The organism is Halovivax cerinus, from assembly GCF_024498195.1.
GTDB classification, from domain to species: Archaea; Halobacteriota; Halobacteria; order Halobacteriales; family Natrialbaceae; genus Halovivax; species Halovivax cerinus.
Window position 1 is genome coordinate 398,501 of the sequence record NZ_CP101824.1, and the last position, 230,686, is coordinate 629,186.

Here is a 230,686-nt window from a genome sequence, read left to right on the forward strand (position 1 = left end):
CGTACCTGACCACAGAGAGGTCGTGGGCGATGATCAGGAGGGCGAGATCGAACTCGTCTTTGAGGTCGTCGAGTAAGTTGATGATCTGGGCCTGGATCGAGACGTCGAGCGCGGAGACCGGTTCGTCGGCGACGATGAAATCCGGTTCGACGATGAGCGAGCGGGCGATGCCGATCCGCTGGCGCTGTCCGCCGGAGAACGCGTGTGGATACCGCCCGTAGTGCTCGGATTGCAGTCCGACCCGTTCGAGCAGTTTACGCGCCCGTTCCTCTCGCTCGCGCTTGTCGACTCCCTGGATGGCCAGGGGCTCTTCGACGATCTCGCCGACCCGCCGTCTTGGATTGAGCGACGAGAACGGATCCTGGAAGACGAGTTGCATCTCTTCGCGCAGCGGCCGCAGTTCGTCGTACGAACTGTCGGTGATGTCACGCCCCTTGAATCGGATCGTCCCATCGGTGGGGTCGTACAGCCGCAGGATCGTCCGACCGAGCGTCGATTTTCCACAGCCGCTCTCGCCAACGAGACCGAACGTCTCGCCTCGCTCGATAGTCAGGTCGACGCCGTCGACCGCCTGCACCTGTTCGACGTCGCCGCCAAAGAAGCCACTTCGTTCTTCGAAGTGCTTCGTCAGGCCCGACACCTGAACGAGCGGTTCCGAGTCACTCATGGCTCGACTCACCTCCGGAGTCGACGGTCGACAGGTCGCCATTCGACCCATCGACGATCGGCGCGTCAGCGGTCGGCCCATCGTCGGTGGGTCCGTCCGCGTTCGGCGCGTCGTCGTACAGGTAACAGCGGACCTCGTGGCGATCGTCACCGTCACCGTCGGGGACGAACGTGGCTGGCATCCCGTCCTCACAGCGCGGCATCGCGTCCGGACACCGGTCCCGGAAGCGACAGGCCGGTTCGAGCGCCGTGAGATCGGGCGGCTCTCCTTCGACGGGCGTCAGCCGACGGCCCTGTTCGGCGGCCGATCCCGGGATGGACTCCAGCAGTCCGCGCGTGTAGGGGTGTTTCGGATCGTCGAATACCTCGTACACGTCCGCCGTCTCGACGACGTTACCCGCGTACATCACCGCGACGTGGTCGGCGATCTCGGCCACGACCCCGAAATCGTGCGTGATCCAGATGACAGCCATGTCGAGTTCGTCGCGTAGTTCGCGGACGAGTTCCAGGACCTGGGCCTGGATCGTCACGTCGAGCGCCGTCGTCGGTTCGTCGGCGATCAGCAGATCGGGTTCGTTCGCCAGCGCGATCGCGATCATCACGCGCTGGCGCATCCCGCCGGAGAACTCGAACGGATAGTCGCCAAAGCGCGAGCCCGCATCGGAGATACCGACCCGCTCCATCAACTCGATGGCCCGCTCACGGGCGTCTGATTTGCTCACGTCGTTTTGCGCCCTGATGGCCTCGACGATCTGTCGACCGACCGTGTGGACCGGGTTCAAACTCGACATCGGATCCTGGAAGATGAACCCGACCTCGTCGGCGCGGACCCGTCGGAGTTCGGCGCTGTTCACCGTCCGAAGGTCCTGTCCCTTGTACCAGACGCGCCCGGAGATCTCCCCGGGCGGCTGCGGGACCAGATCGATGATGCTCTGGGCCGTGACGCTCTTTCCACTCCCGCTCTCGCCGACGAGGCAGAGAATTTCGCCTGCGTCGACGTGCAGGTCGATACCGTTGACCGCTTCGACGTCGCCCCGTTTGGTCCGAAACGTGACGTCCAGGTCTTCGATCTGCAGGAGGTGATCGGTCGCCGATTCGGTCGTATCGAAGTGAGATTGTCCATCCATCGTATCACTCGGAGTATTTTGGGTCGAGAATATCCCGGATACCGTCCCCAAGCAGGTTGATGCCCAGTACGACGATCATGAGCGCCAACCCCGGGAACACGCCGTACCACCAGGCAGTCGTCAGGTAATCACGTCCGCCGGCGAGCATGAGCCCCAGGTCGGCCCTCGGCGGGGAAACGCCGAGTCCCAGGAACGTCAACCCGGCCGCGATGACGATCACCTGTGCGATGTTCAGCGTCGCGATCACGAGGATCGACGACATCGTGTTCGGCAGAATCGCCTCTCGAATGATCCTGGCGTGGCTCGCGCCGGAGGCGCGCTGAGCCTCGACGAACTCCTCGTTCTTGATCGAGAGCGTCTGGCCTCGAATGGTTCGAGCGTACGGAACCCACTGGGTCACGCCGATGACGAGGATGAGGTTCACGAGGCTCGTCCCGATCACCGCCAGCACGGAGATCGCAAAGAGGGTGAGCGGAATGGCCATCACGGTGTCGATGACGCGGCTCACCGCCTCGTCGATCCAGCCCCCGAAGTACCCGGACACGAGTCCGAGCGTGACGCCGATCGACGCCGCCAGCAGCACCGGTGCGACGCCCTGCAGGTACGCGAGACGGAGCCCGAACAGGATACGAGAGAGGACGCCGCGGCCCTGCTGGTCGGTTCCGAGGGGATAGTCCATGGACCCGCCGCTCTCCCAGAACGGCGGGAGGAAGCTGTCGTCGAGTTCGGCCGGCCACGAGCCCGCGGTCGGCGGATGGGGCGCGATGTACGGCGCTACGATCGCCAGCAGGAGCATCGTCACCGTGACCACCAGTCCGATCATCGCCATCTTGCTCTCCCGAATCCGGCCGACGCTCGATACCACTCCCGACGCAACCGAGCCCGAACCGTCGTGGTCCGTTTCGCCGGCCGCTTCCGTCGCCATCAGCGATCACCCCCGTACGAGATTCGGGGATCCAGCTTCAGATACAACAGATCGATCGTGAAGTTGACGATGATTACCATGATTGCGGCGAAGAAGACGACCGCCTGGATGACCGGGAAGTCCCGGGAGTAGATCGCCTGTATGGCGAGTCGGCCCATCCCGGGGTACGCGAATATCTGTTCGGTGATGACCGCGCCGCCGAACAGGTACGCGATCTGGACGCCAGCGTAGGTCAAGACCGGAATGAACGCATTTCGGAGGGCGTGCGATCCGTACACCCGCAGGTCCGAAATGCCCTTCGAGCGCGCCGTTTTGACGAACTCCTCGTCCAGGACGTCCGCCAGGTTCGACCGGGTGAGACGGGCGATCGACGCCATCATGAAGAAGCTCAACGTCAGTCCCGGGAGGAGCAAGTGACGGATCGACCCCGCCCCCGCAAGCGGGAAGAAGTCGATCGGGACCGCGACGAACAGGATCAGCATGAGGCCGACCCAGAAGCTCGGAACCGACTGGCCGAGCAGCGCGAACGTCATGCCGCCGATGTCGGCGTACTCTCCCTGCCTGATTGCAGAGATGACGCCGACCGGAACGCCGATCCCGAAGGCGAAGAAGACGGCCACTGCCGTCAACTGGATCGTCGGAACGACCCGGCTGAGAACGAGTTGACCGGCCGGTTCGCCGGGTGCCATCGAGATCGACTCCCCGAAGTTCAACACGATCGCGTCCCGCATGAACAGCGCGTACTGAACGATCAGGGGCTCGTCGAGGCCGAGATCACTCCTGATACTTTCTCGTAGTTCCTCTGGTGCGTCCATCCCGACCATGAGGGCGACGGGGTCCCCCGAGAGCCGGGAAATGACGAAGATTATCAACGACACACCGAAGAGGACGACGACGTACTGACCGAGTCTCCGTAGCAGATATCGAAACCAGTTCATTGGGTGGAACACCAGTTCATGGGGTGGTGGAAGTCACACGTTTCCGGGCGGGTGGTGCGTCGCCGGCCGTTGGACGCGTCGACGGTCGGACATCGCCGGCCGATGGACGCGCCGGCGGTCGGACATCGACGGCCGATGGACGCGCCGGCGGTCGGACATCGACGGCCGATAGGCGCGTCGACGGTCGATCGAACGCGACCCCCGGCCGGGGGACGGCGTTGCGCACGACGCCATCGAGCGGGTCCACTCGGTGCGTTCGGAGCGCCATCGGCAGGTGATCCCGCCGGCGCACCCGTCACCGGAGGGGCGGTGGGAACCCGGAGGGTCACACCGGAGGCGACGCTAGTCCGACGGGATCCAACGCAGCTGACCCGGTCCGCCCCGGGGAGTCGATTGCGGTTCGGCACGTCACTCTGCCAGGCTTGCCGGGTACATGTCGACGAGTTCGTCCGATCGCGGATCCCACTCGAGGCGATCGTTCACGCCGTAGACGTCTCGATACTGGAAGAGGAATCGGAAGACCCCCTGCTCGTGGATCAACGCCTCGATGTCCTGGTTTTGACTCGCGAGTTCCTCCCTGTCGGCGGTCTGCTGGGCGGTCTCGATCATCGAGGTGAGTTCCCCGACCCACGACGGCTGGTTCTGTTTCGGAAGCAGCGAGAACATGCCGTCCGGATGGACCAGGTTGCCGTACGGGTCGAGCGGGTTGAACGTCGGATTGCCCCACGCGGCGAGCATCATGCCGGGGATCTCGCCCTCCTGGGTCTGCGTCGCGAAGGTCCCGAACTCGGGCGTATCGAGGCTGACGTCGATACCGACGTCCCCGAGCTGGGTCGCGAGCGCCTCCGCGGTGTCGACTCCCTTGAAGTACCGTCCGCGAGGGACCAGAAGCGTCGTCGAGAAGCCATCGGAATAGCCGGCCTCCGCGAGGAGTTCCTCGGCACGGTCCGGGTCGTGGGGGTACGGATCCAGACTGTCGTTGTACCCGAGATACTGATCGTTGTAGGCCCAGCCGTGGATCTCGAACCCGTTTCCGACCAGGATGTTCTCGATGATGCTCGGAATGTCTGTGGCGTACTGTACTGCGAGTCTCGCCTCCCGGTTGTTGTGGAAGACTGGTTCGTCACCGCCGGGGATCTCCTGCCACATGTTGAGCCACAGCGCTGCACCGCGAGCGCTCGGGACTCGTTCGACCGAGAGGTCGCCGCTGTTCTCGATCTGTTCTTCGTTTCGCGGGTTCGCACTCCGGATGAGGTCGACACTGCCGGTCGTCAGTGCGGAGATCCGCGACGAACTCTCCGGCATCGGCTGCCACACCAGTTCACCGACCGCCGGTTCGCCGTCGAAGTAGTCTGACCGCGCAGTCATGACCATCTCCTGCTGGCGGGTCCACGAATCGAGTTCGTACGGCCCCGTGCCGACCGGGTCGTCCGAGAGGGCGTCGAATCCGTTCTCTTCGGTATACTCCTTCGGTACGATTCGGAGCGCCGCCTGCATCTCGAGGAAGATCGGGTCCGGTGCCGCGAGGTTGACCTGGACGGTGTAGTCGTCGACCACCTCGACACTGTCGATGGACGCGTAATCACCCTCGACGGTGACCGTCTCGGCCCCTTCCAGGTTCCCCGAGACGCGGTCGAGATTGTATTTGGCGGTCTCCGCGGTGAAGTCCTCGCCGTTCGAGAAGGTGACGTCGTCCCGCAGGGAGAATCGCCAGGTGGTGTCGTCCACCTGCTCCCAGTCCTCGGCGAGTCGCGGGACGAGCTCCATCTCGGTGTTCCGTTCGACGAGTCCGTCGTAGAAGTGAATCAGGTAGGTACTGGTCGTCGTCTCCGCGTGGTTGTGCGGGTCCAGCGTGGTCGGTCCGGCCGCGGGAGCCATGGTCACCGTCGAGCCGCTCCCTCCGTCGTCCCCACCGCCAAGACACCCCGCGAGCGCCGCCGTCGCTCCGGCGCCACCGAACACTTTCAGCGCGTTTCGACGCGTCAACGGTACCGGTCCGCCACCATCACCAGTGTGAGAGCCTCCCATTGTCATGTACTCACGAACTCTGTGACGGATGTGGGATAAACATATTGTATACTTCCCAACTTCTACAGACATCTTTCAACCATATTGGCAGATGTTGGGCGATAAATCGCAAAATGGGTGAATAATAGAATATGGTACTTTAGAATACCAATATTATTGTAGCCAACTCCAGCCGGGGAAGGAATCGCCCGCCGGGTGCGCCAGTACGAGGTTCAACAGGGCATCCCCCCCAGGCACCCGTATACGTTTTCATTGCGGTAAATAGTGTACCCCTCCAGCGGCTAGTCCCCCCGGATGACTCGTCCGGCAATCCCAGCGACCGAACTCCGACGTGTCCGGTCCCACCGAACGTGCAGATCTGATTCGAGCGGCGACGAACCACCAGGTTAGTGCTGTACGGCAACCCATACACGTTGTGACAGAATCGCGTAATTCTTTCTCTACACCATCCGTATCGAATGCAGCATACGTCAGTAAATTGCGGGAGACAATGTGGAATCCTTCACAAATATAACCGCCGCTACCCGAACCCTCAAGAGGGGCTACTCACTTTATTCTGACCATCATGGGTGAGTGCCGTGAGTAAACCGATCGGCGAACCGGCCCCCGCCGGCGAGACGAGTCACGCCATCGCGGAGTGTACGGTCGCCGAATCGACGGACATGCTGACGAGGTACCAGCTGCTAGACCCCGACGGAAACTACGATCCCGACACGGTGCCGGACCTCTCCGACGAGGACCTGATCGAGCTCTTTCGGTGGATGCTCGTCCAGCAGATCGTCGACCAGCGGATGGTCAAGCTCCAGCGCCGCGGCGAGATGGGCACGTACGCGTCCGGCCGCGGACAGGAGGCGAGCATCGTCGCCGCCTCCTACGCACTGGAAGAGCAGGACTGGCTGTTCCCCTACGGGCGAGAGGCGGCGGCCCTGCTCGTCCAGGGGATGCCGCTGCGGGATCTCATGCTCTACTGGCGCGGCGTGGAGGACGCCAACATGCAGAAAGACCACGGCGTCTTCCCGCCCGCGATCGCCATCGGGACGCACATTCCGGTCGGCGTGGGCCACGCCTGGGGACAGCGCCTCGCCGGCGAAGACGCCATCAGCGCGCTCTACCACGGCGACGGCCACCCGAGTACCGGCGAGTACCAGGCCGGCGCCAACTTCGCGAGCGTCGTCGACGCGCCCGCACTCTTTTACTGTCAGAACAACGGCTACTCGATTTCGGCACCCTTCGAGGCCCAGACCGGCGCCGCGTCGGTGAGCCAGAAGGCCCTCGCGTGGGGGATGGACGGGATCCGCGTCGACGGGAACGACCCCCTGGCGGTCTACGACGCCGTCCGCCAGGCCCGCGAGCACGTCGTCGACGGCAACCCGACCATCGTCGAGGCCGTCACCTACCGGCTCGACGCCCACACGACGAACGACGACCCCTCCCGGTACCGAACCGACGACGAGGTCGAGTGGTGGGAACGCAGGGAGCCGCTGTCGCGGTACCGATCGTTCCTCGAGAGCGAGGGACTCTGGGACGAGATCGACGAAGAGGCGATGCGAGCGGAGATCGACGACTGGTTCGACGAGGCCAAAGCGGCCGCGGACGCCTACGACCCCGGCGGCGTCGAGGAGATGTTCCGCCACCTCTACGACGACCTCCCGGCGGAACTCGAAGACCAGCTCGCCGAGTTCGAGGCGTTCCTGGAGGAGCGTCCGGACGCCATGGACTACATCGAAGAGCGGCCCAAACGGTGATCTAACGTGAATGCAACACTCGTAGAAGCGGTCAACGACGCGCTGCACGTCGCGATGGAGGCGGACGACCGGACGGTCGTCTTCGGCGAGGACGTCGCCGAGAGCGGCGGCGTCTTCCGCGCGACCGAGGGACTGAAGGACGAGTTCGGCGGCGAGCGCGTCCTGGACACGCCGATCACCGAGATCGGCATCGTCGGCTCGGCGGTCGGTCTCGCGATGGCCGGCTTCCGACCCGTCGCCGAGATCCAGTTCTCCGGCTTCCTCCCGCCGACGTTCAACCAGCTCGTCGCGATGGCCAGCCGCATCCGCTGGCGCACCAGGGGCGAGCACTCGGCGCCGATGGTCGTCCGGGCACCCTACGGTGGCGGCGTCCGGGCACTCGAACACCACTCCGAGAGCCTGGAGGCCGTCTACGGCCACATTCCGGGGCTGAAGGTGGCCATCCCGAGTACGCCCGCCGACGCGAAGGGGATGCTGCTGTCGGCCATCGCCGATCCGGACCCCGTGCTCTTCCTGGAGCCAAAGCGCATCTACCGCACCCATCGCGAGGAGGTCCCGGAGGGCGACGCGACCGTCCCGCTGGGCGAGGCGGCGATCCGCCAGTCGGGCGAGGACCTCACCGTCATCGCCTGGGGATCCACGATGAACGACACCGTGGAGGCGGTCGAGGCCGTCGAGGAACGCCGCGACGCCTCCATCGAGGTGGTGGACCTGCGGACCATCTCGCCGTTCGACCGCGAGACGGTGATCGAGTCGGTGAAGAAGACCGGGCGAGCGGCCATCGTCCAGGAGGCCGCCAAGACCGGCGGCTTCGCCTCAGAACTGATCGCCACGATCAACGACCGGGCGCTCATGTCCCTCGAAGCGCCGGTCCAGCGGATCACCGGATTCGACGTCCCGATCCCGATGCTCGCCATGGAGGACTACTACCTGCCGAACCCGCCGCGCATCGAGGAGGGACTGGAGCGGGCGCTCGACGCCGAAGGCGGCGTCTGAGCCGGATTTCGGTCAGTTTTTGCGGACCGTCGTCGAGGTGCGAACCCACCGTTCGGCCGCAGCAGCGGGACCGAAGACACCCACAGTTACGTCGCCGGGGCTCGCACCGTCGCACATGCACGCCGATCCGATCGGTGACGATCCGGCACTCCCGGCCGGGGACGACGAGGCGCTCCCGACCGGCGACGACGGGACGTTCCCGACCGATACCGACCTGGCGCTCCTGACCGGCGACGAGGGACTGGCTCGCGACGCGCCGACGGCAGTCGTCTCGTACTTCGTCGATCGCGTCGACGGGACGCGGACGGAGCCGATCGCGGACACGACGTCCGTCGTCGCCTGCTGGGGCGACACGGCGGTGACCGCGTCCGACCCCGACCGGGCCGCCGTCGCGGAGGACGGAACCCGGGCGACGCCCGACACCGAGGGCCACCACTGGGGGACGGTCTGCCCCACCGACGACGGGTATCGAGCGGCCCTGCTCGACCGAATCGAGACCGTCGGCGCGAGTGGGGACGTTCGGCTCTCGACGGTCGGCTTCCCGGACGAGGCGTTCTGTCACTGCGACCGGTGCGAGGAGCGATTCGCGGCGAGCGGGTTCTCCACGTGGGCGGGCTGGCGAGCGAATGTCGTCACCGACGTCGTCGCCGACGCCGCGACCCGCGTCGACGGTGACCTGTCCGTGACGCTGTTTCCCGACCCGTACCCGGGCGCGAGTCGCGACCGCACCGGGCTCGACCCGGCCGCGCTCGAACCGCACGTCGACGGGTTCCACGTCCCGCTCTGTGGCGACTACGGCACGCCCTACTGGGTCCGGACGCTGGCGCGCGGCTTCGGGGCCGAACTCGGCGGCCTCGAGGCCGACGTGTCGATGCAGCTCTCGGTCGCAGGGTCACCCGCCGACCGACTCGTCGACGTGACACGGATGGTCGCCCCGCACTGCGACAGCGTCGTCTACGGGACGTTCCCCGACGACGCCGACACGGTGGTCGAGGTGCTGGAGCGGGTGGAATCCGCCGAGTGAACGCCGGCGATCTAGGTTCGAGCGTCCGCCCTCACTCCGCAGGCGGCCGCCCACCCCGTCGCGCGTGGCGCTTGACCTGCTCCGAAAACTCGGAGAGATTCATCGCGGCAGCGCAGTGTTCACAGCAGTACCGAACGGCGTCCCCGTACCGCTTCGACAGCATTCCCGGCGGCTCGACGGAAATCCGGAAGAGGACGTCTGGATCCACGTCGCGATCACACCGGTAGCACTCGCGCGTGCAAGGCCCCTCGCCGCTTGCGCTGCTCGTGGCGGTCGCTCGATCGACGGATCTCATCCGAGCGCACCTCGGGGGAATGCTGCTGACCACCCGGTGGCACTCGGCCCCCAATCCCGGGAATCGAAACCGAACGACGCACAGCGTTTCGACTCTCTACACCGAGAGTGGGCGAGACCTTTTTGTCGTGGCGGTGTGTTGCGGAACATGGTGACCAAATCCCCCTTCAGGGAATTTGGAAGCCACGTCTCGGGTGTCTGTAGCACCCGGGGCATTTCTCGGAGCCCCCATAGCGGAGTCCGTGGCTTCCGTGCGGATGGTTGACGTGATGAATAATATAGTTACCGGAGTCGTCTGAATTTTCCCCAATGAATGTTGTACCAGCGTCGGTATCGAACGGCGCGATGGTGGCGACACCCGTCGCGTTTCGAGGGGGTCCATCACTCGTGGGTTCGATCCGAGAACGGTGGACGAGGGCCGACACGGGCTCTTCGTCTCGACGAACGGGTACATCAGCCGGCCGTGGGCAGGCCACCCGTAGCGGCAAACCCACCGCGCGCCTCGATTACGACGGTTTCGTCGACTCGTCCTACAACTCCCCGTCTACGCGGCCGGAGAGTGATCGCTAGATCGAATCCGACCGTGTCGAACGAGTCCCGAACGGCTCGCACACGACTCCCGATTGTAACGACGTTCACAGACCGAACGCCTATTACGCCTCCCACGAAAGGAACGGTATACAATGTCCATCGACCGAGAGACGTTCGAGCGGTCCGAAGCGGGGGAACTGACCGACGTCTCGACCACCGAGCAGGTGCTCGGCTTTCTCGCGGCGAACGAGGACAGAGCGTTCAAGGCGAGCGAGATTGCGGCGCGAGCGGAACTCGACGTTGGATCGGTGAGCACCGCTCTCACGCGTCTGAAGCGACGCAACCTCGTCGAGCACAAGGGAACCTACTGGGCGATCACGAGCGACGAGGACCGCCTCGCCCGGTCCGACGGGTACGAGCGAGCGACCGCGCTGTTCAACGAGCAGCTCGGGCCCGAAGACCGGACCGAGTGGCGAGCGCACGCGCCCGACGAACCGCACCCGAGTCTCGAAGAGGCGGACCGTGACCGATAACGCGGTATTATACGAACCCTGGTGACGTCGTATACGGGGTCGATCCGTACAAACGATCGGAGGCGGCAAGACCGTGGCTCGTCATCTCCAATCACTCGGGGAAGCCGTTTCACGGCGACCAGTACGTCGTGTTGGCCCTCACGACGCGATCGTGGCTGGACGACGTGATCGAGATCGAATCCGACGCCTGGCTCGTCGGTGGGACCCCGAAACAGAGTAACGTCGCTCCCTGGAGCGTCCAATCGATCGACGCCGACGATATCGACTACTGGCAGGGCCGAATCACGTCGTCGCTCGTCGATCGGCGGACTCGTCGCAACGCTCCGATGACAGACGGGTTCGGAGCACTCGCTGTCGCGGTCAGCCACCCCTCGTCGCTCCGGTCCCGAGTAGACGGCGCGTCGCACTCCCCAGCGCCCGTATTCCCAGACAGCGATGTAACGGACGAAGCCGGGAGGGACACGCCCGCGCCGCGGAGGTCCGTTCGCCCCGTCAGGCGTGCCGGTTCATCTCTGCCGAAAACTCGGACAGATTCGTCGCGGCGGCACACTGTTCACAGCAGTACCGAACCGACCCCACGTACTTCCGTGACAGCATCCCCGGCGGGTCTACGGAAATCCGGAAGAGCTGACCACGCTCATGTCTGTCGACGGGTTGTAACCGGTACCGAGGCGTCCAAATGTAATCCGGGCCGAAAGCAGCGAACGCCTGTGAGGACATCAACGCGAGAGCGTTCACGGTCGGCAACCACATCGCGTTCAACGCTGGCGAGTACGATCCGGAGAGTCCGGAGGGGCAGCGGCTTCTGGCGCACGAACTCGCGCACGTTCGCCAGCCGACTGGCAGCACGAACGGAGTGAGGGCCGCCGGAAGCGCGAGCGGGAGGAACGCAGTGACGACACGCGAACCGGCGTGGCGATTTCGATGATGCCACAAGCGGACGCGGATTTAGAGATCGATCCAGATCCGGCGCCTGAGTGCGAGGCCGAGAGCGACCGCGATTCGAGAAAGCGCACGTACGGCGCCGAATCCAGTCCAAACCAGATCCGAAACCATCACCTCACGTGACCGTAATCTCCACCCGTGTCCCCCTACGACGCGGTGCTGTTCGATTCGGACGGCGTGCTCGTCGAGCCGCCAGGCATCGAGACCAAGACCGAGGCCGCCCGCGACGCTTTCGCCGCGGTCGGCGTCGACGACCCGAAGCCGGCCGACGTCGAGTCGATCGTCCACGGCGTCACCCGCGCCGAACTCGACGCGTGCTGTGAGCGCTACGACCTCGACCCGACGACCTTCTGGCGGGCCCGCGAACGACACGACGAGGACTCGCAGTTCGCGGCGTTTCGCGCGGGCGACCGCGACGTCTACGACGACGTCGCGGCGATCGAGACGCTGTCGCCTCCGCGGGGAGTCGTGAGTAACAACCACCACACCACGATCGAGTTCGTCCTCGATCGATTCGAACTGGCGGAACTGTTCGCGTGTCACTACGGCCGGCCGATGACGGTCGAGAGCCTCACACGGAAGAAGCCGAATCCCCACTACGTCGAGACGGCGCTCGGGGCCCTCGACGCGGAGACGGCGCTGTACGTCGGGGACAGCGAGAGCGACGTCGTGGCCGCCGAGCGCGCCGGCCTCGATTCGATCTTCGTGCGGCGCGAGCACAACCGGGACCTGTCACTCTCGGTCGAACCGGACTACGAGGTCGACTCGCTTCAGACGCTCCCCAAACTCGTCGAGTCGGCGTGAACAACGGTCTCCAACGTGGTAGCGGACGTCAGAGTTCGAAACGCGGCGGACGAGCGGATCGACGCTGCCGTCTGCCACGATCCGACGGCGTAGTGAACCGTCTGCCACGATCCGACGGCGTAGTGGAGTGATTACCTCGGTCCGACGGTGTAGTGGGGACGGTTGTCGCGGTTCGACGGTATCGTGGATACTGCCTCGATCCGCATCGTAGTGGATACCTGCCTCGTCGGTCGATCGACGATGCTCCGTTACAGCCCGACGTTCAGCGCGTAGGGCCAGGTCGCGGAGGCGACGGCGAGGAACGCCAGCGCCGCGCCGGCGCCGTAGACGTTCTTCAGGAACGCGGTCATCTCGTTCTGGGCCTCCTCGCCCTCCATGCGCCAGAAGTCGTGCATCGTCGCCGCGGAGACGAGCAGGAAGACGGCGATGGCGGCGGCACCGACCGCCGGGAAGACGCCGGCGATCAGCGAGAGCCCGCCGAGGACGAGGACGGCGCCGCTCCCGAGAACCGAGAGGGTCGGTGCGGGAAGGCCCTTGTACTCGGCGTAGCCGGCCATCCCCTCGACGTCCATGAAGTGGTTCAGTCCCATGAACGCGAGCGTCCCGCCGAAGAGGACACGAGCGAGCAGGAACGCGGCCTCCATCGGTGCGGATGCGAACATCAGGCGCTCACCCCCGTTCTGACGGCGGACACGGTCGTTCGGTGTGGGTTCGGCGCGGTTCGTCTGCGATCCGCTGCGAGGGTGAACGGACGCGATTCTGATTCGATCATACCGATACCAGATACGGTCGAGAGGTGTATATGTATTCCCGGACAGTCACGAAAGTAAGTAACAGTGGTGTAACCGCCGGGTCGACGTGGCGAGGCGCTCGACGACGAGCGTTCCGACCCGAGGGCACCAGCGGCGGCCGATAGAACGGCCCCGGTGCCGTGGATCCGCGGTTCGCCCGGTCGCTCGGTTCGTCACTCGACGGGCTGTCTCCTCCGCCCGACCAGGACGGTCGTCCCCGCCGCGGCGAGCAACGGAACCAGAGCCAGGACGAGAAACAGCACCTGGTGCGTCCCGTAGGCGAGGACCGCGCCGCTCACGGCCGCGCCGAGCGACCCCACGCCGAAGACGCCGAGGAACATGTACCCGTACGAGAGGCCGCGAACGTCCGACCCCGAGTAGTCGGCGACGACCGCCTGCAACAGGGGCTGTTCACCGAAGAGGACGAAGCCGAGGAGAAAGCTAACGGCGACCAGCGGGGCGAGGCCGGCCTGCAGCGCCGGGACGAACGCCACGCTCAGGACGACCAGGGCCGCGAACGCGCCCACGAGGGGCCGTTCCGGTGACATTCGGTCGGTCAGGCGGCCGCCGACGTACTGTCCGGCCATACCCACGAAGAGCAACCCAGTGTAGACGAACTCCGCCGGGTCGAGCGCGCGACTACCCAGCGACAGCGAACCGAGGGCCGCCTCGTCGGCCAGCACGTCCGGGAGGAACGTGAGGACCCCCCTGTAGAAGAATCCCTCGAGGACGACGATGGGGAACACGAGGAGGAAGCCGCCCGCGAAGAGGACGCGGGTGTCCGTGAGGACGTCGGCGATCGAGGGGCGCTCGGTCCCACCGGAGCCGGTTCCGGAGCCACTGGGGTCACCGCCGTCCGTATCGGCCCCGCCGAACGCACCGTCGTCCGCGCCGGTCGCCTCGTCACTCGATTCGGGCACTCGCTCCGACTCGGACGCACTATCCGACACGGACGTTCGATCCGGCTCGGGCGCTCGATCGGACACCGCCGCCGTCTCGTCGACTGAGACGAGTGCCGCGTAGCCAGCCGCCAGCAGCGCCGGGATCGCGAGCAGTCCGACCACGGCCCGCCACTCCAGGACGAGCAGCGCCATCGCGGTGAGGAGGGGTCCGACGGCGATGCCCAGGTTGCCGGCGATGCCGTGGTAGGCGAAGCCGGTTCCCCGCTCGGTGACACCTGTACTGATGAGGCGCAGGCCCGCCGGGTGGTAGATGCTGGCCGCCGAGCCCCAGCAGACGAGCGCGACGCCGAGGACGATCGGTCCCGGCGCCAGCGCGAGCAGGAGGAACGAGCCGCCCATTCCGAGGAGGCAGGCGACGAGCAGGGCGGTCGAGCCGAACGCGTCGGTGAGGACGCCCGCCGGAACGGCACCGATCCCGTAACAGGCGTACCCGGCGGCGACGATCGCGCCCATGATCGCCGAGCCGACGCCGAACTCTACCATCCACAGCCCGAGCAGGATCGGGATCGACAGCTCGTGGGCGTGGACCAGTCCGTGACCCAGGCCGGTGAGCCCGAGGATCGATCGATCGTTGCCGTTCATCGATTCGAGACTGGTCTCGCCCGCAGTCCCGTATAGCTACGCGTTGCGGCAGCACTGGAGTGCCACCCTCCGGACGTCGGACACGAGGGGACGTGTGGCCGTTCTTCGTCTCTCGAGTTGCGATCGTACTGCGTGGACCGTCGCCTAGAAGAATTTGAAGAGATCGTCTCGCTTCTGGTCGTGGAGGTGCGTCCGAACGGCGTCAGTCAGCGGTTCGATCCGACCCTGCTTGGCCGTTATGGGGGCGACGGTGTCCTGCCACTGCTGCCACGGAGTGGGGAGTCCGAATCGATCACAGAGGTCGTCGAGGCGCTCGTCGCGGTCGTCGACCTTGTCCATCTTGTTGACGGCGACGACGGTCGGCACGTCCAGCTCCCGCAGGAAGTGAAACAGTTCGACGTCGTAGGGAATCGAGTCCGGTCCGGAGTGGCGATCGATGATGTCGATCACGCTCTTGCCGTCGACGACGAGGACGGCGACGAGGAGCTCGTCGGCGTGGTCCTCGACGTAGCGGACGACGTCGGTCTTGATCTGTTCGCGCACCGCCTCGTCGACGCCGCTCATGAAGCCGAAGCCGGGGAGGTCCGTGAGGACGAAGTCCTCGGCGACCCAGTCGTAGTGATTGGGCTGGCGCGTCACGCCCGGTTTCCCACCCGTCTCGACGGCGTGACCGGTGAGTTCGCGCATGAGCGTCGACTTCCCGACGTTCGACCGACCGACGAGGACGACTTCCGCGTCGCGATCCGGACGACCCTCGAACATGTACGGAGTGTGGCGTGGCCCGGGCATAAGTGGCGCGACCGGGACCGACGGGTCCGCGTCGCCGGAGTGCGTCGTCGCCGGCATCGACTCGCCCGTGATCACCGATCGGGGCGGGACCGGAACTTATAGGGAGCGCCTGCGTCTGTCGGCACATCCGTGCGACTCGTCCAGCTGACCGTGCCGACGGGGTCCCGTGAGGCGATCCTCTCGGTCTTAGACGACCGCGAGATCGACTACGTCGTGACCGAGGAGACGAGCAGTCGGCGCTACACCGCCGTCGTCTACTTCCCGCTCCCGAAGCCGGCGGTCGAGCCGGTGCTCGACGAACTCGGCGAGCAGGGCGTCCCGGAGGACGCCTACACCGTCGTCGTCGAGGCAGAAACGGTCGTCTCTCGACGGTTCGAACGTCTCCAGGAGTCCTACGAGAGCGACGACGTGGACGAAGAGCGTATCGCCCGTCAGGAGCTATTGAGCGAAGCCAAGTCGCTGACACCGACGCGGTCCATCTACGTCTCGATGACCATCATCAGCGCCGTGGTCGCCACGGCCGGGCTCTTCCTCGACTCGCCCGCCGTCGTCGTCGGCTCGATGGTCATCGCACCCCTGATCGGTCCCGCCCTCGGCGTCAGCGTCGGCTCGGTCCTGAACGACGAGTCGCTCTTCCGTGAGAGTCTCCGGTACCAGGCTGTCGGTATCGGCGTTGCGATCGCGGCCGCCGCGGTCTTCGCGTTCGTCGTCAGGGCGACGAATATCGTCCCGCCGGGGCTCGAACTCACCTCCGTCGGGGAGATCAACGAGCGACTGGCTCCGGACCTCCTCGCGCTGGCGATCGCGCTCGGCGCGGGCATCGCGGGCGTGGTCAGCATCTCGACCGGGCTGGCGACCGCCCTCGTCGGCGTCATGATCGCGGCGGCGCTCATCCCACCGGCCGCGGCCGCCGGCATCGCGATCGCCTGGGGCGAGCCGTCGGCGGCCGTCGGCGCGGCCACGCTCGTGTTCGTCAACGTCCTGTCGGTCAACCTCGCTGGACTCGTGACGCTCTGGTACGCCGGGTACCGCCCGGAGGGACTGTGGAACCTCGGCCCGACGGAGACGCGCGTTCGGCGTCGAATCGTCGGCCTGGTCGTCATCGTCGGCGTCTTCGCCCTCTTCCTCGGCGGTATCACGTACGCGTCCTACCAGGTCTCGACGTTCGAGGCGGACGCCAGGGAGGAAGTCGAAACCGTCCTCGCCGAGGAGGACGCCTACCAGTTGCTGGATCTCAGCGTCGAACTCGACGAGAGCCTCCCCGTTCGCGAGCCCTCGCGCGTGATCGTGACCGTCGGCGCACCGACCGGAGAGACGGATCCGAATCTGGCCGCGACGATCCGAGAAGGCGTCGCCGATCAGACTACCGGTGACGTCTCCGTGCAGGTCAGGTACATCGTCGTCGCCGAGGCGAATCCGCCAGCGACGAACGAGACGACGAACGAAACCACCCGTGCCGCCGGTCCACCCGTCGCTCCCGCCCTCGATACGCCCGCCACTGCCGCCGTCGAGCTGCCCGCCGCTCCCGCCCTCGATACGCCCGCCACTGCCGCCGTCGAGCTGCCCGCCGCTCCCGTCCTCGATCCGACCATCGCTCCAGCCCCCGACACACCGCTTCTCGTGCCGGTCGGTTCGCCGGCTATAACAGCCGTCGAGACGGGTTCCGGCGCGGCGCCGATCGGATCGCGTGCTCGAACGGGTGCGACCTGACCGCTCAGGAGGGGGACCCACCGTCCGCCGGCCTCTCGAGACGGCATCGCCGCGCACCGTCGAGGGCCGGCAGGTCTTTGCCCGTCCCCCGGTGACCGATGGGGCACGAGGGATCCATGCGCGAGTCGATCGTCCAGTTACTGTTGTTCATCGCGATCGTCTCGGCGACGGCCCTCGCTGTCGGGACGATGGTCTCGCAGTCGGGGACCGTCGCGGATTCGATCGACGACCAGAGCGACCGACGGGTGGCCGCGCTGGAGACGGACGTGACGATCGTCAACGACCCGCAGGTCGACCCCTACGACCCGGCGGCCGCAGGCGGAGACGGCGGCGTGGTGGTCTACGTCAAGAACGTCGGCGACGCGACGCTCCAACCGGGGTCGCTCGAGGTTCTGCTGAACGGGACCTACGCGGACGACGCGAACGCGACGGTGAGCTCGACCGACCGATGGCGATCCGGGACGACGCTCCGGGTGACGATCCCTGGCGATCCGGGTCCTGGATCACACCGGGTACTCGTGCGGATAGACGGCGCAGAAGCGAGATATACCTTCGAACGGACCTGAGAGGTTCGAGACGGCGGTCGGATAGCGGCTCGATCCGCGCTGCGACGTGCCGATCCCCCGATTCACTCCACGACGATACTTTCCCAGTCGTGGTCCCCGTGGGCACCCTCTCGGTCCCGGGCACTCTGAGCGACGCGGATGAACTCGGCGGACTCGCGCGCGTCAGCGATAGTGTGGCCGCCGGCGTAACTCAGCCCCGAGCGGATGCCGGCGGCGAATTCGGCGGCCACGTCGACCAGCGGGCCCCTGTACTCCGTGAGTCCCTCGACGCCCTCGTCGGCGTCGGGGAGGGCGTCCGAATCCGAGCGGGCCTCGTTCGCCGCGGTGGTCGCCATGCCACGCGAGCGCTTGTACCGGGTGCCGTCGATCTCGACCGTCTCCGGCGGCGCTTCGGCGGTGCCGGCGAAGAGGCTCCCCATCATGACGGCGTCGGACCCCGCGAGCAGCGCCTTCACGGCGTCGCCAGAGCAGCGGATGCCCCCATCCGCGATGGTCCGCACCCCGTACTCCTCGGCCGCCTCGGCGCAATCGTCGACGGCGGTGAGTTGGGGAACGCCCGCGCCGGCGACGCGACGCGTCGTGCAGTGCGAGCCGGGGCCGATACCGACCTTGACGCAGTCGGCACCGGCCTCGGCCAGATCGGCGACGCCAGCGGGCGTCGCGACGTTACCGGCGATCAGGTCGAGGGCGGGGAATGCGTCTCGGATAGCGGCCACCGCGTCGAGACAGCGCTCCAGGTGGCCGTGGGCAACGTCGACCATCACGCAGTCCGCGCCGGCGTCGACGACCGCCTCCGCGCGGTCGATCGGGTCGCCGGCGATACCGACCGCGGCACCCACGGTGGCCTCGGCTTCGACTGCCTCGCGCACCTCGGCGGCCTGCTCCTCGATCGTCAGGAAGCGGTGGATCGTCCCCATGCCGCCGGCCTCGTCCATCGCGATCGCCGTCTCGGCCTCGGTGACGGTGTCCATCGGCGCCGAGAGGAGCGGCGCCGCGAGTTCGAGATCGTCGGTCAGGCGCGTCGAGAGGTCGACCTCAGAGCGACTGTCCACGCCGGATCGCTGCGGCACCACCAGCACGTCGCCGTAGGACAGTCCGGTCCGTAGTTCGTCCATACCGCCACTAGTGACGGGTGTGAACGGTAAAAGGGTGGCGACGACCATCGGCCACAGTGATGACACGACCGGCGATCGATGACGACGGGGCGTACGATCGGCGGTGACGACGGGCCGTTCGATCGGCAGCGCCGAGACTGTAGCTGGCTACCGCTATCGATACCGTGCCCGATCGACAGCTCCCTCGCCGAAGGCAACTTTACTTTCACTAATACAATTTAGAAGGAATTATTGGCGTGCCAGACCGACATCGACGCGTGCCAGTACGACACCCCACCGACGAGACGGCGTCGCTTCAGGATTCCCACACCGAGATGAGCGAGATCCTGATGCCGAACGACACGAACAACCTCGGTCGGGCGCTCGGCGGGTCCGTTCTCTCCTGGATGGACATCTGCGGCGCTATCGCGGCGCGGCGGTTCTGCAATCGACAAGTGGTCACCGCCTCCATGGACCACGTCGACTTCATCGCGCCGATCGATCTTGGAGACGTCGTCACGGTCTCCGCCTACGTCTTCGACACCGGTCGCACCAGCATGGACGTGACCGTCGACGTCCGTGCCGAACGGCCCGACGACGGCGAGCAGTGGGACGCGGCGACGTCGTTCTTCACGTTCGTCGCGCTCGACGAAGCGGAGACCCCCGCTCCGGTCCCGTCACTCGCGTGTGAGACGAGGGCACAGACGGAACTCCGAGACGACGCGGTCGAAAAGCGACGAAGCCGTCGGCGTCGACTCGCCGCGGCGGTCGACGAGTGAGAGGACGGCAACTCGACGACCGAGACGAGCCGATTCGGCCGCTACCAGTCGAGACTGGCGCCGCTTCGGTACTCGGTCACCTGGGTCTCGAAGAAGTTCTTCTCCTTGTTCAGGTCGACTTGCTCGGACAGCCACGGGAACGGGTTCTCCGTCCCGTACTGTGTATCCATGTCGAGTTGCGTGAGTCGCCGATCCGCGACGTACTCGACGTACTCGGCGAACTGTGTCGCGCTCATGCCGAGGACGTCGCCGGGGCACGCCTCGGTCGCGTAGATCTGCTCCAGGTCGACGGCCTCTGCGATCAGATCGGCGACCTCCGCTTCGAACTCGGCGGTCCAGACGTCCGGGTTCTCGACGCGAATCTGATCGATGAGGTCGACACCGAACCCGACGTGGAGTGACTCGTCGCGCAAGATGTACTCGAACTGCTGGCCGATCCCGACCATCCTGTTCCGTCGTTTGAGGCCGAGCATCATGGCGAAACCGGCGTAGAAGAAGATCCCTTCCATGATGACGTAGAAGCCGATCAGGTCGCGGAGGAACGCGCGCACGTCGTCGGCCGTCTCGATCGTGAAGTCGGCGTCGTCGATGGACTGCGTCAGGTCCACGACGAACGCGTCTTTCTCGGCGATGGACGGGACACGGTCGTACATCCCGTAGAGGTACTCCGGGTCGAACCCGAGACTGTCACAGCAGTAGATGAACGTGTCCGTGTGGATAGCCTCCTCGTAGGCCTGTCGGAGCAGATACTGGCGGCACTCGGGGGCTGTGACGTACTCGTACAGCGCGAGAACGATGTTGTTCGCGGTGAGCGACTCGGCCGTCGAGAAGAACCCGAGGTTCCACTCGACGAGTTGGCGTTCCGCGTCGGACAGCGTGTCGTCGTTCCACTGGGAAACGTCGTCCTGCATCGGGATCTCTTCCGGGACCCAGTTGTTGTTCACCCCGGCGACGTAGTACTCCCTGGCCCAGTCGTAGTCGATGGGCAGAATCTTGTTCGGATCGTGCTGGTCGTCGGTGTTGATGAGTGTCATGTGTTGACAGGTGCGTCTGGTGGCGGGTGGTGCGGTGATGTCGGTTCGTCACTGGCAGGCATCGCACGTCGGATCCTCGACGGTACACAGATCGGTGTCACCGTCGGTCGGTCCGCCGTCCGGGTCGCCGTCGGTCGGTCCGCCGTCCGGGTCGCCGTCGGTCGGTCCGCCGTCCGGGTCGCCGTCGGTTGATTCATCGTCCGGGTCGCCGGCAGCCAATTCACCGTCCGGGTCGTCGTCGGTCGGTCCGCCGTCCGGGTCGCCGTCGGTTGATTCATCGTCCGGGTCGCCGGCAGCCAATTCACCGTCCGGGTCGTCGTCGGTCGGTCCGCCGCCCACGTCGCCGTCGGTCGATTCATCGTCCACGTCGTCGGTGTTCGATTCACCCACCGTCCGCCCGTCGGGGCCGGGTGCGCTGCGGTGCTGGGTTTTCCCGTACTCGTCCATGTCCAGTGTGGACTTCTCGATCTGCGAGGCGCCGAGCGTCCGGAGGTAGTACGTCGTTTTCAGACCGAGTTCCCACGCTGTCCGGTAGACGTCGTCGAGCAGCGACCCGTCAGTGGTCGGGAAGAAGACGGTGTGCGAGACCGACTGGTCGATCCACGTCTGACGGTGGGCAGTGAGGCGAAGATGGTGGCGTGGGTCGATCTCGAACGCGTTTCGATACCGTTCTCTGAGGGAAGTGGGAATCGCGTCGATTTCCTGGACGGAGCCGTCGTGGTACTTGATCCGATCGATCATCTCTGCGTCCCACAGGTCACGATCTTTCAGGTCGGAGACGAGGTGCTCGTTGACGACCGTGAAGTCACCGCTCATGTTCGATTTGACGTAGAGGTTCGAGTAGATCGGCTGGATGGAAGGCGTCGTCCCGTTGATCGTGGAGATGGTCGCGGTCGGAGCGACGGCCATCACGTTGGAGTTACGCATCCCGTGTTCGGCCACGTGCTCGCGCACGATCGACCAATCGAGCGTTTCCTCGCGATCGGTCGGAATCGGCCGCCCTCGTTCCGCTTCGAGACGGTCGACGGTGTCCTGCGGGAGGAGTCCGCGGTCCCACTTCGAGCCCTCGTAGGACTCGTAGGTGTCACGTTCCGCGGCGAGGTGTGCGGAATTGAAGATCGCATGGTAGGAGACGAACTCCTGCCAGCGGTTGGCTTTCTCGACGGCCGCTTCGGCGTTCATCGGCACCTCGAGTTCCATGAGGGCGTCGTGAAAGCCCATGACACCGAGTCCAACCGGCCGATGTCGCGAGTTCGCACGTGCCGCCTGGTCGGTCGGGTAGAAACACAGATCAACCACGTTGTCGAGCATCCGCATCGCGGTTTCGATAGTGGTTGCCAGGTGCTCGCGGTCCAGTTCGCCGTCCGCGACATGCGTGGCGAGGTTGACGCTGCCGAGGTTACAGACGGCGTGCTCGTCCGCGCTCGTGTTCAGCGTCACCTCCGTACAGAGATTCGAGGAGTGAATCGTCCCCACGTGGTCCTGGGGCGACCGGAGGGTACACGGGTCTTTGAACGTGATCCAGGGGTGACCGGTCTCGAACAACCGGGTGAGCAGGTCGCGCCAGAGTTCTTCGGCGTCGACGCGTTCGTACTGTCTGAGCTGGCCGTTCTCGGCCTGGCGTTCGTACTCGCGGTAGCGCTCGTCGAACACCGCACCGGAGAGATCGTGTAAATCTGGTGTTTCGTCGGGGCTGAACAGCGTCCACGGCTCGCCGTTCTCGACGCGCTCGACGAACAGATCGGGGATCCAGGCGGCCGTGTTCATGTCCGGCGTTCGCCGACGCTCGTCGCCGGTATTTCGTTTCAGGTCCAGGAATGCAGGGAAGTCGAGGTGCCAGCACGCGAGGTACGCACAGGCCGCGCCGCGTCGCTTGCCCGAGCGGTTGATGGCGGCGGTGACGTCGTTTCCGATGCGGAGAAACGGAACGATACCGGTGGACTCCACGCCGGTGGTCTCGATGAGTGCGCCCGACGCCCGGAGGTTCGTCCAGTCGGTACCGAGACCGCCAGACCACTTCGAGAGCAGGGCCTGGTGCTTGTACGAGTCGAAGATGTGCTCGAGGTCGTCCTGGACGGTCGTCAGGTAGCACGAGGACAGTTGCGGGTGGGTAGTCCCGCTGTGAAAGAGCGTGGGCGTCGACGGGGTGAACTCGAGGTTCGAGAGGACGTCGTAGAATTCCATCGCCCGGGCCTGCGGGTCGTCCTCTTCGAGGGCAAGCCCCATGGCGACGCGCATCCAGAACGCCTGGGGCAGTTCAAGGTGGTCACCGTCCGAGGCCGTCTTCAAGAGATAGCGCTGGGAGAGCGTCTCCATCGCCATGTACGAGAAGTGTTCGTCGCGCTCGATCGCCAGATAGTCGGCCAGCGCCCGGAGATCGAACCGGTCGGTCATGCGGTCGTCGAGCAGGCCCGATTCGACGGCGCGCTCTACGTTCGCCACGAAGGTCGTGCGGTACGCCTCGTCGAGTTCGAACCCGGTGAGGCGCTCGCCGATGACCTCCCAGTAGTACTGCTGTCGGAACACGTCGGCAGCGAGGCCTCCGAACGCGGGGTCCCGTTCGAGTCTGGCCGTCAGTGCCTGCGTGGTCGAGCGGTATATCTCTTCGAGCGATGCGCCGTCGTACAGGTTTCGCTCGATCGCTGCGACGAGGTCGTCACGAACGTCGTCCGGCAGCGTGGCCTCGTGACCGGTTCGCGCGCGGTCGAGGATCGAACGTATCGTCTCGGATGCAGTGGTCGTCTGTGTGGTCATGGTGGGTGTATTCGACTGTCGGGGCCGCTCGGCAGTGCATAGTTGGCACTGCTGGTGCTCTCGTCCCCTGAGTGCGGAGAGTCCGTCCTCTCTGCACTATCGGGTACCGAGTGATCGACCATAAATGTGTCCAATACACTTTCAATAGTACAAGTGTATTTGTACTCCGCGAAGAGCCGCTGCAGCGCGTTCTGACGCACTGGGTGGAAGGCGGTGAGAGCAGCGACAGCTACGAGGCGACGGCCGTTCGAGCTGGTCGGCCAGATACCTTCGAAGGAGTGGGCAGAGGGGTTCGGAGGAGTCGGCAGAGGGCTTCGGCTGGACAGGATGGAGTGTGTCGAAGTATCCGAACAAGTGTGTCAGAGTCTGTGCGGAAGCGATCTGGGTCAGGACAGGTGGTCCGAAGGGACGGACTCGACCGCGACCCGACGGCCGGAGACGGTCACCCCTCGAACGGCAACTCCGGTTCGTAGTCGATCGCGTCGATGGCGGCCTCGAGCACGGTCTCGACGTTCTCGCCGGTTTCGACGCTCAGCAGATAGTCGGCCCCGAGGTCGGGGAGCGACTCGTCGTCGGGGTCGAACCGATCGACCTTGTTCGCGACGGTGATGACGGGCACCTCGATCGATTCGAACTGTGCGGCGATAGCGTCACGGAGTTCGAGCTGGGCCTCGATCGGGTAGCCGGCACCTCCACTGGGATCGAGGAAGACGAGCACGCAGTCGGCGAGATGCTCGATGGCGCTCGCCGCCTGGGATTCGATCTCGTTTCGCTCTTCCGGCGGCCGGTCGAGGAGGCCGGGCGTGTCGACGAGCTGGTACCGGATGTGATCGCGTTCGAGGTGACCCAGTCCGACACCCTTGGTGGTGAAGGGGTAACTCGCCGTCTCGCCACGGGCACGCGTCACGCTGTTGACGAACGAGGACTTGCCGACGTTGGGGTACCCCGCCACGACGATCGTCGGCTCGTCGGGGTTGATCTCGGGCAGGTCCCGCAGAGCGTTTCGCGCGTCGTTGATCGCCCGGAGATCGACGTCGACCTGCTCGACGACGTCGGCCAGGCGGGCGAACGCCTGCTTTCGGTGCTTGCGCGCCGTGTCGACGTCGGTCTTGCGCAGCTTCGACTGGTACTCGCGCTGGATCTCCTCGGTCTGCCTGGCGGCCCACGAGACCCGCGAGAGTGCCTGTCGCAGCCCGTCCACACCCGTTCGCTCGTCTTCGTCGTCGGCCATCGACTCCGGCCCAAGCGTCACCTCTGCCAGAATGGCCCCGGCGAGTTCCATGTAGAACGGTGAGACGTCGTACTCGAAGTCCGGCCACGCGGTGACCACGTTTTCCAAGTTGTCGGAGACGATGTTGCCGGCCGTCTGCAGCATCGACTGCTGGGCCTCCAGGCCCTGCTTGGCCCGTCCGGACCGCGAGGCCCGCGAGAACGCCTTGTCGATCAGCTCTTCCGACGTCGGCGTCGTCGGAAGGTCCTCGAAAATCATATCCCTCGCTACGGGTGGCGCTCATAAAAGCGCGTCCGTTGGGCGGCGAGGCGGGTGCCACAGCCAAGCAGGATCGAGACCGTGTGCGTTCACCCCAGTGTCGATGGATGACACGACGGTACTACCAACGAGAGACGGTTTACGTACCACGGTTCGACACCGTTCAGAGGGCATCCACGTTCTCGAGATAATCACGGATTTCGTACAAGAACGACCGGTATCGTTCCAGGTCTTGTAATGCCTCGTAAACCGTCTCGTGATCCAACACGTCACCGTACTCGTGGGCAAGGACATTTCGGAATAGCGCGGCCTCCGCCATTTCCGAGGCGACCGGAGAAGAGAGCACACCCACATCGGAGAGACATTCCATGGCTGCCGCGTTCGAGTTCGGTGCGTTCCCCTCGATATCTTTTACCAGCATTCGGGCGATGTCCAGCGCCGCTCCGGTGAGTTTTTCGAACCTGCGCTCGACAAAGTCTCTCGTTTGGACGTCGCCAACGTAGGCATCGTATCCGATCGGCTGAGTTCTCGAGAGGAGCGTCAGGCACGATTCCATGTACTCGGCCTTTTCAATGATCGTCTCGACACGGGTATCGGTATGCGGGGCGCTCATGCCCCTTCCCCGACGGCGGCGTCGACGTTCTCGAGGACGGCATCAAATCGCTCTCGAAGGTCGTCCTGTCCCTGCTCGGTCACTCGTCGTTCGAATCGGTGGCGGTGATGGCGCATTCGCTCCGTCGATCCAACTATCAGTTGCCCCTCAGTGAAGGCAGCCAACCCGACTCGGGGCGTGAGGTCGCTAATCAGCGAGAGATCGATATCGTTTCGATCGAGAGCGATCGAGAGGGCGACGAGAAGTTCCATACGAATCTGTGATGCGTCACCGTGAGCCTCTTCCATCAGTTCGACGGCGATATCAACGTCACTCTGGGCATCGGTTATTCCGGTTGCCTGGGAACCGAACAACACGGCCAATCGGACTGGCCGATCCGCTAACACCCCTCGAATCGTATCGAGATCCAGTGACCGATTACCGGAACCACCATCTGTCCGGCCGTCGGCCGCGGGAGGAAAGCGGTCACCCATGGTATCGAATACTACCGGATACTCACGCAAGGAAGTTGTGGTTCAGCCGATAGTCGATAGCGAATGCCCACTCCTTTCGTTCGAAGGCACGTACCACCTGCGGAACACGCCGATAGCTCTGGTGGGGCGTTCGACGCACGTTCGATACAGCGGTTGTCCGGTAGACCAATCGATCCGTGTTCCTGCCGTCAAACCCGCTCCGACGAGCCTGGGTATTACTAGTCTATCACGGACACCGGTGTGGCAACGACCTTTTACCAGTCGACGACCTCCAAATCGAGCATGACGGACTGGACCGCCGTACTCGTCGGCTTCCTCGTTATGACTGTCGCGTCGGTCGTGGGCCTCGCGGCGCCGGTCCTGGGTCAGCTCACCGCCGGCCTCCTCGGGGGCTTCGTCGCCGGCTACATGGCCGGCGGCGGTCTCGGGAGCGGCGCCTGGCACGGCACCCTCGCCGGCAGCCTCGGCGCGATCATCGTCGGTGTCGTACTGGGGCTCGCAGTCGGGATCGGCGGCCTGGCGATCGGGCCCGCCGGCGCACTCGTCGGCGGCGTCACCGGAGTCGCCATCGTCGTCGTGGCGGTCGTCGTCGCGTTCGTGATGGCCATCGAGAGCGCGATCGCCGGCGCCGTCGGCGGCGCGATCGCGGGGTGACTCCCACGGCTTCAGCCGTGGGCGTTCTCCTCGTGTCTTTGTACGTCCGCCTCGCACTCGCCGGCGGCGACCGGCGAAGCGATTACGTGGGTGGGCTGTCACGGACGCTGTATGGATAGCGACGACGTCCTGAAAGCCGGCCTCGTCCTGGTCGCCGCGTTCGTGCTCCTCCCGCTCCTCCTCGGCGTGATGGCCCTCCCGATGCTGCTCGGCTTCGGCCACACCGGGATGGGAATCGGCGGTGTCGGCGTGCTACTCTGGCTGGTCGCCGGCCTCGTCCCCCTGGTCGTCCTCGTCGGGATCGGCTACCTGCTGTTCACCGCGCTGTCCGGCGACGGCGAGGACCGAGCCATCGAGGAGTTGCGAGCCGCCTACGCCCGCGGCGAACTCACCGACGAAGAGTTCGAAAATCGCTACGAACGCCTCCGTCGGGACGCGGAACCGAGTGACGAGCGGTAGCAGAAGCGTCGATCGAGTCACGCGGTCGCGGTTCCCACCGATTCGACGGGAGCGACCGGGGACGGCGGTCCTCAGTCGAGTGAGCGCTGGGAGTCGTCCGGGAACCAGCGGTCGGTGGCCGGTGTCGGCGTCTCGACGGCCGCGGTGCCGGCGGTCTCGTAGAGGTACTCGAGGTGGGCGAGTGTGTGCTCGATGTCGTAGCGCTCGACGGCTGCGCGCGTGTCGCGGTCGGCGTCCAGACACGACTCGATCGCCTCGACCATCGCCTCCAGGTCGCGGAGCGCGAATCGCTCGCCGTTGCCCGGACCGATCGTCTGGTCGAACGGAGCGGCGTCGGCAGCTGCGACCGGCGTCCCGCAGGCGTTGGCCTCGAGCGTCGAGAGGCCGAGCGTGTCGCCGGTCGAGGACGTGACGAACGTATCGAGCGACGACAGGAACGTCGGCAGCTCCTCGCGGGGCAGGAAGTCGCGCAGTTCGACGTTGTCGGGCGCCTCGCGTTCGAGCGGCTCGCGGCGCGGGCCCTCGCCGACGACGACGAAGTCGTACTCCGGGAGTTCGCGGGCCGCACGGAGGAGTTCCTCGACGTTCTTCTCCATGCTGAGACGACCGGCGTAGCCGATCACCGTCCGATCGGGATACCAGTCCTTCTCGGCCGGCTGGAAGAAGTCCATGTCGATGCCGACCGGGAGGGGGACGTGCTCGACGTTGCGATCGATCCGCTTCGTTGAGGCCGTGACGACGTCGAACCGGCGGAGGAACGCGTTTTCGAGCGGGACGTAGCATTTCGCGAGCGCGGTCGCGAGTGGGCCGACCCCGATGCTCTGGTGGAAGTACTCCTCCAGCGGGGTGTGGTGGGTGTAGATCGACGGCAGGTCCCGTTTCCGCGCGTATCGGGCGCCCAGACGACCGACCGGCGCCGGACCGTGACAGTGGACGACGTCGAGGTCGGGCAGGGTCGAGAGTCGGCGGTACAGCGGGATGCGATAGCCCGCGTAGAACGGGTTCGGCAGCGATCGAACGGGGTGTTCGCGCGGGCCGGGCTCGTAGTCGCCGTCCGGGTAGATCACGTGGACCTCGTGGCCCTCGCGCTCGAGTTCCTCGCGCCAGAGCTTGATCGTGTACGTTACACCGTCGATCTCGGGGAAGTAACTGTCCGTGAAGAAGCCGATCTTCATTCAGCGATCACCTCGTCGTAGAGGTCGCGGTAGCGCCCGGCGACCGCGTCCAGCGAGAAGGCCTCGGCGCGGTCGGCCGCCGCCGAACCCAGGGTCCGCCGACGCCCCGCGTCTGCGAGTTCGTCGAGCGCGGCCGCGAACGCCTCGACGTCCGACCCGCCCGGCTCGGGCGAGACCTTGAGACAGTCCTCGCCGTCTTCGAGCCACGAGAACGTCTCGATGTCGCGGACGACGACCGGCTTTCCGGCGGCCATCGCCTCCAGCAGGGCGATCCCCTCGTTCTCTTCGTGTGTGGGGAAACAGAAGACGTCGCCCGCCGCGAACGCCCCGCGGATGTCGTCGACGAACCCGGTGAACGTGCAGTTCTCGGGCGCGTTCTCGATCAGCGCCGTGGTCTCCCGGCCCTTCAGCGAGAGGTCGAGCGGGCCGAACCACGCGAAGTCGACGTCGGGCCGGGTGCGAGCCAGTTCGACGAACGTTTCGAGGCCCTTGCGCTTGATGACGTGGCCGACGAGGAAGACGGTCGGTTCCGAGAGGTCGTAGCGCTCGCGGTACTCGTCCTCGAGCGATTCGAATCCCTCGAGTTTCTCGGTGTCGACGCCGTTCGAGACGACGGTCGTCGGCACGTCCGCGTACCCCTCGATGAGCCCTCGGTTGTACTCCGAGGGACAGACGAGCGCGTCGGCGTGTCCGTACGCCCACCGGAGGTACGGCTTCAGCGGCTTCGCGAGCGCGTTGGTAAAGCGAAAACTGTCCCCGAAGTCCTCGGCGGTGACGTGCGTGTTCGCGACGACGGGGATCCCCTTCGACCGGGCGCGTTTGGCGTACCACACCGACCGCGGCCCCATGAGATTGAAGTGCATCACGTCGGCGTCGAGCGTCTGCCGGGTCGTGTAGGAGACGTCCAGGCGATCGAGCATCTTGCGCTGGTGGGCGACCGATTCGCTGATCCCGCCGGTAACGTGCTCCGCGAGTTCGAAATAGTGGCTGACCAGCATGATTACGGTGTGTGTCGATCATCTCGTGTGCGCCTCCAGGTGGCCGGTGTCGAATCGGGTTCGCGAGTCGCCGTGGTCGATCGACCACGGCCCTCGCTCACTCGACTTCGAGCCACGGCACCTCCATCAACGCCGGGATGTGGGTCTCGATGTGGTGCTCCCAGACGCCCTCCTCGCCGAACGCCTCGCCGTGGTCGGCGGTGACGATCACGCGTCCGTCGAGTTCGGTGACGAGGTCGGCGATGTCCTCGAGCGCGATCCGGAGGTTCTCCTCGTAGAGCGCGAGTGCGGCGTCGCGTGTGCCGTTCTTGACGAGATCGCCCTTGTCGAGTTCGAGCCAGAGGCCCGCCTTCTGGGCGAGTTCGCTCCCTTCGAGTTTCTCCTCGACCTTGGGACGGATCGATCCCGTCAGCGAGGAGAGCGCGCCGTCGCTGCCGCCGTCGGCTGCGGTCTCGGCTTCCTCCTGTTTCTTGATCCCCTTCTGGATCTGTTTGAGCTTCGCCCCCTTCCCCCGTGAGAGGTACGGTGCGTGCGGTTGCATGTAGTGCAACACCGTCCGTTCGGCGCGGTCGACGGCGTCCTTGTTCTCGCGGAACGCCGCCTCGATACCCGCCGGCGGAACCGTCCCGAGGTCGTCGTCCCACCCGGTCTTCCAGACGTCGAAGAGGTCGCCGATGTGGTCGGTCGCGGTCCACTCGTAATCGCAACTCGCCCCCCACTTGAGTTCGTTCAGCGGGATACCGAGATCGTTGATGAACGGGTTCCCGGAGAAGTACGCGAGATCGTGTTCGCCGGTGAAGGTCCGATAGGCCCACTCGGGCGTGGACGAGCCGACGCTCCAGCGCTTTTCGAGCGACCCGTCCAGGTACTCGTCGTAGACGTCGGCGAAGACGTCGTACCGGCACGCATCGAGCACCAGACAGTAATCCCAGTCCGATTCGAGAAACCGCTGGTCTTTCATTACCGAGGGCTTTCGATTCGACCTACGTAATTGTATTGGGATCGGATAATCCCCGATCACGGCCGGTAACGAGCGATTAATCACCACACTGCAGTCGGTTTCTGCGAGATCTCGCGCCGATAGCGGCGCAACCCGGCTCGTCTGTCCACGACGATCGGGCCTCGTCACTCGCCCGCGGAACGTCCTGGCCCGTCACCAGGAGTGCGTCGTCACTCGAGATACCCTAATTCGCGCAACCGGTCGCGAGTCCGTTCGTCCGCGTCCGCGAGCGCCGCCTCCGTCTCGGGCGCCGACTCGGTCGATTCGTCCCAGGTGGCGCCGGCGGCGGCCTCGAACCAGGCGAGGGCGCGTTCGGTCCTGGCGACGGCGTCGTCGTCCGCCGGATCGATCGGCGTGGTTTCGGCCGGATCGACGTCGAGACGGTAGCCCTCGTCCGGGATCCGGTCGGCGCGCACGTACTTCGCGTCGAGGCGCCTGGCGGCCCGCTGGCGAGCGTAGGCGCGGTGGTCGTCGGGGAGGGAGCGGCCGGCCTCGCTCGCTTTCGTCTCCAGGTGGTGCAGTTCGACGACGGGGCGGGCGTACTCGACGAACGCGTAGTCGGCGTCGGCGTCGCGAACGGCCCGCTGACCCGGGTCGGGGCGTCGAACGCCGGCGAAGTCCCGGTACTCGTCCGCGAGCAGCGACCGTGTCCGGTCGAGGGGGACCGGGTCGGCCCCGATCCCGTCGTCGCGCCGTCCGTCCGACGGATCGACGGAGAGCGCGTCGAGGACGGTGTGATACAGGTCGAGCAGTTCGACGAGGTCGGCCCGCCGACCGGTCTCGAGCGCCGGGTGCGTCACCAGGAGCGGGACGTTCACGAGTTCGTCGTACAGGGCGAACTCGTGCCCGTAGAGCCCGTGTTCGCCGTGGAGTTCGCCGTGATCGGCCGCGACGATCACGGTGGTCTCGTCCCACCGATCCGTCTCGCGAAGCCACCGGAACAGGCGTCCGAGTTCCGCGTCCATGTGGGCGATCTCGGCGTCGTAGAGGTCGCGGATCGCCCGCCACTCGGCGTCGTCGACGTCGCGCACGCCCGCGTTGTACGCCTTCGAGTTCTGGCAGACGGCGTCCGGATCGACGCCCGGGGCGAAGCGCTCGCGGTACGCGTCGGGCGGGTAGTACGGGAGGTGGGCATCCATCAGGTTGACGAACGCGAACCAGCCCGCGTCGCGGGCCTCGACGAAGGCTTTCGTCCGATCGATCACCGACGGCGTCTTCGTATCGGCGCCCTCACCGCTCGCCAGGCGTTCGTGAGCCTTCGCGCCGACCCTGACGAGTCGCGAGGCGAGTCCTCGCAGTGGATCGGTCTCGGAGATCGTCCGCCACGTCCGCGCGAGCGGGCCGGAGAGGACGTCGCTCGGCAGCACCTCGAAGAAGGATCGCTGGGCGTCGAACCCGTCGGTGAGACCGGTGTACGGGGAGATCCAGGCGTTCGAGGTGAAACAACCGGTGTCGTAGCCGGCCGCCGAAAGCGTCGACGCGAGCGTCGTCGCGTCGGCCAGGTACGGCCGTTCCTGGTCGGCGCCGTGCTGGCTCGGGTACAGACCGGTGAACAGCGACGCGTGGACGGGTAACGTCCAGGGCGCCGGGGCTATTGCCGACTCGAAGACGGTCGCCTCTTCGGCGAATCGAGACAAGGCCGGCGTCGTCGCACGGTCGTAGCCGTACGGCTCCATGCGATCCTTCCTGACCGTGTCCAGGACGACGAGGAGGACGTTCCGCTGCGGACTGTCGGCCATCCCTGCTCGCCACCACATCGACTCACTTAAATCGGCGCTCGTTACCGTCCGAACGACCGTCCCGTCCACCGATAACCGGACGTTTCAAGGTAGCGAACGATCGACTAGGCGTATGAACGGACGGACCCGGGCAACGTTCCTGCTGGCGGGGCTCGGGGCGATCGCGCTCATCACGATCCTGCTGTTCGTCGTCGGTGCAGGTGACGTCCTCGACGCGCTCGCCACCGCGAAACCGTCGTACGTCGCGCTGACGTTCGGGCTCGCGCTGTGCTGGCTCGCAGTCTGGGGAGTGATGCTGCGGACGATCCTGGGCGTCCTCGGGGTCGAAATCCCCCTCGTCACGTCGCTGTTCGTCTACGCCGGCGCCGTCTTCGCGAACAACGTGACCCCGTTCGGCCAGGCGGGCGGCGAGCCGGTCGCCGCACTCATCATCTCGAAGGTCTCCGACTCGCGCTACGAGACCGGCCTCGTCGGCATCGCGAGCGTCGACGTGCTCAACGTCGTCCCGTCGATCTCGCTCATCTTCGTAGGCGTCGGCTACTACGCCACGACCGCGGCGATCGGCCAGCGCCTGGAGCGGGCGGTCACCTCCGCCGTGGTGCTGATCGGCGGGATCGTCGTCGTGATCGCGCTCGTCTGGCGGTACCGCCGGCGGATCGTCGAGCGCCTCCCCGCGGTCGCCTCCACTGTCGCCGGTCGACTGGGTCGCTCCCGTGTCGACGCGGCAGAGTTCGAAGCGAGTCTCTCGGAACGGTTCGACCACTTCTTCGAGAGCATCGAACGCGTGGCGACGAGTCCCTGGCAGCTGGCGGGCGTCGTCGGGCTGTCGCTGACCGGCTGGCTCTTCCAGGCAGCCGCACTCGTCGTCGCGTTCGCCGCCCTCGGCCACGACATCCCGGCGTACGTCGCCCTGTTCGTGATTCCCCTCTCGTACGTGGCGGGCGCCGCCCCGCTACCGGGTGGCCTCGGCGGAATCGACGCCGCGATGGTCGCCCTCCTCGTTCCCACCACCGGCGTCCCAGCCTCGACGGTGACCGCCGCCGTCCTCATCTTCCGCGGCGCCGTCTACTGGATGCCCGTCGCGATCGGCGGCGCGTCGGTCTCCGCGTTCGGCGTCCGCTCGCTCAGTTGATCGGTCGATCACCGCCGACGAACCGCTCGAGAGAGAGAGTGTGTGTGAGAGGGACAGCTCACCGGCGTGCGATCACCCCGCCGTCGGGACGATCGAGCGAGTCCGCTCGCCAGTAGGGTGACCCCGTCGTCGCGACCACCGCGCGGCGGTCGAGTGATTCAGGCGACAGCGTAATGCCCGACTGCGGCCTCGGATCGAGCGTGTACCGCGACGGTCACGCCGGCTTCAACGCCCTGCTGTACGCCCCCGCCGTTCCCGTCGTCGCGAGTCGTTGGTCGCTGTGGCTGGCGCTCGTCGGCGCGGTCGTCGCCGTCGGCGTCTCCACGCTACCGGACTTCGACGACCCGCTCCCGGTCGTCGCACACCGGGGCCCGACACACACCGTCTGGTTCGCCCTTCTGGTCGGACTGGCGGCCGGCGTCGGCACCGCGCTCGCCGCGCCCGGCGAGCCGATCGCGTTCCAGTTCGGCGTCGTCGTCGGCACTGGCGGGATCCTCGCCCACCTCGCCGGCGACGTCGTGACTCCGATGGGCATCAGCCCGTTCGCGCCGCTCTGGCGTGTCCACGTCACGCTCGAGTGGTTCGCCTCGAAGAACCCGCGAATCAACCGTGCGTTCCTGATCGCCGGGTCCGCCTCCGTCTTCGGGTCGCTCGCGCTGACGATGGTCGCCGCGTGACGATCACCCGACCCCGAGTCGGTCAGAATCGACCGGGAGACGAGCGAGGAGCGGATCGAGCGCGTCCGTCCGCCAGGCGAGCAGGACGAGACAGCCGGCCCACAGCACCGGCGTGTCGATCACGGTGTGGATCGACAGTCCGGGACTCCAGGTGGTTCGAAGCGGGAAGAGCCACTGTATCCCCGCCGGCGAGAGCGAGTCGAGCAACAGGTGCGAGCCGTACGCCAGCGCGACCGCGAGCGCGGTCGTCCGATCCCGAACGACGAGTGCACCCACGACGAACACGAGCAGGGCGAACGGCGAGTGGGAGAGTCCACGGTGGACGAACGGCCACTCGAGCGCGGCGGGGAACAGGAAATCCGCATCCGGGAGCAGGCCGAACAGCACACCGAGTCGTGGGTTGGCCGCCGTCAACGAACGGACGAGCGCGTACCCGAGGAACGCGTGGGTGGCGAAGGCGACGGCGAGAAAGACGGCTCGCGCTGGATCCACGATTACTCTGTGGGGCCGAAGGAGTACCATACTTACGGCGGGGGAACGCACGATAGCGCTCGTCGATCGTCGCCGTCGTACCACGAGGCGGCAGATACAGACCGACTATTTACTACCCGAAACGGTGGAGACGCGACCATGCAGCCGTCCGGATCGGTCGTCCCCGCGGTGCCTTCGTCGGGCTCGCTCGTCCTCGCGGTGCCTCCATCGAGCCCGGTCGTCCTCGCGGTCGACAGCACGCCCCCCTGGCTCGAGTCGGTACTCACCTCCGAGGGCGCGCTCGTCGTCTTCTTCTGCCTCTGCGTCCTCGAGGGAGCGATGCTGTTGCGGTTCATGCCGTCGGAACTGGTCGTCCCCGTCGCGCTCGCGCTGATCGGCTCGTCGCCGTCGGAGGTGCTCGCTATCGTGGCCCTCGCCGTCGTCGGGACGACGATCGGACAGACGGCGCTCTTTCTCGTCGTCCGCCACGCCGGGCGGGAGTACGTCCTCCGAAAACGGTGGGTGCCCATCTCCGAGTCGCGCCTCGACCGGTTCGACGGGTGGTTCGAGCGGTGGGGCGTCTTCGCGATTCCGGCGAGCAACACACTGCTGTTCGTCCGGGGCGTGCTCACCGTCCCCGCGGGCCTCTCGCGGATCGACTGGCGGACGTTCGTCACACTCTCGGCGCTCGGCTCGCTCTCGTTCCAGTCGATCCTCGCCACGCTCTACCTGCTCGGTGGCCACCTGCTCGCGTGAAGCGCGCGTCGAGACTCCCACACGATGGTGGGCGGGTACGCTCCTCGCTACGATGGCGTCGGCGGCGGTACGCTCCTCGTCAGTCGCCACGTCGATAGACCGGGGCACGGAATCGAACGCCGGCGTCGCGGAGTCGCCACCGGACCTCCGCGCCGAGCCAGGCCAGTCCGACGAGGATGGCGAGGGCGACGACTGCGAACTCGGTGCCATCCATCCAGACCGGCGTCGCGAAGAGGAGCGCGTTGTAGATCCGGTGTGGCAGGACCCACTCGACGAGGTCCTCGGCTCGCTGCGCCGGACCCGACAGGACCGACCCGCCGCCGTCGACGGCGTCGGTCGTCCGCGACTCGAGACCGAGGGACGCCGCGCTCCGGCCACCGGTGCTCTCCGCGCCGGTCTCCAGGCGTTCGGCCTCGTAGGGCAGCGTCGAGGGGACCTCCCAGACGATCTCGCCCGACGGATCCACCTCGATCACCCGCTGGCCGTGTGAGTCCGCGACGATCGTGTTCCCGTTCGGCAGGCGATCGGCGTCCCTGGGCCACTGGATCGTCTCGTCAGCCCACTGCCAGGTGCGAACCCACTCGCCGTCCTCGCGACCGAACTCCTGGACGCGGCCGTTCTCCGAGTCGGCGACGACGATCGCCGGACCGCCTCGCGACTCGGGGATGTAGTCCGGGTTGTGCTGTTCGTACTGGACGTCGTAGTCGTCCTCCGCGCCGAGCGTCCACTCGTCGACGAGCCCCGTCTCCGGGTCGAGGAAGACGACCTGGTCCTGGTTGCGCAGACTGGCCACGATGCGCCCGTCGTTCGGATCGCCCGGCGCGTCGACGTACTCGACGTCGTTTACGTGCGCCCAGTCGTCCGGGTAAGGACCGCCCTCCTCGACGGGGAACTCCGCCTGCGCATCCCAGAGCCACTCGACGAGTTCCGTCTCGGTGTTCACGACGAACACCTGGTCCGCGACGATGTCCGCGATCGCGACGTGGGTCTCGTTTATCCGCACGTGGTCGTGCCACTCGGCCGCGGTCTCCCTGTGATCGTACCGCGCGTAGATCACCTCGGGCTCGGGGTTCTCGGCCGCGAGATCGACGCGCTCGATCACGTTTCGCGTACACGGCGGGCTCCGACAGGTCGGTCCCCGCCGATGGAGCGTATCGGTCGCCGCGTACTCGATCGTCGTCGGATCGCTCGCGACCGGGTCGACGTCGAAGTACTTCGTTCGGGAGTTGTCGTAGTACCGGACGTCGCCGCCGGGATCGTAGACGGTGATCGTCCCGGCCCGTCCCGACTCGGTGACGACCGTGTGGTTCTCCGTGGGCGGCGCCCGCGGAACGTCCGCTCTCGTCGCCGTCGAGTGGCTCCCCGCGGCCGCGACGACGAGAACCGCGGCCGCGAGGATGATGACGGCACCGAACGCGATGCGAAGCCGATTTCGCGTGAGTCGCGACCGGAGGCCGAGCGGGCCGAACGGCCGACGATCCCGGTCTCGTGTGCGAGACACGACGGCCCACTCCACGACGGGCCCCATGAATATTGGCCTCGAAACGCCCTTATGATCCTCCCGCGAAGCCACCGTACATGCACGACGCTCGCGTTCTGGTCACCGGCGGTGCGGGGTTCATCGGCTCGAACCTCGCGAACGCCCTCGTGACCGACAACGAGGTCATCGCGCTCGACAACGGCTACCTCGGGACGGCCGACAACCTCGTGGACGACGTCGAGTTCGTCGAGGCCGACGTCCTCGACGACCAGCTGCCGACCGACGTCGACGTGGTCGTTCACCTGGCCGCCCTCTCGAGCCGACAGATGTTAGAAGAAAACCCCCGACAGGGTGCCCGCGTCAACGTCGAGGGGTTCGTCAACGTCGTCGAACAGGCGCTCGCCGACGGCTGCGAGACGTTCGTCTACGCCTCGACATCGTCGATCTACGGCTCCCGACGCGAGCCGTCGCCCGAAGACCTAGCCATCGAGGCGTCGACGGGCTACGACGCCTCCATGCTCGGTCGCGAACGCTACGCGGAGTACTACAGCAACTTCCACGACGACGTCACCCTCGCCGGGATGCGCTTCTTCTCGGTCTACCAGGGCTACGGCGGTGCGGAAGCGCACAAAGGCGAGTACGCGAACACCGTCTCGCAGTTCGCCGACGACGTCGCGAACGGCCGCTCGCCGGTCCTCTGGGGCGACGGGAGCCAGACGCGCGACTTCACGCACGTCTCCGACATCGTTCGTGGACTCGAACTCGCCGCCGATCACGACGCGGACGGCGTCTACAACCTCGGCACCGGCGACCCCTACTCGTTCAACGAGATGGTCGAGCTGATCAACGAGGCCCTGGGGACCGACGTCGAACCCGCGTACGAACCGGTGCCGATCGACAACTACGTCTACCACACCTGCGCCGACAGTTCCCGGTTCCGGGCCGAGACCGGCTGGGAGCCGGAGATCGACTTCGAGGACGGCGTCGAACGCGTCTGCGCGCCGTACCGGTCCGACTGACGAGGACCGTGCGGTTCGGTCGACCGGGGAGACACGGTCAGAAGAACGTTCGACGCGGCGAATCGACGACGGTCGATCGGTGCCGGCGGTCTCACCGGCGCGACTCGAGTTCCGCGAGCAGGGCCGACAGGTCGAGGTCGTTCATCGAGAGCAACACGAGCAGGTGATAGACCAGGTCGGCGGACTCGTAGGTGAGTTCGTCGAGGTCGTCGTCCTTGGCGGCGAGGACGACCTCCGTCGCCTCCTCGCCGATCTTCTCCAGGACGGCGTTCTCGCCCTTCTCGTGATCGAACAGCGACGCTGTGTAGGAGCCTTCGGGCCGGATCGCCTTCCGATCCTCGATGACGGCGAAGAGGTCGGCGAGGACCTGCGGGTCCGGCTCCGTCTCGGCCGCCGGACTCGACGCGTCGTCGGTCACGCCGACCCACCTCCGCGTTCGCGGCGACCGCTCACGCCGGCTCACCTCCCATCTCGCGGATGTCCGTGAGGTCCGCGTACGTCTCCGGCTCTTCGGCGCTTCGCTCGAAGACCGATTCGGCGATCTCGATCGGGACGGTCGTCCGCGCGGCGAGCGCCAGCGAGTCGCTGGGCCGGGCGTCGACGACGACGGTCTCGCGCGGCGTGGTCACGTGGAGGTCGGCAATGTAGGTCCCGGCGTCCTCGCCGCGCTCTGCCAGGTCGCTCACGACGACCCGTTCGACGCGCCCGCCGAGTTCCTCCATCACGTCTAGCAGGAGGTCGTGCGTGAGCGGCCGGCCGACGTCCGTCGCCTCCAGGCCGCGGGCGATGCTGGTCGCCTCCTCCATCCCGACGAAGATCGGGACGACGTCGCGCTCCCCCTCGACGCCGAGGACCACCACCGGGACCGGCCCCTGGGGCGTGCCCGCGAGGCGCACCCCGTCGATACTCGCGTCCATACCGGGGCGACGGGAGCAACGGAGAAAAACCCCCGCGAATTCCGTCGCGGGTTCGATCGTCAGGCGTCGTCCGACGTGGTGGCATCGGTGCGAGCGGCCTCGTCCGGGACAGTCGCATCGGTGGAAACGCCCTCACCCGACCCGGCGGAGACGGTGGGAGCGGCGTCCGCCTCGGAGCCGAAGAACGCGCGTTCGTGCAGTCGATCGTCGGCGGTGAGTTCCGGGTGGAAGGCGGTCCCGAGTATCGGCCCCTGTCGAACGGCGACGGGGCGGCCGTCGACGCGTGCGATGACCGCGGCGTCGCCGACGGCGTCGATCGCCGGCGCGCGGATGAAGACCGCCGGGAACGGTTCGTCGAGTCCGTCGACGTCGAGCGCCGCCTCGAAACTGTCCCGCTGGCGGCCGAACGCGTTCCGCTCGACGGTCACGTCGAGGAGTCCGAGTTCGTTCACGCGGTCGTCACCCGCGTCCTGAGAGACGAGTATCAACCCAGCACAGGTCGCGAACAGCGGTTTACCCGCGTCGACGTGGGCCCGTATCTCGTCGGCGAGGCCCTCCCGGTGGACGAACCGCGAGATGGTCGTCGACTCCCCGCCCGGTACCGCGAGGAGATCGCAGCCCGGGATCACACCCGAGTGACGAACCTCGCGAACCGTCACGTCGCGGCCACGGGCGGCGCACGCGCGTTCGATGGCCGCCGCGTGCTCGGCCACGTCGCCCTGGACGGCGACGACGCCTGCGGTCAGTGTCATACCCCGCCATTCGAACGGTGACGATAAAAACGACGCGACGGCCGTGCGAGCGGGTCGGCCCCTGCCATTCGAACGGAGGGGCCGACGTCCGGCTGGCCGACAATTCCACGGCCGGTACCCTGTCCGCGCACCGACCGCACCCCAACGCGAGCGACTCAGGCGATGAACGAGAGCAACTGGACGACGACGCCAAGCAGCACACCGAAGACGATGATGGTCTTCGGATCGATCCGAATCGCGTTGCTGTCCTCGGAGTCGAAGTAGCGGACGAGTCCGGCGCTGGACATCAGCCCGCCCGTGTTCTGTCCTTTGTCCATACGCCGGCTTGCGCACGCGGCGAACTAAACCTTTCGACCCGACGTCCCCTCTCGACACGAAGTTCGATCCCGTTCGACACGAGGGTCGATCGGTGCCGACGACGGACGGTCTGTCCTCGACCGATACCTGGCGCGGTGAGCGAGTCGTCGAACGCGACGAGCGGTGGGATGTGGCTCCCAGACCGCGAACCGAACAGTAGTGGAGTCTGCCTCGATAGTCGGGTTCGCACAGCCACGGCCCTCACGACCGCCCGGCGAACGAGTGCGACCGGTGCTGGTACCCCGACACCGGTACATCATCGCCGATAATAAATAAATTTATACACTTGTTCCGTATATCATAGTGAGAATATCGATGTGTTTTTGACTCGGTGCGTCGTGTATCGTGACATGAGTGCACACCTCGTCAGCATGGTCGATCGCATCAGACAGCCGGAGTACACCGGTGAGAACCGCTGTATCCCGTGTACCGCTGTCAACGTCGTGCTCGCGGTCGGGCTCGCCGCCCTCGTCGGCGTGGCCGTCGTGGTCGTCGCCGGGCCCGGTGCGGGAGTCGTCTCTGCCGGGGCCATCCTCGCGCTATCGCTGCTCGCCATCTACGTCAGAGGGTACCTCGTCCCCGGGACGCCGACACTCACCAAGCGGTACTTCCCGGATCGGGTCCTGGCGTGGTTCGACAAGGGCCCCGAACCGACGACGGCCGACGGGGCCGCCGGCGAGAAGCCGTTCGATCCGGAGCGAATCCTCGTCGAAGGCGGGGTGACCGTCCCCTGCGAGGACGGCGACGACCTCTGTCTCGCGGACGGATTGCGCGATCGATGGCGTGGGCACGTCCGGTCGGTCAGAGACGGCGATCGGACGACACAGGTGGCCGCGTTCGTCGAGCGAGAACCGGAGTCGATCACGCTCGACGATTCGGACGCGGATCGCATCGTCGTCACCGGAAGCGAGGGCGGCGCCGTCGCACACTGGGAATCGGAGGCCGCGCTGATCGCCGACCTGGCCGGCGCTCGACTTCTCGACGAGGAGATCGAGACGTGGTCCGATCGACCGCTCCACGAACGGGGCAAGGTCGTCGGCGGGCTCCGCGCGTTCCTCGAGACCTGTCCGGCCTGCGACGGTCGAATCTCGCTCGACGAAGAGACCGTCGACTCCTGCTGTCGATCCTACGAAGTCTACGCCGTCAGCTGCGACGACTGCGAGACGCGACTGCTGGAGGTATCCGCGGCATGACGGTGAGGTGGCCGTATCCAGGCACGGCCGGGTGCGCACCTGACGTCGAACCGGGTCGGTACCGAAGGAGTGTTTTCCATCGAACCCCTACGTGGTCTCAATGAGTCACCAGCGCGCCGAGCCACTGGACGTCGACGCCATCCGGGAGGCGTACCCGATCCTGGACCAGTCGTTCGACGGCAGTCCGCTCGTCTACCTCGACAGCGCCGCGACGACCCAGACGCCCGATCCAGTCGTCGACGCCATGTCCGACTACTACCGCGAGACGAACGCCAACGTCCACCGCGGGATCCACCACCTCAGCCAGAAGGCCTCGATCGCCTACGAGGAGGCCCACGACCGCGTCGCCGAGTTCGTCGGCGCGAGCGGCGGCCGCGAGGAGCTCGTCTTCACGAAGAACACCACCGAGAGCGAGAATCTCGTCGCCCACGCGTGGGGCCTGCGCGAACTCGGGCCGGGCGACGAGGTCGTCCTCACGGAGATGGAACACCACGCCTCGCTGGTCACCTGGCAACAGGTCGCCATGCGCGCGGGGGCGGACGTGAAGTACATTCGGGTCGACGAGAACGGCCGACTCGACATGGATCACGCCCGCGAGTGCATCACCGACGACACGGCGATGGTCTCGGCGGTCCACGTCTCGAACACGCTGGGGACGGTCAACCCGGTGAGCGAATTGGTCGACCTCGCGCACGAACACGACGCGCTGGCGCTCCTCGACGGCGCGCAGGCCGTGCCCACCCGCCCCGTCGACGTCGAGGAGATCGACGCGGACTTCTATGCCTTCTCCGGGCACAAGATGGCCGGCCCGACCGGCATCGGCGCACTCTACGGCAAGCGGGAACTGCTGGCCGACCTCGATCCGTACCTCTACGGCGGCGGCATGATCCGGTCGGTCACCTACGACGAGTCCACCTGGGGCGACGTCCCCTGGAAGTTCGAAGCCGGCACACCGCCGATCGCGGAGGGAATCGGCCTCGCCGCGGCCGTCGACTATCTGGAGGAGATCGGGATGGACCGCGTACAGGCCCACGAGGAGCGCCTGGCCGAGGCAGCCCACGAGAAACTCTCGGCGATCGACGGGCTGACGATCTACGGTCCCGAACCCGGCCCCGAGCGCGCGGGCCTCGTGAGCTTCACCTTAGAGAACGTCCACGCCCACGACCTCGCGTCGATCTGTAACGACCACGCGGTCGCCATCCGGGCGGGCGACCACTGCACCCAGCCGTTACACGACAAACTCGGCATCGCCGCGACGGCGCGCGCCTCGTTCTACGTCTACAACTCCGTCGACGAGATCGACCCACTCGTCGACGCCATCGAGGACGCACAGGCCCTGTTCGGCTGAGACGAGGCCGATCGGACCGACCCGTGTCACGCGATCACCGCGGCCACCGGCGTCGCACGGGTTCACCGTCGTCGATTCGGAGCCGGCCCGACGCCCCCACGTATAATTCACTACACCAATAGTAACCACAAATATTATTTGGGTGGCAGTGGATGGTGAAACGAGGCGGCATCCCACTGCGACGCCGGGTATCGACCGGTCGGCTACCCGGCGTCTCTCGGCGGAATACCATCGAGCGGCCGCGTTTCGACAGCGGCGGCGGTACTCGGACCGATGCGGCGCGGACGGATACGGGGCGGACGGGCGCTGGCGGGGTCCGGGCGACGTTCCGGGACGGTGGCCACCGTGTACGTCGAGTCGGACGAGAAGCGACTCGCTGCGGAGGATCGATTCGTTCCGGTGGTCACCATCACAGCCATCCCAGTGGACGAGACCAGTCGTTGGAGCCAACCTCTGACGTGGCGGCGGTTCGTTCAACGATACCCCCGAACGGGTGTACGAGCCGGTGGCCGGTTCAACCCGACCGTGAATGGCGGGACGGCTCGTTCAATGTTCTACCCCAAAAGGTTGAATGAGTGGGCGGTCGAGACCGGGCAGGCCTGAACGCGACCCGCCCTCGTTCAAGGTTTGGCGCTAAACCTTTACTGGTGGGGCGTCACTGACGACCATGGATCGGGACCAGTTCACCGAGGCGGCCCCGGGAACGCTGGTGACGACGACGGCGAACGGGTACGAAACGCCGTCGTTCGTTCCCGATTCGCTCGCGGACGTCGACGTGGACCAGGGCGAACTCGTCGCCGAGATCGGCCAGGCGATGCGAATGCTGGGTGCGCTCGACTATCTCGGGCCGAAGGCGGGTTCGCACACGATGATCATCGAGGCGTTCGCCCGGAAAGAAGCCATCTACTCGTCGCGGATCGAAGGGACGCAAGTCACCCTCTCGGACGTGTACCGGTACGAAGCCCAGCGAGCCATCGGCGAGGCGTCGGGCGATACGGAGGGTGCGCGCCAGGCGACGAACTACCTCGCGGCGCTCGAACTGGGCCTCGAGGCGATCGCCGACGACGAGCGGATCACCGTCGACACGCTCTGTGAGATGCAGGGCGTCCTCTTAGACGACGTTCGAAGCGAAGATCCCGCGCCCGGGTCGCTCAGACGGCGACAGAACTACCTGGCACCGTTCGAGAGCGCCGACATCAGACAGGCCACGTTCGTCCCGCCGCCGCCCGACGAGGTCACCGACCTGCTCGAACGGTTGCTCGCGTACACGAACGACCGGGCAGCGGTCCACTCCCTCGTGACGCTCGGGTTGATCCACTACCAGTTCGAGACGATCCACCCGTTTCGCGACGGCAACGGCCGACTGGGACGCCTGCTCGTCAGTCTCGAACTCCAGCGGGAGGGACTCCTCTCCGACCCGTACCTCTACCTCAGCGCGTACTTCAACGAGTACCGACGCGACTACACGGACCTCCTCACGCGCGTTCGAACCGACGGCGCCTGGGACGAGTGGCTCGGGTTCTTCATCCGCGGCATCTGGGAGCAGGCGCGAGAAGGCGTCCGTCGCGGGGAGGCCCTCCTCGACTTGCGACGCGAGTACGTCGAGCGCTACCAGTCGCACCGATCGGACTACATCCTCCCACTCACCCAGTCTCTCTTTTCGAACCCGTACATCACGCCCAAAGGCGCCACGCAGGCGTTCGAGTTCTCGCACACGACCGCCTACTCGCTCATCGAGACGCTCGAAGCCGACGGCGTCCTCACCCCAGTCGAGAGCGCCGGGCAACACCAGCTCTACCAGGCGAGCGAGATCTTCGCCCACCTCGAACGCCCGATCGCCGACCTCCCGACCGTCGACGGCGACGTCTCGAAGCGCCTGTAGCCGGGCCCGAGCGGGTCTGTGGCCGACCCACTGTGGACGGCAACCCCGAGTCACTCGACGAATCCGGGTTCACGATCGATCACCGCCCACGAAGCGGCGCCCGAGCGACGCAGGCGTGTAGACAGTCCATCCACTCCCGAACGCCGTCGTGCGAGCGCGTCGCCTCCGAAATATCGTGAATCCGTCTGTACGCGTGTACGACGGTCGCGAGCTGTCCGCGAAAACAGATCACTCACGCAGGTGCCTACGACGAGCCGGTCAGGTCGTTCACCTCCACGACCGAGAGCCGACAGCCGCACGGACCGACCCGCGCGTCCATCGGCCCGCAAATCGTGAGCACCGCGACCGGTCTGTCGCATCGCGGACACCGCGACAGCCCCGACGCCGTTCCGTCCCCGTCGACGCCCACCGGTCCGTCCCCGTCGACGCTCGACGCACCGTCGTCGCGCGCTTCGTCGCTGCGCGCGCCGTCGCCGGGCGCCTCACCACGACCGCCAGCGTCGCGACTCGACGATTGATCCGTCACGCCAGCACCCCACGACCCCCATCGTCGGTGACCGGTAGCGACGGACGAGTCGGACGCGTGGCTGGTGAGAACGGGCGGTTCGGGCGTCGTGCGAGGGGTTTATGTCTCGCGAGCGGGTACGGAATCATGGCTTCAGGTCTATCGCGATCGGAAGCCATCGTCTCGGGTGATGGCCCACCCGGGGCATTTCTGTCGCCTGCCCCCTGGCGTGTGGAGACGACGTGGCTTCCAGCCGGAGGTACGGATTAGTGTTACTTATATCTACCTAAGAGTTTGACGATTAATTATTCTGTGTGAGACGGCGATTTCACGACAGAGAGTGACAGTGGAGAGGGTGTGTCGTTGTGGGAAGATGCGTAGAACGGCGGTCTGGGGCGGATTGAATCGAACTCGTGGTGTGATGCGGGGAGCGCCAGATGGTGCGCGACGTTCGTCGACCCCCTGGGGGTGAGTACACTATTGCAGGTCGACGAAAACCTTGATGTAAAATCCCCCGAGAGAGGGCCATATGGCCCGAAATCGGCCATGGTTTCAGCAGGACCCTTGTGGGGTTGAAGCCGGGTCGTACTCTTCCATCCGGCCCGCGCCAACCTGGTTTCAGCAGGACCCTTGTGGGGTTGAAGCTCGGCGACGATCGCGCGCAGGACAGCCGCCCGGTTTCAGCAGGACCCTTGTGGGGTTGAAGCTCATTCCGCAGTTCCAGCGTGCCGTCGCCGGTGCGAGTTTCAGCAGGACCCTTGTGGGGTTGAAGCATCCCGAACTCGTTGATCAGCGCCTGGGCCTGGTTGTGTTTCAGCAGGACCCTTGTGGGGTTGAAGCGTGTTGTCCATCCGATCGAGTAGGAGGTGAGTTGTTTCAGCAGGACCTTTGTAGGGTTGAAGGGCAGCCGGTCAGGCGCGTGAGTTCCTGGCGAACGAGGTTTCAGCAGGACCTTTGTAGGGTTGAAGGGACGTCGACGCCGGGTCGACCGCTGTCGGGGCCGACGTTTCAGCAGGACCTTTGTAGGGTTGAAGGATCGAGGATTCCGGGGAGCGGACGGCATCGGCGATGTTTCAGCAGGACCTTTGTAGGGTTGAAGGTTTAATTCCATCTATATAGAAGGTGCGAAAGACTCGTTTCAGCAGGACCTTTGTAGGGTTGAAGCTGAAATCCGATGACGGCGTCGGCAGCGGTCTGGCGGTTCCAGAAGGACCTTTGTAGGGTTGAAGCTACGAACGTCGGTTGGTTGGGCTTGCATGATACCAGGTTTCAGCAGGACCATTATAGGGTTGAAGGCGCGAGCACGAGGCCAGCAAGTTCGACGTCGTCCTGGTTCAGCAGGACCCATAGTGGGCCACTCCTATTTATAAATGATGGGTAGATATAATATGTTCGAGCATAACCATTGGTGCGTGAGGAGAAGTAGCAATGTAAGTGGGGGCAAAGCCACCCGATGAGAATACTGGCTCGACTTCGTGCGCGTGCGGATTCCGTGTACGATTCGACGTATCACGACAAACTTCGTGGACGGATGTGGCGCGCGCTCGAAGGAACGACGTACGACGACCGTCACGACGAGCACCGTCCGACCGGGGTGTGTTTCTCGAACCCGTTTCCACCGGGAGATTTCGAGGAAGGGGACCAGCGGACACTTCTCGTCGCCTCTCCAGAACGCGACCTCCTCGGCGCAATTGCCAGCGATCTAGACGAACATCCCGAGCTCAATATCGGTGAAATGCCGTTCGAGGTCACGGATATTTCACTGCTCGCCCCGGACGTCGGAGAGCCTGGGACACGCGGCGTCCTGGAAACGGGAACGGGTGTCCTCGTTCGGATCCCCCCGGAGCGTTGCAAGGAGTACGGGATCGAAACCGACGGTGAAAACCCGACGTTCTGGAAACCCGAACACACGTTCGAACCGTTAAAAACACAACTCGAAAACAACCTCGATCAGAAGCACAGCCAGTTCTGTCCGGAGGGTCTCCCAGGCCCCAGCGATCGCTCTGGCGACCTCTTCGACAGCTACGAACTCATCAAAACGTTCGCGCTCCCGGTAACAGTGACCCAGGGCGTCGAAATGACGTACATCATGAGCAAGTGGCGCTTTGGATACGAGGTTCGAGACGACCACCACCGCCGCCACCTCAACCTCGCCCTCGATATCGGCGTCGGAGAGCGGAATATGCTCGGGTTCGGGTTCCTCAATATCGACGAAGACTCGGTCGTACCCGCCGGGCAAACATCGGGGGAGATGGCAGACCGTCGGAGGCAAGCTCGATGACTGGGCTGGACCGGGAGAAACTCGACCAGTACCTCCTCGACGGACCGATAACGTCGTTGCGACGAATCCAGACGCTCTACGGCGCTCTCGCCGAAGCGTCGAGCGGTGACCTGATCGGCGGCGACCCGGAATTTGGACTTTACTATACACCAGGCGAACTCGATGGGTTCACGACGTCAGATCCAAGTGAGGACAAGCGATACCTGATCACAGTTGAAGTAGACCTCACCGCCGATAATGTGACGACCGAGGACGTTACCATCGACGTGGACTTTCTGGAGCCGGAGACCGTCGGGAAACTCGGATTCGCCCGCTATCCGTGGGGCCGCGGTATCGACCACAGCATCACCCGCCGAGGGGCCAAGGGTGGCTCAGACGCCGATACTGCAGCCACATATTGTATCGACTGTCTGGAGCGCTGGACGAACGCTGACGGCCGGGAACCCGCTATCGGCGAGGTAGCAGAAACCCATCCCGACGGCTGGATCATTAAGCTTTTACAGGAACTCGGAGCGGATGAAGCCGTTCAGGAGACAATCGAGAACCAGCTCCAAGAGCGGTACACCGACGATGAGCGTGTCGTCGCCACGGTCTCACTTCGACTCGGCCCTGAAGACCTTGAGGAGCGGCCCAATGGCGATGAGCCAGGCTGGTTCTACCCGGGCGAGATCGGCGTTCTCAACGCGGGAATGAAAGCGCGGAAAGATGACAAACTGGCCTCCAAACAGGTGAGTACGCCGTCACGAGGTGAAAGCGCCTGTATGGTCACCGGCGATCGTTCAGAGGTGTTCGGCACCGCCGAAGATCCCCTCGCATTCTTCACACTCCAGCACGCCGAGAAGTTCGAAGGAGTACAACGAGAACAAGCCTGGCGCTCGCATCCGGTATCCTCCGACGCTGCGCTCCTGATCCAATCCGGTTCCTCACTCGTCGACGCATGTCGAACAACCCGGAACGGGCTCGGCGTCTACACGCTCCCGTACTTCGTCGACACGGACGAACGGGACGCGGAAGAACTCTACTACGCACTCGAACGACTCCAGGAGTTCGATGGTGACGACCAGCATCCGATGTTCTTCCTCGAAAAGACCATCGAGGAGGAGGCTGGGCGGGAAAAAGCCGACACCTTGCGCTTCTACGTCATCTCGTTACGAAACGACAGCGGCGATATCAACGTCATTCACGAGGTACCGGACGTCTCGCCGTACTGGCCTCGAACGATCGCGAGCGCACACCGAACCGTCCTCCACGAGTCGAGCGCATTCGGCCCAAGCGGGTTCGAGCGCGTCGAAAACTGGCAGCCGATCACGCCCCTTACCGAGGTTGACGACGTGGTAAATTCGATCGTCAGTGGTCGCTACGCGTGGGGAACCATGCCGAAAATGGCGGGTGACGACGGCGCGATGGCAGACGATCTCGCCGAGTGGCTCACCTACGCGCTGCTGACAGGTGCGGACATTCCCGTCGAGCGCTTGCTCGCTGGGTACGTCGAGCGAATCGAACAGGAGTATCGGGACGACGAGGAGGACCGACTACCGACCAATCACATCAAGACGCAGTTCGCCCAGCTCGAAGCGCTGGCGAGAGCCGGGTTGCTGACCGGTGACTCGGCGTCCGAAGGTCTGACGACGCCACCAAAAACAATGACCCAAGATGTTCCAACGAAGGCGGAAATCTCGGGTGACGACGATCTCACTCGTATTGCCGTCCGACGGTACAGACTCGAACAGTTCATCGAAGACAGGGAGTCGCTGGCCGAGAATGCCCACCGGGAAAGTGCGTTCCTGATCGGCGTCCTCGTCGGCATGGTGAGCCACCACCAGACGAGTACGAGGCAGATGAACCGGACGGTTGTCGATAAATACCCACCGACGCAGGTGACAATCGACCGCCTCGTCAGGGTCTGGCCGGAACTCGCCGAGAAGGACGACGTTTACGCGAAAGACGTAGACTGGGCAGGGGAGTCGCTCTTCCCGGAGGTCCTCGATATGAAGACGGATGACTTCGTACATCCTGGCGAGTGGGACCTGGCTCTCCAAGACGTCCGGTTCTTCTACGCCCTCGGCGTCACCTTCGGTAAGCGAGCCGATGCTCGGGCGCTCGATCTTCAGCAACGGATCGAATCCAAGGAGGCGGAACCGAACGACTCGGAGGCCGCGAATGTCGCATAGAACGTTCGACGAGTACAACGAAACCGATACCGAGAAACCAATGTCCGCAACCGATACCGACGCCGATGCCGACGTCACGAACCGCTCAGAAATCGTCTTCGTAACTGACGCCCAGGACTGCAATCCCAACGGCGACCCGATGGGCGAAAATCGCCCGCGTATCGATCCCGTCACCCAGCAGGCGGCGATCACCGACGTCCGACTGAAGCGATACCTCCGTGATCAACTGCGGGCCGACAACCATCCGATCTTCGTCAAGCGAACCGACGACGGGGCCGAGATCCGCGCAGCGCTGGCGCTCGACTTGTTCGACGAAGTCGAATCGGTCGAGGACCTCGACGCGGTTGACGACATCGAAACCGAGTTCCTGGCGCGAGCGACCGACATCCGATATTTCGGCGCGACGCTCTCGTTCAATGCGGACACCAACGACGAACTGTACGAGGCCGTCAAGGAACGATTCCCGAGCCAGTTCACCGGTCCGGTCCAGTTCTCGCCGGCCCGCTCGCTCAACGCTGTCGAAACCAACGAGGAGACGAGCATGCTTACGAGCGTCATCGCGACGCAGGACGAGAAGGAACAGGGTGGCTTCGGACTCGACGATCACCGGATCAAATACGGAATCTTCCCGTTTCACGGGCTGGTGGACGAAAACGGTGCGAGCGATACCCACTTGAAAGCGGCAGACGTCGAGCGACTCGATACGCTCTGTTGGCGTGCGATCAAGAATCAGACCATCTCGCGAAGCAAGATTGGCCAGGAACCGCGGCTGTACGTCCGGGCCGAGTACTCAACCGATGGCTACCACGTCGGGGACCTGCACAACGCCATCACGCTCGACGAGGCCGAATCGAAACCGGACGGCGAGATGCGCTCGGTTCGGGACGTCTGTCTCGACGTCAGCGATCTCGTCGAAACGCTAGAGTCCGTGGCCGACGACGGCCACCTCAGTACGGTTCACATCGCCGGAAGCGATCGATTGGCAGTCACGTGTGATGGCGCTGAAATCGAATCCGCTGACGAGATAGCCGACGAACTCGAAGATCGTGGCGTTTCGGTCGACGGGTTCGACGTCTACGAGAAGTTCAACAAAGCGCCCCCGGCGGAGTGAGACGATGGCGAAACGAGATACTGCGAGCCAGGCACCTATCGGGGACGAGATCGATGTGGGTTCCGCACCATCGGTCGACGGTGACGGTGTCCCGTCGAAGTGTCTATCGTTCGTGCTCCGTAGCGATTGGGGTCACTTCCGGCGAATTGACCGGACGGTGACAAAGCAGACCTACCGAATCCCACCCCGAACGACCGTGGCTGGTCTCCTCGCGGCGATTGCCGGCGTCAGCCGCGACGGCTACTACGATATATTTGCGCCCGAATCGTCCGCCGTCGCCATCACGCCGGTCTCGCCGATTCGGACGGTAACGCAACCAACGCTCGGACTTGGGACCCATCCCGGCGAGACGATGGACAGCAAAGGTGGTTCGGGCAAAAAGACGATCAGGGTCAAGTACCCGGACAGCACCGATAACCGCCAAATCCATAGCTACGAGTTGCTCGTCGAACCGGCCTACCGAATCGACGTGGCTGTCGAAGACGATCGATTCTACAGCGTTCTCAAACATCGCCTCGAAACGGACACCTCGTTTTACCCCCCATCGATGGGCCTCTCGGAGTTCCTCGCGTGGACCGAGCCGATCGACGAGGAGAACCGGTTCGAATACCGACCGGAATCGGTTGAAACCGGAGAGTCGGTTCGCGTCGATAGCACCGTTCCGGACGGGATCGATGAAATCGTTCCACAGGCGGGCGTCGCCTACGATGTCGAGCGAGTTCCTGGCTACATGGAAGCGCACGAAGGAGGTCGCCGCACGACAGGCTTCATCGACTATGCGTTCGCAAGCGGATCGTTGCAAATTCGTTCCGAGACGGTCTCGCCGGTGGACGTCAATGGTCACGTCGTCGCGTTCGAGTAGCCAGTACCGACAATATGCCCATAGATTCCATTATTTCCCATCCACGGGACGGTCAGCCGGACTACAAACTCGAGTGCCATCTCGAAGATACGAAGTCTCGAATGCTTTCCCTCGGCCGATTCGAGGGTTCGGAAGCGTGCAGTGAACAGCGAGTTGCGAGCGTCATCGGACTGCTCCACGACTTTGGGAAGGTGACACCGGCGTTCCAGAGGAAGGTCCATCCTACCGTCGAATTCCATGGACCGCCACAGCAAACCTATCACGCTCGACTTGGTGCGCTCGCAGCCTTCTGGGTCGTCCAGGAGATCGGCGGTGACGACCGAGACGCACTGGCGGCATTTATAGCCATTTCGCGACATCACGGTTCACTTCCGGATGCCGTCCCGCACGTGTTTACGGACATCTATAGGACCGAAACGGACGAGAAGAACAACGTAAAGGGGTGGGCGACGGATCAGGTCGAGTCGATCGGCCAGCCGGAAAACGAACTCCACGCCCGGAAAGCCGACGAACTACTCGTCAGGGCCGGGAATGACACGACAACCTGGAACCGATTCGCTCGCGCTATTGCGGACGAATCCGTATACGAGTCACTGGCCGAACTGGTTTCCGAGCGGCGGGGGTACAGCAAAAAAGAAGACGTCGATTCACTTCCGTCCGAGCTGTACGATAGGACACTCAGGTACTGGGGACATCTGACGCTTGCAGACAAGACCAGTGCAGCCGGTATCTCGCGCTCGAAACTCGAACGGGAGCCACTTGCGCTCGAAGCACTCGATACGTATGTCGAAGGGTTAGAAGCGAACGACGAGTTAGAGCAGACGCTGAATCGGTTCCGGGAGCAGGCCAGGAATGTCGCACCAGAAAACGCCGTCGACCGACTGCTCGACGACGAAGCGGACGTCGGTCGGCTAACGCTTCCGACCGGGCTCGGAAAAACGTTCACTGGGATTACGACGGCGCTCACACTCCGTGACGAGATTGCTAAACGGCGCAAACTCGTGGAAGAACCTACCGTCGTCTACGCGCTGCCCTTCACTTCGATTATCGAACAGACGCGCGAGATATTCGAGGACCCGGATATCTGGGACGCTGATCCGGCTGGACACGCATTGACGGTCCACCACTATCTGAGTGAGACAGTCACTCGCGTCGATTCCGAGGTCGGAACGGATGGAGAAGCCGAAACCGATCAGCGAACCCGCGCTGATGCGATGCTCGGGGAGAGTTGGCGATCGGGAACGGTACTGACGACATTCGTCCAACTGTTCGAGAGTCTCGCTGGTCCGAGAAACAGCCAGGGGCTCAAATTCCCGGCGTTACAGGACGCTGTGATTATCCTCGACGAGCCACAGGCCCTACCGAAACGTTGGTGGGCGGCGATCCCGCGGCTCGTTCGAACGCTACGGACAGAGTTCGATGCCACGGTGATCGCGATGACGGCGACCCAACCGGCGCTGTTCGAGACTACCGACGACCTGTCGGCCGTCGAATTGCTCGACGACGTAGACGAGTATTACCACCACGCGCGCCGGGTGCGATACACCATCGACGATTCAGTGTGGACCTTTGGAGCTTCGGACGCAGAGACGATCCCCCTCGATCACGAAACGGCTGGCGAACGGATCGTCGACGCTGTCTCCCACGGCGCAAACGCGGGGGCAACGGAACGCTCTGCATTGACTGTCTGCAACACGATCGCCAGCTCGAGGCGGCTGACTGAAAGCGTAGCACAGGCATCTGAAATGACTGTCGAACACATCGGAAAAACGTATAGAGAGGTCCTTGAGAGGGCCGAAGGCACTTCAACAGTGGGGCGAACCGCTACGGACGATGGCCGTTTCGGCGGAACGGAACGAATCGATCAGCTTGCATCGGCAGTCCTCGATCGTCTGGGGTTCGCCCCAGATGGTGAATGGGACGGATCCGACAGCGGCCCTGTTAACGACGCGTCGTGGTCCTGGTCGAGAGCGGAACAACCGCCATTCTTCCTCGCGACGTTCAATTCGCGATACCGACCGAAGGACCGACGTGTTCTCATCCGACTTGCCGACGTACTGACGGACTGCGACGTCCCGTTCGTACTCGTCTCGACGCAGGCGGTTGAAGCCGGAGTCGACCTCAGCTTCGCTCGCGTTTACCGTGATCTTGCTCCACTCGACAGTATCGTCCAGGCGGCCGGACGCTGTAATCGGTCGTTCGAGTGGGGTGAAGAGAAGGGCCGCGTCACGGTCTGGTTACTCGATGATCCCGACGATCCGAACGGAGGTGTCGACCGAACGCCCGCCAAGTACGTCTACGGCACCGATCTCGGCAGCCATTTGACGATTATCACCGAAACGCTTCGAGACACCCTCGAAACGCAATCCGACGTTGACGAGTTTACAGTGACGCGGCGCGCAGTTCCGACGTACTTCGAACGAATCCGCGAGAAGGCACTCGCCAGCCAGGAGCTGCTCGATCACATCGAACGGTGCGAAGCAAAGCAACTTGGCCGGAAATCACTCATTCAGGAGGATTATCCGACCGTCGATATCATCGTCGCTGTAACTGACCGAGAGAAAACTCTCCTCGAGGCAATCGGTGACGCGTTCAACGATGGGAACACTCCTCGGGCATACGAGCTCCTTCAACAAGCATCCGATCTGCGCGTGTCGATCCCGGCTCGCGACGCAGAGGGGACACTTACCCAGGCGACGAGAGTTGACCGAAAAAGGCGCGGAGAGCAAGAAGGTGTACAGATTCTCGCTTATAGACCTGAAACCGCAGGTGGTTCTTACGATCTCGATAGCGGCGGGTTCGTGGCGAACGACAACGACGTGGTCGCCGGTCGATTCACCGTGCTATGAGTGAAAGTCCCAGTTATTCGAAGAAGGACCGGATCGACGATCTCATCGAACGCGAGCGGAATCCCCACCGTGAGCCACCCGTCCGGATCACCGGGTTGATGGTCCAGTACTACCACGTTTGCCGGCGGGAACTCTGGTTCATGTCCAGAGGCATCGATATCGATCGAAGCACGCCGAATATCCAGCGCGGGACACACACGGACGAGACGAGCTACCGGGATAGCCGACGGTCGTTCACGATCGACGGTCGAATCGCCCTGGACGTACTCGATGACGGCGACGTGATGGAGGTGAAGGTCTCCTCGTCGTTGGAAAAACCGCCACGAATGCAACTGTTGTACTACCTCTGGTATCTGGACCGGATTCACGGCGTCGAGAAGTCCGGTGTATTGGCGTATCCGCGTGAACGATCTCGCGAGCAGGTAGAGTTGACCGAGGACACCGCCATCAGCGTTGAGGAAACCCTCGACGGAATTATCGATGTCGTCGAGTCCGATAGTCCACCGCCCCTCGAGAAGAAACCGTACTGCGACTCGTGTCTCTACCAGGACATCTGCTGGTTGTGACTCATGCCACAGGATAACCACCACATCTTCGCCGACGGCGAACTGTCCCGCAGTGAAGACACGCTCAGGATCGATACCCTCGAAGGCGAAACGAAGTATCTCCCGGTCGAGAGCGTCGGAACGATCTACCTGCACGGCCAGATCGACTTCAACACCCGGGCTCTCGGGTTGCTCAACGAACACGGGACGGCGGTTCACGTCTTCGGCTGGAAGGATTACTACAAAGGGTCCTATCTGCCGAAGCGACAGCACCAGTCCGGAAACACGATCGTCGAACAGGTCCGTGCATACGATGACCACGAACGTCGTATGCGGATTGCCCGATCGATGATCGAGGCGAGTATCCACAATATGCGTGCGAATCTCAAGTACTACCATACTCGAGACCACGACTTTGGCAGTGAAATTCAGACGCTCAACCAACAACGAAAGCGGGTAGGCTCCGTCAGCGACATCGAGGAACTCCTCGGTGTCGAGGCGACGGCGCGTAAAGCGTACTACGCCTGTTTCGACGATATTCTCAGAGATCCGTTCGAGCTGACGCGAAGGGAGTACAATCCACCGTCGAACGAAGCCAATGCCCTCGTTTCGTTTCTCAATGCAATGGTCTACACGACCTGCGTCTCGGCGATTCGAAATACTGCGCTCGATCCCACCGTCGGCTACGTTCACCAACCCGGAGATAGACGGTTCACCCTGTCGTTAGATTTGGCAGACATATTCAAACCAATTCTTGCAGACCGAGTGATGTTCAGAGTGGTCAACCGGCAGCAGTTAGGGATTGACGACTTCGAAAGCGAACTCGAGGGGTGCCTATTGAGCGAGGACGGTCGGTTGACTGTGCTGGAAGTCTACGAAGAAATGCTCGATCAAACCGTGGAGCATCCGAGATTGAAACGAAAGGTGAGTTACAAGACGCTAGTCCAGACCGACGTGTATTCGCTAAAGAAACACGTCCTCACCGGCGAACCGTACCGGCCCACGGAGCGGTGGTGGTGACGTGTTCGTCCTCGTCACATACGACGTGCCAGCCGAACGGACGCGTATTTACCGAAAGCTTCTGCGAAAACATCTGGAACACATCCAGTACTCCGTATTCTATGGCGACATCACGGAGGGACAACTCGTCACGATCCAAAATGAGATACACAACGTCCTCGACACAGACGATTCAGTCTACATCTTCGAGTCTAACGTATCTGCCTCAGTTGAGTGCACTGTCCTCGGTGACGCAGACGAACCAGGAAGTAAGTTCACATAGTTTCGTCGACCCCCCGGGGGTTGACACACCATTGCGGGTCGACGAAAACCTTGATGTGAAATCCGCATAGAGAGGGCTATATGGCCCGATATCGGCCATGGTTCCAGAAGGACCTTTGTAGGGTTGAAGCAATATCCGTGAGCCACGGGTGCGGATTGCCTGGTATGTGTTCCAGAAGGACCTTTGTAGGGTTGAAGCAGAACCGGAGTCTGTGTCCATCACCGGAGTCCCCCAGTTCCAGAAGGACCTTTGTAGGGTTGAAGCGTTTCCGAAACCGAGGGGTTTCGGCTTGCGTATGCAAGTTCCAGAAGGACCTTTGTAGGGTTGAAGCACTGTCGGGGTATGCGGGGCCGCCGAGCCGACCGTGTTCCAGAAGGACCTTTGTAGGGTTGAAGCTCACGGCGGACCAGCCGCCACACGGACTGCAGTATCGTTCCAGAAGGACCTTTGTAGGGTTGAAGCGAACCGATTGCGGACGATGAGCCAGAGCTCGTCACCGTTCCAGAAGGACCTTTGTAGGGTTGAAGCACCAGATCCCGATCTTGTAGCCGTGACGCTCAAGGTGTTCCAGAAGGACCTTTGTAGGGTTGAAGCACGTTCCAGAGCAAGCAGATGGTGGGCAACTTCGTGTTCCAGAAGGACCTTTGTAGGGTTGAAGCGACACCGGCGACCAGCGGCGGCTCGCGGCCTGGATGAGTTCCAGAAGGACCTTTGTAGGGTTGAAGCGCCGCCATCAGTTCGAGGTCGTGATAGGGCATCTGTTCCAGAAGGACCTTTGTAGGGTTGAAGCGCCGCTCGTCCAGGAGGCATCGGAGACGTCAGCCTCGTTCCAGAAGGACCTTTGTAGGGTTGAAGCTGTCGGCAAACTCGTTGTAGATGTCCGACGCCGTCGTTCCAGAAGGACCTTTGTAGGGTTGAAGCCTCGGTAAAATCATCAACTCGGATGCAACTCCCACTAGTTCCAGAAGGACCTTTGTAGGGTTGAAGCGAACGCTACTGCAATAGCGATGACGTGGAACGCCTGAGTTCCAGAAGGACCTTTGTAGGGTTGAAGCGAACGCTACTGCAATAGCGATGACGTGGAACGCCTGAGTTCCAGAAGGACCTTTGTAGGGTTGAAGCGCTCCCCGTCTCTTTGGTTCTCCAATCGCTAAATTGGGTTCCAGAAGGACCTTTGTAGGGTTGAAGCAACTCTTTCCGACTCACTTCGTCGTATGACTCTAGGTTCCAGAAGGACCTTTGTAGGGTTGAAGCCATGAATGAAACCACTGACGACGAACTAGAGAACGGTTCCAGAAGGACCTTTGTAGGGTTGAAGCTTGCGGATATGGTTCCTTACTCCATCCTCACAGGAAGTTCCAGAAGGACCTTTGTAGGGTTGAAGCGGGGTTGTTGGCTCGATCGCGTACGACGGGACTGCTGTTCCAGAAGGACCTTTGTAGGGTTGAAGCAACTCTTTCCGACTCACTTCGTCGTATGACTCTAGGTTCCAGAAGGACCTTTGTAGGGTTGAAGCCATGAATGAAACCACTGACGACGAACTAGAGAACGGTTCCAGAAGGACCTTTGTAGGGTTGAAGCTTGCGGATATGGTTCCTTACTCCATCCTCACAGGAAGTTCCAGAAGGACCTTTGTAGGGTTGAAGCGGGGTTGTTGGCTCGATCGCGTACGACGGGACTGCTGTTCCAGAAGGACCTTTGTAGGGTTGAAGCACTCCCGCATCCGGGGGATGGACGAAGAAGGGTCTGAGTTCCAGAAGGACCTTTGTAGGGTTGAAGCATCAAGCGGGCCCTGCTCAACGACTCGGTCACCGAGTTCCAGAAGGACCTTTGTAGGGTTGAAGCACAGAGTGATCCACCCATAACCATTATGGCATTTGTTCCAGAAGGACCTTTGTAGGGTTGAAGCTGGTAGTCCTATAGGCGTCAGTTGGTGATTCGAGACTGTTCCAGAAGGACCTTTGTAGGGTTGAAGCCCGCTATAATCCGGCGGGTCTGGGAGACCGAATTCCGTTCCAGAAGGACCTTTGTAGGGTTGAAGCACAGACCAGACAGTGACCGAGGAATTGGCAACGCGAGTTCCAGAAGGACCTTTGTAGGGTTGAAGCAACACGGCGGCCACCTACCTGGACTGATTCTCATGGTTCCAGAAGGACCTTTGTAGGGTTGAAGCTGTCTGTACTCGCGAGATCGGCGCCACACTCTGAGCGTTCCAGAAGGACCTTTGTAGGGTTGAAGCGACGACCACACGGCGGTCCGAGCGGCCCACGAATACTGTTCCAGAAGGACCTTTGTAGGGTTGAAGCAGATGACAATCGACCTGATCCCGATCGTCCTCGCTGTTCCAGAAGGACCTTTGTAGGGTTGAAGCACGGATTCAGAGTATTTCCAGTGAGACGTATTTGGTGTTCCAGAAGGACCTTTGTAGGGTTGAAGCGCAACGACACCCGCGGCGTCGCAGTCGTCGGCGTGTTCCAGAAGGACCTTTGTAGGGTTGAAGCAACTTCGAGCACGGCCACTGACCGTGACGGAGGTGGGTTCCAGAAGGACCTTTGTAGGGTTGAAGCAGGGTGACAGTCCCGCCGTCGTGGATCGGGCCACGGTTCCAGAAGGACCTTTGTAGGGTTGAAGCAATAAAATTGATGCCATTCTCGATCTGGAGGGGAAAGTTCCAGAAGGACCTTTGTAGGGTTGAAGCAACGACTCTAGTTTCCGGTGGCACGTAGGGCAGAGTGGTTCCAGAAGGACCTTTGTAGGGTTGAAGCACATCTTAACGGAAATGTCGAAACTCAAAGAGCCAGTTCCAGAAGGACCTTTGTAGGGTTGAAGCAACGCGAACGCCGATACGCAGCCCAAAGACATCGTCGTTCCAGAAGGACCTTTGTAGGGTTGAAGCGGGACTTCCGAACCGGTCCACGTCTGTCCGGGTTGTTCCAGAAGGACCTTTGTAGGGTTGAAGCACTCCGCGCACGCGGGTTCTCCGTTGACTAACTCATGTTCCAGAAGGACCTTTGTAGGGTTGAAGCACTTCTCACCGTAGGGGCGGTAAATATCGCTCATGGTTCCAGAAGGACCTTTGTAGGGTTGAAGCGAGATAAGGGGGCCACCCCCTCCTGGACCGTCCTGGTTCCAGAAGGACCTTTGTAGGGTTGAAGCCTCGGTGAGTTCTCTCACGAGCAGTTCGTCGAGACGGTTCCAGAAGGACCTTCGTAGGGTTGAAGCTCCGTCCAGATCACGGGCTTCACGCTCGTCTCCCAGTGTCAGCGGGATCAACGTCGGATCGGAGCTGGTTGCTATCGACGAGTGATCCAGCATCACCGTCTTCAACCCGCATCCCCGAAGCAAGTATTATAACGACGTGCGACTGTTGCCACCGCATGGTGCAGTGTTACTATAGAAAACAAGATCTGGCAGGGTGCGTCGGTGCGAACCATCGCCAATATACCGGGGTGGTCCGATGACCGAGCGGGATACCGACGCGAACGCGTCGGGGCCGGACGATCGAGCCGGTCAGGACCGATCACGGGAGGGGAGTCGCGACTGCGTGGATCCGCAGTGGGCCGTGCCGTCGATCGACGCGCCCGCCGGACTCGGCGACTCGCTGGTCGACGTGTCAGTCGAGACGACCTCGTGGGAGCGGTCCGAACTGCTCGCCGATGTCGGCCCAGCGATCGGCCCGGACAGGCTGACGGTCGGCCGGATCGAGGTCGACTCGGACTGGTCGGCCCTGGCGATCATCGAACACCTGGACGAGATCTTCGAACGGACGAACCCGCACACCGCGGCCGCCCACGAACCGCCGGCGCTCGAGTGTACGGTCGTCGGCGACGAGACCGTCTTCGTCGAGTTCCGCTCGCGAACCGACTCCTGCTCGCTGTTCGCCGGCATCGTCGAGGCCATCGGCGAGCGATACGACGACCCGCTCGCCGTCACTCACCGCAGCTGCGACGGCCGTTCGGACGACTCGGCGGGGACGCTGCTCGTCTCCACCGCCCGCCATCGAACCGACGCGACGGCCGGCGCCGGGAACGAGGTGGGCCAGACGAGTCACTGAGCACCCCGTCCACCCCGGAGGCGGGCCCTCGACAACCCCTGGACGGAGGCGGGCCCTCGACAACCCCTGGACGCCCCGATCCCCCGTGACCCCTCGGTCGTCTCCTGGACGGTCTCGTTCACCCGGTGCAATCCTCGTTCACCCGTACCCCCTCGATCGCCGTCACGAAACGGCCGGTCGCCTGCCGTCGAACCGAAACGCACCTGCAGCGCAACCCTTTTTACCGGACACGACGAAATGCTATCAAATGGGAACCGGCTCGGACATGTACCGACAGCAGATCCTCGACCACTACAAGAACCCGCGTAACTACGGGGAACTCGAGGATCCCACGTTCAGCCACGTCGGCGAGAATCCGATGTGCGGCGACGAGATCCGGATGGACGTCGCCCTCACCGAAGACGACGGCGAGACGGTCGTCGAACGGGTCGCGTTCAGCGGCGACGGGTGTGCGATCAGCCAGGCCTCGGCGAGCCTCCTCTCCGAAGCACTCCCGGGCACCACCGTCGACGACCTCCTGGAGATGGACCGCGACGACGTCACCGACCTGCTCGGCGTCGACATCTCGCCGATGCGCATCAAGTGCGCCGTCCTCGCCGAGAAGGTCGCCCAGGACGGCGTCGAGATCTACCGCGGCGAACTCGACGCCGAGACCACGACGATCGAAGACCAGGACGACGGCGACGACTAACCACCGACCCGTTTCTTCGTCGGGTTCGCGCTTCGCCCGACCCGCGTGACGGCGACGCCGCCACGGCAGTCAGTCGCGGGCCGCAGGCCCGCAACTCGTTCTCTGCTCACGGGCGCGTAGCACCCGTTCGCGTGGTCAGTGGGACCTCCGGTCCCGGTCGACTCGAAACCCGTCGATGAAAACGGCCGGCAGCTTCGCCGCCGGAAAACCGCGCTCACTCCGTTCGCGCGGATGCTACTCGGTGACGTACCAGGCGTCCGTTTGTCGCCCGACGAGATGGTCGGGCAGTCGTGTACACGATCTGCGTCCAACGGCAGCCCCAGCCGACGGTCGACGGCCCACCGAGACCAGAACCGACGCGAGAGGGTGCGGTCGGCCCTGCGCGCCAGGGCCGCCGAGAACGTCCGCGGTCGACGACGAACCAACCGCCCGTCTGCCACCTACTCGTTCGCGGCGGGTTCACCCGCTGAGTCGCCCAGCCGGCCCGCGTTGCGGGCGTACGCGAAGGCCGCGACGAGGAGGACGGCGCCGAGGGTGAGAAACGACAGCGTCCGGGTGAGCGGGTCGAGCCCGCTCGTGTCCACGAGGAACACCTTGACCGTCGTCAGGCCGAGGAGGGCGATCCCCTGATAGCGCAGCGACCGACGTCCGGCGACGAAGCCGACGGCCAGGAGGGCGAGCGCGAACGCGGCCCAGGCGACCGAGAGGGGGTACGACGATAGCTCCAGCCAGAGGAGTTCCGTCACCAGCGCGGTCCCGACCCAGGCGTACGTCCGCCCGGGGATAGCCAGCAGTCGGGAGTCCGGCGCGTCGGACTCAGCGGCCGGGCCGGTGGGAGAGCCGCGATCCGGCGGGTCGGATTCGGCGACCGGGTCGCGCCCCTGCGCGTCGGGGTTCGCCGACGGCCTGGCGTCCGAGCGGCGCTCGATGAGGACCGCGACGCCGTAACACGCGGCGATGGCGGCCAGGAACGCGACGAGACGCGTGGGGACGACCCAGGGGTCGAACCCGACCGGCGCCAATCCCATCGCGTCCGGCAGGGCCACCTTCGCCACGAGAACCAGGGCGAGCCCGTGGGTGGCCAGGCGAGCGCGTGAGTCCTCCAGCCGGATCGAAGCGAGGAGCGCGGCCGGGAGGCTCGCCGCGAGGACGATCGTGACCCAGACCGGCGCCAGCGCGAGGTCGACGGCGAGGGCGTAGAAACCGACGGCGAGGTACGGCGCGGCCGGCGTCTCGCGGACCAGCCGTCGGTCGGCCGCGATGACGATCCCAGCGAAGGTGACCGCGAGCGAGAGGAAGGTGAGCGAACGGGGCACCGCGGCTCCGGCGGCGAACAGTCGTGCGAAGAGGGTCGCGAACGCGAGTGCGTTCGTCACCACGAGGAGGTGGTCGAGCCAGGAACGCCAGCCGGTCCGATCGCGCCGGCCCGGATGGATCGCCGTCGCGAGAAAGGTGCCGAACGCCACGGCGAGAAAGGCCCCGGCGGCGAGCGCCTGCCCGCCGTCGAGCGCTCCCCGCCAGGCGACGTAGACGCCGTAGCTCCCGATGACGCCGCCGAGTGGGAGGGCCGGCCGGTCCCGATCGATCGAGACGGCGGCGACGGCGATCGTCAGGACGAGCGCGTACGCGAGCGTGAGCGCGCCCCACTCCGGGATCGTGACGCCGGCCGTGAGGTAGCCGATCAGGAGCGACTCGGCGCCGACGAGCGGCCGGTCGTCCCGGTGTGAGATCCACAGGCCGACGGCGACGACCGCCGTGAGGCCGGCGACCGCCGCACCGAGCGTCGTCCCGATGGCCGCCCGGTAGCTCTCGAAGCCGTAGGCGGCGTACAGGCTGAGCGCCGCGATGGCGAGCCCGCCCCCGACGACGATCCCGCCCAGGCGGTGGTACCGATCGTCCCGCGCGGCGTAGCGGCCGACAGCGACCATCGCCGCGCCCGCCCCCACGCCGAGGGCGATCCGGGCCGCGTACCCGAGGAGGTCCTGCTGGATGGCGTAGCGGACGAACAGGCCGACGCCGACGAGCAGGGCGAGGACGCCGACGACGCCGAGCCACCGGATGCCGACGTCGAGCTCCCAGTCCCGTCCGCCCGAGTCGGTGTCGGTCGGTGCGTCCGCTGGTGGCCCTCGTCCCTCATCCGCAACGGGCCCTCCTTCCCCATCCGCCGGGCGGTCCGCTGGCGACGGCCGGCCGGGTTCCTGAGCCCACGAACCGCCCGCCGACGGCGCATCGGCCGCACCCGCTGCGGCCGCGTCCGCCTCTGATCGCGCATCCGCCGGGTCGCCACTCGCGCCCGTCCGATTCTCCTCGGCCGGTCGCTCGATCGCCGATTCGAGCGACGACAGCCGCGAGTCGATGTCGTCGACCGCGGCGCGCAGCTCCCGCACCTCGTCCCGGAGGTCCGGGTCGTCGTCGGTCATGTCACTCCGTTCAGAACTCGGCGGTATATGTCTTCTCCTGCGACGGTCAGAAATCAACGACGGTCGTCCAGACCACCCACAGGTCTGCAAGGGACGGGGATTCCCCGTGTCACGCGGTCCGTACGACCGTGCTCGGGACCGCGACCGGCTTCGTCCTCGGGGCGCTCATCGGGTCGATCACGACCGCCGTCGCCTCCGGACTCCTCTACTGGAAGCGCGAGCGCGACCGGACTGAACGACTGCGTGGAGCCCTCGCCGCCGAACTACGCTCGTACGACTATCTCGACGCGATGATCGAGGACGGACGGTACGAGGACGTCACGGAACGCGTCGAGGCGCCGACGGTCTACGCCTCGGTCGGCGGCAACCTCGGTCGACTCTCCGACGACGAGATCACCGCCCTCGTCGCGTTCTACGCTGACTGCCGGTGGCTCGACGGACTCCAGGACCCGGAGGACAAGAAGGAGGGGATCGAACAGGTCGTCGAGCACCGACAGGAGGCGCTCGCCGCGGTAGAACGCTAGCATCCGCGAGCGTAGCGAGCGGTTCCCCGGCGGCGAAGCCGCCGGTCTTTTTCATCGAAGTTTTTCGAGGAGTGGTTCGCGCCGCGCGCGAACCCGACGAAGAAAAAGTTCGATGTTACTCCGGCACGAGACCTTCGTCCTCGACGCGCATGACGGCCTCGCCGTCGGCGAGGTTGGGGGCGTCGACGAGGCGGACGATCCGCTTCGTCCCCTTGGACTTGCGGAGGTACATGCGGAAGGTGGACTTGTGACCGAGGATGTTGCCGCCGATGGGCTGGGTCGGGTCGCCGAAGAACGAGTCGGGGTTCGAGGCGACCTGGTTCGTCACGATGACGGCGCAGTTGTAGAGGTTGCCGACCTTGTCGATGTCGTGGAGGTGTTTGTTGAGTTTCTGCTGGCGGCCGGCGAGTTCGCCGCGGCCGACGTACTCGGCGCGGAAGTGGGCGGTCAGCGAGTCGACACAGAGCAGGCGGACGGGGTAGTCGGAGTCCTCGTGTTCGCTGGCGAGTTCCTTCGCCTTCTCGGCCAGCAGCATCTGGTGGTTGGAGTTGAACGCCTTCGCGACGTGGATCTTCTCCAGGACGGCCTCGACGAGTTCGTCGAGGGCGTCCTCGTCGTCGGCCGAGCCCTCGATCTCGCGATCGTCGAGGGCGGCCTCGATGGCCTCGTCGGGGAGCCCGCGGACCATGTCGTCGATCCGCTCGGGACGGAAGGTGTCCTCGGAGTCGACGAAGATGCACGAGCCGTGGAGGCCGCCGACCTCCTGGGGAAGCTGGACGTTGACGGCCATCTGGTGGGTGACCTGGGACTTGCCGGAGCCGAACTCGCCGTAGACTTCGGTGATCGACTGGGTTTCGATCCCGCCGCCCAGCAACTCGTCGACCTCGTCGATGTGCCAGGTGAGCTTGCCGATCTTGTTGCGCCGTTCGAGCACCGTCGAACCGGTCTCGAAGCCACCGACGTCGGCCGCGTCCCGGGCGGCCGTGACGATGTCCGCGGCCGTCGACTCGCCGACGTCCGCCGTGTTCGACAGCTCCGAGGGTGAGGCGACCGCCAGGCTCTGGAAGGAGTCGAAGCCCGCGTCTGAGAGTTTGTCCGCCGTGGCCGGGCCGACGCCCGGCAGCGTCTCTAGGTCTGCGTCTGCTGGCATACTCGTCGCTTGCGCTGGATCAGGTATAAACCCTCGTTAACAGGGAAGTGAAAGTGAAAGTGCCGCCCGGCAAGCCGGTCGAGAAGGAATCGGGACCCCCGGTCCCACACACCGAGCGACTGGCCAGGTGCCGGTCTGGCGTCACGAGGGCGTTCGGGCGCTCACTCCCAGGGATGCCGCCCGTCTTCGCTCGGCCAGAGCGGGTACCAGTACTCCTTGTCGGCCTCGACGTCGAGTTCGCCGTCGAGGACGGACTCGAGTTTGAACTCCGCGCTGTTGTTTCGGTCGCGACCGCCCGCGGGCGCGAACGGGTAGAACGACCCGCGGCGGAAGGAGTAGATCCAGTAGGCTCGCTGGGGCCGGCCGTCGTCGGCACGCCGGTCCGGCCGCTCGTAGCCGAAGACGGCGGCGAGCAGCCGTGAGCCGTATCCCTGTTCGACGAACGTGTCCGCGGCGAAGTGCATACTCGTCACCAGGTCCTCCGTATCGTCGTCGGCCAGGACGACCCACTCGTAGCCGTGGCCGTCGGCGGTGACGTCGAACGCGGTGCCGGTCTCCTCCTGGCCGGCCGCGAGGATGGCCTCGACCTCGTCGACGGCGTCGTGAAAGCTGCTCGCGTCCACACCGGAGAAACAGAGGGCCGCTTCGCCGACCGACTCGTACCCGAGGTCGGCGTGCATCGTCATGTAGGCGGTGCTCATGCCGAACAGGTCCTCCGGGTCGGCCTCGCGGCGAGCGTCCGCCTCGGCCTTGAGGCCGAGCGCCGCCCGCAATCCGTCGAGTACTCCCATATCTCACCTCAGGGCCGCGCGACCAAAAGCACCCACGAATCCGCGTTCGACGTCCACGGATCCGCACTCGACGTCCACGGACCCGCACTCGACGCCGGCAAATCCGCACTCGACGCCGTCCCCACCCGACGGCGCCGCCGGGACTCCCAGCGGGCGACTCCCAGACACGGGGTCCCGTGCGACGGTCCTCAGAACCCTTCCATCTCGCGTTCGAGCGTGCGGAGCTGTTCGATCCGTTTCTCCGTCGGCGGGTGCGTAGAGAACAGGCGACCGACGACGCCCGACTTGAGCGGGATGATGAAGAAGGCGTTCATCTCGGCCTCGTCGCGGAGGTCCTTGTCTGGGATCTTCTCGACGCCACTCGAGATGGAGACGAGCGCGGAGGCGAGCGCCGACGGCTTGCCGGTGATCGCCGCCGCGCCGCGGTCGGCGGCGTACTCGCGGTAGCGCGAGAGCGCGCGCATGAGGATGTAGCTGATGATCCAGACGACGAGCGAGATCAGGATGGCGACGAGGATGCCGCCGCCCCCGCGGTTGCCGCCCCGGCCACGACCGCCGCCGAAGAACGCGCCCCAGCGGACGAACATGAACGCGATCGTCCCCAGGAGGGAGGCGAACGTCATCACCATCATGTCGCGGTTCTTCACGTGCGCGAGTTCGTGTGCGAGAACGCCCTCGAGTTCGTCCTGGTCGAGCGTACGAAGCAGGCCCGTCGTGACGGCGACGGCGGCGTTCTTCTGGTTGCGGCCCGTCGCGAACGCGTTCGGCACTCGCTCGTCGACGACGGCCACCTTCGGCTTCGGTAGATCGGCCTGCTGGGAGAGACGCTCGATCGTCCGGTGGAGGTCCGGGTACTCCTCGGCCGAGACCGTCTTCGCGCCCATGCTCTTCAGCGTGAGCGTGTCGCTGAAGTAGTACTGGGCGACCGTGAAGCCGCCGAAGATGAGCAGGAAGACGAACATACCGCCGCCCGTGTAGAGCATGATCCCCGCCGCGAACACGATGTACAGGGCGAACAGCAGGAACATCGTCAGTCCCATCCGGGCTCTGAGCCCCCAGTCCGGTTTCCAATCCATACGTTTACGTACGTATCGTGACGGGATAAGCGCCGTGTTAGAGGACGGCTCTGCTCCGGTTTCGGAACCCGTCGGCTCCGTCCGGGTGTGCGCGCCGCCACGGATATGGCCGTCGGCTGGGACCGGTGGTGAACCCCTTCGCTTCAGGTGGAAATCGCTCGACTCGATGACGTCTGACGCGCGTTCGCAACGGAGGGTGTCGGTTTCATTTTCCCGGTTCGAACACCGTTTCGGAGCAGTGCGCGTGGAGACGGTTCGCAGGCGTGGCCGGGGTTACGGGAGAGGACCGACAGCGAACTGGTTCGGATTCCGAGACGCGGACACGGAACCGCCCGAACGCGCCGCTTATCCGAATCCGGGCCCAATCACGGGCCATGAGTGAGTCACGCGCGTTCTGTCCCCGCTGTGGGGATCCGGTTCCGGAACGGCCGCCCGATTCGGAGGCGACCGATCCGCTCCGGCCGTCGGCGGCCGTCGACCTCTGTGAGGCGTGTTACTTCGAGGACTTCGAGTTCGTCGACGCGCCGGACGAGGTCACCGTATCCGTCTGCTCGCGCTGTGGGGCGGTCCGGAAGGGCGAGCGCTGGGTCGACGTCGACGCCGCGGACTACACCGACGTGGCCATCGACGCGGTGAGCGAGGCGCTGGGCGTCCACGTCGACGTCGACGACGTGGCCTGGCAAGTCGAGCCGGAACACGTCGACCAGAACACGATCCGGATGCACTGTCACTTCACGGGCGTCGTCCGCGACGAACCCGTCGCCGAATCGGTCGTCGTCCCCGTGACGATCGCCCGCGGCACCTGCAGGCGCTGCGGGCGCATCGCCGGCGACTACTACGCCAGCGTCGTCCAGCTGCGCGCCGAGGATCGCACGCCGACGGCCGAGGAGATCGAGCGCACGAAGGAGATTTCGAACGAAGTCGTCGCCGAGATGGAGGCGACGGGCGATCGGAACGCCTTCGTCACCGAGATGGGCGCGGTCGACGCCGGGCTGAACGTGAAGGTCTCGACGACGAAGATCGGCACGAAGATCGCGAACAAGGTCAGAGAGGAGTTCGGCGGGACCGTCACGGACTCGGAGACGCTGGTCACCGAGGACGAAGACGGCAACGAAGTCTACCGCGTCACGTTCGCCGTGCGCCTGCCGCCCTACACGCCGGGCGACGTGATCGACCTCGACGGCGACGACGACGGGCCGGTCCTCGTCCGTAGCGCCCGCGGGAATCTCAAAGGCGTTCGCCTTCGGACCGGCGAGCGGTACGAGGCCTCTCACGAGGACGGGGTCTCCCCCGACGCGCGCAGGCTCGGCACCCGCGAGGACGGGGTGGAGACCACGGTCGTCACGGTCGAAGACGAGCGTGCGATCCAGGTGCTCGATCCAGAGACGTACGAGGCGAAGACCATCGCGCGGCCCAACTACGTCGACCCCGAGGCGGAGACGGTCCCCGTCCTGAAGAGCCGCGCCGGCCTGCACGTGCTCCCGACGGATGAGTGACGAGTGCGCGCCCGGCGAGGACGAGAGCGAAACCGGGATCGACGAGTCCACCGGCGACGAGCTCCTCGACAGGGCGAGCGAGGGCGGGCCGCTCGCGGTCGTCGTCGACGAGGCGCGGACCGAGATCGCCATCGAATCGCTCCGCACCGAGGGCGTCTACGACGACGAGCGCGCCGTCAGACCGTACGGCGACGGACGCATCGCGGTGCCGGTCGATCGACCGCCCGAAGATACGCGCGTGCACGCGATCGTTAGACAGGTGGATCCCGACTACCGGGCGACCGACCTGGACGCCCTGCTCACCGAGCGGGGCTGGAGCGACGCCGAGCGTTCGCGGGCGCCGGGGTCGTGGGCCGTCGTCGGTGACGTCGTCCTCGTGACGCTTCCCCCCGACTGCCCGAACGAGACCGACGTGGCCGAGGCGCTGCTGGAGCTCCACGGCGGGGCCGAGACGGTTCTCGCAGACGAAGGCGTCCGCGGTACCTACCGGGAACCCCGAACGCGTCACCTCGCCGGCGAGCGCGACACCGAGACGGTCCACGTCGAACACGGGACGGCGTACGGCCTCGATCCGGCCGCGGTCATGTTCTCGCCCGGTAACCAGGCCGAGCGCGTGCGAATGGGCGACGTCGTCGACTCCGGCGAGCGAGTCTGGGACATGTTCGCCGGGATCGGCTACTTCACGCTGCCGATGGCGCGCGCCGGTGCGGCCGTCACGGCGACCGAACCCAATCCGACGGCGTTTCGCTACCTCGTCGAGAACGCCGTCAGAAACGACGTGACCGACCGGGTGGCGGCGTACAACGCGGACTGTCGCGACCTCGCGGAGACGCTGTCTGTCGACCGCGTCGTCATGGGATACTACGGCGTCTCGGCGGACGCCGACTCCGAGCCGACGCTATCGCCGGAGAGCGACGGGGCGCCGAGCCCGGACGGGGCGGCCGATGCAACAAGATCGACGCACGGCGACGCACGGCGACTGACCGCCGTGGAGTATCTCCCCTCGGCGCTCGACGCGCTCGATCACGGCGGGACCGTCCACTATCACGAAGCCGTTCACGAATCCGAACGGCGGGACGGGCCGCGACGGCGGTTGATCGAGGGAGCCGCAGAGTACGGACGGACCGTCCGCGTTCTCGACCAGCGTCGGGTCAAGACGCACAGTGCGGGGGTCGTCCACGTCGTGATCGACGCAACCGTGTCCTGACGAACCCGTCCGACGGTCTCGAACGCCGGGTGCGTCACGAGCGGCGCCCGAGGCAGACCGGGGCGGGCGTCGTTCCACCGTGTACGGGGCGTCGTTCCACCGTGCACGGGGTGTCGTTCCCACGTCTCCTCGACGGGTGCCGCGAACGCGAGAACAGACAGGGTGCCGGTGACGCCGCGTGTCGGCCGTTCAGAGGAGACAGGTGGCGATCGACTGTGAGAAAATTCTCTCAAACTGTGATTAAATTACAACTTTAGTACTGCCATAGAAAGTATTATTATTCGTGCGTTTCGTAGATACAATGAGTCACCATCCTATGGTGACACAGATACAGATGAAACCGAATAGAACTCAGCTGGTCGCGGTACTGTTCGCGGTGCTGATGGCGGGCGCGGTGTTCGCTCCGCTCGGAGCGGCGACCGGAGGCACGGTCGCATCGACACCGGACGCCTCGTCCATCGGGGCTGCCGACGCCGGACCGGCACAGATCCACGAATCGCTCGAGAACGCAGACGGCGAGACCGAACTCATGCTGTTCACGTCCGACCTGCCGGCGACGGCACGGCAGGCGAGCGAAGAACAGGTGCGCTCGGCGTTGAAGTCACACGCCGACGCCGCACAGGAACCGGTCCTCGACGCACTCGCCGACGAAGACGCGGTGACCGTCGAAGACACCTTCTGGATCCGCAGCGGGGTCCTCGTGACGGCCGACCTCGATCAGGTCGACCTCGAGACGCTGGCCGAGATCGACGGCGTCGAGAGCATCGAGCCCCACATCATGTTCGATCCGCCGGAGCCTGTCGAGGTGACCACGGACGTCGAACCGTCGGGCACCGCCCCGACGTACGGGTTAGAGCAGATCAACGCGCCCCAGACGTGGGAAGACTTCGGCGCGACCGGTGAGGGCGTGCGCGTCGTCGTCGCCGACACCGGCGTCGACGCCGATCACCCCGACATCGACCTCGCGGACTGGTACGACCCGATGAGCGGTTCCGACACGCCGTCGGACAGTCACGGTCACGGCACACACACCAGCGGAACGTCCACTGGTGGTGACTCCTCGGGTACGGCGATCGGCGTCGCGCCCGACGCGGAACTCGCACACGTGAAAGTGTGTGGATCGTCGGGCTGTGGAGGCTCTGCGATCATGGAGTCCTTCCAGATCGCGGTCGACACCGACTCGGACGTCATCAACCTGAGTCTGGGCGGCCCGAGCCCGTCCAGCTCGTACAACGACGTCGTCAAGAACGCGATGGACTCCGGCGTGCTCGTCGTCTCCTCGATCGGCAACGACGGCGAGGGGTCGGCCGGGTCGCCCGGCGCGCAGTGGGACTCGATCGCCAGCGGGGCGACCGACGAGAACGAGCAGGTCACCAGCTTCTCCGGTGGCATGCTCGTCACTGCGTCCGACTACAACGGTAACTGGATGGACCACTGGCCGGACAGCCAGGAGTACGTCACGCCGGACATCGCGGCGCCCGGTTCGCAGATTACGAGCGCCCAGCCCGGCGGCGGCTACCAGGAGATGTCCGGTACGTCGATGTCCTCGCCGCACAAGGCCGGCGCGGCCGCGGTCATCATGTCGGCCAACCAGAACCTCGGACCCTACGAGGTCCAGGATCTCATGATGGAGACGGCCTGGAAGCCCGACTCCTGGGATCCCAACAGCGCACAGTGGTACAACGAAGAGACCGGCCGTGACTCGCGGTACGGTACCGGTATCATCGACGTGTACGCGGCGGTCGAGCAGGCCGGCGGCGGCGAACCGCCGGTGCAGGGCACCATCGAGGGAACGGTCGCCGACGAGAGCGGCAACATGATGGAGGGTGCGACCGTCTCGATGGACGGCCACTCGACGGACACCGACGCCAGCGGCACTTACTCGATGGAGGTTCCCACTGGCGAACACACCGTGACGGCCGAGTATCCCGGCTACACGTCCGAGAGTCAGACCGTCACGGTCGAAGAGGATCAGACGACGACGGTCGACTTCTCGCTCGCCGAGTCCGACGGCTTCACCGTGGGCGTCGTCAGCGACGGCTCCTACGGCGACGACGTCGCCGGCATGATCGAGAGCCAGGTCGGCTCGGACGTCATGGTCGAGTCGATCTCCTCCGCCGAGGCGATCGACGGCGGCCACGACGTCTACGTCGTCCAGAACATCCAGGACGGCAACGTTCAGGACTTCGTCGACGCCACCAGCGGTGGTGACACCGGCGTCGTCTACCTCGATCAGTGGGGCGACGCACCCAACGGCGTCACGCAGCTCGCCTCGGTCACCAGCGACGTCGACGGCGTCGACACCGGCTACGACAGCGGCGCCGACGGACCGTACTACTCGGTCCAGAACTCGCACCCGATCGTCGACGGACTCGGTGACTCCATCGAGATCCACACCGGCAGCGACTCCGACCACGCCTGGATCACCGGCACGAGCTACGACACGATCGCCGACGTCTCCGTCGGCGGTTCGTCCGTCGGCACCGGCCTGGCGGTCGACGAGGACAGTGCGACCGTCCTCGCCGCCTCCTCCGGTCTGAACGAGTACGTTGGAGCCGGCGACCACACCGACGACTCCGCCGCGCTCCTCGCCAACGCCGTGACCTACCTCGCCGGCGACGACGAAGAACCGCCGGAACCAGAGGGAACCATCTCCCTCGGTGAGGCGGCCGGCGACGCCGGCGACCAGGTGACGGTCGACCTCGACACCGACGTCGCCGACGTCTCTGGCTACCAGGCCGAGATCTCGTACGACTCCAGCGTCGTCAACTTCGTCGGCGCCAGCGGCGTCGATCTCGACGATCCGCAGGTCAACGACGAGGACGGCTCGCTCGGACTCGCCGTCAGCGGCTCCAGCGGCGTCGACTCGCCGACGCTCGCCGAACTGACGTTCGAGCTCACCGGCTCGGCCGGCGATTCGACCGACCTCACCTTCGGCGAGGACAACACGCAACTCGCCGCGGGCGGCAGCATCGTCGAGCCCGCCGAGTACACCGCCGGCTCCATCACCGTCGAGGACGGCGGTGGCGGCGAGTGCTCACTGCCGGGCGACGTCGACGGTGACGGCAGCGTCACCTCGCTCGACGCGACGAAGACCCAGCAGTACATCGCCGGTCTCGACCCCGGCAACTTCAACGAGGCCTGTGGCGACCTGACCGGTGACGGTCAGATCTCGCCCGCCGACGTCACCGCGATCCACCAGGAGATCGTCGGCGCCACGGCCTGAGCACGAGCGCGGATACCCGGTTCGATTTTTTTCGTTTCACGTCCGCGAGCGGCGGCGCCGGCCGCCGTGTTCGACGGTCGCGTCCACAGACAGTCCTCGACACGCCGTATAGATTAATTGGTGTAACAAAATACATAATAAAGTATTCTTTTCTCGGAACGGAAGGTCGGGTACTATCCACACAGATAGCGAGCTACCATGAAGGCGAACACGAACCGGCTGTTGGCGATCCTGCTGGCCGTACTGATGGCGGGCGCGATCTTCGCCCCGCTCGGTGCGGCGACGGACGATCCGGTCGCGACGTCGACCGACGACGCGATCGCGAACTCGTCACCAGCCACGATCCACGAATCGCTCGAAGACGAAACCGGAGAGACGGAACTCCTCCTCCTGTTGCCCGACATCGCGGAGACGGCGCGACAGGGCTCGGAGGACGAGGTGATCGCGGCGTTACGGTCGACGGCCGACACCACGCAGGGGCCGGTCCTCGACGACCTCGCCGACGTCGACGGGGTGACCGTCGAGAACACGTTCTGGATCAGGAACATGGTCCACGTGACGGCGGACCTCGACGAGGTCGACCTCGAGACGCTGGCCGCGGTCGACGGCGTCGAGGCCATCGAGCCGAACGGCGAGATGGCACCGCCCGAACCCGTCTCCGTGAACCCGGACGTCGAACGACCCGAGGAGGCACCGACGTACGGGCTCGAACAGATCCGCGCGCCCGAGACGTGGCAGGACTTCGGCGCCACCGGCGAGGGCGTCCGCGTCGTCGTCGCCGACAGCGGCGTCTACGCCGACCACCCGGACATCGATCTGGCCGACCAGGATCCGTGGTTCGATCCGGAGCAGAATGCCAGTTCACCATCGGACGGACACGGTCACGGCACGCACGTCAGCGGGACGATCGCCGGCGGCGACGCGTCGGGAACGGCGATCGGCGTCGCGCCCGACGTCGAACTCGCGGTCGCGCGCGTCTGCGGGGAGGGCTGTGGGGTCGACCAGATCATCGCCGGCATCGAGTGGGCCGTCGACACCGACTCGGACGTCGTCAACCTGAGTCTCGGCGGCGCGACCACCGGGACCTGGGTCGAGCCCGTCTACAACGCGATGGACGCGGGCACGCTCGTCGTCGCCTCGATCGGGAACGAGGGCGAAGGGAATGTCGGCTCGCCCGGCGCGCCCTGGGATTCGCTCGCGAGCGGCGCGACGGACGAGAACGAGGACATCACCGACTTCTCCGGCGGCAAACGGATCGTGGAGGGCGAGTACTACGGTGCCTGGAAGGATCACTGGCCGGCGTCGTACATCGCCCCGGACGCCGCCGCCCCGGGCAACGATATTTACAGCGCCGCGTCACCCGAGGGATCCATGTGCGAGGGCCAGGAGTACTGCGAGGTCAGCGGCACGTCGATGTCCTCACCGCACAAGGCCGGTGCAGCCGCGCTCGTCCTCTCGGCCAACCCGACTCTCGGTCCCTACGAGGTCAAAGAGATCCTGATGGAGACGGCCTGGAAACCGGACGACTGGGATCCCACCAGTGCGCAGTGGTACAACGAGGAGACCGGCCGTGACTCGCGCTACGGGACCGGCATCATCGACGTCTACGCGGCGGTCGAGCAGGCCGGTGGCGGCGAGCCGCCCGTCCAGGGGACGATCGAGGGCACCGTGACCGACGAGAGCGGCGCGGCCATCGGGGGCGCGACCGTCTCCGTCGGCTCGTCGAGCACGCAGACTGACGCGAACGGTGACTACGAACTCACCGTCCCGGCCGACTCGTACACGGTGACGGCCGACGCCTCGGGCTACGCGTCTGACAGCCAGCCCGTCACCGTCGGCGAGAACGAGACGGTGACCGCCGACTTCACGCTCGCCGAGTCCGACGGCGTCACCGTCGGCGTCGTCAGCGACGGCTCCTACGGCGACGACCTCGCCGGCCTGATCGAGGGGCAACTCGGCTCCGAGTCAGTGGTCGAGTCGATCTCCTCCGCCGAGGCGATCGACGGCGGCCACGACGTCTACGTCGTCCAGAACATCGACAGCGCCAACACCCAGGACTTCGTCGACGCCACCAGCGGAAGCGACACCGGCGTCGTCTACCTCGACCAGTGGGGCGACGGCGCTAACGGCGTCACGCAGTTCGCCTCGGTCAGCAGCGACGTCGACGGCGTCGACGAAGGCTACGATTCCGGCGCGGACGGCCCCAACTACGCCGTCTCCGGGGACCACCCGATCGTCGACGGGTTCGGTGACTCCATCGAGATCCACACCGGCAGCGACTCCGACCACGCCTGGGTGACGGACACGAGCTACGACGTGATCGCGGACGTTTCGGTCGGTGGCTCCGCCGTCGGCACCGGCCTGGCGGTCGACGAGGATAGCGCGACCGTCCTCGCCGCCTCCTCCGGGATGAACGAGTACGTCGGCGCCGGCGACCACACCGACGACTCCGCCGCGCTCCTGGCCAACGCCGTGACCTACCTCGCCGGCGACGACGAGCCGCCGGAGCCCGAGGGCACCATCTCCCTCGGCGAGGCCGCCGGCGACGCCGGCGACCAGGTGACGGTCGACCTCGACACCGACGTCGCCGACGTCTCGGGGTATCAGGCGCAGATCGACTACGATGCGAGCGTAGTCGACTTCGTCGGCGCCACCGGCGTCGACATAGACGATCCGCAGGTCGACGACGGGGACGGCTCGCTCGGACTCGCCGTCAGCGGCTCCAGCGGCGTCGACTCGCCGACGCTCGCGGAACTGACGTTCGAACTCACCGGCTCGGCCGGTGAGACGACGGACCTCACCTTCGGCGAGGCGAACACGCAGCTACACACCGAAGACGGAATCGTCGAACCCGCTACGTACACCGCCGGCTCGATCACCGTCGAGGACGGCGGTGGCGGCGACTGTGCCCTGCCGGGCGACGTCGACGGCGACGGACAGGTAACGTCGCTCGACGCGACGAAGACCCAGCAGTACATCGCCGGCCTCGATCCGGGGAACTTCGACGAGACCTGTGGCGACCCGACCGGCGACGGGCAGATCACGCCGGCCGACGTCACCGCGATCCACCAGGAGATCGTCGGCGTCACCGCCTGAACGCGAGCTGAATTCCGGTTCGGAGTCGGTTTTTATTTTTACCGCCGCGAGCGGCCCCGCTGTCGGCCGCGGTCGACCGGAAGATCGACAGTTGTCCCAAAATCGACATTTGGGAAACTAAATAATAAATACTATACTAGAACAATTAGTATAACTAAGTTAATAATAAGGTATTATACGCTCGGAATGAAACGTCCGGTGGCTATCGACAAGATAGCGATGCTACCTATGAATCAGAATACGACCCGGCTGCTGGCACTCCTGCTGGCCGTACTGATGGCGGGCGCGGTCTTCGCCCCGCTCGGTGCGGCGGCAGGCGATCCGGTCGCGACGTCGACAGACGACGCGATCGCGAACTCGTCGCCAGCCACGATACACGAATCGCTCGAAGACGAAACTGGGGAGACCGAACTCCTCCTCCTGTTGCCCGACATCGCGGAGACGGCGCGACAGGGATCGGAGGACGAGGTGATCGCGGCGTTACGGTCGACGGCCGACACCACGCAGGGGCCGGTCCTCGACGACCTCGCCGACGTCGACGGGGTGACCGTCGAGAACACGTTCTGGATCAGGAACATGGTCCACGTGACGGCGGACCTCGATCAGGTCGACCTCGAGACGCTGGCCGCGATCGACGGCGTCGAGGCCATCGAGCCGAACGCCGAGACCTCGCTGCCCGAGCCAGTCGAGGTGACCGAGGACGTCGAGCCATCGGGCACCGCCCCGACGTACGGTCTCGAACAGATCAAAGCACCCCAGACGTGGGAGGACTTCGGCGCGACCGGTGAGGGCGTACGCGTCGTCGTGGCCGACAGCGGGGTCGCCGGCGACCACCCCGACATCGACATGGACGACGAGGATCCGTGGTTCGATCCGGAACAAGGTACCTCCGAACCCGTCGACAATCACGGTCACGGCACGCACGTCAGCGGGACGGTCGCTGGCGGCGACTCCTCGGGGACGGCGATCGGCGTCGCTCCCGGCGCGGAGATCGCCGGGGCGCGAGCCTGCGGTCAGAGTTGCACCGTCAGCAACGTTATCGACTCCATCCAGTGGGCCGTCGACACCGACTCGGACGTCGTCAACCTGAGCCTGGGCTTCGGCCTCGGCTCCTACGCCGACACGGTCAACAACGCGATGGACGCGGGGACGCTCATCGTCGCCTCGATCGGTAACAGCGGCGAGGGCACCGCGGGTTCGCCCGGCGCACCCTGGGACTCGATCGCGAGCGGTGCGACGGACGAGAACGAAGACGTCACCGACTTCTCCGGCGGACAGTTCCTCGAACAGGGCGACTTCAACGGTAACTACCTGAGCCACTGGCCGTCGGACGGCTACATCACGCCGGACATCGCGGCGCCCGGCTCCCAGGTGCTGAGCGCCCAGCCGGGCGGCGGTTACCAGGAAATGTCCGGTACCTCGATGTCCTCGCCGCACAAGGCCGGCGCGGCCGCAGTGATCCTCTCTGCCAACCCGGACCTCGGTCCGCGAGAGGTCAAAGAGCTGATGATGGAGACGGCCACGAAACCCGACTCCTGGGACCCGAACAGCGCCCAGTGGTACAACGAGGACACCGGCCGTGACTCGCGTTACGGGACCGGTATCATCGACGTCTACGCGGCAGTCGAGCAGGCCGGCGGCGGTGCCCAGGGCACCATCGAGGGAACGGTCGCCGACGAGAGCGGCAACATGATGGAGGGTGCGACCGTCTCGATGGACGGCCACTCGACGGACACCGACGCAAGCGGTAGCTTCTCGATGGAAGTCCCCACGGGCGAACACACCGTGACGGCCGAGTATCCCGGCTACACGTCCGAGAGTCAGACCGTCACGGTCGAAGAGGATCAGACGACGACGGTCGACTTCTCGCTCGCCGAGTCCGACGGAATCACCGTCGGCGTCGTCAGCGACGGCTCCTACGGCGACGACGTCGCCGGCATGATCGAGGGGCAACTCGGCTCCGAGTCAGTGGTCGAGTCGATCTCCTCCGCCGAGGCGATCGACGGCGGCCACGACGTCTACGTCGTCCAGAACATCCAGGACGGCAACACGCAGGACTTCGTCGACGCGACGAGCGGTAGTGACACGGGTGTCGTCTACCTCGACCAGTGGGGCGACGCACCCAACGGCGTCTCCCAGCTGGCCTCGGTCAGCAGTGACGTCGACGGCGTCGACGACGGCTACGACACGGGCGCGAACGGCCCCAACTACGCCGTCCAGCAGAGTCACCCGATCGTCGAGGGGCTCGGTGATTCCATCGAGATCCACACCGGTAGTGACTCCGACCACGCCTGGGTCACCGGTACGACCTACGACACGATCGCCGACGTCTCCGTCGGCGGTTCGTCCGTCGGCACCGGCCTGGCGGTCGACGAGGACAGTGCGACCGTCCTCGCCACCTCCTCCGGTCTCAACGAGTACGTCGGCGCCGGCGACCACACCGACGACTCCGCGATGCTCCTGGCCAACGCCGTGACCTACCTCGCCGGCGACGACGAAGAACCGCCGGAACCCGAGGGAACCATCTCCCTCGGTGAGGCGGCCGGCGACGCCGGCGACCAGGTGACCGTCGAACTCGACACCGACGTCGCGGACGTCTCTGGCTACCAGGCCGAGATCACCTACGATTCCAGCGTCGTCGACTTCGTCGGCGCCAGCGGCGTCGATCTCGACGATCCGCAGGTCAACGACGAGGACGGCTCGCTCGGACTCGCCGTCAGCGGCTCCAGCGGCGTCGACTCGCCGACGCTCGCCGAGTTGACGTTCGAACTCACCGGATCCGCCGGTGACGCGACCGACCTCGCCTTCGGCGAGGCCAACACGCAACTCGTCGCGGGCGGCAGCATCGTCGAACCCGCCGAGTACACCGCCGGCTCGATCACCGTCGAGGACGGCGGCGAGGACCCGCCGGAGGAGGGCTTCATCCGTCTGGGTGAGGCGACGGCCGGCGAAGGCGAGACCGCGACCGTCTCGCTGGATACGGACCTCACCGGAATCGCGGGCTACCAGGTCCGGCTGGACTACGATCCCTCGACCGTCGAGTTCGTCGAGGCGTCGGGCGTCGACATCACCGATCCGACCGTCAACGACGAGGACGGTACCCTGACGCTCTCGGCGAGTCAGACGAGCGGCGTCGACGCGCCGACGCTGGCCGACCTCACCTTCGAGGTGGTCGGCTCAGCGGGCGAATCGAGCGACCTCACTTTCGATCAGGCGTTCACGCAACTGAACACCGAAGACGAGATCGTCCAACCCGCCGAGTACATCGACGGATCGGTCACCGTCGGTGACAGCGGCTGCGCCCTGCCGGGCGACGTCGACGGTGACGGCAGCGTCACTTCACTCGACGCGACGAAGACCCAGCAGTACATCGCCGGTCTCGATCCGGGCAACTTCGACGAGGCCTGTGGCGACCTGACCGGTGACGGTCAGATCTCGCCCGCCGACGTCACCGCCATCCACCAGGAGATCGTCGGCGTCACCGCCTGAGAAGGGTCCGAAGCCGATCGAATCGAGACGCGACCGCACGCGATTTCGTTTTTTGCCGACGGCCCTTCGAGTCGTGGCACAGACGCTGTCGATGATGGTGTACTGGCGAGCTGTGAGCCGATTTCGAGAACTCGAACGCTCGAACGGCCGTCAGTACCGCCCCGTTCATTCACACGCCTGGTAGAAAGACGTAATACGATTCGGGATAAAATTTAGTGTTGTGTGCCAATCGTGACTCGACGGCCCTCCAACAGTCGATCGATAGCGGTACTCGCGATCGCCCTGACAATGCTACTCCTCGGAAGCGTGCTCGTCCCCGCCGGCGGCGCCGTGGTCGGCACGACGGAACCGACAGACGAACCCGGTGGTCTGACGACCGCCGACACCGCCCGGTCCAACGTGACGCTCTCGCTCGTGGTCGACGAATCCACCGACGAGAGCGTGACGGTCACGCTGGAGACCGACGCCAGCGACGTCGCGGGCTACGGTGCGAACGTGACGTTCGACCCGGCGGTCGTAACGGTCGACACCGTCTCCGGCGTCGACATGAGCGACCCGACAACGAACGTCGACAACGAACGAGGCTGGGTGTTCGTTACCCAGAGCCAGGCGAACGGGATCGACGAGCCGGTGCTGGCCGAGTTCACGTTCGCCGTCGAGGCGACGGGCGAGACGACCCTCTCGTTCGAAGACGATACGACGGTGAACGACGGCGGGACGCCACCCGAAGAGCTCCCCGTCGATCTCGACGGAACGACGATCGCCGTCGAGGACGACGGATCGGGTGGAGTCGGATCCGGCGGGACCGGTAGTGGCGGTTCGGGTGGGGACGGACCCAGTGGTTCGGGTGGGGACGAGTCCGACGATGCCGACGGCGGCGGAACGGACGATACCGATGGAGCGGATACAGGCGAAGACGGCGGCGGGGCCTCCGACGGTACCGACGACGCAGGCGGTACGGACGGTGACGGCGACACCGACGAGACCGATGATGCCGACAGCGACGGGGACTCAGACGGCACCGACGCGATCGACAGCCTCCCCGGGTTCGGGATCGTCCCCGCACTGGTCGCCGTCTGTGCCGCGCTCGCTGCGGGGACCGAGCGCAACTGACGGTCGGTCATAGACGCCGGACGACAAGCCACTGTTTTCACCCGCAGACGCCTGGGTGCAGTCGAGGACCGGTTGCGTCCTTCCGCCGACAGTGAACGAGCGAGCGTGTCGTCAGGAGAGCCTGGACCGTCGACGAACGCGGCCGCCCCCACGCGACACGAACCGGAGACGACACCAGACCAATATATTTCTTCCGGATGGAAAATTATATTACTATCTAATTCACTATAATAGAGCTGGAGAATACGATGGTCGAATCTACACGCCTCGAAGTCCCGAGTCGATACGCCCGCTGTGCAGTACTCCTCTGTGCAGTACTCCTCGTTGTGTGCGGGGCTGTGCTCGTTCCCGCTGCCAGCGCACACGGAGGCGGGTCGCAGGCCGCCATCGAGAGAGCGGCGAGTACTGACAGTGCGACCGAGATTCCGACGCTCTCGCTGGCTGCCAGTGAGGGGACCGACGGCGGCGTCTCGGTCTCGCTCGAAACGGACGCCGCCGTCGCTGGCTATCAGGCGAACGTGACGTTCGATCCGTCGGTCCTCGTCGTCGACGACGTTAGTGGTGTCGACATGGCCGATCCAGTCGTCAACGTCGACAACGAGAATGGCTGGGTCTTCTTCACCCAGAGCCAGGCGACGGCCGTCGAGAGCCCCACGCTCGCGCGAATCGACTTCGAGAGCCGGAGTGCCGGCGAGACCGACGTTTCGTTCGTCACCAGTGATACGCGTCTGAACGACGAGAGCGAGCGTGTCCGAGTCGATCTCGCCGGGACGTCCGTCGACGTCGACACCGATTCGACCGAGGACGTGACCGCCGAACCAGCCGCCTTCGAATACGAACCGACCGAACTACCGACCGAGTCCGTCGAAGCGGGGACGAGTGTCGAGATTCCGGTCGAGGTCAGCAACGTCGGCGGTACGACCGACAACTACGAAGTGACGCTGTGGAACGGCGACGACTCGCTCGCGACCGAGACGGAGCTGCTGAGCGGCGGCGAATCGGCGACGGTCCAGCTGACCCACACGTTCACCACGCCCGGCACCTACGACCTGTCGGTCAACGACGAGAACGTCGGTCAACTCGAGGTGACCGGTTCGGAGTCGAACGCCTCCATTCCCGGGTTCGGGGTGATCGGGTCGCTACTCGGTCTCTCTAGTCTGCTGATCGCAGCCCGCGCCCGTCGAGTGCGCTGATCTGCTACCGGACGGTAGCTGGGAGACGAACCGATGGGAGACCGGACCACGCCCCGCTCGCAATCACGCCTTCGAAGATCCGTACTCACGACCGATCGATCGACGGCAGAACCGAGATTCTATAGCAAGTGCAACTAATTTTAATACTTGGAAAACATCTATAATGGTCGGGTCCGAACGACAATTGACCATCCACACCGATGGCGATCCATCCATGAACCCGAACACGACGCGAGTGCTCGCCGTCTCACTGGCCCTGCTCCTCGCGGGCGTGCTGATTGCGCCGCTCGGCGCCGTCGCCGAGCGACCACACGCCTCGCACACGGACGTCGACGAGACGGTAACCACACTGACGACCGACGAATCGTTCCTGAACCGATACGACAGTGCTGCCGGCGACCCCGAGACGGGAGCCCCCATCAGCGTCGGCGTGGTGGGTGACGGCGCCTACGCGGGCGACGTCGCGGACCTGCTCGCCGACGCGTCCGGAGGCGATATCGAAGCCGAACCGGTCACCGGCGACGAGGCGATCGGGAGCGACCACGACGTCTACGTCGTCCAGCGTATCGACGACGATGCTGTCGAGCCCTTTGTCGACGCCACCAGCGGCGGCGACGTCGGGGTCGTCTACCTCGACCAGTTCGACGAGGCGAGCGGGGACGCAAACGGCGTCACGCAGTTCGCCTCGGTCAGCGATGCCGTCGGCGGCGTTCAGGGAGACTACGACCCGAACGAGAGCGTCGACGGTCCCAGCTACGTCGTGACGTCGTCACATCCGATCGTGGCTGCGTACGGGGTCGGCGACTCGATCCCGATCCACACCGAGACGTTCTCTGATCACGCCTGGATCACCGACACGTCGTTCGAATCGATCGCCGACGTCTCGGTCGACGGCGAGACGAGAGGCATCGGACTGGCCGTCGACGAGGGCAGTTCGACCGTCCTCGCCGCCTCCTCGGGACTCAACCAGTACGCGAACGCGACCGCCCAGACAGACGAGGCCGCGTCGGTGCTGGCGAACGCGGTGGCGCACGTCGGTAACGCGGACCCGGAGCCACCGGAAGAGGACGTTATTCGCCTGGCTAACGCGACCGCTCCTGCGGGCGAATCCGCGACGGTCTCGCTCGACACCGACATCGACGGGATCGCGGGCTACCAGGCGCGAATCGAGTACGATCCGGCCGTCGTCGACTTCGTCGCGGCCGAGGGGGTCGATATCGCCGACCCGACGGTCAACGACGAGGACGGTACCCTGACGCTCTCGGCGAGTCAGACGAGCGGCGTCGACGCGCCCACACTCGCAAACCTGACGTTCGAGACCGTTGGAACCGCCGGTGAGTCGACCACGCTCGCGTTCGACACTGGATTCACGCAACTCAACACCGAGAACGAGATCGTCCAGCCGTCGGCGTACCTCGATGGGTCCATCGGCGTCGCCGACGACGGTGGCAGCGACTGCGACCGTCCGGGTGACGTCGACGGCGACGGCCAGGTCATCTCGATCGACGCGACCCTGACCCAGCGCTACATCGCAGGTTACGATCCGTCCGGGTTCGACGCCGACTGTGCGGACCTGACCGACGACGGCGAGATCACCGCCGCCGACGTCACTGCCATCCACCAGGAGATCGTCGGCGTTTCCGTTTGAGATCGGCTCCCACCGTCGGTACGCGAGCCGCTCACCCCCGATCTTCGACCGCCATAGACGGGCGATGCGGAGGATGATATATTATATACAATATGTTGTTCAAAGATAGAAATGGATATATTCCTTCGTAGATTTGTCTCAATTAGCCATCCAAGGATGGCGACTAAATTCATGAGACAGCATACGACGCGACTCGTCGCCGTCGTGTTCGCCGCGTTGCTGGTGGGGGCGGTCTTCGTTCCGCTCGGAGCGGCCACCACCGTCCCTGTCGAGCGCCAGGCGCTCGACACCACGAACGCGGTCGACGCGACGCCGACACAGATCGACGAATCGCTCGCGGACGAATCAGGTGACACACGGCTCTTCCTGTACCTGCCGGACATCGACGCCTCGACGCGCCAGGCCGGTCCGGACGCGGTCGTCTCGGCGCTGAAGTCGACCGCCGAGGAGACGCAGGGGCCCGCACTCGACGAACTCGGCGAGTACGACGCCGTGACGGTCGAAGACACGTTCTGGATTCGAAACAGCGTGCTCGTGACGGCCGACTTAGACGAGATCGACCTGGAGACGCTCGCCGGAGTAAAGGGCGTCGAACGCATCCTGCCGGCCGAGACGCTCGAGATTCCGGATCCCGTCGAATCGTCCGAGAACGATCCGGAACCGCTCCACGATATCACGTACGGTATCGACATGCTCAACGTTCACGACGTGTGGGACGAGTTCGACGTCGACGGAGAGGGCGTTCGCGTCGCGGTCGCCGACACCGGCGTCTACGCCGACCACCCGGACATCGAACTCGCCGCGGAAGACGGCTGGTACGACGCGACCGGGGGCTCGTCGACGCCTGTCGACTCCTTCGGTCACGGCACGCACGTGAGCGGCACGATCGCCGGCGGCAACGCCTCGGACGTTCAGATCGGGGTCGCGCCGGGGGTCGAACTCGCGAACGTCCGCGTCTGCCCCGGCAGTACCTGCGATCCGGCTGCCATCATGGAATCGTTCGAGTGGGCGGTCGAGACCGACTCGAACATCCTCAACTTCAGCCTCGGCGGACCGCCTTCGGGCAGTTACGTCGAACCGGTCTACAACACCATGGACGCGGGGACGCTCGTCGTCGCCGGTGCCGGAAACAGCGGCGAGGGGACCGTCATCTCGCCGGCCGCACCGTACGACTCGATCGCGGCGGGCGCCGTCGACGAGAACCACACCGTCGCGGACTTCTCCGCCGGGACGCTGATCGAGGAGGGGACCTTCCAGGGCAACTGGATGGACCACTGGCCGGATCAGTACATCGCGCCCGACGCGACCACGCCCGGTGTGGACGTCTACAGCGCCGACTCGCCCGACGGCGACATGTGCGACGAAGGCGAGTACTGCGAGGTCAGCGGGACGTCGATGGCGACGCCGCACATGTCGGGCGTCGCCGCGCTGGTCATGTCGGCGAACCCCGATCTCGATCCGTGGGAGGTCAAGGACGTTCTCGTCGAATCGACCTGGAAGCCGGACGACTGGGACCCGAACGACGCCCAGCACTACAACCCCGATACCGATCGCGACTCCCGCTACGGTACGGGCATCGTCGACGCCTACGAGGCAGTGAGCCAGGTCGCCGATCCCCCGGGACAGGCCGAGTTCGACGTCACGATCGACGGGACGAACTCGCCCGTGGCGGCCGGCGATGAACTGGTCGTCGACGTGACCGTCGAGAACCTGGGTGACGAGAGCGGGACGCAGACGATCGAACTCGCCGACTTCGACGGGACGGTCGTCGACAGCGAGTCCGTCTCGCTCGCCGCCGGCGACTCGACGCAGCTCGAACTGGGCTGGAGTACCACCGCCGACGACGCCGGCTCCGGAGACGTGACTGTCAGCAGTGCCGATCACGACGATTCGGCACCCGTCACGATCGAGGCGGACGAGCCGCCGGAAGAGGGCTTCATCCGTGTGGGTGAGGCGACGGTCGGCGAAGGCGAGACGGCAACGGTCTCGCTCGACACCGACCTCGACGCCATCGCCGGCTACCAGGCGCGGATCAACTACGATCCGTCCGTCGTCGACTTCGTCGAGGCAGACGGCGTCGACATCGCCGATCCGACGGTCAACGACGAGGATGGAACGGTGACGCTGTCCGCAAGCCAGGCCTCCGGCGTCGACGCGCCGACGCTCGCGGACCTGACGTTCGAGACCGTCGGGAGCGAGGGCGACGCGACCGACCTCACCTTCGATCAGGCGTTCACGCAACTCAACACCGAAGACGAGATCGTCCAGCCAGCGGAGTACCTCGCTGGCTCGATCGAGGTCGGAGCGGACGAACCGCCGGCCGAGGGCGTCATCCGTCTCGGTAACGCGAGTGCGAGCGCCGGTGAGACCGCGACGGTCGCGCTCGACACCGACCTCGACGGAACGGCGGGCTACCAGGCTCGCATCACCTACGACGCGTCGGTCTTCGACTTCGTCGAGGCCGAGGGCGTCGACCTGAACGATCCGGTCGTCAACGACGAGGACGGGACGCTCACCCTCACGCAGAGTCAGGCGAACGGCGTCGACGCCCCGACGCTCGCCGAGTTGACCTTCGAAGCGGTCGGCGACGAGGGCGACGCGACCGACCTCACGTTCGACCAGGCGTTCACGCAGCTCAACACCGAAGACAGCACGGTCGAACCGAGTGAGTACGTCGACGGAGCGCTCACGATCGGCGACGGTGGCTGTGCGCTTCCGGGCGACGTCGACGGGAGCGGCGACGTCACGTCGATCGACGTGACGAAAACCCAGCAGCACATCGCCGGCCTCGACCCTGGCGAGTTCAACGCCGACTGTGGGGATCTGACCGGGGACGGCGAGATCACGCCTGCCGACGTCACCGCCATCCAACAGATCATCGTCGGCGTCGCGGCGTAACGTCCGACGATCACCGAGAGTCGCTTTACTTTTTTCGCGACATTGGGCCCGTCGTTAGCATTCTCAATCCTAGAGGAAATGTACGTCGTAGAATATATAATTCCAATAGATATACGATGGAAAAGACTATTATGCTAACGGAAAGAAAATGCAATGAGTCACCGTTACCGGTGGCATAAAAAGCCATGATACTGAACAGAAGTCAACTGATCGCGGTCGTGCTGACCGTCTTCATGCTGGGATCGGTATGTGCACCGCTCGCCGCCGCGGCGGGTCCGAGCGTACCGAACTCGGCGACGTCGGTCACGACCGACCAACCGACTCTCACACTCGAACCGGAATCGATCGGAAGCGAAACAGCGACGGTCCGCGTCGAAACGAACGCGACGTCAGTCGCGGGCTACGGCGCCAACGTCACCTTCGATCCGGACGTCGTCTCGGTCGAGGCCGTCTCCGGCGTCGACATGAACGACCCGATCGTCAACATCGACAACGAGAACGGCTGGGTCTTCTTCACCCAGAGCCAGGCGAGCGGGATCGACCAACCCGAGCTCGCCGAGATCGAGTTCACCGTTCGCGAGGCCACCGACACGGACCTCGGATTCAACGCCGACGATACGACGCTCAACGACGATTCGAGTCCGCCCGAGGGGATTCCAGTTACGCCTGTCGGGACCACGCTCGAACTGGGCGATGATGAGGAGCCGCCGGCTGACACCCTCTCGCTCGTCGCCGGCGAACAGTCCGGCGACCAGATCGGCGTCACGCTCCAGGCGGACGCCAGTGACGTCGCGGGCTACGGCGCCAACGTCACCTTCGATCCGGACGTCGTCTCGGTCGATTCCGTCTCCGGCGTCGACATGAACGACCCGATCGTCAACGTCGACAACGAGAACGGCTGGGTCTTCTTCACGCAGTCCCAGGCCAGCGGCGTCGACGAACCCGAACTCGCCGAGATCACCTTCACCGTCCAGGCGACTGGACAGACCGACCTCGACTTCGTCGCCGAGGACACCTCGGTCAACGACGCGACGCCCGAGGAGATTCCCGTCGACCTCGTCGGCACCACTATCGACGTCGAGGACGACGGCGGCGAAGAACCGCCGGCCGACACGCTCTCGCTGGTTGCCGGTGAGCAATCCGGTGACCAGATCGACGTCGCCGTCGAGACGACCGTCGAGAACGCCGCCGGTTACCAGGCCACCGTCACCTTCGACTCTGACGTCGTCGAGGTCGACTCCGTCTCCGGCGTCGACTTCAACGACCCGGTCACGAATATCGACAACGAGAACGGTACGGTAACGTTCACCCAGAGTCAGGCCTCTGGCGTCGACGCGCCGACGTTCGCCGAAATCACGTTCGACGTGGTCGCAACCGGCCAGACCGATCTCGACTTCGTCGCCGAAGATACGCTCGTCAACGACGAGTCCGAGGAGGTCCCAGTCGACCTCGTCGGCACGACGATCGACGTCGAGGACGATGGCGGTGAAGAGCCGCCGGCCGACACGCTCTCGCTGGTTGCCGGTGAGCAATCCGGTGACCAGATCGACGTCGCCGTCGAGACGACCGTCGAGAACGCCGCCGGCTACCAGGCCACCGTCACCTTCGACTCTGACGTCGTCGAGGTCGACAGCGTCTCCGGCGTCGACTTCAACGATCCGGTCACGAACGTCGACAACGACGCCGGCGAAGTGACCTTCACGCAGAGCCAGGCGCAGGGTGTCGATGCGCCGACGTTCGCCGAAATCACGTTCGACGTGGTCGCAACCGGCCAGACGGATCTCGACTTCGTCGCCGAAGACACGCTCGTCAACGACGAGACCGAAGAGGTCCCGGTCGACCTCGTCGGAACCACCATCGACGTCGAGGACGACGGCGGTGAAGAGCCGCCGACCAAAACGCTGTCACTCACCGCGAGCGAGCAGTCGGGTGACCAGATCGGCGTCACGCTCGAAACCAACGCCAGTGACGTCGCGGGCTACGGCGCCAACGTCACCTTCGATCCGGACGTCGTCTCGGTCGACGCCGTCTCCGGCCTCGACATGAACGACCCGATCGTCAATATCGACAACGAGAACGGCTGGGTCTTCTTCACGCAGTCCCAGGCCAGCGGCGTCGACGAACCCGAACTCGCCGAGATCACCTTCACCGTCCAGGCGACCGGCCAGACCGACCTGGAATTCGTTGCCGAAGATACGAGCGTCAACGACGCCACGCCCGAGGAGATTCCCGTCGACCTCGTCGGCACCACTATCGAGGTCGAGGACGACGGCGGCGAAGAACCGCCGGCGGACACCCTCTCGCTCGTCGCGGGAGAACAGTCCGGTGACCAGATCGACGTCGCCGTCGAGACGACCGTCGAGAACGCCGCCGGTTACCAGGCCGCCGTCACCTTCGACCAGGACGTCGTCGAAGTCGACAGCGTCTCCGGCGTCGACTTCAACGACCCGGTCGTCAATATCGACAACGAGAACGGTACGGTGACCTTCACCCAGAGCCAGGCCTCCGGCGTCGACGCGCCGACCGTCGCCGAAATCACGTTCGACGTGGTCGCGACCGGCCAGACGGATCTCGACTTCGTCGCCGAAGATACGCTCGTCAACGACGAGTCCGAGGAAGTGCCAGTCGATCTCGTCGGCACCACTATCGAGGTCGAGGACGACGGCGGCGAGGAGCCGCCGGCCGACACGCTCTCGCTGGTTGCCGGTGAGCAATCCGGCGACCAGATCGACGTCGCCGTCGAGACGACCGTCGAGAACGCCGCCGGCTACCAGGCCAACGTCACCTTCGATCCCGGGATCGTCGAAGTCGAGTCCGTCTCTGGCGTCGACTTCAACGATCCGACGGTCAACGTCGACAACGAGAACGGCTGGGTCTTCTTCACGCAGTCCCAGGCCTCCGGCGTCGACGCGCCGACCGTCGCCGAGATTACCTTCACCGTCATCGCGACCGGCCAGACGGATCTCGACCTCGTCCCCGGTGATTCCCGCGTCAACAACGAAAGCGAAGACGTCCCCGTCGACCTCGAGGGCACGACGATCGACGTCGAAGACGACGGCGGCGAGGAGCCACCGGCGGATACGCTCTCGCTCGTCGCCGGTGAACAGTCCGGCGATCAGATCGGCGTCACGCTCGAAACCAACGCCGCCGACGTCGCGGGCTACGGGGCCAACGTCACCTTCGATCCTGACGTCGTCTCGGTCGACGCCGTCTCCGGCCTCGACATGAACGACCCGATCGTCAACATCGACAACGAGAACGGGTCCGTCTTCTTCACTCAGAGTCAAGCGAGTGGCATCGACGAGCCCGAGCTCGCCGAGATTACGTTCGACGTCCAGGCGACCGGCCAGACCGACCTGGAGTTCGTCGCCGAGGACACGAGTGTCAACAACGCGACGCCCGAAGAGATTCCCGTCGACCTGCGAGGGACGACGATCGACGTCGAAGCGAACGCCGGTGGCGGAGGCGGTGGCTTCCCGGCGCCGGCACCGTCCCCGAACGCGGAACCCGCGTCCTTCCAGATCGACGCGGTCGACGTCTCCCCCGAAGCGGTCACCGTCGGCGAATCGGTCACCCTCGCCATCACCGTCTCGAACGTCGGCGATAGCGGTGGCGCCTACGAGGTCCCGATCGAGACCGACGACGCAACGCTCGGCTCAGAGCGGGTCGTCCTCGCGGGTGACGAAACGAAGACGATCGAGTTCACGCACACGTTCACCGAGCCGGGAACTGTGTCCCTCTTCGTCGACGGCACCGAAGCCGGCGAGATCGACGTGACCGAACCGTCCGACTCGACGGGCGACGACCCGGCCGAGGGGTCCGCTGACGAATCCACGAACAGTAGCAACACGTCCACCTCGATGACCGACCGCGTCGTCGAGATGCCAGGGTTCACACCGGTGAGTGCGCTCGTCGCCGTGCTCTCGATCGTCCTGTTCGCTGGCCTGCGCGCCCGGCCGTGACCGATTTCAGCAGCTGAATCGGACGGTCGTTACCGTTTTCTCGTCGATTTTTCGGGAGCTCGCGTGTTCGAGCCTCGCGACAGAGTCACCGCACACGGTCGAGTGCGGCCGCCCGGTCGCAGTCTCGAGCGAGTCAGCCAATCGTTTGTCAACGATCGTCGTTTTCACCCCACACCAACTATTTCCAAACCAGAAGGCGACAGCGTTCTATCTATCAAAAATCCATATCCGAAACTAATCACTATATTAAATCTCATTTCGTGATATCCATCAGTACAACTATATTCCGTCTCGGAATTCTCACGATCGCATGATAGTCAGACGATCGAGACTGTCAGGTGGGAGGGACAGATACCGATGACCAATCGACGGACACAGCTGATAGCGGTGGTGGTCGCGTGCGTTCTGGCGGTATCCGTCGCGGCCCCGGTCGTCGCGACGGCCACGACTCCCCAGCAACCGGCGGGCACGCTGGACGTGAGTTCGGCCGCCTCGACCGACGCGTCGACGGCGACGATCGATACCGCCCTGCAGCGTGAGACGGGCACGACGAACGTCGTCGTCCGATTGCCGACGGCCGACGAGTCGGCACTCGACGGGGATCGGGCGTCGGTGATCGAGACACTGCGATCGCACGCGAGCCGGACGCAGGCACCGGTCCTCGACGAACTCGAACGGACAGACGGCGTCACCGTCGAGCGAACCTGGTGGATCGCCAACGCGATCGCGGTGACGGCCGATCTGGACCGGGTCGAACTCACCGATCTCGCGACGATCGACGGCGTCGAACGACTGCACGCGAATCGACAGTTCGAGGCGCCAGCGCCGATCGAAGCGAGCCCGACGACGGCGGCCGTCCAGAACACCACGTACGGACTGGACCAGATCGACGCGCCGGACGCCTGGGACGAGTTCGACGCGACTGGCGATGGCGTTCGCGTCGCCGTGGCTGACACTGGCGTCGACGCGAGCCACCCGGACATCGAACTCGCCGAGGAGGACGGCTGGACCGACCTGGCCGGCAACTCCTCCGAGCCGGTGGACAACCACGGACACGGCACGCACGTCAGCGGGACGATCTCGGGCGGCAACGCCTCTGGCACGGCGATCGGCGTCGCCCCCGACGTCGAACTCGGCGTCGCGCGCGTCTGTCTCACCGGTTCCTGTGACGGCCAGGCGATCCTCGATTCCTTCGAGTGGGCCGTCCAGACCGATTCGGACGTCCTGAGCATGAGTCTCGGCGGGCCGCTCACGGGCGAGTACGTCGAACCGGTCCGGAACGCGATGGCGGCGGATACGCTCGTCGTCGCCTCGATCGGTAACTCCGGCGAAGGCACCGCGGGCTCGCCCGGTGCCGTCTACGACTCGATCGCCAGCGGCGCGACGAACGAATCCGCGAACGTGACGGACTTCTCGGGCGGCATGCTGATCGACACCGACGAAACCTGGGGCGACGCCGCACCCGAGGCGTGGCCGGACGAGTACATCACGCCCGACATCGCCGCACCGGGCGACCAGGTCTTCAGTTCGAACGCGAACGGCGGGTCGATGTGCGGCGACGTCGAGTACTGCGAGGTGAGCGGGACCTCGATGTCCGCGCCGCACAAGAGCGGTGCCGCGGCGGCGATCATGTCCGCTGCCAGCGACGAGCTCGGGCCGTACGAGGTCAAAGACCTCATGATGGAGACGGCCTGGAAACCCGACTACTGGGACGAATCGATGGCCCAGGACGCCATCGGTGATCGCGACACCCGCTACGGGGACGGCATCATCGACGTCTACACGGCGTCTGCGTTCGCCAACACGTCGGCGGGGATCGCCGGCACCGTTACCGACGACGGAGCGTCCGTCGCTGGCGCGACCGTGACGATCGACGACGAACTGTCCACCGAGACGGACGCGAACGGGTCGTACGAGGTCACACAACTACCCGGTACCCACACCGTCGGTGTCGAAGCGTTCGGCTACGCCGACGCGGAGCGGACGGTGACGATCGAGAACCACAGTCACGTCGCACAGAGGGACGTCGAACTGACCCCCGTCGTCGACGCGGAGGTTACCGAGGATCAGCCCGATCGCATCGAGAGCGGCGACGAACTCTCGACCTCACTGTCCGTGGCCAACCTCGAATCCATCGTCGTCGATCCGACGGGCGACTACGACCCCGCAGACGCCACGCTCTCCGTAAACGGCGACGAGACGGCGTTCGGCGAGCCCGTCACGTTCGACGAACCCTACACGGGCGACCTCGACGTGACGGTCGAGACGACGGAGGACACCGCAGGCGAACTCGGCCTCGAACACACGCTCTCCGGCCTCGACGACAGCCTGACGATCGAGACCGGGCCGACGAGCGTCTTCGAGGAGCTCGTCCCCGTCGCAGTACTCGACGACGGCGAGACGTACGGGCCGGACGTCGCCGAGACGCTCTCGGAGACGCTTCCGATGCGGTACGACGTCTCCGTCGTCACCTCGGACGACCTGCTCGCTTCGAACGCGAGCGACTACGAGGCGATCGTCGTCCAGCAAATCGACCCCGCCGCGGCCGCGGACTTCGTCGACGAGACGGAGACGACCGACGTCGGCGTGGTCTACCTCGACCAGTGGGGCTCGGCCAGTAACGGTGTGCCCGCCCACTCGGACGTGACGGGGAACCCCGAATCGACGTTCCAGGACGACTTCGGGCCCGCTCCGGTCGTCTACGAACTCGAAGCCGACCACCCGATCTTCGACGGTGTCGGCAACGCGAGCGACGTCGTCGACGTCCATCACGGGGCCTTTACCGACATGTCCTGGTTCGAGAACACGTCGTTCGACGTCATCGCGTCGACCGGCGATCAGGACGGTATCGTCGGCGAGGCCGTCGCCGTCGACGACGAGAGCGCGACGGTCTTCGCCTCCGGGCTCGGATACACGCCGTTCGTCGGTGCGGGCGACTACACCGAGACCGCCGACACCATCCTGGCGAACAGCGTCCTGTACCTGACCGGGACCGACGAGGCCGAGGCGACGATCTCGGCAGAAGACGTCACCACCAGTCCGGGTGAGCGGGTCGACGTCGATCTCTCGGTCGACACGGCCATCGCTGGCTACGAGACCGCCGTCGAGTTCGACCCGGACGTCGTCCAGGTGACGGACGTCGACGGCGTCGACATGGCCGATCCGGTCACGAACGTAGACAACGAGGCGGGCGTCGTCTCGCTCGCCCAGGGACAGGCCACCGACGTCCCAGCGCCGACGGTCGCGACGATCGAGTTCGAACACGTCGGCGACGCCGGCGACGAAACCGATCTCGCCTTCGACGAGGACGAGACGGCTGTCAACGATCAGAACGGCCACCTGACCGTCGCGACGGACGACGGCTCGATCGGCGTCGCGCCGTGTACCCCCGGCGACGTCAACGCCGACGGCGAGGTCACGAGCTACGACGTGACGCTCACCCAGCAGTACATCGTGGGCCAGGAACCGACGGACGAGTTCCACGAGGCCTGTGCGGACGTCAACGACGACGGCGTCGTCACCCCGGCTGACGTGAGCCTCATCCTCGAGGACATCGTCGCCACCCACGGCCCGGAGGCCATCGCCGGCTAACGTCCGCGATACGGTCGACGGGTGAGTCCCGTCGATTCGACGGCACTCACCGTCCGACGGATTGTCGAACGGGACGAACGACACCCGATCGACCCGCGTCACGCTGTGCCATCGCCGGCTAACGTCGAACGCGACCGCGACGGTCGATCGCGACGCAGCGGTCTGCGGGTCGAACGCGGTCCCCACGGCTCGCCGGTCGAGTGCTCGTACCGCTCGGCCGGTCTCGCACGTCGCATCGATCGCTGGCCGCGTCCGCCGGCGAATCACACCGTTTCGATACACAACCCACAGCTACCCGATGACACCGCAGAACTCGACACCGTTCCGACTGCTACTCGTCGCGCTCGCCGTCACCGTCGCCGTCGGTGGCGTCCTCGCCGTCCCGGCCGCGGCGACGAACCACGCGACCGCCATCCAGCCCACGCCCGGTCCGACCGCCGGAGACGGACCGGACGTGACGACGGCCGCATCGGCCGTCGATCGACCGGCCACGGCCGAGGATCAGGCCACCCCCGCCCCGGCAGCGACCGCCGCCGACCTTCGGCTCGAAGTAGTCGAACGTACGGAGTCGACGGTGACGGTGTCGCTCTCGACGACGGCCGAGGACACGATGGCCTACGCTGCCGGGCTGGCGTTCAATCCGGCCATCGTGACCGTCGAGTCGGTAGACGGCGCCGACTTCTCGGCGCCGTACGCCAACGTCGAGGACGGGACGGTAACGTTCACGCAGTCGACGGTCCCCGACGACGCCGTCGACGCGCCGGAACTGGCCCGGATCACGTTCTCCGTCGTCGACGACGGCGAGACGACGCTCGCGTTCGTCGACGACGACACGGTGGTCGAGAACGTCGACGCCGAATCGATTCCCCTGTCCACGCAGGGCGTCACGATCGACGTCGACGGCGGTTCGGGCGGTCTCCCCGGCCCGGGAGAGACGGGAACGGACGACGAGCGCGACTCGGCGGACGTGACGGTTCCGGAGACGAACGGATCGGCAGGTGACGACGCCACCGACGACCCGGCAGGAGACGGGAGCGACGGTGGGTCGGCCGGCGCCGGTTCACCCGATAGTGAATCGGTCGGAGGCGGTGACAACGGCGTCCCCGGATTCACGCCCGGCGTGGCCGCGGTCGCCATCGTGTCGTGTATCGGACTTCTGAGGAGCCGGTCCGGCTGACGAACTGGGACCGGCTCGACTGATGGATGAACGTAAAGATGTTCCAGCGTGAAGCCGACCCATGGACAAGAATCAGGTCATCGCGATCCTCTTTGCGTTCCTGATGGTGTCGTCGGTCGTCGCCTACGGCGCCACGGCGCTCTTCTGAGCGGCGGGGCGACACCGGCCGGGGCCATCCGATCGGTTCAGCCGTCGGTGTCCCAGACGTCTGCGAGCGGGCTCGATCGTGTCCGACCGGACCGCCTCGACGACGCGTCGGTCGAGTCGTGATCGGTGCCACCCGCGGAGCGGTCGACCGGCGACGCTCGTCGTGCGGACGCGGTCGACTCGCCGACCGCGGCTGCCGGATCGAACGGCGGCAGGTCGGGCGTCGACATGCGATCGACCTGCTCGGCGAACCAGTCGGGCGTGTCGGAGCGGGCCCGGTCGAAGCAGTCGAGCAGGCTCTCGTCTGCGAGGTAGGTCGCGCCGTAGTCGTCGGGCGCGCGGACCACGCGACCGCAGGCCTGCATGACTGTCCGGAGCGTCGCCCGGTAGTACCAGGCCCACTGTCCCTCGGACAGTCGATGGGCGACGCGGGAGTCGCTCGTGTTCTGGAACGGCGCCTTACAGAGGACCTGCCAGCGCGCGAGATCGCCCTTCAGGTCGAGGGCCTCCTCCATCTTCACCGAGAGGAAGACGTCGGGATCGTCAGACGCTTTCCAGGCGTTCAGGGCGGCGTCCCGGCCGTCGCGGTCGTGCGTGCGAACCCGGGCACCGACGCCGAAGTCGTCGAGGAGAGCGGCGAGTCGCTCCTGGATGTCGTAGGAGTGGGCGTGGACGATGCCCTTCTCGTCGGGGTGGTTCGCCATGATGCGGACGATCGTGCGGGCGATCTTCGGAAGGGTCTCCTCGCGGTGCTCGTAGGTCATCTTCCCCTGCGTGACGTCGTACAGCGGCCGATTCTCGACGGGGAAGGTGTGGCCGACGTCGACGAGCGTGACGTCGTCGGGGTCGAGGCCGACCTGTCGGCAGAACGCGTCCTTGTTGAGGATCGTCGCCGAGAGGAGGGCGAACTTGTTTCCTCGGTCCCAGACGGTGTGCTGGAGGTACTTTTCGGGGTTCATCGGCTTGATCGTCACGGGGCCGCCGGGCGGGTCGTCGGACGGCCCGCTGGCGTCGTCCGCTGTCTCGGCGGCAGTCGATGCGTCCTCCGGCGGCGCGGTCTGGTCGACCAGCCACGTCGTCGGGCTCTGCGGATCGCGATAGTCGGAGACGAACCAGTCGAGTTCGCCGATGAGTTCCTGGAGACGGTCGCGCTCGCGAACCTCGGCGGGTGTGAGGCGTTCCTGGGCGAGCAGTTCGTCCTTTCGGCGGGTGCAGACGCCTGCGAGGTTCTCGGCGTATCTCGCCGCGCGTTCGATCGGGTCGTCGTCGGCCGCCTCGAGGTCTGGCACGCGCAGATCGTCCCAGAACGGAACGGTTCGGGGCCCGAGGTGGATCGTCGCGTACATCTCCGCCCACTCCGCGAGGCCGTGGGCCTCGTCGATGACGACGACGTCGCGCGTGCGAAAGACCTCGCTGCCCGCGGTCTGCATGAAGTACGCGAGCGTCATCGCCGCGATCTCGCGGTTCGAGGCGATGGCGCGATCGGAGAAGTACGGACAGCGGTGTTTGACGTCGCAGTCGTAGCCGCGCTCGCGCACGCAGGGGGCCTGGTTCACCGGCGTTCCCTCTTCACCGGGGAGGATGCAGCTGTAGTTGCCTTTCCCGCGGATGATGTTCAGGTCAGAGAGCAGATCGTCCTCCGCGACGTCGTCTAGCTGAGAGACCTGCGGCGTGGTGTAGTAGGCGCCGCTGGCCTCGCTCGGGTCGGCCTCCTCGACGGTTCGGGCACAGCCCGCGATGGCGCGTGCGAGCAGCGACTTGCCGCTGCCCGTCGGCGCCCGCACGAAGACCACGTCGTTGCCGGCCGCGAACGCGTCGCGAATGTCCTGGAGGGCTCGTTCCTGGTTCCCGCGGTAACTCGGGGCGGGGAAGGCGTCGAAGATCCGCGCTGGTTGCACTGTCAGAGTGGGCGGCCGGGGTCGTCCTAAAGGTGACGACTGTCCACGAGCGGTGACGGTCGCGATCGATTTTCCCCCGACGGTTCCACACGGTCGGTCGCGCCGACGGCCGAGGTACGCGCCGCTTACGAGGCAGTAGCTGGCCGATTACGAATACCGTATCGGCCATCGGACCCGAGTGCGGAAGGGTCGCTCAGCGGAAAGAGCACCACGGTGCCACCCCGGCCCGTGGCGGCCGAGAGGCCGAGTGGCGTTCAAATCCCACCCCTTCCGTCGCGCGGTTCGGAGCGCCGGAGGCGCGAGAACCGCGATAGTGCGAACGGCGAAGCCGTGAGCCGCTTTTCCGAACGTCAGTGAGGAAAGCGGAGACTGTGGGATTTGAGCAGACGAGTCGCACGCACCCGAGCGAAGCGCGGTTCGGAACGAGTGCGAGGCCGAGCATACGCGAGGCATCGTGTCCGTGAACGGGGAGGAACGACCCGTGAACGAAGTGAGAACCGCGATGCGAACGGTGTAACCGTGAGCGAAGCGAGGGTGACCGTCTCGACGCGTTCGAATCCCACCCCGTCCGTCGGCGCGGTTCGGAGCGCCGGAGGCGCGAGAACCGCGATAGTGCGAACGGCGAAGCCGTGAGCCGCGTTTCCGAACGATGCGAGATTCGGAGCACCGACGGCGAGGCGGGAACGGAGTGACCGCCTCGAAAACGCGAACGGTGTAACCGTGAGCGAGCGATGGCGCGAGATCCTCGGTGCTGCGACCGGGGAGCGAGTGCGAGGACGAGCGTCGAAGTCGGTCCCGTCTGACCCGGGGTGAACGTTTTCGTCGCGGCGGCCGACGTGGGAGTATGGACGTTCGATGTCGCGATTGTGCGGGCTGTTGTCTCGACTGGCGAGCGCTGGCCGAGACGCTCGCCGTCGACGACGAGGGTGGGTCGTCCGAATCGGGGGAGACGAGTGACGGCCGGCGCGGCCCGTTTCCGTCACTCGACGGCGTCTACAACCTCGTTCCGCTGGAGCGCGACGAGGTCAGCGCGTTCGTCGACGCCGGGCTGGGCGACGTCCTGACGCCGCGGTTGTGGGAGGCCGAGGAGGACGACCCGAACGTCGTGATCGGGACACACCGCGTCGCCGCCGTCCGGGGACGTCCCGCGTTCTTCGTGGGGCTGCGAAAGCCACCGAAACCGGTCGCACCGTTCGGCCGGACGGACGCCGCCTGGCTACCGACCTGCGCCTTCCTCGATCCGACGACGCTGCAGTGTCGCATCCACGACGACGGCCTGTACCCGTCCGAGTGCGACGCGTACCCCGCACACAACGTGGCCCTCGGCCAGGAGACGGAGTGCGAACGAGTCGAGGCCGCGACCGGTGAACAGCGGCTCCGGGACGCCGAGGGCGCGGGGGACGCGACCGGGGACGACGGCCTCCTCTTCGGACCGCAGGCGATCGGCGGGAAAGTGTTCTGTCACCCCGAGCCGGCCGAGATCGAGGGAGCCGTCGACCGGATCGCCCGGGGAGCGACGACGGCCGAGGACCGGGCGGAGTTCGTCGCGGTCGCCGCCGCGTCGAGCCCCGGGACGCTGGGACAGTCCCGACCCCACTACGAACGGGCACGCGAGGCGACGCTAGAGACGGACTCCTGGGCCGGCGAGGCGATCGCGGAGTGGACGCGACTCGCGAGAGACGGTCGGAGTGAAGCGGCCGGTGCGGTCGAAGTCGACGACCACCCGACCCCCCATCCCGCGCTGGCAGAACAGGTCGAAGGTGCACGCGGTGCGCCGGAGACGCCCGGGTGGGACACGACCGAGTGAAGCGGTCTGGACGATGAGCCGCTGTGGCCGGACGAGACTGTCTGTTCGAGTGAGACGGACTGGCCTGGTGAGACGGTCTGACCGGACGAGACTGTCTGATCGGGTGAGAAGCGGTGCGGAGACCGGTCGCGTCGCTACGGGGCGCTGGAGCGGTGAGAACGCGGACGTTCAGTTGGATTTTATCTCCTGGAACTGGTTCAACAGTGCCTCCGCAGAGTCACCGGAGTCGTACTCGACCTGTCCGTGGTAGATCGTGCGTTCGTCGTCGAAGTCGGCGTCGACCGTCGAGACCTGTTGTTCACGACGCTCGTGCTCGTCGTCGTCATAGGCACCCATTGACATGGTAGGTACACACAGTGTAGGGAGGAAGCCGATATCAATGTAACGGTCGTTCACGACAGTTCGGTCCCTGTATGAAACCCTAACGCACCCCGTACAGGGACGAGAACCGATCTCGATACGGTTTCCGACGGTGTCCGAACGGTCGGCCGCTCGCCGTCTCCGACCGAAGGCGAAGACGTATCAACTCGACCGGCCTACACTATGGCGTGGCACGGCCGCTACGCTTTCGATATTCGCCGGAGTCGTGGAGTCACGGACGCGTCGAGCGACAGGTGCTCCACCCGCTGCAAGCGAACATCGGCGCCCGTGCCGTCTCACCGCGGTACGATATCGGTGGCGGGTGGGAGACGCACCGCTTCGAGATGGACAACGGCGACGTCGCCCTCTTCGTCAGAGGGGACGACGAGGCCTACTGGATGGGTAACACGGAGACGCCGCAGCCGCTCTGGCGCACGAACAAGATAGGCTGGGACGACGCCCCCTATCGGGTCGCTCGCTGGGCGCGACGCGAGTTGATCGACACGCTGTACGACGAAGACCCCTGGCTCGAACCGTATCCGCACCTCTCGTGGTTCTTCCTCCCCGTTTTCATGTCGAAGGACGGACGAGAGTCCACGCGGGCGTTCTTCCGCGACCACGCCGGAGGCTTCCCCGACGCCGACCGCGACGACGTCCTCGCGTACTTCGAGGAGCTCCTCAAACCCGGGACGCTGGACCCGTACCGCCACACGATGGCAGGCAAGCTGGGAACCAGCGAGCGCGTCGACGCGGTCCGAATGAGTGCCGCGATGGCCGAGTTCATCGCGGCGAAGATACTCACCGACGCCGGCTACGGCCTCACGCCGGAGATCGAAGTGACGACCGGCCACTCGCTCGACTTCCGGGCCGAAGGCGACGGGTCGAACGTCCTCGTCGAGGTGACGCGCCCGCAGGCGCCATCGACGCGGGCCGCGTCCGGGCCGATCGCCGCGATCAGAGACACGGCAGAGACGAAAACCAGCGGGCAGCTCTCGAAACACGGCGGCGGTGCCGTCCTCTTCGTCGACTGTTCGTCGTTCCCCGACGACGCCTGGCGCGCCATCGTGGCCGAACGGCCCGACGTCCGCCACCGGCCGGCCGTGGTCTACCGCACCCGGCCGTCCGGCCACGTCGAGGGGTATCGGAAGGGGTCGGTTCCACTGGCGCTCTCGGCAGCGATCGACTTCGTCGACTGATCGGCCTGACGACCGGCGGTGACCGCGATGTACCGACGGTGGCGGGGCGACGGCTCCTCACTGACGGTGGCGGGGCGACGACTGTGTACCGACAGGAGGCCAGGACACCAGCGACGAACCCTACCCGGTCCGTTCGTGACCGGGTTCCGGCACGTCGAGCACGGCGAGCCAGAGTCCGACGATACCGGCGAACGCGACGATAATACCGGCGTACGTGACGAGATTCAATCCACCGACGACGAACATCCCGGCGACGAGGACGGCCATTCCGACGAGCAGGCCGACGATCGGGACGTCGAATCCGAACGAGGGAGCCATGTCTGAGTGTACCACGCACAACGGCATAATAGGCGACCGTGACAGGGATGATGTCTCTCGTTCTCTCAGAAGGACAGCTGCGTGGAGTGATAGAGGCTTCCGGGCGGGTCCGGATCGCGATCGCTGTACCCGTACCGGCCGATCGCCTTTCGACTCAGGCCGCTCTGGAGCGTGAGTCGCACGTCATCGGGTGACTCGAACGTCTCTGCGGAGATTCGGCCGAGTACCTCGCCGACCGTCTCCGAGCCGTTCGGCAGATCGATCCGTCGATCGCCGTGCGTGGCGATCAGTTCGTCGGTGGTCAGCGGATACTCGAGGTCGTCAGCGATCGTGACGCTTCCTGGAGCGTGCATTACGGCGGAACACACCCCACGCGTAAACTTAACTATTGTCCATTATAGACTCGGGCAAGTTGGTCGATCGGTCCCCGACGGTGACGACGGTCGACGGGCGGCCGAATGGCTTTCACCCCTGCGACCGTCGAGTCGGTCATGTCGTCGACGGCATCCGGCCCGTACGCGGACCTGCACGTGCACACGACGCGGTCCGACGGGTCACTCGCACCCGGAGCCGTCCCGGAGGCGGCGGCACGCGCGGGACTCTCCGTCGTCGCGATCACTGATCACGACACGATGGCGCCGTTCGAGGGACCGACGATCGGCGCCGACGAGTGGATCGATGGCATGGAGTCCGATGCGGGCCCGTCCGGCGGTGAGGAACGCCGTGTAGATCCATCAGCCGGTGGCGAACACACCGACTCGGGTGACGGCCACCGAGACGTGACGCTCGTAGCCGGGATCGAACTCCGCGTACAGCCGGACGGCGACCAGGCCGTCGACCTGCTCGGCTACGGGCTGCGTCGGACGGACGCTCTCACCGCGGTCCTCGACCGGATCCAGCAGGACCGTCGCGAACGCGGACGGGCGATCGTCGAGCGCGTCGAGGACCGGCTGGGGATCGACCTCGATGTCGCGATCGGCGACGGGTTCGGCCGACCGCACGTCGCCCGCGCGATCGGCGAGCACCCCGAGACTGATCTCGGGTACCAGGACGCCTTCGACGAACTGATCGGGGACGACGGGCCGTGCTACGTCTCCCGCGAGCTCCCGAGCTTCGAGCGTGGCCGCCGACTGCTCGGGGAGGCGTGCGACGTCGTCGGGCTCGCGCACCCGCTTCGCTATCGTGACCCGGCGAGGGCGCTCGACCTGGCGATCGAACTCGATGCCGTCGAGTTGGCGTACCCGTACAACCGGCCGGTCGACACGACGCCAGTCGAGCGGGCGATCGAGCGCGGAGATCTGCTCGCGACCGGTGGGAGTGACGCCCACGGCGAGCGGCTCGGTTTCGCTGGGCTCGACCGGACGGAATACGACCGCCTGGCCCCCGATGGCTGGCGGTCGTGACGGTACGACGTCGAGCGAACGCGTCGGTGACTGTCGATCGGGTTCGACAGGGTCGCTCCCGGGCGATAGCGGCAGGGTCGGGCCAGGACGATAGCGGCAGGGTCGGTCCCGAGCGGTGGGTTCAAACCGGTCCGGCCTCTAGGGTGGGTATGCACTGTCACTACTGCGATCGGCCGGCGGCGTTCGCCGCCGAGTCCGACGGAGTTACGGTGGGACTCTGTGAGACCCACTTCCAGGAGCGCCTGGAGGAACTCGCCGACGCCGACGGCCTCGACGCGCTCAAGGAACGCGTCGACGTCGACCGGACCGAGTAACGACGTTCGTTTCTCAGCCGTTCTCGATCGCCCGTCAGCGGGCGCTGACCGCCGGGGAACGCCCCCTGGCGGCGTCCACAGCAGTGCGCAGTTGCAGTGATCGATGCGACACAACGGTTAAGAAACGGCCGGACGGATCCGCCGATATGGTCGATCTCTCAGACGACGCCATGGGGAACTTCCCGGTCCCGGCCGACGAGGACGTGCCCGCGGACCTGCGAGAACGCATCGAAGAGGAGACCGAGCGCGCGGGCTTCACGCCGAACGTCTTCGCCGGCTTCGCGTACAAACCATCGCACTTTCGCGCGTTCTTCCAGTACCACGACGCGATCGTCGACGACGCCGCGCTCGCTCGCGAGGAGATCGAGATGATCATCGTCGCGGTCTCGGGCGTCAACCACTGCTACTACTGCAACGTCGCCCACGGCGCGCTCGTCCGCATCTACGCGGACGATCCGCTACTGGCCGACCAGCTGGTGGCGAACTACCGCACGGCGGACATAAGCGACCAGCACCGGACGATGCTCGACGTGGCCGTGAAACTCACCGAGCGCCCGGCGGCAGTGACCCGCGAAGATCTCGACGAACTGGCCGACGCCGGCTTCTCCGAGGAGGAGATCTGGGACGTCGGCGCCGTGACGGCGCTGTTCAACCTCTCGAACCGGATGGCCATGTTCGCCGATATGCGACCGAACGAAGAGTTCCACACGCTCGGACGGGAGTAGCGCACTCGGGGACCGCGACGTTACTCCGGATACGTAACGCTGCCGTTCGACCAGTGGACGGGCCGGTCTTCGTACAGCTGGAGGCACCCGGTATCGGGGCCCGAACTGGTCCAGCCGCAGGCCTGAAACCGCCCGTCGATATAGCGCTCGACGCGCACCGCGTCCGCCGCATCGGGGGACGGTGCGTCGTACTCGACCCGATAGACGATCCGCCCGGGACAGGATTCGGTCCCGACGGACGTGTTGTGCGTCTCGAGTTGGACACGATACGCCGCGACTGTCGCCTCTGGCCGCGACGCGCGATGAATCTCCGCCGAGACGACGGTATCGACGGAGGTTTCGTTGATCGTGCCAACCCAAAGCCCGCCGCTCGAAGAGACGCTTCGCCCGCGGACCTCGTCGTGACACCCCGCGTCGACCACCGAGACGGATTCGATGCGCGGCTCCGGCGGGTCCCCGCTGTCGCCGAGCGGTACCGCTCCTACGACCACGAGAGTTGCGAGTACGGCGACGAGCGCGACGAGAAGTGCGCGAACGATTGGGCTCCGGAGCGTGCGGGCGGACGCTCCGTCCCGGTCGGTAAACCGCCCCATTATCAGTTCATCCCAAACCAGTGTTCAAATAACCGTCGTCTCACCTCTGGCTGGCCGGGAGTGGACTCGGAATATTCGGTCGCAGAACCGACACTAATTTACCACCGCTTCCGGCATCCCTACAGGCCATGTCGAACGCCCCCGATCCATCGCGGTCAGCGGCTCACGCCGGATCGCTTGCAATTCGAGCACCCGATACGAGTGCGTACGACGAACGGATCGCGATCCGGGTCACCGGTGCGGAGCAGAACGAGCGCGTCGACCTTCGGGCGTCACTCGTCGACGACGACGGCAGCATCTGGGCGTCTCACCTGACGTTCACCGCCGACGAGGATGGAGTCGTCGACCTGACCGAAGTGGCGCCGGACGACGGCGCGTACGAGGACGCCGAACCGATGGGATGGCTCAGATCGATGGAACCCGCGGGCGACGAGTGGCTCCCGCGGCTCGAGACCGACCCGACGATCGCGATCGAACTCCGCGCCACGGCCGGCGATCGGACGGTCGAGCGAACCATCCACCGGGAGGTGTACGACGCCGGTATCTCCGCCCAACAGATCGATCGGGAGAATTTCGTCGGTTCCCTGTTCGTCCCGGCCGGGGACGGCCCACACCCCGCCGTTATCGACTTGCACGGCGGCGGTGGTCGCCTGACCGTCCGGACCGCGAAACTGCTCGCGACCGAGGGCTACGTCACGCTCGCCCTGGAGTACGTCGGCGAGGCGAGCGCGATCCCCGACGAGTTCGGACGTATTCCGCTCGGCACGTTCGACGATGCCGCCCATTGGTTGCTGGATCAATCGACGGTGTGCGGCGATCGAGTCGGCCTCGTCGGTCGATCTCGAGGGGCCGAACTGGCGCTGTTGCTGGGTGCACGGTACGACTGGGTCGGAGCGGTCGTCTCCTGTGCGGGCAGCGGCGTCGCCTGGGATACGCCGAGCGGTGATCCGGCGTGGATCCACGACGGGCTGCCAGTCCCGCACCTCACGGCCGAGGAATCGCCCGCGACGCGGATGGAAAGAGGCGTCGACGACGAACGAATCCAACAAGCGACCGCCGCAGTCGAGAACACTGACGGCCCGATCCTCCTCATCTCCGGCGACGACGATCGGGTCTGGCCCGCCCGACGACTATCGAACGTCGCGATAGACCGGCTCGACGACGCCGGTTTTGCGTATCGGTACGAGCACCGCACCTACGACGACGTCGGACACACGATGACCGCTCCCTCCACACCCATCAGGGAATCGCTCCCGACCGGCGGCTCCGGGGCGGCGACGGCGACGGCGGCCGAAGATTCCTGGCCAGCGATCCTGGAAACGCTCGACCGCGGCCTCGATAACTGAGTACGCACGCCGTCTCACCGGATCCCAGTCCTTCGCGCCGGGCGGAGTCGAAACGGCTTAGACCAGACCGGCCCACCTCCGCGTATCGTAATGCAAGCCCAGAGCTTCCTCCTCGCGACAGCCGTCGCCCACGTCGGACTCGCGATCTTCGTCACCGCACACGCCCACCTGACCGACGAGGAGCGCGGCAACTGGCCGTTGATCACGCTCTTCCTCGGTATCGCGGGCGTCGCGGGGTACTTCTTCTACGAGCCGGACGGCGATATCTGACAGAACGGAGAGAAAGCGGCCGATCAGGCCAGGAAGACGTGCCGCGGCCGCTCTTCCAAGATGTCCCGGCCGTACTCGACGGTCTCGGCGAAGTCGTCGCTCCGGAAGAACGCCATCGCGTCCTCGCGGGAATCCCAGCGGCTGGCGATGAACATGTCGTTCTCGTCCTCGCGATTGGCGAGGAGGTCCGTCTTGCGGTGGCCATCCATGCCCGAAAGCGCCTCGCCGACGTCGGCGAAGGTGCCGACGAAGTCCGATCGGTGTTCCGGCTTCACGGTGTAGAACATGCCCATCGTCCCCCACGAGTCGTCGCTCGCGGGACGGTCGTCCCGCTCGCCATCGGCGCCAGCGGGCGCCCCGTCCCCTGCCTGACGGACGACGTCGGGCAGGTCCGCGAGGAACCCGGCCGCCGTCTCCGCGGCGCTCTCGGTCTCCCAGAGGCTGGCGACCGCCGATTCGGCGTCGTCGCCAGCGACCTCGGTGGGCTGGTAGACGACCGTTCTCACGTGCGTGTCGTAGTGGTCGAAGTTCGTGCGGAGACCGTCGACTTCGGAGAAGAGTTCGTCGGGATCGGCCGCGGAGTAGAGGACGACCGCGTGGACGTCCTCGCCGTGGGGCTGGCCGGCGTAGACGCCGAGGTCCTCGAGTTCGCTCCGGACGTCCCCGGGGGCGCCGGACTCGTCGTCGTGGTGATGGCCACCGTGTCCGTGTCCGTCGCCGTGGGCATCGTCGTGTCCGTGCGCCGAGTCGCCGTGCGCGCCGTCGTGTCCGTGTCCGTCGCCGTGGTGGTCATCCGGGGCCTCCCCGTGTGGGTAGCCGTTCGCCTCGCCGCCGTGTTCGCGGCCGGTCCCGGACGCGTGCGGGTGCCCGTCACCGGCGTCCGGCTCCCCGGTGAGCGACTGGCCGGCCAAGAACGCGCCCAGATTCGTGGGATCGAACTGGCGACCGAGGCGGAAGCGGCCGAACGCGGCGTACTTCGAACTGGAGGGGTCGAAGCGCATCTCGTAGAGCAGATCCTTGATGTCCGTCGGGTCGTCGGCGAAGAGGGTGACGCCCCACTCGTGGTCGTCGAGGCCGGCGCTGCCGGAGATGATCTGGCGAACCTTGCCGGCGTAGGTCTTGCCGATCTCGCCGTGGCTCGAGACGTGCTCGGCGCGCTCGTCGAACGGCGTATCGTACCAGTTGTACTCGGGGGGATCGCGGCGCTTGTCCATCGGGTAGAAGCTGACGTAGTCGGCGTCGGGGATGGTGGGATAGAGCCGCGATTCGATGTACCGTTTCATCCCGGGGTCGGCGTCGGCGTCCGGGTCGAAGTAGTCGCTCGCGCCGCCGTAGCCCGAGGCTTCCGTCACCGAGACGTACGAGTCGCTGTGCTCGGTGAACGCCGCGAATTCGGTGGTTTCGAATCGCCGTTCGAGCGCGTCCAGGTCTGCGAGTGTCGGTCGAAGGTGGATCAGACACAGGTCCGCCTCGTGGCCGAGTACCGCAACGGTCGTCGAGGCGCCCTCGTCGGCGTCGGCAACCGACTCGGCCGCCCGAAGGTACTCGACGCCCTCCGTGATCGCCCGATCGCGCCGTCGGTCCGGCGCCTCACGCCAGGCGTCCCAGTCGACCGTCCGAAAGTCGTGGAGCATGTACCAGCCCTCCGCGGTGTCCGGTGGCGTCCGTCGGTCCATACGAGATCTTGGGGCGGTGGCGTCAAGAAAGAACGGATTCGAGCGTGACAACGTGGAGCGCTCACAACGTCGACGTTCAGCGGCTGAACGTGGTGATCCGTGGTGGGTACCGAAACTCTTTACCAACTTCCGTTTCATACGGTTTGCGTATGCGGAAAAGTGGACCACCGAAAGGGCTCATCGCCTATCTCGTACTCGAGCTACTCGAAGAGAAACCGCGGTACGGGTACGAGATCCTAAAGGAGATCAAGGACCTGAGCGGTGGCCACTGGGAACCGTCCTACGGCTCCGTCTACCCGATCCTCTACAAGTTCGAGGAGAAAGGGTGGGCCGAACGGATCGAACGCGAGGACGAACCGGACCGAAAGTACTTCCAGCTCACCGACGCGGGCGCCGACGAACTGGCAGATCGACGCGAGGAAACCGCGGGGAACGCCCGCGAATTCGTCGACGTCATCCTCGGCTTCTACCACGTCTACGCGGTCATCGCGACCGACGAACGCTTTACCGTCCCCGAACTCGAAGAGACCTGGCACTTCGACGAGGACTTCAGCCGCTGGATCGTCGAACAGGTCGCCCGCCACCACGAGCACTACTTCGACGCAGACTTCGACCGGCTCGCTGAGACGCCCGAGGAGTTCTACGAGTCACACGGCATCGACGACGAGTGATGCGGTTCCCGACCGAGGGTGGCCCGCACCCGATTCAGGCGAGCAGGGTCGGTGCGAAGATCATGACGAGGAAGCTCGCGAGCATGGTGACGCCGACCATCGTCGTGACGACTCGCACCATGCCCCGCGTCGCGTCGACGCCCGGAAGACGAGCGAGTACGGTCTCGGTCGACGTCCGGAGGATGTGCCCGCCGTCTAGGGGAAACGCCGGGATACAGTTGAAGAAGGCGAGATTGAGGTTGATCCAGCCGGTCCAGAACAGCAGGTTCGCGACGCCGAAGACGACCGGTTCGCCAAGCGCGCTCAGGCTGCCCTGGAGTTCGTAGACGTTCTCGACACCGCCCGCGAATCCGGCGAAGTTCGACTGCAAGCCGGCGATCGCCATGATCGGGAGCATGAGCGTGATGAACACCTTGCCGAAGAACGTCTCCCCCAGCGGGCCGAATCCACCGGGACTGTCGCCCCCGAGGGCGCTGTGGAAGGTCTCGGCCGGGTAGAGCTGAACGCCCACGTCGTTGACCTGCATCCCCGAGATGCCGTCGTGAACGGCGGGCCCGTACTGTTCGGCGTCGGCGTCGACCGCGACCTCGTAGGTGACGCGCTCGCCATCCGCGTATCCGGACAGGGCCAGTGTCTCCCCGTCGTGCTCCCGGATCAGCGTTTCGAGGTCGCTCCCGTCGTGGATGCGCTGGCCATCAGCGGTCGTCACGACGAGGAACGAGTCGACCGGCGCGCCGGCGTCCGCGAGGGAACTCCCCTCGAGTACTTGCATCGACGCGCCGACCGGTATCTCCCGGGTCTCTCTCGTTCCGTCCGCGGATTCGGTCTCGACGGCGACGCGTTCCGCGTCGCCGACGGCGTCGACGAGGTCTTCGCGCGTCGAGACGGCCGTCCCGTCGACTGAGAGAATTTGGTCGTGCAACTCGAGTCCGGTCGGGCCATCTGGAAGGGTCGAAAAGACGATCGGCGTTCGATGGACGGGAACGTCGCGTTCGCCGTCGATCGTCAGCGTGATCGTCCCCGCACCGGTCGCGTCCAGCACGTCTGCGAACTCCCGATTGTTCTCGATCGGCTGGCCGTCTACGTGCGTAATGCGATCGTACTGGTCGAGGTCGGCGTCTGCTGCCGCCGAGTTGTCGACGACGCCGCCGATCGCCGCGCCCGGAGCGACGGCGACGGCGGTACCCACGAGCCAGAACAGCGCGAGAAACGCGAGGATCGTCACCGCGAGGTTGTTGGTGACGCCGGCGGCGAACATCCGTGTCTGCCCGCCACGGCTCGCAGCCTTGCTGCTCTCCTCGTCGGGCTGGACGAACGCACCGATCGGCAACACGGCGAGCAGCGCGACGCCCATCGAGTCGATATCGATGTCTTCGACTCGACAGAGCAGGCCGTGGCCGCCCTCGTGGACGACGAGTCCGACGAAGAGGCCGACGACGATTCCCGGCGTGGCCGACAGCGGGAGGAAGTCGTTGACCCCGGGGATGACGAGGACGTTCCGGGGCTGCTGAATTCCCGTCGGTTCCGGCGCCAGGAGGGAACTGATCGCAGAGAGGAGCAAGAAGACGAACATCGCAACCATCACCACGAGTGCGATGCCGACGCCGAAGTTGCTCCACGCACGCCAGAAGCGTTTCGGCGTCGCCAGTCGATCGAGGAGATCACGACCGCGTTTGGTGTGTAGCGTGAGTATCGGCCCCTGCGTGCTGACCCACTCCGGAAGGAGGTCGCGCCGTTTCATCGCGAGCAGACCCGCCCAGTAGAGACCGACGCCGATCACCACCCACGTCACGAGCGTCGACCCGAAGAGTTCCGGGACCAATCCGGCAGAGAGGGCATCGTCCATGTGTCGTCGTCGATCACCACGGTGTGGAGTGATTTGGGTCTGGCGCTTCGACCCACTCGAACGAACCGTACGTGGGACGGGAGACGACCCGGCCGGTCACCGGTCGCGGCGGAGTCGATCGACGACGAACTCGCGATCGAGCTTCGCGAGGAACTGGCCGAGCTTCGGTCCTTGCTCGTCGTCGAAGAACAGGCGATAGCCGGCGGCGAAGAAGTCGCCGACGGGGACGTCGTGCCGTTTCGCCGTCTCGTATATCTCGCCCTGCAGTTCGTCGGGTGTGTCGTCACCGCCCGCGGCGACGAAGTCGGCGAGTTCGTCGAGGGCCGTCTCCGTGGCCTCGTCGAAGTCGTGGGCGGGAACCGCCGAGCGCTTGAGTTCGTAGTCGAATTCGTTGCCGGTGCGCCTGGCCCACCGCTGGGCGCGCTCGACTCGGGCGAGTGCAGCGTCGACGGCCCACTCGGGCGCATCGTCGGGAACGTGTCCCTCCGCCCGGGCGATGTCCTCGCGGATCGACGGCTCGTCGGTCATTCCGAGGACGGCGGCGAACGTGTAGGGGAGCCGGACGCGCTCCGGATCCGGCTCCGACGCGCGCCCGCCGGCGCGCTCCGATTCGTCGCCGGACGTCCCGACGATCAGTGGATACACCCGCTCGGCGAATCGTCGTTCGTCCTCGCTCGCGTCGACCTCGCCGAAGTAGATCCGCTCGAAGCGATCGAACTCGTCGACGAGCTGGTCGAGGCGCTCGACGCTGAAGTCGCGGGCCTTCGAGGGGTCCTTCGCGAAGAAGTACCGGAGGACCTCGGGTTCGATCAGCTCCAAGACGTCGGAGACGAGGACGACGTTCCCCTCGGAGGAGGAGAAGGCCTCGCCGTCGAGGGTGAACCACTCGTAGACCATCGGCACCGGTGGTTCGTTGCCGAGGACGGTCCGGGCGATGTCCTCCCCGCTCGGCCAGGAGCCTTCCGCGTGATCCTTCCCGAAGGGTTCGAAGTCGACCCCGAGCGCCTGCCACTGCGCCGGCCACTCGAACCGCCAGGGGAGTTTGCCCTCACGCAGGGTGGCCGTCCCCTCGTGACCACAGCCCTCGATGGTCCGATCGCCGGCCTCGAGATCGGTGCACTCGTAGTCGACCGTACCTGCCTCGCCCGCGGTCTCGCGGGTCGCTTCGCTTCCCGCTCGACTGTTCGAGGCGCTTCGTGCCTCGCCATCCAGATCGACGCTCGTCACCGTCTCGGTGATCTTTCCGCAGTTCTCACAGATCGGGTTGAAGGGCACGTAGTCGCCCGCGGCATCGACCGTGGCCTGGTACGCAGAGAGGACTTCGCGCGCCCGCTCGCGGTGTTCGAGCAGGTACCGGGTCACGTCCTCGAGCGTGCCGTCCTCGTAGAGGGCGGTGGTCGAGCGGAGGTCGATCGGCACGTCGACCGCGTCGGCGCTCTGGGCGATGATCGTCGCGAAGTGGTCGCCGTAGGAGTCACAGCACCCGAACGGGTCCGGGATGTCGGTGTAGGGATGGCCGAGATTGCGCCCGAGCGCGCCCGCGTCCACGTCGCCGAGGTCGACGAGGTTGCCGTCGAGGTCCGCGAGGGTGCGCGGGAGTTTTCGGAGCGGGTCACGATCGTCGGCCGTGAACACCTGACGGACCTCGTGGCCGCGTTCGCGGAGGACTTCGGCGACGAAGTAGCCGCGCATGATCTCGTTGACGTTGCCGAGGTGGGGGACTCCGGAGGGGGAGATACCGCCCTTGATCACGATCAGATCGGCGGGGTCGCGCTCGCCAGCGTCGACCTGCGACTCGACGCGGGCTTCCACCCGGTCGGCGACGGCGTCGGCCCAGAATACGTGGTGATCGGCCGATCCATCGGCACCGTCGTCGCGCTGGAGCGTGTAGGGGCTCGTCTCGCCGCCCGAATCGCCTCCGGAGCCTGTCGCGTCGTCGTCTGCGCTCATCGGTCGTCGACCGCCCAGTACGTCGGTTCGTCGCCAGCACCCGTCGGGATCACGTCGGTGCCTTCGTGCGATCCGGAGCGAACGGCCCGTGCGATCCGGTCGGGATCCGTTCCGTCGAGGACGATCGTTCGCATGCCCGAGCGCTGGATGATCTTCGCCGCGAGCAGGTCGACCGGCGCCGACGCGCCTGCGGTCATGTCCAGGTCGGCGATGACGTCGACGAGTTCGCCCGCGTTCAGTTCCTCGAACTTCGTCGCCTCCTCGTCCTCGTTGGGGTCCGCGCTGTAGACGCCGGGGACACTGGTCGCGTAGACGAGCAGATCGGCGTCGACGTACTCCGCGAGCGCCGCGCTCACGGCGTCGGTGGTCTGAGCCGGCGCGACGCCGCCCATAACCGACAGGCCGTCCCGTCGGAGCGCCTCGCCTGCCTCCTCGTAGTCGTGCGCCGGCGCCGTCACCGAGTCCTCGCCCAGAGCCGCGATCAACAACCGCGAGTTGAGCCTGGTGACGTCGATCCCGATCTGGTCGAGTTCGATCTCGTTGGCGCCGAGAGTCCGCGCCGCTCCGATGTACTCACGAGCGACGCCGCCGCCCCCGACGACACACCCCACGCGACAGCCCTCGGCGACGAGATCCTCGACGACGGCTGCGTGTTTCGATACCCGCTCGGATCCGGGTTCGGGCATCAACACGCTGCCACCGATGGAGACGACTACCTTCATGCTGTGGCGTCGTAACTCGGTTGGAATCTTAAGGGTTGTCAAGTGCGAGGGCCTGAGCGCATGCGAAGGCCCTCGACATACTGAGCGGTGACCAGCGGGAGCCGCGAAGTGGGCGGAACCGAGCGAAGCGAGGTTCAGCCGAATCTCGAGCGGCGAACGCAGTGAGCCGTGAGGTGCGAGGGCCTGAGCGCATGCGAAGGCCCTCGACATACTGAGCGGGGAGCATCGCCGTTCGCGATTCTCACACCATTTCGAACCGCGCCTCGTTCGCACTGCGACTCGTCTGCTCAAATCACCGGTTGCCGTCACTTCCGCGGCGAATACTCACACCGCTACGCGGTGCTCGTGAGGTTGTCGCGGAAGAACGACGTCCTGACGGAGTCCAACGCGAACCGGGCGGGACCGGAGGTCCCGCTAGAAACCGGCGGCTATGCCGCCGGTGACGAAGTGAGCGTTGGGCACGTCAGGACCGAACGACGAAGCGAGTACTTCGCGTTGCGAAGCACTCGCGACTCACGGTTCACTTCGTTCACCGTTCGTCTGATTGAGGCCCTCGCTCCCTTCGGTCGCTCGGACCTCGCATGAGGAGTGAGCGTCCGACGAGATTTGAACAGGTGAAAGACGGTTGTGCTCGCTCCCTACGGTCGCTGCGCGCACTGCGACTTTCGTGTTCAAATATCCGTGTTAGAGTTTCCTTCAGCACAGACTGCTCGCTACGCTCGCAGTTTTGCGCTGAAGAGAAACGTCCTGACGGAGATTTGAACTCCGGTCCCTGGCTCCGCAAGCCAAGAGGATAGTCCACTACCCTACCAGGACTCGAATATTCCTATCGCGGGTTCGGTTAAAGCCCTTTCGAAACGGCGCCTTCGGAGTCCGGTGATCGGGTGACGCCGGGTTGCGCGCACACGAAAGAAAACAAAATACAATTGCTACAATATCTATTTTACCCTTCGAAGGTCACTTTATAATAGGCGGCGAAGTGGCGGGTATGCGACGACGCACACTCATCGCAAGCCTCGCAAGCACCGCAACGATCCCGGTCGTGGCCGGCTGCCTCACCGACGACGATACCGACAATCCGGACGACGGCAACGAATCGCCGGAGGACGATTCGGGAGCCGGCGACGACGGTTCGGGCGAGGACAACGAATCGACGGGGGACGGCAACGGTGGATCGGGTGACGACAACGAATCCATCGGCGACGGGAACGAGTCTGACGGCAACGAGTCGAACGAGAGTACGCAGTCGATCGAGACGCTCTCACAGACCGAAGTCGATGGAGCCGACGTGGACCAGCGCAACGTCGAGTGCACGGCGTCCGTGTCGGTAGACGCCGAGACGATCGAGATAAACGGGCAGCTCGAAGCCCCGACGCCGTGTCACGAGGCCGTCATCGGCGACGTGACGGTCGAAGACGACACGATGACCGTCACCGTCGAACTCGAATCCGGTACTGACCCGTGCACGCAGGCGATCAGCCAGGTCGAGTACGAGGCGACGCTCGTCGTCGTCGACCAGGACGTATCCACCGTCGTCGTCATGCACGAAGACCGAGTCGGCACCGAAACGGCGGAACGAAACGAACTGTAGACGGGACGCGGACGCTACCGCCGATCACGGATCGTCGCCGCCCGTCGACATCCGAGTCGCTGCGCGCGACACCGACGTGTCCCTACGTGGCGATCGATCCCCTACGTGGCGATCGATCACCCGCCTCCGGGCGGTCGATTCGTCGACTGCAAGCCACGGATTTTGACAATACTTATGCGCGGTTGCGTCCTGTTCGGCCATAGCATGAGCGACATCGAGGGGATCTACGAGGATCTCGAGGCGGACGTCTCCCTCGAGGAGTTTCGCGAGGCCGTCGAGGCCAAGGTCGAGCAGATGGGCGGGCTCGCGGACGAGGAGACGGCGGCGATGCTCGTCGCCCACGAGGTGGGCGAGAGCGAGGTCAACGGCGTCGCGGACATCGAACCCGGTATGGAGGAGGTGAAGTTCGTCGCGAAGGTGACGAACGTCGGGGAGGTCCGCACGTTCGAACGCGAAGGCGAGGACGAGGACGGTCGCGTCGTGAACGTAGACGTCGCGGACGAGACCGGTGCCGTCCGGATCACGTTCTGGGACGAGCGCGCCGCGGCCGCCGTCGAGGAACTGGAGACTGGACAGGTCCTGCGGATCAAGGGTCGTCCGAAAGACGGGTACAGTGGCGTCGAGGTCAACGTCGACGAGGCCCAACCCGACGACGACACCGAGATCGAAGTCACGCTCTCGGACACCCACACCGTCGAAGACCTGACGCTCGGCCTCTCGGACGTGTCACTCGTCGGGAGAGTGCTAGAGTCGGACGCCGTACGCACGTTCGACCGCGACGACGGCTCCGAAGGGAAGGTCTCGAACCTCACGCTCGGCGACGAAACCGGGCGCGTCCGGGTGACCCTCTGGGACGAGCGGGCCGACCTCGCGACGGAGATCGACGCCGGCGAGACGGTCGAGGTCGCAGACGGTTACGTCCGCGAGCGCGACGGAACCCTCGAACTCCACGTCGGCGACGGAGGTACTGTCGACGTCGTCGACGAGGACGTCCAGTACGTCCCCGACGCGACGCCGATCGAGAACGTAGAGATCGACCAGACGGTCGATCTGATAGGCGTCGTCCGCTCGGCCGACCCCGTTCGCACCTTCGACCGCGACGACGGCTCCGAAGGGCAGGTCAGAAACGTCCGCGTCCAGGACGCCACCGGCGACATACGCGTCGCCCTCTGGGGCGAGAAGGCCGACGTCGACCTCGGGCCCGGCGACGAGGTCGCGCTCGCCGACGTCGAGATCCAGGACGGCTGGCAGGACGACCTCGAGGCCTCCGCCGGCTGGCGGTCGACGATAACCGTGCTCGACGCAGCCGAGACGGCGAACGACGACGGCGGGTCGCCCGACTCGCCCGGTCTCGACTCATTCGCCGACGACGGGTCGGCTGCGGACGACGAGTCTGAAACCGGGACGGCGACCGCGGACGGCGGACCGGCGGGAGCGTCGGCTGGCAGCGACGCCACGGACGCCAGCGCGGAGACCGGCGCCTCGGGCGAGACGGCGGAGATGGACGACGGCCCGACCGACGGCGACCGCCTCGAGTTCACCGGCGTCGTCGTCCAGGCGGGTGACCCGATCATCCTGGACGACGGGGAGACGACCATGCGCGTCGAGTCCGGGACGGACGTCGGACTCGGCGAAGAGGTGACCGCCCGCGGCGTCCTCGACGACGGCGTCCTCGACGCGGACGAGCTCTTCTAGGCGGACGGCGTCTCGGGATCGAGAGGCTGGCGTCGGGGACGGTGTCCGAAGCGTCGAATCCGCGATCGACCGCGCAGTGACGGAAGGATTAAGGGTCTCACCCGCCGCGGTTTCCCTATGAACGTGGAGTTGCCGTTCGCGCCGGTAGATGCTGTCATCCGGCGAAACGCGGACGATCTGCGCGTCAGCGCCGACGCCGCCGAGGAACTGGCGCGGCGCATCCAGATCCACGGGGCGGACGTCGCGGAAACGGCCGCAGAGCGGGCCGAATCCGACGGCAGAAAGACCCTCATGGCCGAAGATTTCGACGTCGAGACGGTGATCGACGACGACGAACTGACGCTGCCGATCGCCCCCGTCGATCGTATCGCCCGCCTCGACATCGACGACCGATACCGGGTGTCGATGGACGCCCGAATCGCGCTCGCCGACATCCTGGAAGATTACGCCGACAACGTCGCCCGGGCGGCGGCGATCCTGGCACGTCACGCCGATCGGCGCACGATCATCGACGACGACGTCGAGACCTACTTCGCCCTCTTCGAGTGAACACCTGATGCGCTTTGGGTACAGCGACGTCTGCCTGCGTCACGATCCCGGGCCGCGCCACCCCGAGTCGCCGGCACGCCTCGACGCGATCCGCGATCGGCTGGCCCGCGCCCACGGCGTCTCCTACGTCGAGAGCGATCCCGCAGCCGCGTCGGTCGTCGAGGCCGTCCACGATCCGGCCTACGTCTCGCGGTTTCGCGAGTTCTGTGCCGACGGTGGCGGCGACTGGGACCCGGACACGACCGCCGTCGAGGCGTCCTGGGACGCCGCGCTCCAGAGTGCCGGCCTGGCGTGCTGGGCCGCCGAAGAGGCGATGGCCGGCGACATCGGACGGGAGACGCCCTTTTCGATCGGGCGACCGCCGGGACATCACGCGGTCGCCGACGACGCCATGGGCTTTTGCTTCTTCAACAACGTCGCCGTCGCCGCACAGCACGCCATAGACGAAGCCGGCGCCGAACGCGTCGCCATACTCGACTGGGACGTCCACCACGGCAACGGAACGCAAGACGTGCTCTACGACCGCGGCGACGTCTTCTTCGCATCGATCCACGAGGACGGACTGTACCCCGGAACCGGCGCGGTCGACGAGACCGGCGAGGGAGCGGGCGAGGGAACGACGATGAACGTACCGATGCCCGATTCGGCCGCCGACGCCGCGTACCTCGCCGTCTTCGACGACCTGCTCGAACCTGCACTCCGCGACTTCGATCCCGACCTCCTCCTCGTGAGTGCGGGCTTCGACGCCCACCGCCACGACCCCATCTCCCGGGTGCGGCTCACGACGGAAGCGTACGCGCTCATGACCGATCGAGCCCGCTCGATCGCCGAGACGGTCGGAGCCGGGCTGGGGTTCGTCCTCGAAGGAGGGTACAGCCTCGACGTCCTCGCGGACAGCGTCGCACTGGTCCACGAGACGTTCGACGGTCGCGAGCCGATCGAACCGGACGACGGCTACGACGACGGCGTCGACGCGCTGCTCGACGACGTGGCCGCGGCGCACGACATCGAACGGTGAACCGGGACGGACGCAGCGAGTCGGCGGTACCGACGCGTCGTCGGTGAGCGGTTCGCGTCGACTCACGGCTGCGAGTCGGGGCACGACTGACCGCGACGCGGACGTCGTGGCGGCTCCACCCCGGAGGGTCTCAGGGTCGCGGATCGAAGTACGCGGCCAGTTCGCCGCCGAACTCGTCGCAGAGGGCGGTGACGTCGTCGCCGACCAATAACTCGTAGGTGTCTTCGAGCGCCGTCTCGACGTGGGCGCCTAGTCGAATCTCGAAGACGGCGTCACTGTCGAGGAAGGCCGCGGCGGATCGAAACGCGCGTTCACGTTCGACGACGTAGCGGTTGCCGTCGACGAACGGGCCGTACACCGCCGGGTCGTCGGCGTACGCGTCGAAGAAGTCTGTGGCGTGCTCGCGGACGGCGACCGGCGGACCCTCGTGGTGCTCGACGGCGGGCCGTTCCGCGACGGCGAGTTCGGCCCAGAGGACGGCAGAGTCGTCGGCCCAGGCGTCGCTCCGACAGACGTCGAAGCCACGCCGGTTCAGCGCGTCGACGAGCCCCGCTCGCGAGCGTTCGAGCTGGGGGTAGAGCTGGTCGTCGACGAGGTCGGGCGCGTCGAGCCGGATCGCGACCGGCGTGGTGGCGCGGTCTGCCAGGACGGCTTCGAGGTCCGCCGGCGCGAGCGGCGCCGGCTCGTCGGACTCGAACTGATCGAGTCCAGGATCGGCGAGGAGCGCACGGGCGTAGTGCTGAAACCGGGCGACGTTCTCGGCCGAGCAGACCGCCGCGACGTTGCGCCCGGGATCCGTCGGATCGATGACGATCAGCGGATCGTCGAAGGGGCGTTCGGCATCTCCGGCATCCGACTCCCGAGACGACGCCGTCTCCCCGTGATCCTCGGGGTCCAGGCGGACCGGCGGGTGCCAGTCGGCCGCCGCCTCGATCAGGGGGCGAAAGCCGCCGTACTCGAGGACGAGCAGTTCCGTCAGATAGCCGCTGAACCCGCGCGTCCGGAGGTCGCTCCCGTAGACGCCGATCGCCTTCAGAAACGCCTTCGCGAGTCGAACCGAACCCGCGAGGTCCTCGTCGAGGCGCTCCTGAAGGTACGTCGTGTGGAACGGCGTCCGATCGACGGCCGACCGGATGTCGGTCGCGTCGTCGAGGCGGTAACAGGGGACGACGTCGACCGCGAAACCGTCCCGCTCGCCGGTGACGTAGGGGTGCTCGGCGTACTCCTCGTGACCCCCGGGCAGCGTCTCGTGACCGACCGCGAGGCCGTCCCGTTCGAGCGTCTCGCGGTCGACAGCCGGCGGGAAGCGCACGAAGACGTCGACGTCGCGATCGCCGCTGATCCAGGTGTCCCGCGCCGTCGAGCCGACCAGCATGACGTCCGCGTCCGGGTGTCGCTCGGTCACCGCCGCCTCGGCCCGCTCCAGCAGGTCCGCGGCGACGGCCTGCATCGCGGCCCGTTCGTCCGCATCGGGTTCGACGCGGGCCAGGACCGTCGACAGCACGTCCGCGAGCCGGTCGTCACCGTCGATACTCATCGACTGTGACTTCGCGCGCCCGCCGGGAAAGCGTATCGAAGCGCCCCGACCACCTGTGCGTGCGAGTGATTCGCAGGCCGGCAAAGCGAAAGCCCTATGAAACGCTCTCGTCTACTCGAAATCGAGCCGAAGTAGCTCAGATGGTAGAGCACCTCGCTGTTACGGCGATACAGGGTCTCTGATCGCCGCAGATACGAGGTTGTCCCAGGTTCGAGTCCTGGCTTCGGCGCTGTTTTTCGAACACCACTCGCGAGGAGCGATAGCTCCGAGCGAACGCTGTGAGAAATAACAGCGACACCAACAGGCTCGAACATGCGAGTCGCAGCGAACGAGCGAGCGCAGCGAGTGAGTTCGACCGTCTCGCACCTGTTCGAGTCCTGGCTTCGGCGTCCGCTTCTCACTGTTTTCTCGCGAGGAGCGAAAGCTCCGAGCGAAGGGCGATGGGTTCGGTCCCCGGTCTTATTTCGGGTTCGGGCCCCGATACGCGGATATGAGCGACTCCGACAGACGATCGACGGGTGATCACGGCCACGACGTCATCGACCCACTGTCCGTCGCGATCGTGACGGTCTCGAGTTCGCGAGCGGCGCACGTCGATGATTCGCCCGACGATCCCGGCGGTGACAGGATCGAGGCGTGTTTCGAGGCCGCCGGTCACGAGGTTCGCGATCGAGTGCTGGTTCGCGACGACTACGCCGCGATCCGCTCGGCGGTCCGCGGGCTGGTGAACCGCCGCGAGATCGACGTGGTGGTGACGACCGGCGGGACGGGCGTGAGCGCGGACGACGTCACGCCGGAGGCCGTCTCGTCGCTGTTCGAGCGCGAGTTACCCGGATTCGGCGAACTGTTCCGCATGCGTTCGTGGGAGGAGGTGGGAACGCGCGCGATGGCCTCCAGGGCGACGGCCGGGCTCGCTGTGGATACGCCCGTCTTCTGCCTCCCTGGGAGTACGAACGCCTGCGAGACGGCCTGCGAGGAACTGATCGTCCCCGAAGCACCCCATCTGGCTGGCGTGGCGACCACGCATCGGACGGAGTGAGCGGAGACGACGCTGGACGCCTACGAGGGGTGACGGGGTTGACCCAGACAGAAACTGTTACTACCGTGGCGGAATTCACTCGACACGAGGGCCCTTAGCTCAGTCTGGTACGAGCGCTCGGCTCATAACGAAGCCGGTGTATCCGGACTCGTGGGATACCGAGTGGTCGTTGGTTCGAATCCGACAGGGCCCATGCGGAAACTACTCGATTTGTGACCGTCCCCGGAAAGGCGGTTTCCGGGAAGCTTACCCACATAACGCCCCGTTTTCCTGATTCGAAAATCGCCGGTTCGAAAGTGGAGCCCAGGTGGCGACCACCCGCGGGTCGCCGCCGTCTTGCGATTTCTATAGCCGTAAATTGGTGGTTAGTATGAGCTCGAAAGATATCGATATCGGGCTCGAGACGCTCCGAAAGCGCGCTTCGAGTAATCCGAAGCCCGTGAAGGAGCGGGAGTTTTGCTGCTCGGAGTGCGGCGCGCGCTGTACGCGACTTCTCGATGGTCAATCGGAGGCCGGTCACGCGCGCACCTGCTCTCGTCGACTCGAACGCACGGGTTCGTACCGGGTTCGTCCGACGAACCCGGACAAGGTGGAGGTACCACGATGACGGGGTTCGTCCTCGCGTCGTCGCTCTACGACGTCGAGACACGGACGTCGGTCCCACATCCCGCGTCCGAAGAGTCCCCTGAAGATCGTGACCAGGTCGATGGACCAGGAGGTGACCTGGCATGAGTCGCGTCGTCGAACGGAAGTGTCCCCGTTGCGATGAACCCGTCTCCGCAACCCGGCCACTCTGCCCCGAGTGCTCTCGCGAGCTCAACCGCGTTCGAGGTGAGTTGCTGTGAGCGTCGCCGACAACGCCGACTGGGGCCGAACGGTCGAGACGGCCGCGTGCGAACGCTGGCCGCTCGAACACGTCGCGGGCGACGACAGAGAGCCCGACTGGTTCGACGCGCGTTTCGTCGCCCCGCTCGAAACCGAGTTGGCGTCGGGGCCGATCATCGAGGCTGGAACGCCGGTCGAGGTGAAGTCCTGCCGGACGCGCTACCGCGGGCGATACGGCCGCTGGTGGATTCGACGCGAGAGTCACGAACGGCTCCTCGAGGCGGGCGGTGAGTACGTCCTGGCGATCTACGATACCGGGGGCATCAAGCGGATGTCGCTACTGAGCGCGGAGACGGTCGACTGTCTCATTTCCTCGTGGTGGGAGACGGGCGACGGTGGGAGGGACGCCGACGAGTACCGCCAGGTACCGTGGACCGCCGTCTTCGAGGACCTCGTCGGGCCTGGAGGTGAGCTTTGTGTCGAGTGACGGCGCCGGTCACGTTCGTGTCGAGATCCACAAATTCGGCCGTCTTGACGAAGTGATCGAGATTCCGCCCGAAAAGATCGGTCTTTACGGCCTCCTCCGTCACGTCCTGGCCGATGCTCGCGTCCCGAAGTCGATGCCGGCCCGCCTCGCACTCACCTGTGACGATCTCGTCGGGGTCCAAGAACTGGTCGGGTCGCCGGATCGAGGACTGATCGACACCGACGGCTGCGCGTACGGGCTCGGATATGCGCTGGAAGCCAAGCGAGCGATCCAGGCCTACCGCGATCGACCGCCCGTCACGCTCGTTGCCGTGGGGTGTTCGAAACGCAAGTATCCTTCGGACGACCCGATCCCAGCAGCGGACCGGTATCAGGGTGGCTACTGGACCAACAAGCGCGAGTACTACGAGACGATCGGCGACGACGGACGGATCATCTCGGCCAAACACGGGGTACTGAAGCCGTCGGATCCGATCGGGTACTACGAGACGCACATCGAAGATCTCGACGACGTCCCAGTCGATCACAACGGGCGGCTTCCGTCCGGCGACGATGTGACGACGCTCGTAGATCTGTGGGCGCTGGACGTCCACACCTCTCTCGCGACGTGGATCGACGACGTGGCCGGCGGTGTCGATCCGCATGACGTCGAGCTGCAGGTACTGCTCGGGAAACAGTATCACGAGCGGCTACGCGATCGCGACGTATTCGACGGTCTTCGGACACGAGGCGACCTGACGGTCTCGTTCCCGTTTCGCGACGCGATCGATTACAGCGACGGGGGCGGCATCGGGAAGCAGCGAGGCTGGATGGCGAGCGAGATCGAGGCCGCGAGTGCGCCCGTCGCTACGGACGGAGGTGATCAATGTGCCGAGTGAGGCGATCGAACGGCCGGAGCCAGTCACGAAGCTCGTCTCGAACGGCGGTCGCGATCCTGATGGGTCAGCGCGGATGATTGGTCGATGGACGTTCCAGTACACGCCTGCTCGTCGTCTCGTCGAGAAGAACCTGACCGGACGGGTTCTGAACGCCTGCGCCGGGAAAACGAAGCTGCGCCACGACGGAGAAATCGTCAGGAATGACCTGAACCCGGATCTCGACGCGGATACGCACCTCGACGTCGCTACGATCGCGGATCATTTCGATCCCCAGTCGTTCGACACGGTGGTTTTCGACCCGCCGTTTGATCAGAAACAGGCAGAGGAGAAGTACGACGGCCTGCACGCAAGCGACGTCTACAGCGCGCTAGAGCAATTCAATGAACTCGTCCGGCCTGACGGGGCCGTCATCGTATTTGGCTGGAATTCGTGGGGGATGCGCTCCTTCCATGCGTTTGAGCGGGAAGAGACGGTTCTGCTCCAGCGCGGTCCGATTCATCGGGACGTGATCGTCACGGTTGATCGGCGAACGAGTTCGACGTTGGCGACCAACGGAGGGGATCCACGGTGACGCGTTGCTACGAGTGTTCCGAGGTCGTGGACCCGCGACTTGCGGCGGTCTACGTCCGGCCGGACGAGGCCGTCGGGCTAACGCTGTGTTTCAACTGCCAAACGCTGTACCCGCGCGACCGGCAGTACACGCCGCGCCGTCTGCCGCGGTTGTCGTGTGCGCCGATCGAGGACGGTGAGCTGCCGTGAGCGTCCGGACGACCTATTTCGGCGGACTCAGTCAGTTCGAACCCGACGACGATGCCGAGGTGATCGGCGTCGTGCGGCGTCCGAAGCCGTTTCTCGACCGACTCATCGACAGGAACGTTCCTGCACTCGGTCCGCCGGCGAATCTGCTCCACGCGTACAAGACGGTCGAAGCCTCCGCCGAGGATGATGGTGCACCATTTCCGAGCCACGTGGCCTGGCAAACCGTCGACTTCGAACGGCGGTATCTGAGCTACGTTCGATCGTATCCGGGTCCGTGTACTCTGGTCGAGGAACTGCGGGCTGTCGCGACCGAGCGAGACCTCTGGCTCGTCTGCTGGGAGAAGGACTGCCGGTGGTGTCACCGGCGACTGCTCGCGAAGGAGATCGTTGCCGAGCTCGAGGACGTCGAGATCGTCCACCATCCGGATCCGACGACGATCAATCCCTGCAACGCGGACCGGACGACGGAGGAAGAGAGGGAGTCACCACGTAACGCGGTGCTCTCGGCGTTCCCTTCGACGGAGGCGTAGCCGTGACCGATTTGACGGCCTTCGGGGTCACGGAGCCGCAGGAACCAGTCGCGACGGATGACGAGAGTGACGACGAGCCGGGCGTTCGGTGGCCGGAATGTGTGGGTTGTGGGTGCCAGGATCGCGACGTACGCGAACGGTTGGGCCAGTCGGTAGCGCTCTGTCCGAACTGTTTCCGAGACAGGGAGGGGCTGTAGATGGCGGTCCAGCAGTTCCTCCGATTCCAGTGCCACGAGTTCGACGCGCACTTTCACATGGTGCGCGACGGCCTGAAACCGTACTACGCGCTGACGAAGACGCGGAAGGAGCACGACTGGCAGACCGGCGGGAAGCCGACGGCGACGTTCGACGTCGACGGCGAGACCTGGCACGCCTGTCTCGACTACGACGATCAGCCGATTGTTCCGTGGGACGACCCCAGCTACCGACTGAATACGGCCTACCTTTATCGGATCTATATCGTTTGCGAGGACGAGACGTACGACGACGAGCGCGCGGATCGATCGAAGCGGGTGAAGGGCGGGACGATTACCTACCGGCCGCGGTGGCCTGGCATGAAGAAGCGCGACGACGAGACTGGCGAGGTCAGCGAGGTGAACGGCTACATGGACCTGGGACTGCCGTATCTCGACGCGCAGATCCAGGCGTCGAACGTCGACTTCGATCGCTACCCGGACCTACTGGCCGAGGCGTCGGCGGCGTTCGGACTCCCTCGGCGGTACTTCCACGAGTTCCACGAGACGAGCACCATCGTCGACGCCGCGGTCTACGTTCGTGTCTGCCGGGATGATAGCGGACCGATCTACGCACCCGACGGGCCGCTCGCGCGGATTCACAGTCTTCTCGAGGGCGATCGGTCGGGGTATCGGAAACACGTCGAGGACAATCGCGACCGACCGGGTGACTACGTCGCGACGATCGTCGACGACGAGCGAGCACGAAAGCTCATCCGCGGTCACCGTATTGGGAAGGAGGTCAAGCACTACTATCTGAAAGACCCGGAGACGTACGAGTCGGACGAGTTCGGGCATCATCCGAAGCTCGAGGTCGGGTACCAGACGAGCGTGACCGAGGAAACGGTGTACTGGGACCGCGAGGACGGTCTCGATCGGAACGACCTCCGGCGTGAGCTGGAGGAGACACTCGCGAACGTCCTGGAGTGGGCCGGGTTCGACGTCACCGGCGGTGGTCGGTACTTCGGTGATGCGTACTTCGACCCGGACGATCGCGAGCGACGGTCACTGAAACTCGTCGACTGTCCGCTTCCGAAGATCGAGAGCGAGCAGGAGGCCGCCGTGATGTGCCTGTGGGGCGACATGAAGCCGTCGGACGAGGCCCTGACAAAGTTCCTGTTAAGCGACGGCGGCGAGGTCTCGCCGGCCGACGCGGCCGACGGCACCGGCTACTGTTACGACACGATCCTCCGAGCGGTCGATCGCCTGGAGGGATTCGTCCGGCACACCTACGGCCAGCTGGAGATCGAGAGCGATTACGCGGCCGAGGCGATGATCAAGCGGGTACGGTCCGCCGGCGAGCAGTTCTCTCGCGAGATCGGGAGCGCGGCGATGCAAGTTGCCGAGGACGCCCAGGGTGTCGCGAGCGATGCGCTCGACACGTGGCGGACACGATACGACGCCGGGATCGAGTGTGATCGCGACGATTGTCGCCTGTTGCTGAAGCCGCGCCTGACCGCGACCGACCGAGAGCACGCTCGCGAGATTGCCCGCGAGGCATACACGGCGGTCTGCGAGCGGTTCTCGTCACATCACGGCGTCCACATTCGCGTCGAACTCTCGGACGGCTCGATGATCCGGTGGCGGAATCTGATGGAGGCGTTCACCAACGCACCGGATCACGATGCGATTCTCGAACACCGCCGGTCGGAACGACACGCGGAGATGGATGAACGGATCGAGCGCAGCCAGCTCGAAGCCCTCCGACTGAAGGGACGTCGCGCGACCCGATAGCGCGGCCCCTGTGAGTGGCAACACTATTCTGACCCCCTCGTTTCGCGTACATTTCCGTGAAATTCTCTACTTCGTGGGCGTTGGGCCGGGTCGGTCGGCCCGGTCACCGGCACGATCGTCGTCGAGCCGACGACGAACTTCGACCCTGCGGGTCGACTTTCGTGTTAGAACGTGTGGCTAAGGCCAAGGTCCCAAACTAACCGCCCCGCCTCCGCTCAGCGGAAGCGTAGGGGACTGGATCGCTCCGCGACCCTACCATTCCCGTAGGGGCGCGCGAAAATTTCGAAACTCCGCCTCCTCTCAGCCCCGCCAGAGTCTCAAAGGCTGTGGCTCATCCCTATGCTGGTCGGTGGAGAGGAGAACTTTTCACTTTCATTCCGGTCTCGGAATCGTTTTCAGTCCACCGTGTGATTATCAGGCATGGCAACGTATGTTGTCCAGTGTGTGAATATTGATGAAAATTCCACACACGACGACTGCCGGTGTATAGAAGCCATTGGCTTCCCTGGTGAAAACACAGATATCGTAACAAGAACCCCTGCGCAGGTCTACGATATGGTGGAAGTCGACGGCGATACAGTGATCGTGAAGTATCAGGGACAGGAGACAGAGGTACACGGAGCAACGACATCAAGCGGGAAGAAGTACGTCAGGACAGAGCCGAACGACACGAAAGCGGATAACCTTCTAAAACAGGACTCCTGCCCGGTCTAACTCTTCGGTCGTTACGGGAGATGTATCACTCCGCGATTCGATACCGAGTGTAGGATCGGCCGCCCCACCGAGGGCAGTCAGTCCACCGACTTCAGAGAGGCCGGTTAGGCGATTGCGGACGGTTCGACGACTAGGGGATTCGACCCGAACTCGTCAGCAAGAATTTCCTCCACGTCGTCGACTGTCCACCAGTCGAGCGATCCCTTGGGGTCGCACGTCGAGAGAATCCGTTTCCCGAATATGAACACGAGCGGGAGGCGTCCGTGTTCATATCGCGCCGATTGAACTGCGATCGAGACCGCGATCCGCACTGATCACGGTCATGAGCTTTAGACTACTTAAACGAAACCCGATCCAGTGACCGCAAAAATCTAGGATTTGCGGCTCGTGTTCACGAGTATGGGACGGACTACGATCCCGGCGAGCGTACGAATCCGCACCGACGATGGCAACGAGTGGCGGTTTCGGTCGATCGAGAGGGCTTCCGAATTCTACGACTGTAATCGAAGCGATGCGGTCGCATACGCCTGTGAGGACCTCGTTTCGCAGGTTGCAGCCGCCCGGAGGGTCCTCGAACGTGAGGATTTGACTACCACTCAGCGCGAGGAGATCGCCGAGACGCTATCGACGAGGGCGGTTTCATTCGAAGTCACGACGGGAACTGAAATCCAGAAGGGCTAGGGGCTGATGGGGACGGGTATTCTCGAGAGACGCTATGGTGACGTTCGGTAAGACGGTACGTGAAGTAGGAGGGTCTCAGCTACCAGTATCTACAGAGATGCTGGTAGTCTCGACGGCGGGTATGTTTATCTACGGGGAATATGACACTAGGGTGTGTCTCTTTCGCGAACGAAACCCATCGAAACACTCTACGACGAGGTGGCCGAGTACGACCTCGTCATCGTTCCCGACGCGCCGCTCGCGAGCGCGCTCAACCGTCGTCTCGAACGGCCCCACTTCGGCCCCTTCGCGATCACGCCCCGCCGGCTTGCGGCTCGCCGCCGAGAGACCGCCGAGGATCGCCTCGCGTTCCTCGAGGTGATCGACCGGACTGACCTGGGATGGAAGGAAGCAGCAGCTGCCATCGGCGACGTACTCCAGTGCTGGGAGCACCAGGGCGAGATCGACGCCGTCCGTACGTACGAGGGGTTCGACACGCCGGCTATTCGCACGGTGATCGAGGCGATGGAACCACTCGAGACGACGTCACAAAAGCTGACGACCTACCACGTCGATCTGACGGAGTACCCGTCGGTCGCCGTCGTAGGCAGGGACCAGTTGACGCCGCTCGAACGATCGATCCTGCCGTCGTCGTACGACGACGTCGAGCGATTCACGGACGAGCCGTTCGACCTGCCGCCGTTCCGACTCTTCGATTCGCCCTCGGCGATCGTCGACGCCCTCCTCGAGACGATTACCGAGGAGACGGCAGCGGACGTCGGGATCGTTCTCGATGCCGGAAGCGAGTACTCGGCGCTACTAGAATCGGCGCTCGAAGCCGAAGGGATTCCATTCTACGGCGGGCCCGGGTTCACTGAGGACCGGGACATTCGGTGCCTTCTCGACCTACTGCGGGCGGTGTTTGCGGGCTCGGATCGCACGGTGGGCGACATTCGGCCGATTCTCACCCACATCGGTGCGACGGTCGACGTCGAACACGAGGAGAAGCGACTGTCTGGGGTCGACGATCCGGCTATCGAGTCTATTCGTGAGTATTGCAGTTCGTGCCGGGAGGGAACGGTTGCGGAGGCGATGGCTACGTACGAGGGGTGGATCGATCGAGATCTCGATCGTTTCGAGGACGAGCTGGATCACCTCGGTATTCTCGACGAGCCACTCACCGAATCGGTCGTCGATCGCCTGCGTTTCTACCTCCAGACGTACGAAGTTCCGATCGACCGGGAAAACGAAGGCGTCCTCCTCGCGGACGCAACGTCGGCCGGCTTCGTCGACCGACCCGTCGTTTTCTGCCTGGGCCTCGGCAAGGGCTGGACACACTCGGCGCCCCAGAGACCGTGGGTCGACCGAGACGAGGAGTTCGCGCGAAACGTTCGCGACTTCCAGTCGCTCATGCAGAGCGGCGTGGAGCAGCACTACCTCGTCGTCGACGAGGCTGGCGGGTCGCCAGTAGCGCCGACCCTGTACTTCGAGGATCTGCTCGATGAAGCGTTCGAACAGTTCAGTGACTTCGACTCGGTCGCACACACCTGGACGGTTCGAACGAGTGGCCACGGGTTCGACCGGGAGCCTGTAGCGGCCGATATCGAACCGAATACCGTCGAGACGATTAGCCAGTCGAGTCTCAACTCGTTCGCCAACTCCCCCAGGGACTACCTCTTCGGGCGCTTAGTTGACGGTCCGGACAAGGACTACTTCGCGGAGGGAAACCTCTTCCACGATTTCGCGGAGTTCTACGCGACACACCCCGGCGTCGTCGCGGACGACGATGGTGGGACGCTTGATCCGGACGTCGTCGACCAGCTCGTCGATGTAATGCTCGAGGAGACGCGGTCGTTCCACCGACCCGTGGATCTGGAGATCCAACGGACGAAGTACAGAGCCGGTCTGGTCACGATCGCACAATTCCTCGACGAGCGCGGCCCCGATACCGTCGACGACGAATTCGACTTCCTCACTCCTGCCAGCGGTTGGGGGACGAACTTCTTCGCGGAGTACTTCGGCCGACCCGTCGACTCGCCGCTCACCGAACGGTGGTTCGAGGACGACGACATCGGTCTCAAGGGGAAAATCGACCTCGTTCTGGGACCGAATCGACTGCTCGACTTCAAGAGCGGCTCGAAGAAGAGTGCGTCCGAGGTAACCAAGAACTCCGCCCTCGATCAACCTGGTGATCCACCGAATTACCAGGCCCTACTCTACCTGACCTACTACCGTCGATTACGTCCTGGAGAGCGCCTCCAGTTCACGTTCTTCCACTTCCTCGAAGGCTTGGACGACGTGGTCGCCGGAGATCCCGACCTGGACGATTGCCTGACGACGGTCGAGTATCGCCCGATCGCCTACGACGAACACGTGACGATGCCAGAGGTCTTCGACGGGCTGTGCGAAGACGCCTCGAACGCCTGCAACAAGACGTTCTCGAAGGTCGACCACGAGGCGCTCTTGTCCGTTCTCGATACGCATCCGATCCCGAAGACGCGCGACGGGAACGAACTGGCCGAGTCGCCGTTCGGCGAAGCGCTGACCGAACACATGATCGACGCCGTCGGGGACTACAAGTACGTTCGCAAAGGCTGCGTCCAGGCGTGTCGGTACCTGGCTGGGCTTCGGAAACGAAACTACTTCGCGGACGACCTCGACGCGTTCGAGCGGTTCGTCGAGGAACGGATCGAGGAGCTGAACGCGTACCGACGCGGCGAGGAGCGGTTCCCGGTCCACGGACTCGGCGGCGAACCGAACGACCGATACGTCGATCACCGGGATCTCCTGCTCGAGGACGAAGCGGCCGCGTCCGGGGAGGCCAGTACCACGAACGGCGAGCCGGCGACTGACGGAGGTGCGGACCGATGACGTCGCCGAACCCCCGACAGCGCGAGTTGATCGAGAGCACGGACGGGTGCTACCTCGTCGACGCCGGACCCGGGACCGGAAAGACGTTCACCATCACCCGGCGGTACGCCGAGATCGTCGAACAGGACGATGTCGAACCAGACGACATCCTGCTAAATACGTTTACGCGGAACGCCGCGACGGAGATGCGCGACCGGATCGTCGCCCACTCCGAGTACGGCGCACGCGAACTCCGCGATGCCCCGATCGGAACCTTCCACTCGCTCTGTAACGACATCCTCCGCGAACACGGCTTCGACGCGCCCTCGCACCTCGGCCTCGACGAGGCGATCACACGGTCGACCAGTGTGCTCGAAGACGAAACGATCGAGGGCAAATACTTCCGGGAGTTCGTCGGCAAGTTCACGGACGATCACCCCGAGCACCACGATCTCCTTCGGGCGATCTCGGATCCTGACGACATCCTGGACGTGATCAAGAACCTCGCAGCGAACGGCGTCTTCCCGACGATGGAAGGCTGGTATCGTGACGCCGAGGAGCAGCTCTACGGCGACGCCGACGCCTTCGAGGCCGTCTTCGAGGAACTGAACCGCCCCCGGAACGGCGGGAGCAAACAGTCCGAGCTACGAGAATCGCTCACCGACTACGACTCCGATGCGTGCTATCTGCCCGACGCTCCGTCCAGAGCGGAGATTCGCGGCGAATCGGGATCGAAGGCGATTCCAGGGCACGTCCGGACCCGTGTCTTCGAGGAGGATCGCGAGGGCCTGCTCGCGTTCGTCCACGACGTCTACGTCGAGTACCTGGCGTTCGCCCTCTCGCGAAACTACCTCAATTTCTCGTTCCTCCAGCTGTTCGCGTTCGTCCACCTGTGCGAGAACGAGGCGCTACGCGACCGACTCACGTTCGAGTACGTGATGATCGACGAGTTCCAGGACACGAGCGAGATCCAGTTCAAACTCGCACTCTTACTCGCCGGGACTGAGAACGTCTGCGTCGTCGGCGACTGGAAGCAGAGCATCTACTCGTTCCAGTACGCCGACGTCGAGAACATTACCCAGTTCCAAGACCGACTCCATCGGTTCGTCGAGGACCTGAATTCCGACAGGTCCCGGATCGATGCGTCGTTCGACGAGGTGAACGAGATCGAACTGGACCGAAACTATCGATCCACGCAGGCGATCGTCAATCGATCCGAGGACGCGCTGGTCGTCCCCGGGACCGGGAGTGAGGAGGTCGACGCCGAAGCCGTGCTCGAGGACGTCGTGTCGCTCGAGGCCGAGACGGACGCGGATCACTCACACATCGAAGCGATCCAGCACGAGAACGAGCACGAAGCGGTCCTCACGAAGATCGGCGAGATCGTTGGGAACGAGGAGTACGCGGTTCGGGACGATAGAGACGGTGGAGGGAGTGATGGGCTCCGGCCACCCAGGTATGGCGATATCGCGATCTTGACCCGTACGCGAGACTTCGGTCGGGAGCTGTTAGCGACCGCCGAGGAACACGGATTTCCGATGGCCTACGAGGGCGGCGTCGAACTCTTCCGGACCGACCCGGCCAAACTCCTGCTGGCGTGGCTGCGGATCCTCGAGGGTGGGACCGACGAGGATCGCGGCTGGGCGGTCGTCCTCGAACGAGCCGGCTACACGCTCGACGAGATGAAGCACGTGCTTTCGACTGGGTCCTATCCGTCCGGGATGGTCGCGTTCCGCGACGAACTCGACGGCCTCGAGACGGTGAGCGCCGTCGCCCACCGAGTCTTCGATCGGTACGGGTACGACGGTCCGACGGCCGAGGTTCTCAGCACGACGATCCAGTCGGTGTACGACGCGACGACGATGACCCGCGGCGACCTGATCCGCTTTATCGAGCGCGAGGTCGAATCCGGTGCAACCCACGAGGTGACCGCTGCCGCAGGGTCGAACGCGGTTCGGGTGCAGACGATCCACGCGGCGAAGGGACTCGAGTATCCGATCGTGATCTTGGCGAATATGAACGCGAACAAATTCCCGTCGACGGGCGGGAGTGACGGTCGGATCGTCTACGACGAGCGATTCGGCCTTCGACAGCGAACGTGCTACGGAGAGGCCCACGACCAGCCGCACGTCTACGACAACTGGTATTGGGACGTCCTCAAGTGCTGTCGTCCGACGGAGTACGACGAGGAACGCCGGCTGCTGTACGTCGCGATGACGCGAGCTGAGGACCACCTGGTATTCACGGCGGGCGAGGAGCCGAATACCTTCCTCGAAGAGCTGCCGGTAGCGGTGGAGACGTACGAGCCTGCAGTGGAACGGCCAGCCGTTGGTGAGACCGTCCAGACCCGGTTCGACGTCGGGATCCCGGAACCGGCGGGGCCGCGAGGCTACTCGCCACACTCGCTGATGAACGACGAGGTCTTCGAGGCGGTCGACGAGGGTCGGGGTGCCGAGTACGGGTCACGAGTGCACAATTTCGCCGAACGGTACGCGCTGGGCGAGGACGTCGAACCGCGGAGCGACGAGGAAGACGAGCATCATGTGGCAGAGCTGCTCGACTCGTTCGAGGGCGAGTTACGGGTCGAGGAGGATGCGTACATGCCACTCGAGGTCGACGGCGAGCAGGTAACCATACGCGGGGTGGTTGATCTCGTCCACGTGGCCGAGGACGCTGTTGAGATCGTCGACTACAAAACCGTTCTGGGACGGCACGCCGAGGACGAGTACCGGACGCAACTGAGCGTCTACTGGCACGTGTTGAACGAGGTGTATCCGGATCGGGCGGTGACGGCGAGTCTGTTCTACACGGCCGAAGGTGAGTTGGTGGAGATGGAGCCGCTATCGAAGGACGTGATCGGCTCGTTGATGGAATAAGCGATTCCGAGAGCCAACGAATCCGACGCTTGCCTCCCTCGTTTCTGGATTGCTGTCCGCTCACTCGATGGGTAGCTCATCGTATGCATCTTCAATCGCGAGGTCACACTCCAGCTGTGGCTCCAGTGTCGTACTTCGACAGTCGAGTTTCAGCCGCTCGCGTTGCCAATCGAGTCCGTCCTTTCCGCGCCAGACGCCATGAAACCCGTAACAAAGAACGGGGGACTTTCTTCCCATCCCGAAATAGCGGAGGGACCTGTCTGACTTTTTTAGCCAAAAGTTTTGTCAGTGGGCTCAATTGATATCCTCATCTCAATGACCCGGAAGCCAACTAACCAAAATAGTTTGAGGTCGATTAGTGTGCAATTATTGATTTCTAAATTAAATATCCTCAAGATGAATGACAGTAATTTGGAAGGCTTCATCGAACAACCCCACGGCGTTACTCACTCCATAATTTCAGGGTTATCACAAAGCGAGTTCTTGACCGTTTTAGAATCTTATTGGAGGTAAATCAACAATGAATAGCCAATATCCAAGCCTGTTCGAATCATGCACTCCGCGAGACGATGTACTGGATGGAACACTGCAGGAGGAGCAGTTCGCTGCGAGTCTCGCGACAGTTGCTCACTCATCCGACGATGCTGCGCCGGTGTATCGCGATGCAGCTGAGTTCTACGATATGACGTATCCCACTGACGGGCTTCGAACGCTCCTCAGTAATCTCACCGGCCGGTTTCTTTCGAGTGGTGGCTATGATAGCGGAGGCTATTCGAGCAGTATTCTGTGCCTCGACACTCGTTTTGGCGGTGGAAAGACCCACGACCTAATTGCGTCATATCATTTGGCTACGAATCCTACCGCTGTGGACGATCTCGGTCGCCATCTCCTCGATGCCGATGCAGATCTCGCAACGAACTACGTCGATGCCGTGGAGGAAGGGCTCGAAGTTGATTCCGCCGTATTCGTCGGTGGCCACGTCGACGCACGGAATGCCCGAAGCGACCGATCGGATCCAAACGCCCCGAACACCAGAACGATGTGGGGTGAGCTTGCCTATCAACTCTACGGGAGTGAGGGCTACGAACAAATCAAGGAGTATGACCAGGAACGGCAGGCTCCAGGCGGGAATACGCTCAAAGCCCTCTTCGAGTTTGGTGAAGGACCAGCGCTAATCCTCGCGGACGAAATTGCGGCGTATCTAAAGGCCGCGTCCGGTGTCGAGGTGGGCAATACGACTCTCGCCAGCCAGACGCTCACGTTCATCCTATCGCTGCTGGAGACCGCATCGGAAGTCGAGAAGGTAACTGTCGTCTACAGTATCGCGGACACGGCATTCGAGGACGAAGCCGAGAACGTTCGTACTCTCATCGACGAACTGAACCAGATCGGTCGTCGCCAGCACAAAACCATCACGCCGACGTCCGAAAACGAGGTCGGACAGGTACTCCAACACCGTCTCTTCGAGAATATTGAACGTGCACAGGCCGAGTCGATCGCGGAATCCTATTTCCAATATTATACTGAGGGAGATCGACAGTTCACGCAAGAAGCGACTGACGCGAGTTACGTCAACCGACTCGAACGCGAGTATCCATTCCATCCAACGATCATCGATACACTCACCGAGAAGATTGACACCATTCCGAAGTTCCAGCGAACACGAGGCGCGCTCAAGCTCCTCGCTCGTGCCGTCTACTATCTCTGGAACAACCAGCCCGATCATTACGACCGACACTGGATTCGGCTCTACGACCTTTCCCCCGCAGATAACGCCCCTGATGGGAGTATTGACTCGACACTTCGTGAGACGCTATTCGAATTCGTCGATCTAAGTGCAGCACTCTCTGCAGATATCTACAGCGAAGACGATACGGCGCACACACAACTCGAAGACAGGAAGTGGACCGAGAAAGGGATACCACGTCTGGGTAGTCACCTGACCACTACATTTCTCTGGCACAGCCTCGCCTATGGGGAGCAAGCGACCGGGCTTACGCGTGCGGAGATGAATATCTCGCTCGGACATCCGGACATCAGATTCGACAACTACGACTCGGCGCTGGAGGCGCTCACGGGGGGCGATATGAACGTCGCGTGCTACTACCTCTACGACGAGGAGCGCGTCCGCTTCAAGTCCGAACCGAATCTCCTCAAGATCATCAATCAGCGCGTGGATAACACACCCGACGCGCAGGCTCGTAATCGGTTCAAGTCGCGCCTTCAAAAATCCGAGGTGGGAACAGGCGGTTTCGAGACAGTAGTCTTCCCAGAGGCACCGGCCGATCTTCCGGACAAGGTGTCCAAACCGCAACTCGCCGTCATGCACATGGACTCGGCGCCAGTCTCCGACGGCGGAAACGAGATCCCGGACAAAATCCAGACACTGTATCAGAAGTCGGCCTCCAAGCACGGTGGAGAGACCCAAAGCCGTGTGTACAAGAACTACGTTCTCTTCCTCGCACCCAACGAGGAACGCATCGATGGCGCCATCGACGCAGCACGAGAGTTGGAAGCCATCGAAGCACTACTTGACGACTCCCAACAGACTGCTGACCTCTCTAACGAGCAGCTCGAAGAACTTCGGGAGCGCCGCGACCGGACACACGGACTCCTTGGTGAACAGATTCGAGGCGTCTACCGACACCTGTACTATGTCGACCGCAACGGCCTGACACACCTGGCAATCAACGCTACCGAGGCCAATGGTGGGACAACGCTGGTGAACGCCGTCGAAGAGACCCTTGAGGGCCGGTTGATTCGGGCCGACGCGAGCGCGAAGGGTGTCGCGTTTTTCAAGCAGAAACTCTGGCAGCAAACCCAGGATAGCATGACTACGGAACAGCTGGTCACGCAGTTCGCTAAGAAGCCAGGGCTTCCGTACCTGCTGAACACGAAGCCGGTCAGAAAGACGGTGGCGAAGATGGTGGACGACGCGGGGTACACCTACTGGGATAGTACGGCCAGTGAGAGCGGCCTTGCGTACTGGGATGGCGACGAAGACGACAGCCCAGAAAACTGGGGGAAGGCAGACCCACTCGCGGAGTCGGACGACGTCCGAACCAGCATCCGCGATTCGGACGTGAAAATCGGTGACGGCTACGTTGTCTACACGGACATCGGCTCGCTCCTCGACGTCCATCACGAATCGATTCGAGCCCCGGCGGTCGAAGAAGCGCTGTGTGCGGAGGACAGTTGTAACGTTGAAGTCGATGCAGTTGGCGACTACTGTCCGGAGCACGAACCTGACAGTCCGACCTGTAGCCGATGTGGGACGGCCGTCGAGGATGAAAGTCAGCTGAACGCACAGGGACTGTGTGATAATTGTAGCCGGCCCAGTGACTGGGAGCAATCGACCAGTCTGATGGCAGCCTCGCGTGCTTTCAACGAAGTCCGAACGCACGCACTGGGTAAGGCGACGTCCGGCGGTGATCCTGGCGTCGACCGCGTCACGGTCGAGACCGGCGGCGACGAACAGCTTTCGAAAGGGTCGTTCATCGCTGGACGGCAGGCCTTCGGCGATCGAGCCGACTCCGTTTCGGTGCGGATGCAGTACGAGACGGAGTCGTCTGGCGGAGCCTCGTACCGCGCAACGTTTACTGGTGGCATCGACGAGTTCTCGAACGTGACGAACCAGCCGGATTCTTTCGGTGATGCGTCGCGAGTCGAGTTGAAGTTCCGCGTCGAGCTGGACGATCCGGAACCACTTACTGACGCTGAGGATGACGTCCTGGCAGAACTCAGAGAAGCCCTCGGAGACACCAGTATCGATGTGAAGGTTCAAGCACGAGGACCGGTCGAAGTAGCCCCAGAGGTTCACCAATGACGTCCCACCCCACTACGGAATCCGATCTGCAGGGAGCGAAGCCACTCCCCCAAAACAATCTCAGTACTGGACACTTCGGTAGTAGCGTGTATGGTGGCCGTCCAACGTTTGCGCTCACCAGGCGCGACGGCCCCGACGGTGCTCGCTTGACACTATACGAACTCCTCCCGGAAGACCAAGCAACGGCACGTTGCGAGCGCCTGAAGCGCGGGAATCCGAACCGTGGACTCGTGATTGAGCCTTTCGACGAGGTGTTCGACGACTCGACCGATCCCGATGCAGACTGTTGGGAATGGGATACCTGGACAGCGGTGAAGGTATCCCGACTCTCTGAGAGTCGTCTACGGTCCATCCTCCCACTCGTTAAGGAAACCCTCGACGGTGCGGACATCGACGACACGGCTGTCACGAGCGGCGGTCACACCGATGTCTTCCTCCCGGAGACTGTGGGCGTCCGTCTCGCGCTGGGTTTCTTGGGTGTGAAGCCCATCCAGCGCGTCGATCGGATGCGGGCGTTCTGTCGTGGTATCGCGCAGATGAGCGACGAGGAGTGCTACTACTGGCACGCGAAGTGTCGATCGCCATCGAGCCCGAACGGCGAGAAGGCCTTACGAACGATGCTGACTTCGCATATCTAACTCATGAGTGAACAACCGGCGCAGGAAACGGACGAGCAGGAGTCGTTGAAACCACTAGCCATCGAGGGGAAGTTGCCGCTGAAAGCGGTCGGTATCGAGAACTTGAAGGAGGCAAATCCAAAGCATATGCCTCCTCATCGTTATCTTCATCCATGGTTTGCTCGGAGGCCGACTCCTGCCACTCGTTTGGCAATTCTAGCCTCGGTGTTTCCAAAGAACACAGACCCCGACGATTTGCTTCGATGGATGCAAATTGGACCGAAAGAAGGCGTTGAAGATGAATCCATCAGTGAGTACGTAGAACGCAAGAAGGCTAATGAACAGAACCGAGACGGGAACTTAGAAGGTCACTACGGCTATCCACGGCCGTTCACGTCCTCTCCCAACGATACAGAATTAGAAACCTTCCATGAGAGTCTACGCAAGCACTGGGATGGTTCCCTTCCAGAGATTATTGATCCAACAGCAGGAGGGGGAGTCATTCCTTTCGAATCGCTCCGTTACGGGCTTCCGACAAAGGCAAATGAGCTTAATCCGGTTCCTTCACTAATACTCAAAGTCCTTCTACAATATGCTCCTAAGGAAGGTTCTCTGGAAGAAGAACTCATTAAGTGGAGTAAGACGATCGACGAATCTGCCGAAGAAAGGTTACGAGAATATTTTCCAAGTGGAGAAGATACAGCAACCGTCGATTCTTATGTGACAACCCACACCATTGGATGTCCGACGTGCGGATCGGATCTCCCTTTGGTTTCAAAGTGGTCTATCCGGACTCGAAAGAGTGCAGATACAGTTATTACTAAACCTGATCTGGACGAATCTGGTTCAATTTCGTATGACTGCCTTGTAGAACCGGATCAAGAGATTTTAAAAGAGTTCGATCATTCTGATGGACCCGTTTCGCGCGGAGGAGATGCTGAATGTCTGCAGTGCGGGGTTGTAACCGAATCAGAAGCAATCCAAGAGCGATATCAAGATGGTGAGTTTCGATTTGATGTTTACTGTGTTCGCGAAATCACCACAAATGGGGAGTATAAATTTCGTGCGCCCAACGATGCAGATCAAAAGGCACTAACGAAAGCCAAAGACCGAATTGAATCTGATTATCAAATTTCGTCTTTTCTTTCGACCGAAGTTCCGGAAGGTGAAAAAACCCGAGAGCCACGAGAGTACGGCGTCACCGAATGGAAGAACATGTATACTCCTCGCCAAATAGTCTCTCATTATGAATACCTGCAGTCATTCCGCGAACACATCGGCCAAATTCAGGACAAGTATTCAACTGAAAAAGCCGAAGCGATTTTAGCTATTCTTTCTCTTGCGCCAGGAAAATTAATAGACTATAACTCTCGATTTTCACCATGGCATACCGGGAAGGGCTACCCATCTAATGCAATGGGCGGAAAGCATTTTTCATTAGCCAAATCATTCGCCGACATCAATATGTCTGTTGGGGGTATGGGAAGCTATCAATCTGCAATTGAGAAGATAATTGAATCTTATGAAATATTAGTCCGTTATTTGCCCGGAGATGTAGGGGCTGCAGATGTCGTTTCTGGAGACGCAGCAAAAATGCCGTTTGCAGATGGTAGTGTTGACGCTGCTATAATGGATCCTCCCTACTACAGTAGTATCATGTACGCGGAGCTGTCTGATATGTTTTATGTTATTCTTAAACCATACCTTAAGGATACATTGCCAAATCTGTTCTCTTCAGATCTTACCGATAAAATGGATGAAGCTGTGGCTAACCCAAGCAAATTCGCTACAGTCGCTAGTAACGAACATTCGAAGAAAGAGCTTGCAGACCAAAATTACGAAGATAAAATGGGCGATATATTCTCTGAAGTGTATCGGGTTTTAGATTCTGGTGGGGTGATGACGGTGATGTTCACTCATAAAGAGACTGATGCCTGGGATACACTAACTATGTCTCTTATAAATTCTGGATTCACAATCACTTCCACTCATCCAATTACAAGTGAAATGCCAGCACGAATTGATACCCAAGGAACAGGATCGGCAGACTCCACCCTCCTCCTCGTTGGTCGTAAACCCCACGAAGAACGCGACCCCGAGGACACGACTCCAACGCTCTGGAGCGACGTCAAAACCGACACCCGGACTGCAGCGCAGGAGGCCGCCCGCGACCTCATCGACTCCGGGTTGAGCCTCACTAAAACCGACGTCATCATCAGCGCATTCGGCCCGACACTACGTGTGTTCGCGGACGCCTACCCGGTCGTCGACGACGAAGACAATGAGGTCAAGCCTCGACGCGCGCTCGAAGAAGCCCGGGAGGCGGTCACGCGGATCCTCATCGACGAGTACCTCGAAGTCGAGGGCATCGACGATCTCGATGACATCACAGAGTGGTACGTGCTCTGTTGGCTCGTCCACGAGAAGCAGACGTTCTCCTACGACGATGGTCACCAACTCGGATTAGGGATCGGCGTCGACATCGACGATATCAAGCGCAACACGAAGACGTGGCGAAAGAGCACCGGCGACATCAGCCTCCGCGGGCACGCCGATCGCGTGCAGAATAGCAACGAGAAACCTGAGAATCGGTCCAGTCGGACGCCGGTAAATCCCGACGACTTGTCGTTCGGACTCGCGCTGGACAAAGTCCATGCGGCGATGCACATTTACGACGTACAGGGCGAGAGCGCGTGCTGTGACTGGCTTCGCGAGCGGAACTTCGATTCCGATTCGACGTTCAAATCCACACTGAAGGCACTCCTCCAGGTGCTCCCGCACGATCACGACGACTGGGAGCTGGCCCGTGATCTTGCAGTCGGACGAACGCGTGACGTCCTGGACCTGGAATTCAGTCCGAACGTCTTCGCGGATGACGGCGATAAAATGTCTCAATCGAAACTTAGCGACCACTAAGGTCGCGGAAAACTATCTCCAACATGAATGTTAACGAACTCTTCGACGGCTGGCACTACAGTGGTGCGGACTTGCTCGACACTGACGTGCGTGGGACGGAGTATGCCCGTGTTGACGTAGCGGAGGCGGCATCCCGCGCGAAGGACATACTCGGGATGAAGGCGAACGACAAAGACGCGTTCGTCGTCCCGTTATTCGCGACCGACGGACCACACCCTACGAACGAGTATGTCTATTACCGGCCAGAGAGGGAAGAGATCGGCTGGTACGACGCAGGATTCGGCGTTTCTGGCACGGAACGGTTCGCCTCGTGTGATAGGTTAGAGACGAACGAGATCGGACATCGGATCCGGTTCTGGCTTCCGTCGAATCACGCCGACCTGGAGGTCGAATTTGACGAGTCGAAACTACCACCAGAACGGGTTGATCCAGTAGACCGTCTAAGCAGTACTGAGGAACAGAAGTTGTTCAGCCAATTGAAGAACTTCGTCCGGTCCGAGCGAGACGCGGAACGAGATGCCAACTGGGAGAACTACAGAGACCTTGGCCTTCAGGAAGGGATACGTCGAAATCGGGTATCGGGACCGTTTGTCCACATTTCCAAGACCAGAGGGGCGGACGGAAAACAAGCTTACCGGTATCAGTTAGCTGTTGACGAAGACGAAGAAGTAGACCTACGAGGCGATGAAGGGCTCTTTGAAGGGAACCAGTGTATTCTGGATATCAAGAATGGTGAAGACAACTTCCCCATCGAAGTCGAACTTCTGTCGGTTGACGATGTGACGATCACCTTCCAACCGATGTGGGGGAACATCGAGAAGGATACAGCTGTGGATATGCTTCTCATCGGAGAGGATGCCGAAATTTGGCTCCACGAGTTATTGAACCCTGTACCGTTCGACCGACGTCTCAGGGCAATCGAGCAGGTCCAGCACAACGACGAGAAACGGGAACTTCTCACCGGGCAACGGGCAGTGAGTTTCTCAGTCAATAAGTACGACCTGCCAGAAGGAGTCATCGACCTGAACGAGTACCAGCGGTTGGCACTTATCTGGGCCGAGTGTTCGGACGACATCGTTTGCATTCACGGCCCTCCTGGGACTGGTAAGACGCGCACACTCACAGCGTTAGTGGAAGAAGCAGCATCACGTGGCCAATCAGTCCTCGTAACGGCACATTCGAACCAGGCAGTGGACAATCTATTAGTAGGGGATAGCACTCGGGGTTCCCCCGAAGAGGACACCCTGCATGCGATGGCACAGGATCCGGATCGAGAGCTCTCGATCGCGCGTGTCGGGTACAACACGCGAAACAAGGTCGTCCAAGAGACGTATGTGGATCAGCCGGTGGATAGCGCTGACGTCGTTGCATCGACTACGAGTGGCGCCGCACAGTTCGAACAGGACAAGTTTGATATTGCGGTTATGGATGAGGCGACCCAGGCGAGCAGGCCAGCCACAGCTATTGCCCTGAACTGTGCAAGAAAACTAGTACTAGCCGGAGACCACAAGCAACTTTCCCCGTATTGCGCCAATGAGGCGACACAGGAGGAGGATCTGCACGTTTCGCTTTTCGAATATTTACTTGAACGATACGGGGATGACATTTCCATTCTTCTCCGAAAACAGTATCGAATGAACGGGGCCATCGCGGAGTTTTCTAATCGAATGTTCTACAACGGAAATCTCGAAACAGACGAGCGAAATAGGGATTGGACCGTTGACGAGTTAAAACCGCTAATGGGAATCGATATCGACGGGAATGAGCAGAGACAAATTCACGGGAACTCGTACTACAATGTTCAGGAAGCCGAGGCCGTAGCAAAGCAGGTAGAACTTCTCGTTCGGAGTGGGCTTGATCCCGAAGACATCGGAGTCATTACTGCCTACAGTGGACAGATTGGGAAGGTTGGGCAACGAATCAATCAACTCGATATCGATAATCCGGAGCGAGTGACCGTCGACACGGTGGACTCGTTCCAGGGAGGCGAACGTGAGGCGGTCATCGCTTCGTTCGTTCGCAGCAACGACGAAGGACATAGCGGTTTTCTGGAATTCCCGGAGGAAGGTGCACGCCGACTAAATGTTGCGGTTACGAGAGCCCGAAAACGCTTGGTCCTTGTAGGAAACTGGGACACGTTAGGAACGACGGCTCCCCACCGGTCTCAGGAAGAGAGTTGTGCCCACCTCTATGCTGAACTAGCAGATCAAATTCGATCGAACAACTTGATGTTGTCATGAATCGAGGGCGCTTAACCCGATTATACACCACACGCACCCCTTCACTGCCCGATTTTTACATTTAATATAAGGACAGCTAACTACCGGGCTACTTTTCGATAGAACCACTTATACGAAATCTTAGAATCTCCCGCTCAGTCAAATCTACAGGAACCTGTTTCGGTCCTCGGTCATTTTTACCTTCGGTACTGGAGCGACTTAGACCCCTTGAACACAACCTATTCCAAACAGTTCTACACCATTCTTGCGAAATCAAACTGTGATATTTTCACATAGAAGAACGACTGAGACATAAGAGATCCTAATCAGTGAGGGCTGAGAAAAAAGGCCATAAATTCGTTATTGGTGCTTGTTTGGTGAGAGCAAAATCAATTAAGAGACGTTGTATACTCTAAGGCATTATAAATAATCTGCCCTGTCACCGGCCCGAATTGTTATTGGGGAAGGGATTTACCTCCAGTACATGGGTAAGCGGCGGCGGAAAGACGGGGCACACGACATTGGCGACTCGATGCCAGGTACAGTTGGTGATAGCCAAGGGTCGATTCACGATCGCCGAGAAGGGCCAACATTTGATCCTGAAGAGGATGTTATCGTACCTAAACCGAGTAAAAAACAGAAGAAAGACCAGAACCAAAAGAACGATCGTTCAGAACAGAGTGAGGATACCGAAGAGTCAGAGGGAATGACGACGCGGATGAAATATGCCAAAAAGTACGGTGATTCGTGGCCTGAAAGCCGGCAACGCCGGTTCCTCCGGGAGCACGATGTGTCCGCAAAGGAGATGGGATGGAAGATTACTGAGTAGTTAGATTGTACGTGCAGCCACCGTTCAGTTGTTCTTAATTAAAATCAACGAGTTTGTTCTATCATTCCTACTACGGATGGGTTTTGACCACTCAGTTGGATATCTGACCCAATCCTAAGACCAACTTATAGAGTGGATACAACAGTCTATCGGCGCTCAGTTATAAGTGACTAAGGGAAAGAACCTAGGGAAAGAATGTGTTCGCTTTTATCTACCGAATGGGACTCTATTTACGAAAGTCAACCACGCTCTGAGGGTGCTCATCTCGTCGACGAGTTCTACGTCCCAGCGTTACAACGATCTACTCGGTACGACCGCATCGCCGGCTACTTCTCCAGTAGTGCACTCGCAGTCGCCTCCCGGGGAATTACTGCGCTTCTTGAGAATGACGGTGAGATGCGATTGGTCGTTGGGACTGAACTCTACACCACCGATCGCCCTGTCTTCGAGGCGTTGACCGACGAGCTGACCGATTCGTTGGATGAACTCGATGACGAACAACTCGACAGTCAACTCAAACTACTCGCCCGACTCCTTCGCGAAGATCAACTTCACATCAAAGTCGCTGTTCCCCGGCAGGGATCGTGGCGTCTCTTTCATCCTAAGATGGGGATTTTCCACGACGATGATGAGAACGCGATCTCCTTCGAGGGGAGTGTCAACGAGACAGTCGGTGGGTGGAAAAACAACTACGAGCGATTCAAAGTACATCGATCTTGGGTTGACGAACAGGCGACGTACGTCGACGGTGACGTCGCCACGTTCGATCGGCTGTGGGCGGACGAACATCCCTACGTCGAGGTGTACGATTTGCCCGAGGCTATCAAAGAGGAACTCATCGACTGGAAAGACCCAGACACACAATCGGAACTGGACGAAGCGGTTCAGATCGCCAGCGGCAACGCCCCGCCGACCGACCGGGATAAGGCAAACATCATCGCAGATGGCTATCGCTCGCCCGGCGCCCTTGCTCTCGCTGAACAGAGCAGCACCATCGAGCCGTGGCCACATCAGCGCGTCGTCTCTGACACGCTCGTCAACACCTATCCGAACAGTTTCTTGCTCTGTGACGAGGTCGGTCTGGGGAAGACGATTGAGGCCGGCCTGACGCTCTCGCGCCTCGGTCTGACTGGCGAACTCGAGACTGGACTCATGCTCGTCCCCGCGAGCCTCACCGTCCAGTGGCAAGAGGAGATGCGGGAGAAGTTCAACCTGAATACGTATCGATACGAGCGGGGCAGTAACTACGAATATGCCTTCATCGACGCGTTCGGTCGTGAACACTCACCACCACCTGCGTCTGAACTTGAACTCGACGGAGACGAACGCGAGCAGGCGTGGGTCGAGAGTCCAATCTGGCGCTTCCTCCACGACCACCAGAACGATGACGTCACCAACAGCCCCGCTATCGTCATCATGTCCTGGCACACGGCACGCCTGAGTGACCGATGGGATCAGGTGGCTCCACAGGACGGGGGTACCGTCCGAACCCGGGACGAGGTGCCTGCAAGTTGCCGAGGACGATCGACATCGAACCGGGAGGGTGTCTGGGATGCAGTTGTCGTCGACGAGGCTCATAACGGCCGTAAGGGGAGCAGTTTCTATTCGATGCTGGAACGACTCCGCGATCACACACAGACCTACTACCTGCTCACTGCGACACCGATGCAGTTGCACGCTGGCGAACTCTACGATTTGATGTCCTTGCTTGACCTCCCCGGAGGATGGGATACACAGGACAAGTTTGTCGAGTTCTTCAAAACGCGCCAGGCGCTTACAACGGCACTCAGCGACGTGTTCGGAGAGAGTGAGTCAGGAATGACAGATGATTCGTGGTCTGCACAAGCGACGCTTACTGAGAGTCGGTACCAAGATAGACTTACTGGCGATCGAAGTCTGTCAGACCGAATATTCGACTCCCTCGCTACCGAATTGGATGTCGATGATGACCAGCATGCCCGTTCTATCGCAAAGCAACGCGTTCTGCGCGCTTGTGACCTCGCCAGTGACTACGGAGACCACTACGACGGGTATGTCGACACGTTCGAGGCCAAGATGGATGAGTACGGCGTCGACCCATTCGCTGCGAAGGAGGATGAGAAGCTCAAATATCTCCTCTACCCCGAGTGGAAGGTTGATGAGGAGTGGTTGACGTTCTCTCGGAACGAACGCCTCGCTGCACTGGACGAGCTGACCGAGGCTGGTTGGCACGTCGTCCAAGATATACTCGACGAGTCGACACCGGTCGACGCACTCATCCACCGAAACACTCGGGATACGCTCCGGAAGTACGAACGTGTTGGTCTCCTCGACGCGATGGTCCCTGATCGTAAACCGGAGCAGCGCAAAATCGAACTGACGGATGAGACTCGGCAGGTATACGATCGCATCCGCGAATTCACAAAGAAGTTCTACAAGCTCGCGCAGCAGTCCGACGAGGCTGAAACCCAGGCGATCGGGTTCGTCATGACCACTTATCGGCAGCGACTAACGAGCAGTGTCTATGCGATTTCTCAGAGCCTCCAAAACCGCCTCACGAAGCTCCGGGGACAACAGACCATATTGAAGGGTAAACAGCGAGCAACGGAACGAGAAGTCGGAGATCCCCAGCAGGTCGTTATGGAAACACTCTCTGAACACGACCTTGAGGATCTCGACGCGCTGGACGAACTAGAAGGTGACTTAGAGGATGCAGACCTTGCGGAAATAATACCCAATGTCACCGACGAGGGGCTCCATCTACTAGAGCGTGAGATCAATGAGTTGGAATCATTCGTCGATGAACTCGCCGCGATTGAAGAAGACCCAAAGATCGGCCAACTCAAGAACGATCTTGAGGAGTTAACTCGCGGCGGCCACAACCGAGTGATCGTCTTCACCCAGTATACGGATACGATGGACTTCATCCGCGAGAATCTTTTATCGATTCACCGGGAGACGGTTGCGACGTACTCTGGGCGCGGTGGTGAGATCTACGACGGTGACTCAGATAGTTGGACTTCGGTAGGTAAAGAGCATGTTAAACGAGAATTTGCGGATGAAGACGGGAAGGTAGAAATCCTCATCTGCACGGACTCTGCCAGTGAGGGACTGAATCTGCAAGAATGTGGTGCACTCATCAATTACGACCTCCCGTGGAACCCGATGCGTGTCGAACAGCGCATTGGGCGTATTGACCGTATTGGACAGAACTATCCTGCGGTTAAGATACTGAATTATAGCTACACAGATACCGTGGAGACTGATATTTACGACCGACTCGACGACCGCATTGGACTGTTCGAGAACGTTGTCGGCGAGATGCAACCCATTCTATCGAGCGTGAGTGACCAAATCCGTGCTGCGACCCTCGAGTCTGAGGCCGAGACAAGTGCTGAAAAAGTGGAGGCCGCCGACCGGGCTTTCTCCGAAAAACTCGAAGAACAGGATCGGAAGGGCCAGGTCGATGTCGGTGAATCGCTCGACTCAGTTGATACGCTTCTTGAGGAGGACGTCGTCGACGAGGCGAAACTTGACGCCTGGAAATCGTACAACCACCCCGATCTCGACGACGTGGGTGATGACGATTACGCGTATCGCGACCCGTTCTATATTGATGGAGTCGAGCAACTCCTCGTCGATAACGATACCCTCACGGAGGCTGGAGTTTCGTTCACACCCGTTTCCGAAATCGACGGTTCAGGAGTGAGTTTTCCGCCACGGTTCGAATTCGCTGAGTCGACCTATCGTCTTGAATGGGATGGACTCGAAGAACAATCAATAGATGACGGAGATACACTCGCGGAAACAATTGCGCCTAAGAAGGGAACGACCGCTGCCACCTTCGAAAGCGAATGTGCCGAAGAGTTCCCGTCAGTACAGTTCCTTTCACCTGGCAACCCGCTCTTTGATAGACTGGTCCGATTGCTTCACTCCAGAACCGACGACCCACAGCGCTTACGCAAGTACGAGGCAGGCCGCGCTCAATTTGATGAGAAACCGGTTGTGCGTTGTTGGGGACGAAATGGTACTCTCGCACGCCTGTCCAACAGGGGATCGGTAATTGAATCAGAAGAACACGCAAATCCCCAGGAGTGGCGCGACACCTTTCTCAGAAATCGAAGTGGCTGATAATCGAATTCCCATGTATTCGAAAGCACTGTTCCCATTTGGGTAATGACAAGGATTGCTGAATAATTTGAGCACAGTTTTCGTGTCGACTTCAACCTCGTGACGGATCGCGTCGAAGACACGGAGCAGGAACTCCCGGCACTCGCGTTCTTCCGGAGGCTCGCCAGCACCGAGACGCTCCCACCTCGCCTCACAGTCACCCACCTCGAAGATCTGCTGGACGAAGCCGATGCAGAGCAACGCGACGACGCTGTCCGAAAACTAAGCGATGTACTTCGCGAGAGCGGCTCTATCCGCGGGCCGAAGGCGGTCCAGATCGTGTTCGACGGTGATCTCGTCGACGACGATGTCTTCACGATCAGGATCGAGCGCGGCGGTAACCCGGTGTACCTCCCCGTTGGGAATCTCTTCGTGGAGGAACCGCGACTCGTCGAAGCTGGTCACGCGGTCGCTCGAAAGTAACCCCCTCTTCGAAAGGGTCCAGCACTAGGCTTTCTGATCTACTTCTTCTCCCTTCTTCCCTCGAGGATGACTTTTCCTTATCTTTCGGCGAGGAGCAATTCCCCCTCCTTTCGAGGGACCCCTGTCTCCACTGTCGCGAGTCATTTGGTGATCCTTCTTTCTCGATACTCCGTGGTTTGTCCAGCTATGCTGTAGTCGTCGGGCCTCGCCCGTCGCTCCCAGGGTCGCTACCGGGTTCGACCCCTCCTTTGGTAGACGGCAATGGGGTGGAACAGGGGGTGATGGGGCGTGCCTGTTGTGCAGGTGTCGCGGTTACAGTGTGGTACGAGCGTAGTCGTTCCACACCCGTGAGAAACAGAGCCTGTGAAATGACCGTCTGCGTATCCGGCTGTGGGAAATCGGACTACGGCAGGTCCTGTCCGATCGAGCCGGGTGTCGCGAGTTGTTTGGTGTCACGCTATCTGTAGATTTATGAGTTCGATTGCAGAACGTTTCAGTACGAGCGTGGCCCACATGAAGGACGAGAACCCCGATGAACCAGAGAACAGTGATCCGTCGACGGCGATCAATCCCCACCTCGGCGGGAAGGACATCCGGTTTCTGCAGGCGATCCAGACGGTGAACGAGCGAGCCGGGTACAAGTCAGGTACGGACGAGCGCCCCCCGGCAACGACGGGAAAGATCGCTTCCGCAGCGGACCTCAACAAGAACGAGGTCAACTATCGACTCAATCAGCGCGGATTCGACACCAATGGCCTCGGGTACATCCGGGTCTACGGATCGGAGCTGCTCCCGAACGGCGCCCTGTCGGCGAAGTGTGCGGAGTTAACCGAAGCGGGAGAGGAGGCGCTGTCAGAAGTCCTCGAAGGACCGTCGCCGAATGCGGTCGATACGAACGCGGATTTCGAGGGACGGCTCGCCGAGCTCGAGACGGAGATCGAGGCGATCCGCGAGGAAACCGAGACCATTCGCGAGGCACTCCCTCGCTCCGGTGGGGATGAATCGGATCCCCTGGGCGCAGATCGAAGCGAAGAATTCGACGCGGTCCTGAACGCGATGGTCGCCTATCAGCGGATATTCAGCACGGTGCTGGAGATCGACGTCAGCGATTTCCAGGGAGATAATACTCTGTCTGAGGGGACAATTTCGAAAAACCGAAAGCGGGTACGGGAAGCAGTGCGGACGTAGTTCTCCCAGTTTGCGTCTTTCGGAACATCCGATCGACGACGTGGTCCGACCACGCTAACCGACCGACCGGGTCAAGCACCAGTCCGCGTAATTTGGGTAGAAACGCTCCGGATACTACTGTTCCGAGACCTCGCTTTATCGAATCAACTACCCCCGGCACGGCCAAAATCTGCCAACAAGATTATAATAATCTGCATGGTACATTCTGCTGCGGGCAAGATCGTCTGTGGTTGCCACCCAGATCCCTGCCCCCTGGTGCCCGCATTTTCACAAACTCCTTCCAACAAGGATTAGGTTTACTGATTCCCGATATCGGCCAAAACCCCTATTCATGCAGGGTACAGACCATCTATTGGCGGGCAGCACCACTCCGATCCGACGTCAATAGCCACTGATCCCGCCACCGAAGACATGGGGGCCGTGCCCTCGATCGCCCCCCGGTCGAGGGCATCGCCATTCGTTTTCGATCGATTCTCACGCAAACAGATACCGGACTGAGTCTCGATACGATCTGTTTCTGATGGGTCCGCGATATCAGTCTCACGTTGCCTGGGCCGTATAGTATTCTTCTGGACCGATTAGGTGGAGAGACGGCGCCCAATCCCGACGACACCGATGGTTTCGTCGTCGTCACTGACGGGGATACCGGTAAATTCGTACGGAATCGTCTCACCGTCTTTGGTCACCAGTTCTGCTTCGACGACGACTCGTTCCCCGTTAGAGAGAATTCGATCGATCTCCGCTTCGATTTTCGATTTCGTGTCGCCTTCGAACAGGTCCATCGGCGACAGGTCACGGATCTCCGCTTCGGAATAGCCGATAACTTCCTCGAATCGGTCGTTCCACCGGATGTAGGTGAGATCGTCGTCGAAGACGTAGAAGAGGTCGTCTATCGAATTGAGGGCCGTCTCCAGAAACCGCTGTTCGCGACGGAGGTGTTCCGCTCGTCGCCGTTCCTCGGTGACGTCGCGGACGACGCAGACGTGGCCGCCGTCGTCCAGGAGGGCTAGGCTGAGACTTTCGTTGATCCGGTCTCCGTTGGCAGTCAGTCCCACGGATCGGCCCGTCCACGTCCCCTCTGATTCGAGCGTCGGGAGGATCTCTCTGCGGAATCGTTCCGCCTCCGATTCGGGGTAGAGGTTCTCCCAGTGAGACTCGAGTATCTCGTCTCGGTCCGCGTCGTACACCTCGGCGTACGCCTGGTTCAGATACACGTACTCTCCCTCGTCGTTCAAAATCCCGATTCCCTCCTGAGCTGACTCCAGCGCCTGAAACCCACGGAAGACTCCCCGCTCTGCGTTGTACTTTTCGACCAGATTCTCCACTCTGTTCGCCAGCACCGTATACTGGTCCGTACCCGTTCCCTTCTGCAGGTACTCCGTCACACCGGCTGTGATCGCTTCGCTCGCGATTTCTTCGTCGCCCTTCCCGGTGAAGAGGATAAACGGGAGGTCCGGATACTCGTCTCTGACGCGTTCGAGAAAGTCGAGGCCGTCCTGACCGGGCATCTCGTAATCGCTGATCACGCAGTCGATACGCTCCTCCCGGAGCACCGACATCCCCTCCTCCACAGACGTTTCGGTTAGAACGGAGAGCGGTTCTCGTTCCCGTTCGAGGAACGTTTTGACCAGATCGACGAATGACTCGTTATCGTCCACGTGTAACGCACGTATGTATTCAGATTGTAGAGAAAAACTGAATTCCTCAAGCTCCAGATCGTACTCGAATTGAGACATACGATCTACTGGCGCGCGTCGGTTTAAATACTCTACTGCCGATAGTCGACAGAATTCGATATACCTGGGTTAGTATAGAAATCCAACAGCTGTTTGATAAAATTTCTGTTATAACGAAGTTCCTGCCGTGTTGCTGTGAGAATTGTACTTTCTACTGGCGAGGCTTTCTGCTGACGGGTCAGAGGGTCAGCGAGGTTAGTAGAACTCCATCCCAGTGATTTCGAAACGCGCACCGCCGGCCTCGCTCTCGGTGACGGTGATGTCCCATCCGTGGCCGTCGGCGATCTGTTTCACGATGGAGAGCCCGTAGCCCGTTCCGTCGTCGCTCGTCGTGTAGCCGTACTCGAAGACGTCGTCACGGATCGACTCGGGGATCCCCGAGCCGGTGTCCTCGACGTACAGGCCGCTGTCGTCGGAGAGCCGGCCAACACGGATGGAGACGTCGTCGCCGGCGTGGTCGACCGAATTGGTGAACAGGTTCTCGAAGAGGCCGTGCATACGGCTCTCGTCGGCCTCGATCGCCCCCACGTCGGCTTCGATCTCGAGAAGGGCATCGTCGGTTACCACGTTCTGCCACGCCTCTGTCGCACAGACTTCGACCGCAACCCGCTCCGTGCCGCCGATCGTTCGGCCGTCTCTCGCGAGGGCAGTTACGTCTTCAACAAGTGCATCGATCCGTTCGAGCGACTCATTGATCTGTTCTACTTCCGGACTATCGTGTTCGTCCTGGGCGGTTTCCGCGTACCCACGTGCGACCGACAGCGGGTTTCGGATGTCGTGTGTCAGGACGTCCGAAAACTCGTCGAGGCGTTCTTTCTGATCGCGAAGTCGTTCTTCCCGGTGTTTCCGTTCGGAGATGTCACGAATGATCCCGGTGAAGTACCGACCGCCGTCGTGTTCGTGTTCGCGGAGGCTGATGAGCGTCGGGACCTCGTGGCCGTCCTTGTGAAGAGCCGGAAGTTCGACGCCGTCCCAGTCGATGTTCCGGTCGCCCGACTCGACGTAGGATTCCAGGGCGGCGGCGTGGACTGGTTCGAGGCGCTCCGGAATGATCTTCATCTTCGAACTCCCCACCAACTCGTCCGGGGAATACCCGAGAATGGTCTCGACGGCGGGGTTCGCGTACACGATGTCGCTGTTCTCGTCTATCGTCAACATCCCCTCGGCGGCGTTCTCGACGAGGGTTCTAAAGAACTCTTCAGAACCGACGACAGCAGCTTGCTCACTCATCACCTACCAAATAGAAGAAGGAGAGTTGGATATAAACGCTTGCTGTACAATTCTCCAAGGAGGACTACATACCCCTACGTTTATATGTAATAACCTGACTTATTGGACATTTCCTATAATTACCACCAAACTCGAGACACTGTAATTGAACGTTCGGGACCCTACACATCTCATGCACGGTCCATCTCGGGATGGTCCCAGTCTGATTCTATCTATTCGTCATCCCTGCCCATCATATTGACGAACTCGTCGACGAATTCCTCTCGAACCGAGGGCACGGCTGTGCCATCTGTGTTGCTATTTTCAGAAGTTGGGGTTTCCGGCTCTTCGGGAGTAGCTCGCTCACTAGCGGAGTCGATGTCGTCGCAATCATCGAGAGGGTCATCTCGTCCTCCTTCAGCAGTGACCCCTTCACCAGAACCGAAACCGACGGCGAGTCCTCGATGTAGCGGTCGGAGTATCCCCTTCTCGTAGAGCTGTGGGCCGTCGAAGTCATCGTTATCCCCATCCGGGAACACCGCGAACGCGAAGTCCTCCTCCGTCGGCATCCGGTCGAATTCGTGTTCGGGGACGAACGGTGCGTAGACCCGTTTCCAGTCGTCCTCAAACTCCTCACGTGTGTTGTAGAGGTGCTTTTCACCCTCGACCCACACGATGAACTCCCCTTCGGCGCGATCGTACTCGTAGTACGCGGGGAGCGCGTTCGTCGACGGCTCCTCGAGCTCGTCCAGTTCGTCGAATCTGGCGTGGACGGTCCCGCTGCTATCGCGACAGACGACACCGTCGTCGGTCTCGACCCACTCCAGGGAGATAGAGCGCTCCGAATCCTCGTCGTAGGCCGGACGGAGGGCATACACTCCATCGTCGAATTCGACGAAGGATGCCTTGTTGTAGAAGTGGCGGTGTCCATCGTCGTCGACGGCGTTCGCGAAGGTCAGTCGATCGTAGTCGATCGCCGTCTCGGTGAGTTCGCGCCAGGAATCGTAGAGTACCTGCTCGGCCCGCCGTCCCCAGTACGAAAATTCGCCCCGGGTGGCGCTTTCGTCTTTGAGCGCGAACACGCAGAACCGATCCGCGTTGACGGCCTTCCGAAGATTCGTGAGCGTCTGCTTCGGCTTCTCGATCGTCGACGTCTCCGCCTCGATGTTGACGGGACGTCCCTCGCTCAGCTCCCACAGCGCAGGGTACTCTTCGCGGAGTTCGTCGCGACGAGCCTCCACCTCGCTCAACGTCTCGCCCTCCATCGGATCGATCGGGAGGTCGGCGATGCCATCTGGGAGCTCACCACCCTCCTGCGTCGGGAGACTGGTGACGTAGCCGAGTTTCGTGAACGCCTCGTAGGCCTTCTGGAGGATGATACGGTGGTCGTCGCTTCCGCCGCTCGCGCTGCTTCCCGTATCCTGGCCGAAGAGCTCGACGAGCCCGGCGGTGGTGAGCTTCACGACCGATTGCCCGCTCCGACGGTCTACTTCGGCGTACTGCCCGTCGTAGAGCGTCTGCTCGATGACGTTCGACAGTTGAGACTTGTAACCGGTGTCGCCCATCCGTCGCTCGATCTCCCGCTTCGCGTCCGTGATCGCGACGAATCCCTCGTCGTCGACGTCGATCTCCGGGCGAATCTGCGCGGCGAAGACGCCCTCCAGGATCCGCTCGGTCGGGATGCTCCTGGTGTCAGCTTCCAGGTCGCCCTCTTCGTCGTTACCGTCCGGGGTGACGATCTCGTTGTACTCGCCGTAGATCAGGTTCGCCCGGATCTCGTCGTCCGTGAGGACGTCGGCGCCGTAGTGCTGCAGACTCTCCTCGATGATCGCGTCGACGTCTTCGTGGGGTCGAAGCGGCGGATAGGGCGGGAAGGTGCGGAGCTTCACCGGCTCGGAGTACTTCCCACCCTTCAGCGGTAATTTCGTCCACACGGTGTACTGGTCGGTCGACATGAGGTCCTCGGCAGTGTAGCCGCGGAAGCGTTTCATCAGAATAGCGGCGTCCTCATCGTCGTTGACGCTGAACGTGACCAGATTGTCGCAGTTGTTCTTCATCGCCTTCACGACCGACTCCTCGAGCTGTGAGGGGTACTGTGAGGCGAGCGTAACCGACAGGCGCATCGAGCGGGCCCGGGCGAGCATCGATTCGACGTCGAGGCTTTCGCTGGCGATGTCGTCGAACTCATCAGCGAACACGAAGTAGGGCTTCGGCGTCTCGCGTTCCTCGTACGATCGGCGCTGGATCGCCGACCAGACGTTCCGCATCACGCCCAGCGTCACCATCTTCTTGATGTCTTTATTCTCGACTGGCGTCCGGACGATCACGATACGATCCTCGTCGACGACCTCTCGGAAGTCGACCGTACTCTCGCGGCGGGCGATGATCCGGCGGATGATCGCGTTCTCGACCCAGGACTTGATCCGTTTGGTGAGTGGGCGGACGACGTCGTCCTCCATGTCCGCGATCTCCTGGCAGAACTCGGCGATGAACGGGTCCTCGACCTTCTCGGCGAAGCGCTGGCGGCGCTCGGCGTTCAGGAGGATGAAGTACATATCGATCACCGAGAACTCGCGCTCGGACTTCATCATCGCCCGGCCCATCGACTCGGTGATCGACTCCATGTTGATCCCCCAGTACTCGTCCGTGTCGAAGATCGCTTTCAGGTTCTCGATGCGATTCTCGATCTCGTTCTCCAGGTCCGCCTCCGACTCCGCGGCCGGCGTTTCGAGGAAGTTCAGCCCGATGCTTCGGTCGTGGTCGCTCGACCCCGGCTCGACCCAGATGACGTCGTCGAGTCGATCCTGTGGAAGCCGTCGAAGGAGCTCCCGCGAGTCCTTCCCCTTGGGGTCGAAGTAGACGAAGCCGTGGCCCTGGTAGGCGAGCTGCAGCATCGAATTGACGAGCCACGTCGTCTTCCCGTATCCCGTCGTCCCGGCGATCCAGACGTGGCGAAACAGGGAGTCGAACTTGATCGGCGCCTCTCGAAAACCAGTCTGGGCCCCGTCGTCGTAGCCGATCCAGAGCGGCTTCTCCGGATCGTCGAGGCCGCTCTCGAACATCGATCGGACGTGCGGCCCGGCGACCAGGCCTTCGTCGTCCGTGTTCGTGATGACGGCCTTTCCGCCGACCCGCGTATGGCCGCGTTCCACGATCTCGAAGGGCTCCCCCGCGACCGTCGTCGGGCCGTCGGTCGTCTCGTCGTCCCCGTCGTCTGTCATCGGCCCATCGCTATCGAGTGTGACGTCATCGTCCCCGCCTCCGGTGAATCGATCGAACACGGACGATCACCCCTCGGCTGGGTCGTCACCGACCGAAACGGTCGGCTCTTCGAAGTCGGGTGCGGCGTCGAAGCGATCGGCGTCGGCGGGGATCCGGTCGCCCCGCTGCGTGTAGCGCCAGTCGATCTTCGGCGTCTCGATCTCGTCGTTCGGGATGTGCGCGACGCCGGCGAGCTCGTCGACGGTCATGATCATTCGCCGATCGATCCACTCGCGATCGCACATCCGCTGGAGGTGATTCCGGAGACTCCGTACTCGTAGCGTCTCCCGGTGGTGCCAGACCGGGATATCGTCGAGTCCCTGCTCGGTGACCGCGTTGTAGTACTTCCGGAACATCCCGGCCACGCCGCGAGCGCGGGCCTCGGCTTCGTCGGCACTCGGCGAGACGGCGAGGATGCGGACGTTGACGTGGAACGCCTGTTCGCCCCGTTGTTCCTCGATCGTCTTCGCCGCCTGCGTGTCCTTCGCGCTGGCCGGCCGGACCGTCGGATCCAGCCACCCGACCGACGTCCCCTGCCGAAGGGCGTGTGCGAGGTCGTCGACGCTGTTGCGTTTGAACCGATCACCGTCCGTCCAGGACTCTTTCGCGGGGCGAAAGACGACCTGCGTGACCACCTTGCTGTCGTCGGTCGAGAGCATCTCGCTCGTGATCTCGCCGTACGGGTCAGTCTCCCATCCCTCGGCGTTGTGATGACGAATCGGGTAATACGGCATCTTTGCCATCTCCATCCACGCCCCGGCGACGTACTCGTCGGGTTCGATCACCGGGAAGGCGTACCCATCCTCGACGGGGAACACCTCGCTGTTGGCGTAGCTGTTCCCGACGCGGCGCCGGAACTTGTCGGCTGCCGACGCCGTCGCGGCGTGCATGTAGAATTTGATCTTCCCCTCGTCGAACCAGACCTCGAACGAGTGGTGGTCGCTCGTGTTCTTGCCACGGAAGTTCGTCGTCACGTCGTGGACGGACTGGAGCAACCCGGCGCCGTCGACGACGCCCTGATTCTCCTTGTACGGACGAATCCGGAGCAGGACGCCGGGCGCGCTTTCGGGATGCTGGATGTACGGCTCGTCGAGTCCCAGCGTCGTCGCTACGTACCCCGGCGATCCGAAGAGGGCGCGATTCATCCTGGATGCGATTGTGGACATCATCCTTCGTCGGTCGTGCTTACTCGCGTACTTCGCCGCCGTCAGGACGGGTGAGCGGTTCCGCTACGTTCTCTGCTGTCGCTTTCTCCTCCGTTTCCTCTCCCTCGCCTCCCATCTCCACCGTCTCGGTCGCTTCAGGGACGCCGTCCCCTTCCACGCCGCCGTATTCGGCCAGGGTTGCGAGCACTTCGTCCGTCAGTCCCAGCCGGTTCTGCAGCGCGTTCCGCCGCGCCTCGCTTTCGAGGAACTGCTCGAACTCGACGACGTCCTCGGGGACGCTGTTGATCGCGCGCTCGATGGTCGCCCGGTCGTCCGGCGTGTAATCGATCACGCGCTTCTCGAAGTCGTCTGCGACGACGTGGAGCGGGTACGTCCCGTGTTCCTCGACGCGGACGAGCGACTGCGAGTAGCCGAGTTCCTCCTTGCCGGCGTCGGCGCTGCGGACGTACTGGCGCTGTTCGCGGGTGAGGCCGACCGTGTCGGCCGTCTCGTCGTCGAGATCGGGCAGCTTGTGGAAGACCTTGATCGGACACATCCCGATGATCTTCTCCGCCTGCTCGGTCTCGTAGAACTCCTGGGCGGTCTGGGAGAGCAACACCATCCGAAGGCCGGCGTGGCGCTGGTGGCGGAACGCCGTCTCCAGGAAGTCGAGGTTCGCCTGATCCTCGAAGAGGTAGTGCGCCTCGTCGATCGCGACCTCCACGTTCTTGTCCGTCTTCTTCGCCTGCTGGTAGACCGTCGACAGGAGGAGCTGCATCAGGAACGTCTGCCGGTCGATCCCGGATGCCGTCCCCTCGATCTGCCCGAGGTCGATGTAGACGACCTTGTCGTTGCCCTCCAGGATGTCGATCTCCGAGGGCTGCGAGAGGTTCTCGTACGCGCCGCCCTCGCGGAAGGGCTGGAACGCGATCGCGAGCTCGTCGGCGTACTGCGCCGCGCGTTCGCGAGCGGACTCGGATTCGGCGATGTTGTGCTCGTCGGGGTTCTCGGCGATGTCGGCGAGCACTCGGTGGACGTCCGCCATCGTCGGGGAGTTCTCTGGCGTGTGCGTACTCACGTCGTCCTCGACGACGCCCGCCTGGCGGTACGCTTCGTCGATGACGTACGACAGCACGCCGGTCTCGGTCCCGAGATCGATGTCGCGAGCGGTCAGGAAGTTCTCCAGGACGGCCAGCACCTCGTCTTTCTTCGCCGAGAGGGGCGAGGTTCCGTCGTCGGATTCGATGATGTCCGCGGGCGTCTCGCGGATCTCCAGCGGGTTCAACCGCGTATCGCCGCCGACGGTGATCGTCTTCGCGTTGAGTGCGTCCGCGATGCCCTCGAACCCGCCGACGGGGTCGATCATCACGAGCATCGTGTCCTGGCGCCGCTTCATCATCCGGAGCATCCGCATGATGGCGCCGAACGTCTTCCCGGCGCCGGGCATCCCAACGACGAGTTCGCTGTGACCGGTCTCCAGGGACCACGGATCGATGCGAACCGGCGACCCGTTGTGTCCGTGGTAGCCGTACTCGACGCCCTCGTCCATCATCATGTAGTTCGACGAGAAGGGGAACGTGGCGCCGACCGCCTGGTTCGTCATCGTCGACATCCGGTCGCGACCGAGTTCGTTCCGGCCGAGCGGCGAGACCGTCGCGAGCCCCTTCTCCTGCCACCGATTGGCCACCTTGAGGGTGCTGTTCGCGGGGGCGTCCTTGACGATCGAGCGCAGGCGCGTCGTCTTGTTGTCGAGCTCCTGCTTGCTCCCGGCCGACAGCCGGATGAAGACGCCGCCCCGGTAGAACGAGGCCTTGTTCGCGCGGACGAGCGACCGCATGAACTTCGCGCGGTCGATGTCCTCCTGGAGGTCCTCGGCCTGCAGGCTGTTGGAGTCGTGCTGGTTGACCTTCAGATCGGAGATCCACGCGGCCATCATGTCCTCGGCCGACCGGTTGTCGAACGGATCGAGGTGGATGCTGACGTCCGTCTGCAGGTCCGTCTCCAGGAGTAGGCGCTCGAACATGCCGTCCGGCGGCTCCTCCGGGAACTGTTCGATCCAGAACGTCCGAACGTACGTCTCGTCGTCGATTACGGCGTAGGTCGTCTCCCAGTCGACCGTCGACGGGGCGACCACCGACTGGTGCAGGTTCGCGGGGTCGTCGAGGCGGTCCTCGTACGCGACCGACGTCTCGTCCGCCTCGCCTTTCTCCGATTCGTCTCCCTCGCTGGTCGCCGCCCCATCTCCCTCGCTTTCCACCGATTCGTCCACCTCGTTGTCCGCCGTCCCGTCTGCCTCGTCGTCGAACTCGTCGAGCGGGAACTTCCACTCGGAATCGGCCTCGTGGTCCCGGTCGCTTGCCGTAGATCTCTTCCGACGGTCCGTTTCGCCGATCACGGCACCGACGTCGTCGGGGTGCGGGTTCGACGGGACGCGCTCGCTGAGCCCGTGGGCGACGACGGGGAACGTCCCGATCGCCTTCGAGATGTCGCCGTACGTTTCGGTCCGTCCGGTCCAGTACTCCTTCGTGACGCGGGCGAGTTCGTATGCGTCGACGGTACTCACCGAGCACCGATAGAGCGACGCGCCTCCGCGACGGAGCTGGGCGAGTCGCGACTCCAGCTTCTCCTCTTTGAGGCGCTCTCGTTCCCCGGCGGAGAGTCCGTCGGACTGGAACCGGCCGAACAGGCGGCCAACGACTCGCAGGTCGGCCAGGAACGCGAGCACGCTATCGCCGGTCTCGTCGAGGTGCGTGACATCGCTGTCACGAACGGCCGTGATGATGTAGAACTCGCGGACGGTCGTCCGCTCGGAGTCGACGTCCCCGTCCGGGTTCGTGTTCCGGGCGACGTACTCCTTCAGGAGGCGCCGGAGGACCGGTCGTGAGCGGACGTCGGCGTCACCGAGCCGGTGCTGGTGGTCGCGGACGACGTCGTCCTGGTCGACTTCGCGGCTGGTGATGTAGAACTTCACCGGGAAATCGACGGTCGCGTTGACGAACTCGGAGAGCGATTGAACGGCCCGCGCCCAGGCGTCCTCGTCCTCGAGGGCCATGTTCGCCGGCTCAATCTTCACCGCCCCGACGAGCGCGCCGTCGGTTCGCTCGATCGCGTGGGGGTATACTCGACCGAGTCGCGTCAGGTATCGGACGTCGCTGTCGTCCTCGCCGTGCGTGTACTCCTTGTTCTTGATCGCCCAGCCGAGTCGCGCGACCAGCCACTCGGTGAGCCACAGGTAGGACGGCTTCACCTTGTGGAGGATTGCGAGCGAACAGCCGAGCATGAGGCCGAAGCCGATGACCGGGATCGTGAGGGCCGACGGGACCACCGCGGCGCCGACCAGCGTGACGAACGCCACGCCGAGGAACAGTAGGAGTTCGTCGATCGAATAGCCGTGGAAGAAGGCGGTCGTCCCGCCGAGCGATCGGTGAATTCGTCGCGCGCTGTACTCGCCGTCGTCTGTGGATACACTCATGGGATTACCACCGCGAAACCTTGTTCTTCGTATTTCTGAACGATTGCTTCGCCTGTACTGTCGCGATCTTCGCCGACTGGCCGACGTCGAGCTTCGCCTTGTCCCGCATCCGTCCGGTCCTGGTCTTCCGCAGGTTGTTGTACCGGACGGCGTGATCCTTCGCCGACTGAGCGGCGGACCCCATCTTGTAGGCTTTCGAGCCACCGCTGCCGAAGGTCGTCTGGCCGCCCTTCGTCACCGCGCCGGTGGCGTTCTTGGCGTATCCCCGATGGACGTTCCGGGCCCCGCGGACACCCGACCCGACGCCGCGTTTCGTCGCAGCTCCGGCGGCCGCGGGATTCGTGTGCTGGACGCTCTTGTGAGCGAGGGACTGCATCGCGGGGGCCGACCAGTAGACGGTCATGATCGCCGCGATGAAGGCCGTCGGGATCAGCGCGAGTCCGAGCATCATGCTGAACAGACCGTCCGTGCTGGGCGACAGGTCGAGTTGCCAGCCGATCCGAAACACGACCGCACAGGGGATTCCCGCCAGGATGAGTCCCGGATAGACCGCCGCTGCCCGACGGGTGAGCTGGGCGGCCGGCGAGACCGGCCAGACGTCCATCGCCCACAGCACGCCGAGGAGCGGCATCAGGAGCGTCAACAGGATGATGGTGACGTACCTGATCGCGAAGACGAACGCCGCCACGAGCAGGAGGACGTTCGAGACGAGGACGACGAGCAGCGTGACGAACAGCCCGCCGACGCCGGCCTTGATCAGCTCCCCCAGCCCGCCGGACATCTCGTCGAGCGGCGCCAGCGTCATCCCGATGTCGTTCACCAGCTGCAACGGGAGCGAGACGATCGGGAACCAGACGAACGTCCCCAGGAAGACGATCCCGATGCGCCGCAGCAACCGTTTGCGCTTGTAGTTGCTGATCGAGCCGGATCGAAGGCCGATGAACGCCAGCGCGAGGAACAACAGCATGATCGTCAGCGGAACGACGTACTGGAGGTAGAACTCCGCGTACAGCTCGTCCCAGGGGCTGTTGTCCGGCGTGCCGACGACGATGTACCGCGAGTCGGACGTCGGCGACGGAACGCCGACGATCGGTTTGAGTAGTGCGTTGAACAGGTTGTCGGCGAAGTTTAGCAGTGCCTCCTGGATACCCGTGAGGACGTCCTCGATCGCCCCCTGTACCTCCTCACGGAGCCAGCCCACCGCTACTCACCCCCGTCAGTGGGTTCGACTGGACCGCCGTCGACGATCGACAACTCGCACGAGGTCTCCGTTCCACCGTACTCGATGGTCTGGGTGTACTGCGGATTTGCTCCGGCCTGAACGATCGCGGTCACGGTGTGATCGTCGGTGTCCAGCTCGCCGCAGTCGAGCGACTCGCCGAAGCGACCCTCCGTCGCGTAGACCGCCGCTCCGTAGACCGTCGTCGTCTCCCCCGCCGGGAGGAGAACGCGGTGATAGAACTCCGTCTCCGCCGGGTGCATCACCTTCGAGAGGGGTGCGTCCTCCCAGCGGACCTGTTCGAGGTACGACGGGGATATTCCGACGTTCTCGATCTCGAGCGCCGCCCGATCTTCCCAGTCGTCGCTCTCTTTGTCCCACTCCATCTCCGGGTACTCTTTCGCCCACTTGACAGCCGTGATCCTGAGCTCCGGTTCGAGGGAAACGTCCGTCTCGCCGATGGTCGAGTCTCCGTCCGACGCGACAAGTCGGTACTCGCCGAGTTCGTACCCGTCTTCCGCCTCTCCGAGCAGGGTATAGGAGACTTCTGACGTGTCTCGCGGGTGTTTCCGTCTCAGCGTCTCCCCGTCTGAATCGACGAGATCGACGTGGGTGGCGGCGACGTCGCTCGCGAGCGTTGCGACGAGCGTAGGCCCATCCCAGCCGACAGAGTCGAACGTCTCGTTCCCGCCCGGGTCGTCGCCAGGATCCTGCGGGCTATCGCTGTCGGTCGTACACCCCGCGAGGGCGGCGAGACCACCAGCTACGCTGGCGAGGGCTGTTCGTCGGCCGATTCTGCGTTGTGTTCCGTATCGTCTTCTCATACGTATTCTCGTGGTGTCTTCGTCTGCTGTTCAGGAATTCCGCGTGAGGCCGACGAGCTCGCCGTCGGTCACGTAGTCGAGGCCGAGGACCAGGAGACTCAGCGGGAGGAACCAGAGCAGGGTCACGATGGCCAGGTCGACGAACGTCTGGAAGTCGAGTGTCTGGCCTCGAACGATCGTCGTCGCTTCGGCCGAGGAGTAGGGCTGGTCCGTCTGCCACCACCCGTCCGGGACGTACTCCCCGCGAACGATCAGGCTCGGATTCGAGACGGTGATACTGGCCTCCCCGTTCTGATCGAGCGCCACCGATCGATTGCCGATCTCGACCCGGCCCGCCGTCACCGGGTCGCCGCTGGACGCGTCCGTGACCGTCGCCTGAACGGTCGCGTACGAAGAGTTGGAGTCCGTGACCGTAAGCGAGAGTTCCGCCTCGCGAACCGTCTGCGGATCGGCCAGCGTCACCGCCCGGGATTGACCGCGGACGATCCCGTCGACGGTGATCTCCTGGAGCATCGACGCGTCGAGCGTCTCCGAACTGAACGCGATCGAGTCGGCGTTCGCGTAGCGCCTCGCCGGATCGAGGTCGATGACCGACGGGAACGTCGGCCCGGTTCGTTCCTCGCCCCACGCCTCTTCGATCTGTAACGGAACGGTCCCGTTTTCGGACTTTCCAGCTACGTACGGTGCGACCTCGCTCGGAAACGCGTGCACCTGTACCGGTCGAACCGACGACGTCGACGTCGTCGATCCACTCGACTCGTGCGTGACGAGTTCGGTCCACCCCGGCGTGCCGGCTGCGTAGAACCACCAATTGCTGCGTGCCCCGACGTCGCCGTCGACGCTGATCGTCGACCACTCCGTATCGGGGTTGACGACCCCACCGACGCGCTCCGGCGCGGCGTCGAACTCGACGCGGCTGCCGGTTACGTTCGACAGCTGGTTCACTTCGACCGATCGCGTGTCCGAGACGGTCCGCTCGGTCGCGACCTCGTCGTCGATCGACGTCCACTCGTCGCAGGAACCGACGGTCTCGTTCCAATCGGTGCAGATCTCCTTGTCGACTTCCAGCGTCGCGGAGATCGTTGATTCGACCGTCAGGTCCACAGCCCCCGAGAGGTCCTCGTATTCGAGGACGGCGGTGTGGTCGTCCGTCGAATGGTGCGTCTGCCCGTCGGCTTCGAGCGTGATCGACTCGATCGAGGAGTCGACGAGGGACCACTCTTCGTGCCGGCGCTCGCTGTGTTCGTCGTCCGGGACGGCGATGCGATAGTCGCTGATCGCCAGGACCTCGCCGTCCGGAGCGATGTACTGGGTCGGGTCCGACTCGTTCGTGTCGTGGAGGATCGTCGAGGGCTGGATCGTCGCGATGCTTACGAACGCATCCTTGATGTAGGCGCCATCGGTCGGCTGGGCGCCGGCTGGAGCGACGGAGGCGTCCGTTCCGCCCGGCGAGTAGTCCTCCAGGTCGCCCCGACTCCAGACCTCGGCGGCCTCTGGCGGCCGTTCGAACGGGATGTCGGTCGACCGCGCGAGGGCTCGTTCGAACTCTTCACGCGAGTCGTTCGTACCGTCCCCGAAGTCATCCTCGGGAATCTCGGCGTCGTCGACGTCGTTCGACCAGAGCTTGTAGAAGTCACTGCTGTTGACGCCGTACGCCGGTCCGTCCGCCGGAATCGTCGACTCGTTCTCGCTTTCGTCGTCGATCGCGACGCCGGTCGCCCCGATCGCGATGGAGACGGTACTACCGAGGAGAACGAGTCCGACCAGGAGGGCGATCCTTCGGTGCGAAGTCATGGTGTGGGAGGGCCGGCGGGGCGATTGGCAGCGCTATATCGGCTTGACGCAGTCCGAGAAGGCGAAGCCCATCTGGCTCCCGACCTTGTCGACGAGTTCCGGGGAGATCAGTGCGATCACGATGATCGCGAACCCGAGCCCGGACATGACGAGCCGCTGCTTGGCGTCGTTTTTCTTCTCGGGATTGCCGCCCGCTCGCATGTACGAGAGGCCTGATCGGCCGATGAAGAAGGCGGTCGCAGGAAGGCCGAGGCCCGCGAGCGCGCCGAAAACCAGCGTGATGCCGGTCTCGACGCCGGTGTCGCAGTAGACGTCGCCGACGTCCGCAGCGGCGGGCGTGGTCGCGACCAGGAGGAAGGCCAGGCCCATCGCGAACTGGACCACCGGCGGGCTGGCGAGCCGCCGAACTGGGGCAGTCAGTACGTTCGTGAACGATTCGTCTGCTGTGGAGGGTGAGTCGTTACTCATGAGTCGCTGGAGTGGGCTGGTTGGTGGCGTCCAGAAGCGCCTCGAGATCCTCGAGGCAGGACGTCCGTTCGCACAGTTCGTCGAGGTCGCGACCGTCGGTTCGGACGGTTCGATCGACGAGATCGACGAGGCGGTCGCGGTCGACGTTTCGATACGCCATCTGTTCGGCCAACGCCTCTCGAAAGAGCCCGGACGCGTTGATCCCAGCCGCCCAGCTGAGAAACAGCGCATCCGCCGGCTCGATCGAGATAGACGTCGTGACTGTGTTCGCTTCCATGGCGGCAAATTCTCGCGTACTCGACCCGATTGTCGTCGGTGTCACGGGTTCTGTGGCGGATCTACCCCGAATCGGGTAGCGCTTCGACTGGACCACACAGGATTGTTACTACCACACATCTCTTGCCACAATTGGCTATCCAAGTTGCTGTGTTATAAGAGTATGTATATATAAATATTAAATTGATCTATAGTAGACTTTAACTGGCCGGAGTGGCGCAGAATATCCATTACCGATCCCGAAGCCGAAGGCCGGTTTCACTATAGAAATTGAAAATTTGGGGCGTTAGGTTGTCTCACACTCACTCAGCCATTACGACACGGAAAATACCCATGACAAGCCTACGGAATGACCCAAGGACGGTCAATAAAACGGCCACTGTATCTCAACGAATTGTCACCAACCCAGAACGTGCCATGTACAAACTGCTGAATGTAGTTGATTCACTGTCCCGCTAGCCAACCGGTGATGAGTGGCTTTCGACTAGCCTCGCTCCCTACTGCTAGTAGATTGGTCGATATTTAAACATTTAATCCTCGATATCCACGTTCGCTGGATCAGTGCCCCACAGATCGCCAAAGCGACTGAAGTGTTCTATGAGGATATCAGCTGCATCTTGGAGTTCTGTGGCATCTTCGACTGGAATATAGAAGATACCAGGAGCGTTATTGAATTGGTCATCGTCGACACGCACACCCAGATCTGAGCTCTCTGTGGCCTCCAACACTGCTTTGTAGTCATCGAGATTCCCACCATTAATTTTGTAGCAGGCCGCACACAGCGCTCCATCGATACCGTCCTGGTTCCAGTCGAGAGGGTCAACCCAGCGGACAGAGACATTTAGCCTTATATTAGCCGACTGATCATCCTCATTCACTACACGCATCTTGAAATTTTCCCGTGCGTTGGCAATGATGGTTCCACTATTCCAGTCAGACTTGAACCCTAAACTCGCATCTTCCTGAAAGCGATGCGGGTGAGCTGCGATCATCTCGTTGCCCATTCGACCTACGAGTGCTTCGATTTCGTCCTCGAATCGGTCGAGGAGGCGATACGCCTTCAGACAGCGATCGTTTTCGATCGCTCGTGTGACGAATTCGTTATCCATTGTTTGTATCCTCATTTGTTGCCTGTAGATACGAGATTTCGTTCTCGATGTCCTGAATACCCGCTGCCAGCGACACATTGTCGTGGACGATATCGTTAGTGGCTACTTGTTGCTTGACTATTGGTTTCGGTACGAACCCCAAGATCTTCTGTTCGATGAGCGTACAGACCACGTAGGCACTCGCCGCCCAGTGTGGTGAAATCTCATCATTTTGTTGGAGAATTCGACGCAACGCGGTGCTAATTTCTTTCCAGTTCCGGATTTGTACCTCGATATCCCGATTGTCAAATGGCGTCGCCGTGATGATCGGGTGACCTTCTGCAGGTTCAGAAATTTTTCTACCGAAAGCGTCTCTAAGTTGCGGGTACTGGTAGGCAGGCAACAGGAGAACGTGCGTCCAGTCGCCGGAATGATGTCGTTCGACCAGTTCGGCCGTCTCGACTGTTTTCTGGAAGTTCGTATCGTGGATCTTCACCTCGATAGAGATACCGCCACCCGAGTTGATAATCAGGATGTCCTCATACCGGGTGGTTTCAGAGCCACCCGGCAAATGAGCCTCGGTCTCTACGCTATCTGGTGTTCCATCGTGCGAATTATTAAACAGTTCATTAATCAGCACTCCCGACTCCATGAAGAGGTATGCGAGCGCGTAGGACCAATCTTCCTCCCGAACGAGCCGGATTGGGCCCGTAGATCCGTGGACAGTCTGCCAGTCGGCTGATAGCGGGTCTGTGTCGAACTGGCTGGGTCCTGCTGCCCACACCTTCTCAGCCTTTTTTAGGGTGGCCAGCAACTCCTCGACATCCTCTTGGTGAGCCTTGCTGTAGGACTGCCACCAATTGTCAAGATCAATCCAGCCGCCGGCCAGCAATCTGTCGTCCAGAGTGATCGTGGTTTCGTCGACAAGTGCCGATTGATCCGTAGATACATACCGTTCCCACCAATCATCGATGCTGGCCCACTGACCGTCGAGCCAGCGAGAGTCCAACACGAGACTATCGGCTTCAGTCAGTACCGACTGGTCTATATCGACGTGTGACTCCCACCAACTATCAAATGAAGCCCAGTCACAATCGATGACCTCCATACCAGTCAGTAAGCAACTGTTTGCGCTTGGTCTAATAACCTCGTGTCAAAACGAGTTTTACATCACCTAGGAATATTTGAACATAGAGAAATTGTTAGTGGCGATTTAACATAATATATATTGGCTGCACAGACTTCGTCTCAGTGGGGCGTGCAAGATATAGCGCCGACCGTTTGCATTCCAATCTGAACCTCCCCCTGAAATGGTATATTTCAACGGACAATGCGAACGGTTCATTGATCAACTATTCTGAACGGGAATAGATCCGGCTAAGTGGATTCCATCAATGCCGATTAGTTCACTCCGTGAATTTGGACCTTCGTGGGAGCATCGGCATAGAGCGGCTGTCGGACCCGCAAGACCTCGGCCCAGAAGGCGAGCGTCGTCTGCACCCAGCCGTCTTCCTGGGGATAGACGAGCGTCTCGAAGTCGTCGCCCTCGAACCGGGGGCCGAGCGGCGTCGAGTGACACCGGATCGTGTGCGCCGCGATTTCCGATACCGGTTCCGATAGTGCGTCGTCACGAGCGCGAGTGATCAGGACGGGACAGTCGTGATCGCGAGCGAGTCGAGCGAGCCGAGCCAGCGTTCGGAGGAGCAGGTCGGTCGCCTCGTCTCCCCGAAGGTCGTCGTCGCGATATTGGCCGTCGACGGCCGGCGCGACGACGAGCGACGGATCGATGCGTCGATCGGAGAGCGTCGCGACGAGTTCGTGATGCTGACGCGCCGTGAAGCCGCGCGCGACCTCGATGCGATCGAGAATGCGGTCCGACGGCGAGACGTCGGTGATGACGTCCGTCCGGGCGTGGCCGTGACTATCGACCCAGTAGCCGTCGCCGCCGTCGATGAGCAGGTGATCGACGACGAGCGAGTGAAGCGGGACGAGAGAGTCGACCGCTTCGAGGAGCGTAATGCCTGGTTCTAGCTCCGGGAGTTCCGGGATGGTCGGGGTATCGAATCGGTCCATGACCGGTCGTTTCTCTTTGATGGTTGTATTGATCGGGGCCCGCTTTCCGATTTTCCGAAGAAGGGAGAGGCTGGTCACGAATTCACTGGCCGCGACGCTTACTGCCTCGCTCTCGTCGGCCTAACCAAGCACTCACAGGCACTGGACGAGAACGAGCGTATCGGCGAGGTCCGATCTCGGAGCCGACGGGCTCGATACAGATCGCCTTCACGAGCGCCTTCACGACGGACCCGAGGACCGGCCGCCAGACGGTTCCCAAGACGGGTTTCCGGGTGCTACTGATTGCCAAGACGGGACGGACCCGGTTCCGTTTCCAGACGGCGCCGAGGTGTAGCCGGTCGACGTGCCAACTCCCGAACCCTCCCTGGCAGAACTCGACGTCCGGTTGCAGCGGATCGAGGCGGCAGTCACCGGGAGCGTCGCCGGTGCCCACGATGTCGACGCCGGAGACGGGATGATCTCGCTTCGCCTTCAAAATCCGCCAACCGGACTAGAACACGGCCAGCACCTTCGCGTTTGACTCCGCTCGGACCTGGACTCCGAAGACGATCACGAACAATCCGGCTGTGACACTGCCATTCGTGACTAATACTCAAATGCTCAGCGCCTACAGAACCAAACGAAACCGCATCGACGACTACCGCTGAGTATCCCGCCGACGTGCGAGCGTCGGATCGAGGCGTACCCCGTCCGGGACCGGTGCGTCCCCGATGGCCTGTTTGACTCGGACCTGGTGCTTACACTCGCGGCCGCGGTACATCGCGTCCGGACACTCGCAGGCACCCTGGACGAGATCGACAGTGTAGATCGCCGTCTCCCCCGAGTAGACGTCGAACATTCCCGGTGCGTTCGGGACGACGATCATGGGCTCGGTAGCCGCGCGAATCGCCACTGCATCGCCGTCTCCCTCCGATCCCTCCGGCGTGGTTGCGCTCACTGTCCCACCTCCACGAACGTCTCCGGTTCGACGTCCGCGGAGACGGTCGCCAGACACTCGACGCACGTCGTGACCACCGTGCATCCCCACGGACCCTCGTCGTCGAGACGGAAGTGCTCGAGCTCGAGGTCGTGTTCGCACCTGGCCTTCAGATTCTCCCCTTCAGGATCACGCTGATCGACTGGGTTGATGGTCATCGGCCGATCGCCTCGACGAGCCCGGTTATGACGTGGCACTCCTCCCAGCCAGTTACTCGCTCGACCTGTTCGACCCACTCGGTCAACGAGTGAGCGCCGAGGGAGTACGCCCCGGAAAGACCGCCTTCTCCGACGACGTATACGGCACCGCCGTCTTCGGTGATGTATTCGCGGTCATAGTCCTTGACGTAGTGGTGTATACACCCCCTGACGTCCGTCCCGAGGACGATGTGGCTACGGAAAATCCGGTCGGCCGGGGTGGGAGTTTTCGAACGAGGTCCGGTACTGTCTTGGGAATCCGTCGTGTTCGTGCTCATGCTTCGGTCACTCTCCGAAGCGCGGTCGGGCGTGTTGGCGCACGCCCCGGCCAAATTCTGGGCCGGTGTCCCGCGCTTCTCAGTTACTACTATGCACCAGTGCATATTAAGTGTTTTGCACTAGTGCAAACATATGCACTGGAGCAAACTATAAACGAGTGCGGGAGGAAGCTTCATTTGCAATGGCGCAAAAAGGACGGTCACGCATGGGCCGGTACCGCGCGATCATGACGGACACCGACCGCGACTACATCTCGAGAGAGGGCGACCCGTCGGAGTCACAGCGGCTCCAATCCATCTCTCGCGTCCGATCGCGGATCAACGAGGAACTGGCGACGGACATCGAGGTTCTCGAAGAACATCACCCGGAACTCCTGGAAGAACTACGTGAGGTCGTCTGTCAGGATCGAGATCTTGATTGATAGGCGTGTGACGGCCGTAAGTGGGTTTGGCAAAACCAATTCAACCGGGAAATGGACCCCAGTCATGTTATGAGCCGAGGCAAGTTTATTTCGAGTGTTTCTAATTGAACCAACTGGTATGTAGGTGTGCGAATTGACCGCTGCGGGTCCTATCCGTTTCAGATGATGCTCAGAGCGTCGTGCAAGATGCAGGGCGCATATCTCGCACAGAATCATCTCCCAATTCCATCAGGTCAGATCGGTCAACACAGTCGTCAGTATCGTCGATAATCAGCTCACCGGCTCTTTCCTACTGATTTTTCAGGGGAACAGACCGTATCGTCGTGTATGAAAACAATTCACCGGTTCGGGTTGGCGGTTGGCTTCGTGGTATTATCGGGCATCGTGAGCCTGCTCGCGGCTCCGTCTCTTCCTGGCAACCTCGTCACGCACTGGAACGCCGCTGGAGAACCGGACGCCACCATGCCAAAGCAACTCGCACTCTGGCTATTTCCTGCTCTGACGACGGGGCTGTTCGTTGTGTTCGCCGCGATTCCTCGAATCGGTCCACTCCGTGAGAACATCGCGGAGTTCCGGGCCTACTACGATTGGTTCGTCGTCATCTTCACCGGATATCTGGTCCTCGTCCACACCGGGATCGTTGCATTCAACCTCGGCTACGAGTTCGACTTCACGGCCCTCATCTTGGTCGGTGCGGCTGGCTTGTTCTACTACGTCGGTGTTTTCCTCCCGCACGCCGAGCCGAATTGGTTCGCGGGGATCCGGACTCCGTGGACGCTCAGCAGCGACGAGGTCTGGGATCGGACCCATGCCCTCGGTAGTCGCCTGTTCAAACTCACCGCCGTCCTCACACTGGTCGGGCTCTTCTTCGGCGACCTAGCGATTTATTTCCTTCTCGTCCCGCTGCTCCTGACGGCTGGAGTTACTGCCGCGTACTCGTACTACCTGTACGAGAAAATCGAACGGGAATCGGATTCGGCCTCGGGGTCGAATCTGTAAGTCGCTGGCCCGGAATTCCGGTTATGTCTCCCGACTACAGTTTTTGACCTCGTTCAACGCGATGAGCAGATACAGCACGCCGAACCCGCGAATTACTGGATCGAGTCGGTCCTTCCATTCGACTGTTTCTGGGTTTTCGTACGCGATGTTCATACTGAACCGGAGTGCCTGCTTCGGAACGAAGAGTGCAATAGCACCGGCCAGTCCAAGAACGTACATCGACACACGATACACCGGTCCTCCCAGTACACTCACGACCACGAACATCACGCCTTCCGCTCTAATCGCTGGCGTAAAGGTGGAACGGGGGCTGACCTCATCAGACGTTTTGAGGGCGAGTTCCTCGAAGGCTTCCCGGACTCGTGCTGGAACTAGGGCCATAACGAGTCCCACTATGACGAACCCAAATCTGACCATAACCCACAGTACGTCAGGTGAGACAATAACGGTATGTCCCGTTGAGTCCACGTTCTTCGTCCCGTGATTGGCTATAGTCCCCGCCCAGTAGTCAGATCTCACCCGTCTCGTGACAGTTCCTTCTATGTACGTCGAATGTAACCTCCGATACAACAAAAAGCACTGCATGCAAAGGAATGGGTTATGGGAGTAATCGAACTGGACGGGTTGACGAAGGATTACGGAGAGGTTCTCGCTAACGACGACGTCTCGTTCACCGTCGAAACTGGCGAAATATTCGGATACCTGGGGCCAAACGGTGCAGGGAAGACGACGACGATTCGAACAGTACTGGGGTTACTCGAACCGACATCCGGAACAGCGACTGTTCTCGGCGCAGATGTTCACGATGAGGGCGCGCTTATCGACGCCAAGCAGCGAATCGGGTATTTACCGGCGCATCTCGGGTTCAACGAGGAAGTAACGGGTGCAGAAGTCTTGGACTATCATGCGTCCGTCAAGGGTGGTGACCGGCGAGACGAACTCCTCGATATATTCACGCCCCCGGTGGAGCGTCCGATCCGGGAGTATTCATCCGGGAATAAACGCATGCTCGGCATCATTCAAGCCTTCATGCACGACCCCGAACTCGTGATAATGGACGAACCGACATCCGGTCTCGACCCCCTCAAGCAAGAGGAGTTTAACGAGTTCGCCAGGAACGAATGCGAGCGAGGGAAGACGCTATTCTTCTCGTCTCACGTGTTAAGCGAGGTTCGCCGTATCTGTGATCGGGTCGGGATACTCCGCGACGGCAAACTCGTCGGATTAGAGGATGTCGAGACGTTGATGGAACAAGGTGGGAAGCGTGTCCGGCTTCGAACGACTGACGAGGCCAGAACTGAACTCACGGCACTTGATGGGGTCAGTGATGTGCAGACGTTCGCTGACGGAATCCAATTCATTTACACTGGCGAGTACAACACGCTTCTCCGCGAACTTGCGACACATGACGTGCGTGAAATCGACATCAGCGAACCACCGCTCGAAGACATCTTCATGCACTACTACGGGGCAGATGGAGCAGAAGAATCCAACCAGGAGGTGCAATCAGATGCTTGAAACCACGCGATATGAGACGAGCCGCCGTCTTCGAGGGACTGTGATTCTGACGATTGGGGTGAGCCTCTACGTGTCCTTTATTGTCTGGTATTTCTCTCTCGTTGATGCATCCGCTTACGCGCAGATCGCGGAGTCAGTGCCGCCTGCGATGAGGGAAGCGTTCGGCATTCAAACGATTGGAACGATTGAAGGATGGCTTGGGGGCCAGATTTACACGTTCGTCTGGTTGGTGGGGCTCGGGATTTACTTTGCATACTCAGCGGCGGGGAAGATCGCAAGTGATATCGAGAATGATCGAATGGACCTGTTGCTTTCGTTCCCGGTTTCTCGGAGCCAGTTACTTCTCGAAAAATTCGCATCGATGGTGCTTCCACTTATCCTGCTGAACGTAGTTGTAGGCGGCGTCACATACGGTCTTGTATTATCAATCGGCGAAACGATTGATCCGATGCATCTCGTGTTGGCGCATCTCCTCTCAATTCCGTACCTCCTGGTCTGCGCTGCGATTGGAACAGTTCTCTCAGTACTCGTGAATCGGGCGGCGGTTGCAGAGCGGGCTGCCATCGGGCTGATGTTCGTTCTCTGGCTCGTTGAGTCCGCAGTTGGCGCGGCGGAGGAATTTTCGTGGATTCAATACATTAGCCCAACCCATTACTACTCCCCAACACCGGTTCTCATTGATGGTACGTACGAGGTAATGGACGCCGGAGTTCTCCTTGCTGGCTTCTTGGGATTGCTCATCGTGAGCCAAGTACTGTTCCGGCGGCGAGATATCTAGGGGAACTCGGTTCAGGTGAAATCGTAGTAGTTCGACACCATCGGTAGTGTATCCGGGCGCACAGTAGGGTTGCTCGGTCATCACAATCTCTGTCACATTTCCTTGTGAACATCTCGTCATGACGCTCGTAGACATCGGCACTGTTGGCACCACCGAAGTATTGATAACTTTCGTCGCAGTCGCTCTTGCTCTTCTCATAACGTTCCATATCCATCGAGACGCGGACAGCCGTGGGAGTTCTCCCGAACTCGCATGGGGCCTCGGCGCATTTTTCGGTGGCCCGGTCGTTTAGATTCTCTACTACGTTGTACGTGATGAGGCCGGCCGGAGCGAGTCAATGTATCGGTTGCTACATCGTATCCTAATGGTTATCGGACCTCTCACTCGCGTGGTTCACGCTCTGCATGTTTCACCGAATTTGTGACGGACCTCGGACAGATTGTCACTCGTCGCGGTACGTGTGTACCCTGTACTGAACGTCCGCTACGGATCGATTGTGTTCTCTCTCATCGTAATCCTTCAACATTGACAAACGGATCACTTCACAGCACCAACGACTGGCACACTCTTGACGTCGAAAACGTGCTCGTTCCCGACGATCTTCTGTTTGAGTGCGTCCATCGCGTCAGCCATCTGTTCGTAGAGGCGCCGTTCTTCGACCGAGGCCTCATCCCGCTCGGCGCGCGTTTTCGCGTAGTGAAGCCTGTTAGAGTGAAACACGGACCAGTACTCCCTCCGTTCAGAACTACTCAGTCCGACGGTGTGGTAGTTCTTCAGATCCAGCCAGACGTCGGTCGGTTCCGGTGAGAGTCGCTTCATTTGCGTCGGAAGGCGACGTCCGTGTGTCCGGTCGCTGCTTCCGGGAATGTCGTCCGTGAACTCCACCAGCCACTCCATCTCCTCGTCGGGCGGATAGTGCAGGTGCTGTCCGTCGTCACAGCTGCGGACCAGGAGACAGCCGCCGTCGTCGACCGCGTCCCAGAGGAGCGACAGCACCGACTCCTGGTTCGCGAGGTGGTGGAACAGATAGGCGGAAAAGACCAGGTCGAACGCCCCGATATCGGCGTCCGGCAGGTTGTTAACGTCCAGCCAGCGATACTCGACGTTCGACGCGGCGTACTGGTCTTTGGCGATCTTGAGGGCAGCTCGGGACTGATCGATAGCGACCACCTCGAACCGGTCGTCGTTTCCGAATCGGCTCTTCGTGACCGTTCCGTATCCACACCCTGCGTCGAGGACTCGATACGGTGGTTCGACACCGTGGTCCTGGAGACGATCGACGACCCGGTCGAGGTTCCGCTCGTCCTGTTCGCGATGAACTTTGGCGGACAGTTCGAGGCGGTCGTAATCGACCTCGACATCGTATTCGCTCGGTCCGTCGTGGTCACCGTCCTTCCCGAATGGCTGCCGCGGATCGGAGAGGAGCTCGTCCATCAGCCGGGAGAGGGACTGCTGGAGTCGGCTCTCGTACTCCTCCATCGTCGCGTACGTGAAGTACCCCGTCTGCCGGCACTCGTCTCTGAAGTCTTGGACCGCCGCGTACTGCTCCGGGTCGAGGGTACTCGTCGGGACGTTCTGTTCCGAAAAACCGAGTATCGACGGGACGCACCCATCGAAAGCTAGCTGTCGAACCGTATCGGTGAGACAATCACTCGACGTCCGCGCGTTTTCGACGGTGGTCCAGAACGTCCCCAGGACCGCGTCGATCTCCTCTTCGAGGTCCGCTGTTTCCAGGTTGAGGTGAACGGCCGACACCGGCTCCAGGTAGATATCTTGCGTGCGCCCGGTCGTCGAGTTCCAGTCGATGACGACGTCCCTCGCGACGCTCCGTTCCTGTTCGATATCGTCGCCCATCACCAGGAGGACCCGGTACACGGTGGCTTCGGTGGGCATCCTTGATTCCAGTACTAATCACTGGGCAAAATGAATGCCGGATTCGAAGCCGAGGAGAATTAGACGTCGGACGGATCGAACTCCTTGAGCTGGTCCTCTTCCTCGTCGAGTAACTCGGCCTCCAGGTATCGTCGACCGAGTCCCGTGAGACGATAGTACCCGCCCTTCTCGTCTTCCTTCTCGATGAGCCCTGCGGCGTTCAAGATTCGAACGCGCTGCTGGATCGTCCCCTTGGTCGGGTCCATGTTCTTGGCGATCGTCGCGGGAGGTGCCGTGAAATCGTCCAGTTCGTGCCCGTCGAGGAACTCGAGGACGTCGAGATCGCTCATCTGAATCCACGCTATTCGTGCTCGCATAGTAACTGGACTAAGTGAATACCCCAGTCTGGGTGAGCATCGGCAAAAAATCCTCCGTATACGCTCACATCGCGTCTCTGAGCGGACGAATCGTCCCAGATAAGCATATGCTGAATCACACCTAAGCATACACAATGTTTAATACTACCAACGGCAAATGGTCCCGATACAAAGTCAGTGCTACACCATCCGCTCCACGAACGGGGCGAGACGTCGACGAACGATAGACTGCCCACCGAAACGGCGTCAGAAAGGGTCCGTCTGGACAACTGACCCTTCTGGCCTGAGACGCTAAAAGCTTCGCCTCCGGGTAGAGCCGTCTATGCGTCGATCGGGCACCGAGGTGACCGCCCTCCCAGCGCCGAAACGCGGACCGAGAGCCACGCATGTTGCCAACACGTCCACGCACTCAACCGACGATACACGAATCGACGCCCGGGTCTACCGACCCGGAATTTCTCGAGATCGATCGCCCCGTCCGAGACAGTCGGGAGGATCCCGAATGAGCAGACTCGAACCGATCAGTCCCAGCCAGGCCATCGAGATGTACATGGAGGGGCGCCGAGACGAGCTCAGCAAAGAGACGATCCCGTCTCACGTCTACCGGCTCGAAGCGTTCGAGCAGTGGTGCGAAGAGGAGGGGATCGATAACCTGAACGACCTCACCGGGCGGGATTTGTACGCCTTCCGGGTGTGGCGCCGAGAGGGCCACGGCGACGGACGCAGGGAAATCGCGACGATCACCCTTCGTGGACAACTCGCCACAGTCCGGGCTTTCCTCCGGTTCTGTGCCGATATCGACGCCGTTCCTGAAGGACTTCACGAGAAGGTTCCACTGCCGACGGTCTCCGGAAGCGAGTCGGTGAGCGATACGACGCTCGATCCCGACCGGGCGATCGATATCCTCGAACACCTCAATCGCCACCACTACGCGTCTCGAAAGCACGTCACGCTATTACTTCTCTGGCACACTGGCGCGCGGGTCGGCGGAATTCGAGCCCTCGATCTCGACGATTGCCACCTCGATTCCGACCCACCGGGACTCGAATTCGTCCATCGGCCAGCGCAGGATACGCCGCTGAAAAACGGCGAGAAAGGCGAGCGGTGGAACACGATCGGTGGGCACGTCGCCGGCGTTGTCCAGGATTACATCGACGGGCCGAGAGACTGTGTAACCGACGAGTACGGCCGAGCACCGCTTCTGACGACACAATACGGCAGAGCGTCTCGTTCGGCGCTACGAGATACGCTGTACGACATCACCAGACCGTGTATGCGCGGTGCAGCGTGTCCGCACGACCGGGATCCGGAGGAGTGCGAAGCGACGAACTACGTCAAAGCGAGCACGTGCCCGTCGTCGCGATCGCCGCACGACGTTCGGAGCGGCCGGGTGACGGCGTACCGCCGGCAGGACGTTCCCCGCCAGATCGTCGGTGACCGTCTGGACGCGAGCGGCAACGTCCTCGACAAGCACTACGACCGCCGTAGCGAGCGCCAGAAGGCGAAACAACGACGCGACTACCTGCCAGACCAATGAGTCGACTAGACACGTTACCCGAGGGAGAAACGGGCGCACAGTTCAGGTCCGACAGGGCCCATCCAGAAACTGAACGGTTTTGAGCCAACGGTTTCGCCGTATAGAACGCCTCTACCGGCGTTTTCACTGATTCCGCGCTCGGTCGCGCGTCAGTTCTCGGCTGGAGTCGAATCATACGATATACGCAGGGCGCTTCCTTCCCGCCTTCCCAGAGGACTGATACGCGGAAGTACAAATCTGTTTTGATGTGCATATAATTGATGTTTTCTCCGGCCTTTGCGGACCCAATTTGGAAATACTCCCATTATTGATCCCAGGACAATAAAATGACGTTCTATTTAAATATCTCCTAGAGAATGTGTTTGTTGGGACGAATATTCCAATAACCATAATATGAATGTTGAACCGGTCAAGTGAAGGCAACGGACGTGTCTCGACTTGATGTAACCTCAGTTAGCAAAGTTAATCGGTTGGCACCAACTGAACTTGTGTCGGCTTGTGTGTTCTTCCTCTGTAGCGGTTAAAAATCCAGTCGGTCGATGAACTGCTGTAGGGTGTGTAGAGGTTAGCTCTTTTTACCCTTCGTTTATATATGGTTCCGTATGAGCCATGATGACAAGAGCTTCTTCGAGTATACCGAGTTTGCATCTGACTCGGAATCTAAGGATCCGGAGGCTGTCATTCAAGAACGCCAGAATCCAGAGATAGCACATGCACATATTTGTAAGATAGCAGGGACGATTAACTCAGGTCTTGATGCGGTGCCTAGAGACCAACAAGATACTGCAGAGGTGTACGCTGTTGTGGACCTTTTCCGAGCGACAATGCAGTATATCGAGGAGTTCGGTTCCTATCTGAGGTACCTAATCTTGGACAAGGCATCATTCATCAACGAGATTATCCGCACTTCGAGCGGAGATATTCGGCCTCTCTTTGAGGCATTTATCGAGGACAAGTTCGACGAGTACCTCCAGGAGCATGATGTCGATGATAATCCGGAAGTCGTCTTGAGTTCGGTTTTTGGCTACGAGGCTGTTCAGAAGGGGACTATCAGCTATTCTGAAGAGGAACTGGAGGATGCGCCGTCGGATGTTAATCTAGAAGACGTAGTTCTTCGTGATACTGATGAGGGAGTTGTGCCTGAAGGAGCCGAGGTGAAGGAACTGGTCAGTGATTCAATTGAGAACGTCCGTAACAAGCTCAAAGATATAGCTTTGTTCTACCTGAACTTTAGGGAGGCGTATAACGCCGTTAAGCACGGAAACCGAGTTACAGTTGGTAACAACACCCAGTTCGAACTGGAGAACGATGAGATGCTGGATGATCGGATTATTTTGGATGAAGCGATCGTGGAATTTCTCTGTAAAAATTCAGATCCTGAAAGTGATGGTGAACCATATCTGTTGACGATTCCCCGTTCGATTCTAGAGGAGAAATCACTAGGTGTCGTGGAGAATGCGCATACGTTGTACACTCAGTCGTACGATGTAGCCACGCTGGAGGACGGTGACGAGATAAATCTCAGTTTTTGGAAGTCAAGAAGAAGTAGCGGTGAAAGCAGGAATGACTTGATCCAGATATCCAATCCTGATTCGCGGGTTATCTTACCGAGGAGTGTTGTTCCGAAGGTGATTGAAGATTTGAAGATGCCAAATGAGACGAAGATAGAATGGACGGGTGATTGGTCGCTTTCCGGCGATACTCTTGAGTTCGAAGTTCAATATGAGACGGAGCCTACACCAGAATACCCCATTCACGTCGAACTCGTCTGGGAGCAGACCGATCACGATATCCATGAGTTCGGAGAAGGCCAATTCAACTTTAATGTGGATACTGACGATCTCAGTGTCAGGCAGTACTTGGAACTTCTTGAGATTAAGAAGAGGGATGATATCCGAACGGTTGAGCTCGTATTCCCAGATGGTGATGAGACACACCAGCTACGGGTAGGAGATGATTTTGAGGGTATTGACGTTCCAGGGCCGTCAGATCCTGAGTTCTTCGAGTTTGTGAAACGTATCGGGTTGGCATCGGATACCCGTATTCCTTATCCTGAGCATATTTCGGAGAATCACTGGGAAGTATACGAGGAATATGCCGATTGCGACTTGGATTCTGAGACGGCGGATGAGATCCTTTCAGTGTTGAAGGAGTGTGGTGAGGAGGTGATGCGGTCATATGTCGTTGCTGCTATCTGGGAGGGCGAGTCTTCAAGCGTAGATGTCGATGAGGATGAGGCTGCGCACGTAGAGGCGTTAGGGGTGCTTCCGGGGATATTAAGTGTGAGGGAGAATCAGGGTTCAGAAGAGTCAAACCGGTTTCCTGGAGAGGAGTATCGGACGTATCCAGCTAGGTCAGAGTACACTTCTGAGGAGTTGTTCGGTAAACTGAAAGAGGATTATGGAGGGACATTCGGTGAACTCCAAGAGTCGGACATAGATAGCGAAAAGGCAGAATCAGAGTTTAGTCACAGAATACGTTTTGGCGAGGAAACGCTTTGGGGGACTATCGATAAGCACATTATTGATATCTTTCCTGTGTCTTGACAGCCTTCGTAACCAGTTTGCTGTTCTCTAGAAGAGACCCCAACATTGTTTGGATATTATTTCTACCAAAAATAAAATTTGTTTATTCCAGGATCCCCACCATGTGCAGCAGGCGACTTTTTACATATCTCGGACAAATCGGTAGCCACGAAAGCCACACCGATCAATCATTTGTAGTTTAAACCCCAATGTAAATTAGTGATTGTGAGAAGACAATACAATAATCAATAACTGAGGAAATCATTCGAAAGTTACCTATTACCAGCCTCGCCACTTTCGAGATGTCCCCGCACGTGCTCGTAAATGCCCGCCAGTTCTGGCAATAACACATAAGTATAAACCACAAGCACCATCAGGTAGAGCATATGACAGCATCTGGCCTAGCCAGCGAGTATGACCAGAAAATCTATTCAAGGCTGGAGAGACGCGGAAAGCAAATTCTTTACGATGCTCTGAGTCTCTTTGAGGACGGAAACTTTGACAAGTCGGATTACGAAATAGAAGGACTCCGACGTGCACTTTCCTCCAAGTACGCTGATCTCACTCGTGAGTGGTTGGACATCTATGATCGGTTTGATGCTGAGAACGTCGGCATCGATACGGCAATTCGGTTCCTCGCGGAGGAGTACGGAGTCAACTTCGATGAAGAGACTCCAGAATCCAAGTACCAACTCGCTCTTCGAGTTCTCAGAGAAGACCTATCGAGCGAGGTTGACCATATCGTGGTTGGTTCTCGAATCAAGAGGGTCTCCTCAACGAAGACCTATACATTCGATGGAGGCCTTTCCTTAGAAGGCGTTGAGGACGCTGTTTCAGAATTTCATCACCAGTGGAATTCTGACGATCAGACCAAAGCAGTTCGAATCCGTATTGAGGAATCAGGGACTGATAGTGTCGTCCTCCACATCACAGTGGAGCGTGGTATACAACCCAGAAAGGTTCGTGTTTTCGAATTCCGCGAGAATGACGAAACCGATATTCCTGCGGAGCCTGAAGTAACTACGAAAACATACCGAGATGTCAAGTCGAGCCGTGTTTATATCGATGCGAAAGGACAGGACGCTACCATAGTTCTGACGAAAGGGAAGCAAGGCTGGAAGCAAATTCTGAACGCCCTCTTTAGCCATGTGTTCGACGTTGATGAATTTGTGAGTGAACTCTCTACTAAACAGGTGAAGGAAGCTGGTCAATTAGAAGAAGATGCCTCCGAAGTGATCCAAGAGTCCGACGATCCGATTGAACAGACCCGGAATTTGATACACCACCGCGCCGACCAAGCGAAAGAGCAAGTTCGTAACGCGGACTCGCTCCCATCGGACAAACAGGAATCGGTCATCCAGTGTTTAGAGACAATCGAGTATGACGGCTCACAGGTATTCGACGACGCTTCAGTGGCAGCTGAAGAATTCTCATTAGTCGGCCGTGAGGGGCTTGAAGCAATCTTCGACAGAGTTGATCAGATGCGCGACAGCTTTCTTGACATTCTTGCTACCGCTGACGACGAAAATGCCGCTCTGGTGCTCTCAATCTCCAACCGCAACGTAGCAGTTCAAAGTGGGGATTATCGGCCCACAGACAGCGCTCGGTTATCCGACGACGATCAGCTCGCGCTAAAATACTTCTTCAATGAGGAAGACGTGGTATGAGTGACCATATCTTGGATAAAGTAGCTGAGGCTATCAGTTTGCGACTTCGAGAGGGAGAATTGTCTGAAGGATCAGTTCCATCCTCGCTTACCGGGACTGACTTTGTGAATGCTGAGTTGAAATCTCCTCAGCGGTGCCCCCAGTGTAGCGGGCAATTACAGAGGAAAGAAAAGGACGAGTCGGAACAGGTTTTCAGAACACAGTGTACCGGTCGGTATGGCGAAGCACATGAGGAAACAGTCTCATTTGAGGAGTGGCGGTTCTTCGATTTGCGATGGGAATTGGTGATGCAGAGGGTTGCCAAGGGGATAGACCGCTCCTTGGAGATGGTCGAACCCCAAAGTCTCCCAAGTTCAGTACACGGAGTAACAGAGGATGGGCTTCGGATATCGATAATAGGAGGGCGGAACCCGAAGCGGGAAGCGACAAAGGTGTATATACACGCACTTCGAGAAAATCAACCTACGCTACTTCTCGTCCCTGAAGAGGAGATTGATTCCTACCTTGAAATGCAATCGCTGTTCACGACTGGTAGTTTGGTATATACTGTACCTCTGTCGATGTTGGGAGAAGATTCAGAGTATCTTGAAGGCCCGGTTGAGGCCATGGAACAGATTCAGGGTCTTGAGAAAGAACTCGCGCGAAATTTAGACGAAGAATCTCACAAGGTCGTCGGTCGGATTCATTCGAACCCACGGTACATGCTTACAGAACTGAATCACATGCGACTCCTTCGAACAAACAAAGAACTCCCTCAGAGTTCGGGTACTCGACTAGAAGAGGTCGGATATGCGGCACTCTCTACTCTGACACCGACGTATCCAGATGCTGGTGGCGAGGATGATCGTGGTGACGAACTCCCCGACTTAGTTTTCAAAATTACAGATGTTGCCCCTGATCCTGACGACAAGTATGCAACTGTGGGCGGCGTCGTCGATACAAAATCCGGGGATGATGCTGAATTTGGGAGCGAAGAAACAGAGGGAAAACATACCGAGTATTTGAGCCGCGGGAGGAGGCATCTAGACGTAGAGTATATATCTCACGTCTTCATCGTAAACGAGATTGACGGAAAGAAAGACATTGAGTTCTTCGACAAGATGGACGAGTATTACAAGGCGAACGAGAACCTCGTGATCTGGTATGTCGTTGCGCTTGCGATGCTACTTGAAATGGCATTAACAGCCAACCTCCGGAACGAGTTGCAACTCATTGGTGGCGACTTCCAGAAGGTATTCTATCCCTTCTTTGTCACCGATGCGTTCAAACAAACGAGTGTCAACGGAATTACGCGGGAGGTCGGACAACAAACAGAGGACGGCCCTGGAAAGGTTCAGAAAGCGTACAACGAAGCGTATAAGGAACGTCCAAAATTGCACGTCATAACCACCGATGTCGTGGAGGAACGGATACGGACTTTTGCAGAATCGCAGGGTGAGGTAGAAAATAACCTTGCAGAGTACTTCCGTGAACCATCTCTCCTCTATGAGGGGTACTGATCTTCTCCGCATTTCTCTACCGAAGCTATTACAACTGCTACAAGATCTCGGGTGTCACTCACGGAAGTCGATGTTCCTAGAGATTCACCAGAGCCGTCTATTCAGAAATCATCGAGAGTTGTCGGTTGCATATCCGACGTCGTGGTTCCCTCATCAGACTCGGTGGATGACTCGCGCTCAGTCTCGTGGTACTGGATTAGTTCATCTGCGCCACGGCGTTCACGCGCAGACTCAGAAAACGGTACCTCCACCATTTCGTTATCGGTCGGGTCCCACTCCATAACACTCTCAAGGATATTCTCACTAATCGTACTACCAATTCGGTGTGCCGACTTCACCGAGTCTTTGAACTGGACTTCATCGCTATTTGCTAGGAGTTTAGATAGACGTTCAATGACAAAGTGTTCCCGTCCTGGATCCCAGTCTGTCCCGGCTCCCATCCGGTTCAACTGTTCCTCAAGGTTATTGTACAAGACTCGGGCAAACCGATCCACGTTCCGTACCAGATACATATCTGGCCCGGGAACTCCTGCATCAATCTGGTCGGCAAACATATCTAACCACTCCGGTTCAGTTGGCATCTCGAACGGTTCATATAGTAATTGAAGGCTCTCAATGGCGGTGCTTAGATTCGATGCGGTACTCGTCAGCCCAGATAGATCATCGGCCCCCAGGAGATCTTCTATATCCGTGACTGAGGCACCTGCACACCAGAACCAACAAATCATTGCAGATGTCATCCCCTCACTCTCGGTTAGATCGTGTAACTCCATCTTTGCGTTCAACGGCCCGTCACCGTCGATCCAGAAGCCTTCGTCACAATGGTAGTATTCTTCGGCGAGTCGAGCGACCAGCCTCTCCGGGGTGAGATCGTCTCCCTGTTCCTTCAGCCACTCCGTTAATTCGAGGACGGTTCGGACACTATCGTCAAACCAATTGCTGTGTTCATACTCGACGAGAGCAGTTCCGAGATCGGTTGCCGAATATCGCGTCTCATCACTTTGTGGCTGTCCGATTGGCTTCTGGACCAATCCATGGTTGGACAGCCACGTCAACGTCTTCTCGACTTCGTCAACAATTCCTTTGCTGGGTTGCACACCGTAGTCTTCACGAACATGTTGAGGCACTTGTTCAACGCTCTCAGACCAGAACAGCGTTGATTGTATGAAATCTAGAACCTCCAGATCGGTATCCCAGCCATAGTTCACGAGTTCCAAGACCAGCCAGCGCAGCGCTATTTGGCCGGACAAATGCGATTCCACATCTTCTAAGTCCTTCTGTTCAACGCGCGTATCGAATTGGAATTTTTCCGTGGCATCGGCATCGTCGTACATGAGGAAGGCGTAGGCTTGGTCGTAGACATCAGCATCCCGTCCAGCACGCCCAATCCACTGCACATATTCGTAGACGCCAATGAATTGCCGAAAGCCATCCCAGCGTTTCAGGTCTGCAACGATTACTGATTGAACGGGGGAGTCGAATCCGTAACTTAGCGTAGTCGTGCAGAACACGCATTTGATGATGCCTTTCTCCGTATATTCCTCGATAAGGTCCTTCAGGCCGCTCTCCATCTGCGCATGATGATATGCAATTCCGTTCCTGAGCAATCTGATGAGTTTGCGATGGGTATCCGTCAGTTCGGTCGTAACAGCTTCTTCGACCATTTCATGGAAGTCCACATCAGCCTCCGTTTCGAACGAGGTTTCGTCCGCTAGCCCCCGAGCTCTGGCTTCAGCGTTACTTGTGGTATCGTTAAACACCAGGAACGGTCCTTTCTCCCGATTGGACCGAATTATTCCAGCAATTTGTTTCGCGTAGTTGTTGCCGTTTTTCTCGACAGGTTGCTCCAAGATTGGGACCGCCCTTTCCTCACTGCTAATCGTGAGATCGGCATCAAGCCATCGAGCGATAGTATGCGGGTTGCCGACAGTCGCGGAGATTCCCAGAATTTCCATTTCTTGATCGAGAGCTGCACTGATGCCTTTCTCGATATTGGGTCCGCGGTGAGAGCTGTAGATTTCGTGGAAGTCGTCCAGAATAACTGTATCGAACCGTTCAGCGTAGCCCCGAATAACGGCCTCGAAGAACGATTCGAACGTGGCCACGATAACATCAGCCTCTGGGTACCCGCGTCCCTGGTTTACGGTGACGCTCTTTGGTGCCCACGCAGAAACCGTCGTATGTTTCTCTCCGACCAGGGCGACAGATGGAACCAAATAAGCGACCTTGTTACCGTGTTGGAGAGCTTTTTTCGTGACTGCTTCAGCAACAAATGTCTTTCCGTTACCAGTCTCCGCGATTAGGAGGTGATTGCCTTCATCGAGAACTCCGTCCTCAAATGCTTCGTATTGCGTAACAGTGAGGTCCGTAAACTCCGGAGGCTTTTGGTCTAGGAGGTCTTCGATAAGGGCCTGATCACTTTCGGGGATGCTATCCGGGACTGACGGCATTACTCAATACTTGTAACTCATCCACATTAACAGTTGAGTTGCCATCTAATTGACCCGAGGGGATTTTGGCTGCGTAGATCAATGGATCGAAAGGACCCTCGTTAAAAGCCAGAAGGGGTTGATTAGTCGAATTGGTCTCCTCTGATAGGATAATATCCGCATCCTAGTTCCTCCTGTACCTCCTGAGTCCATCCGGTTTTTACGGTAAGTATTGATCTTATTTATAGGGCCGTTCGATCGCCGCGACCTTTCCGAAGGTTTCTTTGATGGCATACATAGATACAATACGGTTTATTTTCCAATCCCTCTAATTGCAATATTTAGCACGAGATGTGGACTGATCTGGCCGATCTGCCACGTCATTTATACCAAACGCCGTGAATTCTCAGCTACGAATGCCAGAGAATGGCTTGCTCACAAAGGCAGACCACCAGTGGCTGGAAGGGGAAGAGAAAAACAAATCCAAGAGGAAACTAGAGTGTCAGAGACGGCTAGCATTAGCGCTCCAAGATCTACGCAAAATTTCGGAAATAGATGAAGAGGGCCTTGTTTAGACGGCTGAAATCAGCCAGTAGCAGCGTCAAGCGCTAGTTCGACGTTTCTGACGGCACATTTCAGGACGAGTTCGCGGAACTGGCCGAACCAGGTTCGAGCTCGCACGATCTCACCGTATTTTCGCCGGAGCGCGAAAAACGTCGCTTCGATATTCGATCGTTGATGGTACGTCGTATCGTCGAGCAAGACATTGTTTGCGATGCCGTGCCAACCGAATTCTCGGTACTTTATCACCGGTGTAACGCCCTCAGATCGCAATTTATGACGAAGTAGTTCCCAGTCGTAACCTTTGTCCGCGGTCAGTATCGTCAGTTTCTCTAGGTTCCGCGTGAGCAGTTGCCACGCGATCTGAGAGTCGTGAGGTTGTTTCATCGAGCAATGAATGTCGAGAATCACCCCAGTTTCGCAGTCGATCAACGCCGTCGTTTTCACCGCTCTAAAGGTGTAATTCGTCCGTTTGGCGTAGTGCTGACTCGCCGCGATGCGATCCATTCCGGTTGCGTCGATCGCCTGAATGTCGCCGGTGTCGTGCAACTGCGCCGACAGGCGGAGAAAGTCGCGCCAGATCGGCATTTTCAGCGGCTGCATGCGCGCACAGACGGTGGTAAAATCGGGCAACTCAGCCGGTTCTAAATCGAGAATTCGACCGATTCGAGGCATTTCTGCAAGGACGTCGAGCAGCCGTCGATACGGCAAATCGAGGTAGGTTTTGAGACCGTGAATTGTCACGATTACCCAGTCGGCATAGCCGCCCTCACCCGGTTGAAACGCCGGTCTTGGCGCTCCAGCGACGGCTTTTTGTGAGAGCGACACAACCTGCTTCGTGAAGCGGGCAATCTTCGTAGGCACAACCGAAGCTACCCGCTTCATTTCCTAGTACATTCGACAAGTAGCAGCGTTTGCTAGGACCCTAGAACTTACTAGTGAAGCGCGCTCCGTGCTGGTGACGAGCATCTAAACAAGGCCGATGAAGAGAGGATTGGGAATCTTGATGGGTTCGCTGAGCTATTCGAATTAGTCGAGCATGACGAATTCGGTGGAGAAGAAATCAGTCGAGAAGTCGCTGCGACGCACCTCATAGCAATCGCATATCAGTTAACGAATGCAGCTATCGACTACGAAGGAATATCACGGAAGTCAGAGCTGAGTACCGACGGAACGATTGGAAAAATCCAACCCCTAGAAGATCTGTTGGGGTTTCGGCGCGCTCTAACTCGGGGAATAAAGATGGGACGAACAAACCTAGAAGCAAAAGACGAAGAGAAATACCTCAACGACCAGATACCGGGCAGAGTAATCGTTGATACGAACACAAGATTATACGAACCGCCGACAAAAGGAGATTTGACTGGATTCGGCACCGAAGATTTTCGCAAAGGGAACCAACAGCGACAAGGTGCGACCAATATAGCAGATGATGAAATTGTCGATCCTGCCGAAATCCGGGCGGAGATGGCCGTTCAGATCGATCTTGCCGTGAGCAGAGAAATTGGCCGATGGCAATCATCCGTTGATATGAAGGAGATGGATCGAACACTTGGATAACTACGATCGGAGAAGTTACTGCTGAAACGGATTTCAGAATTTCACGGTTCAGTTTTTAAGGACGGTGTAGATGGCCACGAGCAGAGCAAAATATCGTGGTCAAAATGGCAATGACAGCGATTGTGACGCCGCTCTACTATACTAAGTGGGTCGAACCACGATGGCGAAAGAATCGAACCGGACCACCGGGATTTCAGATTACCTGAAAGGTCTGTCCCAGAACGCTGGGTCACCAACCTATCGGTCTCACAAGGTTGCGCTCAAGGCGTACGAGCGCTGGTGCTCCCGCGAAGGTCTTGCACCTGAGCATCCAAAGCACGCAGATATCGCAGCCTTCCTCGAATCCCGGCTCGTCGATTGCGACAATAGTCTCGAAACCGCGCAAGGTCACCTCTGCTCGCTCTCGAACTACAGCGCAATCGATGCTCGTGCGGACCCGCGACTGACGAAGGTCCGGATAGCAACCCACCTCAATCCGTCATTGTCGTCCCCTGTACGACGACTTCGACATCGTGTTCTCGGCCCGTTCTGTGCAGATCACAGTCCCAACGGATCTCCTGCGTGGGCTGTCGATCAACTTCTCTCTCATCTTCGCCGACATCAGTACGGGACACGAACACACGCTATTGCAGCCACAATTGCTGATACCCGTGGAGGGCTTCATCAAGTGCGATCTCTCGACGTTGGCAGTCTGGATACAGGCAACGAATCGGTCGAACTCCCAGTTTCTGGCGATTACTTCGTTGCTGACACGATACACCCTTCATGGAAGGTAAACCTCTCGACGACAACCTCTGACGTGCTGGCAACTTATCTCAGCTATGAACGCACTAATGCATCTGTTGGAGAGACCAGCCCGCTTTTCACCACCAACCATGGGAGAGTTAGCACCTCGACTATCCGCCGATCAATTCGTGCAGAAAGTAAGAAAGCGCTTAGTTACGAAGACTTCCGTTTCGAGTCGGTGGGGTGTTCAAGCAAAGGGATAGACTCCGAAGAGGAGCAAATTGTCTACCCATCTGATATTCGTTGGGCGGCTATCAAACGTGAGGTGCAGGAATGACGGAGGCACTTGTGGACGCAATCGCCAAGATAGACGATCCTGACACAATAAAGCAGATACTGGTAGCCGCGGGCGTCGAATCTTCACAGGATTTGGACGCGAGTTCTCCAGATCAGCCCTCACTATCATCTCTATACGATCGATATCTTTCACGCCGAAAGAACCGAAGCTCTGCGACTCGCGCCCAGTATAAGCGCACAATACCACCGTTTATCGATTTTGCAGAAACGAGAAACGTGTCTTCACCTGCCGGGCTCTCTACAGAATTACTCGACAATTACGTTGCCGAGCTAAATCAAGAATTCAAGAATGATTCGACGATCCTTACGTATACGAAAAACGTACGCACATGGCTTCGATGGCTCTCTAAGCGAGATTACTGCGACGATGCAGTTTACCGCATTCTAGACAAGGAAGAACTCGGACTCTCACCAACTGCTAGAGACCACGCTATTCCCACCGAGGAAGCCCAGGCGATTCTTGGGAAACTCCGAAAGCAGCGGAGAGGATCAGCTCAGCACGCACTCACAGAACTCCTGTGGAATACAGGAGCGCGACTAAGCTGCGTCCATTCGCTCGATATCGACGACTTCAACAAAGGAGAGGAATCGATCAAGTTCCGCCATCGGCCAAATGCTGGGACACGGCTGAAGAACGGGAGCCTTAGCGATGGCACAGCAGGAGATGGAGAACGGGATGTTATAGTGAACGATCGAGTCGTCAAGGCTCTCACCTCTTACATCAATAACCAACGTCCTGACATTCGTGATGATCACGGCCGCGCTCCGCTATTCGCAACGCGTTTCGGTCGGGCAGCTAAGTCTACGCTGCGTCGGTGGGTCTACGACGCAACGAGTTGTCGCTGGGCAAAGGGAAAGATCGAAAGCAAAGACTGTGATGCCGCATGCGATCCAGATTCTAATGTCTGCCCCTGTTCATATTACCCACATGCGATTCGCCGAGGGGCGATCGTCCATCATCTCAGCAACGGATTGCGACGGGACCGTGCGAGTGAAAGGTTCGATGTATCCATTCCGGTCCTTACGAGACACTATGATCCAAGATCGGAGAAGAAGTTGAAAGAAGATCGAGCAGAGGCCGTTCGAAACTCATGGTGAAAGGGCTGAGTTTACACTATATTCCTTCTCCAGGGCACATCCACTATAATATAATTTCATTATATTTTGAGACGGGCCTAACTATTCAGAGGAGAACTTAGAGTGTAATACCATATTCAGCAAGACCTTTTATTTCTATATCGTGCTAAAGGTTGTAGAACTGATCGAACTCCCCGACTAACTCAGAGTTCTCTACAGCCATATTTAATTACATGACTTTGGAATAATATAACTCTTTGAGAAATCCCGGAGGAGCTGGTTTCAAATTTGATCTCACAGGTTCCCGAGAAACAGATGTATAATCCACCCTACTCGCCGAGAATAGCAACAACAATTGGCAAACTGAGACGGTAGGAAGTTTCCTCTAACCGTTCACAAATATAATGGCAGGATAGTAGCCCGGTTTCATACCTCAATTGTCGTTATCGTTTTGTATGTCGAAATGCATTCCCAATGAAGATCGCAGATAATGGGTAGAAATGAGGTTACATCTGTTCCAGAGTATTTGCCTCCGGCCGCAATTGCAGAGTACATCAGCTACGGACAGTGTCCTCGGTACGCAAAACACCGGATCCAGGAGATAAGCGGGACGGCAAATCACAAATCAGAGGAGTTCCGAGAGGGGTTCGATCCCCTGAATATACTGTTATCATCCGCCGGGGAGGAGTTTGAGTCGGATGTGGGCGAGCAAATTGAGGTGCACACCCGCGAGACCATTGACTGTAATCAGAACGATGAAGAAGAAGAAGAGTTCACGGACGACCACGAGATAGTTCTTCGGCAACTTAGAACAGCGACGTCTGCTGAGGCCGATTGGGAGGGGAATCCGGTGCTTCTGTACCAGGTGACTGTGACGGGGTCAATCAACGAGCAAGGCATCCATGGTGATGCCGATCTTCTCTTCATCTGGTCTACCCCATCGGGCGCTGAAGTCCGCGTCATTGACGTTAAACGGACGAAGGAACAGAAAGTCTATCATCAAATTCAAGCTGCTGCATACGCAGCGGTCCTTCGACAACTCATCAATGGGTCCGATAGCCTCTCAATTGACCAGATTACAATTTCAGGTGGGGTTATTACGCAGGAAACGGCGGTGACTCCAGTCACACGAGACAGTCTCCCAGCATTCGATATCGATCCCAGGATTGCAGATCTTCACCGATTGCTTGATTCGGAGTCATCGCTATTGACGGCGCTACGGTCCGAACGGGGAGAGGTAGAGTTTCAACTCGACAGTAAGTGCGGTACGTGCCCGTACAATGAGGGGTGTGTTACAGAGTCGTTTGAATACGGCGACATTCGGTTGCTCGGACTAACAGTTTCACAACAGCGGACGCTCCGTGAGTACGGAGTACAGACAATTGCTGATGTGGCCGCGTTGTGCCTTACGCCGGATGAAAAAGAATGGACACCCGTATCGTACAAGAGGGGGTCGTTCCAAACAGATACGTACAAAGCTCTCGCCCGTATTCCCGGACTCGGTCAGTTGTTCCCACAACTTGTGTATCGGGCAGAGGCGATGCTTGATGCACTACAGACAGAACCGGATGGGGTTAGTGATAGACCGCAGAACTGGTTACCAGGAAGCGGCCGTTGTTCACTACCGGACGACGAACCCAGCAACGCGGCCCCGGGCGACTATGAGTGGCAAGATGGGTCGATGGTCCGGGTGTATTTGAATGTGCAATATGACCACCTTCGGGACCGTCTAATTCAGTTAAATGCGCGCGTCACAGCCACTGCCAGCGAGACTCCACCTCAGCGTATCTCAGTCGTTTCTGACGCCGCACCGGATGAGGCCGTCGCAGCAGACAAACAGGAACAATTGATGCTGGAACGGTTCTGTCCAAAGCTTTTCAAGGCGGTACGGACGGTCAGTGATGGTCTCTCGTTTGAGAAGACATCACAGTGCGATCCTCTGTTGCATTTCTACATGTATACAGAGGGAGAATACGACGCACTCGTCGAGGCTTTTGACCGACATCCCGATAGTGCGGAGAGTAGAGCGTTCCGGTCAGCGGTTGAGGGAACCGGGCAATCAAGTGAATCGATGGTATCTACATTACGATCTGAAATCGAGTCCCATATCGTTCTAGAGACGCCATCGCCCGGGTTGCTACACGCCTATAAGGAGCTTTATCCGACAGTTGACGGAGCGTATAGTAAGTCACGGGACCAGAAGTCATGGTCGTATTCGCCGCCGAGTTCGGAGGACTCGTATGATCTGCGGCGCGTGTTTTCACGGCGATTATTCGATATAGGTGCAGCAGCAGTGTACCCCGACGTTCCTGTAAGTGATCTTGTGAAAGAGGCAAAACGTCGCCTCAACAACAATCCCAAGGAGGAAAGCGATAGTGGAATCGGAATCGAGATAGATCCAGAGACAGCTGAATGGTTCGATGGGATCAACACGCGGATGCGACATGATGCGTCAATTCCGTTAGCCTATCTATGGGCGGCTGTCGGGCGGATTGATGACGACTGGGAGAGTAAAGAGAGCATCGATGAGTCCGCTTTGGCAGAGTTCGAGTTGAACCGGTATCGGTTCCGGGATACCGACCACAACTCAGAAATTGGTCCAGCAGATGTTCAGACGTTAGGCCGGCATCTATGTGATATACTGGAGCACGTGGAACGCTCGCTCAGCTATAAGGATCCATTCTTCAGTAAGGAACCGTACCCAGTCGAAGAATTAGATGCTGATACGTTTGATCCGCCGTCACTCGCGGACGGTGTCAAAGAGTATCTTCACGAAGAATACCGTGCAAACCGAGAGGAAAAACACCATCTGTACCGACAGTTTCCGCTCCAGCGGGTTCTTGCCGGTGAATCGATCCCCGTATATGTGACAGAGGTTGATAAGCAGAACCGGAATACACTTCGTGTGACTGGGCGGCTCCGTTACGAACACAATCTACTTTTCGATGATGGCGGGGAACAGGTCAAACGGGCCTGTCGGCAGAAGGGGGCACAAGGGACGTCGAGTGGATCTTGGATGGTCGCTAATCCATATGACCCAAGTATGGTTGGAGCGGAAGTGACACGCCCGTACGCAATCGAACGGGGAGTTAATGCTACTATCCAGCAGTTAGATATTGACAACGATCAGATTCAGTTCACACTACGGAACTTCTGGAGCGATGGCGGTGATTTCGGCCAACCACACGCAGATTGGACGACGAATCCTGATTACGCTGCTGACGATCATAAAGTCCACATCAAATCTGGGGAGTGGCTCATTCTTGACCCTCAAACAGATGATATTACGGCAGAACGCGCTCAGCAAGCACTAGATCACGCAGACACGAACGCGCTTCACCAGCGATTGGAGCAAGTGCGACACGGGAAAATTCACCAACCCGAGACGCCGCTGTTTGAGTTAGACAATCCCTCGGTCGATGATGGACGTCCAGATGGAGTTGACGCCGTTGCAACCTGGTTGCGTCAGGACGTCGGTGAAGAGACATATCCCAGTCCGAAGCAACAAAAGTTCATAACCGAAGATCGCCAGCAGTTCGTCGCCCTGCAAGGGCCGCCGGGGACAGGGAAAACCGCGGCAACAATGGCACCAGCGTTACTCGCACGCTTGTATGCAGGTGCTTGTAACGGTGTGAGCGTGAATGGGCTGGTGACTGCGCCATCAAACACAGCAATTGACGAGTTACTCTCGGACGTCGCCGATCTCCTGAACGAGGCAGCTGAGGCTGGACCGTTAGCATCGACCGATCTGGATATTGAACTGGTCCGAATCGGAGAAGAGCCAGCTGACCCGATTGATGGCGTGACATACGCGAATTATAACAACGAGGACCATGCTCAACGGATCCGGCGGATCACGCAACGTCTACGATCGGAAGGAACGGTGACACTGGGAAAGGGGTCCGGGTCCGAGAATGCATCGTCGTCAGGGGAGTTCACAGTTACAGGTGAAGAGCAATCCGGGCTATCTTCGTTTACGGCATCCAGTCAGGATGGGGAAATGGATACCGAGGCGGAGAAAGCGACTGATCAACCGCTAACGTTGGTATTTGCGACAACAACGCGTTCATGGAGGTTCCTAAAGGAAGTGGCTCCTGGGTCAAACCCAGATGAGCGAACCCGAGCTGAGCAGCAATTATGGCACTTGCTGGCTGTGGATGAGGCGTCGATGTTAGAGTTGCCAAACTTCCTCTTGGCTGGGAGCGGATTCCACGAATACGGGCAAGTTCTTGTCGGAGGAGACCATCGACAGTTGCCACCGGTTCAGAAACGTGACTGGGAGGAAGTACGCCGGCGAGATATACGATCGACAGCAGCACATCTTTCGACACTGGACTATCTCCGCCTCCTTCGCGGTGATGAAGTACTAGAACCCGAGCGCCAGTCCCAGGTTATGTGTAAACGTGATCCGGAGGCTGTGGAAATTGAACTGATTCAACTGGAAACGACGTATCGGTTCGGAGAATGGACCGCTGAGTTCGTGCAACAGACTGTGTACGAACAAGATGAGATAAAGTACTCGTCTGGTCGAGACGAGATTGAACCAGTACTCTCAGTTCTTGAGGATCTCAATGACCCGCTCGTTCCGTTATTCGATGAAGACACAACTGTTGCTCTACTCACCTACACAGGGAAAAATCAGTTCCAGCAATCGAACCCCATCGAGGGCGCGTTAACAGAAGCGCTTGTCTTGGCGATCGATTCTGCATTCAAGGTAGGTGTCGTCACGCCGCATAATGCCCAACGTGGGCGTGTCCAGTCGAAGTTGCAAAAGCACGGCTATACAGTCGCTGGAGATGGTTCGTCAGCAGAGGAGAAGGAGGGTGAAGCTATCCAGGTAGACACGGTTAATCGATTCCAGGGCGGGGAACGTGACTTGATGATGGTAAACGCAACTGTTTCTGATCCGAACTACATCGCTGCTGAGGACAAGTTCCTATTGACGGAAAATCGTATCAACGTGTCGTTCACTCGCCATCGAGACATGTTGATCGTGTTCGCCCCAGAGAGTCTCATTGGTTATCTCCCTGAAGATCCAGATCTGTATGAGCAAGCAACGCTTTGGAAATCTCTGTCGATAGCGTTAGGAGAAGCTCCAATTGTAGACGAAGAGCCTGACTGGCAAGGACAACTCGGGTACGTATTAACGGCTGCAGGGATTGAAAGCGTCCCTGAGGTGGTCCGGCGAGAACTTCAATCAACAATCACTATCTATACGAATAGCTGAAGTAGAGATCGGCCACTAATTCAATGATTATATCAACAGCAAGGCCCCCAATCCATCAAACCTGTGTATAGGCAGATACACGACCACCTCACCTAGGTGTTGGGAATCAGAAGCGGCTGCTCAATTCGATTATGATGCATCGAGTAACTGCTATCCTGGCTAAATAGAACACCGCAAACGAGTGTAAAAGACTTTTAGCTTGATTCTGTTGCCCTATGGCTAAGAGGATGAGATGTTGAAGTGGAGTGAAAATCGGGGTGGCAACCACCGAATTATTCTACTCCAACGAGGTAGATTTCCGCGAAGGGCCAAGGGTGCTGAGTTCAGTCACTTGATAGCTGCCGGATGGCCCAGGCCGGCAGATCCATGTCTCCGATAGCGGGGAGAGCGATATGGCTATTGACGTCGAATGGACGTGCTCATGCCCCGCTAAATACATCTATACCCTGTCGAAGCATAGTTATTTTGGCCTACAAAAGTAATTATAACCGGGTACTACTATCGGCCCCGACGGTCTTGACAGGCAACGTATTTGCTGCAAAAGACCTGCGTATGGAATGGCAGGTGCAGGGTCCAATACCCCTTCTCAGGAGCTCCCCCATCGGAAACCCCGCATTATAGAGAACCTGTTAATAATTCAAAAGCGTGTTGATAAACGACGTATTGATTTGAAAAGCAATTCGGGGTATGGGAGACGGGCTCGTTTATCTTTTTTTTTTTTGAGAAGGGAGATTACTATCAGAGGAGTCTCACAGACATTTCCGATAAGTACGGCCATTGACGTCAAAATCGTTCCGATGCTAAAAAGGTTTCGTGCACCGGGACTTAACTCTCTGATCCATTATCATCCTCAAAGACTGTTTCCTAATTGTAGTATCGTCTAGATAATCGCCGATCAATAGATTACAGCACCTTCGTTCTAACTCGGTCCTCAGTACACCCCTGGGTCGGAGTGAATTTCACAATCAATACCCTCCTTAACCCGTTGAAATCCGCATTTCCCTGAGATCCCAATTTACTCTGTTCGAGCCACTCGTTGTCCAGAAAGAACGTAGCGGTCAGTAGTTTCCTGCACCTTCGATTGAGTTCGGGACACCACACCCCTCAGTCGGAGTGATTTTCACCGCAGAAACCCTACTTAACTGGTCGAAATACCCGTTTTCTCAAATTGATCCAACTTCTCATTCCGATACACCCCTGATCCGGAGTGAATTCTCTCATCGCAACTTCAAGACCACACCCCTCAGTCGGAGTGAAATTTGACCTTGATACACCCCTAAATCGGAGTGATTTTCCCAGTCCTATACCTTGTCAAACCGTCGGTTTTACGAGTTTCTGTTATTGAAAGTTGAGCAACGCCCTACACCCTGAGCCGGAGCAATTTCGCCTCGACCTTCCTCTAACACCCCACCCCAGAGTCGGAGTGATTTTCAGGATCAAGACCCGCATCAAACCGTTGAAAACCACGTTCCCCTAAATCACCATTTACTTTGTTCGATCCGCTCTTTGCCCAGAAGGATCGCATCGCTCAGGAGATTCCCGTACCTTCGTTCCAACTCGGGACTCACCACACCCCTGAGTCGGAGTGAATTCTATCAATGCATCTTCAACAGTAATTTCCTGTTCGGAGCGAGGTCGATCTGCGAATGCGGGTATCCCAGAGTCCTTCGGAGGGCGTACTGACGTGGATGGTACGTTACAACAACTATATCCGTGGAGGGAGAATGAGCAGTCAAGATGGCGACGAACAGCGACAAAATTCAGTTCCGCGGGAAAACTGAGAAGGAGGCGGCTCAGATCGTTGATCAGATGCGTCTCGGCGGGATCAACATCAGCGAGCTTGCTCAACAAGGTCTTCAAGAGAAACTCCGAGAAAGCCTTTCAGACGAAGAGAAGATCACCCTTCACCAGCAGTACACGCAGGGAAAGATTTCTGAAGACGTTGCTGAGCTCCTTCTTGGTGATGTTTTGGAAGACATTGAGCGTGAGCGGGAGGCCTTTGAGGAGGCTGCGGATCTCGATACGACCGGCGTTTTCCAGAAGTAAAATGGTGGACGATGATGTGCGTCATCCAGTTATCGTTGATACAGACGCATTGATCGCTGTATCGAACACGTGTCTCTGACCTCGAATCACGGAGAGTCTACAACTGACGGAGACTAACGTCTGTTATCATGACTCAAGCGCCATGTTCGGGAGAAGTCGAAGTACGCGCCTGAGGGGACAAGAGAACGCCGGCTTCATCATGGGAGCAAGATAGTACTTGAGCCGTTCAACGATGATGAGAAGGGTTTGAAACCTCTGAGAAGTCATGGCGAGCTGATCCATCTCAATCCGAACACCCAACTCCACCTGACAAAATGCCGTCTGAAGCTGAGATACGTCGAACCAGCTTCAAGACCATCATCAGCAAATTCGCCGACCAAACGGTACTCCCGGCTGAAGATCGTTTAGCCAAAGACCTGAGAGAGGACGCCATTCGCATTCAGAACCGTGAATGGCGCGGGGATAACCTCGACCAAGCATTCCAACTGGGAGCCGAGAGGGTGAAACCAAGGCGTAATTGATCCACGAACTGGATTTGCGAATTCACTGTCAATCCTGAGCAAGTCGATGAAAGATTGTACCGACTTATCTCGGAGGTACTGAACGGATCGTAGTTCTGTCTAAGCGACCCAAAACACTTAGTGCATAGTTCGTGTACTATGGACTATGTCGAACGCACACGCCTCCGTTCAGCCACCGGATGCAGGAGATACAGCCCATCGGTTCTTCGTCATCCAGGAGCTACTGGGCACCCCAGAACTCGCACGGTTTTACACGGATATCCTGATCAACTCCCCCACGACAATCACGGCAGCCCGTGAGCGTCAGGACTTCTCTAAGAGTACCGCGTACAAGTACGCCAACATGCTGGAGGAGTTGGGCGTCGCTGAGGAGATGGACGAACACCAGGACGGCTCAGCACTCTGGCGTGCCGAACCTGTGAGTGGTGACTGGACCGATGAAATCACCCTTGAATTCGGCCCCGCCATTATCGCCGTCTACGGGGCAACAAGCGTTGACGACGATCTCGAACTCTACGTTGGCCGTCACGGGAAGGCGGCACTAGCACCTGCGGTGATGGGCACGATCAACTACCTGCAAGGCGAGACGACCCGCCGCGGTGTTGCCGACGACCTCAACATTCCCGCTGTCGAAGCCATCGCGGTCACGCAAGCAATTGAAAGAATCCTTGTCGTCGTGAAGGACTTCGTCCCGACGCTCAGCAACGTTACCTTCGAGGTGGACGTTCACGAGCGAGCAATCGGACAGAGTCCATACCAGCATGCCGATGAGTGAGGAACATCCGTCGCCGTTCCCAACAGCCCTCCTTCTCGATACGAGTTTCCTCAGAACCATCGGTGGAACCGAGAGTGACGCCTATCAGACCTTCATTCAGTACGTCAAAGCGGAGGAGGTTCAGTTGTATCTGACTCCCGGTGTCGTAGAGGAGGTTTCGGAACAACGAGGATACATCAGTATTGACTGGGTGGACCGGGCAGACACGACGGAGTGGATCACTCTCCTTGATACTGTACAGCCGGGAGTTCGGGTCCATGATGGGCCGCGTGCTGGGGAGATCATGGACCGCATCCACGAACGACTGGCAAAATTCGAGCAGACGCCTCCAGATAAATTACGGAAAACAGATTCGGAGCTCCCAGCAGCGGCGGTAATGCTTCTGGGTTCAACATCGCATGAGTCTGTCGGGATTTTGATTGACGACCGAAACGCCGAACGAGCAATTTCCGGTGTGATCAACAACACGTACTACGAAGGTCGGATCCGCGTACTCAGTATCTGGGATGCAGTCGAGTACATGGAAAGGAGCAATCTTGGCTGAAGCCATAGACCGGCTATTTTAGGGTTGTTTGAACCCCCCACCGCTAGTGGAGAGGGCTAACGAAATTATATGACACCCCTTTCTCGCGGCCTTAATTCAGGAACAAGGGGCCGTTAGTTCGGATACTTAGTTGCTGTTCAAGCCCGAAGTTGCAATGGTGTTTCCGTCTTCAACGGGAAGTGAATGGAGATTAAGACATGGGGATAGAGTGATCCGACACAGCGTCTTTAACGTACTGAAGAGTCCTTATGTTGGGTGAAGTTTCCCATCGGGAGATTTGTAGAGATAGCCTCTATCAATCATTCTCTGAATATATTTCTCAGTTTTCTTCCCCTTGTTGAATTTACTCGTATCGAGCAGTCTCGATACGAGTTCATTCCGGACGCATGGTTTACTTTTTAAGAACGTGTGCACAACGCTCTCTCGATCCGTTGAATGGGACCCTTTAATGCCTTGAGCAGCATCCTTGATGAGGTCAGTTCCCAAGAGTCGCTCTGCCTGGGCTTTGAAATTCCAATGAGCGTCCTTCATATCTTGATCAGTGACTTGTTCTCGCTTATCACTTCTCGCAAACTGCTGAGCAAGCCGGAGAAGGTTCTTATAGGTCTGTTCTGCCCTTAATTCTGCTAAATGATGAACGGTGTCATTGAACCCCATTTGTGGTAGGAAAATTTCCCAATCTTTCGTTAGATCTCGAATCCATTTCTCTTGGTCAGCTCGTTGATCCCCGACGTCTGGCATAACCTGTCTTGCTTCAACCACATTTATCCAGACGTCTTCATAATCAACAATACTATCATTGACTCTAGATAAATCAACATCGGCTTCTTTTAGCTCGTCAAAAGAACTAATAGTGATCTCGTTTTGAGTGAAGTGTTCTAGCGTGTCCTGAGCGACGTGAAGATCCCTGCCGCCATCCGGTACCACATTTCCTAAATATGAGTATTCACCGGGAAAGGTCGTCCGATGCTTTGCTTCCATATGCACATATTCATAGGAGTCTCCAGATTTTAACCCAACATGGGAATTTGCGTTGGGGATTTTCTCAGCTGTGTTATAGACGATCTTTCTACCACGTCCCTTTGAGTGGCGTTCACTAAACCCGCTAGTATCACGGCTTGGAGGATTGTACTCTGTATACTCTGGAGGAAGGATTCTGGCCACTTGCTTATTCAAGGTTTTTGCAAACCTTGTCGTAGGACTTAATGAACAGGACCCTATGCCACCGGTACCCGTTATATTTTGAGGCGATGAAATCATCGGAGCATGGATAGAGTGAGTCATCAAATCATCGCCACCTAACCACTCGCCCAAAAGATCAAACATATCTATATCACTGGAGTTCACATTCTGATATAGATAATCGATAGATAGAGATTCAAAGTCTTCAACAATAATCGCGTCAGTACCATAAACGTCCCCTTTGAAAAGAACGATCTCCTTTTCTGGCTCAAATATCCTGATGAGGGAATAATCATCAGGTAGCTGCATGTCTTCTGGGAAAAGTGCGAGTTTCTCTAGTTGAGCACTGTTTCTGAGTGCAGATGTGCCAAGGATTTTAAATCCCCGTTCGTTCACCTCTTTCTTCAATATTTTCGACATATCTACCGGAATCACATATGTGATGTATTCATCCAATTTGTCTCCACGATCTGCTTCTCGATATTTGGTATCCCACTGGCGAGCGTGCTCAATCCGCTCTCGTTCCGATTTTAGAAAGTCTTTATTAAGAAATCTATCTTTGGGGAGATTTGCAGAGGAGTCCGCAAACCACGGATAATACTCGGACCTCCTCAAACTTGGCATAGTCCGTATTGAACATCAAACATAATAAAAATAAAGGCTAATTCTCACCACTATTCAAAATTTTGAGATGAAAGTAATTCTGTCAGGAAATTGAGAAGACAGACCCATACACAAAATAATCCCAAACTCAATCAGGTAATTCAAAGTCTATGGTTATATAGCTGCCACTCAGGGAGCCACTCGTCAACTCGGCAAGAAACGTCCTAATGGCCTCCTCACCGCTGAATACAGTCATTTATGCGACTCCGTACTGGTCTTTCAGCGCTGCGTATTCCTGAGCGCTCGGCAAGGAATTCCCCACCATCATCTCGTCGTCGGCGTCGGTTCCCTCGTTTATGAGACGATACATTCGAGATATCGTTGCGCCCAGACCGTACCAGGTCGCAGTCTCGGTGAGCGTTTCCTGTTCGATTCGTTCCTGTTCGATGAGGAGCATCGCGTAGCTCACGCGTCGGGAGTCGATGTCGAGGACGAGCGTATGGCAAACGATGTCCGCAAGGGTGAGATCGTCGTCTGGGGCGTACCAGAAGGCAGGTTCTCCTGCGAGGAAGAACTGCAGACCGTACCCCTGGAACTTCGCTAATCCAGTCACGTCCCAGTCGTCGGCGTTCTGGAGTGTGTCCGTGTCTTCGGAGGTCTGTACGTGGACGAGTGCGCGTTTCGGGTCACACCACGCAATCGTGGCGCTGGGTGCGAGTCGCCGAACGCGGTGGCGGTGGTCATGCCTGACGACGGCGATGGTGAATTCGAGTAAGGGGTGGAGGTCGTCGGCGAGTGCGTACTCTGGCCCGGCAGGTGCGAGCATCGCTCGGTTCTTCAACGGAGACAACGCTTTGTGGACGGCCTGTCGCGTAATCCCTAACCGGTCAGCGATCGTGGTGACGCGGCGTGGTTCATCGAGGTACCAGCAGACCTGTATCGTAGCCGGTGAGAGGAGATCCGCCCAGTCCACGTGCCCGAGGTTCGATGTCAGGTTCCGGTACGCTTCGACAACGGGATCGGTAGTAGCACGAACGACACGCTGGTTGTGCTGCGATCGGGATTCGCGCAGTACTCCGTTGTCAATCAAGTCGTCAGCGACGCGGTAGATCTGCTTGCGACTATACCCGGTTTCTGTGGCCAACTCTTGGGCAGTTACGTCTCGCCCGGAACTCAGCACGTCCAGAATAGCGAGTCCGGCCTTCGTAAACATCCTTGTAAACAATATTATTCTAACAGCTAAAAGGGACCCCATATTTTAGTTTACACGTCAGAGGGAGAGAAGGCTGGATATGTCCGACACATATCTATCTGGCTCTGTTGAAATCCTTAGGGAGTGATATGTTTGCCTCTCCCTGCGGTCAATGTAGGCGTACTAGTGACCATCTTACCTTCTTGTCATACCAGCCGATCGGACGGAGTGCTTCGTCTATTTTCGCTCGGTGCTCCGACGCCGATTCAACAGATAGCCCGCCCCGCCAAGTGCGCCGAGTGCGCCGACCGGCCAGTAGTCGGAAAGATGGCCATCCTCCTGATCGTTCGCCGGTTTCTCAACCGGGATTGTCAGTTCGGTCGCATCCTCGTAGACCCGTGCAGCCAGTGATAGTTCACCCGGCCACTCGGGAGCCGGGACAGTCGATTTAGCAGGACCCCTTTTGACGGTTCCGGACGCTTCTATCGTCTCCGATTCACCATCCGTGAGTTCGATCGGCTCCTCGAAGGAATCCTGGCCATCGAAGTGTATTTGTCTCAACCCGTTCTCGTCGCCGTCGGTTGCAGCGGCATCGAAGTGGAGTGTTCGCCGTCCGACTTCGTCGCCGACGTTCGTGACGGTAATCTGTACCGTAATCTCGTCGCCCGTGACTACCGGGTTGGGGACGGCGTTGAGTTCGACGACGAACTCGGCCGGGGCGACGTCGGTGGACGCGGCCTCAGCCCAAGCGTGGTGGTGGCCCTGTGCGCCGAGCAGGACTCTCGAATCCACGCTTGAACCGTGGACTCTTGCATCCAACGCGTAGACAGTGCCGTCCGTGTCAGCGACGTAGACCGTCCCGTCGACGACGATCGGCGCTGTGCGGATCTCGGCACCTGTCTCGAAGCGCCACCGCTCACTCCCGTCGGCGACATTGAGCGCGTACAGGGCCCCGTCGTCGCTCCCGACGAAGAGCGTGTTACCGGCTACCGTCGGTGAGGAGCGTACTTCACCGAGCCGTTCGAACCGCCACCGTTCCGTGTCCTCAGCGGTATCGAATGCGGCGACGATGCCGCCGTCTCCCTCGTAACTCTCACCACCCACGTACACCGTTCCGTCGGCGACCGTCGGTGACGATAGGATACCCCAATCAGGGTTGTAGCGCAGACGCTCCTGCCCGCTGTCAGTGTCGAGGGCGTACATGAATCCGACGGTGCAAACGAAGAGAGTCCCGTCGGCCACCGTCGGCGATGTAAGAAATGGCTGCTCGACTTCATCAAAAAGCCACTCTTCGTCGCCGGTTTCGGCATCGTAGGCGTAGACGGTTCGGTACCCGCCAGCCGCATAGACGGTACCGTCGACGACCACTGGAGACATTTTCCCTCGCGGGTTTGGGCCTTCAGCCCACCGAAGTTTCCCGACCGCGCTGTTAAATGCGGCCACGCGACTCCCGTTCCCGAGATACACTGTTCCCTGAGACACCGCCGGCGACGAGAGGACGTCCCCGCCATGATACCCGCGCTCCTCGGACCGCCACAGTTTCTCTCCCGTCTCCTGATCGAGCGCGAACACGCCACGTCTGGGGACGAAAACGGTGCCGTCGACGACTTCCAATGCACCGACTACCGGGGCGATTGGCACCCCGTCAGTACTCGAATCAAGCAAGTGGTGTTCGTAACGCCACCGTTCCTCGCCGCGGTCAGCGTCGAGTGCGTGGACTGCTCCATCACCGCTTAATGGGTCCGAGCAACAACGACTTCCAATAAATACGGTCCCTTCGACGACTGTCGGCGACGTCGGAAGCGAATACGTGGTCTCAAATCGCCAGCGCTCGTCACCGTCAGTCGATGTTCCATGAGCCCGGCCGACACGACCGATCGACGCGAGCCCGGCTCCCGCGGTCGTTAAAAGCACACGACGACGGGTCGGCCCTTGTCCAGCCGTCCCGTTTCCGGTCGGCACGGATACTGTGTTGCGCCGTTCCCTGTGAGGTGACGGCATCTGGTCTACGTTCTAACTTGTTGAGTATAAACCTTCGTTAGCGCAGGTAATAGCGAAACGGTCAATTCGCAGTTCTCATTGACCGGCTGTTTCAGACAAGAATGTATCTGAAGAATAGGGTTTCAACAGAGCCAGCTATCTCAAATACCTTGATACCCACATCCATCCGCACGGTTTGCTTAGTGAGTTTCGGACATGGAATATGACTCCTGGATGAGAGTTGCGGATGCTAGATAAGTGTGAATACAGCAGAATTGTCGATCGTGTTGCTCTCTCCAGCAACGCAGGCCGTAAATGTATAAAGCCCAACCGGTTCGGGGTGACAAAATAACTGGTCGAAACACACGATCGAGCCGCTCTCTGAATGAAAACCAGTATCTGGGGTGTAGGTCGGAGCAGATCCTATTGGGCCAGTCATGGTTGCCAGTGTATGGCGCAGTCGAGCTGGACGACATCGAACTCTTCGTCGAGCGTAATGGGAAGCCGAAACTCAGTTCCGCTATCGCCCAGACCATCGAGTATCTCCGTGGAAACAGGAGTCACCGCGGCGCAGCGGACGCACCTAATGTCCCAGCCGTCGAAGGAATCGCAATCACGCAAGCGACCGAGATAATCGACTATCTGATGTAGGATCTCAACATATCATTTCTGGCTGCTGAATCCGAGAGTTCGCTTCCCGACACGGCCCCAGAGACGCCCCAATTAACCCGTTGATCAATCCGTGCACTTCGACTTAACCATCAACAGAACTGCCGTACATGGCTGAAAACTCCTTTTCGGCTAACAAGAGGGGCTCGATCCCCTCAGTCAGTACGATCTCCCCGAAAATAGTTTCCCGATAAAACGTGGACACCGTCATTTCTCCCTTCTCCGTACGCATGCGTCGTTGAATAAGACCAGCATCGAGAAGGTGATCGATATGGTCGGAGAGCGTACTGCTGTCCTCGGAAAGTTCCTCAGACAGATCTGATGGAGTGGTCTCCCCACCGTGGACAAGTCGGTAAAGAATCTCGAATCTAACTCGATGGCCTACAGCAGCGTACATTTGAATATACTCGTCGAGATTTAGAACACTGTTTGCTGGGAGAAGATCAGCTGGATCACTTGGATAGTCCCCGTTTTCACGAAGGGGGTCCGAGGGCATCTTACCTCGTTATATAGATAATAGAGGTATAGACCTTCCTGGGTCAGCAAATGCTGAAAACAGGGGTCTTTAAGTTAGTCGTCAGGCAGGTAGCGGCGTCGCTGACGCATCTTCTCCAGTGAGGTACGCTGATCGTAGTGCCTGTCAAGCACATCAGGGCTAACATCCATCCGATCGCTCACGATCGGTTTTGGCGTTTCCTGTTGGAGATGATAGGTAATCGAACCTCGTCTAATTGGGTGTGGGCTCAGCGAAGATGGACACGCATGGCACTGCGATGTCGGGATCGCTTCGCATTCATCCGGATCACGATCATGAGGACAGGGGTCCCCATACACGCACGGCCGGGTGAATTGGTAAGCAATCGTTCGCCCTCGATTCCGACTCAACCGATCTCGACGGGTCGCAAACAACGGATTACGTCCCGCTTGATCAGTAACCCCAGGATGATTGACCTCAAGCCAGTCATCTAGGATCGCACAGACCGAATCGGTTACTGCGACGAGCCGTTCACCATCTTTGCCGTTCTTCAGCGTTGACCCAGAATCCGGCCGATGAACCAACGCGAGATACTGATCGTCGGGATTGTAGTCCTCAATATCGAGTCCAACAGCAGCTCCTATCCGAAGGCCAGTATGCCAGAGTATCGCCAGTAACGCGTGTTCGAGTGCCGCGTACCTGTACTGCTCCAGATGATCCAGCATCTTCTTCGCCAGATCTGGGTCCAGCATCACCTCACGAGCATCATCCTCGGTCGTTTTCGGCAAAATGATCTGCTCGTCCAACCCCGATTCGACTGCGTCGATTGACGCTGCGAACCGAAGGAAGGCTCTGAGGGTTGCCAACTGACCCTTCATCGTCGCAGTAGCAACATCGTCTTCCTCACGGCGTTTAATTCGAAACTGGTGGATATCGCGTCCTGAGAAGTTGTTCATGTTCTCTATTCCTTCCTCCTCGCACCATTCGACGAACTGCTTGAGTCTGTATCCTTGCGACTGGATTGTAGCGTCGGCGAGTTCGTGGGCTCGTGCATCGAGGTACATCTGTCTGGCTGTGCGCGGATCGAGTGGTTCAAGATCGCTAGTCATGGTGGATCGAAGCGAAGACGAGAAGGAGTGTGCTTCTAAACAGGGGTTTTGAGGTCTGTTGTGTGCGTTATCGTATGGCTGACACCCCCGAAGAGTCTGGATTGTCCCCGACAGGGCCCATCCAGGGACTACTCGATTTGTGACCGTCCCCGGAAGTGCAGTTTTCGGGCGTTTCACCCACGTAACGCCCCGTTTTCCTGATTCGGAAATCGCCGGTTCGAAAGTGGAGCCCAGGTGGCGACCACCCGCGGGTCGCCGCCGTCTTGCGATTTCTATAGCCGTAAATTGGTGGTTAGTATGAGCTCGAAAGAAATAGATATCGAGCTCGAGACGCTCCGAAAGCGCGCTTCGAGTAATCCGAAGCCCGTGAAGGAACGGGAGTTTCGCTGCTCGGAGTGCGGCGCGCGCTGTACCCGACTTCTCGATGGTCAGTCTGAGGCCGGGCATGCGCGCACGTGCTCTCGTCGACTGGAGCGGACGGGTTCGTACCGGGTCTGTCCGACGAACCCGGACAAGGTGGAGGTCCCGCGATGACGGACGGGGTATTCCCCATCAGTGGTCTCGAAATCGAAGGCCCCGTTGACGATGGACGTCGAAAATGTGTGCCGATAGTTCGTCGAACACTCACTCGGTCACGTCGAAGGAGCGCACCGGACCGACTGCGAAATGGAGAGCGGTCGGTCCACCGTCGGTCGGTCACCACTGGTCTTCCATCCTGTCGATATGTTCCAGGGCAGTCTCGACCTGTTCGTTCGGAACGTACTCGACGTACTGCTCACCGACGTCGTACGTCACCAGGTCGACCGCATCGAGTTTCGGTCCGTGGACGTGGATCAAGACGGATTGCAAGTGATCCGTCCCGGGCGCCTCGCCGGTTCGGTCCTGCTCGATTTCGCGAAGGTGGGAGATGACGTGGTGCATCGGTACTCTGTTCGTCTGGGAGTCCCGGCAAAAGCGCAGGATTTCACGTCGCTGGTACTGACTGAGGAGTTCTAACACTGCATCGACGGACAGAGAATCCCCCGCTGAAACTGCTGTGCCATCTTCACACATGGTAGATATAAGCATAGTAGGCGCCATAAAGCCAACAGTAGTGTTCGTCAGCAACACTGTGGTCGCATCGGATAGTACCGTGCCCGTCGAACGGTTCGATAGCGATTGTACGAACGAATAGGAGCCAACCGTTTTCCCCGCTGAAGGCTTATGGACGTCGTGACAATCCCCGTCAGCCTCGAGGTCGTACGAACGATCGCGGAGCGAGAGGAGATCGATCCCGCGACACTCGATCCGCCGCTCCACGATGCCGTCGATCCGGACGCACTCGACGCAGTCTTCGAATCGACGCCCGGGGCGGACCGGACGGACGGACAGATTCGCTTCGAGTACGCTGGCTACGCCGTAACGGTCTTCGCGGATCACTCGGTCTCGGTCGAGGCGAGCGACGCCTCGACGAGGGAGCACCCACCCAGGGACGACAGCGGCGACCTGGACCCGAACGAGTGAGCGTCGATCGTGACGAATCCAGTCACAGCCGGGTGTACAGCAACGACGGTGCATCGATCCCAGTGTCGGTACTCCTGGAAACGGGCCCCTGGTGAGGGAACTGTTGGCCCAACGGGGTACTGATGGTCCAACGGTATTCGGACGCGTCCGCGTGTTCGTCGGGTTCGGACTAGTTCACACCGTGTAGTCGCATCGTCGTGGAGGCGTCGGCATAGAGCGGCTGTCGGACCCGCAGGACCTCGGCCCAGAAGGCGAGCGTCGTCTGCACCCAGCCGTCCTCCTGGGGGTAGACGAGCGTCTCGAATTCGTCGCCCTCGAACCGGGGGCCGAGCGGCGTCGAGTGACACCGAATCGTGTGCGCCGCGATTTCCGATACCGGTTCCGATAGTGCGTCGTCACGAGCGCGAGTGGCCAGGACGGGACAGTCGTGATCGCGAGCGAGTCGAGCGAGCCGTGCGAGCGTTCTGAGGAGCAGGTCGGTCGCCTCGTCTCCCCGAAGGTCGTCGTCGCGATACTGGCCGTCGACGGCCGGCGCGACGACGAGCGACGGATCGATGCGTCGATCGGAGAGCGTCGCGACGAGCTCGTGGTGCTGTCGAGCGGTGAAGCCGCGTGCGACCTCGATTCGATCGAGGATACGGTCCGACGGCGAGACGTCGGTTATGACGTCCGTCCGGGCGTGTCCGTGGCTATCGACCCAGTAGCCGTCGCCGCCGTCGACGAGCAGGTGATCGACCACGAGCGTGTGAAGCGGGACGATGGAGTCGTCCGTTTCCAGCAAGGTGATGCCTGGTTCGAGCTCCGGGAGTTCCGGGATAGACGGGGTATCGAATCGGTCCATACCCCACGGATCCGTCCCGGGTGACGTATGGATCCGGGTCCGATTTCCGAAAGTTCCGAATTGACTCGCCTCGGCGGGTTGCTGCGTTCGCCTCCAGCGAAATTTCGACGTGTCTGGCGCAATCATCACCGAAGACTGACTCCCAGAGACGGCTGGGAGCGGTGGGTGGAGTCAGCCGGTCGGAACGATCACTCTGCGTGCTTGTCGTCTTTGATGTCCTGGAGTTGACCGAGGAGTTCGTCGGTCGAGGCACCCGTCTCGACCGTCATATCGCCATCGTGTTCGTGTTCGTGGACGTTCACCGCGGCGTCCTCGTCGTCTTCGTCACTGACATCCGGTTGCTGTTGCTCGGACTCGTCGTAGCTTCCAAAACCCATAGTACCGAACGAGCGGTCCACGTATTTAGTGCCACCGGAGTCGCGGCCTCTATGGGGACCCCGGTTGTGAAGAGATGACAGTCGATGGATTCACCGATATGAGGGCCCTGGAGACGAGGGGACGGAAAAGCGTCTCGCCGACTGGTAGTCGAACGTGAGGGGCGTATCCACTCCGCCGGTAACCCAGAGGATTCCGTCTACGTGCTGTGCGAGGGCAGCGATCGTCTCCTCGTCGTGTTCGGTATACGTGAGACCGTAGAATCCGATCCCCGATCCGGTTCGAAGACCGGCGATCCGCTGGAGGACGTCAGAAACGCGCCCGGTCGACGAATGGTCGAGTATCGGCGTGAGCGACCGGACGATGAGGTGTCGAGAGTCCGGGTTCGGACTCATCGATTCGGACAGTTCCGAGAGGCCGATTACGATCCGTTCGAGATCGGCCGACGAGGGTGTAAAGACCGTCGGCGTCCCACCGTACAGCGACGCCAAATACTGACTCTCGGAGGTCGTATCGACGAGTCCGATCGACGGACCCCCCGACGGACAGAGCCGGTCGTAAACCGTGCTGGTTCGGTCGGCGCTCTCGGTCGTCGTCACGACGAATGCGGACTCGTCGGTACGGCCGTACTGACAGAGGGCTCGGAGTCCGAGCGCACAGGTTGACGGGTCGACCGTTCCCGCGACGAGGATCGTTGCTCCAGTACCCACCGCATCGGGGAATTCGGGAAGAGAGGGCGTACAATCGTCGACCGACGGATCGATTGATTCGTTCATGAATAGGAAGATGGCTGTCTGGTGGTTCGAACCGCTATCCGTCCGCGTGAGCCGAGACAGCGCCCCGTTTGGGTAGTACCGAGCGCCGGGGGCAGAACACTCGACGATGGACAGGTGCCCCTGGACACTGGTCGAAACGGAAGCTCTCGAGCGCGAACGCCACGTTCCCGGAGCTTCGTCCCGAAGTCCGAAGGTGGAAGATCTGTTTCGTGAATCATGGTGATACGGATAGCGAGGTCCCGCAGTGTGCCACGGTAGAGGCATCGGAACTGGGTGTGCCTACGAGCAAACCCCAGAGCGCCGCCAATTCGACGGCGAGCCGTGGCGAACGGAGAAGGACGGGACAGCGAACGTCGTCCTTTTACAATGGAATATGGGAGTACAAAAACGTTTCGCACTATCTCCCTCTCCTCCGATTCGCCGTCCGCACTCCCCGCAGGCGACGGCCGACGTATCGTCAGGCGAGTCGATAGGTTTCGAGGTTGCGCGGCGCGTAGGTTCGGCAATCGAAGTTCTGGTAGAGTGCCGACGACAGTTGGTCCGTCGCCGATTCGTCCCCGTGGACGCACAGAATCTCCTCGGGGCGTGGGTTCATCGTTCGGACGAAGTTTTCGAGACCGTTCCGATCCGCGTGGCCGGAGAAGCCGCTCACTGACTCGATGGTGAACCGGAGCGTCATCCGATTCGTGTTACCGTCACGATCGGTGAGATGAATCTCCCTGTTTCCACCCTGGATTCGACGACCGAGCGTTCCCTCCGCCTGATAGCCGACGAAAACGAGCGCGTTGTCCGGATCCCCGCCGAGTAGCTCTAGCCACGACATGATCGGCCCGCCGGTGACCATCCCCGACGTCGAGAGGATGATCGCTGGTTCGCCGTCGGCGATATCCTGCCGCATCTCGTCGCCACCGTCTACCTGCTGGAACTGGGCCGCGAGAAACGGATTTTCGTCGTCGTGCAGGATCCGCTGGCGGAGTCCGTCCCGGAGGAACTCCGGATACGCCGTGTGGATTGCCGTCGCCTCCCGGATCATCCCGTCGAGGTAGATCGGCATCGTTGGCAGTCTCCCGGTCCGCATCGCCTCTTCGAGTACCAGCATGAGTTCCTGCGAACGACCGACGGCGAACGCCGGGATAACGACCGTCCCGTCGTTCTCGTAGGTCTGCGAGATACGGTCGATGAGGGTGCGCTCGCTGTCTTCCTGATCCGTCTGGTAGTCGTTTCGGCGCCCGTACGTCGATTCCATGACGAGCGTCTCGGCGCGCGGGAAGTCGTTGACCGCACCGTTGAACAGGCGCGTGTCGGTGTAATGAACGTCCCCGGAGAAGACGACGTTGTGGCGTCCGTCGCCGACGTGAAAGTGAGCGACGGCACTGCCGAGGATGTGCCCCGCGTTGTGCATAGTGAGTTTGATGTCAGGTGCGATATCAGTTACGTTCCCGTAGTCCATCGTGATCGTATGCGTCAGCTCCTCGCGGACCATCTCGCTGTCGTACGGCGGCGTTCGCCCTTCTTTGGCGGCGACGTCGAGATAGTCGAGCTGGAGTAAGCCGATGAGGTCGCGCGTCGGCGCCGTCATGTACACGGGGCCGTCGTAGCCGTACTTGAATAGCAGCGGCAGCAACGCGCTGTGGTCCAGGTGCGCGTGGGTCAGGACGACGGCGTCCAGGTCGGCGACCGGGTTCGCCTCCGGCAGCTGCAGGTACGGAACCTCGCCGTCGGCTCCCGGTTTGTCGCCACAGTCGACGAGGACGCGGGTTTCGGGAGTCGAAAGAACGAAACTCGCACGACCGACCTCCCGACAGCACCCGAGTGTCGTGATCCGCACCCAGTCTTCGTCCGACTGGGGCTCCCGGTGAATGTGCTCTCCGACCCGTTCGAGGATTTCTCGGCGCTCGTCGCGCTCCGTGACGAGGTAGTTCCGGACGTTCGCGACCGTCGAAGACTCCATCGGTGGCGTGCGGAGAACGTCAGGCGTCCAGCCTACCTCCTTCGTGATCTCGTTTAGGGTGCTCCCGTGGCGGCCGATCACGAGCCCCGGCTTTTCGGCCTCGATCACGACCTCTCCGGTCGTCGAGAAGAATTCGAGATCGGTGATACCGGCGTCCTCGGGAATCAGATCGCGGATCTGGGGTTCTGCGTCCGCCGGTTCCGTTTGCGTCCCAGGAGCCGGCCGGATCGTGATCCGCTTGCGGAACGTTTTCGCGAGTTGTGGAACGATACCGTCGCGGTCGGCGAACAGTCGAGGCGTTTCAGTGTAGATGACGAGTTCCGGCCCCTCGTACGTCACTCTGGAGACCGAGAGATCGTCCGGAACGTTTGATTCTATCTGCGCTTCGAGCCCCGAATACGGGTCGTGATGTGAACTCATGTCGGATCGTGGTCGTGGGGTCGTTCTGACGGAAACGCACATGCACACAGTTTCGGACGGACGAGTCCTGTACGCGCCAGATCGACTGTATCGATATCCGTTTGAAAGCCAGCACCGTCGAATCACCCAATCGTCAGTCAGGTGGCGAGTCAGTTCGGATGAGTGGGTGCCGAACAGATCCGCAGGTGAGACGGGCTGTACGGTGGAGGTAACGGATGAAATCGTACGCTAATCCGTAACTAGCTCGTCGTATAAATCGGTTCCGACGTCTCTCCCCCTCCGGGCCGGGTCGACCCGATCACGTTCTCTGGTCCATCGGATAGCTCCCCAGAGACGACGTACAGGAGCGACGCTCTCACCGCCGCGTCGTACTCGCCCGATGAGGACTGATGGAGCGCGTCACGTATCGTACTGGAACGTACCGATGAGTCCCGTGACCGGTGGAGCGTCGTCTCTCCAGGTGGCAGTTCTTCGCTGGCTCGGAATCGCGACCCTCGCCACACGGTCCGAACACGGGGTATATACGTGCGGGCCGTCTCGGACCAGACAACCGAAATACGCGCTGTCCGTGACGTGGTAGTGAACGATTCTTCGAAGTGACAGGCGGAGCTGTACCCTGTAATCGGGTGGCATCGGCTGTCAATTCGTTCGATTCGCGCCCTTCGGGCCGATACCAGGCGTCTGGCTGCTATGATCGGAAACGTACCTATGGAAATAGAAATTGCGACGATCGGCGGCTACGAGGAAGTCGGACGGCAGATGACCGCGGTGCGCGCTGGCGAGGACATCGTCGTCTTCGACATGGGACTGAACCTGTCGAAAGTACTGATCCACGATAACATCCAGACGGAGGGCATGCACAGTCTGGACCTGATCGATATGGGCGCGATCCCCGACGACCGGATTATGGCGGATCTGGAGGGTGACGTACAGGCGATCGTGCCGACGCACGGTCACCTGGACCACATCGGCGCGATCTCGAAACTCGCCCACCGATACGACGCGCCCGTCGTTTCGACCCCGTTTACGAACGCACTCGTCGAGGAGGAGTTCGACGACGAGGAGAAGTTCGGCGACTCCAACGAACTGATCACGATGGACCCGGGCGAGTCGATGATCGTCGGCGACCACGGACTCGAACTCGAGTTCGTCAACGTCACGCACTCGATCATCGGCGCGATCAACCCGGTCTTGCACACTCCCGAGGGCGCCATCGTCTACGGACTCGACAAGCGCATGGACCACTCGCCGGTTCTCGGCGACCCGATCGACATGAAACGGTTCCGAGAAATCGGCCGCGAGGGTGAGGGCGTCCTCTGTTACATCGAAGACTGTACGAACGCGAACAAGCAGGGCCGGACACCGAGCGAGGCCGTCGCCCGCGAGCAGCTGAAGGACGTCATGTACAGCCTGGAGGACTACGACGGCGGCATCGTCGCGACGACGTTCTCGAGTCACATCTCCCGGGTCACCTCGCTCGTGGAGTTCGCAAAGGACATCGGTCGCCAGCCGGTCTTGCTGGGTCGGTCGATGGAGAAATACTCCGGGGCAGCGGAACGGCTCGGCTTCGTCGACTTCCCCGACGATCTCGGGATGTTCGGCTACCGACGATCGATCGATCAGTCGTTCGAACGGATCATGAACGACGGAAAAGAGAACTTTTTGCCGGTCGTCACTGGCCACCAGGGCGAGCCGCGTGCGATGCTCACCCGTATGGCTCGCGGGGAGACGAACTACGATCTCGACGACGGTGATAAGGTTCTCTTCTCCGCCCGTGTCATCCCCGAACCGACGAACGAGGGCCAGCGGTATCAGGCAGAGAAGCTCCTCGGTATGCAAGGCGCCCGCGTCTACTCAGACATCCACGTCTCTGGACACCTCCGACAGGAGGGCCACTACGAGATGTTGGACGCGCTCCAGCCCCAGCACGTCATCCCAGCGCACCAGGAGATGAGCGGCTTTGCCGGGTACGTCGAACTCGCGTCCGATCGAGGCTACACGATGGACCGGGATCTCCACGTCACCTCGAACGGAAACATCCTGCAACTCGTCTGAACCGGACGCAATCAGACCGGGTGATGCCAGGGTGCGGTTAACGGCTGACACACCGGTCGGAGACGATACTCGGCCGACAGCCGATGAGAGAGGGGGACAGAGAGACGGCCAGTCCGAGACGACGAGGGTCCGGACGGGAGCACTTCCTTCGCTATGGCAATCAGTCTTCCATTCGCTATGGCACCCAGTACTCGACTCGAGCGTGCCCGTGACTGGTGGTCCGTCTCTCGATACTACCCCCCAGATGACAAATCCACGCGCAATCGGTGCGGCCAAAATCTGCCAATACGAGTATACGACGGCGAGGAGGGGTTTCGGCGCGGGCCAGATCGGCTGTCGTTGTCACACAGATCCAGTTCCCTGGTGCCCCCCACTTTCGACCAACTCCTGCCAACGGACATTGGGTTTACCGATGGGCGTTATCGGCCAAAACTCCTATTCGTACGGCGTACGGACCGTCTACTGGCGGGAAGTACCACTCCGATCCGACGTCAATAGCCACCACTCCCGCCATCGAAGACATGGGGGCCGTGCCCTCGATCGCCCCCCGGTCGAGGGCATCGCCATTCGTTTTCGATCCGCTCTCCACCTACCCAGACAGACACCGGACCACGTCTCGGGACGACCTGTGCGGCGCTGTCCCCGGTGTCGACCACCCGTCCCCTGAAGGCGGCGTTCGCTGTCTACTCGCCACCCACACGCCGCAGCACGCGCACTGGTAGTGCCTGAATCGTCGGTTTCGTACTGTACGGATACTCAGTTTCGTCGGATACCGTCTCGAAGCACGCCGAGGCGGACGAACGACAGTCGAGAGAGAGAGAGAGAGAGAGAGAGAATCCGGTCCGAACGCGAATCGGTCTCAACCCGCGTAGTATCTCCGAGACGGTTACGTGGAGCGGCGATGTCCAGGACGGTTACGTGGAGAGACGACGCCCGATGCCGACGACACCGATGGTTTCGCCGTCGTCACTCACGGGAACGCCGGTAAATTCGTACGGGAGCGGTTCGCCGTCGTTGGTCACGAGATCGGCTTCCACGACGACCCGTTCACCGTCGGAGAGAATACGGTCGATCGCCGCGTCGATTTCGGCCCTGGTCTCGCCCTCGAAGAGGTCCGTCGGTTCCATGTCCCGAATTTCCGATTCGGAGTAGCCGATGACCGCCTCGAATCGATCGTTCCACCGGACGTAGTTGCGTTCGTCGTCGAAGACGTAGAAGAGGTCGTCGATCGTGTTGAGCGCCGTCTCCAGGAATCGTTGTTCGCGACGGAGCTGTTCCGCACGCCGCCGTTCCTCGGTGACGTCGCGGACGACGCAGACGTGACCGCCGTCGTCAAGGTGCGTGAGGCTGAGACGCTCGGCGACGCGCTCCCCATCGGTGGTCAGACCGACCGATCGCCCCGTCCACGTCCCCTCGGATTCGAGCGTCGGAAGGATCTCTCTGCGGAATCGTTCGGTCTCCGATTCGGGATACAGGGTCTCCCAGTGAGAGTGAAGGAGTTCGTCCCGATCCGCGTCGTACACCTCGGCGTAGGCCTGGTTCAGATAGACGTACTCCCCCTCGTCGTTTAGAATTCCGATTCCCTCCTGAGCCGACTCCAGGGCCAGAAACCCCCGGAATACCTCTCGTTCCGCGCTGTACTTTTCGACCAGGTTTTCCACCCTGTTCGCCAGCACCGTGTACTGCTCCGTTCCGGTTCCCTTCTGCAAGTACTCGGTCACGCCGGCGGTGATCGCTTCACTCGCAATTTCCTCGTCGCCCTTCCCGGTAAAGAGGATAAACGGGAGGTCCGGAAACTCGTCTCTGACACGTTCCAGAAAGTCGAGTCCGTCCTGCTCGGGCATCTCGTAGTCGCTGATCACGCAGTCGATACGCTCCTCCCGGAGTGCCGACATCCCGTCCTCGACAGCGGTCTCTGTGCGGACGGATATCTCCTCTCGTTCCCGTTCGAGGAACGTCTCGACCAGATCGACGAACGACGAATCGTCGTCCACGTGTAACGCTCGGATAGAATCAGATCGGGGAGAAAAGCTGAGTTCCTCGAAACTCAGTTGATACTCGAGTTGGGACATACCGAATACTGGTTTCTGGAGGGGTAAGTATTCTCTTGCCGGATGGGGGCAGAACGAGCCACGTTCGGACAGCTGTGGGAAATATCACCACATTTCGAGTGTGAAAATATGAAACCGTACCGATCAAACCCGGGGGTCTGGCACGAACACATCGTCTCGATCAGCAGAACTCCATCCCCCTGATCTCGAAACGCGCGCCGCCGACGTCGCTCTCGGTGACGGTGATGTCCCAGCCGTGTCCGTCGACGATCTGCGTCACGATGGACAGCCCGTAGCCGGTTCCGTCGTCGCTCGTCGTGTACCCGTACTCGAAGACGTCGTCCCGGATCGACTCGGGGATCCCCGGGCCGGAATCGTCGATGTACAGCCCACTGTCGTCGGGCAGTCGCCCGACGCGGATGGAGACGTCGTCGCCGGCGTGGTCGATCGAATTGGTGAACAAGTTCTCGAAGAGTCCGTGCATACGGCTCTCGTCGGCCTCGATCGCCCCCACGTCGGCTTCGATCTCGAGGGTGGCGTCCCCGGTTACCACGTTTTGCCACGCCGCTGTCGCACAGGCTTCGACGGTAACCCGCTCCGTACTGCCGATCGTCCTGCCGTCTCTCGCGAGTGCGGCGACGTCCTTGACGAGCGCGTCGATCCGTTCGAGCGACTCGTCGATCTGCTCGAGCGCCGGACTGTCGTGTTCGTCCCGGGCGGCCTCCGCGTAGCCGCGCGCGACCGACAGCGGATTTCGAATGTCGTGCGTCAGGACGTCCGAAAACTCGTCGAGGCGTTCTTTCTGATCGCGAAGTCGTTCTTCCCGGCGTTTCCGTTCGGAGATATCGCGGATGATCCCGGTGAAGTACCGGTCGCCGTCGTGGTCGTGTTCGCGGAGGCTGATGAGCGTCGGGACCTCGTGGCCGTCCTTGTGAAGAGCCGGGAGTTCGACGCCGTCCCAGTCGATGTTCCGGTCGCCCGACTCGACGTACGATTCCAGCGCGGCGGCGTGGACGGGTTCGAGGCGCTCCGGAATGATCTTCATCTTCGAACTCCCCACCAGCTCGTCCGGCGAATACCCGAGAATGGTCTCGACGGCAGGGTTCGCGTACACGATGTCGCTGTTCTCGTCTATCGTCAACATCCCCTCGGCGGCGTTCTCGACGAGGGTTCGATAGAATTCCTCAGAGTCGACGACACCGACGGTCTCAGACATGAACCAACCGACTAGAGCGAAGCGCGCGGGGCTTATACACTTGCCGAGTTATTCGGCCTATCGGTTAATGTAACAGAACTAGCCGAGACTATAGTAGCACGTATCGGTTATTTCGATCTGTTGTCCTCGAACCCACCCAACGGGATCGGCAGCGATCACCCGTTCGGATACGGTGGATCAGGGAACCGGGAAAGGACACCACTCGTCGCATTCGGAGGGTCGACCCGAGTGGCGACACCGAGTGGCGAGTGTGAGCGGACCCTGGCGGGAACCGGTCGCGAGCGGATCGGCCCGAATCCGGGTTTCGATTCCAGTCGAGTCACTCGGGCGAACAGGGGCGTCAGACGAAGCGCTACCGCAGCGACCGCGCGGAGTTCCCGACGACGAGCAGGCTGCTCGTCGCCATCGCGACCGCGGCGAGCAGCGGGTTCAACAGGCCGGCGACGGCCAGCGGGATCGCGACCGCGTTGTAGACGAACGCCCAGGCGAGGTTCTGACGGATGCGCCGATTCGTGGCGGTCGCGAGGTCGAAGACGTCGGGGACGGCGCGGACGTCGTCGGTCGTGAGCACGGCGTCGGCGGCGTCACCGGCCAGGTCGGTCCCGCTGCCCATGGCGATCCCCAGATCGGCCGTCGCGAGCGCCGGCGCGTCGTTACTGCCGTCGCCGACCATCGCGACCGTTCCGCGGACGCCCAGTCGGCGGACGGTCTCCGCCTTCCCCTCGGGCGGGACGCCCGAGAATACCTCGTCGACAGCCTCGACGTCGCGGTAGCGCGCCGCGCTGGCGCCCTCGTCGCCGGTCAGCACCGCGACCGTCCGATCGGCCGCGAGTCGCTCGATCGGCTCGCGCCAGCCCGGTCTCGGTTCGTCGCCGACGGCCACGACCCCGCGGGCGCGACCGCCCCAGCCGACGAGGACCGGCACGTCGCCGTCGGCCTGGATGCCTTCGACGCGCGCCGTCAGTGTGCCCGGGACCGCCCACCCCCGGTCGGCGAACAGGGCGGGATGGCCGACGACGGTCGCCGCACCGGCGATCGTCCCGGTGACGCCGCGACGGTGGGTCTCGACGTCCGCCGCACCGGGCAGGTCGTCCCCGGTCCCACCGGATGGGTCGCCCACACCGTTCCCGGAGGGCTCGTCCGACCGCGAGCGCTCGACGATCGCCTCGGCGATCGGGTGTGCGGAGTGGATCTCGAGAGCGGCTGCCCGCTCGACGAGCGTCGTCGCCGACTCGCCGTCCGCCGTCGAGACGTCGCGGACGCTCATCTCGCCGGTCGTCAACGTCCCGGTCTTGTCGAAGACCACGACGTCGGCTTCGGGTGCGGACTCCAGGACGTGCTCGCTCGCGAGGACGATCCCGCGGTCCGCGGCGGTTCCGACGCCGGCAGCGATGGCCAGCGGCGTCGCCAGGCCGAGCGCGCAGGGACAGGAGACGATGAGTACCGTGAGTCCGGCGAGTATCGCGCCGGCCGGTGCCGTTCCGACCCACAGCGATCCGAGGGTCACGACGGTCGCGAGCACGAGTACCAGCGGGACGAAGATCGTCGCCAGGCGATCGGCCAGCCGCTGAACGCCCGGCGACGCGCTCTGGACGTCCCAGAGCAGTTCGACGAGCCGGTCGAGTGTGCTCTCGGCCGCGGGGCCGACCCGCACGACCAGCGGTGAGTCGGTGACGACGGTCCCGCCCTGTACCCTGTCGCCGCCCGTCTTCGTCACCGGTATCGCCTCGCCGGTCAGTAGTGACTCGTCGACGGAGGCGGTTCCGGAGACGACGGTTCCGTCGAGCGGGATCCGCTCACCCGGCCGGACGAGGAGCGCGTCACCGGGGTCGACGCGCTCGATCGGGACCGTCTCGACGGTCTCGGCAGAGGGTGCCTCCGCCATCTCGGTCGGAGCAGGCGCCACGTCGCCGGTTCGATCTGCCGTCTCCGGGTCTTCGGATGAAACCGACTCGGCGCCGGCCGACGCTCCCTCCGGTTCGGTGCCAGAGACACCCGCCGCCGATACGTCGTTCGCTGCACCCGTCGTCGATCCGTCGTTCGCATCGTCCATCGTCGATCCGTCGTCTGCCCCCGTTCCGTGGTCCGTCACGTCGTCGAGTGGTCTCCCGGACACGAGCCGGGCCTCGCGGACCCGGCTCTCGGTCAGGTCGCGCAACAGGCCGAGCGAGCGGCGCTTGACGCGTCCCTCGTACCAGGTACCGGCGGTGACGACGAGGACGATGGCGACGGAGACGTCGAAGTAGAGGTGCGATTCCCCGAGAACTGCCGCCAGCGTACTGTAGGCGTAGGCCGACAGCGCCGCGGTCGCGACCAGCAGGTCCATGTTCGGGCGGCGCGCCCGCAGGCTGACGAACGCGCCCCGGAGGATCGGGAACCCGGTGTAGAACAGGACGACCGACGTCATGAGCCAGATGTTCCCGTACAGATACGGGCCGACGAGACCACCCAGGCTCACCACGGGCTCGTACCCGAGGTACTCGGGGTAGAGGAAGACGGCGTACCACAGCATGACCATCATGCCGAAGAGGCCGCCGAGCAGGAGGCGACCGACGGTCTCCTCGGCGTGGGTCTCGCCGGCGCGCTCGTCGCGTGCGTCGACCGTGTAGCCGTAGCCCGAGAGCCGACCGGGAAGGTCGTCGGGGCCGACGCGGTCGGGGTCGTACTCGACGCGGACGGTGTCGCTCGCGTAACTCGCCGCCGCGCGTTCGACGCCGTCGATCCCCTCCGCTCGAAGCTCGAGGAAGGCTTCGCAGGTCGAACAGTGCATCCCGTCGACCGCGAGGAACGTTCGCTCGACCGGCTCGGTATCGGACGCGTCGCTCGTGGTGGGCCGATCCGAGGCGCGTCCGGAGCCGTCGACCGACCCGTCGGGGCGTCCCCCGGTGCCACCCTGGACGCCGGACGACCGCCGCGCGCGCTCGCCGACGGCCGCAGCGTCTGCGTCGTCGATGTCCGAGAGCGCGCTCGCCACCCGGCGACACCCCGCACAGCAGAAGTGTCCCTCGGCGTCGTCGCTCGTGATCGGCGGATCCGGAGTCGGCAGGCCGCAGAGCCGACAGCTGTCCGGAGAGGAAGCGGCGGACGCCGACTCGGGAGCGTTAGTCACGTGTCGAGATCACCGTGGCGGGCGACCGGGTACGGTTCGGCGCGCCGACGGACCGTCGGACGGTGCGTCGATGGCCCGTAGCGGCCGTTTGACGGCGCGCCGACGGGCCGTGGACCGTCGTACGTGTGGGACCATCGCCGGCGTGGAAACCGTGTCGGTTTACCGAGCGTCTCAGTGGGCCGCCTCGGCGGTGCCGGTGCCGGTCGGACCCATCGCGACCCAGAGCGAACCCGCGATGACGACGACGTTGATCGCCGCGACGGCGCTGACGGGGCTCGGTCGACCGAACACGTACCAGAGTGCGGGAACGAGCGCGGCGACGGCGATCACGGCGAGGGCTCGCGGCGCGAGCGTCTGGAAGTTCATACCCCATCTTGGGACGGCCTTTTATTAATATTGCCGCGAATTCCCAGACCTGTAGAACGGAGATGACCGTTCATCTCGGTTCTATGCCACCCCCTACACATGAGCCAGACGACCGATCACAACCGTTCGCCGTCGGCGAATAGTGGCCCCGAACGGGAGCTCACGCACGACGAGTTCGATCCCGTCGGTACGGCCGTCCTGATAACACTATACTTCCTGATTCTCGTCGGAATGTGGCTCTTTACGTACTTCGTAGAGTTCCTCGGAAACGGGCCGACCGTCGTCGGGCTCCTGGGTGGGGTGATCGGCTGATGGACATCCACACGTACGAGAAGGCGTGGCTCGGCGCCGCGCTGGTGTTGATCGTGTTCTTCATCGCGACGGTCACCTACGGCACCGTCGGCGCGGGCGTCGCGATGGTCGACGACTCGGCCGATCCCGTCGATCCGAACGAACTGTCCGACCACGAGCGCTTCGGCGACCCGGGCGTCGAACAGGTCGGCGAGGACGAGTACGAGGTGACCGTCGTCGCCTCCGCGTTCTACTTCAACCCAGGTTCGACCACGACCGGCTTCGACCCGATCCGGGTGCCGGCCAACAGCACGGTCACGTTCTACGTGACCAGCAGCGACGTGATCCACGGGTTCTCTCTCCCTGGAACGAACGTGAACACGATGGTCATCCCGGGCGAAGTCTCCGAGATCACCGTCGAGTTCGACGAGCCCGACACGTACGGCCTGATCTGTAACGAGTACTGCGGGTACGACCACCACAACATGGAGGGGACGGTCGAGGTCGTCCCCGAGGACCAGTACGACGGGGGTGAAGAGCAATGACCGCCTACGTCGACGACTTTCCGGAAGAGGCGCGACTCGTTCAGGCCGCGATGTTCTCGGCGTTCCTCGCGCTCGCGGTCGGCGCCACCTTCGGCCTCGTCCAGGTACTGCACCGAACCGGCATGGTCCGATTTTTCTCCTCGGCCGACTACTACACGGTCCTGACGGCCCACGGCGTCCTGCTCGCACTGACGTTCACCATCTTCTTCCTGGTGGCGCTGTTCACCTGGGGCGTCACCACGAGCCTCGACCGGAGCCTCCCCAGCATGCGCTTTGCGTGGGGCTGGTACGGGACGATGGTCGTCGGCGCGCTCATGGCGGTCGTCGCCATCTTCGCCGGGTTCATGACGAATCCGCCGACGCTACTGGGTGAGGAACTGTCGGCGAGCGTCCTGTTTACCTTCTACGCGCCGTTGCAGGCCCACCCTCTGTTCTACCTCGGGCTGGCGATCTTCGTGATCGGCACGTGGATCGCCGGCTACGACTGGTTCCGCACCTACTGGGCCTGGAAGCGCGAGAACCCGGACGAGCGGACGCCGCTGCCGACGTTCATGGCGCTGACGACGATGCTGTTCTGGTGGCTCTCCTCGGCAGGTGTCGCCGTCGCCATCGTCGTCTTCCTGCTGCCGTGGTCGCTCGGGCTCGTCGACTCGGTCAATCCCCTGCTCACCCGGACACTGTTCTGGTTCTTCGGCCACGCCGTCGTCTACTTCTGGCTGATGCCGGCGTACATGCTGTGGTACATCCTGCTGCCGAAGCTCTCCGGCGGCAAACTGTTCAGTGACCCGCTCGCCCGCGTCGTCTTCGTGCTCTTCTTGCTCCTCTCGACGCCGACGGGGATCCACCACCAGTACATGGACCCCGGTATCGCGGAGGGATTCAAGTTCATCGTCATGGTGAACACGATGTTCCTCCTGCTGCCGAGCCTGCTGACGGCCTTCACCGTCGTCGCGAGCATGGAACACGGCGCCCGTCAGCGCGGCGGGACGGGGAAACTCCGCTGGCTCGGCAAACTCCCGTGGCGCGATCCCGTCTTCACGGGTATGGCGCTCTCGGGCCTGCTGTTCGCCGCGGCCGGGTTCTCCGGCATGATCAACGCCGGGATGAACATTAACTACCTCGTGCACAACACGTTCTGGATCGTCGGGCACTTCCACCTCACCGTCGGCACGGCGGTCGCACTGACGTTCATGGCCGGCGCCTACTGGTTCGTCCCGCAGGTGACCGGCAAGCCGCTGTGGAACCGCAGCGTCGGACTGGTTCAGGTACTCCTCTGGTTCCTCGGGATGGTGTTCATGTCGAACGCCATGCACCGCGCCGGCCTGCTCGGCGTTCCGCGGCGCACGGCCGAACCGCAGTACGAGAGCTTCGCGTTCGAGGGTGCCATCGGCAGCGTCGGCGAACTCGACGCGCAGGTCGTCCTGGGCGGGACCCTGCTGGCGATCTCGACCGTGCTCTTCCTCGTCACCATCGTCATGACGCTGCTCGGCGACCGCGGCGAGGTCCCAGACAACTCCTACGCCGGCGCCCTCTCCGGCCCGGAACACTCCCCCGAAATTCTCGACAACCTGAAACTCTGGACGGCCATCGCGGTCGGCCTCATCGTGCTCGCCTACTCGCTCCCGCTCGTCGCCATCGTCCAGCGCGGCGGACTCTTCGGCCCCGGAATCGAGGGAATGGACGGTATCCTGCCGCCGATCGACACGGTCGCCACGCTCGTCGAGTGGTGGGTGATTGGCTGATGCGGATCGATCCCGCCCTGTTGCTCGTCGTGCTCGCGCTGGCCGTCCCGTTCGTCGTCGAACTCAGGACCGTGGCCGCCTGGGTTGGCGTCGACCTGTCGCTCGTCCAGACGGCCGTCGTCGGCATCGCGATACTGGGTGCGATAGTCCTCTGGGCGGTCACGGGCGGTGAGGAGGGAAACGGATCGGAACCGATGGGCTGAGAGCGCGACCGGCGATCGGCTCGTTGCGTCTCGACCGACGCCCTTCGAACGATCTGTGGCGATTCCCCAAAGGGCCGTGGACCCGTGTCGGGCGAGAGACGCGTTACTTTCTGAGATAGATCTCAGTATCGTCGTCGAGGTGTGATCGGGGTGCGATGGGATAGTTCGATGGGTTTTTGCGGATGTCACCGGCCGATACGCGCCGAACGCCCTGGTGTTCTAGTCGCGAACTCGTCATCGACCCGAACGAATTCGGCTCCTGGTAGGGCGCCGTCATCGTCAGCGAGCAGTTCGTTCCCCAGTTACCCGGCCTGCCGCCTTCGGTCACCTCGACCGTCTCGGTTTGCCCGGCGTCCATCTGCTTGAGTGCGAAGCGGATCCAGGGCGAAAATTGTGGTCTCGCGTCCAGGTCGTAACTGAAGTCGATCGAGACACCGGTCTCCGGCTCGTCCGTGAGCATGTTGTGCATGCTTCCAAGGTAATCCGCGGTCGCCGTCCCCTGCCCGAGATACGGAACCCACCCGAGCAGATAGGATGTCGTTTCCCCGGCCATATCGGAGACGTCGTATTCCTGGTATTGATCCAGATCTTCGGTCGCGCCGACCCAGTCGTTGGCATCGTTCGGGTTCTGGTACGTGTAGAGATCGGCAGCCGCGTTTCCAATCGAAACGGTGGTGTCGAACTCGTCGAGCCAGTACGCGTCGTCGCCTGAGTCGGCTTTGACCATCGTTACGCCGCTGTGAACGATACACTCCACGCCCCAGTACGACGAGCCACCGACCGGGTCGACCGCGTACCACTCGGACGACTGGGCGAAGAGGGTGTTGAGGTTAACTTCGTACTCACCCCCCACGATCCACTCGATCGTCTGGTCACTGTCCTGCTCTAACTGTGGCGGGTGATAACAACACTCCTTGGTATACCACCCATCGTACCGGCACTCGTCTTCGTACCAGCACACCTCGTCGTCACCGCTCGTAACGGTTGTCGATGAGTCATTCGAGGCCGGACAGAACGGATCACGGTGTTCCCACGACGAACAGGAGGTGAAGGGACCGCTCGTCTGGCTCCGAGAACTCGATCGCTCCGAACCGGTCGTCGTGCCGATCGTGGCGATCGCCGCGCCGCTCGAAGCGATCGCGCCGAGGACCCTGCGCCTGTTCACCGTCGATGGGGAATTCGTGTCCACCATAGCCGATGGTCCGACAAGGGGACGTAAAAATTCTCTGTCGTGTCTCAGCTATCTTTTTCGACGAGTAGTATAAAGCGTTAGTACGACTCTGGGAGACGAGTCGGCGCCGATCGACGTGAGGGCGAACGGTCCGACGGCGTTTCGCGCGGGTGCAGACGGAACTGCTTCGATCCGGTCTCCGATCGACGATCGGACCGAAGACGGACGCATCGGCACCGCTTTCCTCGTAGCGATATCCGATCGGTCCAGCGCGACGGACCGGTAGGTGCGCCGCGCTAGCCGTCAGCCGCGAGGCAGGCGGTCCGGAGGTCGTCGACGCCGATCGCGAGTTCGTCGAACGTCACCGCGTACCGCGTCGTCTGGCTGAGATCCGGCCGTATCACGTGGCGTCGCTCGACGAGGCCGGCCCGCCGGAGCCGGTCGAGTTTTCGATAGACTGTCGAAGCGGAGAGGTCGCAGGCCTCGCCGAGTCCTTCCGCGGACGTCGGTTCGTCGAGCGCCTCGAGGATCTCCCGACAGGTCGAGTCGTCGAGGGCCGACAGCGTCGCCGGGAGGCGTTCGTCGTCTGACATCGGAGACCCGAATATAGCGGGTCGGTCGACCCAGTCGTGTCGCCGAACACGTTCGCGTCGACGACGGGTCGGCGTCGTGGTGACTGGTCGCCGGTGCGAATATGATCGGCGGAAGGGCCACCCTGTCGGGAACCGAAGCCGAACTATGGCGACAGTTCAGGCCGACCGCACGCTCGACGCCCGCGAGATCGACGGCGAACCGTTCTCGGACATCACCGCGGAACTCGACGCACTCGACACCGACGAGACGTTCCTCCTGATCAACAGTTTCGAACCGGAGCCGCTGTACGGGGTCCTCTCGAAGCGCGGGTTCGCCCACGAGACGACACAGGTCGCAGACGACGAGTGGCACGTCACGATCACCCGCGCCTGACGGACGGGCCCGCACGACGGTCCGAACATATTCGTCACCACCGGTAGCAGGGTCCGGCCCGTCCGTCCTCGTATGGCTGGATTCTCGAACCCGTTCGCCAGGGGCGACGACGGTGGCCTCTTCGACGACTACGACGAGTTCGTCCCCGATACGATCCCGCAACCCGGCCCCTTCCTGGCGGGACTGTCGGTGTTGTCCGGCGACGACCACCTCGCGTTCCACCGGCTCACACGCGACCTCTTCGAGGAGCGCGGCGTCTACGACATGACGTTCAACTACAACCTCGCCCGGCTGAACCTCGATTCGCGCCACCCCGACGCCGGCTATCGATACGCCCGGGAACGGCTCGACCCGGCAGCCCTCGTCGACGCGGTGGAAACGTCTGGCGACGGCGACGACTCGCCCCACCACGACGACCGCTGCCACCTCGAGGACTCGTTCCCAGCCGGCGAGCTGTCCGTCCTCCGCGCGGAGTTCACACCCACGACGCCCTTCTGCCCGCAGTGTCACACGCTCGCGATCGGCTCGTTCCGGGCGTGGAACGGGCTCGCCGATCGCCACGAGTACGACCTCGTCCGCGTGCGGGCGCATCCGATGCACCACAAGAGCGAATCGATCAACGAGGAACTCGCCGCGATGGAGGCGGCATACCTGGAGACTGGCGACGCAGCGGTGACGGTCGAGACCGGGGCCGTGGACGGAGGCGACGACAGGACGGCACCCGGTGACGAGGGAATGGGGAGAATGTACGAACAGCCGACGGATCGCCCACAGGACGTCGACGCGCCGTTCTGAGGCGGAGCGTCGTAGTCTTCGTTCTGGTCCCACATCGTGCCCTGCTCGCACGACCGCGATCGGGCCGGCTGTCCGGCGGGGCGATAGCGGTGGGTTGGCGGGTCGCCGACGAACGTGGCGGAGGGGGCGACCGGGTTACAATGAGACGAGGAGAACGCCCACGGCTTCAGCCGTGGGAGGATGTCACTCCGCAGCGTCGCTCGCCAGGCGACCGAACAGGATCCGACCGATCCCGTCGGGGCTGTGGCGGTACAGCACCAGGCCCATGTTCGCGGCGAAGAGGGTGGCGCCGGCGCCGACGGCGATCCCGCCGGCGGTGGCCACGACGTCCGGCAGGGTGAGGAAATCGCTCGCGACGAGTGCGGCGGTCCCGCCGACAAGAGAAATGGCGTCCGCGGCGGCGAGGCGGTCGTCGTACAGGTCGTCGATCATGGGCACGGGTTCGAGCCCGAGGCGGTCGCTGTAGCGTTCGACCCAGACGATGAACGGGACGACGTGGTAGAGCGTCCCGAGGACGACGAAGCCGATCAGGCCGAACGCGAGCAGGTGGACGCTCCCCGGCGCGCCGTAGCGTGCCGTGTACGTGAGCGGGTCGTCGACCCACGCCGGAATCGCGAGGGACGCCCAGGCGAGCATGGCGCCGGCGACGACGGCGTAGCGGGTGAGCATCGGGGTCCACGCGACCTGGGTCTCGACGAGGCGGCGGGCGAGCAGGACGCCGTAGGCGCCCACGGAGACGGCCAGTAAGAGACCGCCGACGCGGGCCAGCGGCGCGAATTCGACCAGCCGGCCGCCCGCGAGGGCGAGCACGCCGACTGGATAGGCCACCGTCTCGAACCGGCGGATCCAGTGATCGACGCCCTGGAGCTCCGTCTGGGTGAACATCGTCCCCAGCTGGTAGAGCGCACCGAGGACGGTTGTGAGGACGGCACCGAAGACGGCGAGCGTGACGTGGGCGCCGATCACGCTCGTTCGAGTGACCGGCAGGTCGACGAAGACGGGTCGCGTGAAGTCGATCGCCAGCGCGAGGCCGAGCGTCGTGAGCGCGAGGAAGAACGCCAGCGCGAGCGCGAAGTGGCGTTCCGTGACGTCCCACGGTCGGACGGACAGCAGCGTTCGCCCGGTGTTGTAGACGAAAACCCAGAAGCCGGTCAGCATGAGGGTCCCGCCGACGGGGAGCAGGGCCAGCCGTTCGGTGAGCAGCGCCGCGGCGAAGGCGACGACGCCCGCGGCGACCAGCGGGAGTTGCGCGGCGGCGAGACGCCGAGAGTGAAGCGTCGCGTTCGACCAGACCGGGACGAACTGGACCATCGCGCCCATGATCGTCACGCAGACCCAGCCGACCAGCAGCAGGTGGACGTGGGCGAGCGTCCCGGTCCAGGGAACCCGATCGAGTCCCGTCGCGGCCCCGACGAGCGCGCCAGCGAGCAGGAAGCCGAAGCCGACGACGAAGTGCCGGATCGGGATCGCGAGCGGCGGTCCGCCGTCGGTGTCGACCGCCCCGAGTATCGCGGCCATACGCGACCTTGTGGCGCCGCGTCCCTCCGTCTCTCCGCGAACATGTTCCCATCACTATCGTGGTCTCGACATAACGCCCACAATCTGAGAGAATATAGCAGCCCCGCTGGTGCCGATGCCGTAGTACTGCTCCCCCAACGGACGCGACGGCTTCGGCCTCGACCTCTCGTTTCGACTGCTCGGTAGTGTCGGCGACGGCGAAGTGAAGCGGAGAATGTGCGGGTTCGTCGGCCAGCGTTCGACGCCGTGACCGCATGCGACTCACCGATTCACGTTCCACTGTCCGAGAGCACCGAACCGTCCGTGGGGGGTCGCACGTGCGCTCAGGCCCGGTGGCGGCGCGCTTCTCTCGGAGGGCCCCGAGGAGTTCGAGCGCACGACGCAGAACGGGTTCGATTGCGGTGGGAAGACGGAATGGGCGATGGCTGGCATCGAGGCGACCCGAACAGACTCCTGAGAACAGTGGGTGCCGTCGCGAAGCGGTGGGACGGTCAGCAACCAACAGCGGACGAAGCCTGAACCGCCGTTCCTCGCCGCACGGCGTGATCCGAACGCGCACTGGGCGATTAGTTTGTGTACGTGAGAGAACAAGACGGTGTGCACTACGGAGGAGACCACGCGAGAGTATAATAGCAGCCGGGGATCGTCTCCGAACTCGGGAGGGCGCCGGCGATCGCCCACGTTTCGCCCTGTGTTCGAAGTAGGGTGCCCCGGTGTGTTGCACCGATGAGCGTCCCGTCAACCGTCGTCCATCCGACGACCACCTCGTCGGGACGGGGAGAGTCGACACGTTCGAGTGAGGTTCCGTCGTGACACGTGAAGAGCGCCGGTTCGGCAGCTGCAGTCTCCCAGCGGTCACTCGGTGGGACGCGTGCAGCCGAGGTGTAGAGAACGCCGTCGTACTGATAGGCCGTCCGGAAATACCGCTGTTCGACGTTCTCGTCGAGACGCGTCCACGATCGCCCCGCGTTCGTCGTCCGATACAACCCGACACCAGTGGCAGCGACGTACTCGCCATCAGCCACGACGTGAATACTGTGGATGTCATCGTGGACGCCATCACTCCGTTCCGCCCACGTTTCCCCGCCGTCAGTACTGACGTGGACCCCTCCCGGTTCGACACCAGCGACGAGTCGGTTCGGTGAATCCGGATGGATGCAGAGGTCCCGAACGCGGGCCCTGTTGTTGTGCCGTGGAACGCCCCAATCGTCGCGGGACGGGAGTTGCTGAAACCCATCGAGCTCGTGCCAGTCGAGGTTCGTGGGTGAAATCGCATCCGCTGGCAGGGACGATACGTAGACGCGGGCCGGAGCGGTCCCTGCGTAGATGCGTTCACCAGTTGGGGAGACCGTGACTGCCCAGACAGTTTCCTCGGGAACGTGAAGGTCTGACCAGTCGTCTCCGTCGACAGAATAGTAGAGACCGGTCTCCGTGGCAGCGAACAGACCATCGACGGCATCGAACTTCCGGACGCGCTCTCCCCGCGGTGCATCGAGGACCTTTTCGACCGTCGTGTCGCGTGAGTTCGTTACCCCGGAAACCTGGTACGTCCCATCATCGGTTCCAGCGACGAGCATATGACAGCTATCAGATGGATTCCTCTTCACGTTTTCCGAAAGTCAATTATTGAAATGTATTTTACCCTTTTGCGCCTGGGTGGGACGTCTCCATGTCGTCACAACCTGAAAAACAGCGGCTGGCTCGACGTAGCGGTGATTCTACAGACGGATACGGACCCGATGCTGGGACCCGGTACTGGGCCCGCCGTGTCAGAACTCCGTCGAGGGCCGCTACTGGTGAAGCGACCCGCCGTCGGTTCAGAAGGGCAACGCGTCTTTCGCTGACTGCATCGCGAGTCTTCCGAGCAACCGGGCGGGGCCACGCTTCGGCACGTTGCGAAGGGTACTCGCCATACTCGGTGGGTCGCTGCCACCGAGCGTGAATTCCCACCCAGTTTCGGCTTCAAAGCGACCGAGAGCCGCTTCGACCCGTTCCTGGACGGCCGCCGGATCCATAGTCGCAGGGGTGCCGTCTCGCAACACGACGTTCCCGTCGACGAGGACAGTCACCACGTCGGCAGGCGCGGCGTTGTTCACGATGTGTGCGGGCAGATTCGTCCGTGGGGTGAACTTTGGACTTTCGACGTCCAACAGGACGATATCGGCCCGTTTACCCGGTTCGAGACTCCCGATTTCGTCACCCAGATTGAGCGCCCGGGCACCCTCGATCGTGAGCATCCGCACGAGTTCCATCGAGTCGTACTGTCCGACGGTTCGCTTTAGATTGGCTGCCAGACGAGCCTGCCGTGCCTCGCCGAACATACTGTACGAATCGTGCCAGTAGTGGTCATCGATCCCCAGCCCCACGTCGACGCCTGCATCCCGTAACTCGGGCACCGGTGTCCACTGTGCGTCCGGGTCCGGATTCCAGTACGCGAACATCGAGGGACAGTGCACGACCGAGGAGTCCGCACCCGCCGTCCGCTCGATATCGTCTCCGTCCGCCATCCGAAAGTGCGCAGCAACCAGTCGTTCGTCGAGGAGACCGACTTCAGCAAGGAGCCCGATGGAATCGACGGCCCCGTTCGATCGCGCCATCACGTTGCCCTCTTCGAGTTCGAGCAGATGCGTGTGGACGAGCAGGTCCGGGTACTGCACGGCGAGGTCCGCGGTTCGCTCCCAGAATTCTCGAGAACACGACCAGTCGTCGTGCGGACAGATGGTCGCCTTGATCCGCCCGTCGTACGTCTCGTGATAGTCGTCGATGAACCGGCGAAGGCGTGTGATCTGCTCGTCGACGGGGACATCCCAGTAGAGGTCGGTCATCGCCGGGCCGAAGAATCCACGCAGGCCGGCCTCGCCAAACACGTCGGCCCCTCGTCCCGGACGTGTATCCATCGAGTTGACGGTGGTGACGCCACCCTGCAGGAAATTCAGTGCGGCGAGTTCGTATCCCGCCCGGCGAAAATACGCGAGATCGTCGTCGTCAAGTTTGTCGAACAAGACGGTCATATGAGCGAGCAGTTCCCGGAGGCCGAAGTCGCTGAATGCGCCGATAAGCGGCGTCATCTCGAGATGCGTATGAGCGTTGACGAGCCCTGGCATCGCGAGCATCCCCTCGCCGTCGATAACGCGATCAGCACCGATGTCGGTATCTCCCTCCCGAGACTGGCGAACGTCTGTAATTCGCCCGTCTTCGACAACCACCGTTCCGCGTTCGAACAGTCGGTTGTCGGCGTCGACGGTCAATACCAGTGCATCGTGAATAACGACCTCAGGGCCCGCTTCCGTCATATGGGAGCCGACGGACGGGATCGGGGAAGGCGTTCTGTGGAGTATCGTCAATGGGTTTATCCCGACGGCACAGTGAATCCGCTCTGCACGGCGACTTCAGTTCCGATGAAGCACCTGCAAACCTCCGCGACGGTTGCTCCGCGCCTGCTCCCGTCATACTATGCGACCGTCTCGGACTCGCCAGCGGTCACGGAACTTCGAGTACTCGACTGGAATTTGGCGGCAACCAGCGTCGGAACCCTCCTGTATGCGATCGACGGCGAGGCGGCTGTCTTCCGCGAAGCAGCGACTGAGACGGCAGGCGTCGAAGACGTTACCGTTTCACGCTCCGAACGATCGACGTCCTACGCTCTGCTTACCGCCCGCCCTGCTGCGATCCCGTTTTTCAGTACGTTCATGGCGGTGACGGCGCGTGCGAATCTGCTCGTCCGGAAGCCACTCGTCTATCGTGATTCCCGATCATATGGGCACGTGATCGGCCGATCGGCGGCTCTCCAGGATGCGCTCGACGAAATTCCCGACGGTGTCGACGTCCAGGTCGAGCGAATCCGTGACTTCCCCTCCGGAACTGAGGACTGGACGAGCCTCCTGAGCGACCGACAACACGAAGCGCTCGAAATGGCGCTACGTATGGGATACTACGAGCAGCCTCGCGAAGCGACACACGCGGATATCGCTTCGGCGTTGGAGTGCGCGCCGAACACAGTGACGACGCATCTGCAGAAAGCAGAAGCAAAGCTCGTCCAAACTGCGTTGGACGATACTCGTACAGGAACACAGTGATCACCGACAGTTGCCCCTGGAACCGTCGAAGATGTTCGGGAATCGCCTCACGGACTCGCGACGATTATATTTTCATATGAACCACACCCGATCGGCCGACGAGCGAGGACACGACAGCAACGCCGCCGGCGAGGACCGCGAACCGATCACGAGGCGCGTCCACGAGAACTCCTGGTCGGCCAACCTCGAAGAACCGCGCCATGCCGACGACCCCGACCTCGTCGTCGCGGAGGCGATCGACGCCGTCGAGGCGACGGCCGCGGGCTACCACGTCAACCTCGTCACGCACGCCGACCACGGTCATCCTGAGGACTACCTCTGGCCGGAACTGGCGGCGTACGGGGGCGAAGCGGGGACTGAGTCGCTGGAATGGCGGTACGTCGACCAGTGCGGCTGTGGCGGCCACGTGACCCGCGTGCAGGTGTCGTGATCGGCAGGTCGTCGGTACACGAGCGGTCGACAGTTCGTCGTCGGGGCGGCC

180 protein-coding genes, 4 tRNA genes, 7 pseudogenes and 1 CRISPR repeat array (1 of these 192 only partly in view) are annotated in these 230,686 nt (G+C 61.9%); of the genes and pseudogenes, 108 read left to right on the plus strand and 83 right to left on the minus strand.

The annotated features are described in order from the left end of the window. From NO366_RS01985 to NO366_RS02005, 5 genes are all read right to left on the minus strand, one after another. A protein-coding gene (locus tag NO366_RS01985) for an ABC transporter ATP-binding protein (RefSeq protein ID WP_343217311.1) crosses the window boundary here: on the minus strand, positions 1-667 show its 5' portion. 302 nt of this gene lie to the left of the window's left edge; only the first 667 of its 969 coding nucleotides appear in the window; it begins with the start codon at positions 665-667; its stop codon lies beyond the left edge, outside the window. Beyond that, the gene (locus NO366_RS01990) at positions 660-1,793 is read right to left on the minus strand and encodes an ABC transporter ATP-binding protein (protein ID WP_256532642.1); all 1,134 of its coding nucleotides are present in this window, start codon (positions 1,791-1,793) and stop codon (positions 660-662) included. Before NO366_RS01990 ends, NO366_RS01985 begins: the two co-directional genes overlap by 8 nt. Positions 1,794-1,797: 4 nt before the next feature. Continuing rightward, complete coding sequence (locus NO366_RS01995) at positions 1,798-2,718, minus strand: ABC transporter permease (RefSeq protein WP_256532643.1); 921 nt, start codon at positions 2,716-2,718, stop codon at positions 1,798-1,800. Continuing rightward, complete coding sequence (locus tag NO366_RS02000; protein WP_256532644.1) at positions 2,718-3,656, minus strand: ABC transporter permease; 939 nt, start codon at positions 3,654-3,656, stop codon at positions 2,718-2,720. The genes NO366_RS01995 and NO366_RS02000 overlap by 1 nt, the downstream gene beginning before the upstream one ends. A gap of 408 nt (positions 3,657-4,064) precedes the next feature. Then, complete coding sequence (locus tag NO366_RS02005; protein WP_256532645.1) at positions 4,065-5,690, minus strand: ABC transporter substrate-binding protein; 1,626 nt, start codon at positions 5,688-5,690, stop codon at positions 4,065-4,067. Between the two features lie 572 nt (positions 5,691-6,262). On the opposite strand from NO366_RS02005, the gene NO366_RS02010 reads away from it, so the two are divergent. The 3 genes from NO366_RS02010 to NO366_RS02020 all read left to right on the plus strand — a co-directional run bounded on the left by NO366_RS02010 (position 6,263) and on the right by NO366_RS02020 (position 9,449). Beyond that, positions 6,263-7,429, plus strand: a complete 1,167-nt coding sequence (locus tag NO366_RS02010; protein ID WP_256532646.1) for a thiamine pyrophosphate-dependent enzyme — start codon at positions 6,263-6,265, stop codon at positions 7,427-7,429. Positions 7,430-7,435: 6 nt separating this feature from the next. Beyond that, entirely contained in the window at positions 7,436-8,425 is a 990-nt protein-coding gene (locus tag NO366_RS02015; protein ID WP_256532647.1) for an alpha-ketoacid dehydrogenase subunit beta, read from the plus strand. Between the two features lie 115 nt (positions 8,426-8,540). Next, on the plus strand, positions 8,541-9,449 hold the full coding sequence (locus tag NO366_RS02020; protein WP_256532648.1) for a hypothetical protein: 909 nt from the start codon (positions 8,541-8,543) through the stop codon (positions 9,447-9,449). Between the two features lie 31 nt (positions 9,450-9,480). On the opposite strand, the gene NO366_RS02025 is transcribed toward NO366_RS02020, so the two are convergent. Next, a complete protein-coding gene (locus NO366_RS02025) occupies positions 9,481-9,744 on the minus strand; it encodes a hypothetical protein (RefSeq protein ID WP_256532649.1) in 264 nt (87 codons plus the stop codon). A 682-nt stretch (positions 9,745-10,426) separates the two neighbouring features. On the opposite strand from NO366_RS02025, the gene NO366_RS02030 reads away from it, so the two are divergent. From NO366_RS02030 to NO366_RS02040, 4 genes and pseudogenes are all read left to right on the plus strand, one after another. Beyond that, positions 10,427-10,807: a MarR family transcriptional regulator gene (locus NO366_RS02030; protein WP_256532650.1), complete on the plus strand. Its 381-nt coding sequence runs from the start codon at positions 10,427-10,429 to the stop codon at positions 10,805-10,807. Further along, positions 10,804-11,109: pseudogene (locus NO366_RS18575) on the plus strand (type II toxin-antitoxin system PemK/MazF family toxin); the annotation flags it as partial. The gene NO366_RS02030 and the pseudogene NO366_RS18575, both read left to right, overlap by 4 nt. 383 nt (positions 11,110-11,492) lie before the next feature. After that, positions 11,493-11,797 (plus strand): annotated as a pseudogene (locus tag NO366_RS02035) (eCIS core domain-containing protein); the annotation flags it as partial. Between the two features lie 93 nt (positions 11,798-11,890). Continuing rightward, on the plus strand, positions 11,891-12,556 hold the full coding sequence (locus NO366_RS02040) for an HAD family hydrolase (protein WP_256532651.1): 666 nt from the start codon (positions 11,891-11,893) through the stop codon (positions 12,554-12,556). A gap of 248 nt (positions 12,557-12,804) precedes the next feature. On the opposite strand, the gene NO366_RS02045 is transcribed toward NO366_RS02040, so the two are convergent. The 3 genes from NO366_RS02045 to engB all read right to left on the minus strand — a co-directional run bounded on the left by NO366_RS02045 (position 12,805) and on the right by engB (position 15,653). Next, on the minus strand, positions 12,805-13,218 hold the full coding sequence (locus NO366_RS02045; protein WP_256532652.1) for a DoxX family protein: 414 nt from the start codon (positions 13,216-13,218) through the stop codon (positions 12,805-12,807). A 302-nt stretch (positions 13,219-13,520) separates the two neighbouring features. Continuing rightward, on the minus strand, positions 13,521-14,891 hold the full coding sequence (locus tag NO366_RS02050) for an MFS transporter (protein ID WP_256532653.1): 1,371 nt from the start codon (positions 14,889-14,891) through the stop codon (positions 13,521-13,523). A gap of 144 nt (positions 14,892-15,035) precedes the next feature. Then, a complete protein-coding gene (gene engB, locus NO366_RS02055) occupies positions 15,036-15,653 on the minus strand; it encodes a GTP-binding protein EngB (RefSeq protein WP_256532654.1) in 618 nt (205 codons plus the stop codon). 156 nt (positions 15,654-15,809) lie between these two features. Here engB and NO366_RS02060 point away from each other — a divergent pair. Continuing rightward, positions 15,810-17,090 (plus strand): annotated as a pseudogene (locus NO366_RS02060) (TIGR00341 family protein); the annotation flags it as partial. 398 nt (positions 17,091-17,488) lie between these two features. Continuing rightward, on the plus strand, positions 17,489-17,956 hold the full coding sequence (gene arlG / locus NO366_RS02065; protein ID WP_256532655.1) for an archaellum stator protein ArlG: 468 nt from the start codon (positions 17,489-17,491) through the stop codon (positions 17,954-17,956). Positions 17,957-18,018: 62 nt separating this feature from the next. Here the strand turns inward: arlG and NO366_RS02070 are convergent, their stop codons facing one another. Further along, a complete protein-coding gene (locus tag NO366_RS02070; protein ID WP_256532656.1) occupies positions 18,019-19,071 on the minus strand; it encodes a guanosine monophosphate reductase in 1,053 nt (350 codons plus the stop codon). Between the two features lie 314 nt (positions 19,072-19,385). Here NO366_RS02070 and NO366_RS02075 point away from each other — a divergent pair, with 314 nt between their 5' ends. Then, on the plus strand, positions 19,386-19,829 hold the full coding sequence (locus NO366_RS02075; protein ID WP_382274356.1) for an acyl-CoA thioesterase: 444 nt from the start codon (positions 19,386-19,388) through the stop codon (positions 19,827-19,829). A 41-nt stretch (positions 19,830-19,870) separates the two neighbouring features. On the opposite strand, the gene NO366_RS02080 is transcribed toward NO366_RS02075, so the two are convergent. From NO366_RS02080 to mntA, 5 genes are all read right to left on the minus strand, one after another. Then, positions 19,871-20,902: a ribonucleotide-diphosphate reductase subunit beta gene (locus NO366_RS02080; protein WP_256534057.1), complete on the minus strand. Its 1,032-nt coding sequence runs from the start codon at positions 20,900-20,902 to the stop codon at positions 19,871-19,873. 9 nt (positions 20,903-20,911) lie between these two features. Further along, positions 20,912-23,617 (minus strand): ribonucleoside-diphosphate reductase subunit alpha, encoded by a 2,706-nt coding sequence (locus tag NO366_RS02085; protein WP_256532658.1) that lies wholly within the window; start codon positions 23,615-23,617, stop codon positions 20,912-20,914. Positions 23,618-24,059: 442 nt separating this feature from the next. Next, complete coding sequence (locus NO366_RS02090) at positions 24,060-25,106, minus strand: NOG1 family protein (RefSeq protein ID WP_256532659.1); 1,047 nt, start codon at positions 25,104-25,106, stop codon at positions 24,060-24,062. A 163-nt stretch (positions 25,107-25,269) separates the two neighbouring features. Continuing rightward, complete coding sequence (gene hepT, locus NO366_RS02095) at positions 25,270-25,719, minus strand: type VII toxin-antitoxin system HepT family RNase toxin (RefSeq protein ID WP_256532660.1); 450 nt, start codon at positions 25,717-25,719, stop codon at positions 25,270-25,272. Continuing rightward, entirely contained in the window at positions 25,716-26,192 is a 477-nt protein-coding gene (gene mntA, locus NO366_RS02100) for a type VII toxin-antitoxin system MntA family adenylyltransferase antitoxin (protein ID WP_256532661.1), read from the minus strand. Before mntA ends, hepT begins: the two co-directional genes overlap by 4 nt. Before the next feature lie 282 nt (positions 26,193-26,474). Between mntA and NO366_RS02105 the strand changes: the two genes are divergently transcribed. Beyond that, the gene (locus tag NO366_RS02105; RefSeq protein ID WP_256532662.1) at positions 26,475-26,846 is read left to right on the plus strand and encodes a DUF5518 domain-containing protein; all 372 of its coding nucleotides are present in this window, start codon (positions 26,475-26,477) and stop codon (positions 26,844-26,846) included. 111 nt (positions 26,847-26,957) lie between these two features. After that, positions 26,958-27,305, plus strand: coding sequence for an SHOCT domain-containing protein (locus NO366_RS02110; protein ID WP_256532663.1), 348 nt, complete (start codon positions 26,958-26,960; stop codon positions 27,303-27,305). Between the two features lie 71 nt (positions 27,306-27,376). Here the strand turns inward: NO366_RS02110 and NO366_RS02115 are convergent, their stop codons facing one another. The 4 genes from NO366_RS02115 to NO366_RS02130 all read right to left on the minus strand — a co-directional run bounded on the left by NO366_RS02115 (position 27,377) and on the right by NO366_RS02130 (position 32,217). Continuing rightward, positions 27,377-28,480, minus strand: coding sequence for a glycosyltransferase (locus tag NO366_RS02115; protein WP_256532664.1), 1,104 nt, complete (start codon positions 28,478-28,480; stop codon positions 27,377-27,379). Next, on the minus strand, positions 28,477-29,478 hold the full coding sequence (locus NO366_RS02120; RefSeq protein WP_256532665.1) for a glycosyltransferase family 4 protein: 1,002 nt from the start codon (positions 29,476-29,478) through the stop codon (positions 28,477-28,479). Before NO366_RS02120 ends, NO366_RS02115 begins: the two co-directional genes overlap by 4 nt. 97 nt (positions 29,479-29,575) lie before the next feature. Next, entirely contained in the window at positions 29,576-30,439 is an 864-nt protein-coding gene (locus NO366_RS02125) for a hypothetical protein (protein WP_256532666.1), read from the minus strand. A 209-nt stretch (positions 30,440-30,648) separates the two neighbouring features. Next, positions 30,649-32,217, minus strand: a complete 1,569-nt coding sequence (locus tag NO366_RS02130) for a sulfatase (RefSeq protein WP_256534058.1) — start codon at positions 32,215-32,217, stop codon at positions 30,649-30,651. Between the two features lie 112 nt (positions 32,218-32,329). Here NO366_RS02130 and NO366_RS02135 point away from each other — a divergent pair, with 112 nt between their 5' ends. Together NO366_RS02135 and NO366_RS02140 are read left to right on the plus strand one after the other, a co-directional pair. After that, a complete protein-coding gene (locus tag NO366_RS02135; RefSeq protein WP_256532667.1) occupies positions 32,330-33,349 on the plus strand; it encodes a lysylphosphatidylglycerol synthase transmembrane domain-containing protein in 1,020 nt (339 codons plus the stop codon). Positions 33,350-33,549: 200 nt separating this feature from the next. Next, entirely contained in the window at positions 33,550-34,026 is a 477-nt protein-coding gene (locus NO366_RS02140) for a metal-dependent hydrolase (protein ID WP_256534059.1), read from the plus strand. A gap of 3 nt (positions 34,027-34,029) precedes the next feature. Here NO366_RS02140 and NO366_RS02145 read toward each other — a convergent pair whose 3' ends face one another. Then, on the minus strand, positions 34,030-34,518 hold the full coding sequence (locus NO366_RS02145) for a metal-dependent hydrolase (RefSeq protein WP_256532668.1): 489 nt from the start codon (positions 34,516-34,518) through the stop codon (positions 34,030-34,032). A gap of 138 nt (positions 34,519-34,656) precedes the next feature. On the opposite strand from NO366_RS02145, the gene NO366_RS02150 reads away from it, so the two are divergent. Continuing rightward, positions 34,657-35,253 carry a DedA family protein gene (locus tag NO366_RS02150; protein WP_256532669.1) on the plus strand — a complete coding sequence of 199 codons (597 nt, stop codon included), beginning with the start codon at positions 34,657-34,659 and terminating at the stop codon, positions 35,251-35,253. A gap of 79 nt (positions 35,254-35,332) precedes the next feature. On the opposite strand, the gene NO366_RS02155 is transcribed toward NO366_RS02150, so the two are convergent. After that, positions 35,333-36,754, minus strand: a complete 1,422-nt coding sequence (locus NO366_RS02155) for an aryl-sulfate sulfotransferase (RefSeq protein WP_256532670.1) — start codon at positions 36,752-36,754, stop codon at positions 35,333-35,335. Between the two features lie 77 nt (positions 36,755-36,831). Between NO366_RS02155 and NO366_RS02160 the strand changes: the two genes are divergently transcribed. Then, the gene (locus tag NO366_RS02160) at positions 36,832-37,752 is read left to right on the plus strand and encodes an NAD-dependent epimerase/dehydratase family protein (protein WP_256532671.1); all 921 of its coding nucleotides are present in this window, start codon (positions 36,832-36,834) and stop codon (positions 37,750-37,752) included. 91 nt (positions 37,753-37,843) lie between these two features. Here the strand turns inward: NO366_RS02160 and hisE are convergent, their stop codons facing one another. The 4 genes from hisE to NO366_RS02180 form a co-directional block, all read right to left on the minus strand. Next, complete coding sequence (gene hisE / locus NO366_RS02165; RefSeq protein ID WP_256532672.1) at positions 37,844-38,170, minus strand: phosphoribosyl-ATP diphosphatase; 327 nt, start codon at positions 38,168-38,170, stop codon at positions 37,844-37,846. Between the two features lie 31 nt (positions 38,171-38,201). After that, complete coding sequence (locus NO366_RS02170; RefSeq protein WP_256532673.1) at positions 38,202-38,669, minus strand: bifunctional nuclease family protein; 468 nt, start codon at positions 38,667-38,669, stop codon at positions 38,202-38,204. Positions 38,670-38,728: 59 nt separating this feature from the next. Then, positions 38,729-39,421 (minus strand): pyridoxal 5'-phosphate synthase glutaminase subunit PdxT, encoded by a 693-nt coding sequence (gene pdxT, locus NO366_RS02175; RefSeq protein ID WP_256532674.1) that lies wholly within the window; start codon positions 39,419-39,421, stop codon positions 38,729-38,731. 155 nt (positions 39,422-39,576) lie between these two features. Continuing rightward, positions 39,577-39,738 (minus strand): preprotein translocase subunit Sec61beta, encoded by a 162-nt coding sequence (locus NO366_RS02180; protein ID WP_256532675.1) that lies wholly within the window; start codon positions 39,736-39,738, stop codon positions 39,577-39,579. 390 nt (positions 39,739-40,128) lie between these two features. Between NO366_RS02180 and NO366_RS02185 the strand changes: the two genes are divergently transcribed. The 3 genes from NO366_RS02185 (at position 40,129) to NO366_RS02195 (ending at position 44,201) form a co-directional block, all read left to right on the plus strand. Next, entirely contained in the window at positions 40,129-40,971 is an 843-nt protein-coding gene (locus NO366_RS02185; RefSeq protein WP_256532676.1) for a DUF8054 domain-containing protein, read from the plus strand. Between the two features lie 100 nt (positions 40,972-41,071). Then, positions 41,072-42,319, plus strand: coding sequence for an aminotransferase class V-fold PLP-dependent enzyme (locus NO366_RS02190; RefSeq protein WP_256532677.1), 1,248 nt, complete (start codon positions 41,072-41,074; stop codon positions 42,317-42,319). A gap of 667 nt (positions 42,320-42,986) precedes the next feature. After that, positions 42,987-44,201 carry a Fic family protein gene (locus NO366_RS02195; protein ID WP_256532678.1) on the plus strand — a complete coding sequence of 405 codons (1,215 nt, stop codon included), beginning with the start codon at positions 42,987-42,989 and terminating at the stop codon, positions 44,199-44,201. A gap of 244 nt (positions 44,202-44,445) precedes the next feature. On the opposite strand, the gene NO366_RS02200 is transcribed toward NO366_RS02195, so the two are convergent. Further along, entirely contained in the window at positions 44,446-44,727 is a 282-nt protein-coding gene (locus NO366_RS02200; RefSeq protein WP_256532679.1) for a hypothetical protein, read from the minus strand. Between the two features lie 1,432 nt (positions 44,728-46,159). On the opposite strand from NO366_RS02200, the gene cas6 reads away from it, so the two are divergent. From cas6 to NO366_RS02250, 10 genes are all read left to right on the plus strand, one after another. After that, the gene (gene cas6 / locus NO366_RS02205; protein ID WP_382274350.1) at positions 46,160-46,987 is read left to right on the plus strand and encodes a CRISPR-associated endoribonuclease Cas6; all 828 of its coding nucleotides are present in this window, start codon (positions 46,160-46,162) and stop codon (positions 46,985-46,987) included. Then, complete coding sequence (gene cas8b, locus NO366_RS02210) at positions 46,984-49,158, plus strand: type I-B CRISPR-associated protein Cas8b/Csh1 (RefSeq protein ID WP_256532681.1); 2,175 nt, start codon at positions 46,984-46,986, stop codon at positions 49,156-49,158. Before cas6 ends, cas8b begins: the two co-directional genes overlap by 4 nt. Before the next feature lie 40 nt (positions 49,159-49,198). Beyond that, positions 49,199-50,269 (plus strand): type I-B CRISPR-associated protein Cas7/Csh2, encoded by a 1,071-nt coding sequence (gene cas7b, locus NO366_RS02215; protein WP_256532682.1) that lies wholly within the window; start codon positions 49,199-49,201, stop codon positions 50,267-50,269. A 4-nt stretch (positions 50,270-50,273) separates the two neighbouring features. Beyond that, on the plus strand, positions 50,274-51,131 hold the full coding sequence (gene cas5b / locus NO366_RS02220; RefSeq protein ID WP_256532683.1) for a type I-B CRISPR-associated protein Cas5b: 858 nt from the start codon (positions 50,274-50,276) through the stop codon (positions 51,129-51,131). Between the two features lie 14 nt (positions 51,132-51,145). Further along, positions 51,146-53,980, plus strand: a complete 2,835-nt coding sequence (locus NO366_RS02225) for a CRISPR-associated endonuclease Cas3'' (protein WP_256532684.1) — start codon at positions 51,146-51,148, stop codon at positions 53,978-53,980. Beyond that, positions 53,977-54,546 carry a CRISPR-associated protein Cas4 gene (cas4, locus tag NO366_RS02230; protein ID WP_256532685.1) on the plus strand — a complete coding sequence of 190 codons (570 nt, stop codon included), beginning with the start codon at positions 53,977-53,979 and terminating at the stop codon, positions 54,544-54,546. The genes NO366_RS02225 and cas4 overlap by 4 nt, the downstream gene beginning before the upstream one ends. A 3-nt stretch (positions 54,547-54,549) precedes the next feature. Beyond that, on the plus strand, positions 54,550-55,545 hold the full coding sequence (cas1b, locus tag NO366_RS02235) for a type I-B CRISPR-associated endonuclease Cas1b (protein WP_256532686.1): 996 nt from the start codon (positions 54,550-54,552) through the stop codon (positions 55,543-55,545). 1 nt (position 55,546) lies between these two features. After that, positions 55,547-55,807, plus strand: a complete 261-nt coding sequence (gene cas2 / locus NO366_RS02240; RefSeq protein ID WP_256532687.1) for a CRISPR-associated endonuclease Cas2 — start codon at positions 55,547-55,549, stop codon at positions 55,805-55,807. Between the two features lie 100 nt (positions 55,808-55,907). Further along, positions 55,908-59,029: a CRISPR direct-repeat array (repeat unit 30 nt; unit sequence GTTCCAGAAGGACCTTTGTAGGGTTGAAGC). 235 nt (positions 59,030-59,264) lie between these two features. Continuing rightward, positions 59,265-59,861, plus strand: coding sequence for a hypothetical protein (locus NO366_RS02245; RefSeq protein WP_256532688.1), 597 nt, complete (start codon positions 59,265-59,267; stop codon positions 59,859-59,861). A gap of 247 nt (positions 59,862-60,108) precedes the next feature. After that, complete coding sequence (locus tag NO366_RS02250) at positions 60,109-60,552, plus strand: iron-sulfur cluster assembly scaffold protein (RefSeq protein WP_256532689.1); 444 nt, start codon at positions 60,109-60,111, stop codon at positions 60,550-60,552. A gap of 440 nt (positions 60,553-60,992) precedes the next feature. On the opposite strand, the gene NO366_RS02255 is transcribed toward NO366_RS02250, so the two are convergent. Then, on the minus strand, positions 60,993-62,972 hold the full coding sequence (locus NO366_RS02255; protein ID WP_256532690.1) for a DUF2339 domain-containing protein: 1,980 nt from the start codon (positions 62,970-62,972) through the stop codon (positions 60,993-60,995). Between the two features lie 128 nt (positions 62,973-63,100). Between NO366_RS02255 and NO366_RS02260 the strand changes: the two genes are divergently transcribed. Further along, positions 63,101-63,496: a hypothetical protein gene (locus NO366_RS02260; RefSeq protein ID WP_256532691.1), complete on the plus strand. Its 396-nt coding sequence runs from the start codon at positions 63,101-63,103 to the stop codon at positions 63,494-63,496. 115 nt (positions 63,497-63,611) lie between these two features. On the opposite strand, the gene radA is transcribed toward NO366_RS02260, so the two are convergent. The 3 genes from radA to htpX form a co-directional block, all read right to left on the minus strand. Further along, on the minus strand, positions 63,612-64,646 hold the full coding sequence (gene radA, locus NO366_RS02265; protein ID WP_256532692.1) for a DNA repair and recombination protein RadA: 1,035 nt from the start codon (positions 64,644-64,646) through the stop codon (positions 63,612-63,614). A 161-nt stretch (positions 64,647-64,807) separates the two neighbouring features. Beyond that, positions 64,808-65,437: a PspA-associated protein PspAB gene (gene pspAB, locus NO366_RS02270; protein ID WP_256532693.1), complete on the minus strand. Its 630-nt coding sequence runs from the start codon at positions 65,435-65,437 to the stop codon at positions 64,808-64,810. 188 nt (positions 65,438-65,625) lie between these two features. Beyond that, the gene (gene htpX, locus NO366_RS02275) at positions 65,626-66,513 is read right to left on the minus strand and encodes a zinc metalloprotease HtpX (protein ID WP_256532694.1); all 888 of its coding nucleotides are present in this window, start codon (positions 66,511-66,513) and stop codon (positions 65,626-65,628) included. Between the two features lie 374 nt (positions 66,514-66,887). On the opposite strand from htpX, the gene NO366_RS02280 reads away from it, so the two are divergent. From NO366_RS02280 to NO366_RS18580, 13 genes are all read left to right on the plus strand, one after another. After that, positions 66,888-68,009 carry a 60S ribosomal export protein NMD3 gene (locus NO366_RS02280; protein ID WP_256532695.1) on the plus strand — a complete coding sequence of 374 codons (1,122 nt, stop codon included), beginning with the start codon at positions 66,888-66,890 and terminating at the stop codon, positions 68,007-68,009. Beyond that, positions 68,002-69,216 carry a class I SAM-dependent methyltransferase gene (locus NO366_RS02285; RefSeq protein WP_256532696.1) on the plus strand — a complete coding sequence of 405 codons (1,215 nt, stop codon included), beginning with the start codon at positions 68,002-68,004 and terminating at the stop codon, positions 69,214-69,216. Before NO366_RS02280 ends, NO366_RS02285 begins: the two co-directional genes overlap by 8 nt. Positions 69,217-69,550: 334 nt before the next feature. Then, the gene (locus tag NO366_RS02290) at positions 69,551-72,442 is read left to right on the plus strand and encodes a S8 family serine peptidase (RefSeq protein ID WP_256532697.1); all 2,892 of its coding nucleotides are present in this window, start codon (positions 69,551-69,553) and stop codon (positions 72,440-72,442) included. A gap of 198 nt (positions 72,443-72,640) precedes the next feature. Beyond that, positions 72,641-75,538 (plus strand): S8 family serine peptidase, encoded by a 2,898-nt coding sequence (locus NO366_RS02295; protein ID WP_256532698.1) that lies wholly within the window; start codon positions 72,641-72,643, stop codon positions 75,536-75,538. Positions 75,539-75,766: 228 nt separating this feature from the next. Beyond that, positions 75,767-79,027: a S8 family serine peptidase gene (locus tag NO366_RS02300; RefSeq protein WP_256532700.1), complete on the plus strand. Its 3,261-nt coding sequence runs from the start codon at positions 75,767-75,769 to the stop codon at positions 79,025-79,027. A gap of 288 nt (positions 79,028-79,315) precedes the next feature. Beyond that, positions 79,316-80,140 carry a cohesin domain-containing protein gene (locus NO366_RS02305; RefSeq protein WP_256532701.1) on the plus strand — a complete coding sequence of 275 codons (825 nt, stop codon included), beginning with the start codon at positions 79,316-79,318 and terminating at the stop codon, positions 80,138-80,140. 248 nt (positions 80,141-80,388) lie between these two features. Then, the gene (locus NO366_RS02310; RefSeq protein ID WP_256532702.1) at positions 80,389-81,333 is read left to right on the plus strand and encodes a cohesin domain-containing protein; all 945 of its coding nucleotides are present in this window, start codon (positions 80,389-80,391) and stop codon (positions 81,331-81,333) included. Positions 81,334-81,496: 163 nt separating this feature from the next. Then, positions 81,497-82,981, plus strand: coding sequence for a dockerin type I domain-containing protein (locus NO366_RS02315; protein ID WP_256532703.1), 1,485 nt, complete (start codon positions 81,497-81,499; stop codon positions 82,979-82,981). A 171-nt stretch (positions 82,982-83,152) separates the two neighbouring features. Further along, on the plus strand, positions 83,153-85,879 hold the full coding sequence (locus tag NO366_RS02320; protein WP_256532704.1) for a S8 family serine peptidase: 2,727 nt from the start codon (positions 83,153-83,155) through the stop codon (positions 85,877-85,879). A gap of 185 nt (positions 85,880-86,064) precedes the next feature. Next, on the plus strand, positions 86,065-89,841 hold the full coding sequence (locus NO366_RS02325; RefSeq protein ID WP_256532705.1) for a cohesin domain-containing protein: 3,777 nt from the start codon (positions 86,065-86,067) through the stop codon (positions 89,839-89,841). Positions 89,842-90,198: 357 nt separating this feature from the next. Next, on the plus strand, positions 90,199-93,432 hold the full coding sequence (locus NO366_RS02330) for a S8 family serine peptidase (protein WP_256532706.1): 3,234 nt from the start codon (positions 90,199-90,201) through the stop codon (positions 93,430-93,432). Positions 93,433-93,730: 298 nt separating this feature from the next. After that, complete coding sequence (locus NO366_RS02335; RefSeq protein ID WP_256532707.1) at positions 93,731-94,609, plus strand: hypothetical protein; 879 nt, start codon at positions 93,731-93,733, stop codon at positions 94,607-94,609. Between the two features lie 61 nt (positions 94,610-94,670). Next, positions 94,671-94,757: a surface glycoprotein gene (locus tag NO366_RS18580; RefSeq protein ID WP_382274387.1), complete on the plus strand. Its 87-nt coding sequence runs from the start codon at positions 94,671-94,673 to the stop codon at positions 94,755-94,757. Between the two features lie 37 nt (positions 94,758-94,794). Here the strand turns inward: NO366_RS18580 and NO366_RS02340 are convergent, their stop codons facing one another. Continuing rightward, complete coding sequence (locus NO366_RS02340; protein WP_256532708.1) at positions 94,795-96,654, minus strand: helicase C-terminal domain-containing protein; 1,860 nt, start codon at positions 96,652-96,654, stop codon at positions 94,795-94,797. Positions 96,655-96,836: 182 nt separating this feature from the next. Here NO366_RS02340 and NO366_RS02345 point away from each other — a divergent pair. Further along, positions 96,837-96,927, plus strand: a tRNA-Gly gene (locus tag NO366_RS02345). A gap of 571 nt (positions 96,928-97,498) precedes the next feature. After that, complete coding sequence (locus NO366_RS02350; protein WP_256532709.1) at positions 97,499-98,461, plus strand: YkgJ family cysteine cluster protein; 963 nt, start codon at positions 97,499-97,501, stop codon at positions 98,459-98,461. A 168-nt stretch (positions 98,462-98,629) separates the two neighbouring features. Here the strand turns inward: NO366_RS02350 and NO366_RS02355 are convergent, their stop codons facing one another. Next, the gene (locus tag NO366_RS02355; protein WP_256532710.1) at positions 98,630-98,803 is read right to left on the minus strand and encodes a DUF5786 family protein; all 174 of its coding nucleotides are present in this window, start codon (positions 98,801-98,803) and stop codon (positions 98,630-98,632) included. A 206-nt stretch (positions 98,804-99,009) separates the two neighbouring features. Here NO366_RS02355 and NO366_RS02360 point away from each other — a divergent pair, with 206 nt between their 5' ends. After that, entirely contained in the window at positions 99,010-100,017 is a 1,008-nt protein-coding gene (locus NO366_RS02360) for a DUF5784 family protein (RefSeq protein ID WP_256532711.1), read from the plus strand. 120 nt (positions 100,018-100,137) lie between these two features. Here NO366_RS02360 and NO366_RS02365 read toward each other — a convergent pair whose 3' ends face one another. Continuing rightward, on the minus strand, positions 100,138-100,335 hold the full coding sequence (locus NO366_RS02365; RefSeq protein WP_256532712.1) for a hypothetical protein: 198 nt from the start codon (positions 100,333-100,335) through the stop codon (positions 100,138-100,140). Positions 100,336-100,400: 65 nt separating this feature from the next. After that, complete coding sequence (locus NO366_RS02370; RefSeq protein ID WP_256532713.1) at positions 100,401-100,688, minus strand: DUF5789 family protein; 288 nt, start codon at positions 100,686-100,688, stop codon at positions 100,401-100,403. A gap of 138 nt (positions 100,689-100,826) precedes the next feature. Here NO366_RS02370 and NO366_RS02375 point away from each other — a divergent pair, with 138 nt between their 5' ends. From NO366_RS02375 to NO366_RS02385, 3 genes are all read left to right on the plus strand, one after another. After that, the gene (locus NO366_RS02375) at positions 100,827-101,738 is read left to right on the plus strand and encodes a PHP domain-containing protein (protein ID WP_256532714.1); all 912 of its coding nucleotides are present in this window, start codon (positions 100,827-100,829) and stop codon (positions 101,736-101,738) included. 149 nt (positions 101,739-101,887) lie between these two features. Beyond that, entirely contained in the window at positions 101,888-102,052 is a 165-nt protein-coding gene (locus tag NO366_RS02380; protein WP_256532715.1) for a DUF6757 family protein, read from the plus strand. A 146-nt stretch (positions 102,053-102,198) separates the two neighbouring features. Continuing rightward, the gene (locus NO366_RS02385) at positions 102,199-102,777 is read left to right on the plus strand and encodes a peroxidase-related enzyme (protein WP_256532716.1); all 579 of its coding nucleotides are present in this window, start codon (positions 102,199-102,201) and stop codon (positions 102,775-102,777) included. Between the two features lie 20 nt (positions 102,778-102,797). On the opposite strand, the gene NO366_RS02390 is transcribed toward NO366_RS02385, so the two are convergent. Next, positions 102,798-103,370: a hypothetical protein gene (locus NO366_RS02390; RefSeq protein WP_256532717.1), complete on the minus strand. Its 573-nt coding sequence runs from the start codon at positions 103,368-103,370 to the stop codon at positions 102,798-102,800. A gap of 128 nt (positions 103,371-103,498) precedes the next feature. Between NO366_RS02390 and NO366_RS02395 the strand changes: the two genes are divergently transcribed. Both NO366_RS02395 and NO366_RS02400 read left to right on the plus strand, forming a co-directional pair. Continuing rightward, positions 103,499-104,716: an acyl-CoA thioester hydrolase/BAAT C-terminal domain-containing protein gene (locus NO366_RS02395; protein ID WP_256532718.1), complete on the plus strand. Its 1,218-nt coding sequence runs from the start codon at positions 103,499-103,501 to the stop codon at positions 104,714-104,716. 90 nt (positions 104,717-104,806) lie between these two features. Next, positions 104,807-104,986: a hypothetical protein gene (locus tag NO366_RS02400; protein WP_256532719.1), complete on the plus strand. Its 180-nt coding sequence runs from the start codon at positions 104,807-104,809 to the stop codon at positions 104,984-104,986. A gap of 23 nt (positions 104,987-105,009) precedes the next feature. Here the strand turns inward: NO366_RS02400 and NO366_RS02405 are convergent, their stop codons facing one another. Next, the gene (locus tag NO366_RS02405) at positions 105,010-106,662 is read right to left on the minus strand and encodes a heme-binding protein (protein ID WP_256532720.1); all 1,653 of its coding nucleotides are present in this window, start codon (positions 106,660-106,662) and stop codon (positions 105,010-105,012) included. Between the two features lie 149 nt (positions 106,663-106,811). Between NO366_RS02405 and NO366_RS02410 the strand changes: the two genes are divergently transcribed. Further along, a complete protein-coding gene (locus tag NO366_RS02410; protein ID WP_256532721.1) occupies positions 106,812-107,333 on the plus strand; it encodes a PadR family transcriptional regulator in 522 nt (173 codons plus the stop codon). Positions 107,334-107,367: 34 nt separating this feature from the next. Here the strand turns inward: NO366_RS02410 and NO366_RS02415 are convergent, their stop codons facing one another. The 4 genes from NO366_RS02415 to NO366_RS02430 all read right to left on the minus strand — a co-directional run bounded on the left by NO366_RS02415 (position 107,368) and on the right by NO366_RS02430 (position 112,667). Then, the gene (locus NO366_RS02415; RefSeq protein WP_256532722.1) at positions 107,368-109,179 is read right to left on the minus strand and encodes a site-2 protease family protein; all 1,812 of its coding nucleotides are present in this window, start codon (positions 109,177-109,179) and stop codon (positions 107,368-107,370) included. A 96-nt stretch (positions 109,180-109,275) separates the two neighbouring features. Beyond that, on the minus strand, positions 109,276-111,129 hold the full coding sequence (gene lysS / locus NO366_RS02420; protein WP_256532723.1) for a lysine--tRNA ligase: 1,854 nt from the start codon (positions 111,127-111,129) through the stop codon (positions 109,276-109,278). Then, positions 111,126-111,851 (minus strand): UMP kinase, encoded by a 726-nt coding sequence (pyrH, locus tag NO366_RS02425; protein ID WP_256532724.1) that lies wholly within the window; start codon positions 111,849-111,851, stop codon positions 111,126-111,128. The genes lysS and pyrH overlap by 4 nt, the downstream gene beginning before the upstream one ends. Positions 111,852-112,594: 743 nt before the next feature. After that, positions 112,595-112,667 (minus strand) — tRNA-Arg (locus tag NO366_RS02430). A 172-nt stretch (positions 112,668-112,839) separates the two neighbouring features. Here NO366_RS02430 and NO366_RS02435 point away from each other — a divergent pair. The 4 genes from NO366_RS02435 to NO366_RS02450 all read left to right on the plus strand — a co-directional run bounded on the left by NO366_RS02435 (position 112,840) and on the right by NO366_RS02450 (position 116,704). Then, positions 112,840-113,442, plus strand: coding sequence for a hypothetical protein (locus NO366_RS02435; protein WP_256532725.1), 603 nt, complete (start codon positions 112,840-112,842; stop codon positions 113,440-113,442). A 204-nt stretch (positions 113,443-113,646) separates the two neighbouring features. Beyond that, positions 113,647-115,137: a single-stranded DNA binding protein gene (locus NO366_RS02440; RefSeq protein ID WP_256532726.1), complete on the plus strand. Its 1,491-nt coding sequence runs from the start codon at positions 113,647-113,649 to the stop codon at positions 115,135-115,137. 117 nt (positions 115,138-115,254) lie between these two features. Then, complete coding sequence (locus NO366_RS02445) at positions 115,255-115,686, plus strand: histone (RefSeq protein WP_256532727.1); 432 nt, start codon at positions 115,255-115,257, stop codon at positions 115,684-115,686. A 7-nt stretch (positions 115,687-115,693) separates the two neighbouring features. Continuing rightward, positions 115,694-116,704, plus strand: a complete 1,011-nt coding sequence (locus NO366_RS02450; protein ID WP_256532728.1) for a histone deacetylase family protein — start codon at positions 115,694-115,696, stop codon at positions 116,702-116,704. 130 nt (positions 116,705-116,834) lie between these two features. On the opposite strand, the gene cca is transcribed toward NO366_RS02450, so the two are convergent. Beyond that, the gene (gene cca / locus NO366_RS02455; RefSeq protein WP_256532729.1) at positions 116,835-118,241 is read right to left on the minus strand and encodes a CCA tRNA nucleotidyltransferase; all 1,407 of its coding nucleotides are present in this window, start codon (positions 118,239-118,241) and stop codon (positions 116,835-116,837) included. A 125-nt stretch (positions 118,242-118,366) separates the two neighbouring features. On the opposite strand from cca, the gene NO366_RS02460 reads away from it, so the two are divergent. The 11 genes from NO366_RS02460 to NO366_RS02510 all read left to right on the plus strand — a co-directional run bounded on the left by NO366_RS02460 (position 118,367) and on the right by NO366_RS02510 (position 125,439). Continuing rightward, positions 118,367-118,470 (plus strand) — tRNA-Asn (locus tag NO366_RS02460). A 261-nt stretch (positions 118,471-118,731) separates the two neighbouring features. Further along, on the plus strand, positions 118,732-119,280 hold the full coding sequence (locus NO366_RS02465; protein ID WP_256532730.1) for a MogA/MoaB family molybdenum cofactor biosynthesis protein: 549 nt from the start codon (positions 118,732-118,734) through the stop codon (positions 119,278-119,280). An 88-nt stretch (positions 119,281-119,368) separates the two neighbouring features. After that, positions 119,369-119,473: transfer RNA gene (locus tag NO366_RS02470), tRNA-Ile, on the plus strand. A gap of 410 nt (positions 119,474-119,883) precedes the next feature. Further along, a complete protein-coding gene (locus NO366_RS02475) occupies positions 119,884-120,012 on the plus strand; it encodes a hypothetical protein (protein ID WP_256532731.1) in 129 nt (42 codons plus the stop codon). A gap of 109 nt (positions 120,013-120,121) precedes the next feature. Beyond that, positions 120,122-120,592 (plus strand): PD-(D/E)XK family putative nuclease, encoded by a 471-nt coding sequence (locus NO366_RS02480; RefSeq protein WP_256532732.1) that lies wholly within the window; start codon positions 120,122-120,124, stop codon positions 120,590-120,592. Beyond that, positions 120,582-121,469 carry a DUF6884 domain-containing protein gene (locus NO366_RS02485; protein WP_256532733.1) on the plus strand — a complete coding sequence of 296 codons (888 nt, stop codon included), beginning with the start codon at positions 120,582-120,584 and terminating at the stop codon, positions 121,467-121,469. The genes NO366_RS02480 and NO366_RS02485 overlap by 11 nt, the downstream gene beginning before the upstream one ends. Further along, on the plus strand, positions 121,459-122,040 hold the full coding sequence (locus tag NO366_RS02490) for an RsmD family RNA methyltransferase (RefSeq protein ID WP_256532735.1): 582 nt from the start codon (positions 121,459-121,461) through the stop codon (positions 122,038-122,040). Before NO366_RS02485 ends, NO366_RS02490 begins: the two co-directional genes overlap by 11 nt. After that, positions 122,037-122,228: a hypothetical protein gene (locus tag NO366_RS02495; RefSeq protein ID WP_256532736.1), complete on the plus strand. Its 192-nt coding sequence runs from the start codon at positions 122,037-122,039 to the stop codon at positions 122,226-122,228. Before NO366_RS02490 ends, NO366_RS02495 begins: the two co-directional genes overlap by 4 nt. Then, a complete protein-coding gene (locus NO366_RS02500; protein ID WP_256532737.1) occupies positions 122,225-122,758 on the plus strand; it encodes a DUF488 family protein, N3 subclade in 534 nt (177 codons plus the stop codon). Before NO366_RS02495 ends, NO366_RS02500 begins: the two co-directional genes overlap by 4 nt. 197 nt (positions 122,759-122,955) lie before the next feature. Further along, positions 122,956-124,725, plus strand: a complete 1,770-nt coding sequence (locus NO366_RS02505) for a DUF7845 domain-containing protein (RefSeq protein ID WP_256532738.1) — start codon at positions 122,956-122,958, stop codon at positions 124,723-124,725. Between the two features lie 420 nt (positions 124,726-125,145). Continuing rightward, complete coding sequence (locus NO366_RS02510; protein ID WP_256532739.1) at positions 125,146-125,439, plus strand: DUF3892 domain-containing protein; 294 nt, start codon at positions 125,146-125,148, stop codon at positions 125,437-125,439. 104 nt (positions 125,440-125,543) lie between these two features. Here NO366_RS02510 and NO366_RS02515 read toward each other — a convergent pair whose 3' ends face one another. Then, on the minus strand, positions 125,544-125,750 hold the full coding sequence (locus NO366_RS02515; RefSeq protein ID WP_256532740.1) for a hypothetical protein: 207 nt from the start codon (positions 125,748-125,750) through the stop codon (positions 125,544-125,546). Positions 125,751-125,838: 88 nt separating this feature from the next. Here NO366_RS02515 and NO366_RS02520 point away from each other — a divergent pair, with 88 nt between their 5' ends. From NO366_RS02520 to NO366_RS02570, 11 genes and pseudogenes are all read left to right on the plus strand, one after another. Continuing rightward, entirely contained in the window at positions 125,839-126,120 is a 282-nt protein-coding gene (locus tag NO366_RS02520; protein ID WP_256532741.1) for a DUF7692 domain-containing protein, read from the plus strand. A gap of 153 nt (positions 126,121-126,273) precedes the next feature. Continuing rightward, positions 126,274-128,970, plus strand: a complete 2,697-nt coding sequence (locus tag NO366_RS02525; RefSeq protein WP_256532742.1) for a PD-(D/E)XK nuclease family protein — start codon at positions 126,274-126,276, stop codon at positions 128,968-128,970. Then, a complete protein-coding gene (locus NO366_RS02530) occupies positions 128,967-131,825 on the plus strand; it encodes a UvrD-helicase domain-containing protein (RefSeq protein ID WP_256532743.1) in 2,859 nt (952 codons plus the stop codon). The genes NO366_RS02525 and NO366_RS02530 overlap by 4 nt, the downstream gene beginning before the upstream one ends. 520 nt (positions 131,826-132,345) lie before the next feature. Beyond that, complete coding sequence (locus tag NO366_RS02535) at positions 132,346-135,651, plus strand: ATP-binding protein (RefSeq protein WP_425493194.1); 3,306 nt, start codon at positions 132,346-132,348, stop codon at positions 135,649-135,651. Between the two features lie 86 nt (positions 135,652-135,737). Beyond that, positions 135,738-136,289, plus strand: coding sequence for a DUF7680 family protein (locus NO366_RS02540; protein WP_425493195.1), 552 nt, complete (start codon positions 135,738-135,740; stop codon positions 136,287-136,289). A gap of 3 nt (positions 136,290-136,292) precedes the next feature. Next, the gene (locus NO366_RS02545) at positions 136,293-139,184 is read left to right on the plus strand and encodes a DUF1156 domain-containing protein (protein ID WP_256532746.1); all 2,892 of its coding nucleotides are present in this window, start codon (positions 136,293-136,295) and stop codon (positions 139,182-139,184) included. A 23-nt stretch (positions 139,185-139,207) separates the two neighbouring features. Next, on the plus strand, positions 139,208-141,424 hold the full coding sequence (locus NO366_RS02550; protein WP_256532747.1) for a DEAD/DEAH box helicase: 2,217 nt from the start codon (positions 139,208-139,210) through the stop codon (positions 141,422-141,424). A gap of 463 nt (positions 141,425-141,887) precedes the next feature. Further along, positions 141,888-142,232 carry a hypothetical protein gene (locus NO366_RS02555; protein WP_256532748.1) on the plus strand — a complete coding sequence of 115 codons (345 nt, stop codon included), beginning with the start codon at positions 141,888-141,890 and terminating at the stop codon, positions 142,230-142,232. 195 nt (positions 142,233-142,427) lie between these two features. After that, positions 142,428-146,342 (plus strand): helicase-related protein, encoded by a 3,915-nt coding sequence (locus tag NO366_RS02560; protein WP_256532749.1) that lies wholly within the window; start codon positions 142,428-142,430, stop codon positions 146,340-146,342. A gap of 96 nt (positions 146,343-146,438) precedes the next feature. Continuing rightward, positions 146,439-146,804: pseudogene (locus NO366_RS02565) on the plus strand (DUF8076 family protein); the annotation flags it as partial. 471 nt (positions 146,805-147,275) lie between these two features. Continuing rightward, a complete protein-coding gene (locus NO366_RS02570; protein ID WP_256532751.1) occupies positions 147,276-147,992 on the plus strand; it encodes a hypothetical protein in 717 nt (238 codons plus the stop codon). Positions 147,993-148,570: 578 nt separating this feature from the next. On the opposite strand, the gene NO366_RS02575 is transcribed toward NO366_RS02570, so the two are convergent. The 13 genes from NO366_RS02575 to NO366_RS02635 form a co-directional block, all read right to left on the minus strand. Further along, a complete protein-coding gene (locus NO366_RS02575; RefSeq protein WP_256532752.1) occupies positions 148,571-149,650 on the minus strand; it encodes a PAS domain-containing response regulator in 1,080 nt (359 codons plus the stop codon). Between the two features lie 273 nt (positions 149,651-149,923). Next, a complete protein-coding gene (locus tag NO366_RS02580; RefSeq protein ID WP_256532753.1) occupies positions 149,924-150,958 on the minus strand; it encodes a two-component system sensor histidine kinase NtrB in 1,035 nt (344 codons plus the stop codon). A gap of 212 nt (positions 150,959-151,170) precedes the next feature. Then, a complete protein-coding gene (locus NO366_RS02585) occupies positions 151,171-154,158 on the minus strand; it encodes a type IV secretory system conjugative DNA transfer family protein (RefSeq protein WP_382274391.1) in 2,988 nt (995 codons plus the stop codon). A 66-nt stretch (positions 154,159-154,224) separates the two neighbouring features. After that, a complete protein-coding gene (locus NO366_RS02590) occupies positions 154,225-155,364 on the minus strand; it encodes a DUF8128 domain-containing protein (protein WP_382274378.1) in 1,140 nt (379 codons plus the stop codon). A 19-nt stretch (positions 155,365-155,383) separates the two neighbouring features. Next, a complete protein-coding gene (locus NO366_RS02595; RefSeq protein WP_256532756.1) occupies positions 155,384-158,815 on the minus strand; it encodes a VirB4 family type IV secretion system protein in 3,432 nt (1,143 codons plus the stop codon). A gap of 4 nt (positions 158,816-158,819) precedes the next feature. Beyond that, positions 158,820-160,016 carry a TrbL/VirB6 family protein gene (locus NO366_RS02600; protein WP_256532757.1) on the minus strand — a complete coding sequence of 399 codons (1,197 nt, stop codon included), beginning with the start codon at positions 160,014-160,016 and terminating at the stop codon, positions 158,820-158,822. 2 nt (positions 160,017-160,018) lie between these two features. Further along, positions 160,019-160,858 carry a hypothetical protein gene (locus NO366_RS02605; RefSeq protein WP_256532758.1) on the minus strand — a complete coding sequence of 280 codons (840 nt, stop codon included), beginning with the start codon at positions 160,856-160,858 and terminating at the stop codon, positions 160,019-160,021. Positions 160,859-160,888: 30 nt separating this feature from the next. After that, positions 160,889-162,652, minus strand: a complete 1,764-nt coding sequence (locus NO366_RS02610) for a DUF8186 domain-containing protein (protein WP_256532759.1) — start codon at positions 162,650-162,652, stop codon at positions 160,889-160,891. Between the two features lie 33 nt (positions 162,653-162,685). Beyond that, on the minus strand, positions 162,686-163,120 hold the full coding sequence (locus tag NO366_RS02615; protein ID WP_256532760.1) for a pilin: 435 nt from the start codon (positions 163,118-163,120) through the stop codon (positions 162,686-162,688). Further along, a complete protein-coding gene (locus NO366_RS02620) occupies positions 163,113-163,397 on the minus strand; it encodes a hypothetical protein (RefSeq protein ID WP_256532761.1) in 285 nt (94 codons plus the stop codon). Before NO366_RS02620 ends, NO366_RS02615 begins: the two co-directional genes overlap by 8 nt. A gap of 529 nt (positions 163,398-163,926) precedes the next feature. Then, on the minus strand, positions 163,927-164,505 hold the full coding sequence (locus NO366_RS02625) for a hypothetical protein (RefSeq protein WP_256532762.1): 579 nt from the start codon (positions 164,503-164,505) through the stop codon (positions 163,927-163,929). After that, positions 164,498-165,592 carry a hypothetical protein gene (locus NO366_RS02630; RefSeq protein WP_256532763.1) on the minus strand — a complete coding sequence of 365 codons (1,095 nt, stop codon included), beginning with the start codon at positions 165,590-165,592 and terminating at the stop codon, positions 164,498-164,500. The genes NO366_RS02625 and NO366_RS02630 overlap by 8 nt, the downstream gene beginning before the upstream one ends. Before the next feature lie 293 nt (positions 165,593-165,885). Continuing rightward, a complete protein-coding gene (locus NO366_RS02635) occupies positions 165,886-166,557 on the minus strand; it encodes a hypothetical protein (protein WP_256532764.1) in 672 nt (223 codons plus the stop codon). A 343-nt stretch (positions 166,558-166,900) separates the two neighbouring features. On the opposite strand from NO366_RS02635, the gene NO366_RS02640 reads away from it, so the two are divergent. Continuing rightward, on the plus strand, positions 166,901-167,077 hold the full coding sequence (locus NO366_RS02640; RefSeq protein ID WP_256532765.1) for a hypothetical protein: 177 nt from the start codon (positions 166,901-166,903) through the stop codon (positions 167,075-167,077). 117 nt (positions 167,078-167,194) lie between these two features. Here NO366_RS02640 and NO366_RS02645 read toward each other — a convergent pair whose 3' ends face one another. From NO366_RS02645 to NO366_RS02655, 3 genes are read right to left on the minus strand one after another with little or no spacing between them, the layout of a single operon-like run. After that, positions 167,195-167,494, minus strand: a complete 300-nt coding sequence (locus tag NO366_RS02645; RefSeq protein WP_256532766.1) for a hypothetical protein — start codon at positions 167,492-167,494, stop codon at positions 167,195-167,197. After that, complete coding sequence (locus NO366_RS02650) at positions 167,491-167,691, minus strand: hypothetical protein (protein WP_256532767.1); 201 nt, start codon at positions 167,689-167,691, stop codon at positions 167,491-167,493. Before NO366_RS02650 ends, NO366_RS02645 begins: the two co-directional genes overlap by 4 nt. Next, positions 167,688-168,008 (minus strand): hypothetical protein, encoded by a 321-nt coding sequence (locus NO366_RS02655; protein ID WP_256532768.1) that lies wholly within the window; start codon positions 168,006-168,008, stop codon positions 167,688-167,690. Before NO366_RS02655 ends, NO366_RS02650 begins: the two co-directional genes overlap by 4 nt. 206 nt (positions 168,009-168,214) lie before the next feature. Between NO366_RS02655 and NO366_RS02660 the strand changes: the two genes are divergently transcribed. Together NO366_RS02660 and NO366_RS02665 are read left to right on the plus strand one after the other, a co-directional pair. After that, entirely contained in the window at positions 168,215-168,430 is a 216-nt protein-coding gene (locus NO366_RS02660) for a hypothetical protein (protein WP_256532769.1), read from the plus strand. Between the two features lie 327 nt (positions 168,431-168,757). Beyond that, positions 168,758-169,429: an SdpI family protein gene (locus NO366_RS02665; RefSeq protein WP_256532770.1), complete on the plus strand. Its 672-nt coding sequence runs from the start codon at positions 168,758-168,760 to the stop codon at positions 169,427-169,429. Positions 169,430-169,450: 21 nt separating this feature from the next. Here the strand turns inward: NO366_RS02665 and NO366_RS02670 are convergent, their stop codons facing one another. Then, a complete protein-coding gene (locus tag NO366_RS02670) occupies positions 169,451-169,846 on the minus strand; it encodes a hypothetical protein (RefSeq protein WP_256532771.1) in 396 nt (131 codons plus the stop codon). A gap of 183 nt (positions 169,847-170,029) precedes the next feature. Between NO366_RS02670 and NO366_RS02675 the strand changes: the two genes are divergently transcribed. The 3 genes from NO366_RS02675 (at position 170,030) to NO366_RS02685 (ending at position 172,017) form a co-directional block, all read left to right on the plus strand. Beyond that, positions 170,030-170,947: an ABC transporter ATP-binding protein gene (locus NO366_RS02675; protein WP_256532772.1), complete on the plus strand. Its 918-nt coding sequence runs from the start codon at positions 170,030-170,032 to the stop codon at positions 170,945-170,947. Continuing rightward, positions 170,940-171,725, plus strand: coding sequence for an ABC transporter permease subunit (locus NO366_RS02680; RefSeq protein WP_256532773.1), 786 nt, complete (start codon positions 170,940-170,942; stop codon positions 171,723-171,725). The genes NO366_RS02675 and NO366_RS02680 overlap by 8 nt, the downstream gene beginning before the upstream one ends. 118 nt (positions 171,726-171,843) lie before the next feature. After that, positions 171,844-172,017, plus strand: a complete 174-nt coding sequence (locus NO366_RS02685; RefSeq protein ID WP_256532774.1) for a hypothetical protein — start codon at positions 171,844-171,846, stop codon at positions 172,015-172,017. Between the two features lie 245 nt (positions 172,018-172,262). Here NO366_RS02685 and NO366_RS02690 read toward each other — a convergent pair whose 3' ends face one another. Both NO366_RS02690 and NO366_RS02695 read right to left on the minus strand, forming a co-directional pair. Continuing rightward, entirely contained in the window at positions 172,263-173,618 is a 1,356-nt protein-coding gene (locus NO366_RS02690) for a class I SAM-dependent methyltransferase (protein ID WP_256532775.1), read from the minus strand. A gap of 59 nt (positions 173,619-173,677) precedes the next feature. After that, on the minus strand, positions 173,678-173,947 hold the full coding sequence (locus tag NO366_RS02695; RefSeq protein ID WP_256532776.1) for a helix-turn-helix domain-containing protein: 270 nt from the start codon (positions 173,945-173,947) through the stop codon (positions 173,678-173,680). A 529-nt stretch (positions 173,948-174,476) separates the two neighbouring features. On the opposite strand from NO366_RS02695, the gene NO366_RS02700 reads away from it, so the two are divergent. From NO366_RS02700 to NO366_RS02715, 4 genes are all read left to right on the plus strand, one after another. Further along, the gene (locus NO366_RS02700; RefSeq protein WP_256532777.1) at positions 174,477-175,511 is read left to right on the plus strand and encodes a tyrosine-type recombinase/integrase; all 1,035 of its coding nucleotides are present in this window, start codon (positions 174,477-174,479) and stop codon (positions 175,509-175,511) included. Between the two features lie 602 nt (positions 175,512-176,113). Continuing rightward, entirely contained in the window at positions 176,114-178,057 is a 1,944-nt protein-coding gene (locus NO366_RS02705; RefSeq protein ID WP_256532778.1) for a hypothetical protein, read from the plus strand. A 365-nt stretch (positions 178,058-178,422) separates the two neighbouring features. Next, entirely contained in the window at positions 178,423-179,703 is a 1,281-nt protein-coding gene (locus NO366_RS02710; RefSeq protein ID WP_256532779.1) for a hypothetical protein, read from the plus strand. Next, the gene (locus tag NO366_RS02715; protein WP_256532780.1) at positions 179,700-181,202 is read left to right on the plus strand and encodes a hypothetical protein; all 1,503 of its coding nucleotides are present in this window, start codon (positions 179,700-179,702) and stop codon (positions 181,200-181,202) included. The genes NO366_RS02710 and NO366_RS02715 overlap by 4 nt, the downstream gene beginning before the upstream one ends. A 101-nt stretch (positions 181,203-181,303) precedes the next feature. Here the strand turns inward: NO366_RS02715 and NO366_RS02720 are convergent, their stop codons facing one another. Further along, positions 181,304-183,652 carry a DEAD/DEAH box helicase gene (locus NO366_RS02720; protein ID WP_256532781.1) on the minus strand — a complete coding sequence of 783 codons (2,349 nt, stop codon included), beginning with the start codon at positions 183,650-183,652 and terminating at the stop codon, positions 181,304-181,306. Positions 183,653-184,216: 564 nt separating this feature from the next. Further along, on the minus strand, positions 184,217-185,077 hold the full coding sequence (locus tag NO366_RS02725; RefSeq protein WP_256531445.1) for an IS5 family transposase: 861 nt from the start codon (positions 185,075-185,077) through the stop codon (positions 184,217-184,219). Positions 185,078-185,434: 357 nt separating this feature from the next. On the opposite strand from NO366_RS02725, the gene NO366_RS02730 reads away from it, so the two are divergent. The 9 genes and pseudogenes from NO366_RS02730 to NO366_RS02760 all read left to right on the plus strand — a co-directional run bounded on the left by NO366_RS02730 (position 185,435) and on the right by NO366_RS02760 (position 197,025). Beyond that, positions 185,435-185,752, plus strand: a complete 318-nt coding sequence (locus tag NO366_RS02730; RefSeq protein ID WP_256532782.1) for a hypothetical protein — start codon at positions 185,435-185,437, stop codon at positions 185,750-185,752. A 160-nt stretch (positions 185,753-185,912) separates the two neighbouring features. Beyond that, positions 185,913-186,815, plus strand: coding sequence for a hypothetical protein (locus NO366_RS02735; RefSeq protein ID WP_256532783.1), 903 nt, complete (start codon positions 185,913-185,915; stop codon positions 186,813-186,815). Next, on the plus strand, positions 186,812-187,933 hold the full coding sequence (locus tag NO366_RS02740; protein ID WP_256532784.1) for a tyrosine-type recombinase/integrase: 1,122 nt from the start codon (positions 186,812-186,814) through the stop codon (positions 187,931-187,933). Before NO366_RS02735 ends, NO366_RS02740 begins: the two co-directional genes overlap by 4 nt. 679 nt (positions 187,934-188,612) lie before the next feature. Further along, a complete protein-coding gene (locus tag NO366_RS02745) occupies positions 188,613-193,139 on the plus strand; it encodes a bifunctional RecB family nuclease/DEAD/DEAH box helicase (protein WP_256532785.1) in 4,527 nt (1,508 codons plus the stop codon). 1,737 nt (positions 193,140-194,876) lie between these two features. After that, complete coding sequence (locus NO366_RS02750) at positions 194,877-195,185, plus strand: DUF8065 family protein (RefSeq protein WP_256532786.1); 309 nt, start codon at positions 194,877-194,879, stop codon at positions 195,183-195,185. A gap of 1 nt (position 195,186) precedes the next feature. Further along, on the plus strand, positions 195,187-195,264 hold the full coding sequence (locus tag NO366_RS18710; protein ID WP_484496878.1) for a hypothetical protein: 78 nt from the start codon (positions 195,187-195,189) through the stop codon (positions 195,262-195,264). Between the two features lie 107 nt (positions 195,265-195,371). After that, positions 195,372-195,593, plus strand: a pseudogene (locus NO366_RS18715) (hypothetical protein); the annotation flags it as partial. Positions 195,594-195,851: 258 nt separating this feature from the next. Beyond that, entirely contained in the window at positions 195,852-196,481 is a 630-nt protein-coding gene (locus tag NO366_RS02755) for a DUF7437 domain-containing protein (RefSeq protein ID WP_256532787.1), read from the plus strand. Then, positions 196,474-197,025, plus strand: a complete 552-nt coding sequence (locus tag NO366_RS02760; RefSeq protein WP_256532788.1) for a PIN domain-containing protein — start codon at positions 196,474-196,476, stop codon at positions 197,023-197,025. The genes NO366_RS02755 and NO366_RS02760 overlap by 8 nt, the downstream gene beginning before the upstream one ends. 246 nt (positions 197,026-197,271) lie before the next feature. Here NO366_RS02760 and NO366_RS02765 read toward each other — a convergent pair whose 3' ends face one another. From NO366_RS02765 to NO366_RS18585, 4 genes and pseudogenes are all read right to left on the minus strand, one after another. Next, a complete protein-coding gene (locus tag NO366_RS02765) occupies positions 197,272-198,831 on the minus strand; it encodes a hypothetical protein (RefSeq protein WP_256532789.1) in 1,560 nt (519 codons plus the stop codon). A gap of 235 nt (positions 198,832-199,066) precedes the next feature. Next, a complete protein-coding gene (locus tag NO366_RS02770; protein ID WP_382274537.1) occupies positions 199,067-200,023 on the minus strand; it encodes a MarR family transcriptional regulator in 957 nt (318 codons plus the stop codon). Positions 200,024-200,239: 216 nt separating this feature from the next. Further along, on the minus strand, positions 200,240-201,616 hold the full coding sequence (locus NO366_RS02775; RefSeq protein ID WP_425493218.1) for an outer membrane protein assembly factor BamB family protein: 1,377 nt from the start codon (positions 201,614-201,616) through the stop codon (positions 200,240-200,242). 63 nt (positions 201,617-201,679) lie between these two features. Further along, positions 201,680-202,003, minus strand: a pseudogene (locus NO366_RS18585) (hypothetical protein); the annotation flags it as partial. Positions 202,004-202,297: 294 nt separating this feature from the next. Here NO366_RS18585 and NO366_RS18590 point away from each other — a divergent pair. Then, on the plus strand, positions 202,298-202,633 hold the full coding sequence (locus tag NO366_RS18590; RefSeq protein ID WP_425493196.1) for a DUF7437 domain-containing protein: 336 nt from the start codon (positions 202,298-202,300) through the stop codon (positions 202,631-202,633). A 103-nt stretch (positions 202,634-202,736) separates the two neighbouring features. Here NO366_RS18590 and NO366_RS02780 read toward each other — a convergent pair whose 3' ends face one another. The 3 genes from NO366_RS02780 to NO366_RS18595 form a co-directional block, all read right to left on the minus strand. Then, complete coding sequence (locus NO366_RS02780; protein WP_256532792.1) at positions 202,737-203,147, minus strand: winged helix-turn-helix domain-containing protein; 411 nt, start codon at positions 203,145-203,147, stop codon at positions 202,737-202,739. Positions 203,148-203,221: 74 nt separating this feature from the next. Further along, positions 203,222-204,235 carry a tyrosine-type recombinase/integrase gene (locus tag NO366_RS02785; protein ID WP_256532793.1) on the minus strand — a complete coding sequence of 338 codons (1,014 nt, stop codon included), beginning with the start codon at positions 204,233-204,235 and terminating at the stop codon, positions 203,222-203,224. Positions 204,236-204,931: 696 nt separating this feature from the next. Continuing rightward, entirely contained in the window at positions 204,932-205,315 is a 384-nt protein-coding gene (locus NO366_RS18595) for a DUF7344 domain-containing protein (protein WP_425493197.1), read from the minus strand. A gap of 132 nt (positions 205,316-205,447) precedes the next feature. Between NO366_RS18595 and NO366_RS02795 the strand changes: the two genes are divergently transcribed. Further along, entirely contained in the window at positions 205,448-205,738 is a 291-nt protein-coding gene (locus NO366_RS02795; RefSeq protein ID WP_256532795.1) for a HalOD1 output domain-containing protein, read from the plus strand. Positions 205,739-205,907: 169 nt separating this feature from the next. Here the strand turns inward: NO366_RS02795 and NO366_RS02800 are convergent, their stop codons facing one another. The 4 genes from NO366_RS02800 to NO366_RS02815 form a co-directional block, all read right to left on the minus strand. Continuing rightward, positions 205,908-206,579: a hypothetical protein gene (locus tag NO366_RS02800; protein WP_256532796.1), complete on the minus strand. Its 672-nt coding sequence runs from the start codon at positions 206,577-206,579 to the stop codon at positions 205,908-205,910. A gap of 188 nt (positions 206,580-206,767) precedes the next feature. Continuing rightward, positions 206,768-206,956: a DUF5786 family protein gene (locus NO366_RS02805; protein ID WP_256532797.1), complete on the minus strand. Its 189-nt coding sequence runs from the start codon at positions 206,954-206,956 to the stop codon at positions 206,768-206,770. Between the two features lie 90 nt (positions 206,957-207,046). Further along, positions 207,047-207,730, minus strand: a complete 684-nt coding sequence (locus NO366_RS02810) for a DUF7504 family protein (RefSeq protein WP_256532798.1) — start codon at positions 207,728-207,730, stop codon at positions 207,047-207,049. Between the two features lie 457 nt (positions 207,731-208,187). Then, the gene (locus NO366_RS02815; protein WP_256532799.1) at positions 208,188-210,101 is read right to left on the minus strand and encodes a beta-CASP ribonuclease aCPSF1; all 1,914 of its coding nucleotides are present in this window, start codon (positions 210,099-210,101) and stop codon (positions 208,188-208,190) included. Positions 210,102-210,809: 708 nt separating this feature from the next. On the opposite strand from NO366_RS02815, the gene NO366_RS02820 reads away from it, so the two are divergent. Next, positions 210,810-212,156 carry a ribonuclease J gene (locus NO366_RS02820; RefSeq protein WP_256532800.1) on the plus strand — a complete coding sequence of 449 codons (1,347 nt, stop codon included), beginning with the start codon at positions 210,810-210,812 and terminating at the stop codon, positions 212,154-212,156. A 914-nt stretch (positions 212,157-213,070) separates the two neighbouring features. Here NO366_RS02820 and NO366_RS02825 read toward each other — a convergent pair. The 4 genes from NO366_RS02825 to NO366_RS02840 form a co-directional block, all read right to left on the minus strand. Then, on the minus strand, positions 213,071-214,150 hold the full coding sequence (locus NO366_RS02825; protein ID WP_256532801.1) for a PAS domain-containing response regulator: 1,080 nt from the start codon (positions 214,148-214,150) through the stop codon (positions 213,071-213,073). Between the two features lie 238 nt (positions 214,151-214,388). Further along, the gene (locus NO366_RS02830) at positions 214,389-215,423 is read right to left on the minus strand and encodes a two-component system sensor histidine kinase NtrB (protein WP_256532802.1); all 1,035 of its coding nucleotides are present in this window, start codon (positions 215,421-215,423) and stop codon (positions 214,389-214,391) included. Between the two features lie 352 nt (positions 215,424-215,775). Beyond that, the gene (locus NO366_RS02835) at positions 215,776-218,532 is read right to left on the minus strand and encodes a heavy metal translocating P-type ATPase (RefSeq protein WP_256532803.1); all 2,757 of its coding nucleotides are present in this window, start codon (positions 218,530-218,532) and stop codon (positions 215,776-215,778) included. A gap of 171 nt (positions 218,533-218,703) precedes the next feature. Continuing rightward, a complete protein-coding gene (locus NO366_RS02840) occupies positions 218,704-218,898 on the minus strand; it encodes a DUF8131 family protein (RefSeq protein WP_256532804.1) in 195 nt (64 codons plus the stop codon). A 99-nt stretch (positions 218,899-218,997) separates the two neighbouring features. On the opposite strand from NO366_RS02840, the gene NO366_RS02845 reads away from it, so the two are divergent. The 4 genes and pseudogenes from NO366_RS02845 (at position 218,998) to NO366_RS02860 (ending at position 221,679) form a co-directional block, all read left to right on the plus strand. After that, positions 218,998-219,210 carry a hypothetical protein gene (locus tag NO366_RS02845; RefSeq protein WP_256532805.1) on the plus strand — a complete coding sequence of 71 codons (213 nt, stop codon included), beginning with the start codon at positions 218,998-219,000 and terminating at the stop codon, positions 219,208-219,210. After that, positions 219,210-219,716, plus strand: a pseudogene (locus NO366_RS02850) (cytochrome C oxidase subunit II); the annotation flags it as partial. The gene NO366_RS02845 and the pseudogene NO366_RS02850, both read left to right, overlap by 1 nt. 14 nt (positions 219,717-219,730) lie before the next feature. Next, positions 219,731-221,476 (plus strand): b(o/a)3-type cytochrome-c oxidase subunit 1, encoded by a 1,746-nt coding sequence (locus NO366_RS02855; RefSeq protein WP_256532806.1) that lies wholly within the window; start codon positions 219,731-219,733, stop codon positions 221,474-221,476. Beyond that, a complete protein-coding gene (locus tag NO366_RS02860) occupies positions 221,476-221,679 on the plus strand; it encodes a hypothetical protein (RefSeq protein ID WP_256532807.1) in 204 nt (67 codons plus the stop codon). Before NO366_RS02855 ends, NO366_RS02860 begins: the two co-directional genes overlap by 1 nt. Before the next feature lie 103 nt (positions 221,680-221,782). Here NO366_RS02860 and NO366_RS02865 read toward each other — a convergent pair whose 3' ends face one another. Beyond that, complete coding sequence (locus NO366_RS02865) at positions 221,783-222,871, minus strand: hypothetical protein (RefSeq protein ID WP_256532808.1); 1,089 nt, start codon at positions 222,869-222,871, stop codon at positions 221,783-221,785. 275 nt (positions 222,872-223,146) lie between these two features. Then, a complete protein-coding gene (locus tag NO366_RS02870; protein ID WP_256532809.1) occupies positions 223,147-223,443 on the minus strand; it encodes a winged helix-turn-helix domain-containing protein in 297 nt (98 codons plus the stop codon). A 145-nt stretch (positions 223,444-223,588) separates the two neighbouring features. Between NO366_RS02870 and NO366_RS02875 the strand changes: the two genes are divergently transcribed. Further along, the gene (locus NO366_RS02875; RefSeq protein WP_256532810.1) at positions 223,589-223,816 is read left to right on the plus strand and encodes a DUF2249 domain-containing protein; all 228 of its coding nucleotides are present in this window, start codon (positions 223,589-223,591) and stop codon (positions 223,814-223,816) included. 72 nt (positions 223,817-223,888) lie between these two features. Further along, positions 223,889-224,611 carry a DUF7998 family protein gene (locus tag NO366_RS02880; protein ID WP_256532811.1) on the plus strand — a complete coding sequence of 241 codons (723 nt, stop codon included), beginning with the start codon at positions 223,889-223,891 and terminating at the stop codon, positions 224,609-224,611. A gap of 183 nt (positions 224,612-224,794) precedes the next feature. Here NO366_RS02880 and NO366_RS02885 read toward each other — a convergent pair whose 3' ends face one another. From NO366_RS02885 to NO366_RS02900, 3 genes are all read right to left on the minus strand, one after another. Beyond that, positions 224,795-226,129 carry a hypothetical protein gene (locus NO366_RS02885; protein ID WP_256532812.1) on the minus strand — a complete coding sequence of 445 codons (1,335 nt, stop codon included), beginning with the start codon at positions 226,127-226,129 and terminating at the stop codon, positions 224,795-224,797. A 602-nt stretch (positions 226,130-226,731) separates the two neighbouring features. Then, entirely contained in the window at positions 226,732-227,706 is a 975-nt protein-coding gene (locus tag NO366_RS02895) for a WD40/YVTN/BNR-like repeat-containing protein (protein ID WP_256532813.1), read from the minus strand. A gap of 240 nt (positions 227,707-227,946) precedes the next feature. Then, positions 227,947-229,422 (minus strand): amidohydrolase family protein, encoded by a 1,476-nt coding sequence (locus NO366_RS02900; protein ID WP_256532814.1) that lies wholly within the window; start codon positions 229,420-229,422, stop codon positions 227,947-227,949. A 105-nt stretch (positions 229,423-229,527) separates the two neighbouring features. Between NO366_RS02900 and NO366_RS18600 the strand changes: the two genes are divergently transcribed. Both NO366_RS18600 and NO366_RS02910 read left to right on the plus strand, forming a co-directional pair. Then, on the plus strand, positions 229,528-230,205 hold the full coding sequence (locus tag NO366_RS18600) for a helix-turn-helix domain-containing protein (RefSeq protein ID WP_425493219.1): 678 nt from the start codon (positions 229,528-229,530) through the stop codon (positions 230,203-230,205). A 76-nt stretch (positions 230,206-230,281) separates the two neighbouring features. Beyond that, positions 230,282-230,635, plus strand: coding sequence for a CGCGG family putative rSAM-modified RiPP protein (locus NO366_RS02910; RefSeq protein WP_256532815.1), 354 nt, complete (start codon positions 230,282-230,284; stop codon positions 230,633-230,635). The last annotated feature ends 51 nt before the right edge of the window (positions 230,636-230,686 follow it).

Excerpts from the sequence above, each read along its gene's own strand:
- NO366_RS02805 (WP_256532797.1), bottom strand. The coding sequence starts at position 206,956 with ATGGGTTTTGGAAGCTACGACGAGTCCGAGCAACAGCAACCGGATGTC.
- NO366_RS02300 (WP_256532700.1), top strand. The coding sequence starts at position 75,767 with ATGAATCAGAATACGACCCGGCTGCTGGCACTCCTGCTGGCCGTACTG.
- NO366_RS02075 (WP_382274356.1), top strand. The coding sequence starts at position 19,386 with ATGAGCGAGATCCTGATGCCGAACGACACGAACAACCTCGGTCGGGCG.
- NO366_RS18595 (WP_425493197.1), bottom strand. The coding sequence starts at position 205,315 with ATGGCGCCTACTATGCTTATATCTACCATGTGTGAAGATGGCACAGCA.
- NO366_RS02535 (WP_425493194.1), top strand. The coding sequence starts at position 132,346 with ATGAATAGCCAATATCCAAGCCTGTTCGAATCATGCACTCCGCGAGAC.
- NO366_RS02225 (WP_256532684.1), top strand. The coding sequence starts at position 51,146 with ATGCCCATAGATTCCATTATTTCCCATCCACGGGACGGTCAGCCGGAC.
- NO366_RS02900 (WP_256532814.1), bottom strand. The coding sequence starts at position 229,422 with ATGACGGAAGCGGGCCCTGAGGTCGTTATTCACGATGCACTGGTATTG.
- NO366_RS02750 (WP_256532786.1), top strand. The coding sequence starts at position 194,877 with ATGGCGACGAACAGCGACAAAATTCAGTTCCGCGGGAAAACTGAGAAG.
- NO366_RS02690 (WP_256532775.1), bottom strand. The coding sequence starts at position 173,618 with ATGCCCACCGAAGCCACCGTGTACCGGGTCCTCCTGGTGATGGGCGAC.
- NO366_RS02350 (WP_256532709.1), top strand. The coding sequence starts at position 97,499 with ATGGACGTTCGATGTCGCGATTGTGCGGGCTGTTGTCTCGACTGGCGA.
- NO366_RS01990 (WP_256532642.1), bottom strand. The coding sequence starts at position 1,793 with ATGGATGGACAATCTCACTTCGATACGACCGAATCGGCGACCGATCAC.
- NO366_RS02595 (WP_256532756.1), bottom strand. The coding sequence starts at position 158,815 with ATGAGTGTATCCACAGACGACGGCGAGTACAGCGCGCGACGAATTCAC.
- NO366_RS02450 (WP_256532728.1), top strand. The coding sequence starts at position 115,694 with ATGCGCTTTGGGTACAGCGACGTCTGCCTGCGTCACGATCCCGGGCCG.
- NO366_RS02250 (WP_256532689.1), top strand. The coding sequence starts at position 60,109 with ATGGGAACCGGCTCGGACATGTACCGACAGCAGATCCTCGACCACTAC.
- radA (WP_256532692.1), bottom strand. The coding sequence starts at position 64,646 with ATGCCAGCAGACGCAGACCTAGAGACGCTGCCGGGCGTCGGCCCGGCC.
- NO366_RS02630 (WP_256532763.1), bottom strand. The coding sequence starts at position 165,592 with ATGGAGGTCATCGATTGTGACTGGGCTTCATTTGATAGTTGGTGGGAG.
- NO366_RS02855 (WP_256532806.1), top strand. The coding sequence starts at position 219,731 with ATGACCGCCTACGTCGACGACTTTCCGGAAGAGGCGCGACTCGTTCAG.
- pyrH (WP_256532724.1), bottom strand. The coding sequence starts at position 111,851 with ATGAAGGTAGTCGTCTCCATCGGTGGCAGCGTGTTGATGCCCGAACCC.
- pspAB (WP_256532693.1), bottom strand. The coding sequence starts at position 65,437 with ATGGGAGTACTCGACGGATTGCGGGCGGCGCTCGGCCTCAAGGCCGAG.
- NO366_RS02400 (WP_256532719.1), top strand. The coding sequence starts at position 104,807 with ATGCAAGCCCAGAGCTTCCTCCTCGCGACAGCCGTCGCCCACGTCGGA.
- NO366_RS02620 (WP_256532761.1), bottom strand. The coding sequence starts at position 163,397 with ATGGAAGCGAACACAGTCACGACGTCTATCTCGATCGAGCCGGCGGAT.
- engB (WP_256532654.1), bottom strand. The coding sequence starts at position 15,653 with ATGTTCGAGGGTCGTCCGGATCGCGACGCGGAAGTCGTCCTCGTCGGT.
- NO366_RS02780 (WP_256532792.1), bottom strand. The coding sequence starts at position 203,147 with ATGCCCTCGGACCCCCTTCGTGAAAACGGGGACTATCCAAGTGATCCA.
- NO366_RS02735 (WP_256532783.1), top strand. The coding sequence starts at position 185,913 with ATGGCGAAAGAATCGAACCGGACCACCGGGATTTCAGATTACCTGAAA.
- NO366_RS02005 (WP_256532645.1), bottom strand. The coding sequence starts at position 5,690 with ATGACAATGGGAGGCTCTCACACTGGTGATGGTGGCGGACCGGTACCG.
- NO366_RS02720 (WP_256532781.1), bottom strand. The coding sequence starts at position 183,652 with ATGCCGTCAGTCCCGGATAGCATCCCCGAAAGTGATCAGGCCCTTATC.
- NO366_RS02765 (WP_256532789.1), bottom strand. The coding sequence starts at position 198,831 with ATGCCAAGTTTGAGGAGGTCCGAGTATTATCCGTGGTTTGCGGACTCC.
- NO366_RS02610 (WP_256532759.1), bottom strand. The coding sequence starts at position 162,652 with ATGACTTCGCACCGAAGGATCGCCCTCCTGGTCGGACTCGTTCTCCTC.
- NO366_RS02885 (WP_256532812.1), bottom strand. The coding sequence starts at position 226,129 with ATGGCCGCGATACTCGGGGCGGTCGACACCGACGGCGGACCGCCGCTC.
- NO366_RS02895 (WP_256532813.1), bottom strand. The coding sequence starts at position 227,706 with ATGCTCGTCGCTGGAACCGATGATGGGACGTACCAGGTTTCCGGGGTA.
- cas8b (WP_256532681.1), top strand. The coding sequence starts at position 46,984 with ATGACTGGGCTGGACCGGGAGAAACTCGACCAGTACCTCCTCGACGGA.
- NO366_RS02130 (WP_256534058.1), bottom strand. The coding sequence starts at position 32,217 with ATGGCCGACAGTCCGCAGCGGAACGTCCTCCTCGTCGTCCTGGACACG.
- NO366_RS02820 (WP_256532800.1), top strand. The coding sequence starts at position 210,810 with ATGGAAATAGAAATTGCGACGATCGGCGGCTACGAGGAAGTCGGACGG.
- NO366_RS02655 (WP_256532768.1), bottom strand. The coding sequence starts at position 168,008 with ATGAGCACGAACACGACGGATTCCCAAGACAGTACCGGACCTCGTTCG.
- NO366_RS02070 (WP_256532656.1), bottom strand. The coding sequence starts at position 19,071 with ATGGACGAACTACGGACCGGACTGTCCTACGGCGACGTGCTGGTGGTG.
- NO366_RS02285 (WP_256532696.1), top strand. The coding sequence starts at position 68,002 with ATGAGTGACGAGTGCGCGCCCGGCGAGGACGAGAGCGAAACCGGGATC.
- NO366_RS02810 (WP_256532798.1), bottom strand. The coding sequence starts at position 207,730 with ATGAACGAATCAATCGATCCGTCGGTCGACGATTGTACGCCCTCTCTT.
- NO366_RS02700 (WP_256532777.1), top strand. The coding sequence starts at position 174,477 with ATGAGCAGACTCGAACCGATCAGTCCCAGCCAGGCCATCGAGATGTAC.
- cca (WP_256532729.1), bottom strand. The coding sequence starts at position 118,241 with ATGAGTATCGACGGTGACGACCGGCTCGCGGACGTGCTGTCGACGGTC.
- NO366_RS02405 (WP_256532720.1), bottom strand. The coding sequence starts at position 106,662 with ATGGACCGACGGACGCCACCGGACACCGCGGAGGGCTGGTACATGCTC.
- NO366_RS02615 (WP_256532760.1), bottom strand. The coding sequence starts at position 163,120 with ATGAGTAACGACTCACCCTCCACAGCAGACGAATCGTTCACGAACGTA.
- NO366_RS02325 (WP_256532705.1), top strand. The coding sequence starts at position 86,065 with ATGATACTGAACAGAAGTCAACTGATCGCGGTCGTGCTGACCGTCTTC.
- NO366_RS01995 (WP_256532643.1), bottom strand. The coding sequence starts at position 2,718 with ATGGCGACGGAAGCGGCCGGCGAAACGGACCACGACGGTTCGGGCTCG.
- NO366_RS02380 (WP_256532715.1), top strand. The coding sequence starts at position 101,888 with ATGCACTGTCACTACTGCGATCGGCCGGCGGCGTTCGCCGCCGAGTCC.
- cas4 (WP_256532685.1), top strand. The coding sequence starts at position 53,977 with ATGAGTGAAAGTCCCAGTTATTCGAAGAAGGACCGGATCGACGATCTC.
- NO366_RS02170 (WP_256532673.1), bottom strand. The coding sequence starts at position 38,669 with ATGGACGCGAGTATCGACGGGGTGCGCCTCGCGGGCACGCCCCAGGGG.
- NO366_RS02675 (WP_256532772.1), top strand. The coding sequence starts at position 170,030 with ATGGGAGTAATCGAACTGGACGGGTTGACGAAGGATTACGGAGAGGTT.
- NO366_RS02870 (WP_256532809.1), bottom strand. The coding sequence starts at position 223,443 with ATGTCAGACGACGAACGCCTCCCGGCGACGCTGTCGGCCCTCGACGAC.
- NO366_RS02290 (WP_256532697.1), top strand. The coding sequence starts at position 69,551 with ATGAAACCGAATAGAACTCAGCTGGTCGCGGTACTGTTCGCGGTGCTG.
- NO366_RS18710 (WP_484496878.1), top strand. The coding sequence starts at position 195,187 with ATGGTGGACGATGATGTGCGTCATCCAGTTATCGTTGATACAGACGCA.
- NO366_RS02295 (WP_256532698.1), top strand. The coding sequence starts at position 72,641 with ATGAAGGCGAACACGAACCGGCTGTTGGCGATCCTGCTGGCCGTACTG.
- NO366_RS02550 (WP_256532747.1), top strand. The coding sequence starts at position 139,208 with ATGAATGTTAACGAACTCTTCGACGGCTGGCACTACAGTGGTGCGGAC.
- NO366_RS02475 (WP_256532731.1), top strand. The coding sequence starts at position 119,884 with ATGACGGGGTTCGTCCTCGCGTCGTCGCTCTACGACGTCGAGACACGG.
- NO366_RS18590 (WP_425493196.1), top strand. The coding sequence starts at position 202,298 with ATGTATAAAGCCCAACCGGTTCGGGGTGACAAAATAACTGGTCGAAAC.
- NO366_RS02150 (WP_256532669.1), top strand. The coding sequence starts at position 34,657 with ATGCAGCCGTCCGGATCGGTCGTCCCCGCGGTGCCTTCGTCGGGCTCG.
- NO366_RS02705 (WP_256532778.1), top strand. The coding sequence starts at position 176,114 with ATGAGCCATGATGACAAGAGCTTCTTCGAGTATACCGAGTTTGCATCT.
- NO366_RS02045 (WP_256532652.1), bottom strand. The coding sequence starts at position 13,218 with ATGTTCGCATCCGCACCGATGGAGGCCGCGTTCCTGCTCGCTCGTGTC.
- NO366_RS02245 (WP_256532688.1), top strand. The coding sequence starts at position 59,265 with ATGACCGAGCGGGATACCGACGCGAACGCGTCGGGGCCGGACGATCGA.
- NO366_RS02545 (WP_256532746.1), top strand. The coding sequence starts at position 136,293 with ATGAGTGAACAACCGGCGCAGGAAACGGACGAGCAGGAGTCGTTGAAA.
- NO366_RS02650 (WP_256532767.1), bottom strand. The coding sequence starts at position 167,691 with ATGACCATCAACCCAGTCGATCAGCGTGATCCTGAAGGGGAGAATCTG.
- NO366_RS02335 (WP_256532707.1), top strand. The coding sequence starts at position 93,731 with ATGACACCGCAGAACTCGACACCGTTCCGACTGCTACTCGTCGCGCTC.
- NO366_RS02280 (WP_256532695.1), top strand. The coding sequence starts at position 66,888 with ATGAGTGAGTCACGCGCGTTCTGTCCCCGCTGTGGGGATCCGGTTCCG.
- NO366_RS02410 (WP_256532721.1), top strand. The coding sequence starts at position 106,812 with ATGCGGAAAAGTGGACCACCGAAAGGGCTCATCGCCTATCTCGTACTC.
- NO366_RS02685 (WP_256532774.1), top strand. The coding sequence starts at position 171,844 with ATGACGCTCGTAGACATCGGCACTGTTGGCACCACCGAAGTATTGATA.
- lysS (WP_256532723.1), bottom strand. The coding sequence starts at position 111,129 with ATGAGCGCAGACGACGACGCGACAGGCTCCGGAGGCGATTCGGGCGGC.
- NO366_RS02390 (WP_256532717.1), bottom strand. The coding sequence starts at position 103,370 with ATGGGGCGGTTTACCGACCGGGACGGAGCGTCCGCCCGCACGCTCCGG.
- NO366_RS02020 (WP_256532648.1), top strand. The coding sequence starts at position 8,541 with ATGCACGCCGATCCGATCGGTGACGATCCGGCACTCCCGGCCGGGGAC.
- NO366_RS02865 (WP_256532808.1), bottom strand. The coding sequence starts at position 222,871 with ATGGTGGACACGAATTCCCCATCGACGGTGAACAGGCGCAGGGTCCTC.
- cas7b (WP_256532682.1), top strand. The coding sequence starts at position 49,199 with ATGTCCGCAACCGATACCGACGCCGATGCCGACGTCACGAACCGCTCA.
- NO366_RS02710 (WP_256532779.1), top strand. The coding sequence starts at position 178,423 with ATGACAGCATCTGGCCTAGCCAGCGAGTATGACCAGAAAATCTATTCA.
- NO366_RS02180 (WP_256532675.1), bottom strand. The coding sequence starts at position 39,738 with ATGGACAAAGGACAGAACACGGGCGGGCTGATGTCCAGCGCCGGACTC.
- cas5b (WP_256532683.1), top strand. The coding sequence starts at position 50,274 with ATGGCGAAACGAGATACTGCGAGCCAGGCACCTATCGGGGACGAGATC.
- NO366_RS02770 (WP_382274537.1), bottom strand. The coding sequence starts at position 200,023 with ATGTTTACGAAGGCCGGACTCGCTATTCTGGACGTGCTGAGTTCCGGG.
- NO366_RS02570 (WP_256532751.1), top strand. The coding sequence starts at position 147,276 with ATGAGTTCGATTGCAGAACGTTTCAGTACGAGCGTGGCCCACATGAAG.
- NO366_RS02635 (WP_256532764.1), bottom strand. The coding sequence starts at position 166,557 with ATGGACCGATTCGATACCCCGACCATCCCGGAACTCCCGGAGCTAGAA.
- NO366_RS02660 (WP_256532769.1), top strand. The coding sequence starts at position 168,215 with ATGGGCCGGTACCGCGCGATCATGACGGACACCGACCGCGACTACATC.
- NO366_RS02860 (WP_256532807.1), top strand. The coding sequence starts at position 221,476 with ATGCGGATCGATCCCGCCCTGTTGCTCGTCGTGCTCGCGCTGGCCGTC.
- NO366_RS02560 (WP_256532749.1), top strand. The coding sequence starts at position 142,428 with ATGTGTTCGCTTTTATCTACCGAATGGGACTCTATTTACGAAAGTCAA.
- NO366_RS02090 (WP_256532659.1), bottom strand. The coding sequence starts at position 25,106 with ATGATTTTCGAGGACCTTCCGACGACGCCGACGTCGGAAGAGCTGATC.
- NO366_RS02030 (WP_256532650.1), top strand. The coding sequence starts at position 10,427 with ATGTCCATCGACCGAGAGACGTTCGAGCGGTCCGAAGCGGGGGAACTG.
- NO366_RS02445 (WP_256532727.1), top strand. The coding sequence starts at position 115,255 with ATGAACGTGGAGTTGCCGTTCGCGCCGGTAGATGCTGTCATCCGGCGA.
- NO366_RS02310 (WP_256532702.1), top strand. The coding sequence starts at position 80,389 with ATGGTCGAATCTACACGCCTCGAAGTCCCGAGTCGATACGCCCGCTGT.
- htpX (WP_256532694.1), bottom strand. The coding sequence starts at position 66,513 with ATGGATTGGAAACCGGACTGGGGGCTCAGAGCCCGGATGGGACTGACG.
- NO366_RS02395 (WP_256532718.1), top strand. The coding sequence starts at position 103,499 with ATGTCGAACGCCCCCGATCCATCGCGGTCAGCGGCTCACGCCGGATCG.
- NO366_RS02625 (WP_256532762.1), bottom strand. The coding sequence starts at position 164,505 with ATGGATAACGAATTCGTCACACGAGCGATCGAAAACGATCGCTGTCTG.
- NO366_RS02585 (WP_382274391.1), bottom strand. The coding sequence starts at position 154,158 with ATGACAGACGACGGGGACGACGAGACGACCGACGGCCCGACGACGGTC.
- NO366_RS02330 (WP_256532706.1), top strand. The coding sequence starts at position 90,199 with ATGACCAATCGACGGACACAGCTGATAGCGGTGGTGGTCGCGTGCGTT.
- NO366_RS02530 (WP_256532743.1), top strand. The coding sequence starts at position 128,967 with ATGACGTCGCCGAACCCCCGACAGCGCGAGTTGATCGAGAGCACGGAC.
- NO366_RS02315 (WP_256532703.1), top strand. The coding sequence starts at position 81,497 with ATGGTCGGGTCCGAACGACAATTGACCATCCACACCGATGGCGATCCA.
- NO366_RS02025 (WP_256532649.1), bottom strand. The coding sequence starts at position 9,744 with ATGAGATCCGTCGATCGAGCGACCGCCACGAGCAGCGCAAGCGGCGAG.
- NO366_RS02190 (WP_256532677.1), top strand. The coding sequence starts at position 41,072 with ATGAGTCACCAGCGCGCCGAGCCACTGGACGTCGACGCCATCCGGGAG.
- NO366_RS02135 (WP_256532667.1), top strand. The coding sequence starts at position 32,330 with ATGAACGGACGGACCCGGGCAACGTTCCTGCTGGCGGGGCTCGGGGCG.
- NO366_RS02440 (WP_256532726.1), top strand. The coding sequence starts at position 113,647 with ATGAGCGACATCGAGGGGATCTACGAGGATCTCGAGGCGGACGTCTCC.
- NO366_RS02370 (WP_256532713.1), bottom strand. The coding sequence starts at position 100,688 with ATGCACGCTCCAGGAAGCGTCACGATCGCTGACGACCTCGAGTATCCG.
- NO366_RS02725 (WP_256531445.1), bottom strand. The coding sequence starts at position 185,077 with ATGAAGCGGGTAGCTTCGGTTGTGCCTACGAAGATTGCCCGCTTCACG.
- cas1b (WP_256532686.1), top strand. The coding sequence starts at position 54,550 with ATGCCACAGGATAACCACCACATCTTCGCCGACGGCGAACTGTCCCGC.
- NO366_RS02830 (WP_256532802.1), bottom strand. The coding sequence starts at position 215,423 with ATGTCTGAGACCGTCGGTGTCGTCGACTCTGAGGAATTCTATCGAACC.
- pdxT (WP_256532674.1), bottom strand. The coding sequence starts at position 39,421 with ATGACACTGACCGCAGGCGTCGTCGCCGTCCAGGGCGACGTGGCCGAG.
- NO366_RS02305 (WP_256532701.1), top strand. The coding sequence starts at position 79,316 with ATGCTACTCCTCGGAAGCGTGCTCGTCCCCGCCGGCGGCGCCGTGGTC.
- hepT (WP_256532660.1), bottom strand. The coding sequence starts at position 25,719 with ATGAGCGCCCCGCATACCGATACCCGTGTCGAGACGATCATTGAAAAG.
- NO366_RS02160 (WP_256532671.1), top strand. The coding sequence starts at position 36,832 with ATGCACGACGCTCGCGTTCTGGTCACCGGCGGTGCGGGGTTCATCGGC.
- NO366_RS02105 (WP_256532662.1), top strand. The coding sequence starts at position 26,475 with ATGACGGACTGGACCGCCGTACTCGTCGGCTTCCTCGTTATGACTGTC.
- NO366_RS02320 (WP_256532704.1), top strand. The coding sequence starts at position 83,153 with ATGAGACAGCATACGACGCGACTCGTCGCCGTCGTGTTCGCCGCGTTG.
- NO366_RS02375 (WP_256532714.1), top strand. The coding sequence starts at position 100,827 with ATGTCGTCGACGGCATCCGGCCCGTACGCGGACCTGCACGTGCACACG.
- NO366_RS02670 (WP_256532771.1), bottom strand. The coding sequence starts at position 169,846 with ATGGTCAGATTTGGGTTCGTCATAGTGGGACTCGTTATGGCCCTAGTT.
- NO366_RS02120 (WP_256532665.1), bottom strand. The coding sequence starts at position 29,478 with ATGCTGGTCAGCCACTATTTCGAACTCGCGGAGCACGTTACCGGCGGG.
- cas6 (WP_382274350.1), top strand. The coding sequence starts at position 46,160 with ATGAGAATACTGGCTCGACTTCGTGCGCGTGCGGATTCCGTGTACGAT.
- NO366_RS02845 (WP_256532805.1), top strand. The coding sequence starts at position 218,998 with ATGAGCCAGACGACCGATCACAACCGTTCGCCGTCGGCGAATAGTGGC.
- NO366_RS02185 (WP_256532676.1), top strand. The coding sequence starts at position 40,129 with ATGAGTGCACACCTCGTCAGCATGGTCGATCGCATCAGACAGCCGGAG.
- NO366_RS02125 (WP_256532666.1), bottom strand. The coding sequence starts at position 30,439 with ATGAAAGACCAGCGGTTTCTCGAATCGGACTGGGATTACTGTCTGGTG.
- NO366_RS02505 (WP_256532738.1), top strand. The coding sequence starts at position 122,956 with ATGGCGGTCCAGCAGTTCCTCCGATTCCAGTGCCACGAGTTCGACGCG.
- NO366_RS02785 (WP_256532793.1), bottom strand. The coding sequence starts at position 204,235 with ATGACTAGCGATCTTGAACCACTCGATCCGCGCACAGCCAGACAGATG.
- NO366_RS02110 (WP_256532663.1), top strand. The coding sequence starts at position 26,958 with ATGGATAGCGACGACGTCCTGAAAGCCGGCCTCGTCCTGGTCGCCGCG.
- NO366_RS02510 (WP_256532739.1), top strand. The coding sequence starts at position 125,146 with ATGGCAACGTATGTTGTCCAGTGTGTGAATATTGATGAAAATTCCACA.
- NO366_RS02695 (WP_256532776.1), bottom strand. The coding sequence starts at position 173,947 with ATGAGCGATCTCGACGTCCTCGAGTTCCTCGACGGGCACGAACTGGAC.
- NO366_RS02115 (WP_256532664.1), bottom strand. The coding sequence starts at position 28,480 with ATGAAGATCGGCTTCTTCACGGACAGTTACTTCCCCGAGATCGACGGT.
- NO366_RS02715 (WP_256532780.1), top strand. The coding sequence starts at position 179,700 with ATGAGTGACCATATCTTGGATAAAGTAGCTGAGGCTATCAGTTTGCGA.
- NO366_RS02880 (WP_256532811.1), top strand. The coding sequence starts at position 223,889 with ATGGCTGGATTCTCGAACCCGTTCGCCAGGGGCGACGACGGTGGCCTC.
- NO366_RS02050 (WP_256532653.1), bottom strand. The coding sequence starts at position 14,891 with ATGAACGGCAACGATCGATCGATCCTCGGGCTCACCGGCCTGGGTCAC.
- NO366_RS02365 (WP_256532712.1), bottom strand. The coding sequence starts at position 100,335 with ATGGCTCCCTCGTTCGGATTCGACGTCCCGATCGTCGGCCTGCTCGTC.
- NO366_RS02520 (WP_256532741.1), top strand. The coding sequence starts at position 125,839 with ATGGGACGGACTACGATCCCGGCGAGCGTACGAATCCGCACCGACGAT.
- NO366_RS02840 (WP_256532804.1), bottom strand. The coding sequence starts at position 218,898 with ATGAACTTCCAGACGCTCGCGCCGCGAGCCCTCGCCGTGATCGCCGTC.
- NO366_RS02085 (WP_256532658.1), bottom strand. The coding sequence starts at position 23,617 with ATGACCACACAGACGACCACTGCATCCGAGACGATACGTTCGATCCTC.
- NO366_RS02605 (WP_256532758.1), bottom strand. The coding sequence starts at position 160,858 with ATGAGAAGACGATACGGAACACAACGCAGAATCGGCCGACGAACAGCC.
- NO366_RS02815 (WP_256532799.1), bottom strand. The coding sequence starts at position 210,101 with ATGAGTTCACATCACGACCCGTATTCGGGGCTCGAAGCGCAGATAGAA.
- NO366_RS02910 (WP_256532815.1), top strand. The coding sequence starts at position 230,282 with ATGAACCACACCCGATCGGCCGACGAGCGAGGACACGACAGCAACGCC.
- NO366_RS02580 (WP_256532753.1), bottom strand. The coding sequence starts at position 150,958 with ATGAGTGAGCAAGCTGCTGTCGTCGGTTCTGAAGAGTTCTTTAGAACC.
- mntA (WP_256532661.1), bottom strand. The coding sequence starts at position 26,192 with ATGGGTGACCGCTTTCCTCCCGCGGCCGACGGCCGGACAGATGGTGGT.
- NO366_RS02755 (WP_256532787.1), top strand. The coding sequence starts at position 195,852 with ATGTCGAACGCACACGCCTCCGTTCAGCCACCGGATGCAGGAGATACA.
- NO366_RS02800 (WP_256532796.1), bottom strand. The coding sequence starts at position 206,579 with ATGGACCGATTCGATACCCCGTCTATCCCGGAACTCCCGGAGCTCGAA.
- NO366_RS02875 (WP_256532810.1), top strand. The coding sequence starts at position 223,589 with ATGGCGACAGTTCAGGCCGACCGCACGCTCGACGCCCGCGAGATCGAC.
- NO366_RS02760 (WP_256532788.1), top strand. The coding sequence starts at position 196,474 with ATGAGTGAGGAACATCCGTCGCCGTTCCCAACAGCCCTCCTTCTCGAT.
- NO366_RS02590 (WP_382274378.1), bottom strand. The coding sequence starts at position 155,364 with ATGTCCACAATCGCATCCAGGATGAATCGCGCCCTCTTCGGATCGCCG.
- NO366_RS02665 (WP_256532770.1), top strand. The coding sequence starts at position 168,758 with ATGAAAACAATTCACCGGTTCGGGTTGGCGGTTGGCTTCGTGGTATTA.
- NO366_RS02435 (WP_256532725.1), top strand. The coding sequence starts at position 112,840 with ATGCGACGACGCACACTCATCGCAAGCCTCGCAAGCACCGCAACGATC.
- NO366_RS18600 (WP_425493219.1), top strand. The coding sequence starts at position 229,528 with ATGAAGCACCTGCAAACCTCCGCGACGGTTGCTCCGCGCCTGCTCCCG.
- NO366_RS02415 (WP_256532722.1), bottom strand. The coding sequence starts at position 109,179 with ATGGACGATGCCCTCTCTGCCGGATTGGTCCCGGAACTCTTCGGGTCG.
- NO366_RS18580 (WP_382274387.1), top strand. The coding sequence starts at position 94,671 with ATGGACAAGAATCAGGTCATCGCGATCCTCTTTGCGTTCCTGATGGTG.
- NO366_RS02000 (WP_256532644.1), bottom strand. The coding sequence starts at position 3,656 with ATGAACTGGTTTCGATATCTGCTACGGAGACTCGGTCAGTACGTCGTC.
- NO366_RS02680 (WP_256532773.1), top strand. The coding sequence starts at position 170,940 with ATGCTTGAAACCACGCGATATGAGACGAGCCGCCGTCTTCGAGGGACT.
- arlG (WP_256532655.1), top strand. The coding sequence starts at position 17,489 with ATGGGGCACGAGGGATCCATGCGCGAGTCGATCGTCCAGTTACTGTTG.
- NO366_RS02195 (WP_256532678.1), top strand. The coding sequence starts at position 42,987 with ATGGATCGGGACCAGTTCACCGAGGCGGCCCCGGGAACGCTGGTGACG.
- NO366_RS02465 (WP_256532730.1), top strand. The coding sequence starts at position 118,732 with ATGAGCGACTCCGACAGACGATCGACGGGTGATCACGGCCACGACGTC.
- NO366_RS02555 (WP_256532748.1), top strand. The coding sequence starts at position 141,888 with ATGGGTAAGCGGCGGCGGAAAGACGGGGCACACGACATTGGCGACTCG.
- NO366_RS02355 (WP_256532710.1), bottom strand. The coding sequence starts at position 98,803 with ATGTCAATGGGTGCCTATGACGACGACGAGCACGAGCGTCGTGAACAA.
- NO366_RS02255 (WP_256532690.1), bottom strand. The coding sequence starts at position 62,972 with ATGACCGACGACGACCCGGACCTCCGGGACGAGGTGCGGGAGCTGCGC.
- NO366_RS02385 (WP_256532716.1), top strand. The coding sequence starts at position 102,199 with ATGGTCGATCTCTCAGACGACGCCATGGGGAACTTCCCGGTCCCGGCC.
- NO366_RS02730 (WP_256532782.1), top strand. The coding sequence starts at position 185,435 with ATGGGACGAACAAACCTAGAAGCAAAAGACGAAGAGAAATACCTCAAC.
- NO366_RS02740 (WP_256532784.1), top strand. The coding sequence starts at position 186,812 with ATGACGGAGGCACTTGTGGACGCAATCGCCAAGATAGACGATCCTGAC.